Genomic DNA, 230,686 nt, shown 5'->3' on the forward strand with positions numbered 1-230,686 from the left:
GCAGTTACAGGTCTGCTGGTCACTAAAGGATTCCGTGACATTCTTGAAATCCGCCGGTTGCGACTTGAGGATACAACCAATCTGTATGGTGACAAGACCGATGCACTAGTACCGAGACATCGCGTTAAGGAAATCGATGAACGGGTCATTGCGAGTGGGGGCATACTCCAGCCACTGAATGAGGAACAACTGTTGCAAGCGGTGGATGAGCTGGTGGAGGATGGCGTTACCGCTTTGGCGATCAGTTTTTTACATGCTTATGTGAATCCTGCTCATGAGCAGCTTGCAGAAGATCTGATCAGGGAACGTTATCCGCAACTGTTCATCTGCCGAAGCAGCGCCATCTGGCCACAACAGCGTGAGTTCGAACGAACACTCGCAACGGCCATGAACGCTTATGTAGGTGAACGGATGGGGTCTTACTTCCTGCGTCTGCAAGAAGGGATTCAGGCATACGGCCTCAAAGCCAACTTGCTGTCGACCATGTCCAACGGTGGAATTATGACGGCTGCCAGAGCGGCTAATGAGCCGGTACGTACGCTGCTGTCCGGGCCTGCTTCCGGTGTAATCGCCGCGACCCATATTGCTGAACGAGCGGGCATTCATCAGGTCATCACATTTGACATGGGTGGGACAAGTGTTGACGTTGCCCTCATTGACAAAGAACCGAGTTATTCTTCTGAGAACAAGGTTGGAGATTTTCCTGTCATCATTCCTGCTGTTGATGTAACGGCTATAGGAGCTGGTGGTGGTTCAATTGCCTGGCTTGATTCCGTAGGCGTACTCAAGGTGGGGCCACGCAGCGCGGGAGCCAACCCCGGTCCGGCATGTTATCAGCGCGGGGGAGAAGAGCCGACAACCACCGATGCCTATCTACAGCTCGGTATCTTGCACGCTGACCGTTTCCTTGGCGGACAAATGCGTCTGTATCCCGAACTTGCAGAGCGTGCTCTGGGCAATCTGGGACAGAAGCTTGAACTGAATGCCGAACAGACTGCGCAAGCCATTCTTGATGTGGCAACTGCCAATATGTATGCTCAGTTTTCTCCCCTCATGGCTCGCAAGGGCGTTGATCCCAGCGATTTTACGTTGCTCGCATATGGTGGAGCAGGCCCGATGCATGCTTTTCTGATGGCACGCGAGGTAGGTATCGGCAGAGTGCTGATCCCGCCATCTCCGGGAACACTGTGTGCCATGGGCTGCACAGTCGCCAATCTCCGCAATGATTTCGTTCATACATTACACAAAAGTACCCAGACTCTGGAGCCTGGTGAATTAAGCTCTCTTTTTGCTGAATTGGAAAACCAGGGACGTAGCTGGGTCGATGAGGAAGCCCGTGGTGGTGTCAAGCTGGACAATATTTATTGCCTATACAGTGCAGATATGCGATATGAGGGACAGGCCTTTGATATAGAGGTTACGCTGACATTGGAAGAAATTGAAGATCCCAAGAAGGCAGGGATTAAATTCCATGAATCTTACCAAAACGTGTTTGGCATCAGTCAGCCAGAGGCAGAGGTTATGTTTGTAAGTCTCAGAGCAACCATTGTTGGTGTGCTACCTACCCATAACACCGTAGATCCGGCAGATTTGCCATTTGATGAGAGTGCAGCGGAAGAAAGGCTCATCACCTTTGACCATGTACAGCAGACAGCCAAGGTACTGAAAAGAGGACAGATTCCATCGGTGGATGCTCCCATCCCCGGGCCCATTATTGTGGAGGAATATGATACAACGATCTTTATCCCGCCTGGATATAAGGTATACCGGGATGGCCACGGGAACGTGATTGGGGAGGTGGAAGCATGATCGGCGACAAGGTCTTTCTTGAGATTTTTAACAACCGAATTCAAGCTGCCGTAGAAGAAATGGCGAATGTTGTTCTGCGCACAGGATTCACCGCTTTTGTCAAAGAAACAGGCGATTTTGGAACATACCTCTTATCACCGTCTGGTGAAACTTTCGGATCTCCGTTGGAGACGGGTTACAATCTTTCTCTGGGCATCCCTGCTGCCGCGACCATTAACAGCATAGAAGACTGGAAAGAAGGGGATCTCGTCATATGTAATGATCCTTATTCCACTAAAGGCATGGTCACACACCTTCCAGACATTCATCTCATCAAGCCTTATTTTCACGAAGGGCGAATCATCGCTTACGGCATGTGCTTTGTTCATTCATCCGATGTGGGCGGCAAGGTACCAGGGAGCGTATCTCCCAGCGCCTACGATATTCATATGGAAGGCATTCGAATCGCACCAGTCAAACTGTATGAAGCTGGTGTTCTGAACGAGCAGATCCTGCGCATGTTTCTGGACAACAGCCGAATTCCGGAGCAAAATCTCGGTGATCTCAAAGCGCTTATGGCTGCATTGAATCGGGGAGAGCAGCGGCTTGAGGAACTCATTGCACGTTATGGTGTGGAAAAAATTCAGCAGGGCATCGAACAATTGCTGGAATATGCCGAGCTGAAGGCACGTGTTATCGTGCAGGATATCCCGGACGGTTCCTATGACTTCTGGGACTATCTGGAGAAAGGCCCAGGAGGGTACCCCATCCGCTTGCGCTGCAAAATGACGATTGCAGGCAGTGACATTCATCTGGACTTTAGCGGCACCGATCCTCAGGTCAGAGCTTCATTCAACATTCCTACCCACAACCAACAGGGCCATTACATGCTGGTGCCCGCACTCATTCGTTATTTCCGTACGCTCGATCCGACGATTCCTTGGAATTCGGGCATGATTCGTATGGTGCGAAATTACGCGCCGCCTGCTTCCGTACTTAATCCGGAGCCGATGGCAGCTGTTGGGGCACGCGCCGCGACCTTTATTCGGCTGATGGACGTTATCACGGGAGCACTGGGGAAAGCTCAGGGCAGTATGGTTCCCGCGGCAGGGGCAGGACAAGCCTGCATCGTCATGATGGCGATGACAGATGCATCCGATGGCAAGAAAAAGGTGGGCGTAATACAGCCGATCTGTGGAGGTTCGGGAGCTAGGCCGATGAAAGACGGGATTGATGGCATGGATTTTGCGGTCGGTCATCTTCGGAATATTCCTGCGGAAACGGTGGAATCCGAGATGCCTGTGTTGATCGAGCATTATGGTCTTCGTGCTGACTCGGCAGGTGCAGGTACCTTCCGCGGCGGAAGCGGAATTGACCTGTGCGTCAGAATTCTAACACCCGATACCGTGATGACGGCCAGAAATATGGAGCGTATGGAGTTCCAGCCTTGGGGCAGACTCGGTGGCGGCGTAGGTTCACATGGAGAAGCGATTCTTAATGCTGGACGTGCAAGTGAGGATCATCTGGGAAGAATTGATGAGTTGCTACTTCAACCTGGAGAAACAGTTACGTTTCTTTCACAAGGCGGAGGCGGATATGGAGATCCGTATGAGCGTGATTCTCGTCTGGTTCTGGAAGATGTAAGAAGTGGGCTTGTATCCCCGGAGAAAGCCCTTGAGTTATACGGTGTTGTGATTGACGACCTGAAGCTGAACGAGAGCGATACTGAACAAATGCGAGCCAAGCGACCACGGCAGCAGGAGGAATTCGCCTATGGCAAGGCGCGGGAGCAATTTGAAGACATATGGAGCGATGAGATGCAGGTAACGCTGAATCAGGCCTTGCTGAATGCTCCGCTTGCACTAAGAGACTACCTGAAGCGTCAGACCATGGGCGTTGTAGAGGAGAAGTATAAGGATTCCCTATCTGTAGATCCGCGGGAGATATCCGACATTATGGAAGGTTTACGCCAGCAAATAGGGTTGCATTGATCAAGTGTATGGAGACTATCTAGTTCTGTCATATCGGAAAAAACAACTACATGGATGGGGGAATTTGCATGTTCAAATTCAACAAAAAACGCTTTCTCAGCCTCGCCTCTCTGACACTGGCCGGTACATTGGTGCTTTCCGCCTGCGGTGGAGCAGGCAACTCAAGTAATACTGCCGGAGAGAGCGACTCTTCAGGAGCAAGCGGAGACAAAGTTAAGCTGACGATGTTTATCTGGGCTGGCTCCAATCAGGATGTCGTTCCCAAAGAAGTGGTTGCCGAGTATGTGAAAGAACATCCCAACGTTGAAGTCACCTTTGAAGAATCCTCCAATTCGGTAATGTACCCGAAGATGGTCGCTAGCAAGCAGGCTGATGCCAACAATCCGGTGGTTAACTTCGGTTACTTCAATGCAGATGCGACGGCAAAAGGCTTGAATGATGACATGTGGGAGCCACTGGATACCAGCATCGTGACCAATATCAAGGATATTCCGGAGTCCTTCCACAAGCCAGACAATAAAGGTGTGGTCTGGGGCGTTTCAAGCTTCGCCTTGGTGTATAACAAAGACTTGGTGAAAACGCCGCCTACCAGCTGGAACGATCTGTGGGACAACGAGGAGTTCAAAGGAAAAACTGCGCTCTGGGACTACATGTTCTATTCCTATATCTCCCCACTTATTGCTGCAAAAGGTCAAGAGATTGGCGCAACCTATGAAAATCCCGAGCCAGCCTTCCAGTTCTGGGCAGATCGCAGTGACCAGATTGGCACATTGGTTTCATCCAATGATCAGCTGAAGGCACTGCTGGAGTCAGGTGATGCTCTCATTGCCCCATTCAGTGCACAGGTTGCACAGACATGGATTGATGGCGGCTCTCCACTGGCCGTAGCATATCCGAGCGAAGGTGCCATCTCCTTCCCCTACACACTTCAGGTAGTGAAAGGCTCAACACCAGAGCAGACACGTGTTGCAAACGAAATTATTAACGAATTGTTGAGCGCAGAGGCGCTGTCACAATACGCAGAAGCAACAGGTACGCCAGTAACCAGTACGACAGCTGCAGTTCCGGACAAGTATAAGGATGATCCTTCCTTCTCCGTCGAAACGCAAAGTAACGGCATTAATCCAGACTGGGATGTGCTTGCACAGAACAGTTCTTCCTGGAAAGAACTATGGGATCGACTCGTGAAAACAAAGCTTCAATAAAAGGATTGTTGCCAGGTACACAACGATTCCGGGTTCTGTTATGAACCTGGAATGGATGGGAGGGAATCAGAGATGAGCAGCGGACAAGAGACCATATCCATTGAAACAAGGGAAGTCACGAAGACTTATGGTAAGCGAGCCGCCGTTAATCAAGTAACACTCCAAGTGAAAAAGGGAGAATTCGTTTCCTTGCTTGGTCCGAGTGGCTGTGGCAAAACAACACTGCTGCGCATGCTTGGCGGACTTGAGCAGCCGGATCAGGGCACCATTATGCTGGGAGACCGGGATGTTACCGGCATCCCGGCTTACGGACGCAATAGCAATATGATTTTTCAGCAGCTTGCGCTGTTCCCTCATATGGATGTATTCAACAACATTGCCTATGGACTAAAGGTGAAGAAGTTACCAAAAGCCGATATCCAACGGCAGGTGGGTGAAATGCTTGATCTGGTCCAACTCGGAGACTATGGAAGGCGTGCTGTATCCGAGCTGTCCGGGGGGCAGGCCCAACGAGTCGCCATTGCTCGCGCACTGATCAACAGACCCGAAGTGCTGCTGCTTGACGAACCTCTCTCTGCATTGGACATGCAGCTGCGTCTTGATATGCAGCGTGAATTGAAACGCATCCAGCGTGAGTTCGGCGGAACGTTTATCTTTGTTACGCATGACCAGAGCGAAGCCATGAACATGTCTGACCGAATTGGCGTCATGCGCGCCGGAAAGCTGTTGCAATACGCAACCCCTGATGAAATCTATGAAAGACCGGCCGATAGCTTCGTAGCCAAGTTTATTGGAGATACCAATCTCTTTGAGACGGAAGTGTTAGGACATGATGTGAGTGGAATTCGGGTAGAATGCTTTGGCAAGCCATTATGGGTGAAGGTCAGTGATGGCAATGCCGTACCGAAAGCAGGAGCACGACATTCCTTATCGATCCGCAATGAGTATATTCGACTTGGAGAAGATGCATCTCATTGCCTGAACAAGCTGGATGGACACGTGATTGAAGCGGTGTATGGCGGAGCAAATATTCGATACAGTGTGCAGATTGCTGAAGGTTTTCTGGTTCAGGCCAGTGTGCTGCATCAGCGGGGAGCCTCACGTTATAGTCCAGGTGAGCCAATACAGATTGGCTTTGATCCAGAGGACGCGCTCTTGTTATCCGAACCCATTGATGACCGTGTACAGGGGGCAAGAATATGAACCGGATCGCGGAACGGATCGTGAATCTGTATTCCTTTGGAAACCGCACATGGGTAACCCGGTTGCTGCTTCTGTTGCCTGCGCTTGCTCTGATGGGCATTGTTTATCTAGGTGGGTTGCTGATCTTTGGCAGATATAGCTTTGATATGTATGAGAATGGAAAGCTTATTCGGGGCTGGGATTTAGGAGCTTATCGTGCGTTTCTGTCCGACCCTTATTATTGGAAGCTGATTGGTACAACGTTTCGCATTGCCTTCAAGGTTACGCTATGGAGTCTTCTGCTTGCCTATCCACTGGCGTATTGCATAGCGGGTCTAAAGAAGCCTGGGATGAAGCAATTGTTGCTACTGCTCACGTTTCTTCCGCTACTGGTCAGCGCGGTTGTGCGTTCTTACGGATGGCAGCTGTTGCTGTCCAAACAGGGCTTCATGAACTGGCTGTTTATCCGGCTGGGACTTACAGAGGAAGGATTCAGCATGATCTACAACGAGACAGGTGTTGTTATCGCGCTTGTCCATATTTTCCTGCCATTTATGGTCTTTCCGATCCTGAATGTGCTGTCCCAAAGTGATGCTTCCTTAAAGGCAGCTGCTCAAGATTTGGGGGCGGGCAGCTTGCGAACGTTCCTGACCATTACCCTGCCTTTATCGGCAAGAGGTATCGCAAGCGGGGTACAGATTGTGTTCACGTTATGCCTCACCGCATTCACCACACCTCAACTGATCGGTGGGGGAAGAGTCATGACACTTCCGGTGTTTATATATCAGCGAACCTTGGACACCAACTGGCCGATGGCTGCGGTTGCCAGTCTGTTTCTGCTTGTGTCTTCCATCGTCGTCTCATTGCTTGTGAATAAAGGAGCAGAAACGTTGATGTTCCGTCGTTCCCGTAAGGGAGGTCAGGCATATGGTTAAGTCGAACAGTGGCACCAAGCTGTTACTCTACATCTTTGTGGGTGCTGTAGCGATTTATTTGCTGCTGCCACTGCTGATGATTATGTTGACATCTGTAGGCTCAGGTTCAGCCAGCAAATTCCCCCCGGAAGGTCTCACCTTGAAGTGGTATGCCAATCTGAGTGAGCAGACCCAGTTTCTCGATGCATTCAAGAACAGCCTTATTGCTTCTACAGGGGCGGTTCTGCTGGCTTTGATTGCAGGTACGCTTGCTGCGCTAGCGATCGTGCAATACCCTTTCCCGGGCTCGGGTATCTTAAGGGCATTTTTTGTATCTCCGATGGTTATGCCGAAAATTACGCTGGGTATCGCATACCTGATTTTATTCTCAAAAATGCACATTGCAGGCGGATTGTTTGCACTTATTTTGGGTGAAGCGGTCATTGTGCTGCCATTTGTGCTCACTATTGTGGGCAGTGCGTTAGCTAATCTGCACCCGGCTCATCGGGAAGCTGCCGCGGACCTTGGTGCAGGGCCGCTGCGTATCTTTTTCACAATTACGCTGCCACAGCTCCGACTATCCCTGCTTCTGTCAGGGTCAATCGCTTTTGTCTTCACTTTCGATCAGGTCGAGGCTGCACTGTTGCTGCTCCGTCAGGACAGCTACACGTTGCCAATACAGCTATTCCTGTATATGGAGAAATGGCAGGACCCAACAATTGCTGTTGTGTCTGTAGTTCTGATCGCGTTTGCGCTGGCTCTGTTTATGACGATAAAACTAGTTTTGCGCTCTGTACCAGGACTTGAGAGTTTATTTGGTCGCAGGAAAACAAAAGGAGGTCTGGATCAAAATGAATAATTCACAGCATCTATCCCATAGCTCAGGTCTGAATCGGGATCGAGCGGAAGAAGTGATGAAAGCGCAGGGGCTAAGCGCCCTGATCGCAACAACTCCAGAGAACATTCACTATGTCATCGGGTCCCAGCTGCGTGCAAGCAACTGGACCATGCAGATTTATGCGGTTTTACCTGCCGACAGATCTGCAAAGCCTTGTATCGTCATTCCGACGAATCGGTTGGGCGTTGTAGCTCAGTTCGGTATTACAGGGGTAGATATATTTGCTTACAGTGATTTCTTCGTGGAAGGTTCAATTGCAGGCAAACCTTCCACTGACGACATTGATCTCTTTTATTTTCTTCTGCAAACGACGGTTATTCATCCAGGTCCTGTTGAAGCACTCAAGGCCGCATTAAAACAGCTTGAGATCGAAGATCAGCCGATTGGAATCGATGAGATGCGGATCGCTCCCGATATTCTGGCTAGAATCAGGGAGGAGGCTCCTGACAGACCGGTAATTCCTGCATATAAGCTGTTCCGAAAAATCCGTCTGGTCAAGACACCTTTCGAAATCGAGCAACTGCGTCAGGCTGCCCAATTAAATGAACGGATTGAACAGGAACTAATTGACCTGATTGCAGCAGGCGTTCATGAGAAGCAACTTGCCGATCATTATCGTTTGGCTGTGATGCGAGCAGGTGGAACTCCGGCAATGACAGCGGTAGGGGCAGGCCCACGCAGTGCGTTACCACTCATTGAGAATTATTTTCATACGATTGAGACCGGAGATCAGATCCGTTTCGATCTTTGCCTACAGCTGGAAGGATACTGGGGAGATACGGGCCGCACGGTTGTTGCAGGGGAGCCTACCGCTTGGATGATAAAACATTTTGATGCGGTCAAAAGTGGATGGGAGACGGCACTTGAAACCGTGCGCCCTGGCGTCAAGGCGTCGGAAGTATTCCATGCGGCAGTGTCTCGTGTACAGCGTGAGGGAATCCCGCATTATCGACGTCAGCACGTCGGACATGCCATTGGTTTGGAACTGTACGATGATATGACCCTCTCTCCTGGTGACCATCGCGTACTGGAGCCCGGTATGGTGTTATGTGTTGAGGTACCATATTACGAGCTAGGTGCTGGTGGGTTCCAAATCGAGGATACAATTGTTGTAACGCCAGATGGTTATGAGTTTCTAACCCATATGGAGCGGAAATTGTTCACTAAATAACGATAGATGGAAGGCTTCACTGACCGGCGATCAGACCACAGTCGATCCAAGAAGCTTTCTTACTGAGAAAGTTGGAACATCCATGATTCAGCAGGGAACTAAGACGTTTCGTAACATTAGCCTTGCACTGTTCGCCGGAGGTTTTGTCACTTTTGCTTTGCTCTACAGCCTCCAGCCCCTGATGCCTGAGATTAGCGACGCATTCTCCATTACGCCAGCACACGCCAGTCTTGCGTTATCGGTTACAACGATCGCCATGGCACTGACGATGCTGTTTATCGGGTCCTTATCTGATTCTGTAGGCCGACGCTTTATTATGACAGCAGCACTGGTGATATCTTCTGTTATTGCTTTGCTGAGCGTATTCAGCCCGGGATATACGGAGCTTCTTCTGCTTCGTATATCCCAGGGTGTGGCACTCGCGGGGTTGCCAGCGATAGCCATGACATATCTGTCAGAAGAAATTGAACCTAGAAGTCTTGGTTATGCCATGGGCCTATATATCAGCGGCAATTCGATAGGAGGCATGGCCGGCCGTTTCATCAGCGGTGTGGTAACAGATTGGTTCAGTTGGCGCGCTGCTGTGGGTTTCATTGGTATTCTTGGACTGTGTGCAGCCGTTATTTTTTGGTTTGTCATCCCGCCATCCCGTCATTTTGTCAAAGCTGCACCTGGATTCAAAAATCCAATACCTCTTTTGTGGTCACAATGTCGCAATCCAAGGCTGTTATGCCTGTATGGACTCGGTTTTCTCCTGATGGGGGGATTCGTGACCCTGTTCAACTATATCGGTTTTGAATTAACGGGTGAACCCTATCATCTTAGCCAGTCTATCGTTGGAAGTCTTTTTGTGGTATATCTGATGGGCACAGTCAGCAGTACCTGGATGGGCAGACTGGCAGATCGGTATGGCAGGTCACATGTGCTTGGAATCGCGCTGGGAATTATTCTGGCTGGTGCAGTCTGTACCGTTCATCCAGCGCTTTGGGTTAAAATTATCGGACTAGCCCTGTTTGCCTTTGGTTTCTTTGGCGGTCATTCCATCGCAAGCAGCTGGGTTGGACTCGTGGCTAATCAGCACAAATCCCAGGCCAATGCTTTGTATTTATTTTTCTACTATCTTGGTTCAAGCGTAAGTGGAACAGGAGGTGGACTGCTTTACAGTCATCTTGGATGGACGGGCATTGTGGGGATGATCGGTGTGTATGTTTTGATCGGTTTTGTCTTGTGTAATTTGCTTGTTCACAGGTTGAAGGGACAGGCTACATAAATCAACTTTTTCCGACAGCTATTGCATATCCTGAAATACCGAGTATAATACTTGGTAAATAGACGAAAAGGGGATGCAATAAACGATGAAAACACATGCTGAATTGAACTCACTTCTTGTTGACGATTATCTGGATCTCCTGAACATTGCGAAACAGCTAGGTGATGACGAATGGAAAGATGCTATTCTGCAAGCATTGAAGGAAGAAGTCTATGCGAATCATCATCTGGATTCCAAAGAGGTAAGACAGGATTTATGGATTCAATTTGAAGGCATTAATGAACAAATGCATGATCTGTTAATGCAATTGAAGCATGCCGACAGTCCTGAGGAGAAAGAGCAGATTATTGAAATGATCTGGGGATTGAAAGTAGACCGTCATGCGATCACACGTAAACTTGAAACCATGAGCCGTGCCAGCGCTGGACATCAATAAGCTCTAAGTTGATTATACATTGAAAACCCGCGTGTTTCCTGGGATTATCCCCTAGGTCGCACGCGGGTTTTGTTTATGTTTTGAGTGTTATTCAACTTTTTGAACTACCTCTCTTAGAACTGTTTTGCCAAAGTAGTTGCCTGCTCGATAGCTTGTTGCTTAATCTCATCCGCACGATCTTTATATTGATTATGCCCCTCAACAAAAATGCCATCAAGCTTCGGCACACCGAGGAATGACATGATAATGCTTAAGTAACGATGACCGGATTCCATCTGAGCCGCGGGACCTTCGGAATAAATGCCACCGCGAGCCTGAATATGCAGCGCTTTTTTGTCAGTCAGCAGTCCAACAGGACCTTGTTCGGTATAACGAAAAGTTTTGCCAGCTACGCAGATCGAGTCCGCATAAGCCTTCAGAATAGGAGGGAACGAGAAGTTCCACATTGGGGTTACAAAAACATATTTATCTGCTGAGGCAAATTGATCCGACAGTTCATTCAAACGGCTTACTTTGGTCTGCTCTTCGGAAGTCAGATCACTACCCGATTGCAGTTTGCCCCAACCACTGAAGACATCCGCATCGATATGCGGAATATCCGAGCGATACAGATCGAGGTGAACAACCTCATCAGAAGGGTGACTTTCACGATAAGCATCAATAAACGCTTTGCCTGTTGCCATGCTGAAGGAGGTTTCATGATCATGAGGATGGGCAGTAATATACAATAAGGTAGACATGTAGTTCTTCCTCTCTGTGCGATTAATGGGGTGAAGCGATCTTGGCAATGATGAAGCGACCGCAGTAGTATGCATCGTTTCCCCCGTTTTATACGTCAGAAAGGGATATGAATGGATCGATCATGATACTGAATTGGATGTTATATGGTGACCGGATACTCAATCCATGTATAATATACAGGACGAGTATTTATTTTCCAAAGACAATAGGATGAGTGAGATGAGCGCACATGGGAATGGACCTGGAGAAGCAACGATTAAGCATTGAAGCAGCGAAATTGTATTATCAGTCCGATTATAGCCAGCAGGATATTGCCGCAAGGTTGGGCGTGTCGCGTCCAACCGTATCAAGGTTACTTCAGTACGCCAAAGATCGTGGATATGTCCGGATTGAAATTATGGACCCGCTGGAGGATATCGACATCATTGCCGGAGAACTCAAGTCGAAATATGATCTGGATACGGCACTTGTGTGTTTTGCCCCTTTGAAGAGTGATGAGGAAATACAGAAGCATATTAGCAAACGAGCAGCAGACTACCTTCAAGAGACGGTTCAGGATGCAGATATTATCGGGGTGACTTGGGGAACAACCATGCATGCTGTAGCACGCCAACTTCGTCCCAAGCAGGTCAAAGGTGTCGAAGTCGTGCAATTGAAGGGGGGCGTAAGCCACTCCCATGTCAATACGTATGCCGCTGAGATTGTTCATTTGTTCGCTGAGGCATTCCATACGGTACCAAGGTATCTGCCGCTGCCTGTGATTTTCGACAACATTGAAGTAAAAAACATGGTGGAAGCGGATCGACATATCGGCAGAATCGTGGAACTTGGCAGACAGGCCAACATTGCTTTGTTTACCGTGGGTACTGTGAAAGAAGATGCATTATTGTTCAGGCTCGGTTACTTCAATGAAGAAGAGCAACAATTGTTGATGAACTCCGGTGCAGGTGACATTTGTTCACGCTTTTTCGACGCGGAAGGTCAGTTGATCAGTGAAGAGATTAACAGCAGGACCGTTGGAATTGATTTAGCCGAGTTGAGAAATAAGGAAAAATCAATTCTTGTTGCCGGGGGACAACGCAAAATTGAAGCCATTCACGCCGCGCTCAAAGGTCATTACGCAAATATTCTGGTCACGGATCAGTACACAGCGCAGGCATTACTTCGATTTTAATTTCAAATGGATATGGATGACAACATCTGCCACGCAAAAAGGGCGGATGTTTTGCTTTTTTAGGAAGAAAATATAACGAAGAAGAAATGTAAGTGTAACTGTGAACAAAAGTTCAAGTTGATTTTTACATATGTTCATGTTAGTGTAGGGGTATAGAAAATAACTAGTTCAGATAAGGGAGAGATTCAATTGACTACACCACAATTAGCTAAAATGATCGACCATACGTTGCTTCGTGCGGACGCAACGCAAAGTGAAATGGCCAAGTTAACCGAAGAAGCAAAGCAATATCAGTTTGCTTCCGTATGTGTTAACCCAGGCTGGGTTGCTTATGCTGCTGAGCAGTTGCAGGGTTCTGGCGTAGATATCTGCACCGTTATTGGTTTCCCTCTGGGAGCATCTACATCGGAGACAAAAGCTTTCGAAACGAAAGATGCGATTGCTAAAGGTGCAACTGAAGTCGATATGGTCATCAACATCAGTGCTTTGAAAGATGGCAAAGATGATTTCGTTGAACAAGATATTCGTGCTGTTGTTGAAGCGGCTGCGGGTAAAGCTTTGGTGAAAGTTATTATTGAAACTTGTCTGTTGACGGATGAAGAGAAAGTACGTGCTTGTCAGGCAGCTGTGCGAGCTGGAGCTGATTTTGTTAAAACTTCTACAGGTTTCTCCACAGGTGGAGCAACGCCAGAAGATATCGCTTTGATGCGTCGTACTGTAGGTCCTGATGTTGGCGTTAAAGCTTCCGGTGGCGTACGTAGCCTGGAAGATATGCAAAAAATGATCGAAGCGGGTGCAACTCGTATCGGTGCTAGTTCTGGCGTGAAGATTATGCAGGGCGAACAGTCTTCATCGTCTTACTAAGCAAAAGCATCTTATCAAGAAAAAGCTTAATAAATAAAAGTAATGTTATATTCTCTGTACTTGAGCATTCGACTCAGGTACAGGGAATACAACTTACACTTGTATTTTAAATAACGGAACTAATTGTAAGCGCTTCATAAGTTTTCTGAAAGATTACTGATAAGAATGCTTAAGAGCCCTTTGAGCTGAATTTTCACATCCGGCTTAACTACCTTCAAAGGAGAAATCAAATGAAATTTCTAATTGCCATTATCGGCTTACTCGTTGTTTTTGGACTGGCTTATATCGCAAGCAACGGCAAAAAGCAGATTCGTTACCGGCCGCTGGCTATCATGATTCTTTTGCAAGTTATATTAGCTTATGCTCTGTTGAATACAGGAGTGGGTACTTTTTTAATTGGCGGTTTCGCGACCGTATTTAAAAGTTTACTCGACTATGCGAATGAAGGTATCGCATTTGTATTTGGGGGTTTGACTACTGTAGGTGCCGAAAGCGGAGGGGCACCGTTCTTCCTCAGCGTATTGATGCCGATTGTTGTCATCTCCGCCCTTATCGGTATATTGCAGTATATCCGAATCTTGCCTTTTGTTATAAAATATATTGGTCTGGTATTAAGCAAAATCAACGGAATGGGCAGACTGGAATCATATAACGCGGTTGCTTCGGCTGTATTGGGGCAATCTGAAGTGTTCATTTCTGTGAAAAAACAAATTGGGTTGTTGCCAAAACATCGGCTATACACCTTGTGTGCTTCGGCGATGTCCACGGTATCGATGTCGATTGTTGGTGCTTATATGACCATGATCGAGCCGAAATATGTGGTTACAGCTCTTGTACTGAACCTGTTTGGCGGTTTTATCATTGCTTCGATTGTGAATCCTTATGAGGTTACAGAGGAAGAAGATATATTGGAAGTACAGGAAGAGGAGAAACAGTCCTTCTTCGAAATGCTCGGCGAATACATCCTGGATGGATTCAAAGTTGCTATCATCGTAGCTGCGATGTTAATCGGTTTTGTTGCCTTGATCGCACTTGTTAACGGAATTTTCAGCGCGGTGCTTGGCATTTCGTTCCAGGAGCTACTTGGTTATGTGTTTGCACCATTTGCCTTCATCATGGGTGTTCCATGGAAAGAAGCGATTCAGGCAGGAAGTATTATGGCAACCAAAATGGTATCCAACGAATTCGTAGCTATGCTTAATTTGAAGGAGACTGCAATGTCTGCCAGAACAACGGGGATCGTATCCGTCTTCCTCGTGTCGTTCGCCAACTTCTCCTCCATCGGTATCATTGCTGGTGCGGTGAAGGGACTCCATGAGAAGCAAGGTAATGTGGTCGCCCGCTTCGGTCTGAAACTGCTTTACGGTGCTTCGCTTGTCAGCGTGCTGTCAGCGATCATTACTGGACTGTTCTTGTAAACCGGATTATTGGAAGGAGTGCTTAGGTTATGTCAACATTCAAAAGAGTACATCTGATCGTTATGGATTCTGTAGGGATCGGCGAAGCGCCGGATGCAGCAGAATTTGATGATTTTGATGTAGATACCTTTGGTCACATTGCACGTGAACGCGGAGGTCTGAAAATGCCTCACATGGCCAGTCTCGGACTGTCCAACATCAAAGAAATCGAGGGTGTCCCTGTAGCGGATGCACCTAAAGCGTATTACACCAAGATGCAGGAAGCATCCAGAGGCAAAGACACAATGACAGGTCACTGGGAGCTGATGGGGCTTTACATTGATACACCTTTCCGTGTGTTCGAGAATGGTTTTCCCGATGAGTTGATTCAGCGCATTGAAGAGAAAACGGGCCGCAAGGTGATTGGTAACAAACCGGCCAGCGGCACGGAAATTCTGGATGAGCTGGGTGCAGAGCATGTTGAAACTGGCGCGCTCATCGTTTATACATCCGCCGATTCGGTTCTGCAAATTGCAGCACATGAGGACGTTGTTCCACTGAAAGAACTGTATGAGATCTGTGAGTTCTGCCGTGAAATTACACTTGAAGATCCGTACATGCTCGGCCGTATTATTGCACGTCCATTTGTAGGTGAAGCGGGTAACTGGAAACGTACTGCGAATCGTCATGATTATGCGCTCAAACCTTTTGGTCGTACTGTTATGAATGAACTGCAAGATGGCGGATTTGATGTGATTGCTTTGGGTAAAATCGCAGATATCTATGATGGCGAAGGTGTAACCAAGGCTGTTCGTACCGTCTCTAACATGGATGGCATGGACAAGTTGTCTGAAACGATGGATGAAGAGTTCACGGGACTCAGCTTCCTGAACCTGGTTGATTTTGATGCTCTGTACGGTCACCGTCGTGATCCGCAAGGTTATGCTCAGGCACTTGAAGACTATGATGCACGGCTGCCAGAGATTTTTGCCAAAATGACCAATGATGATCTGCTGCTGATCACAGCTGACCATGGTAACGATCCAACATACCGTGGTACAGACCATACACGTGAATATGTACCACTCCTTGCTTACTCTCCGCGCTTCAGCGAGGGCAAAAAGCTTGATCTGCGCAGCACATTTGCTGACCTTGGCGCAACCGTAGCCGAGAACTTTGGAGTGAAAATGCCGGAATACGGCACCAGCTTCCTGAAGGATTTGAAATAAGTTTTTCAAAACTGGATAGGGGAGGTCGGAGTAGCTTGGCTGCTCCGGTCCTGCCATCATAATAGACTAATTTGTATAACTGGAGGAGATTCATTCATGAGTACACATATTGGAGCAAAACCCGGGGATATCGCAGAAACGATCCTTTTGCCAGGAGACCCTTTGCGCGCGAAATATATTGCAGATACGTACCTCGAAGATGTTGTATGTTACAACGAAGTTCGTGGAATGCTCGGTTACACAGGTACATATCAAGGACACCGGATTTCGGTGCAAGGTTCAGGGATGGGTATTCCGTCCTTTGCAATCTATGCTAACGAATTGATCAGCGAATATGGCGTGAAAAACCTGATTCGTGTGGGTACTTGTGGCGGTATGCAGGAGCATGTACGTGTACGTGACGTCATCCTTGCACAAGCAGCATGTACAGATTCCAGCATGAACAAACACGTATTTGGTGGATATGACTTCTCACCAATCGCTACCTTCTCCCTGCTGAAAGAAGCATATGACCGTGCAACAGCTAAAGGTATGAAGATTCACGTCGGTAACGTATTCAGCTCCGATTCTTTCTATCGTGATGACCGTTCCGTAACCGAGAAGTTGATGAAACACGGCGTACTCGGCGTAGAGATGGAAACAACAGCATTGTACACCATCGCTGCCAAGTTTGGTGTTAACGCACTGACCATCCTGACGGTAAGTGACCACTTGCTCACAGGCGAAGAAACATCTGCCGAAGAGCGTCAAAAAACGTTCAATGACATGATGGTAGTTGCCCTAGACACAGCAATCACACTGTAATTGTTATTAAATAATCATTTGATTTTAATCGAAACTTTTGTTTTAAGCACGGAGTGAAGGACCCGGAATCGATTCTGAAGAAGCGTTAGCGTTCGCCTTTGTCTCCGAGTTTTCCCCATTGCAAAATGGATCAAGAAAACTTGGAGACAACAGCGATCAAAGGAACGATCCGGAGCCGTAACGGTTTAACAACAAAGTGTTCAATACAATCAACACACACAAGGAGAGATCATCATGAGAATGGTAGACATTATTGCTAAGAAACGCGACGGAAAAGAACTGACAACAGCTGAGATTGATTTTGTTGTTCAAGGATACACACAAGGAGAAATCCCGGATTATCAAGTCAGCGCTTGGGCGATGGCGGTATTCTTCAAAGATATGACAGACAAGGAGCGCGCCGATCTGACAATGTCGATGGTGAATTCGGGTGAAACGATCGACCTGTCCGCTATCGAAGGCATCAAAGTAGACAAGCACTCCACAGGAGGAGTGGGCGATACAACGACACTGGTACTCGCTCCGCTCGTTGCTGCGCTGGATGTTCCTGTTGCCAAAATGTCCGGACGTGGACTTGGTCACACGGGTGGTACAACAGACAAGCTGGAATCCGTTGCTGGTTTCCACGTAGAGCTTGAAAAAGAAGAGTTCATTCGTCTCGTAAACGAACATAAGGTTGCAGTTATCGGACAAAGTGGTAACCTAACGCCTGCAGACAAAAAGCTCTATGCACTGCGTGACGTAACAGCTACCGTTAACTCCATTCCACTGATCGCCAGCTCCATCATGAGTAAGAAAATTGCAGCAGGTGCAGATGCAATCGTGTTGGATGTTAAAACGGGTGCTGGTGCATTTATGAAAACAACGGAAGATGCTAAAGAATTGGCACATGCCATGGTAAGCATCGGTAACAATGTTGGCCGTAAAACGATGGCTGTTATCTCCGATATGTCCCAACCACTGGGCCTGGCGATTGGTAACGCGCTTGAAGTAAAAGAAGCCATCCTTACCCTGCAAGGTAAAGGTCCAAAAGATCTGGAAGAACTGTGTCTGGCGCTTGGACGTCAGATGGTATTCCTTGCTGGCAAAGCAGATTCCTTGGAGCACGCTGAGGAGAAATTGAAAGAAGTGATCCAGAACGGTAAAGCACTGGAGAAATTCAAAGATTTCTTGGCAAACCAAGGCGGAGACGCTTCGGTTGTGGATCATCCAGATCGTTTGCCACAAGCCCAATATCTGGTTGAAGTCCCAGCAGACAAAGACGGCTATGTTGCCGGAATCGTCGCTGACGAAATCGGAACTGCAGCAATGCTGCTCGGCGCAGGCCGTGCAACAAAAGAGTCCGAGATCGATCTCGCTGTTGGTCTGATGCTGAACAAAAAAGTGGGTGACCCAGTCAAAGCGGGTGAGTCCCTCGTAACGATCCATGCCAATCGTGAAGACGTAACAGACGTCATCGCGAAGATCAAAGAAAACATTACAATTGCGGATCATGCCGATGCGCCTGTATTGGTTCATGATATCGTAACGGAATAATACAATCAGAGCAGACGAGATGTAATCTCATGTCTGACTGAACATGAAAGCCCCGAAGCTATGTAATCCATCGCTTTGGGGCTTTTTGTCTACTACTACCAACTACTGGCTCTTTATTTTCTCATACGCCATCACCGAATCTGCGTTGGTATAAATATAAGGCGTGGTTGGCTCGGATACAGGTGTCACCTTTGTGGCGCGAATCTCAATCGTATCCTTACCGTTCACCTGTGCAGACCCGATGCTGCCATCGATTTGCACCCAGCTGTCTGTAGGGAAGCTATCCGCTTCTGGGATGTGAATCATCACGCCAAAGGGAGCTGCATCCGCGGGGCAACACATGACGAGAAATCGTCCCAGCGCAAAATGTGATTCCTGATCCATGCTTTTGTCCCGATAAACGAATCCGGTTAAGGAGATATCTTTGCCTGCAAATTGTCGCTGGAACATATCAATCGTGCCGAGAGTTTCAGAGAAGATCTCGGGATAGACTCGGATAATCTGTTCTGCATACAACTTCTCCGCCAGTTCAGCGAATTCACGGCTATACTCGTCTGGGGGAATGAATTGTACTTTGGTGGCCGATACAGACTGAACAGCCGTTGGTTGTTGTGTAAGATCTTGTACATTCAATTGCGTTGCCGGATCAGGCAAAGGCTCTTTCCGACGAATCTCGGGAGGGGCATAGGTGAGAGACATCCCTTTCTGACTGGCCATAGAGCTGCCGAGAGTCCGATCAGGTAACAGAAACCCCAGCAACAAGGGTATGGCAATCAGACCATATACCATTGAGCTGCGTAGGAATCCGGAAGGTGGTGGATGCTCACAGTCGCAATGAACCTCGTTTCTACCTAACAATCCATGCCATGCCATGATAACGGCAATAAACAATAAGGGAACAGGACAGCATAATAGCAGTTTTTGCATGGTAGGAGCCAAATAATAATGAAGCGAGTCACTTGAATTCAAGTGAATAATGTATACCGCAAGACCTCCTATCCAGGCCGCACGAATCAAGTTATGCCATTGGATGAGGTGTGACCTTGAAACAGGAGGTTTGGTCATTGTATAGATAGTGTGGTTCATAACATCACCTCATTTCTATTAATCGTCAGGATGAAAGTTCATGGGATTAACCATTTAGGCCATGAAGTATGTTGCTCAACCTTTATACCAGTAGGTTAATCAACCACGAGCCGGCAAAAACGAGCGTAATAATCGCTAGACTTAGACCAATAACAAATCGGGTACGGAAGGTCGAGAGCAGCATCAGGGTGCTTTTGAAATCCAGCATTGGACCAAGCACAAGGAAGGATACCAGCGGCCCCAGTGCAAACGTATGTGAGAACGCAGAAGCCACAAAAGCATCAGAAGTGGAGCAGAGAGACAGTACATAAGCAAAGCCCATCATGAACACGTAAGAGGCAACAGGACCATTACCAAGTGAGATCAGATCGCTGCGACTAATGAATGTTTGGATGCAGGCTGTAATCAAGGCACCGATCACCAGATATTTGCTCATATCGACAAATTCATCTCCGGCATGAATGAAGAAGCTGCGCCAGTTTTTTACATGGTTATGATCATGTGCATTTGCGTGCGAGTGAGGTTGCGCCATTTTAAAACCAGGATGTGTCTTGACCTCTGTCGCTGCAACTTTTGGCATCCGAAGAGGATTTCGACGAACAAACACATACACAAGCATGCCTATGGAAGCTGCTACAGCAAAGGCTAGTCCCATACGGGCAATGGTAATCTCAGGATGGGAGGGAAAAGCGAGCAAGGTTGCGGTAAATACGATGGGATTCACTACGGGACCACTCAGGATGAATGTCACTGCAATATAGGCTGGCATGCCTTTGTGCATCAACCTTCTCACGACCGGGATCATGCCACATTCACAGATGGGAAAAATAATACCGAGCAGTCCTGCGACCAGCACACCGCCGATCGGATTCTTGGGCGTTAGCCTGCGGACCATTTCTTCGGATACGAACCACTGCATGAGCGAGGATAATAGTACACCCATGAGCAGAAAAGGTGCGGCTTCAAGGAAAATACCTATGAATACGGTTTTCATATTTTGCAAAGCTTCACTTTTCCATGCTTCCTTCAAGTCTGGAGCCATTGTGATCAACACGGGAACAAGAAATGCACAAGGGATCAGGAAGGACAGGAGCTTCAGATTGGCTGCCATTTTCATGAAACAGACCTCCACAACTAGGACTTTGCTAAAATATATGCTTGTACGTGCGGCAACATACATCATTCCTATGTTCTAATCAACATTTTTACGATTAATCAAGATTTTTCATCGATATGTAAAACTGGCGTGAACTGAAGATCCTTTTCCTGCATGGAGTTGACAAAAGAAAGAGCATCAGCTAATATCATTAAATAGTAATAATTACGATTAAATAAGAGGAGGCAACAACTATGAGAGTCATTGTAACCTTAGCCTGCACGGAGTGCGGGGACCGCAACTATACAACAACCAAGAACAAACGTAACCATCCAGAGCGTCTGGAGATGAAGAAGTACTCCCCACGATTGAAGAAAATGACGATCCACCGGGAAACACGATAAAATTTTTTGTTATTTTTAAATCGTAATATTTACGAAAAGAGGGAAAGGCATGATACTATCCTCCATGCATGATGTTGTATTTGGATATGGCAAAGAGCCGGTCATTGATCAACTGTCGCTGGATATCCATGTGGGAGAGTTCATAGGCATCACAGGTCCCAATGGTTCTGCCAAAACAACCCTGTTAAAGCTGCTGCTGGGGCTATTGAAGCCCTGGAGCGGCACGATACATATGAGTCCGCAGTTGAAACGTGGGAACAAGTCCAATATCGGTTATGTGCCCCAGCAGGTGGCATCGTTTAATAGTGGATTTCCCAGTACGGTGAACGAACTGGTCCGGTCCGGGTGTTACACCAGGCTGGGATTATTCCGCAGAATCACAGCAACGCAGGATGCCATCGTTGAACGCAGTCTGCGGGAAGTTGGTATGTGGGATTATCGGAATACACGAGTCGGTGAGCTGTCCGGTGGACAGAAGCAACGGATCTGTATTGCAAGAGCTATGGCCGGGCAACCGCAGGTTCTGGTACTGGATGAGCCAACCACGGGAATGGACCGCCACAGCCGTGAAGGATTTTACAATCTGATGCGCCACTATGCTGATGTTCATGGGTTAACGATTATTATGGTTACTCATGGACTGGAAGAGATGGGAGATCGATTGGATCGAACGATTACTCTGGAGCGGCAAGAAAGTGAGGAATGGCAGTGTTTGAGTACGAATTCATGCAACGTGCCTTCTGGGCAGGTGGACTGATTGGAGTCATAGCTCCAATTCTCGGGGTCTATCTGATGCTCAGGCGGCAGGTACTAATGGCAGACACGTTATCCCATGTCTCACTCGCAGGGGTTGCGCTCGGTTCAGTCATGAATCTTAACCCGGTGATCTGCGGATTCGCCGTTGCAATTATCGGTGCCTTACTGGTTGAACAACTGCGGCGAAGTTACCGAACCTACAGCGAGGTACCTGTGGCGATCATCATGACTTCGGGGCTGGCTCTTGCTGTGGTATTGATGAGTCTCAAAACCAATCTGTCCAAGACCTTCAGCTCATACTTATTTGGATCTATTGTCGCGGTTAGCGATATGCAGTTGTGGATGATGGCGGGAGTATGTGTCATTGGTTTACTTTTTTTCATCTTACTCCGAAGAGCGCTCTATAGCTTTACGTTTGATGAAGAGACTGCTTCCATTGGAGGCGTTCAGGTAAGAGGGTTATCGTTTGCATTTGCCATTCTGACAGGAATGACTGTAGCTTCAGCCATGCCGATCGTCGGTGTGTTGCTGGTGTCTGCTCTAATTGTATTACCTGCTGCCTTGGCACTGAGAGTGTCTCGCAGTTTTACAGCAGCGATTATTGTCGCGGTAATCACGGGGTTAATCGGTATTTTTAGCGGGCTCACAACATCTTACCATCTAAATACACCACCGGGAGGAACAATTGCTCTCATCCTGTTGGTCATCCTATTGACTGGAATATCAGCGCAAAAGCTGATTGCACGATACAACCGCAAGCGTCACCGTAAAGAGAGAAATCAACAAGAACAACGAGAAACGTTAGTTATTCATTCCAGGAGGAATACATCACATGAAATTCAGTAAAAAAACAGCGCTGGGACTGTTATTCAGTCTGACCCTTATCGTCGCAGGTTGCGGACAGAAATCCGCTTCCGATACCAGCGCAGCTCCGACGGGAGCTCCCGTTCCAGCCGAGACGGAAACCGCAAAATTAAACGTGCAGGTTAGTTTCTATCCCATGTACGAATTCACTAAAAATGTAGCAGGCGACCTAGCGGATGTACATACGCTCGTTCCAGCGGGTATGGAGCCTCATGATTGGGAGCCAACACCACAGGACATTGCCAGCATTGAGAAAGCGGATGTGCTTGTATACAACGGTGCGGGTATGGAATCATGGATTGATCAGGTCACCGGAAGTCTAAGCAACGCTTCGCTCATTCAGGTGGAAGCAAGCAAGGGCATCAACCTGCTTGAAGGTGGAGAGCATGATCATGGACATGAAGATTCCGATGGAACGGATACGCATGACCATGCCGATGAATCCGCTGGGGAAGCACATGATCACGATCATGCGGATGAAGGGACTGCTGAAGAACACGACCATGATCATGACGCCGAGGCAGAAGCAGGACATGATCACGATCACGGTGGACTCGATCCCCACGTATGGCTATCGCCTGCACTGGCTGTAACGGAAGTGCGCAATATTGAAGCGGGATTGGCACAGGCTGCTCCAGAACACGCTGCACAGTTCAAGCAAAATGCAGATGCTTACATTGCTCAACTGGAGTCACTGGATCAGGACTTCAAGGCGGCTGTGACAGATAGCAAACGCAAGGATTTCATCACACAACACGCTGCATTTGGCTACCTTGCCAAGGAATATGGATTGCAACAGGTGCCTATCGCAGGATTGTCTCCTGATCAAGAACCTTCAGCAGCGCAGATGGCATCCGTTATTGATTTTGCGAAAGAGCATCAGGTGAAGACGATTTTCTTCGAAACACTGGTTTCATCCAAAGTGTCTGAGACGATTGCAAGTGAAGTGGGAGCCAAAACGGCTGTATTGAATCCGATTGAGGGACTCACCGAGGAAGAGATTGCTGCGGGAATGGACTACATTAGCGTGATGAGACAGAATCTGGAGGCACTGAAACTGGCGCTGAACGAATAATAAAAGATCAGTTTGATGCCTTTAACCTAAAAAGGTACAATAATACAACATGCTGAGGAATGGATTGCCATTCCTTTGCCTTTTTGCGAAGCAGAGAGCACAGTGATGTGCTCTCTCTTTGTTTAATAAGGTGACCGGATCAAGGAGAACAGGAGGACGCATTGCATGAATTTAAATGAGGAACATGAATTGCTGTTAAGTGAACAGCCTGCCCATCTGTGGAGACGGCGGAAGCTGGAGCTGATGCACTGGACGGAACGTGACAAACATACAGTATCCGCGAAGAAAACGGAGATTTGGAACGGTGTTGAAGTTGATGCCGAGCTTGTGAACGCATTGTCCATACTTCAGAATGCGGGCGTGAAGACTGAATTTTCATGTGCAGGGGTAAGTCCGCTTGATGAACCTGTCGATCATTCCCTCTATGCGTATGTTACCCTTGTGCAAAGTGAAGTTGCGGATCAATTCGTGAACTACGCGCTCCGTCGGATGCGGAATCGACTGCTCGTTACGCTAGAGGCCGAAAAGGGCCGCTATGATCTATCTTCTTTTTTCATTGGACACAATCGAAGCTTCTGCTGGTGGATGGAGCACTGTGCCTTACAGTTCGGAAGTCGAAACGAATCGAGTGAAAAAAGCGTAGTATAAAGGATAGGCTTGTTTATTTGAAGGTAAAGGAGGTATACACGATTGAATAAGTGGGTCAAAACGATACTTTTTCTACTAGGCTCCGTCTTTCTTACACGATTCATCCCATTTTCGTCCTTGTTTCGTAACCTGGATACGATGATTCACGAATTCGGTCATGCACTAATGACACTGGTATTGTCCGGTAAAGTGCTGCGCATTGAATTATACGCAGATCATAGTGGTGTAACTTACTCTTCCATGCTGACGCCAGGCAGATCGATCCTGGTTTCTCTGGCGGGATATATCAGTGCATCTCTGTTCGCCTTACTGTTGTTTTACTTATACCGCAAAGGCTTGCACATGTGGGGACTTGGTATTATGACGGCTGTCGCTCTGGTGTCGCTCCTGTTATATGTAAGAGGGGAGTTCGGCATGTTATGGCTGACCGGGTTCATCGTACTGAACGTTGTCATTATGATTTTTGGTGCCAAGATCGTGAAGTTCTATTATCTGTTACTGGCGTTTCTTACGCTGGAAGAGTCGGTCGTTAGTGCCGTATACGTTGGACTGATGTCCTGGACTCAACCTTCACGGGCAGGGGATGCGGCGAATCTCGCTCAGCAGACATTCCTTCCGGCGCTATTCTGGGGAACACTGTTTGCTTTGTTTGCACTATGGTGTGCCAAGGGAGCACTCAGTCTCTTTTTCCGCAAAGAAGGTACTTCGCGATCGTCACGGTCTCGGGGATTACGAAGAGCGTAACGGATATAAAGTTATATAAAAGCAAAGAAGGCACTTCCTTTCTTCATAAAAGGATAGTGCCTTTTGTTTTTGGACTTACATCTGATATTAAAGTCTGATATTAAAGAAATTGAACCTAATCTCCAAGATTATCCCATAACACATAAAAGTAATAAATCTCTTCCATAATCGCCTTATCATCCTGTGCTGCAACGCCGCCCTTGATCCGAGCAAGCGTGCCCAGAATATCATATATCGTTTCACGTTCCACACTGAACTGAATGCGGTTAACGACTTTATCCCAGGCCTTCATTGCGTAATCAACTTGAGACTTGGCTTCAGTCCATTTTTTGCTCTCAACCTGTTTCTCTAACGTTTGTATAGATTCAAGCAAGCGATCATCGGTGCCAAAGGGCTTTTTGAGAAAGGATCCGCTAGCCATAATTGCAACGAACACAAGAATGAGGAAGATCGGAAGTACATATAGCAGCCAGAAACGCGTTTTCATTCAACCGCCTCCTTGATGTGAAGAGTTTAGAAAGGCCCCTCATAATCGCCCATATCGATTTTTTCGGTGATTTTATCTTCGAACAGATCAACATACAATTTGTCATTGGGCAATATGGCGGCAAAAGCAATATCCTGTATCGTAATCTTTTGTTTTTTTAGCTGCTCGCTGAGCCAGTTGATATCTTTATTTCTTTCCTCCAAATTTTGCTTAATCAGCAGGCCATCAATGATAATCTCGGTCATCAGCTTGCTCTTGGGCGGGTGCATATGCATGTCTTTCGCAGTTACAGGCTGATTCTCAGGTTTCAACACAACCGAGAGGCTGCCATCCGGCTCCAGAATCGCATAATCCAGCGTCGTAATATCAAATACATCCTTTTGCCGCAGCATCATGGTCAATTCATCAAATTTGACTCGCATTTTACTCAAGTTCTGTTCAAGAATCTTACCGTTCTGGATGATCAATGTGGGATCAGAGTCCATCAGTTTGGAGATGGTGCGATTTTTCAGCGTAATATACTGAAAGATGATCGTAATGATTGTGAAAATGGTCAAGGCCACAAAATGAATCCACGCCTTGGACGAGAGATCGGTTGCAAACGTACCCGCAATGGAACCGATTGTGATACCGTTAATGTAATCAAAATACGTCAAGTTACCCATCTGCTGCTTTCCTAGTACCCTTGTATAGATGATCAGGGTCAGAAAGGCAATAATAGACCGTACAGCAACAACCCATGTTTCTTCCATCATGTATGTATCACCTTCCTTTATTTCACCGTAGCTGTATTAAGAGGTTGTTTAAAAAGTTTGCTTTTGAACACGTATTATAACAAGCTTTTCCTATGCTGGAGGATCTTATGCTTGAACGCAAAAAACCGAAACCTGGGTAAGTATCCCAGGCTTCGGTTTCAATAAATACCTATATTAGTTGAACTGATTCATTTACACGTTAATCGTTAAACTCCAGAGTACGCCATAAATCCGCCATCTACCGGAATGACTGTGCCAGTGACAAAGCCGGACTGTCTTTCATCCGCAAGCCACATCAATGTGCCAAGCAGGTCTTCCGGTTTGCCAAAGCGGCGCATGGGTGTATGAGCAATAATTTTACTGGAACGTTCCGTTGGTGAGCCGTCTGGTTGCAGTAATAGATTACGGTTTTGCTCAGTCAGGAAGAACCCGGGTGCAATAGCATTGACACGAATTCCTGATTCGGCCAGATGAACGGCGAGCCACTGCGTGAAGTTGTTAATGGCTGCCTTCGCAGCGCTGTACGCAGGAACTTTCGTCATGGGCGATGGGGCGCTCATGGAAGAAATGTTTATGACAGTAGCGGGAACATCGCGCTCTATCATATGTTTTGCAAAGATTTGAGTAGGGATGAGAGAACCGACAAAATTCAAATCCATCACCTGACGAAATCCTTCTACACTCACATCGAAAAATGTAGTGACATCGCTCTTTTCCAGATCTTCCAATCTGAAAATTTCATTTGTGGTGTTGGCACTAGCGTTATTGCCACCGGCGCCATTGATCAGAATATCACATGGTCCGAGCTGTTCCAGCACCGCATCTGCCGCTGCTTGCACACTATCGGCCTGGGTTACGTCACAGGCAATAGCAATCGCTTTGCCACCGGCAGCTTCTATCGCAGATACAACTTCCTGCCCCTTGGACACGGTGCGGTTCAGGATGGCTACACTTGCACCGTGCCGAGCCAGTTCTTCCGCCATGGAGCGGCATAATACTCCAGCACCTCCGGTGATTACAGCCGTTCTGCCTTCGAGACGAGATGAGCGTTCATATTGACGTTCACTCATGCTTTTGCCCTCCTTTGCAGGGAATCCCAGACGCCCCAGAGATACATGATGCCCAAAGCCCGGTCATAGAGTCCATACCCAGGTCGGCACTGTTCTCCCCAGAGATGACGACCGTGGTCGGGTCTTGCATAACCTTCATAACCGATATCGTGATAAGCCTCAACAACCCCTGCAATATCAACACTGCCATCCTGACTGCGATGTGAGGTTTCGATAAAGTCGCCGTTTTCGTAGATTTTGACATTACGAATGTGGGCAAATGGAATCCGATCCTTGAACTCGTGTATCATCCCGATGATGTCATTATCAGCATTCGCTCCCAAAGAGCCACTGCATAGTGTCACGCTATTGTAAGGGCTATCATAAAGGTTCAGATATTTCCGGACATTCTCCTGACTTGTAATAATCTTTGGTAATCCAAAGATTGGCCATGGCGGGTCATCCGGATGGATAGCCATTCGAATCCCCAGCCGTTCGGCTGTAGGCATAATCTCTTGTAGGAAATAACGTGCGTGCTCCCACATATGATCCTCGGTTACATCCTTGTAGGCTTCGAACAGACCTGTTAAATATTGCAATCGCTCCGGTTCCCAACCTGGCATGGTGAGTGCGGAGTTTTCCGTAATGCGTCGAACAAGTTCTAGAGGTTCTATATCTGCGAGTTTACTGTGCTCGTAGAAGAGGGCAGTTGAGCCATCCTCCATTTCCTTGTGCATATCCGTGCGAAGCCAGTCGAAGATTGGCATAAAGTTGTAACAGATGACCTTCACACCCACCTGAGCCAGTTTCTCCATTGTTTTAATATAGTTCGCAATGTATTTATCCCTTGATGGCAGGCCCAACTTGATATCCTCATGGATGTTCACACTCTCAACGACATCCAGATGTAACCCGGCCTTGTCAGCTGCTGTTTTGACAGCGAGTATTTTGTCCATCGGCCATTCCTCGCCAGCAGGAACATCGTGCAGTGCCCACACAATACCTTCAACACCCGGAATCTGCCGGATATGATCCAGCGTTACCGTATCATTGCCTTCGCCGAACCAGCGAAAAACCATTCTCATCACGTTCACCTCATCATGAATAGTAGGAAGAAAAATTCAGTCATTGAAAATAGGACGGATATGTATCCTGCAGGACAGCCAAATCGGTGACAGTTAAATGCAAGTGTTCCTGCATCAGTCGCTCTGCTGTGTCGGCATCATGCTGCTGAATGGCCTTGACCATAGACCGGTGCTGTTCAATCAGGTGATCCCACTGGTGGTCCGAGGACAGGCGTAACATGCGACTTCGATTCAAATGTACATTCATCTGCTGGATAACAGTCCAGGTGTTGCTTTTGTTGCAGCCTGCAAAAAGAGTGCTATGGAATTCCTCATCCAATTGAAACATTCGTTCATCATCCGGTTTGACCCTGCATTCCTGTTGCCACGCAAGGTTCTGTTCAAGAGTTACCATCTGTTCGTTCGGAAAGTTCTCGCAGGCGAGCCTGATTACGGCTCGTTCGAGCTGTTCACGCATGAACCGAGCTTCCTCAACGAGGTCGACCTGAATCAGAGAGACGTATGTGCCACGCTGTGGGTACACTTCCAGCAGACCTTCCTGAGCAAGCCTTACAAAACTTTCTCGAACAGGTGTCCGGCTTACCTGGAACTCCAGCGAAATTTCCTTCTCAGAAATAGCTGTTCCCGGAGGCATTTTCAAACTCAAAATGAGTTGTTTCAGCGTGAAGTAAACGACATCTCGCGTTGAGTAAGATTGCTTATTATTCATGGAAGACATATTGCTCGCAACAGGCAACAAACCGGCTTTGGATGATAACTTTAGGGTATATTCCACAACTTCAACTCCTTCAATGCCATACTACCATACTTGTATGGTAGTATGGAAGCGCTTTATCAGCATTATATTAAATTTAGTTGATGGTCCACTTGCAGTTCAAGTGAATAAAGAGTACAATTCAGTCATTAGGTTCGAATGTTTAAACCAACAGACATCAAACTGAGAAATATACGTAGAAATAATGAAGAAGAAATAGCATAGAGGTGAAACCATGGGACAAAAAGCAATTAGCGTTTTTCAAACCTGTATTCCGTTATTTCAGGTGTTAAGTGACAACCATCGTCAATCCATTTTGCTGACACTTACCGAGAAGGGCAGAATGACGGTGAATGAAATTACCGAACAATCCAGCCTATCCCGGCCAGCCATATCTCATCATCTCAAGCTGTTGTTAGAGAAGGGACTTATATCTGTGGAACAGAAGGGCACACAGCGTTATTATTCGGCTTCATTGAATGCATCGGTGGAACTGTTGAAGGAACTGGTAGCTGCTCTGGAAGAAGAGTGTCTGTAGATTAATAGTGATAAAACATGCTTTTGCATGTGTCTTATAGGTTCGTAAGTTTAAACGCTTGATCAATAATGAATAGAGGAGTATGTATATATGACAATGACTATACAGGAAGTAACCAGTCAGGAAGTTGAACAGATTTTGGAGCAGCAACGACAGTTCTTTCGTTCCGGGGCTACAAGATCGGCAGAAGCTCGAATTGCCCGTCTGACCCAACTGAAGCAGGCCATCCAAAAGTACGAATCCAGACTGACAGTAGCTCTCTATCAGGATTTGGGCAAAAGTGAGTTCGAATCCTACACAACCGAGATCGGATTTATGATGGACAGCATCACACACACCATTCGTAAAGTGAATAAATGGGTGAAACCCGTTAAAGTGAAAACGCAAATGGCACTCCTTGGTTCGAAAAGTTATATCATACCCGAACCCTACGGGGCGGTTCTGATTATCGGACCGTTTAATTATCCTTTTCAACTCTTAATCGAACCATTGGTAGGTGCTATTGCAGCAGGTAACACAGCCGTGCTCAAAGCGTCAGAGAATACACCTGCGGTGTCGGCTGTTGTACGTGAGATGATTGCGAGCGTGTTCGAACCGGCATACGTACAGGTACTTGACGGTGCTAAAGACACAACGACAGCGCTGATTAACGCGCCATTCGACTATATCTTTTTTACAGGCAGTGTACCGGTAGGCAAGATTGTGATGGAGGCAGCTGCCAAAAATCTCGTTCCCGTTACGTTAGAACTGGGAGGCAAAAGTCCGGTCATCGTTGATGAACAGGCAGATATCAAAGTAGCAGCTGAGCGCATTATATGGGGCAAACTGCTTAATACTGGACAGACCTGTATCGCACCCGATTATTTACTTGTGCATGAGCACGTGAAGGAACCGTTAATTACGGAGATGAAAGCAGCGATCGTATCCTTCTTTGGTTCGGATATTCAGCACAACAAGGACTATGGGCGAATCGTGAACAAGGGACATTTTAAACGTCTGACGACTTTGATTGAGCGGGATCAGGCCAAAGTAATATATGGGGGAGCTTCGGATGAGGAAGATCGCTTCATTGAACCTACGCTGATTGATGCGGAGTCCTGGGATGCAGCGACGATGGAAGATGAGATTTTTGGACCGATTCTGCCGATCATTAGTTATCGTAACCTGGATGAAGCCATTGTAGAAATCGTAAAGCGGCCGAAACCGCTCGCCTTATATCTGTTTACTTCCGACACCCGGGTTCAAGACAAAGTGCTGCGCGAAGTTTCTTTTGGAGGCGGCTGCATTAACGATACCATCACGCATGTAGCGAATCCACGTCTGCCGTTTGGCGGTGTTGGTCATTCTGGCGTTGGCTCGTATCATGGGCAGTACAGCTTCGAAACCTTCTCTCATCTCAAAAGTGTACTGAAAAAAAAAACCAAATTGAATCTGCCGATTCTGTATCCACCTTATGATAACAAACTGAAGTTGATTAAGCGTTTGTTGAAATAACACTTCATATTAAATACAGAGAACATCTTGAATCGAATTATGAAAAAGTTGAATCAAGCCCGACAGCCTGCTACTGGACCTATTCCAGAGCAGGCTGTTCCTGTCGGTAACGGGAGGGTGACATGCCGGACCAGCGCTTGAATTGACGACTGAAATGGGCGATATCCTTATAACCAAGCATGACGGCAATATTTTGAACGGACAGCTTCGGATTGCCCAGAAGAAGCTTCGCTTCATGCAAAACCAACTGGGATAATACAGCACGAGGAGACTGACCGAACACCTCCTTGAACACGCGATTACAGTGAGAAGAACTGATGCCCAGCTCTGCTGCAATATCATCAATGCCATAGTGACCGTTGGACTCGTGTCCCTGTTTGAATTGCTGACTCATCAGGCCTTGCAACCGATTACGAATCTGGTGGGCGAGTTCGATCTTCTCGTGTCCATCGGTAAACCAGTGCGCTGCCTCTTTCGAGACCGCCTCCCACAGATGGCCAAATAGTTCAAATACCGCAGATTGAAGCTGCATACGCTGTACCATCGTATTTACTGTTTCATCATCCGCAGATGACATTAATTTGCGTAAAACCGGCTCAATCTGCTGTGTAACCGGACTATCCGCACTGAATCGCACTTGTTTGATGCGCGCCAGCAACGATAGGAACAACTGATCATCAATGTCAAAATGCATGCAAAAATAAGTGAATCCCTTACCGTTATGGCTCTGACTTGAATGAATGCTTCCTGGAGGAATCAGGAGCAGTTCGCCAGCTTTTTGAATATATAAGGTACCGTTCACCATCATGCGTTGCTCGCCTTCCGTGACATAATTCAATTCATATTGAGGGTGCTCATGCGCCGGATAATCCCAGTCCATACCCACACTTCGTAAATGAATGGCGAACAGATTGACCGTTGTTTGCACATCTGGATAAAAAACTTCATGGACACTTTCTCCCAAAGTAGGAGGCAAATACGTTGAAGACATGGAAGATCCCCCTTCATAGAGGTTGTTCAAAAAATGTGATTTTGATTACGCACTTATATCAAATGGAATGGTTTTGTGTAACCGCTTTAATCCATTATAGTCTATCAGCTTGATTTGGGTAAATATCCGATTGATTTGATCATGGTCTGAGGTGGAACCACGTGTTAGGATGGTGCTAATGAAAACGTATGCAAACCATTCTGAGAGGGGTTATGATTCATGAATACATCCAAATCCATCTTTTATAATGCACATCACGCACCGATTGGTGCTTTTGCGAGTTTTACACTGGGTTACAAAGGAGCCAAAGGCGGGCTGGGTCTTGAACTCGGCAAGCCGGCTGACCAGAATGTATATATTGGATTACAATCTCACGATGGCGACAATTATCAGGCGCTTCCTTTTTATGAAGCTTCCGAGGATGAGAGCAGCCGCTATGATGTAGAGAAGTTGGAGAATGGGGACACTGCGTCGACAACAGCGACCAAAGTTCCACAACCTCTAATTACGGCTTTTCGCGATGAAGATATTACACGTGAATTTACCTCAGGTACGGATACGTGGACTGCTGGAGATCTGACGTTCCGTATCTACTCTCCTGTACGTCCAGTACCTGATCCGACGAATGGGGATCGTGAAGAATTAATGGATGCACTCGTACCTGCCGTATTGGTTGAGATGACGATTGACAATACGGAAGGTCAACAATCCCGCAAAGCCTACTTTGGCTATCAGGGCAATGATCCGTACTCTGCGATGCGTCTGATTGGGGGACCGGAAGGTGGCTCCATCACAGGTGTGGGACAAGGTCGACTTACAGCAATTATGTCAGCAGATGACGGACTGTGGCCCGCACGCGGATTTACGCTGGAGAAACTGTTGCAGGAGAAACATCGGGAGAATCTGGCATTTGGACTTGGCTCAACCGCTGCACTATTGATGGAGGTTCCGGCTGGAGAGAAACGTACGTATCAATTTGCAGTATGTTTCTATCGCGGGGGCATTGTGACGACCGGAATGGACACAACGTATTGGTATACGCGGTACTTTTCCGATATTCAGGCAGCAGGAGAGTATGCACTACAACGCTTTAGTGAGTTGACTGCATCCTGTGGAGAGGTTGAACAGCGCCTTGGATCGGCTGCTTTGACCGAAGATCAATCATTCATGCTTGCTCATTCCATTCACAGCTATTATGCCAGTACTCAACTGCTGGATGCCGATGGTGAGCCACTCTGGGTGGTGAACGAAGGGGAGTATCGGATGATGAACACACTTGATCTGACGGCTGACCAGTTGTACTTCGAGCTTGCCTTGAATCCATGGACGGTGCGTAATGAGCTGGAGTGGTTTGTGAAACGATACAGTTATACGGATCAGGTTCGTTTCCCGGGGGAAGAGAAGTTATATCCGGGCGGAATTACCTTTACCCATGATATTGGTGTTGCCAATGTGTTCTCACGCCCTGGACACTCGGCATATGAGCTGGTTGGCATTGACGACTGTTTCTCACAGATGAGCCACGAGGAGCTGGTGAACTGGCTCTGCTGCGCGACAGTATACATTGAACAGACACAGGATCAGGCTTTTGTGAAAAACACGTTGCCTGTTATCCAGGATTGCTTCGAAAGCATGCTTAATCGTGACCATCCCGACGCAGAGCAGCGTAACGGTCTGATGGGTCTGGATAGCAGCCGTACCCAAGGTGGAGCGGAGATTACAACCTACGACAGCCTGGATGTGTCACTTGGACAGTCTCGCAATAATATCTATCTGGCGGGTAAATGTTGGGCGGTCTATGTTGCATTGGAGAAGCTGTTCGCAACTGAGAAGTTGGCCGATCTGTCCCATCAAGCAGGGCTTCAAGCGGATCGCTGCGCTGCCAGTATTGCTGCACAGTTGACTGATGGCGGCTACATTCCAGCTGTTATTGCAGAAAATAATGATTCTCGAATCATTCCGGCGATTGAAGGTTTGGTGTTCCCGTACTTTACAGGCTGTGAAGCAGCACTGGATGTCAATGGTCGTTTTGGACCTTATCTGAAAGCACTCCAAACTCATCTGAAAACGGTTCTTGTACCGGGAACATGTCTGTTCGAAGATGGAGGCTGGAAACTGTCCTCAACAAGCAATAACTCGTGGCTGAGCAAAATCTATTTGTCCCAGTTTATCGCTAGAGAGCTGCTGGATGTGGAATGGAATGAGACAGGCAAGGCAGCAGACGCGGCTCATGTCAACTGGCTGCTGCATCCGGAGGAATCCTACTGGTGCTGGAGTGACCAGATCCTGTCTGGTGTGGCGGTAGGCAGCAAGTACTATCCGCGTGGTGTAACGTCGATCCTATGGCTACTCGAAGGAAAAGGGAATCACCTTGGGCAGATCTATGCCAGCAAGGAGGCGGTACAATGAGCCAATCCGTCGTTCAAGCTGCCTTGTCAGGTCCACAGTATGATGCGTGGCTGGGGTATCACTCTGAATTGCCAGGAGCGAATGGACTTGCCCAAAAGACGGCTCCTGCGTGGAGCAAGCTGATATTGGTGGAAGAGAACCATGGAGTGATCACAACAGCTCTGATCGAACTTTCACGGGGACTGGAGAGGTTATATGGCGTGAAACCGTCGGTCAGTCATCTGTCTGATACTCAGGAAAGTGAACGGGACAATCACGCTTCCACACCCGCAATACGAATCGGTACTTGGACAGGGAGCGATTCGGTGGCTGGGTCGTTCAGCGAGACAGAGCGTTCAACTGTTCAAGGGGAAGGGTACATCATTCGTGAGAACGAGACCGAAGGTGTACTGGTCATTGGATCAGAGACCCCCCAAGGTGTGCTCTATGGTGCATTCCATCTGCTTCGAGAGCTGACAATGGATCAAGGAATTGCACATGAGGCGGATGATGCTGTGAATAAGTGGAGCTTCATTACAGAGCAGCCAACCAATGCGCTACGGATGATTAATCAGTGGGATAACGTGGACGGCAGCATTGAGCGTGGTTACGCAGGAGACTCGATTTTCTATGATAACGGGGAATTCACGCTGGACTTGGGACGCATCCGGGATTACGCACGTTTACTCGCTTCCACGGGCATCAATGCCATATCGATCAACAACGTCAATGTACACCGCCGTGAGAGCCTGTTTCTGACGGAACGTTATCTTAGTGATGTGGCGAAGGTTGCCGCTGAATTCAGAGCGTATGGTGTTCGATTGTTCCTGAGCGCCAACTACGCAAGTCCAATTGAGATTGGTGGTTTGCGTACGGCTGATCCGCTGGATGCGCAGGTTCGGGAATGGTGGAACATTCAAACGGCCAAGGTGTACGCAGCGATTCCGGATTTTGGCGGTTACCTGATCAAGGCAGACTCCGAGAATCGTCCGGGACCATTCACGTATAACCGTGATCATGCCGATGGTGCGAACATGCTGGCTGAAGCCCTTCGGCCATTCGGTGGATTGGTCATCTGGCGTTGCTTTGTCTATAACTGCAAGCAGGACTGGCGGGATCGTTCCACAGACCGTGCACGTGCAGCCTATGACCACTTTACGCCGCTGGACGGGCGTTTTGCCGAAAATGTCATTTTGCAGATCAAAAACGGGCCGATGGACTTTCAGGTGAGAGAGGCGGTATCCCCGCTGTTCGGCGCCATGGAAAATACAAATCAGGTGATTGAATTTCAGATTACACAGGAGTATACCGGGCAACAACGTCATCTCTGTTATCTGGTTCCCCAGTGGAAAGAAGTATTGGACTTTGACACATACGCCAAAGGCGAAGGTACAGAGATCAAGCGAATCGCGGACGGTTCTCTGTATAAACGGCCATACAGTGGCTTCGCCGCAGTATCCAATATTGGTGCAGATGCCTGTTGGACAGGACATCCACTCGCGCAGGCGAATCTATATGGATACGGAAGACTTGCGTGGAATCCGGAGCTGTCCGCCGAAGAGATTGCTGATGAGTGGGTGAGACTCACATTTGGACATGAAGACGAAGTTGTGCGGCAGGTTATGGGCATGCTTTTGACTTCACTAGATATCTATGAGAATTATACGGCGCCTCTCGGTGTGGGTTGGATGGTTAATCCGGAACATCATTACGGGCCGAATGTAGATGGATACGAGTATTCCAAATGGGGAACGTATCACTTTGCCGATTGTCATGGCATTGGTGTAGATCGAACCGTGAACAGCGGTACAGGATACACTTCACAGTATCACCCTGAGAATGCTGATCGTTATGAGTCCGTAGACACCTGTCCGGATGAGCTGATCTTATTTTTCCATCACGTGCCGTACACCCATGTTCTGCATTCGGGTAAAACGGTCATTCAGCATATTTATGATACACACTTTGAAGGTGTTGTGCAGGCAGAGGCGTTAGCCGAGACATGGAGATGGCTGGAGGGAAAAATCGACCCGGTTATTTTCAGTAAAGTTGCTTCATTACAGGACAACCAGGCCGAACACGCCAAGGAATGGCGGGACATGATCAATACGTACTTCTATCGCAAGAGCGGCATAGCGGATGAACAAGGTCGAACAATCTATTGAGTGGAATTGCGGATGCAGATGAACTTGGTAATTAGGAAGGAAGTAAGAAGATACCTTGTTTTCTTTGATGTACAATAGACAGCATGGACATACATGAGGAGGAGAACCGTATGGGACAACATGAACTGCCCGAGACCATGAAAGCTGCTATCATGACAGAGCCAGGACACATTATTATTGAGGAACAACCCGTCCCGCAACCGGCAGCGGATGAGGTGTTAATTCAGGTAATGGCTGTCGGGGTGTGTGGCTCGGATGTGCATTATTTTGAACATGGACGCATTGGCAGATTTGTGGTGGAGAAACCGATCATTCTGGGTCATGAGTGTGCGGGGATCATTGCTGCTGTTGGCTCGAACGTATCACGTCTCAAAACAGGGGATCGGGTTGCTATTGAGCCTGGGGTGACTTGCGGACGTTGCTCGGCATGCAAGGAAGGTCGTTATAACCTGTGTCCGGATGTACAATTTCTAGCGACCCCTCCGGTGGATGGGGCATTTGTACAGTACATGGTGATACGTGAAGATATGGTATTCCCGATACCGGATCATCTGTCTTATGAGGAAGCAGCTATGAACGAGCCATTCTCTGTTGGTATTCACGCTGCACGCCGCAGCAAGTTGGCTCCGGGTACAACCCTGGCGATTATGGGCATGGGTCCCGTTGGACTCATGGCCGTGGCTGCTGCCAAATCTTTCGGTGTAGAGAAGATCATTGTAACGGATCTGGAGGAAGTTAGGTTGGAAGCAGCTCGCCGCATGGGTGCCACGCATACCATTAATGTGCGGAATGAAGATGCGCTGGCTGTGATTCGCGAGTTAACAGGTGGTGTGGGTGTCGATACCGCATGGGAAACAGCAGGGAATCCGAAGGCACTACAATCTGCTCTGTATTCACTTCGACGTGGAGGCAAACTTGCGATTGTAGGCCTGCCTGCTCAGGATGAGATCGCACTCAATGTTCCATTTATTGCAGACAATGAAGTTGATATCTATGGCATATTCCGTTATGCCAATACGTATCCGGCAGGAATTGAATTTCTGAGCTCCGGCCAGCATGACGTGATGTCCCTGATTACAGATCGTTATTCACTCGAAGAGACACAGCAAGCGATGGAGCGCGCATTACACAATAAAAGCGGCAGTCTGAAGGTCATGGTATATCCGAATGGTATGTAAGAACAGCCTGGAAAGAGTCCTGCGGTATAGGACTCTTTTTTTTGTTTTTTTGCAAAAAAGTATGGGTCAAGCTCCCATAACATGGTATAATTCATGAAGATTTTAATATATAAATGGATACACACCATATTGGTGAATAAGTACTTAGCGAAAGGAACTGAAGGTTGTGAGAGTACATGAATTTATGATACACGCTGATTTTCATCGGGATGATCTGATGTCGGTATCTTCTCAAGCGTCGCGTTTTTCCTCGGATATTATTTTGTCGTATATGGAGTCTGAGCATGAGCATCGTGTAGATGTCAAAAGCCTGCTTGGAATGGCGTTACTACCCATTCGATATGGTAGTGTTGTCAGATTACAGACAAGAGGCAGGGATGAACTGGAGGCTTTGGAGTACATGTTGAATGTACTGGAGAAAGGGACGGCGTGACACCTGATTAGGTGCAAAATCACAGATATCATATTTTTTTTAGCTATTCCTCAAAACCTGCTGGTACTTTGTCCAAAAAAAGAGTATAATAAAATGTAGTTTGATTCTAAAGAAGTACCCATATTAAAGGAGTGTAAATAGATTATGCCAAAAGTTGACATCCATCCAAAGACACAACTCGTAATTTTTTACGATGCAAGTGCTGATTTCAAATTCCTGAGTTCTTCCACGAAGTTCTCTAACGAAACTATGGAATGGGAAGACGGTAACTCTTACCCAGTAATCCGTGTGGACACTAGTTCCGCATCCCACCCGTTCTTCACTGGTAAACAAAGAAACGTGGATATCGGTGGCCGTGTTGATAAATTTAACCGTAAATACAACATCAACAAATAAGTTTGTCCATACATTACAAGAAAACCTCGGGATTTATCCTGAGGTTTTTTTGTGTACATTAAAAATTAATTAAACCAATTATTGCGCTTACAACACATTCGGATGTACACTAGGAAACGAGTACGAACATATTGGAGGAGGAAATAGAGATGAGTAGCATCACACATATGGTAACGTTTACACTTTACGCGGGTAAAGATACACCGGAGGCCGAAGCCTTTTTGAAGGAAAGTTCAGATGCACTGGCTGTCATTCCTGGCGTAGAGCAATTTCAGGTTCTGAAACAGGTAAGTGAGAAGAATGAGTTTGACTACAGTTTCTCGATGGTCTTTGCGGATCAGGTTGCGTATGATGCATACAACAATCACCCGGTTCACCGTCAATATGTAGAAGAGCGTTGGGAAAAGGAAGTCAGTCGCTTCCAGGAAATTGATCTCATTCAAAATCATAATTAATAGTCTCCACATATAGGAAAAAAGTTGAACTACCATATACAGCATTGAACAATGCTGTATATCTCTCTGAATAACGCGTAATTAATGAATAAAAGTAACATTTTTCCGAAATCGTTTTCGATCAAATGAATTCAAGGAGGTTTTCGCTGTTATGCAATTGGATCTCTCAGGAAAAACGGCTCTGGTTACAGGAGCAACCGGACAGCTGGGGAGAGTCATCGCCCGCACGTTGGCAGCCTGTGGCGCCAATCTGGCTCTACATTACATAAATAATGATACCAAGGCTCGGGAGCTTCAGGGTGAGATTGAAGCACTCGGTCGTCAGGCTGTTATTGTACAGGGAGATATTACAAAGCAGGATACGGCATTCCGGATTCGTGATGAAATTCAGCCTGTCCTCGGCGGAGTGGATATCGTCGTTGCCAATGCGGTCATTCAATATGAATGGACAACGGTGTTGGAACAGTCTCCTGAAGATTATTTGAGTCAGTTCGAGTCCTGTGTTATGCAGAGTGTGTATCTTGCCAAAGCTTTCATTCCACATATGCAAAACGTCAAAGCAGGTCGCTTTATTGGCATTAATACCGAATGTGCGATGCAAAACTTCGCTCACCAATCGGCCTACACCGCTGGTAAGCGTGGAATGGATGGCGTATATCGCGTGCTGGCCAAGGAGGTTGGCGAGTATCAGATTACCGTAAACCAGGTTGCACCTGGATGGACAATTAGTGAACGTGATCGGTCCAGTGAGCCTGGACATGATGAGGCATATACGCGTACCGTGCCGCTGAAGCGCAGGGGTGAAGATCAGGAAATCGCCAATGTGGTAGCTTTTCTTGCGTCGGACCTGTCCTCATTTATCACGGGTGCCTATATCCCGGTTAGTGGTGGCAATGTGATGCCTGCTATCTAATGTCTGATTTGGATTCGGGATAACAATAAACCTAGTTTAACCGTAATCCGTTTGTCATTCGACAAGCGGATTTTTTGGCATTTTGCTATAGCTGGAATAAAGGTTTAAGGGGCTGGTTTTGTTTCATATATCCAGACATACATATTGAGTTGGTTCGGTTTTCGAAAGATTGGGGTATAAGAATAGGTATATTAACCGAGTGGAAACATAATCAAAATGAGCAATTAAAGGAGACCCATCACTTATGAAAAAAACAGTCGCGGACGTTCTGGTTGAATCCTTATTGAACGCCGGCATCAAACGCATATATGGCATTGTTGGAGACTCCTTGAATGCGGTACTCGACTCCATTCGTCGTTCTGGGAAGATCGAGTGGATTCATGTACGACATGAAGAAGTAGCTGCATTTGCTGCTGGGGCGGACGCTCAGGTCAGTGGAAGTATCGCTGTCTGCGCAGGGAGTAGTGGTCCTGGTAATATGCATCTGATTAACGGTCTGTACGACTGTCATCGTAATCGTGTTCCTGTACTCGCCATTGCCGCACATATCCCAAGTGACGAGATTGGCAGTGAATATTTTCAGGCGACCCATCCGGAGTATCTGTTTCAGGAATGTAGTCATTATTGTGAAGTCATTACAACAGCCAAACAGATGCCGCGTTCTCTGACGATGGCCATTCAGACAGCAGTTGCACGTTCAGGTGTGTCCGTCGTTGTATTACCGGGGGATGTAGCAGGACTTGAAGCAGCGGATATTCCTGTGCCTGAGCATGTGTATCACGTAACCAACCCCGTGGTACATCCCTCTGAGCCTGAACTCGTGAAACTGGCGGAGTATCTGAATCAAGGCAAAAAAATTACGTTATTGTGCGGTGCAGGCTGCGCGGGCGCTCGGGAACCCCTTATGCAGCTCTGTGATCGCTTGAAATCCCCGATGGTTATTGCGCTACGAGGCAAGGAATATTTGGAGTATGACAATCCCTATTCCGTTGGCCTTACGGGTCTAATCGGGTATTCATCCGGTTATCATGCCATGATGGACTGTGATGTATTATTAATGCTGGGAACGGATTTTCCATATCGTCAATTCTATCCCGAAGATGCGAAAGTCCTTCAGGTCGACATTCAATCTTCCCATCTGGGTCGGCGCACGAAGCTGGATTACGGCGTATGTGGGGATGTGAAAGCGACCATTGAAACTTTGCTTCCTTATCTGACAGAGGAACACAGTGACAAACATCTGCGTAAAAGTGTGGATCGTTATGTGAAAGTACGCAAAGATCTGGACGAGCTGGCCGTTGGAAAACCGGGTAAAAAGCCCATTCATCCGCAGTACCTGACCAAGGTCATTAGTGATGCCGCAGCTGAAAATGCCATCTTCACCTGTGATGTCGGTACTCCGACAGTATGGGCGGCCCGTTATATCGAGATGTCTCGTAATCGCAGACTGCTCGGTTCATTCAGTCATGGTACGATGGCAAACGCTTTGCCACAGGCAATTGGCGCTCAGGTCGCTGATCCGGGCAGACAAGTCATCTCTTTGTCGGGTGATGGTGGTATTACGATGCTGATGGGTGATCTATTGACATTGAAACAGCATAATCTGCCGATTAAAGTTGTGGTGTTTAATAATGGAGCACTCGGTTTTGTTGAGCTGGAGATGAAAGCTGCCGGATTCCTGGAATCGGGAACAGAGCTTGTCAATCCCAACTTTGCGATGGTTGCTCAAGCCATGGGCATGGAAGGTATTCGGGTTGAGGATCCGGATGAACTGGAAGGAGCTGTACAGCGTGCGCTTCAGCATGATGGTCCTGTGTTGATTGACGTGGTGGTGAATCGTCAGGAATTGTCCTTACCTCCGAAGATTGATATCAAACAGGCGGAAGGATTCACCTTATGGATGATGAAAGCCGTGCTCAACGGACGAGGGGACGAAATTATTGAATTGGCAAAAACGAATTTGCTGCGTTAAAGTGTTTCAAAAAGCGGATATGCACCGTTTGAAGTTGTAAAGATACCGACTTAAAAAGTATTGTATTTGTAAAAGAGGAGCATGCAACAATACGTAATAGTTGTGTGCTCCTTCAATTGAAATGCTGAAAATGTGACAGGTGATATAGTATGAATACATATTATATGATTTGTTTTTATGTCGAAAGTCTATTAGAATAGGTAAAGTCAGGAAGGTTTTATGCCATTTTTGACCTACATATTGCATCATTGCATGTAAGTACGTTTCATATCGTATTCATCGATCCAATCACAAGATGACACACACACATGGAGGAGATCAACATGAGTCACGCAGGAAAAGTAGCCATTATTACTGGAGCAGGAAGTGGATTGGGCCAAGCAGCAGCATTGAAGCTGGCTGAAAAGGGTGCATCCATTGTCGTTGTGGATCTTGTCGAAGAGACAGGTCTTGAAACGGTTAAGCAGATTGAGAAGCTGGGAAGTAAAGCTATTTTTGTACAAGCAGATGTAAGTAAAGCACCTGAAGTTGAGAATTATGTGAAAAAAACAGTCGAAGAGTTCGGACGAATCGACATGTTCTTTAATAATGCAGGTATTGCAGGTCCTGGTATCAAGTTGATCGAACATACGATCGAGCAGTTTGACCAGATTATTGATATTAACCTGAGAAGTGTATTCTACGGGTTGAAGTATGTGATTACGGAAATGCTCAAAACAGGTGGTGGTTCCATTCTTAACACGGCCTCCACAGCCGGTATTGTTGGTGTACCTGCAGTTGCACCTTACGCAGCAACCAAACATGGCGTGGTGGGCTTGACGCGTACAGCTGCAATTGAATATGGCAAGGACAACATTCGTGTAAATGCGATTGCCCCAGGTACAATTGAGACGCCGATGGTTGTTCAGTTCGGTAAAGACAACCCTGAAGTGTTCAAGGCAACCGTTGACAGCATTCCATCCGGACGTCTGGGCAGACCGGAAGAGATCGCGAATTTGGTTTCCTTCCTGCTTGGAGATGAAGCACCATATATCAATGGTGCAGTATATCCGATCGATGGTGCAGTTACGGCCCAATAAGAGTTCTGCTTATCGGTAATAGAATAGCCGTTAAAATGGTTAAAGAGAGGCCACTGTATGCATACAGTGCCTCTCTTTTTAATTTGTTTTTTGTACTACAAATTCATATCAGGCAACGTTGTGCGATGTATTGGTTTGTGTACTTTTGAGAGGTGCTGAACGATACGAGCCTATAACGATGATGACGGCAACAGCAACCCCGACAGCGCCAATCCAGGTAATGGATGATAATGAAACGCTGCTGACCGCGATTCCGCCAATACCTGCGCCAGCAGCCATGGCTAATTGCATGACCGAACTATTCAGACTTAGCATAATGCCAGAGGATTCCGGAGCCATGGTGACCAGGTTATATTGCTGAGTTGGACCTGAGGACCACGCGGCAAAAGACCACAAAATCAGAACAAGGAAGACAGCGAGATGAGAGCTTGCCGTTATATTCAACAGGACCAGACTTACGATATGCAATGTCATGCCTGTGATCAGCGTTCGTTTGACACCCCATCGGTCAGCACTGAATCCTCCAACTTTTGAACCGATCAGACTTGCTATGCCAAATGCGAGTAAAGCTGAACTGAGTAGTGCTTCGCTCATTCCTGAAACGGATACAAGGTAAGGTGAAATGTACGTGTAGGCAATGGAATAACCACCTAACCAGAAAAATGTCACCAGCAGTGCCAGTACAATTCGTGGCTGTTTGAGCAAAGACAGTTGTTTCTTCAGCGGAACAGGCGCTTCTGCTTTGGAAGGCGGAATGGCGGCCGCGATCACCAGCATGGCGAGAATGCCAAGAACGGCAATGCCGGCGAAAACAAGCTTCCAATCCCAAGATGCAGCCACAAGCCTTCCGATCGGAACGCCAACGATCAAAGAAGCCGTAAATCCCGTGATTACTGTGGCGATTGCACTAGCTTGTTTGCCCTCTGCTGCTATTTGGGAAGCAACCGTTAATGCCGTGACAACAACAACGCCCGCGCCCAAAGCCATCAACACGCGTGCTGCGACGAACAGTCCATAACCCGGCAACAGGTAGGCAAGAACATTAGCCACAACGAATAGACCGAGGAAGTATAACAACAGCTTGCGACGGTCCCAGCGCGAAGTCAGTGCAATAATGACAGGTGTACCTAGCGCATATACGAGTGAAAAAATCGTAATGAGCTGTCCGGCGGCGATTAAAGAGATATTCATCGTATCTGCAATACGATCCAAAATGCCGGCAATGACATATTCGGAGGTTCCTACAAGGAAACTGACCAAGGCAAGAACATAGATTTTGAGCGTGGAAGACATGGAAACATAACCTCTTTCTGATTATTATTATATTTTTAGAAATATAGAAATAAAGACGATAGAACAAGATATGAATGCTCTGAATGCAGCCCATCTGCACGAATGGTAATGTTACAACCTAGATAATGAATATTGGTATAAACGTAAATTTAGGTGACCTAGTTCTGCTAATATATGTTGAACCCTGTTTCAATATTTCTAATTATATAGAAATAAAACTCAAATTTTTTATTTATTTAGCAGATAGGGAACAAACTTTTGTGCGGTCTCCGTGTTTAGGCTGTAGTAGATATACGTACCTTTCTTTTGCGATGTAAGCAGACCACAATCGGACAGCTGTTTCAGGTGATGAGACAGAGTCGATAGGGCAACCGTAACAAGGCGGCTCTCCAGATCGGCAGGACACAGGTTGCTTTCGCCCGATAAAATCTGAATGATTTTGTACCGTGTTTGTTCGCCCAGCGCTTTATGGATTTTGACAACTTGTTCAATCTCATTTGAGTTTGATTGCATAATGATCTGTCCTTTCGTCTTTATTTCTTATTTCTAGTAATATAGAAATAACAGTAGCATATGTCGTTTGAAAAGTAAACTCTCGGACGAAGATTCTATACTTTCTACTGCGTCTGTGTTAACAGCCGAAAGTCTGGAGTAACTTCTCCCGAGAGTTATGTGAGTTGTATATTACCGATCTAGGGAATCAACATAGTCTTTGGCTTCCTTCAACGAAAGACCTCTGGCTTCACGCAGTCGTTTGATCGCCATAATTTTTTTCCCTTGTTGTATCAGTGTAAGCAGTTCCTGATCCAAATCCGTTTGGGCTGGTTGGCTTGTGTGGGAAGGAGGTGCTTCCTTCGGCGACAAGGTGTAATTGAAGTCGGATCGGACGCTGCCGGTTGAACCGTTCTCCAGACGCTCGATATCTCTTTTCAATTCATTCAATTGATGTTGCAGGCTGGTGACTCGGACCAACAATACAAGGATCAGAAGCGACAGAACGATCCATACCAAGGTGTTCATTTCCATGATGTCATGTGCCTCGCTCTCATTTGGTCATATTTGGCCATTATTTAAGTTGAACCGGGATTTCCTTGACACCACGAACAATCATGCCAGGTCTCCATTCCAGTTCATTCACATCTGCCTGAAGCTGTATATTTGGAAAACGATTCAGAAGTGTGCTGACTGCAATCTCACCTTCCAGACGAGCAAGCGGGGCTCCGAGGCAAAGATGAATGCCTTTGCCAAAAGCCAGGTGTGAACTTTTCTCGCGGGTAATGTCGAAGATATCAGCATCCTTAAACTGCTGTTCGTCCCGGTTGGCGGAATCAAGCGCAACGATGACAAGTTCACCTTGAGCAATATGCTGTCCACGGAATTCAATATCTTCCAGAGCCCACCGGGATGTGCTGAACTCCACCGGTCCGTTATAACGCAGCATCTCTTCAATGGCATTGTGAATAAGCTCGGGTTGCTTGATAAGAAGTTCGCGTTGCTCCGGATGCTCCAGCAGGGCGAGAATGCCGTTGCCGATGAGATTAACGGTTGTTTCATGACCGGCAATGATTAATAAAGAGACCACGCCAAGCAGTTCTTGTTCAGTTAACTGCTGCCCGGATTCTTCTGCAATGACGAGCTGGCTGATCAGATCTGTGCCCGGGTCTTGACGTACTTTTGCGAACCAGGCCGTAAGGTAATCCGTAAACTCCTTGGAATGCTGCTCAAACAGCTCAGCGCTCTCGGCTGTGGAAGCATCAATTACTGTATTGGACCATATGCGGAATTGGTCACGATCCTGGGCAGGGACCCCCAGAATCTCACTGATGACAATGATGGGCAGCGGGAAGGCAAAGTCATCGATCAGATTCATTTTTTCCTGTGACGGGAGGTTGTCCAGCAGATCATCAGCAATGTCCTGAATATGGCTTCGCATGTTTGCGACCAGTTTGGGCGTGAACGCTTTCTGCACCAGTCCGCGAAGACGTTTATGATCTGGCGGATCGGAGAACAACATATTATTCGAGAAAATGCTTTGATTGTCAGCACCGTAACGTCGGACCATGTCTTTGCTGAAGCGAGGATCTTTCAGAATCTGTACTGCATCCTCGTATCGAGTAATCATCCAGCCGAATTCTCCTTGAGGAAACATGACTCGGAAAACGGGCTCTTCTTTTCTTAACTTTTCATATACCGGGTAAGGGTTATGCGTGAATTCTTTCGTGAAAAACGCTGGCTTTGAGGACTCGTTGGGTTCATTCGGGTTCAAATGCAAAATCTCCTCTCATATTCCTGCATAATACCTGCACCTTCTATATATTCAATACACAAGCTTTTGAAACCTTGTTTTTTCTTCATATGGATGATAGAGCAGGAAAATAGAGGAAGATGGAAGAAGACATGAGTAGAGAGAATCGTTTATTATGCTTGGTAAAAATGAAAATGAGGTGAACGCTGACATGTCTTACGCACAACTTCCTTTGCATCACCACCAGATTCCGGCAAGTCGAATGGTTCTTGGCTGTATGCGGTTTGGAGGTGAATGGGATGGGCTCCCCATTACTTCAGATCTTGTCGTAGAAGGTCATCGAGCGGTAGAAGCAGCTATCGAAATCGGCATTAATCACTTTGATCTGGCGGATATTTACACACGTGGTAAGGCAGAGCATGTCTTGGGGCGAGTTTTATCCGAAACTCCCGGCTTGCGTGAGCAGATCATTATACAGTCGAAGTGTGGTATACGTCTTATAGGTGATGATGAAGGACCGCAGCGTTATGACACCTCAGGTGCACATATTCTGGCGAGTGTGGACGGTATCCTGGAACGGCTCGGGATCGATTATCTGGATATTTTGCTGTTACACCGTCCTGATCCGCTCGCCCATCCGCAAGAAATTGGAGACGCACTGGCTGAGCTGCATCATTCCGGTAAAGTGCGCCATTTTGGTGTGTCCAATATGGGTTCTGAACAGATTCGCCTTCTTCAGCTTCATAGTAAAGTACCCCTGATTGTGAACCAGCTGGAGATGAGTCTGGATAAAATCGGATTCGTAGAAGCCGGTGTGACAGTTAATCGGCCCCAAGCGAGAGACAACGTGTTTCCCTATGGCACGATGGAATATTGTCAGGCAGAGCATATTCAACTGCAAGCTTGGGGTCCCCTTGCTCAGGGGCGATTTACTGGTAGGGTAGTTGATGGACAGCGCGCGGAGATTGAGCATACGGCTCAACTGGTTGATCGAATGGCCAAGGAGCGTGGGGTGACACCGGAGTCTATTGTACTGGCTTGGTTAATGAAGCATCCAGCAGGGATACAACCTGTCATTGGTTCGATTCGACCAGAACGGATTCTGGCCTGTCGTGATGCAACGAATATTGAGCTTACCCGTTGTGAGTGGTACGAGCTGTATTCCGCGTCATGCGGACGTAGATTGTAAGTAGAGACTTCTGAGAGATTGGTTAGTTCCGATTAAAATTCATAGATGTTGGGTGAAATTTGAACATATAGAAGATACAGGCTGCTAATGGCCTGTGTTTTCTTTGTGATAATCGGCTTCATTTGGTTGAAACACTTTATCGAAAGTGTAATGAATCCTGAGGTCATATGGCCTACAATGCGTTTACATGGGTAATAAGCATGCTGATTCGGATCCGAAACCAGTGTGTTGGCACGGTTGTAAGGATGGTTCACCTTCATATTTGCGCTAGAGGCTATGTCCATGGACTTAGGGAGAGTGCTGATAAGAAGGACGTTTCAACCATTTTTATCGTTTTACGGGGTAGTTGCTGGAGTGCTGTGATAAAATGATAGGAATAAGAACATACGATCTGTTTATGTGAGAGGAGACACCTTGACGATGGAGATGCTCAAACCACCCGCCGAGACATTATACGAGGTTGAATTACGCGCGCTGCGAGAGGAAGATCAGGGGAAACGTCCCCCGAACTGGCTGTTATCTCCCGCCTATGTGCGCGATTTTATTATTGGCAGGGATAAGCCTGCATTATTGAATGGAGAAGAGATCCTGATTACCCGCAAATTCTATGGCAATGACGTGTTAATTGAACGTGCAGTGGTTACTCTGGCAGGCAATCGAGGATTAATGCTCGTGGGAGAACCCGGGACAGCCAAAACTATGCTTAGCGAACTGCTAACCGCAGCAATCTCCGGGACCAGTCTGAATACGATTCAGGGTACGGCAGGCACGACGGAAGATATGATTAAGTATTCCTGGAATTACGCCATGCTGCTCGATAAAGGCCCTTCGGAAGCTGCACTTGTACCATCACCGTTATATAACGGCATGAAGAAAGGCATTCTAACCCGTTTTGAAGAGATTACACGTTGTCCCGCCGAAGCGCAGGATAGTCTGATCAGTATTCTCAGTGACAAGGTCATGAGCATTCCTGAACTGGATGGTGGTGTACTGTTTGCCCAACCTGGATTTAACGTCATTGCTACAGCCAATATTCGGGATAAAGGTGTAAACGAAATGAGTGGTGCATTGAAACGTCGGTTCAATTTTGAAACAATCAAGCCCATTCATAACGTAAAGATGGAAGCCAAAATCATTGAATCCCAGGCACGAAGCCTGTTATTACATAGTGGAATTGATATTGAAATTAACCCGGATGTGGTTGAATTGCTGGCTACAACATTCATGGAATTGCGCACCGGCATGACACGGGAAGGCTACAAGCTTGACACCCCCCAAGCATCCATGAGTACGGCCGAAGCGGTGTCTGTCTATGTTCAGAGTGCGATGACTTCCTATTATTACGAAGATAAAGCTATTGCACTGGATCGGTTAGTGCAGAACATGCTGGGGACCATTGCAAAGGAAAACGACAAGGATCTGTCCATTCTCAAAACCTACTTCTCCAAGGTCGTAAAAGAGCGTTCCAGAGAAGAGGGAATGTGGAAGGACTATTATGAGGAGAGAAAATGGATCGGTTAACAGCAGTACTGGACCCTGATGTTGATCAGTTACAATCCTTGTTCGAGTCCCAAGTATATAACCTGAGTAATCATACGGTCTATTATCCAATACGACACCATAGCCCTGCATGTTCATATCACTTGTTACGATTAATCGGGGAGTACAAGCCGGATATCATTTTGATCGAAGGACCGGAGAGCGGTAATCCATTAATTTCGGTGCTGAGTGATGAGGCAACAATACCTCCTGTCAGTCTGTACTATACCTATGAGAGTGAACTAGAGAGAGAAGCCTGCTATTATCCGATGCTTCGTTATTCGCCTGAATATGTAGCTTTGAAAGAAGCAAAACGGCTGGATATTCCGGCGAAGTTTATTGACCTGGACTATCAACACTTCTCCACTCGTGCATCCAAATCCGGCCAGACAGAACAAAAGGAGATCTCCATCCAGGACGAAACCTTGCTTGCGGGGTCTGATTTCATTAACCGATTATGCCAAAAAACAAACTGCCGCAGTTTTGATGAATTGTGGGAAAAGGTGTTTGAGATTGGCGGTCTGGAGAAATCCACTCGGGCATTCGTGCAGGATGTATTCACATATTGTACCTTATCCCGAATGTGTTATTCCACGGAACGATTACAGTCTTCAGGTGATCTGGCAAGAGAAGCACATATGAGACAACGTATTAATCAAGCGGTGCAGGAGCATGACCGTGTGCTTGTCATTACCGGTGGATTTCATACGTATGGACTGTTGATGTCAGAGAAACATGAATCCGAATTGGAACAGCCAGAAATGGATAAACGGCATATAGACCAACGTTTGGATGGACAAGGTAAACCAGGAACGTCTCAACAAAGTGCGGTTAATCCAGATACGGTTCACCAACAAATGTACCCGATGGTCTATACCTTTGCTGAAGCGGATCGGCTCAATGGATACGCGAGCGGCATGCCTTATGTAAATTATTACGATCAGATCTGGAACCAGCTGCTTCGCAAAAAGAGTACACCGTATAATCTAACGGCTCTGGACTTGTTATCCCGGCTGATGCGCCAATTACGGGACGGACACGAGCATGTATCAACCAGTGATGCGATTGAGGCGTACAGCATGATTCAAGGTCTTGCCGGGCTTCGGGGTAAAAGGGAAGGCGGCGTCTATGAGTTGATGGATGCAGCACTCTCTTCCTTTGTGAAGGGGGAGCTTACCTTGGCGACCGATAAACCGCTGCAAGAGCTGCAGCGGTTATTGACAGGAGACGTCATTGGAAGCGTGGCTCCCAATTCATTCAGTATTCCCATCGTGGAGGACTTCAAAGCGCGTTGTACAGAGTACAAACTGCAGATTCGTACAACAGGTCAACACAAGAAAGTGCTGGATCTGTATGCGAAACCGGAGCATCGTCAGATAAGCCAATTGATTCAATGCATCACCTATCTGGTTCCGGAATTCGCGAAACGGCAATCGGGGCCGGACTGGATCGCAGAGCGTGATATGAATCTTGTTCGCGAAACCTGGGTTTATATGTACTCATCCCGCATTGAAGCCAGATTGATAGAGAACTCTCTCTATGGTGGAACACTTGCCGGGGCGGCTACACGCAAAATGGAAGAACAGATGCAGGAAGTACCGGATCATCATAGCGGTGAACTTGCCCGACTCATGCTTCAAGCGCTGCTCATGGGAATTCAGGACACAGCGATGAAACTTTATGAACAGGTGCGCTCAGCGCTGAGAACCGACGGGAATTTCCTTTCCTTATGTAACAGTCTGCATGTCTTGAACCGAATTCATCAGCACCGAAGGCTACTGGGACTATCTGACGAGCAACAACTCCCTGAGCTGGTATCCGAGGCTTACAGGAATGCCGTAGACAAGTTGTTACAGCTCTCCAGAGCCAATCCGGATGAACATGAAGCCATTATTCAGGGATTGAAGCTGTTAGCTATGCTCGCGGAGTCATCAGAGGGGTATTTTCAGGATGAGACATTCCGAATACATCTGAATGAGCTTCTGTCGGATCACCAGCTTCCGGCTCAGCTGGAGGGTGTGTGTGTCGCTATTTCCTCAGGGCTCGGTGACAGGCCCAGGGATGAGATTGTTGATCGTGCTCGCGGGTATATCCATGGTACACCGGATCAGACCCGTCAAACGGCACTTTTTTTACAGGGAGTATTCACTGTAGCACGTGACGCTTTTTTATATGAAGATCAGCTCTTGTCCGAGTTGAATTATTTGATTGAACAGTTATCCTACGACGACTTCATCAGTATGGTACCGGAATTAAGGCTGGCATTCACCTACTTTACACCAATGGAGACGGGCTTGATTGCGGAGCGGGTGGCGAGTCTGCATCAGGTTGAACCAGAGGAGATGTTGAGGCCTGCGGTGGATGAGCAGATGCTGATTCAGTCCAAAGCATGGGACGAAGCGCTTCGAAAGGAGTTTGGCGCATGGAAGCTAATATGAATGAAGCGAATCGGACAACGGACGAAACCGGAGAAATCAATGAAAGTTCCAATCCGGATGGAAGCAACCGAGGTGATCAACATTCTGCTGAAACCTTAAATCGATGGCGTCTGATTCTAGGTGAATCCGCTGAAGAAGGGTTGTGTAATACAGACCAATACACTTCGGCTGAATTTCAATATACGGAAATCGATGAGATTCTGGGGTATCTGTATAACCGTGAATACGGTGAAGAACAAGGTTACCGAAAAGAGGGAGGACGCGGTGCGTCTAACCTGACTGTACCAAAATGGCTGCACAAAGTCAGGGATCTATTCCCCAAACCAACGGTAGAAATATTGGAGAAACAGGCGCTTGATCGTTATGGGCTGACAGAATTGTTAACGGACAAAAAGCTGCTTGAATCCCTTGAACCAAACATGAATCTGCTCAAGAACATTATGCAGTTCAAAGGACGGATGAAAGGTGAGGTGTTAAAGAGCGCCAAGGATATCGTTCGAACCGTGGTTGAAGAGCTACGCAGCAAGCTGGAATCACAGACCCGAGCGAGTATCATGGGCAAGCGCAGTCGCTATACCTCCAGTTCAGTACGATCCTTGCGAAATCTGAATTTCAAGCGAACTATCACCAAGAATTTGAAGAATTACGATAAAAACAAGCGCAGGTTTGTAATTGATCGTCTGTATTTCGACGGGAATATCCAGCCCCATAACAAGTGGAACATCATCATTGGTGTAGACGAGAGTGGCAGTATGCTGGATTCAGTCATCTACAGTTCGGTGATGGCCAGTATCTTCTACCGGTTGAATGCGTTGCGTACGAAATTATTCATATTTGATACGCAGGTTGTTGATCTTAGCGACAGGCTGGAAGACCCCGTAGACGTGCTCATGAATGTACAGCTCGGCGGGGGAACACATATTACGAAAGCGTTGCGTTATGGCGAGACGTTAATCGATAATCCGGGCAAAACCATCTTTATTCTGGTCAGTGATCTGGAGGAAGGGTACCCGATCGCGCAAATGTATAAAGCCTGTAAAGATATTATCGATGCAGGATGCAAGCTACTGGTTCTCACCGCGCTCGATTTTAACGGGGATTCAGTCTATAACAAACATGCAGCACAGACATTAACCAATATGGGGGCACATGTAGCAGCAATTACGCCTAACGAACTCGCGGATTGGATTGGCGAGATCATCACTTAAATTCAAGGAGGAATGTGTAATGCTTACCGCAGACCGCGCAGTTGAAACTTTGGTGGAGAAATTCGCAGTAACCTGTTCAAACGAGTATTCATTGAAAACAGATCGTAGCTCCGAAATTATCGATTACGTCTTGGGAACGACAGACAAGTTTCCGGATATGATTGGAAATTCGAGTCATTATGTGTATCAAACGATTGATCTGCTCATGAAGCTTGCCAAAAAAGACGATGGAGATATCTTTTACCGTGCCGGGGCTATTGTGATATATCTGGAATCCAATTATTCCAAAAGAAATTCATGGAGAACGGATGCCTTTACTGTCTGTATGGGAAATGACTCCGAAGCTTACGGATTAAGCGGGAAGAGCAAAAGCGCTGATCGCATGGATGGATTGTTGTCTCGGTTGGAGAAGATCAAACAATTTGCAGGCGAGAACGAAATTTTGACTGAATTAAAGAGTAAATTAAAGCGTGCCCAGTGGCTTTTTGATTCCAAAAAAGCGGACAGTCAAGGGGATTACCGGGATGTAATTAATGCATTAATGCTGCTGCAACTATATTCAAGACTAAGTGACACGGCTTCTCATCTTGCAGAGGTTCAATCTTCTGTTCAATCGTTACCAGTGTTGTTTCAACATGTAATGGCTAATGATGCAGATAAGTTGCGGGACGAGCTACATACGTTGATTGAACCTGTAGTGGTCAGTAATATTCAAGGAAAACATAACGGATCTTCCCAAGAATTGAAGGATGAATTCCTCAAGGAGAAGCGTAGTCAGCTCATAGCTGAACTGTATCCCAATACGTCTTTCTCTTCAAAAGAGCAATGTTCAAACACAGTATTCCATCAAACTATGGTACTTGTGAGTGGTGCCTTGTTGTACCTGATTAACATTAGTGGAGGTAAACAACGGTTCCTTGATACAAATAGTGAGATTGGGCATGTTTTGCTTCACACAATACATCAATTACATGAGATTTATCCACTTGAAGTTCGCCGTTACTTGCTGAGTATGGACCCTAGAGCCAAGAGTCCAAATGATCTGCTTGCTGGACTTGTGCCTCTGGATGAGCCTTATCAGTTGGTTGAAATTTTGCGGGACGAGCTTAATTCGTACACGGTATCCTGGAACATGTTACAATCCGCGATCGCGAATCGTCCTGAACAAGCGATTCGAGCATACGAGATTATCAAACCGCCATTCCTCAAACTCTGCATTCAGAAATTCATGGAGGATCAAGGATTGACATTGCCTAATGCGGAGGGGTCACTGGAGCAAACGGTATTTCACGCTCTTCGGCATCCTTTGGACGGGGGACGTCAAGGACTTGCGATTGCAAGATACTTAAGTGGGGAAAACACCCTGGAGGAATATTGGGAGGACCCAAATAGTCGCGGGTTGTTTAATCAACTGAATCGGGATAAGAAGCGTGTTCACAACCTCATTAGTATTAGTTTTCTGCCCTTGGATTCGGAGGCGATGCGCAGGTTCGCAATCCTGACCACTCATCCCGATTGGACACTGGATATTATCTCGGACATGTACAATTCATACGCTTTTAGTGGAGAGCAGCTGCTTCAACGTTACGGGCAAGACCCTGAGGTGCAACGTGAGAAATTGCTAACCAGCCTGATCTCACTTAATGGCATGACCGACTACAGATACAAATCCATGCCGCATGACGAATACCGCCGAATCATTCAGCAGAATCTGGACTATGCACTGACACAGTACAAGAAACTGCCAACAGATACACGCATTTTAATTCTGGAGATTACCTTTGAACAGCGTGATGAGTTATCCAAGAAAATATTGGCTGAAGCGATTCGTGCCGGACTGCAGGATTCTTCCAAAAAGGCCAACGGCGTGGCGTTAGCGGAATTCAACCGAATTCCTGATCAGGACTTGTATACGCTCATCTACCTCTCGGAGAAAAAAGTGGGAATCAAAGAGATGGCTTTAACCGCGATCCGCAGTTTGGAAAACAGCAAGGAGCTGTATGGTGAGCTTTTGAAGAAAGAGAAGTCCGATGAGTGGAAGAGCTTGATCCAAATTCTGCTGGATACCGCAGATCTAAGTCCAGAGTATGCCCATGCTGCACTCGCTGATCAGGCGGATGCCAAAAAGTTGTCGAGACTGAGCTGGTTGTCCTTGAAAGATCTCCCTTCACTGATACGTATTGAAGACAATCAGCCTTTAGATGACCGGATTAAACAGTATGCTTTGGTCCAATCGTTGGATCATACATCCGGTCCTAATGAACGGTTGAATGAATTACGAGATTACGTAAGTGAGGCATCGCTCGCTCGTTTTGCAAGTGAACTGCTTCAGGTCTGGATTCAGGAAGGTGCTCCTGCAAAAGAGAAATGGGTGATGTATGTATCAGCACTCTTTGGCGATATTCAGATTGTGAATATTCTGGCTCCGCAAATTAAGGAATGGACAGAAAACAGTCGTGGCGCGATTGCAGCAGATGCTGTAAAAGTGCTCGCTTATCTGAAAGATCCATCCGCTCTTATGGCGATTGACAAGATCAAACGTGGCGTGAAGAACCGTCAGGTGAAAGGTGCAGCAGAAGAAGCATTGCAACTTGCAGCCGATAATATGGGACTTACCTCGGAACAACTGGAGGATCGGCTGGTCACCACACTTGGTTTTGATGAAAAAGGAACCATGCAGCTGAGTTACGGAGAGCGTTCCTTCCTGGTTAAGGTCAATGGAGACTTACAAGTCGTTGTCTTAAATGAAGAAACGGGCAAATCCGTGAAGAGTCTGCCTGCTCCTGCACAGAAAGATGATCCTGAATTGGCAGCGCAGTCCAAGGCACGTTTCACACAGCTGAAAAAAGATCTCAAATCCATGGTTAACATTCAGGCGCAGCGTCTGGAAGAGTCATTGTCCAAGCAACGTCTGTGGTCTGCCGATGAGTGGAAAGCATTGTTTGTACAAAATGTAATCATGCAAAAATTTGCTGTTGGTCTGATCTGGGGAACATATGAGGATGGCGCTCTGATCAGCACCTTCCGTTATATGGAGGACGGCACCTTCAATTCTGTGGATGAAGATGAGGTTGATCTGCCTTCAGGTGCGCAGGTGGGACTTATACACCCGCTGGAACTGGATCAGGCAACGCTTGAAGGTTGGACAACGCAGTTGGAGGATTACGAGATCAAGCAGCCATTCGAGCAATTGAATCGTGAGATTCACCAGCCAGAAGATGAGGATAAAACGAAGAATGAATATGATCATCTGCCCGAGTCTGATTTTTCACCAACGGCTTTCCCCAAAGCACTGGAGAAATACGGTTGGATCAAAGGACCGGCTCAGGACGGCGGTTGGTATCATGAATTTTATAAAGAGTACGGAGATCTTGTTGCGGAATTGCAATTCAGTGGTACGAGCATCACGTATTACGAGGGATTGGATGACATTACCCTGGAATCCCTTCATTTCTTCAAACCGCATAACAAGCAATATTATTACTATGGTGACAACAAACCCATTGCTCTAGGCAACGTTCCAGGTCGGGTGTTCAGTGAAACGATCTACGACATTCTGAGAGCAACGGGGCGTTGATGACGTGAGTGGATTCAAGGAAAAATTCCTGATTTTTTCGAAGCTGTGTACGGAGGATTATTTGATTCGGTATGCCAACAAAGGGTTGTACAAAAGGTCTTTGAAAGAGTTGGACAATGGTGTAAGTGTAACGTACACATGGAATGCATCATCTGTGAGTTGTCAGCTCAGTGACGGGACACACTGTACGCTTGAGAATACGCTGGATCATTGGGAATGCTCCTGCCCGGCCGATCATATCTGCAAGCATGTGCTTATTGCAATTCTGTATGATCAACGGGAATATACGGCAGAGGATTCAATGAATGCAGACGAGAAGCATGCGCTGGATAAGGACTCAGGGATATCGGATAATGATCCGTTGGACGTACCAAAAAACGTATCAGTAACAGAATCAGCATCAAACTTAGTATCAAACGTGGACGATCCAAGCGAAATTCCGCATACAGTATCACGTGAGATCGAGTCTCGCTTCCGCTGGATGACGGAGTCTGACCTTACCATGTTAATTAAATCGTATAGTTCTTCCATGATTGAGGAAGTTGTTTTCCGACTGAGATACCCAGAGGAAATTAAGATCTTTGAAGATTCACTTCTTACGGTTCATCTGACCACCCAGAATATCGAGGTGTCTTTTACTGAAGAACCGAATCTTGCAAAAGCACTATGTAAGGTGCAGCAGACAGCTGGGAAAATGGCCAAGCTTGAAGCTTTGTTACGTTACCGGAACCTAAAAGGCCTGGATGACACGGATGCATTAAGTGGACGGGTGTACGAAGCCAAGTTCTCTCTTCAGACAGTACAGGAATGTCGGGTTATGCTGGCAGGATTGTTGAAGACGGGACTGGCCCGCCTTCCTCAGTCCTATATGGCACAACTGGAGACTTTGGCAATTGCAGCTCATAGTGGCAACCTACCTGACATAGAACGCAGTTTACGAGGGATTCAAGGGGAACTACAGTTGTTTTTCAACAGACATATACGTTTCTCCATGCAATCCATGTTGGATCGGGTAAGCAAGCTGTATCTTGCACTCCAGGTTCTTGAAGAAGAAAAGGTATCTGTCATTCAGCAGAGTCAGCTCATTGGCAGTTTTCGAAGTAAATACTTTACGGTTCCTTCACTTCACCTGTATGGACTGGGAGCTGATGCGTGGGAGACACGATCCGGTTTCCGTGGAATCACCTATTATTTCTATTGTTTCGATGATGAGGAAATCTACACTTATAGCGATGTACGTGCTGTATATTATGATGATCAGCAGTTCTCGTATACAGAGCATTATGGTGCATTCACACCATGGTTGCCTAATCTGACCTTTCGCCAGTTCGTGGGTGAAGAAGTTCAATTCCATTCAGTTAAAGTGAATGAAGAACGCCGGATCTCTTCCGGGGAAGGTGCCAAGCTTGCGATTTTGCCACGAACGGGTGTGGAAACGTTGAATCTGGGCAAAACCATGCAAGATGTAACGACTGTACTTCAAGAGGAATCGCGGTCGTTCGACTTGTTTGCTGCTCCCAAAGAACGATTGGCTGTAATCAAAGTTGCTCGAATCGTGGACCATAACTTTGTCAAACAAACGCAGGAGCTTGTCCTGACGGTTGAGAATACCGAAGGGGAAAGACTGGCACTCACTCTCCCGTATTCATCTGACTGGCAGGCGATGATCCAAAGACTGGAGTCAGGATATGGTTCCCAATCGCTTGAACACTTCTATGCCTTTGTGCGTGTGGAACCAAAACGGATTAGCCCAATCAGTTTCCTGAAGGGCAAAACGGTGCTCAGTCTGAAACTGGATATCGGTAATGGGAGGATGGGCAGACTTGGAAGAATATAATCAGTTCATGCAGAAAATTAACGGCTGGTCAGAAGAGTTGCTGCTGCGCGGGTTATCTCAGTTTACGATCCGAGATATTGAGGTACTTGAGCAGCTAACAGCGGAATCCTTGCGGTTGCAGATGAGTTTCCTGCATGAGTTGTTGAATCACCTCATCAAGGAAGGGCGTAGCGTGGCTCTTGGACAAGGTAATGAAGAGTTGCTGTTATTTCAGTATTGTCGTCTCACCCAATATGTGCAATTGAGTGTGCAAGAAGAGGCGTAATATTGGTTAGTATTCCAAGCGAAGGCAAATGAAGCGATATGATGTAGTAAATAAGATGTATTATAGAAGATGAGAAGATTTGCAGAAGGCTACAAGGCCACTGCAAATCTTTTTTTATCGTGGAGTAAGTAAAAGTCATTTGCCAAACGAATATAGGTAGGAAGCACAGATCAACACGAGTATTCGTGATCATATTAGCATGGAAGGGAGGGGACATCTAATCGTGGAAGAAGAACAGATACGGAAGGCAGTAGCGAATCGTGATCCTGAAGCCATGGAATGGGTGATGAACCACTACGCAGGTTTGTTATGGAAGATTGCTCATTCCATCCTACATCATGCATCGGTAGAAGAGATTGAAGAATGCGTAGCAGATACATTTTTTGCTTTTTGGCAGAATCCGGATGCATTCCAGTCTGGGCGAAGTAGCCTGAAAAATTACCTTGCAACAATCACAAAACATAAAGCGATTGATCGCTACCGGAAACTTAATCGAAGAACTGAGCTTACATATGAAGAGGAGATTCATTCGGTGCAAACGGATGATTTGTTGGTTCAGATGATCAGTAAAGAGACATATACGGAACTTAATCAAATGATTGAATCTTTTCCAGAACCGGAACGGGAGATTATGAAACGTCGGTTTTACGAAGGACAGAGACCCCATGAGATATCGGAAGCACTGTCCCTACACGTTAGGCAAGTCCATAACAAGCTTTATCGCTCCAGGCAACGATTGAGGACATGGTGGATGAACAGGAAATAAAGGAGGCGATCAAATGCGAAAATCCGAAAAAGAATTCACTGAGCAGAACCTCTTTAATATTAAAAAGTTGTTCTATGATAAATTGGCGATGAATGAACCACCAACCGTTACGAGATCAGATTCATCATTTTATCCACCTATATTATATCCATCCGCTCCATCCGCACAGACAAAGAAGTCCATGAATAAAAGAAAAAGGTATCGCAAAGCCATCTATATTCCTGTAACCGTTGCGTTATCGTTATGTCTTGTTACAGGGGCAGCTGCATCGGTGGGCATCATTGATCTGTCTACTGTTCTTCATTTTCTAGGTGCAGATCGGATTGGCATTCTTCAGCCTGTTCATCAGGTGAGTGAAGATCAAGGGATTCGAATGGAGGTTATAGGTGCTGTTAGGGACGGAGATACAACGGAAATCTATGTTTCATTATCGGATCTGACGGGTCATCGCATTGACGATACACTGGATGTATATGATTACAGAGTAACCGGAGGTAATGCAAACAACGCTCAGATTATTCATTATGATGATGCGAATCAAACGGCTATTGTCCGATTCCTCATTCAAGGAAAAGTCAGCAAAAATCGGATTACCGTTCAGATCAATACGCTGATGTCAGGTGCATCTCAACAAGATGGTTACAACGTACAAGTGGACTGGAAGCAGTTGTTACAAGAAAAGCAAAACAATAGTTATGAAATCCTGGAGCGAGATCGTATAAGTGGCTTGGGAGGTAAAACCGATCCAATTCCGGTACTGCATCAAGATGTAACGAATATCCCTGTTGAGGGTATTGATTGGGTGCATATTTCCAATATAGGTTTTGTGGAGGGAAAGTTACACATTCAGATCAATCCGGATAATGAGATAGGCGAGTATAATCATGGATATTTCTACTTCACGGATGAGCAAGGTCAAAAACTCGATATACCTGAATATTCCATTAGCTATGGACACTATTTGAAAGGTCGGGTCAGGTATGGAGGAGATTATGAGGAGTTTGTATATGATCTGTCTGCTGTTGACGATTTAGATAAGCTTAGACTTCAAGGCAGCTTTACGAGTATTAGTGAAGTTATGCAGGGAAATTGGAAAACGACCTTTAACTTGAGTCAAAATGGTTTGAGTAAAGAAGGGAACATTCAGTTTGATGCAAATGGAGTCTTACAGGCAAATGTAGCCCTTTCCGCAGTTGGCGTCACGCTTACAGGTGAGGCACTGAGCAAGATTCGGGTGGAGGACTTGAGTATTGAAGTTCACCTGAAGGATGGTACAAAGTTGTCTGGCGCATCCGGTTTCCTCCAGCTGGATCAGGATCTCATTAAGTGGATATCCCCTAAGACCATTCCGGTGAATGATGTGAGCTATCTGCTACTCAATGGAGAGAAAGTAAATTTTGAAAGATAGCTAATATGAAAATTGAATTAAAAATCTGGGGATAACAGCAATCAGAAGTTTGTTCTGTCATCAGAGTGGTAAGTGTGAGTATTCTTTAGTTCAACTTATATAAAATGAATTACATGTCATATCCCGATTTATGACGCATACCATTAGGCGAATGCGGTCATAAGGGAGGAAACTGAGATGTCCATGAGCGAACCGCTGTTAACGCAAATTGTGAAACAACATATTCCGGCTGGTGCAACGGTCGTCACTATTGATAAACCTGTTCAACATCCAGCGATCTATGCGGCAGATCTTACCGGTGACGGTATGCCGGAGATTGCTGCAGTCTATCAGATGAATGGTGAGCTGTATTTGCTCATTCTGAAATTTGTTCAAGGACACTGGATCAAGATGGCACTAATTAAGGGATTGGGGTATGGGGTGACTTTAATGACTGCAGCCCCTGTAACATCAACGGCAAGGAACAATCTCATTATCGGTTGGCGGATTGGTTCTATTTGGTCTAAGCTTGCCGTATATGAGTGGACGGAATCAGGGCTCAAAGATCTGGCGCCTGACGATCTATATTATAGCTATGCAGAGATTATAGATATGCCTGGTCCACATGGTCGAGATGGCAAGGTGGAGATTGCACTCTGGATACATGACACAGGTGAAGCCTATCGTGTGGAGATTATCCGATGGCAGAATGGGAAATGGGTCCCTGCACCGGACGTATATGCAACCTATTATCCCAAAGTGGTGCAATATTACGAGCAACTAACCCAGCAATATCCTGATTATATCTTTTACTGGTATTACCTTGCGGATGCTCAGTACCATGCCGGCCAGTATCCGGCAGCACTTGCTTCCGTTCAGAAGGCACTCAGTTTCCCGGAAGCTTATCCTTCCAGAGAGGTACTACAAGAGCTGGAAAAGAAAATTAAGCAGGCGATGGTCCCTGTAAGCCATGCCCGGGTAGCGACGTGGTTATATCCAATATCCGTTCGAACCACGAGTGGGACGCGTTGGGGGTATATGGATGCACAAGGCCACATTCGGCTTGAGCCGGTACTGGGTGACGCGCAAGAGTTTCAGCCCAATGGGTTGGCTGTGGTTGTGAAGGATGGTCGAGCTGGTGTGATTAACCTTCAGGGGCAGTATGTCGTTCAACCTGTATACGATTCCATCAATTCCTTTTCCGAAGAACGGGCGATAACAATTGATTCTCAAGGATTTAAGATGATTAATGAACAAGGTACAGTCCTGACCAAACGGGCGTACCCGTATATCTCGAATATGAACGACGGTCGAGCGTTATTTTACGATTCTAATCCTGGTCAGGCAGATGGAACGGTGAGTCGGTATGGTTATTTGGATGCGTCGGGCAATGAGGTGATACCTGCGCAGTTCGCATCTGCGAATGATTTTCAAGATGGCAAAGCAGTTGTGCAGATTAAGGACAATGAATATGCACTCATTAATCGCAATGGACATCGGCTCGCAACGTATCCATATGCCTATGTGGGACCACTAGGGGATGGACTGCTGGCTTTTCAAAAAGAAACCTCGGGCAAATATGGCTACATCGACGAACGGGGTAATATTCGCATTCAGCCCAAATTTTCATCGGCATTTCCTTTTAGCGGCGGGCAAGCGATTGTTAATACAGCGGAGGATTACAAGTCCATCTATGGTGTCATTAATACGCAAGGATCATTTATCATTCAACCTGCCTATAATGACATCCGCGAACTAGGCGAGCATCGTTATGCGCTGGGGCAAGCAATTCATCCGGAGCAGCCGTATATTGGCTCTGTATACGCGATTGCAGATACCAATGGCAGAAGACTTACGGAGTTCCTATATCGCGAAGTGGGTAATTACAAAAACGGCCTTGCTTCTGCATCGAATGGCAGACAAACCTATCTGCTGGATCTGAGTGGAAGACCTGCCGCTGGGTATCCGCATGTAGAAGGTTCGGGTACGCTGGAGGTCGTGGCACCAGATCTGATTAAGGCCTATGTAGACCAGCGTTTATCGTATGTGAATCGGGCCGGACAGATCATCTGGCGTCAAAATACGATCGTTCCGCTACATCCGCCGTACCGTGTTCGCGAAGAGAAGTACAAACCGAATAGGGATTACCTCGTATATTATCCGCAGGTGGAGGGATTAACGAATCAAGCGGAGCAGCTTGCGCTGAATGCCAAGTTGAAGCAGCTCTCTCAGGTTAAACCGATTCCTGCTGATCAGCAGCTGGATTACACGTATACAGGGGATTTTGATATTACGTTCTATCAGCAGCAATTGCTGCAACTGCAACTCACAGGTTATAACTACCCGGCGGGTGCAGCGCATGGCATGCCTACGATGATCTATGCGATCATTAATCTGACGAATGGCCTGTTGTATGAGCTGAAGGATTTATTTAAGCCGAATAGTGACTATGTAAAAGTGTTGAGCCAGATTGTGGGGGATCAGATCAAAAATGATCCTCAATACTCGTATGTGTTTCCCGACACCTATACGGGGATTAGTGCGGATCAGCCGTTTTTTGTCACAGCGGATGCTCTGCATCTCTACTTCAACCCATATGATATCGCACCCTATGCGGCAGGGTTTCCAACGTTTACGATTCCTTTTGTCCAGATCAAGGATATCATTAATACAGAAGGTTCGTTCTGGGAAGCTTTCCATAGTTGAGTGTCCATTCACAGGTTAAGCGATGAAGCCATATATCCAATATGGCTTCCTTTTGGATTCGATAGGCGGCAGTTTAATGATGTAAGTAACTCCTTCACATATTTATCCATACTAAATGGAAAATATTACGTGAGTTACAGATCAAAGAAGTCACATTTATCTATACAAGTAAAAAACGAAAACATTTTTCAACAACACTTCTTTTGCTTGGCGAGAATGTAAATACTTCACCATTCATTCTCAAGTTAAGCGACGAGGTCATATGTACAATAGGGCTTATAAGAAGCTGTGAGACAACAATAATCCGTGAAGAGGTATTATTGCTCCGTGAAGAGGTAGTGATCATTCAGGGCTCTGTTAGATATTAATGTGCGTATATAGCACTGTGCTATATTGAGAATGATTATTAATATCAGGAGGAGTGAGATGAACAACACATCTGAAGTGTCCGGACTAATGCAAGTAACGAAGGAGCGCAAAGGTCTGCTGATTATAGCAAGTATCTTCTCAACCCTATCGAGTCTGTTGCAGATTGTTCCTTATGTCGGAGTGTATAAGATCGTCGAGGAACTGCTAACGCATGCGGGGCAACCCTCTGCTATGGACAAAGATCTGTTGATCTATTGGGGGATCGTCGCATTCGTAGCCCTGATTGCTGGGCTTATTGCGCTCTATATCGGGGGGATGTGCTCACACATTGCTGCGTTCAACATTTTGTACCAGCTCAGAGTAAGGCTTGCGGAACATGTTGCCAAAGTACCCATGGGGTATCACACTCGGACGGCAACCGGTGAGCTCAAGAAGATCATCGAAGTCAGTGTGGAGAAAATCGAGAAATTTATCGCCCATCAGTTGCCGGATCTGGTAAGTGCGATCGTTATTCCACTGATGCTCTTAGGATATCTGTTCTGGCTCGATTATCGCATGGCACTGACGCTTTTGATTCCGATTGGAATCGGGTTCTGGCTCCAAAGTCGCCTCTTCCGCAGCGAAAAAGGCCGTCAGGCTTATCGTGATTTTCAACTTGCCATCGAAGAGATGAATGCGACGGGTGTCGAATACGTGAGAGGTATGCCGGCAGTGAAAGTATTTGGGATTACAGCCGATTCGTTTCTGACGTTTAAACAGGCGGTGACGCGTTATCGGGATATTTCGTTGAAAATAACAGATTTGTGTAAAACATCCTACGGGCTGTTTTTTGTAATCATGATCTCGTTATTTACCTTCATCGTTCCGGTGGGTATTCTGCTGTCGAGTGGAAATGCGGGCAATCAGTCGTTTGCGATCACGTTTATTCTGTTTCTGATCATTACCCCGAGTCTATCTGCACCGTTATTGAAGTTAATGTATCTGGGTAGTGGGATACGAGAGATTGTGTAAGGACAGAAACGGATTGAATCGGTATTTGCCGAGCCGGTTGTACAAGAACCTGAGTTGCCCAAAGTTCCGGATACATATGAGGTTGCCTTTCGACAGGTATCGTTTGCTTATGAACGTAAGGAGAGCGAAGCATATAAACCTGTACTTGATCAGGTTGATTTTGTAGCCAACGCAGGAGAGATGACCGCACTTGTCGGACCTTCGGGTGGAGGAAAGTCGACCATTGCTAATCTATTACTTCGTTTCTGGGATGTGCAGGAAGGTGAGATTACGATTGGTGGAATTCCGATTCAGGAGATGGGGACGGAGAAACTGATGGATACCGTGTCCTTTGTATTTCAGGATGTACATCTGTTCTACGATACGATTGAAGAGAATATTCGGATGGGCAATACATCAGCTTCACGACAGGACGTTATAGCTGCGGCTCAAACTGCTTGCTGTCATGAGTGTATCAAGAAACTGGATGCCGGATATGACACCAAAATCGGAGAAGGCGGCACGTACCTGTCCGGCGGCGAAGCACAGCGAATTGCTATTGCACGGGCATTGCTTAAACACGCTCCCATTCTGGTCCTGGATGAAGCGACGATCTACGCAGATGCAGAGGATGAGCACAAGATCCAGCAAGGTCTAGCCCAATTGGTTCAAGGCAAAACGGTACTGATTATTGCTCATCGTCTAACAACGATTCGTGCAGCTGAGCAAATACTCGTGATCCGAAAGGGAACGATTGCCGAGCGTGGGACACATGATCAATTGCGTGCATTAGGCGGAGTATATGAGCACATGTGGCAGGCCCATATCAGTGCAGCTTCCTGGAAGCTTGGAGGTACAGGACGATGAAGAATTATTTATACAATATATCTGGCGGTAACCCGCGTAGTCTGCTTCCTTCGGTAATTGCAGCGATTCTGGACGGGATTGCAAAGATTGTTCCTGCGGCGCTGCTTGTGGATATATTCAATACGATCTATAAGTCTTTCGCTGATCCGGGCAAAGGACTGGATATCAACCGAATGTGGATTGTATGCTGCATCCTGTTTGCCTGGCTTCTGGTGGAGTATGCGGCTTATGCTTCGCTCTATGATAAGACCTATCGGGCAGCATACAGCCTCGCGGCCTCAGGAAGGTTGAAACTGGCAGAACATATTCGCCATCTGTCGTTAGGATTTTTCGGAAAACGTGATCCTGGAGATCTGACGAATCTGATCCTGAGTGATTATGGTCAGGTCGAGCACACGATCTCTCACAATCTGTCACAGTTGATCAGCGCGATTGTGCTTCCGGTACTCGCTTTTGGCGGACTTCTGTTGGTGGATTGGAGAATGGCCGTAGCCATGTTTGTTGCGGTTCCCTTAGGTGTGGCGCTGTTATGGCTAACGGATTCCATTCAGGCACGAATGAGTGAGAACCATGTTCGAGCCAAAAACGAAGCCGCCAGTCGGCTGCAGGAGTATCTGAGCGGCATTCGTGAGATTAAGGCCCACAATATGGGGGGCAAACGTTTTGAACGGCTGCGTCGTTCTTTTGACGAATTGAGATCAGCTTCCATTCGGTTAGAAGGTATTATGGGACCGATGATCATGGGCGCGATGTTGCTTGCACGATCAGGGATGACATGGATGATTCTGGTGGGTAGTTATTTGCTTGCAGGCGGTGAGTTGTCGTTAAAAAATGCATCAATCGTCTTGCTCGACGAAGCCACCGCTTCACTTGATCCGGAGAACGAAGCCGCGGTGCAGCAAGCGATTAATGAGCTCGTGGCGGACAAGACGGTTATTTTGATTGCACACCGATTAAAGACCATTCAAAATGCCGATCAGATCCTTGTATTGGACCAAGGTCAGCTCGTAGAGCAAGGAACTCATGCGCATTTGTTAGATCACTCAGGCATCTACGCTCGGTTGTGGCAATTACAACAGGATGCAGAAGGCTGGCAGGTAAAAGTAAACGGATCATGAGTGTTCGATGAGATAGATAACGTAACTGAAGCGAGTAAGCCTAATGTGGCTATTGAACTGACATAAAAGGAGAATGACAACGATGTTTAAACGAATTCCTGTATGGATTGCACTATGCTGTATGCTCACCTTGGCGGCCTGTGGAACGACCCAGACCACCAGTGAAGTGGCCAGCTCCTCAGAGGGAACTGCACAAGCAACGACCAAATTGATTACCAACCCAAATGGAGAAGAGATTACGATCCCTTTGAATCCAAAGCGCATTGTTGATCTCTCCGGCTCTACAGAAGAACTGTTGATCATTGGGAAAACACCTGTGGCCACGATGAGCGCGGATTACGGTAACCCGGAGGAAATCACACCAACCATTAAGGATCAGCTGAATGCAGATACCGTTAATCTGGGCTGGTATGGTTCACCGTTTAGCAGTGAAGCAATAGCAGGAGCCAATCCGGACCTGATTATTCTGGGAAAGGATTTTAACACGGATCAGTATGAAACCTTATCCAAAATTGCACCTACGATTGCATTGCCATATTCCTACTATGATTGGAGAGAACGCCTGACATTCTTGGCAGATACGTTTGGAGAAGAAAGCAAGAAAAATGAATATCTGGCCAAGTATGATGCGAAATCTGCAGAGTGGAAACAAAAGCTGGAGGCGGCTGTAAAAGGTGAATCCTTTGCCGTAATTGAGACATATCCAAACAACCTGGTCATCTATTCCAATAAAGGGGCAGCTGAGATGTTATACGGTGAATGGGGCCTGAAGCGCACAGACGGTATCCCTGATCCAGAGGGCTGGGGAGGCAAAGAGATCGCTCTAGAGGCTCTAGTTACCGTTAATCCGGATCGGCTGCTGCTGATGGAGAATAGTGAGAACAAGATGGTCGATAGTAAGGTGTGGAATAACATGAACGCAGTGAAGAATGACAAGATCTATAAAATCTCTAATGTCGATAATTACAATTATTCGTACACAGCGATGGGGAGAATGGAGCTTATGGACCGCCTCGGTACGATGATTCTGGGAGGTCAGAAGTAGTCGTTGGATTAGAGCAATTCATGATGGATTAACTTTAACTTTTACAGAATCTAATGGCGGCTTATGTATAATTAAGTAGTTTGTTCGAAATCATGTAACCTAGGGGGCTTGATATATATTTTGTCGCTCATCCTGGGATTCGGTCAATATTTAGTCGCTTTTTATGTTGTTATTCTTAGCCCGATCTCATGGCTGCTGCGGAAATATGTACGCTTTCCTATGGTGGGAACTTTCATCTATATGATTGGGTTTGGATGGGGCGGGCTGTGGGTTTTTGATCTCATGTACAATCCATATTTCGTGAATGGATACCATCTGAACCGAATGACATCGATATGGATATTTGCCATCGCCGGTTTAGTCTATGCCATTGTGGAGAATAAGATTTGGCGAAGAGGGCAGATGCAGAATGAACAGAAGGCTACTTAACAAATGTTGAGTAGCTTTCTTGGTTTACAGTTTACATAATTATTATGGTGTTTTCATTGGGGGCTCAGTTAGAAAGGATTATGTAAGAGTAAGTAGTGAACATGAACAGCGGTTAAGTTAATTCGATAGTTTGTTATAAAATTCACAAAGAGTGCCAGTGAGAAGAACTAGGAGTTTTATCGTAAAAAGGTAAAATTTTCTGTTATACTATTTGAGTTGTATACATAAAGTTAGATACTTTATGAAGGGAGCTTATGAAGTAATTTAGTCGTTTGGTTTAAAATTGTAGTTTGGAGGAAAGCATTTTGTATAAAGCAGGTTTTTGGATTAGATTAGGAGCAAATGTGTTGGATAGTCTTATTATTTCAATTCCGTTAGTGATTATTGCAGGTATTCTTACGGGTAACTTTGATACGGATGAGCCGATTGCCAAGCTACTTAGTGCGTTATACTCAATTTTATTGCCAGTTTACTGGTATGGTCGAACCATAGGAAAACGTATATGTGGAATTCGAATCCGTAAATACGATACACACGAACCTCCAAAAATTGGTACGATGCTGATGCGAGTTGTTGTAGCCGGACTTGTGTACGTATTAACTTTGGGTATCGGAGTTATAGTGAGTGCTTGTATGGTCGGTATGCGTGAGGATCGACGTGCGATTCATGACTTTGTAGCAGGAACAGAAGTAGTTTGGGATTAACTCGAAGATTAATAAACAATTGGCTGTACAGGGGTGAAAATCACTGTGCAGCTTTTAAATCATTAGTACTGTTTCACAAAACTCGTATTTTGTACATATGTATATAGATCGAAAAAAGATAAATCCATTCGCTATTTTGTTTGTTATATATTCTGTATTAAGAAAATCGCGTAAAGTTCAATTGATCCGCCTTCTATGGGTACCATCAAATCCATCCCCCCCATTCTAACTTACCGCCAACCAAATTCGACCCAGAAACTGTATTATCCTGCTTAATAGTTGCTAACACGATAAACTCGTCGATACTTTTAGTGTGGTTCACCGCGTCTAATCTTGAAAGTATCCTATCCGTTAGTTGAATAAAGCAACCAATCACAATCGTTCGCCTGCTTTTTTTTGTTTTATTGAGCTAACGTTTCCCGTTAGCTTATTCCACAATAGCTAAAGGTGTTTGGTACAGTTATATAATTGGCATGCCCATTTGTTGTTAGTGTGTGTAAGAATGGTTATAGAAGTATTATCTATATACGTTTTTTGGAAATGTTGCGGCAAAAGATGTTGTAATGACAGCCCAATCAATGCTCCATGACTTATAACTAATATTCTTTTATCAACATATTCATTAATCAGTTTTTCGAGAAAAGTTAGACCTCGCTTTGCGACCATTTTGAAATCTTCCATACCAAGATTTTGCTCACGCCAATTTGCTCCCCAACGAGTGATACGCTCTTCCTCGGTGGTGCCCTCAATTAGGCCGCAATTAATCTCTCTAATACGTTCATCATTGAATACGGGTACTCCTAAACATTGCTGAATGATTTCGGCAGTTTGCCTAGCTCTCGTTAGATTACTGGAGAATATGACATCCCATTCTTCGCTTGAAAGTCTTTTTGTCAGTGCAGTTGCTTGCTCTATTCCTTCTTCGTTTAGCGGTATATCAGATATTCCTTGAGCCTTGCTAAGATTATTCCATTCAGTAACCCCATGTCTAATAAGACCTATTGTGGTCGCCATACCTGCCCCCTTAATGACTACAATTTCCCCATCATTGCCCAAACAAATAGTACCACATATTGGAACTATACTGCCCGTTAGTTTAATGAATTGAATGGCAAGATGATGATTAGTTATGCGTCTAATCGGAAATAGGAACATGTTCTTGTCCTCAACAGCTAGTTTCAGTCTGATATTTCGCTTTTTAATACCCATTCAACCATGTTTAACCTCTCTTTGATTCAGTTGTCCATAACAATGTGAACATTGTTATGTGTTATGGTACATAATGAGGTTTTAAGTGCATGTGATCAATGTTTAGATATATATCTAATCGGAAATCGGACTAATTTCTTGTCAATTCCGGCAATCGGTACAAGTTCTTGTCCTTGGCTTGGGCCAAGAACTTGTACCGATAAAATAAAAAATCCGTTAAATGCTTGGCTGCTAAAGTAAACATATTGCTCTTTTCCCCCTTTTCGAGTTACTCTTACAGATGATTTCGTCAGGTCTAAATCCTCAAGATTCCGGAAACTTCCGATAATCTAAGTCCTGATCCTAAGATTAATGAAATTATTGCCGTATCTCGTTCACGATTAAACTGATGGAAATTCATGATACGTTTATTTGTTTTGTTTAATTCGCCATAATCGTATGCTACAAACACTCTAAAAGCTTCAAAATCATTTTCTCTCAGTATTTTCCCTTCCATACGATTCGCGATCGTTTCCTGACTTTCTTTTACTGCATTCAAGTCCATTTTAGCCATAACATTTCGTTGTATATAAGGCTTTAAATCAATTGTTTCGGCTTTATTCTGTAAGTAATCAAATAAGGACTTAAGAGAAGAAAGCTTACGGTTTATTGTTAGCTTATTATTCCCAAGTTGATACTCCAAAAAAGACAAAAAGCTTTCTGTTTCACGTATCGTTAATGTTTCTAGCGTGGATAATTCAATTTCTGTTCTTTTTTGAACTGTGGTAAAGTTCTCTGTAATCAGCCAATCAAAAAAGATAATATAATCGTGGCAGTAATTAAGAAGTGTTGAGGCAGAAAGCTTACGCTTCTTACTGTCAATAAATTCAGTAACATACCAAGGTAATTCACTTAACTTATCGTCAATTCGACCCATAAGGTGTACCTCCTACTAAATACAAAAAATCTATTCCTGCCCATTTCGTTTTTTATCTTATTGATTGGTGAATACAAGTGCTTAATCCTCCGAAATTTGTATTTTAACCGCAATATTTTATATTCAACCTCATATACTGTAATCCTTTGTCTAGAAAACACTTGTTTTGTCGAACTAAAAATGAGTTCAGAATTGTTTTCGCATAAAAAAATAATGAGATAATGATTTGATTTCTCAACTTCTTTCATCAATACTTACAAATCTCCCTATTGTTGCTTCATCAGTGAAATTACACAGAACTTGAGTTATATGTATTCCTGTTTACTTTCGAGTAGCGCTCAGGGACATTCCACTAATCACCGTATTTCATAGGACGCGCTCCATAACCTCTGCGTACCAGCTATTCTGATCCATCTGCAGCATGCGATTTGCCCAAAAAATCAGGCCAATTGAGACACAGGTCTCTTCATAGACGGTATCTCCCAGCAGATCATAATCGCCTGTAAATGCTTCTTCTTTGGGATGAACGAATGCTTCCCGTAATGTACATTCGCTTGCTTACGGTGTTGCTCCACAATCGTTTAGATTTACATCTAATCGGTATTCAGACTATGTTCTTGTCCATTCCAAGCAATTGGGACAAGAACTTGTACCTATAATATAAAAAAGCCGTTAAAATAGTAACTTCAATCGGAACATGTTCTTGTCCCTCGAAAGAAAAGGACATATGTCCTTTTTTATCTAAGAGCTTTCGCATATCTTTAGGTTTCTTAATGATTTTGTATCGACATCTTAGCAGACTGGCGTTGTGTTAATGGTAGGATTTATGAAGCGTTATGCACCGATATATATGGAACTGAATAAACAGGAAAGGAGATTTAGGCAAAGTACGTTCCTTTAACATGCAATTTGCTGTAGATAGTACCCCCTTCTGCAAAAATATGGAGCAGTATATGAAGTTAGCCGCAATCCATATGGTCGATCTCATGCGATACCTGTTTGGCGAAGCGGTTGAAGTTGTCGGAACGGCAGCCCCGGATGGAGAGCACATCCATCCGAGCATTTCTCTCAAATTTGCCATGGTTTAATATGCAACGCGTATTTTACAGGCATGAGCGCCTGGTCCAGAGAAAGCGAACGCGTTACCGTAATGTTCGATCATGGATTTGCTTCGGCATAGGAAATAAATCCCTGGTCATTCATCACTCCCGTGCATCGTGTACACACCTTCCAGTTCGCCTATGTCAGGGGCGTACCGTGTTTTTACCTTCGTGGATCTGTAGAAGAAATGGCTTATTTCATGGCATGCTGTCGTGGCAAGGACAACATCGTACAATGGCACTGTGCGAGACCATCCTGTCTTCCCTGATATAACGCACCTGTGCGATGGCACATTAACTCAAACCTATAGAGGAGGATGACTTCTGGATACCGGATTGCTTATTATTCGAATCGTGATTGGATTTATTATGATAGGACATGCATGTAAAAAGTTATTCGGGATATTTGGAGGTGAAGGAATATCAGGCACAGCCGCCTTTTTTAATGCGGTAGGTATTAGACCTGCGTGGTTCATGGCCTTATGTGCAGGTATAATTGAACTGGTCGGGGGGCTCCTGTTTACCCTTGGCCTATGGACTGTGGTGGGAGCAATTTTGCTGATGCTTACCATGTTTGTTGCTATTGTCAAAGTCCATGTGGGTAAGGGACTGTGGAATCTCAATGGGGGTTTTGAATACAATCTGGTCATGTTAGCATCTCTTATTGTTGTCGTTTTGGCCGGCGCAGGAGCCTACTCCATAGACGCTTTGCTTTCCTAATTTACTGCAAGTTACTAATAAAGCAATGACGTGTATATGACGTCATTGCTTTATTTTTTGGCATAGTAAGATGATATTTCTATTAGTAAAACTTTGAACCAACTCTTGCATATTTTCAGCCATAATGACGAGATGCACAGAGGATGAAGATATCTATTCCATCACTGCCATTTGCATTTGAGCCGTTGCCGATGTGGTATGGCGTATTACAATCTGTTCCATCTTTTAACAAACACTATTTATCCAACTTTCACGTACTCCAATGTATTGAATGGTGGATATAAAATGAAATTTTGTATATTCCCACGATTGTTTCCTGTCTCCTATCTTGCAGTTGATAAATCAAAGGGATTGTTAGTTTAAATAGTTGGGAAACCATCTTTATTGGTCTGTAACCCCCTGTATGTGGCTAATATACCAGGAACCATCATCCTACATCATTACGACTTTACACAATGTTCCATCTTGCCTAGATCCATTGCTATAGGATACAAATCTTTATTCGTATAATATATTGTTGTAGACTGCCGCGAATAGCATCCATATAGCGATGTATTGGAGTCATTCTAAAATACCCCACTTCCATAATGAAATTCAATGCGTACCTCGGGATGGTACTCACCATTTTAATAGTCTTCAAATCAGACTATTAATTAAAAATAATTACAATAAACTATAAATTATTGTTAGTTAAAATATGTTCTTCAGTAACTTTAGTTATGTGAAGTTTTCTATATGTGGAAAAAAGCTACATAATAATAGAGCGAGCTATGGAGTTGTATATATCCATAGCTCGTTCTATTAACACATCTAAGGCAATATTATCTTGATCTTATTTCTGACTTGCATCATATGCTTCCTGAATAATTTGTGCGTAACGTTCCAACCCCATTTGGTTCATTGTATCTAGATAAGTGCCCCATTCGCTTTCCAGGTCAGCATCCCCAGTGATGAATCTGGCTAGCATTTCTTTTTTATAATCAATAATTGTTTTCTCCAGATTCACCAGTTCAGCAGCCTGCTCTTCGTCATAGAACAGTGGAGGAATGACTAGACTGCTGTCAACTTTGTAAGGTTCGTATTGCTTAGCAGCCTCAAAGAGGATAACCTCCAGCGGAAATTCGTCGTTTCGTTTTTCTCCGAGTCGAAGATCTGCTGGATAGTACCGAGGTGCACGGGTCTGCCAGCCAACATTGCTGTCTGCCGTTTTTTCCTTTAATTTCTCCCAGACTGCTGGCTTTCCATTGATTCCCGTTCCCTCTTCAGCCCAGTCCCAATACTCGCCCATTGTTCCTGTGTCTGAGCGAAGACTGACCTCACCTCCATCTAAAAGGCCATCTGCCCAGCGAAACGCAACTTCAGGATATTTGGAGTTGTTTGTAATCACGATGCGTCCCGAAGTGATTCCTTCATACGGATTCGTCCATGCGATGCGCGTCCCGTCAGGGCCAGCTAGGGGTGGAAGAGCAACGTACTCTTTATATCGCTCCTGCCCGTATGCTGTGCAACCATACAAACCGCCAGGACAGCTTCCGACTCTAGGAGCATCTCCTCCCTCACCCATCTGTCTGTATTGCGCATTATCCTGCGTAAACGTTTCTGGAGCAATCAATCCCTCCGAATATAGGCGCTTCATGTAAGCCAATCCTTCTTTCCATGGGTCTTGTGTGAAAGCAGCGACAACCTTGCCTTGATCCAGCATCATACCTGTCTGGGTACTTCCCATCGGGTTATAAATAAAAGAGTTCATCAGGAATCCTTCAATTTCAGTATTCCATCCTCCAACAGCGCCCGCAAGTGGAATTTCATCGGCTTTCCCATTTCCATTGGGGTCTAGTGTCTTAAATGCTTTCAACACGTTATAATATTCTTCAGTTGTCGTTGGCATTTTAAGGCCCAGATTATCCAGCCAGGTTTTGTTGATCCACATCCGTTTGGCATAATCACAATGAAAACATTCTCCGATGTCTGGAACACTGTATATATTCCCGTCAGGAGCGGTGATGACTTGCTGCACTAACGGTTTTTTATCAAAAATCTTCTTCATGTTGACGCCATATTTTTCAATCATATCGTTTAGAGGCAAAAATGTACCGGATTTGCCATATAACATCTCGGTAGCTGGCTTGATCTCCATGCCGATAATCATATCCGGATAGTTGCCGCTGGCAAGGGCCAGATTGAGGGTCTCTTCGAAGCCATTCTCGGGAGCAACCTCAAATTGAATGTGTACATTGGTTTTTTCTTCGTACCATTTCGTGAATGTATTTGTATCGAAATCAACCCCCGATGCTCCGCGGATAAGAACCTTGAGCGTCACTTTTTCTTTGACTATAGGAAAACTTCCTGGTTCGGTCATATTGTCCTCAACCGTTATATTTCCCTCGTTCTGCGGGGAATCACTATTGTTCCCGGCAGGTGAGCAAGCGCTTGTAAGGAAGACGAAAACCAACATCAACATCCAGAGCAACCGTACATTTCTTTTCATCCTCTGACCCCTCTCTTCCGATTACTGATGAAATGTATATCAGGGCAAAAGCGCAAAACGTTATGCTTCAGCCTTTTAATGAACCGATCATCATACCTTTGACAAAATACCTCTGCACAAAAGGATACACAACCATAAGTGGCAACGTAGATACCACGATAAGCGAATATTTCAGCAATTCTCGAATCCCTTCTCGCTTGACGAGCTCCTCTGTGCTACTCATGGTGGAAAAATCAATCTGATTCTGGATCAGGATGTCTCGCAGCACTAATTGCAACGGAAACAGTTGTGGATCGCGCAAATAGATCATCGCACTGAAATATTGATTCCAGTGGCCGACTGCATAAAACAACGAGATGACCGCTACAATCGGACCGGATAAGGGCAGAACAATTTTCCATAAAAACTTGTAGTCATTGCATCCGTCCATCTGTCCTGCTTCCAGAAGTTCTCTGGATATGGTTGTCTGAAAATACGTTCTTGTAATGAGCATGTTCCAGACTGACAGGGCCGCAGGGAAAATCAGCGCCAACCGGGTATCAAGCAACCCCAAGTCCCGGACAACGAGATACGTGGGGATCAGTCCCCCGGAAAACATCATTGTGAACACAAACAGAAAGGTAAATATGCCTCTGCCTTTTAAGTCATGACGGGATAACGGATACGCCGCCAATATCGTAAACATCACATTGATAAAAGTACCTGCAACCGCATAAACCCATGAATTCATAAATCCTGTCCAGATCATACCGTTGGCAAAAACAGCCTTGTATCCGTCCAATGTTGGTTTGACAGGCCATAGCCAGACCTTTCCGGATACAACCGATTCGCTCGCACTAAATGATGCGCTGACGATATACACCAGAGGATAGAGCACAGCCAGAAGCAGGATGATCAACACACTGTGATTGATTATGTCAAATATGAGATCTCCTTTACTTTTGCGAATGGATATGTTTGACATCGTTCTCCCTCCCCTCCGCTTACCACAGACTGTTGCCTGTACGTCGTGCCATCCTATTCGCAATGACCAGCAGAATAAGCGCAATCACATTTTTAAATAGACCGATGGCCGCCGCTGCCGAGTACTGCGGAACAGCTCCTTTAAGACCGATATTGTACACGTACGTATCAATAATTTCGGATGTACGCATATTTAGTGGATTTTGCATCAAAAGCACCTTCTCAAATCCCAAATCCATGAAATTACCCATTTGCAAAATAAAGAGCACGGTAATGACTGGGATGATGCCTGGCAGATCCACATGCCACATTCGTCTTACTTTTGAGGCTCCGTCCATCAATGCGGCCTCATGAAGCGTGGGATCGATGGCTGACAAGGCAGCCAGATAAATAATGCAGGAAAAACCAATATTTTGCCATAAGCCGGACAATACGTAGATCGTTTTGAAATATTCTGGTTTGGCCATAAAGTGAACAGAATCAACCCCAAAAAAACCTAAAATAACGTTTAACGCTCCGGTTCCAGGCTGCAAAAATTGCATTGTAATTCCGACGAGTACCACAACTGATATAAAGTGCGGAGCATAGGTTATCATCTGTACACTCTTTTTGAAAAACGTGTTTCGGACATAGTTAAGTCCCAGCGCCAGCAGAATCGGCAACGGGAATCCCACCGCCAATTCATAAAGCGCCAAGGAGAGCGTATTTTTCAGTATTCTTACAAATTGATACGAGTTCAAAAAACGTTCGAAATGCAGTAGGCCAACCCAATCACTTCCCCATATTCCTTTGGTTGGAACATAATTTTTGAATGCAATTAGCGTTCCATACATAGGGACATACTTGAAAATAATCAGGTACGCCAAAGGAAGAATCAATAAGCTGTACAATTGCCAACTTTTGATCCAGGGTCTCCCACGATGCCCGGATTCAGTCATCTCTTTTGGTGGTCTGGTTGTAACCTGTACTTGCGGCTTCTGCATTCATTTTCTCCCCCCTTATGCCATATTTGGTTATGCAGCGAATACACAACAAACATAATGAAAACGCTTAATTTCGTAAAGTTTCATTTTTCAGATTCATGTGCAATCTTTAAGATTTACATAATTTAGTTCTTCTAACAACGAATTATATATAAAAAACTTGGCACTCTGCATGTGCGCCAAGTTTTTGAATCATAATGTGAAATCTTCCGCAGCTTCGTTGCTAGTCTATATTTGCACTCTATCTGTGCTGTAGATTTGCCTCCATTACGCTTGTCGGTACTCTGAAGGTGTTCTTCCTTCACTCCGCTTAAAGGCTCGAATGAAAGAATTCGAAGAATTATAACCGATGGAAACGGCTATTTCTTGGACGTTGCTATCCGTTCCATTCAAAAGCTCCTTGGCGCGGGCTATGCGCAGTTGCTCCAGATATGAGGAAAAATTGCTTCCTACTTGTTCCTTGAAAAATTGCGAAAAATATGCCGATGATATGTTGAATTCCCTGGCCACCTTGGAGGCACTCAGATCGGAATCGTAGGCGTTCTTCTGAATAAAGGCAGTCAATCGGTCGCGCAATTCTATGTTATGGCTCCGTTTATTTAGGTGAATGAGCGAACCGATCGACAGGAAACGGTCATGAATTTGTCCATAATAGTCAACAGCATCTTTGACACAACGAATCTGAACATATTCTTCCGGACTGGTCTGCAGATTTTTCAATTCGATCAACACTTTAGCCAACGTGCCAAGAAGTTCATTGAGGAACAATTGCATCATGGACAAGCTCAGTCTGCGGTTTACCATATTTGCCTGATACAGACCGTGCAGCACGTCCTGCATTCGTTCTATATCCCCCGTCAACGTGCATTGGACAAGCATCGCTTCGAGTTCAGGAGGATAGTATGCAAATGACTGGTTTTCAGGCTGGCCGTCGTACCAAACAAAACGATGGCGTGGGTCCCAAACATACTGGCGAAATGCTGTCATAGCCTCCTGATACGCATGTGGAAGCTCCCATAGATTTGTTACCATACTGCTCGCGGTGACAACCACATCTAGCTCTTCTTCCAGGTAGAGAGAATGATTTCCCAAAATATGAAGTAGAATTTGTTCTACTAAATGAAGATCTTGAATTTCTTTGTCGCCACAACAGTAAATGATGGACAGATGATATGTATCCCAATCGTGCACGTGGATGCTCTTTGCGGCATCGCTGAAGCGTAGCGCCTCTTTGACAGTTATTTTTTTGCCCTCGACTTCCCTCAATATATCCGCATCTACGCCATCTCCATATCCTGTGAAATGAATGGTGAGTACAAGATAACCGGTACTGTCGAATTCGAGCCCCGCATGTTTCATAAGTGATTGAAGATGGTCCTCAGAACTGAAGTACCCTTTAAGCAGCTGTTCATAAAAAGTGGTTTGAAGGATAGGAAGCTGCTCCTTGTGCAACTTCTCCATAATATGCTGACGTTCTGACAAGCCGCCTACCTTTTGCTCAATCCAACTATATGCATTCCCGAAAAACAGTTTGGGTTCGCTCTGTTCGGTAAAGTGGCGGGTCAGCCTGTGTAGGGAAAGGCTGTGGCGATGTGCCAGTCCGATGGAGATAACAAGTCCTAGGAATACAAAGATCAGTAACAAGTTGAGAATGGACTGTGTAATTTCAAGAGAACGCTCGGCGACAATCGCTTGGGGATGAGCAGTTACAAAGGTCCAGCCGAGTTGATGAGACGTGGTGGATGCTGTTATCATATCCTTAAGATTTACATCTTTGACCACGGACGGAACAAGGCCTTCCACACCGGTACCGGACACGTAACTAATGATCTGCCCCTTCTGATCTGCAATATAAGACAGGCTGCCTTCCGATAACTGCATGCTGCCCAGCAGCTCATGAATTTTCCGATTATCCATAAGAACTAGCAGAGCCCCATGGACTTCCCTCCCGTTGCCCATTGGGCGAATGAAGGGTATGCCAGAGACAGTTTTCCCAGCCAAGGTCAATTGCATAGCAGGCTGGAAGTTTCCGTTCAGTTGAAAGAATCGGTCCTGCCAATGATCCCGCGAACCCTCATCGTATTGGAAGTATAATTCGTACAATTGTGGAAAGGTATATATTTTATCACCGTTCACAGCCATACTACTGCGCTTGAAAAGCACAAAATAATCCAGAATGAAGTCATTACTCAAAGATAATTGCTTCAGCGAACTGCTTACACTTTTAAAACGGTATGGGTTCGCCTGCTCGAAAGGTTCGCGAATAATCAATGCTCGACGAACGGAGGGAAGCGAAACGATATCCCACATTGTCTGCTCCATCTCGGAAATACGAATCTCTAGCGTTCGCCTAGTTTGTTCAAGAGCCATATCGTTGGCATACAAAATATCTTTTTTAACGATCTTTAACGATTTACTATAGGTAAAACCGAGGCAGGAAGCCAGTAAGATTACAACAGCAATATAGGGAATCACTAAACGAAAGAATAGCGGTCTATTATTAATCCATTTTCTTACCACGGCAAGGTTCATTCTTCTCACCTCTCCTCAGTTGATAACGGTTACAATTGTGATCATTAGGTTTACTTATTTACATCGTTTTAGCTTTTCGCTGCTGTGTTCCTTCAGTTAGTTTGAATTGCACAGGTGCCATTCAAATTATAGCCCCCCCCCCTTCCCATCGCTCTTATTCCGAATTCATTAAAAGCTATCAGTCTTCATCCCTTTAGAAAAATGTCCGATGCATTCCTAATTCCCAATGATTATAAATAATGTCAGCAACTTTGGCTGCAGAAATGGTCGGCGCTACTTCATACCACCATTTCAAAATGCTCATCGTTGTGGAGGCGTACAAACGCTCAAAAAGTTCCTTTCTTTCTGAGAATTTTTCCTCATCTTCTTTGGTGAAAATGTTCCTAATTTTATTCTCCAGTAAGGACTACATATCCTCAAAAACATAAAGTTCCAGATTTTTATTCCACAAATGAAGATACCATTCTTTCTGACTCCATAAATGCTCAAGATGCTGGACAATAACACTACGAGTCTGCCAGGGACTTTGATCGTCAAACGTAATAAACGTCAGGTCAATAGCATGATCAAGGTCTTGAAGAGTCGCTTTAACCAGTTCATCACGAAGATGGTATTTGTCGGTGTAGTATGTATAAAATGTCGAGCGATTGACTTTCGCAGCAGTTGAAATGTCTTTAATTGTGATTGATTTAAATGTTTTTTGACTGACACATAACGAAAATCCACTTTTTATGTGTTCGAGTGTTTTAAGTACTCTTAGGTCTTGTTCCGTGTTCATTTCGTAACACCTTTCTCTAATCCAACAAATGAAGGGCCATCTGTAGGTTATCCTACAAATTGGACAAACTCTGCTTATATTAATTTAATTTTTAAACTTTTATAATTGACATGTGACAGAATTATGAATTTATTTGTTGGGAAAATCAAGTTAATTATGGACAAAGATTAATCTGTGTACAATAAAGAAATCCATTCGCTTAAAAATTATAAGCACACAACACAGCGTTATTCAACCTAAGAAAAGGATTTTCCCAGACATAAAGAATTCAACACAAAAATTAACATGTTGCAGGAGGATAACAATGTATAACTTAATGGAAAAAAAGGCAGGGTTCGTAACGGGAGCAGGCTCAGGTATTGGCCGAGCTAGTGCAATTGCATTTGCTCAAGCAGGTGCAAAGGTAATGGTAGCTGATATCAACGAAGAGGCAGGTCTTGAAACTGTACAACTAATTAAGGGCTTTGGAGGCGTTGCAAGCTTTGTTAGAACGAATGTAGCTGTTGAAGAAGATATTATTAGACTTGTACAAGCAACGGTATCGGAATTAGGGCAACTGGATTTTGCACACAATAATGCTGGAATCACACTGCCCCCGGCCCCCATGGCTGATTCTTCTTCGGAAGCCTTTGACCGTGTGGTCAAAATAAATTTGTATGGAACTTATTATGCCATCAAACATGAAATTCAAGCTATGTTGAAAACGGGCGGAGGAGCAATTGTTAACACCTCTTCTGGTTTTGGTCTAATCGGCGGTCAGAATCAGGCAATCTATTCTGCTACTAAAATTTGCAATAAACGGAATTACAAAAAGTGTAGCTATGGAATATGCTGAAAAAGGTATTCGTGTCAACGCTATTTGTCCGGGAATGACGGCGACTCCAATTCTTAGCTGGTTAGACAATGCACCAGAACAAGCCGCAGCGTTTAGATCAACAATTCCATCCGGTAAGTTGCAAACTGCCGAGGATCAAGCCAATGCAGCTGTTTTTTTGTGTTCAAATCTTGCAGGTCAGATTACAGGCGTTACCTTGCCTGTTGATGGCGGTTACACGGCTGGTAGATAAGCACCACAAATGTAGGCCTCCTCTATATGTGTATTTTGCGCCTGAGATGTGCATTGGTTGCCCTGATCCCATTGGGAAAGGTTATCCGATGCACGTCTTTTTGTATCCATGGCGATATAGATACTGGAGATTCCGCCTGTAAATAAGTTTTTCACTTCTATAAAATTTTGCGTTTCTAACTTTTCTCATTCTTTCGGAACGTGGATGGTGAAACACCTTTCCAATTGCGAAAGGCCTTGCTGAAATGATATTCATCATGATACCCGCACTGTCTTGCGATTCTTTTAAACGTGTAGTTCGTATAAGTCAGATAACGTTCAGACTGACGTAGTCTCACCTCAGTTAAGTATTCCTTGGGAGATTGTCCAATATGACTCATAAACATTTTACGAAGATGAGATTCGGATATGGCATATTTGCTTGCTATTTCTCGGATGTATAATTGTTCCTCAAACCGTGTCTCTAGTTCTTCTTTTATCTTAAAAATAATGGAAGTTGTGTTTCCCGGTTCAGAAAAATGATCCGGGCGATGCAATATAGCAAGTAGTTTCAAAAGCAAAGCACAACTTTCCATCTCGCGATAGTGATTTCCCAATAACCAGGATTCCGTGATTTCATTAAAAGCATGATCTAGTCGTAAGGCTCGCTCTGAATGATATCTGCTGAAAAATGGAATGTCCATCCGATGAATAGGTTGAGGTAACTGCCACTCGGGCGTTTGATATGAAACTGCACAACAGTCAAACAAAATCATACTAATGGTCAAAGGCGACTCCTTAGAACTTTCCATCTTCATCTGTGCGCCAGGTTCCATATAAAATAACATTCCCTGAAGTACCTCGTAAGTTTGATCTTCAGTTTGGAACATTCCCTTACCTTCATGAATCCAATAAAAGGTGTGTACAGACGTATTGTTGCGAATATCCGACCAATCCATCGGTGTCTGCTTCCGTGAGCTCCATACGATTCGAACTACCAAATCTAAGGGATTATACATTTCGTTCAACCTCCTACCCAGACTATCCTACATTGTTTGTCGATGTAAATAAACTCAAATTTGGAGCGATTTATACATGCTTAAGATCGAATTGACCATGGATAACCTCTTCCCAATTCGTTAACTTAAATGTATTACCGCACATTGTATTGGACATGGGAGGATTTTAAAAAATGATTAGACTTTTTGATACGCATCATACTCGGATCAGCACTGAACTTGAAGGTATGTGGGAGTTTTCTCCCGTAGATAACATAGGCGAACGACCTAAAGAATTTCCTTTTAAGCTACCTGTTCCAGGATGCTGGGAGAGTCACCCTCATTTTGGCACCTACAGAGGGAAAGCTGTATATCGAAGAGTAATTTCGGTATCCAGTCAGACCCATATCCGGTTGGAATTCAAAGGGGTGAGTCATACGGCGCATGTCTATTTTAATGGGGAGTTTGTTAAAACCCACTACAACGCTTATACATCATTCGAAGTTATAATCCCCAATGCTATTTCTGGAGAACATGAAATTTTAGTGTATGTTGACAACTCCTTTAGTGAGGCATCTGCGCTACATTTCCCTAATGACTATTACACTTATGGTGGACTTATTCGCCCTGTTGTTTTGGAAGAAATAAGCGATTTGTACATTGAGAATATAATGTTTACTCCCCTACGGCAAGCAAATCAGTGGAATGGACGATGGAAAGTGATGATTCGCAATATCAGCCAATTTCCCCAACAAGTTCAGGTTATTGGAGAACTTGCGGGAATAAAATCTATTCTAGGAAGCTGTGAGGTAGGGCCTGGGGGACAAGCAGAACTTATCCAAACGGTATCGTATCCGAATGTGTTGGAGTGGTCTCTTGACCATCCAAGTCTCTACCAGTTGCAAACCAAACTCATAACAAATGGACGACTAGTAGATGACTTGGTGGACAGGATTGGATTTAGAGAAATTACTATCTCAAACGGACAGTTACTTTTAAATGGGCATAAACTCAAGCTAAAAGGTGTTAATCGACACGAAGATCATCCCATGGTGGGATGCTCATTTCCTTTATCGCTCATGGTAAGAGATTTGGATCTAATTGAAGAAATGGGATGCAATGCAGTCCGGACGAGTCATTATCCGTATGACGAAAGGTTCCTTGATTTATGTGACGAGCGAGGGATTGTGATTTGGGAAGAGAACCACGCTAGAGGATTGAGTCTGGAACAAATGCGTAATCCCAATTTCGCGTGGCAGAGTGAGCAAGTAACTCGGGAAATGGTCGAACAACACTTTAATCATCCCTCCATCATCATTTGGGCTATATTAAATGAATGTGCCAGCAATACGGAGGAAGGCAAAGTCCATTATGCCAAACAACTGACCATCATTCGCGAATTAGATCCTAGTCGCCCGCGTTCTTTTGCATCTCATCACAGAGATCAGGAACTGTGCTTTGACCTTGCAGAAATCGTATCATTTAATCTTTATCCCGGTTGGTATACGGACGAAAAGCCTGAGGAATTAGCTTTGGAAGCCATTCAGTGGGCCAATAAACTGGGTGGCGCAGACAAACCCATTATCATGAGTGAATTTGGTGCAGATGGATTTTATGGCTTTCGAAGTAATAACCGGGAAAAAGGCTCAGAAGAACGGCAAGCTGACATCCTGCGCAATTGCTTAAATGCATATCAAGCATCAACAGATATTTGTGGCATGTTTATATGGCAATTTAGTGATTGCAGAGTGACTGAAGGCGAAGGGTGGTTGCTGACTCGCTCCTGCACACGGAATAGTAAAGGACTTGTGGATGAATATCGCAGGCCCAAGCTTGCGTATGACGTTGTGAGCTTTATTTATAAAAGCGAAGACAAAAAGTAAGATAACCATTATGTTTACAATGCAATAAACTTTGCTGGAATAGACAGGTGCTCTGGATCAACAGGAGAAAATAACCCCAATATGATATTTGTAGCGCATGCGTGATCCATCCTTCCATCATGCACCTTAAATATATAACATAGGCTATTTTGCAGAATTGACACATTCCGTCCTGCAAAATAGCTTTCTTGTATGATTGCTTTATTACGCCTAACATGACTTCAGTTTTAAGCGATTGTAATTTACGTGTTAGAATTTGGAATCAATACGCGCAGTTGTCCGCCATCGAGCGATAACCTAATCTGGCCCTTTATATCCGGAATGATCTCCTTATTTCTTGTATCCATCAACGTGTGTTTATACCTCAGCTCAGTTGTTACACATTCGTCACTCGTGTTGACAACTAATATGGCCTCTACACGATCCAATTTCCTGATCTGGTAAGCTAACGCATGCTTTTCCGAGCACCGAATCGGTTTAATTTGCAGGCCTTCGCCACCTGTTGGATGAGCAAATAAAACAGTCAGTAGTGGTTCATTGCGTCCAGCTTTTATTCTCAGATAGTTCAGCTGTGACTTTCCTTCCACCAATGGTGCAATGGGATAACTTCTTCCCCACTCTTGGATGATATCAGCACACTGAGGAAGCAGACTGATTGTTTCTAAATCCATACCATAATGCCCGATGGATAAGGCACGCTGACCTTCAATGGACGTTGATTTAGCCGCTAAAGGCAGATTCATTCTCGTCCCTTCTTCCGCATTCCGGATCACATCCCATAAAATCAAAGCATCCAGTCCATTTTTCATATATGTAATATGACGAGTATGGTTGCCTGCTCCTGTTGGACTCTGAATACGTATCGTTATTTCATCCAGCAGATCTGATGTGAGTAGATGCTGGACTTCGCTCACCCGAGGCATATCCACGTAGTATCCATTGTGGCGGAACTGTACTACGCTATGGGATGAAGAGCCTTTATACCAGGCGAATGTACTGTCAAAATAACTTTCTACCCCCGGATCGACCACCAGTGGAATCCCATTTACATACCAGATAAAGGAAGCTTGGTCATGGTGTCCATGCCCTACAGGTGTCCGGCTTGAGATCACCGACAGATACCCTTCATCCGGACAATTAAAGTTCTGGCGGAAAAGATATAAGCCAATATTTTCGAAACTTTGCGATATCAAATTTAGTGTTTTTGAATCTGAGGCCAAAGTATCGATGCTAGATGGCATGAAGAAGTTTTCCAGCATATTCGATTCCACGCCGAATCCGCATAACGGCTTTCCAGCTCTTATCCAGGTCTCATATACCTGTGCACCAAGTTCTGGATCAGATGAGATGATCTCATCCACATACAGACCAAGAACGGCGAAGCCGCCTCCGTTGTCGAGCGTGTGATCTCCGAAGTTAGGTGTGCTGATTTTGTTGTCAAAAAACACATAGGGCGGCGTTTGTACCGACAACGCATATTTGAAGGTACTGCTGAATCGAGTACCTTGAAACCAGTTCTCTCCGGTCATATGGCGAAGTGTCTTGGCGAATGTACCATAACGCTGGATGACAGCGAACAGATAACGGATTGACTCCGGCCAGGAGCCATCCTCGTTAATGTGATAGTCCAGCTGGCCCTTCAGGATTAACCTGGCATTATCCAGCCATTGTCTTGCATGTGGCATCTCCGGAAATGCCAGTGCGAGCATCGCCGCTCCTGCCGCCATGTCTGTATGCCAGTTACTGGTTCCCTGCTGGGCGCGATAAGCTCCAAGTTCTGTTCGATCACGCAGATCCATCAGATCACGGATCAGATAATCCAGTTGAGCCATCATCCGGTCGTATTCCTCCTGTGAGAATACATTCGCATCCCGGATCAGTGAATACGAGGTGGCAATAAGCGTAGTGACACGTCCGATCTGTACTGCACCGTATGCATCCAGCCCGTCAGGACGTACATTGTGAACAAGCCAGGACTCCACTCCCTGACAGTAATCATTAAGCAACCATAACATCTGGAGTTTCACCTTCTCAGCATAACTCCGCTCACCAGTCATGGCATATATCAGCGCATCCGCCTGAAAAGATACCGTAAGCCTAAGCTCTGGATTGCCCGGTAGTGATTTCTTGTTATGAATGCCGTGGAAAGAACCCACTTCTCTGCCGACAGCATCCTTGAATGTGAGCACAGCCTGAACACCCTCTTTGAACTTTCCTTCGACCTTTGCAAAATACGTGAGCGTATGGTTCACTCCCCCTTGCAGCGGGATATCCTTATCATAAATCCAGGCCCCCTCGTCTCCTGACGTCGGGTTCTCCAGATAAATGGAATGACTGCCATCCTGCACATATTCCCCGCGGTCTTCCCAGTGCAATACTGGTTTTCCCTTGATTGCCACGGGCGTCCAGTGGTTCGGAAGCTGGTTTCCTTCATTGAATCCACTATTTTCAATTTCCAAATTGGCATCATGTGCAGGCAGAATGCTTACACGATCAATCCAGACATGACCCAGTTTGTCATGCTCCTCGTTGTCTTCTGAAGGAAGAACGAAGGCAAGAGATGCCGATGCTGTATTTTCTGGCGGGGTGAAGGTAAGCAGTCGCGAGCGAGTCCACAAGCCGAATTGTTTATTCAGCAAAGTCCAGTCCGGTTCGTCCTGCATCACGGAAGCGTACGATTGCAGATCAGCCAGACTTCTCCGTTCAGACCATTCTCTGACCTTCTGAAATTCACGTTCGAGTTCGTCATTGCGTACCGTTTTTTCGCGAAGTTTGGTCAATCCCTGAGTGGTAAAAAATAAATTCCACTTTCCGAGCAAATCGCTTCGTAATACCCGGCTGTGCCTAAGATGACGCATAGCGTTGAGAAGACGAACCAGTGCACTGCCAGACTCAGACACCTTTTCTGTCTTTAGCTGTGAGAGGGCTAAGCATTCCGCATTGGACAATTCCTGCTGTACTTGCTGATAAGCTTCGGGGTCAACCTGTCCCAGTTCGCTACCGGGCTTTTCATTCGCCAGGATTTGCTTAGCTCGCTGGCATATTTCTCTTACTTTTTGCTGCCAAACATCCTCCTGCACCTCATCCCAGAACAGTTCAATCAGAGGTCTTTTCTGTTGTTCCGGGTGGTTACAGGTGTAGAATCCGCAAGGTAGCTCTCCCTCTCCCAGGGTCAGTGCCAGCTTCAGCTTTCCTCCCTTCTCCATGGAACGAATGACATACTCGGATAGATCGGCATAACTGAAACCTTCAGCGAAGCCTAGTTGGAACGAACGTAGATACTGATCCGCAGAGGGCTGCATCTTCGGATGTCGTTCAATTTGGCGGTAAGTCAACTGCTCCAGTGTCTGGAAGTGATGATTTGAATGTTCTAAGGCATAAAGATCTACGCTTTTCCCATCGGTATGATGATTAACAAGTCGCAGACGGGCATGACGAAGCCTACGTTGACCTAGAGAAGGCAAATCGAATGTCAAATAGGCTATGCTGCATGACTCCAATTCTACAGCTGGGAGGTCACCCTGTGACAGATCTGCTGTACTCTCGTTTACACATCCAATGGAAGAAGCATATACCTTCTCCGTCTCATAACAGTCTGCCATAATATGCTGATATGTGTACCATTCTATAGCAGGTCTGAGCCCATACGTGCCCATGTTGTAGCTGGGTGCCATGGTGCAATGTTCGGTCACGGCCTGTATATCCTCATCCGGTCGTGGCTCAATAAAAGCGCGATTACGGACAAATGGTGCCGTATACGTCCCATTCAATGCCGCCTCTGCTCGCGTAATCTGATCCGTCAGGGCTACCTTTGCCCCTTCTGTGTATTGCTCTGCGTCTATAAAAAGTATCGCCCGGGCTTTGAATACAAGACGGGTAAGCTCTCGTCGATACGTTGAATATTCAAGCAGGTTATTCTCTTTATTGATGACTCGGTTCGAACAATGTACCCTGCTCAGGAATTGGTCCATTCCATCGAGTAGATGCCGGATCGTTGATTTGTCTCGCTGTGTTTGTTCTTCTGCCTCCACCAGTGTGACAATGGTTTTCCAATCGCTTTCAGCATATTGTCCCGGTTCAGTTCCCACCACCGCGCGTTCTACCCAATCTTTGGCCAATGTCAGCACAGAGCCGGTTTCCTGCGTTTTCACCATGATTACTAATTCCTTCCCTTAAACATATTTGCCGTTACACCTCTTCGGACAATAAGGCAATAGCCCAAGGTCCGATGTTAAAATCGAGTGTTAGTCTACCGTTGCTGTCAGCCGTAAATTTCCTTTCGTTCAATTGATCCGCATAGGCAATCAGCTGTTCGGTCTGCTCTCTGCTCGGGGAGTTTGGACTACCCATCTCATTCCACAACTGCACCGCAACGCCATGGTCGCGATCGACGGTTCTCAATACATATTGCCCCCCCGGAGTAACTTGCTCCACGACCAGATTGAACGTTCTGCTGATGCCGAAGGACTGTGCTGTTTGCGCTACGGTCTGATCAGGATATACGGACATGGGTACCGTCCCTTTATAGTCTTCGGGATAGTTGTAAAACAACCCGCGAAGTTCTCCGTTATCTGTGCGAGTAATCACCGTACCTTCACTTCGTGCAAGTTCATGCTCTCCAAGTTGATTCAGAAAGGAATAAGCATGGAAGGTTGGTTTCGGTATACCTTGCAGGTTCAGCATTCCGAATCCGCCATGAAAAGCCGCCGGCCCTGCGCCAACTTCTTCAAAGACATCTGTGAATACCCAGTAAGACAAGGAGTCGATCAGGTCAGACACTTCAAGATTCGTCTTGACCACATACGCGGCTGCGGGCAAATAGTCATGACTATAATCTCGCGAAGAAGGACTGCTGCTCCATTCGGTGAGATGGATTTCGATATCTGGATAAGCGCTGCTTGCGATCACACGTTTCAGCCATTCAATATCGTCTTTAGTAGAACTGGCATGTCTGGATCTTCCTTGAAACTCACCGTGCCCATCCAGGGCAAAGTCTGTCGGGTATGGATGAGTTGATATAAAATCAATGGGCAGTTTCTTTCGCTCACAAAAAGCGAGGAATTCCTCAATCCATACCCCTTTCCATTCCAGCGAGTCTAATTCTTCCGTTACCAGTGTTAAATGGGTGGAGATGTCTTCTAACTCACCATCAAACCTTGCATCCGGAACAAAATTGCTCGTAGCCGGTCCACCGACGCGAAGACGGTCATCGATAGCCTTGATTGCAGCCACAGACACTTGATACAACTTGAAATATTGCTCCTTCGTTCCATCCCAGAATGCACTCAGGTTCGGCTCGTTCCAGACCTCGAAGTACCAGTTCTTAACTTCCTCCAGACCATATCGCTGGATCCAGTGTTCAACCAGTTTTGAGATTAAGTTTGCCCATTTGGCATAATCATTCGGAGGTGAAATATTACCCTTCCACCAAAATTGAGTTCGTTCCGTGGACGCTAGATCGTTTGGCATAAAGCCAAATTCAACAAAAGGACGAATCCCCTGATCCAGCATCGCATCAAAAAGTGCGTCAACATACTGGAAATTGAAAACTTCCTGTCCATCAACGATTTTGTATACATGCATATCATCGTGAAGCAAACCATGGAATCGTAAGTATCGGAATCCCCCATGCTTCACTGCCTTGGACAAGTGGCTCTGCCAGTCTGCACGAAGCCCTTCATTGGCTCTGCCTGCCCCAACACACGCAGACCATATATGATTCAATGGTTTTGATTTTCCCTGAAAATTAATATTCATTCTTATCCCTCCGTTATCTATTCGTTTTCGTATTGTAACCATGCGTATTGGCCAATGTAATCAGATACGATATCTACCGAACAGCTCATAAGTGTATCCTGCTTCCAGTTCCAACGTTATCGGCTCGCCGTTTGTGTTTATATCGTCGGACAGGTTAGTACCAGCTCCCTGCTGTCGGATCTCGTTGATCTGCTGTGCCAGAATACTGCCCATCCCGGTCTGTGTAGCGGTAATGCAGGCAACCAGTCGTCCGTCTGCAAACCATTCGATATCCACGATATAGCCACCACGCGCTTTCATCCCCTTTACTTTCCCCTCAGACCACGCCGGAGGCAGAGCCGGGAGAATCGACAACGTTCCGGTGTGACTTTGCAATAACGCTTCAGCAATACCTGCTGTCGCACCAAAATTGCCATCAATCTGGAATGGCGGATGATTATCCAGCAGATTCGGTAACGTAGAGTGTTTTAACAGAGATATCAGGTTTTGATAGACTTGTTCTCCATCAAGCAACCGGGCCCAGAAATTAATCAACCATGCCCGGCTCCACCCGGTGTGACCTCCTCCGTTCTCCAGACGACGTTCGAGTGTTACACGTGCAGCACGACTTAGCTCCGGCGTATTCGTAGGTGTAATACGATTACCAGGATACAGGGCAAACAGATGAGACATATGGCGGTGTCCCGGTTCTGCTTCCTCGTGATCCTCCAGCCATTCCATGATCTGTCCATGCTTCCCGATCTCGATCCCGGGAAGGCGATCTCGTACCGAAACCAGCTGATTTCGGAACTCCTGATCCTTGTTCAATTGAATCGATGCCTCGATACAACCTGTAAATAACTCGTGTAGAATCTGGTTGTCCATGGCCGGACCGTAACATAACGTCCCCTTTTCCCCACTCGGGAGCATGTAGGTATTTTCCGGAGAAACAGACGGACTCGTCACCAGTCTCCCATCCGGAAGTTCACTCAGATAGTCGAGGAAAAAGACAGCAGACTCCTTCATCGTTTCATAAGCCCGTCCCAGAAATGGCAAATCGCCACTGTACAGATAATGCTCCCACATATGAAGACATAGCCAGGCCGCTCCCATCGGCCAATGTGTAGCTGGCATGTACGTATCCTGTGGAGCGGTGTCTGCCCAGATATCCGTATTATGATGGGCGACAAACCCTTCACATCCATACATGACTTTGGCCGTGTGTCGCCCTGGCTCTCGCATCCGTTCAATCAGATCGAACAGAGGTTCATGGCATTCAGACAGGTTGCATAATTCGGCTGGCCAATAGTTCATCTGGGTATTGATATTTATCGTATACTTACTGTCCCATGGCGGCGTAAGATGTTCATTCCATATACCCTGCAAGTTGGCGGGCAATGATCCGGGCCGACTGCTCGCTACGAGAAGATAGCGACCGAATTGAAAATACAGACCCACCAACCCATGATCCGATTCTCCCGCCTGTACACGTTCCAGTCGTGCGTTGGCAGGCAGATGCTCCAATTCCTTATCTACTGGACCTAACTGGAGTGACATCCGATGGTATAATGCCTGATAATCCTTCCGATGCCGTTCTTTTAACGTATCTATGGAATACTTAGTAAGCTGTAGCAGACGCGTATCACATTCCTCTAGCGGTTGATCGTAGCGAAATGATGTTGCCGCGGTAAGTGATATGAAGACTTCATCCGCGTCTTTCACCAGCAAGGTTTCCCCCAGGATCTGTACCGAACCTCCAACCGTCTGTACCTGTATGGCTGCCGCGTAGTTGACTCCGCCCCCGCCTGTACTTCCATGCATCGCCATAGAGTTGTCTCTTAGGCGAATCATTCCATCCATATGACGTTTGCGTACACCTCCGGACAGCTGCACATCCACATGGATGCTTCCTGGCTGTTCAGCTGTCAGATGAATCATCATTGCATTGTCAGGATAACTAGTGAATATTTCCCGCCGATGTGATATTCCGTTCTGAATATAAGTTACCGCAACATGTCCTTCCTCCAGATTCAACTCACGGCGGTAAGACTGAGGTGCATTAATCTTCCCTGGCAATGCATTTCGAAAGGTTAACGTCAGGTCACCCAAAGGCAGATAGTGACGCTGGGATTCAGGAACTCCCGAAAGGGCAAGCAATGCAAGACGTTCAGCTTCCTGAAGATGCCCCTCCATAAGTAAGTCCCGAATATTTCCCAGATGTGCAGCAGCATCCGGATTGTTCCGATCCGTAGGCCCGCCATACCATAAGCTATCCTCATTCAATTGAATAACTTCCTTAGTTATACCGCCATAGACCATTCCCCCCAACGTACCGTTACCAATGGGCAAACACTCGTTCCATTCTTTCGCTGGCTCGTCGAACCATATCGCGGAGTGATTACTCTTGGCGTTGCCTCTGACCATCATATTCAAGCTCCTCTCCAAATTCTGTATCCATTATTTCTATTCATCCTCTTTGAAGATCGGCTTCAGCCATAGCTCAAAAGTAAATGCTTTGTCAACCAGTTGATAAGCATCCAGCAATTGCGGACCAACGGACGATGAACCCACGCCACTCATTTTATAATCCAGCTGAACGACCGTTTCCTGTCTCGGTTTAAGATCATACGTATGTGAAGCAGCAGCCAGATCTTCGGGCGTATAGTGTGATGCATTGAAAGAGAAGGGCTGGGAAGAAGCAAATTTCATACCCATACCGAGCAAATTTGTAACCATCGCCCATTCCGTTCCAAAGCGAGACCCATTCTCCTGTGGCATTACATAATCATCCTCGAAGAGATCATGTACGCGTGTAAGATACCTGCCTCTGCGTGCGCTCCGATGTTTATCCAGATAGCTTTCATGTGGTCCATACCCGTAATATTCAACTTCCTCATTCCCGGAAGGCATGATCCATTCCAGTCCGAACCTCGGCAGATAAGGGAAATTCTCACGTACATTCACACGGGTTTGCAATTGGATTACACCGTTGTGTTGCACATTCCAGATCGCCTCACCATGCAGAATGGGATACCGATCTGAAGCGCCTATAGAGTATTTTACGCTTAGGGACACACCGTTTTCCGTTTGCTCCCAAGTCGTTCCATATATTTTCGTTTTGGCACGGTCATACCCTTCTTCACGCCATTTGCCCAGAATATAGGTATCGTTATCAATCGGTGCACGCCAAATGTGGAAACGAAGCGGTTTCGCAAGCATCTCCAGCCCTTCCCGTGTAATACTTGCAAATGCCCCTTGATCCAAATTAAATTCATATCGATATCCGTGACCTGTCATCACTAATGTTCCTTGATGCTCATCCGCATGAACATGGCGATAAGCTATGGGTTTGGTCGTAATCTCATCCTGCATTCGGGCAAGGGATTGAGTTTCATGGATGATGAACTGGGCAAAAGCGACCTCATACCCCATACTCGCCCAAGTGGTCTCCTTATTGTTCCAGAAGGACAGGGTCAGCTCCGCCGCCTGACCGTTCAATGCGGTAAAGTCATACGGAAGCGAAATACGCTGCTCACTTCCGGCTTGTGCTTCAAGCTGCCAAATCTGTCCCTGCTGTACAGTAACGCCATCCGATGTGATTTTCCAGTGTAGTCCAATATGAGACAGGTCTACAAAGTCGTGACGATTGATCACGCTGAAAGATCCCTGCGACAGATCTATAGCTTCTACATGAATCGGGGCATGGATTTGCTTCAGCTCAATCAAACCCGAGTGCGGCTTCCGGTCTGGTGAGACCAGCCCGTCGATACAGAAGTTGCTATCATGGGGAGAATCTCCGAAGTCTCCGCCATAAGCATAGTAAGATTGACCCTCTGCCGTCTTGGACGCGATTCCATGATCCGTCCATTCCCATATACATCCGCCCATGAGCTGCGGGTATGCATAGATGAGATCCCAATAATCCCCAAGATCCCCACAACTGTTACCCATGGCATGGCTGTATTCGCATAGGAACAACGGCTTGTGGTTGGTCTCATCTTCGATATATTTACGTACTTCATCGTAGGTAAAGTACATCTTGCTTTCTACATCCAGTGATTGGGTATTGGGATGTCCTCCAAATTGCGCAGCGGTTCCTTCGTAATGCACCAGTCTGGACTCATCGCGGCTTCGAATCCATTCGGCCATAGCGATATGATTGTCGTGATAGCCTGATTCATTACCCAGTGACCACATGATGACTGAGGCCTGATTCTTGTCACGCTCTACCATGCGAACCGCCCGTTCTATGAATGCTTCTTTCCATGTTGGATCAGCTGAGAATTGTTGGTAACAGCCATCTTTGAAATTACCTGCTTGGCCAATGCCATGGCATTCCAGATCCGCTTCATCAATGACATACATACCGAACTCATTGCACAATTCCAGGAAACGTGGGTCATTGGGATAGTGAGCCGTCCGAATCGTGTTGATATTGTATTGCTTCATTAATTTGATATCCTCGATCATCGCTTCCATCGGAATGGTCTGCCCCAGCTCCGGGTGGGAATCATGCCGATTGACTCCCTTGAGCTTGACTGCTTTGCCATTGATCCGGAATACGCCTTCATGCACATCTACCGTTCGAAAACCTACAGAAGAGAGAATCACTTCATCCCCTGCTGTCAAATATAAATCGTACAGGACCGGATTCTCTGCACTCCACATCCCAGGTTTCTCCACTTCCAGTTTTAACGCACCTTTGTCTTCAATTACACCATCGGCTGCTGCAACCAGCCTGCCTGAGGCATCTTTAAGTTCAGCCTTCACGTACAAGCGGCCTGTGGTTTCAATCTCGGACACCAGCGTGACTTGATTACCCGCTGCTGCAAATTGCTGTTTATGAAAAACATCACGAATATGTGCTTTGTCCCGTGCCAATAGGTATACATCCCGATATATCCCTGAATAACGCCACATATCCTGATCTTCAATATAGGTTCCATCACACCATTTGAGTACCATCAAGGCCATACGGTTTAATCCAGGCTGAAGATATTCGGTTAGATTAAATTCTGCCGGTATCCGACTGCCCTGACTATAACCTACGTATTGACCATTGACCCAAAGATAGAAACAGGAATTCACACCTTCAAAAACAACGAACCTTTCTTTTGTATCCCATTCTGAAGATATTTCAAAATCCCGAACATACAGACCTGCCGGATTATCATTGGGTACGAATGGCGGATCACACGAAATCGGATAGTTATAATTAATATACTGAAGCTGATCGTATCCGTTTACTTGCCAACAGGAAGGGACTGTTAGATTGTCCCACTCTTTAACATCAAACTTCTTTTGATAAAAAGCTTCATGGACCTGAGCGACACTGGCATGAAACTGAAATTTCCATTGGCCGTTCAACGTCTGGAAATAGGGTGACTTGCCCCTCTTTCGTGTCTTGGCACTCACAGCATCATGATACGGGATGTAGTAGGCTCTTGCTGTCTCCCGATTTACGTGTAGAGTGGTTGGATCTTCCCAATGTTTTGTAATGTCCAGCATATCAACATTCCTCTCTATATGTTCTATGAGATCAACTAGCGATTTCACATTTCAGTTAAAAAGTAAAGCGTTTTCAACAAAATTTTATAAATGCTTGAGCTAAACTAGGGTATCTCAGCATTTTGCATCTTTCACTTCCTCGCAAAAACCTTATCTATGTGTATCCTATATATTTTCCAGTGGCATGAGAAGCCAAAATCCACTTGCAATGGTACCCAAAAACAACTGAATTCCAAAAAAGGCAGAACGCCAGGAGTTGGAATTTCTCCCTAGTGTTCTGCCTTTTTATGATATTGTATGATTCCAATGGTTAATTTTGATATTGCTTCTTAAACTCGGAAGGTGTCATGCCTACTTTTTTCTTAAAGACGTCGCTGAAATACGATCGTTCTTCGTATCCAACTTCCATGGCGACTTCTTGAAGCGTTATTCCCTGTAAAATCAAAATTTTTGCCTTCTCAATTCGTTCTTGCACCACAAATTGCAATACCGATTGGTTGGTTACTTTTTTGAACAGGTTGGAGTAATAGCTGGTACTTAGGTGTACCTGTTTGGCATAATCCGCTACGGATGCATTCAGGTGCAGATGTTCTCGAATATAGGCGATAGATTCATTAATGACCACATGTGCAGTCTCTTTCTGCTTCTTGCCTATGTTCTCACAATACATATGACAAATTTCGGCCACGATGGACTGTAACTCGGTCAGTGAATCTGTATCATATGTCAGCTTATGAATCTTGCGATCGAAGAAATGTGGTTCTACAAACTCCAGATCTTCGTTGATGGCATTACGAACGTTGACCATTAACTCAATCCAGAACATTTTGACTTTATCGGGTGTAGGCATGGCCTGACTGTCTTTCCATTCACTAAAAATGCCATCCAGTACCTCATTAATTTTGCTCGTGGCCCCGGAACGAAGCAAGTATACCAACTCACGCTCTTTTTCCGACGAAAATTTCACATAAGTCGCGTGATTCTCAGCATAGATTGGATAAGCGAATACACTGTTACCTCCAGTGTAGAAGTTATAGGACAAGGCATACATGGCCTGCTGATACGTGATGGGTAATTCGTGAATATGCTCGACCTTGGTGCCGACGCCAATGGATATAGAGTAACGCGTGTATCTCTCCACATTCTCTCGGCAGGCTTCAGCGATTTTCAGCATTTCCTCATTGTCTGCATCCGCACGATCGTTCACAATACATACGAAACGGTTAATATCGTCCCTGAACACAACGGCCCCGGTAAATGTACGAATCGTCTCCTCCAAAATATTCTGTAATGAGAATCGCTGTAATTCAACATCACTTACACCGGCCTTATTCGTGTAATAATTATCCATCTCCACGGTAAATACCGTGAAATAATGGTCATTCATGTTGACGTTCAGAAAATCCCACTTCTCCTTCACCGTTTCCGGATGGGAAGAATAACGCACCAGTAGATTCAGGTACTCCTGCCTCAACAAGGGCATACTCTCGCGCAATTTCCGTTCCACATCCATGAGATGATGACGACTTTCTTTTTCTTTTTCCAGCTGCACCTTGGCTCTGCATATGGTCTCCAACAATTCATTCGGTGTAAAAGGTTTCAAAATATAATCAAACCCGCCAAGATTGAGTACTTGCTGTGCGTAGCTAAAGTCCGAATATCCACTAATAAAAATAAGCTTCGCACCGGATTGTTTCGCCTGCTCAATCATTTCAATGCCGCTCAGTTTCGGCATCCGGATATCTGTAACGATAATATCGGGTTGTTTCTCTTGAATGAGCTTTAATCCATCCAGACCATCATACGCGGTACCCACTACTTCTATGGCATAATCGTCCCAAGGCAAGTCATGTGCAATACCATCAACGACAGCAGGAATATCATCGACAATGACCAATGAAAATGTGTGCTTCATCTTAAGATGCCCCCTCGATTTCAAGCGGAATGAGAATTTCGATGCTAGTTTGTATATATGGTGTACTGGTTACATTGAATTCTGCTCTGCTTCCATAGTACAAGGAAAGCCGTTTACCAATATTTCTGAGCGCGAACCCTTCACAATCCGACACAACCAAATGCGGATTATCTGCCTCATGCTCCTGAACGTCGAAGCCTTGACCATTATCAATCACTTTCATCTGCAGGAACTTATTGACTACCTTAACCCTAATATGAATCTGTCCCTCATTTCGATAGTCTTTGAAACCATGCAGGATGCTGTTTTCTACCAACGGTTGCAACAACAATTTTAGCGTGGAAAGCTGCTTAATCTCCTCATCACATTCAATCGTGTATTCAAACAGGCTCGCATAACATAGCTTTTGAATCTTCAAATACTGGGTTACGTGCTCCAGCTCCTTCCCCACCGTTGTGAGCTCTTCACCGTTGTTTAATCCCACACGGAACAGAGCCGATAAGGACATAATCATTTCTCGGACTTCTTCTTGTTTGTTGGAGTGAGATTTCCACAGAATGGTATTTAACGTATTATACAAAAAATGCGGATTCATCTGAGCCTGCAACGCCTTCATCTCGGCGATTCGTTCGGCATGTTGTGCATCCATTCGCTCCCTGGTAAGAAGTTCAATCTGATCCAGCATGCTGTTAAACCTGAAGCCGACATGAGTGAACTCATCTTTGTATTCGCCTTGAAATCGAACAGACCAATCGTTATGCTCGACTTTCTTCATGACGGATTGTAACTGATTTAATGGACGCAGTAGTAAACTTGTTAATTTTCGTGATACCAGCAATGCCAATAGACCGAATATAACGATGACACTGATCGTGACGAGTTGAATCAAACGTACATCTTTTAAAAGCACATTTCGTTCAGTAAGATGCACAATTAACCAGTTATCCGGAAAAGCCACTGTGGAATAATTCACCAGATAACGAATATGGTTGACTGTATATTCAAAATGTCCCTTATTATCCTTCAATCGGCTTCTGAAATCAGAGTCGGATGCCAGTTGACTGGAGAGGGAATCGGCTTCAAATGCTAGTTTTCCGTTCTCGGTAAATACAACAGGAATGGCATCTCCACTGTTTTTGAGCAAGTACTCCTTCAAGGCACTCTCACTCACATCAACGACTATATGTGTATCTGCCGGTGCATTCTGTACGATAGGCACAAACATCAAACTGAGTACGTTCTGACCAGTTCTAAACAGATCATCTGGATGTGATTCCACCCATCCTGGAAGATGTCCCTTTTCTAAAAAAGGATATACGTTGCTCTCTGAGAATGGAATTCCCCCAGTGCGATTATCTGGGTTAGAAAAGTACTCGCCAACAGGAGTGTTAACCAAGATGGACGTGATACCCGGCTCAATGAGCTTCATTTGAAAAATAGGCGTTTGTAGAGACTGATTCAACTTGAAATGATCATAATAGCTGAGTTCACCGCCCTTTGCCGTCTCCTTAAGCAACTGATTAAACTGATCGCTGGACATAAAAGTCAGCACGGCAAGCCGAATTTTGCGCAGTTTTTCCTCCAAAGATTGCGCTGATTTATCGATAATCCCCTGATTAAGGGAATACGATTTGTTCTCCAGTACCCGGGAGGCAATAAGATAAGATGTTCCTCCGCAGACAACTACAGCAATCATCGTAAACAAAATTAGTGATAATTGTATGCGCTCTCGGAATGTAGTTGAATATAGCCATTTTTTCATATTCATTCTCCCGATAATCAATAATTCATAGTATACCGTACTAACCGCATAAGAATATATAGCAATAGAGAAGCCTGTTGGCTTCTCCATTGCTGCTACACTGTTATGTCACTATTGGATACTTAGGTAACGAGCGTAAGCATCGTTGTAGATTTGGATATATTCTTCTACACCGAGATTTTTCAGTTGAGTTTTGTACGCCTCAAATCCGGCCTCCACATTTTCACCACCCATGACCCAGGTCTGCGCTTTCTCTGCAAAATACGTATCAATCTGGCCTTTCAACGCATCTAGACGTTTTTGCTCCTCTTTTGTGAAGTTCAACGTTGGCAGTACATAGTTATCAGAGATGATGTTTTTATCCTGGTATTCCTTAATGCCTTTCAAAGCAATTTCATTCGTCCATTGTTCTTCATAAGAGAAGTCCTGCCATGCCCCCATTTTCGGCAATTGTGCGCCAAAGGCTTCTACCAAATAGCCATTAACCGCCGGTTGGCTTAAGACTTCCTCTGTGAATTTCGGCTTGCCATCAACCATGGTGTAGGACTTGCCTTCAATCCCAAAGTTGAACAATCGACGTCCTTCTTCACTCCACCAAAAGTCAAAATATTTTACTGCATCTTCGATATGCTTGCTTTGTGCCGTAACGCCCCAACCGAATCCGCTAAGCTGAGCACGCTTGCCTACTTCATACACATTTCCAGAAATACTTGCAGGCGGAGCAAACGGGATAAAGTCGAGATTTGGAACATCTTTGCTCAGAGATTGATTAAAGTTGGCTGTACTCGCAAACCAGTCATGTGTGGAACCTGCGGTATTGTTGCCCAGCAAAACCTCCCGTGCTTTGGAGCGAGTATAGATCTCCTTATCGATCAAGCCCTCTTTATACCACTTGGCAATGTTCTCGATCCCTGTTTTGAATTGATCCTCATAAGGGCCATATACGATTTTTCCATCTTTAATGTAGAAAGAATGATAGGCATCCCATAGAGGTAACAAGCTATACGCTCCGACTACATTGTCCCGCTGCATGAAAGGTACTTCATCCTTCTTCCCGTTTCCGTTCGGGTCCTGATCACGGAAGGCTTTCAATACCTCGTAATATTCGTCCACTGTTTTCGGTGTTTCCAGCTTTAATTTGTCCAGCCAATCCTGACGGATAAACCAACCGGTGGAAGCGCTACCATCAGCAACAAAAGGAATAGCATATATATTTCCGTCAGCAGCGGTAATTGTTTTTCTCACTTCTTCATGTTCATCAAGGAACTTTTTGAAGTTGGGCGCCAGTTTATCGATATAGTCATTCAGTGGTTCCAATGCACCCTCGGCTCCTATAGAGTTCAGGTCCGCCGTGTAATAACTAACGATATCCGGCAGTGTTCCAGAAGCTAGCATCAGGTTATAGGCCTGCTTCTCTTCTCCGCCAGCAGAAGCCACGTTGTTCAAGGTTACCCCGGTGAGCTCAGCAGCTTTTTTCAGAACAGGTGAGTCCATCTTGACTACACCCGCATCATCAAAATAGAAGATGCTCAGATTTGCCGATTCTTGGCTTGATGAACTTTGGGATGGAGTTTGAGTATTGCTCCCGGTTTTGTCTGAGCTACACGCTCCGAGTACGGATGCACTCAACAATAGAGATGCCATTAATAATGCTGCTTTCTTTTTCACACAAATGCCCCCTCTGTGATAGTCAAACTTCTATATCAAAATGCAGTCGGATGGGACAACATTCGGATATTCCTTATCCCTTTAACGAGCCAATCATGACACCCTTAACAAAATATTTCTGAATAAATGGATACACCGCAATAATCGGAATAATGGCAACCACGATAGTAGCATATATGACAGTTTCTCCAGTTGTAAAGGATACATCGTTCATCATGTTCTCCGATGGTTTCATCTGTACAACAAGTCTGTTCAGCAAAACCTGTAACGGAAACTTGCTTTCATCGCGCAGCATGATCATTGACCAGAAGTAACCGTTCCATCTACTTACGGCGTAAAACAAACCAATTGTAGCCAGCGGAGCTTTCGAAAGTGGAATGACAATACGCATCATCACACCTATATCTCCCGCACCATCAATGCGTGCCGCCTCTTCGATCTCTTCAGGAAGAGATTGAAAGAATGTACGCAGAATAACAAAGTTAAATGTACTTATCGCAAACCCGATAATTATGCCAAATCGATTATCTAGCAAACCAAGACTCTGGAAGTTCAGGTACATCGGAATCATACCAGCATTGAAAATCAGTGTGAAAGAAATGATCAAATTAATCGTTGTCCGGCCTTTCAACCTTTTCTTCGCCAGTGGATATGCACCACAGATCGTTAAAATCATACTTGTTAATGTGCCGACAACCGTGTAAAAAATCGTATTGCCGTAACCGGTCCAAATCCCTTTCTCACCCAGCACTGAAGTATAAGCTTCCCACGTAATTCCTTTTGGAAACAGAAGAACCTCTCCTGACACTACTGCCTGTGGGGAACTTATAGACGCAGACAGGACATACAAGAACGGATACAGGGTCAGACAGGCGAACAAACCCAGAATAATATAGTTGAATACATAGAATACTTTTTCTCCACGACTCTCCATCATAAGCTATCACCTACCATAGTCCAGATTCTGTATATTTCTTGCTTAGTTTATTTGCTGCAATGATCAGAATAAATCCAACAACCGAGTTAAACAGTCCGACAGCTGCCGCCATATCATACCTTCCGTTTACGATACCTTCACGATAGACATAGGTACTAATAACATCCGCAGTTGCGTAAGTTACCGGTTGGTAGAGAAGAATTATGGCTTCATACCCTACTTCGAGCAAGCTACCGATCTGCAGTATGAGCATGATCATGATCGTTGGAAGGATTCCTGGGATCGTAACGTGAAGTGTACGTTTCCATTTGCTTGCTCCATCAATAACAGCAGCTTCATACAGTTCCGAATTAACACCAGATAACGCAGCAATATAAATGATGGCCGCAAACCCGGTACCCTGCCAAATGTTCATGGAGTTCAGTATGGTTCGGAAGAAACTCGCATCAGCCAGGAAGTAAATTTTATCTCCACCAAACTTCTCAATAATCAGGTTGACTATACCGTTTCCGGGAGCCAGGAAATTAGTAACAATTCCCGCTACGATAACAACCGATATAAAGTGGGGCATATAAGTAAACGTTTGCACAACTTTTTTGAATTTGGAACTCTTGACCTCATTGAGAAGTAGAGCAAAAATAATTGGTGCTGGAAATACAAATAGCAATGCGTACAAGCTGATAATCAGTGTATTCTTTAACACCCTGTAGAAATATTCACTTTTTAAAAATTCTTGAAAGTGTTGAAGACCTACCCATTCGCTACCCTGAATTCCTCTGAATATGCTATAGTCCTTGAATGCAATCTGTATGCCGTACATCGGCTTGAATGCAAACATGACATACCATAATAAAAAGGGAACTAGTAGCAGATAAAGGAACCAGTCTCGTTTAATCAAAGCCCATAATGTAGATGTCCTCTTTACGATCTTGGCATTGTACGTTTGAATTTTCGTGTTTGTCGTCACCTTGTCTAAGGCCTCCTCCATATCCTCGTCTATGTGTTTGTTTGTTGTGAAATCATCTTAACATGGAATACAAATGACCCATGAGGTAAAATCCAACGCCGTTAGTACGGAAAAACAACTATGTTTCGTAATGAAAATGTTAACCAAAAACGAGGACTCGCTATGTAAGCAAGCCCTCGTTTTCATTCTCAGCGGAATATAATTAAATGCATAACTCAAACAGTTCACCAGAAATACAAGTCAGTTCCTTTTAACTTATAAATGGCTTCGATAAAGTAATAATCTCCATAAATAATAGATTGATGATGCTCTTTGGCATGATACGCAGCTGATCCATTTTTGAGGATACAATCGCATTCTGTGGTCCAGTCTGCTCTGTCTTCATCCAATGTTTTCAGTAATTTAAGTGCAGGTTTAAGATATAGATCCTTCTCATGAAGTTCGACTGCCTTGGAAATCTCAATAAGTCCGCAAGCTGCAATTGCTGCAGCCGTTGAATCTTCATATGCTGGCTCCTTCGGTTGTCTAAAGTCAATAGGAATAATTCCATTATCCGGAATGTTGGCGATAAAGTAGTGAGCAATGCGCTTCGCCGTATCAAGATATTCCTTTTTGCCTGTATGAATGTAGCTCATCATAAAACCGTACAATCCCCACGTCTGACCTCTCGTCCAAGATGAGCCTTCAGCATACCCTTGCCCACCATATGATTTTATAACATCCCCTGTAAACGGGTCGAATTCAACAATATGATTGACGGAACCATCAGGACGTACAAATGTGTCCATGACCGTATCCGCATGCTTGAGGGCAATCTGCATGAATCGTGGATCTCCGGTTTCTTCCGTTGCCCAATAGAGTAAGGGAATGTTAAACATACAGTCAATAATGGCCCATCCTCGAGTGTCTTCTCCACTGATGTCGTTCCATGCGCGAATAAACTCTCCCATCGGGTTGTAACGTCCTGCCAACAAGTTGGCAGCGTGAAGCGCCCGTTTGCGAGATTCAGGATTCTTGGTCAGTTTATAGTTTGCGACACTGGTTGGCAGCCACATAAATCCCACATCATGATGCAAACCGTAATACTGCTGCAAGCCCGCATCGAGCTTGTCTTCTGAGATATTTGCAATAGCTTTGTACTTCTCCTGACCCGTGTTGTGATACATCTGCCACATCATTCCGCCCCAGAAACCATTTGTCCACCAGTTAATGCCGTCTGCATGTGTACTACTAGGATTTTCAACAGATCGGTCATCATGTACACCATTAACGGTTGTGTATGGAATTTTATTTTTGGATTTGTCACTCACCCAGTCTAATTTTTGAATGATCCGTTGCTCAATATCTTGCAACCAGATACTCTGTTTTTCTATGTTTAACATCCCAATTCCCGCTTTCCTGTTTTAGATTCACATTCATTTTCTAATGAGAACAACATCAGTCTAACATGCTAAAACCCGTGAAAGTTATGCTATGTTTAAAGAAAATAACGTTCTGTTGTACTTTTGACAAACGAGAAAGCAATGCTACAATTTAGTAAAAATGGTGTGGAGTGATTGTCATGGAAGTTGGTTTTGAATCCGTTCCATTTCATGGACAACCTTTGATCTGGACAGACCGTCATCGAACAAGTAAAACAAATAGCAGTTTTTATCATTGGCACCAGTGCTGCGAGTTTTTGATCGTATTTGAAGGTAAGGGCACAGTGGTCATGAATAACAAGACCTATCCAATTAAGCCGGGGATGCTCTATGTATTCCAGCCATTCGAAATACACAAAGTCTTTGCTAAAGTAACTCATGAAAGTCATTACGAAAGAGCAGTGATCCATTTAGATCATGTGGTTATAGATCAGTATTTAAAAGACTATCCACGTCGCAGAGAATGGTTTGATCGTTTGTGCTATTCCAGTGAGATTGAGCGCGCATTTGACTTAAGCAGAGATATGGATCTCTTTAGCTACTGTATGGAAGATTACGGACAAATTGCTCACATGGAACAAGGTGAATCCCGGGAGGAAATTACCGTATTCGTTCTTCAGTTTCTTAGTGCTATGGCAAGGATCTTCCCTAAAGATCAATCGGAACCCAGTCTTACTCGGCGCAAGAAAGAACATTCTGAGCTTATTATGCAGTGGTTGGATGAACATTATATGGAATCTAACATTCTCAACAAGCTGGCAGACCAACTGCATTTCACAAGATCCTATGTGTCCCGGCTTTTCAAGAATGAAACTGGAAGCAATTTGAGCGAGTATCTTACTGCCAAACGAATTAAAGTAGCAGCTCATATGCTGGAAACGACAACTATGTCGGTTGAATACATAAGTCATCACGTAGGCTTCCAGAATGTTTCACATTTTATCTCGTGTTTCAAAAAAACGTACCAGGTCACACCTTTGAAGTATAAGTTAAATCAAAAAAAGAGCGGGTTGGAGAGCCATGAAGTATAGCATTCAAAACCTGCTCAACGAAGAAACCTCCAGACCCGCAGCGAAAGCGGAAATTTGGAGGTTTCTCATTTGAAATAAGATTTAGAGAAATGAATTTGGCTAGCTTTAGATCAACTGTTCCTACTGAACACTTACATTGTCAAATGTAGCAGTTGTAAGCGTCGTGTTTGCATGAGACGTCACCGCAAGTCCTACATAGGCTGTACTTGCAGCAGAAATGGATGACGTACCTGTCTGAGTCCATGTCACACCATTCGCAGAAATGTAGGTCGTTACGGTGTTCCCCGATCTGGTCGCTCTGGCCCAATACGGTGCACTCACGGTTGCGGACGTCGTAGAATTCGTGATTGCGCCAGGTGCCGTCCGATTTTGGAATACGGCGAGTCCTGGTTTCATAGCAGCATACACATTGCTGGCATCCTCAAACAGAGATTCCCGAATCATGACTCCTGCCTTTGCAGATGAATGGGTATTCGTCAAACTGGCAACGCGAGCTGTAATCGTCCGGTCTCCCTTTAACGGCACATAAGCAAATCTAAACTGATCTGATTTATCCCAGATATCACTTCCGGCCCCTTTAATTGTGTAGGTCCCGGCACTATAACTGTAACTTCCAGCGACACCTACACTACCAATATCCTGAGAAGAAAATGGGATCTGTGCATTCGCAGATGACAGTGTTGTAGCACTTACCGTGCTGCTTGTTGTAGATGTGTTTGACTTCGCATCATAAGCACTTACTTGATAGTTGTAAGCTGTAGAAGCAGTCAGTCCAGCGTCGGTATAGTCCGAAGTTGGTGAATATCCCACAATGGTCCCATTCCTGTAAATTTTGTAACCACTCACAGCAACATTATCTGTTGAAGGTGTCCAGCTCAAATTAATGACTTTGTCAGACAACGGTTTAACAGTTAAACCCGTCGGTGCGGATGGCTTTGTTGAATCGGTAGTGGTACCCAGTCTGTACGCAAATGTGAGCAGAGCTGCATCCGTATTTGTAGCAGGCATTCCATTCATGTAACTGGTTGTGAACGGAGCAGTCAATCCTTTGCGTGTTACATAATGAGCATATATTATTTCATTTTGAGCCCATCCGATGGTATCACTTCTTCCCGTTCCATTAATGCCACTCCAAGGCCCCATGGTACAACGTCCGTATGTTGAATCCCATGAAGTTGGTTCATTGCCCAGATTATAATTGGACCAATATTCCGAGCCAGCTAAGAGTCGATTATCTCCATCTCCAAACAAATCAACACCCTGCTTCCAGGCGATTTCTGCCACAACCGTTAAGTTGCCAAGTCCACCAAGAGCGTGAACCTGATCTCGGCCCGATTCGGAGATCTGCCCTGTAGACATAACATTTCTCGTCACAGAAGCACAAGCATTCGTTCTGAAATTAGATATTGCAGAATCAAACATCGTCTGATTGTTCGTAAATATCGCGATTGAAATCATGGATTTCATTGCGGATCCACCCCAGTTTGCATCCCCGGGGGATTGAATATGAGGATAAAAAACGTTGGTCAACATATTTTCCAGTTGTGTGATATTTGCTGCAGCCCAGCCTGAGTTGCTATATCGTAACAATTCGCCTGCATTGGCAAGAAAAATGCCATTATCACCTGCAGCAAGCTGTGCATCTGTTCCAGCAATGCTAGTTAATGTGCTCGACCAAGCATTCAGAATCTCAATGGCTTTATTAGCATACGCCTGTGTTCCCGTCACATTCCATAGGAGAGCGTTATAATAAGCTGCTCTCGCATCGTTCTCTAAGGCACTATTTCCATAATTTGTACTCGTACATGTTGAAGTAGAATCGTTCCTGCAAACCGTACTATAAGGTCCTTGTTTTGCATAAGATGAGGATGCTTTGCTATCTGTTTTGAAATTTGCTAATGCTGACTTCCAAGGTTCGGTGTTCTGATTGGCAGACATTCTAGTGAGATCCGTAGCATTATGCATAATTCCAGGATGAGTAAATGTTGCTGCTTCTGCCGTTTCCGATGAAAGTACACTATACGCAGGGATCAGAAGCATGATGATGACTAGCATAATACTCATGAGCTTTGCTTTTGTAGACTGTTGTGGCATAAAATCACTCCTTTAATATGGATGAGGAAAAAATAAAATTGTAATCGCTTACAAATGTATTCTACTTGTTAATTTCCAGATAAAAACAGGCAAAATCCGATGAAATAAGAGGGTAAATCCAACTTTCTTCACATTCTTCCTTTATCCTGTGACCAATTCAATTCCTTAACACATTTAAGATCACGGTAACTGCCTCTGCGCGGGTCACATTCGTGTTTGACGAGAAACGATTGTTCCCTATCCCCTGCATAATGCTTGATTCTACAGCCTCATGAATGAAAGGTTTCGCCCAAGAAGAAAAATCGCCCGCATCAGTAAATTCATTCACGTAAGTCACATCATGTTGTGTCTTACCAAGTGCGCGAACAGCAACCGATGCCATCTCGGCACGACTCATCTTCGCGTTTGGTCGGAAGGTGTGGTCGACATAACCGGTAATAAGTTGCTTCTTCACTGCTGCTTGCACATGAGAGGAAGCCCAAGCCGGGATCTGGTTCGCATCGGCAAAAGTTGCATCTGATTCATTCACATCAAGTTTAAGTGCTCTGCTAAACATAACAGCAAATTCGGCGCGAGTGACCTCATGGTTGGGACGGAACGTGCCGTCCGTATACCCGTCGATAAATCCGGCCTCTACCGCCTTTAGAATGGACGCCTCTGCCCAATGCCCCGTTATGTCACTAAAGCTGGTCGCTGATTCCGCCTGTATGGTCTCCTGCAGTGCAGGTGTCATGTTAGACATATTTAGCTTTGAGTCCACCAGCTTGATAGTCTGAAGTGTAATCTTGCTGTTACCGGCACGCTGCACATTAAACTGCAGGGTCGTCAATAGTTGATCCCCACTATCACCTTTTACGCTGCCCACTTTGGTATGGGCAATCTTGAGATAATTCCCCTCCGCTTTCGGCACGACCGTATAACCAACACTTCCTGCGCTTGCTTTCGAAAAAATAAGTCGATCTGCATCAAACTCCAGATTCATTTCATATGCGTACAGATCCTCAAGGTCATGCCCGATGACCGATACTTCAACGAGTTTGTTGTTAACAGACTTCAGCTTTAACTCAAAGCTTGGACGCGCTAACTGCTCTATTGTGGCTGCATTCACACTCGTTGTACAGATCATCAGTAACACCAAGAAACTTGTCCATACCTTCCTCATTTCCATTTTCTTCACGTTTGTCTTCGATCTCAATAGAGACCCTCCCTGTCACATGAATGATCAGAAGGAAGGCGACAAGGTGCGCCCTCCCTTGCTCATAACTATTTATTTTGCAGCCAGTCACCAACAATCATCTGAGCAACAGCAGCCAACTCACGAATGGTGATCTCACCCCCCTCGAACAGATCTGCTTTCTCAATATCGGTCCAGCTTGCATCTGTTGATTTTGTTCCATAATACTTCGCAATGATAGAGAGATCTTTGATACTGACTTGAGTCTGGCCTGGTACAAGAGTAATCATCTGAGCAGCAAATGTACTTGCAGCAGATTGTAAATTTGCTAATGCTTCATCAACACTTGATTGTGTTGCTGCCGTATTGTTTTTCACCTCATTTGCCGTATTCAAAGCAGCTTTCAGGATCGAAATGGCTTGTTGAGGGTACTGACCAATTTTTGTTCCAGCAACAGCTTTGTCCAGTTGTTTTTGAACGGATTGGATCTGAACTGCCAACCCAGTATGGTCTGTCGGCTGAGGGGTTGCAGTATAAATGCTGTTCCTGAATGTGGTGATGGCCGGTTGTAACGCAATGACGGCTTTGTCGACTTCCGCCTGAGTGGTTCCACTATTGTCGCGAACGGTCACCGCATTTTGAATTGCGGCATCAAATGCATTTTTCGCATCAAACGGGTACTGCCCCTGTGAAGATCCTACAACAGCTGCTGCTGACAACCACTGTGCTTGCAGGATCGTCTGTTGCAGTTCAGCTTTGCTAACACCAATGACAAGTTCTGTGAAAGATTCTACTGCCTGATTCAGTTCTACAACTTTTGCATCTACTTCAGCTTGGGTTGGCGTCTCATTCGCCGCTACCGCCCTTGCATGTTCTATCGCTGTGAGGAGCACTGCTTTGGAACCAACCGGATACTGTCCTGTATCGCTTCCTTCCACTGCCATGTCATGCAGGGATTGTGCGGACTGGATTGCAGCTGTTAGCTGTGTCTTATCGACTTGAATCTGAATAGCGATTGATGCTGTCGAGGTATCCAACATGTTAGAATTCCCGTCTGCGGAAACTTCGAAATCACTTAAGCTGACTTGTGCTTTCCCAGTGGTAGCGTCTACCTTCACTTGCCCATGTAGGGCGATAAGATTGCTCGAATCGGTAATCTGATTCTGGTTCGTGTTAGCCACAATAAGGAGAATTTCACCAGATTCCGGTTTCACCCCTGTCCCGATGATTTGCAAGCCTTCTTCTGAAGAAGACACAGCTCCATCAGCCAGAACAGTAAGTCCTTGTTCGTCCTCGGTTGTTGGAAATTGCAACCTGTACGTATCGTAAGTTACGGTCAATTGTGCCGTTGTGAAACCATCCGTGACGCCTTGTACACCAATGTTCAAGTCCACCGGTTGTCCCGGTGCAGCTGTTAATGGTCCGCGTAGCGTAGCCGAATTTTCCGTTCCTGGCTGTGGTTCTGCTATTTCTTTTACCGTGATGGTCCATGTAGCAACGGTTGCTGCTCCTTTAGCATCAGTCGCTTTGAATTGGAGCACATAGCTCCCTGCTGTTTCTGGTGTCCAGTTGAATTCACCTGTAGCTGCATCCAGCTGCGCTCTTTCTGGCAGATCTATACCCGCATACGTGATGGAATCCCCTTCCGGGTCCGTAGCGACAAGCGTCTGCTTCACCTCTTGACCTGCCGTCACTGTCACTGGAGCCAAATCGGCAAAAACGGGGGCTTGGTTAGGCGCGGGTACGTCTACTGCTTTTTGGTAGAATTCAAGCTCTGCCACATTGGCATTGCCCTTAGGTGTGTAATACCGAAGGTATCGATATCCCTTATCGTTCGTCATTCCTACAAAATACCACTTGGCAGTAGAGATGGTCCCAATAGTGTACAGATTCTCAAATGTTGTACCATCATTTGAGCCTTGAATCACTGCATCCTTCATCCGATTAAGATGTGTACTGCGCGGATAAAATTTCACACCGCCCAAGATCGGTGCATTGTTTTGACCTAAATCAATCAGAATCCAGCTTGGGTTGGTCAACGCATCAGGTGCCGTTTCTATATTGCCATCAAATGCCCGCCATCCATTACTCTCGGGAGTTCCAATTCCTGTTGAGTCACTTGCATCCCACTGTTTGGATGAAGCCTTGACCATCGATTGCGTAACCTGAATCGTAGAAAGGGTTGTTATATCTATAGGACTGCTTTTTTCCGTTTCTCCGGCATTGCCTCCAGCTGCTACCTGGTAAGCATACAACGTACCGGATTTCAGATCAGCATCGCTCAATTCAGTCGAAGTGGTTTCTTTCCACTTGGTATAGGTGCCCCCAGCTCCTTGCTTGCGATAGATGGTGTAGTAAGTTGCTCCGTTGACTTCCTGCCAGTTCAAAAGTACGGAAGTCGGCCCCGTTAAAGCTGCAGTCAATCCTTCAGGGGCCTTATTCTCCTCTTCAGGGTATATGGACAGCTTCACTTCCTTATCGACGTAATTGGATGTATCATCCTCCGCATAGATATGGAAGACATATTCACCTGGCGCAAGTCCGGCTGGTTTAACAATTAACGTCCCGCCTGCCTTGCCATTCAGTCCACTACTGTCAATATAATCCTGATTATCCGTCGATAAAGATACATTCACAGAGTCTAGATCTTCAACGGATACCTTCAAATTCATATCTGCGCCATTCTCGTAGGCCGCTACGCTTGTAAGTTCAAACCCTTGTTCACTTGTCAACTTGAGTACTGGCGAGGTATCGGCAGGATCAAGCGTGTAGCTGCCCAGCTTGACTTCCGTGTCTTCCTTGTCCGTCTCGATGGAAACAAAAAGACTTTTCAAATAGGTTGGGTAGTCATCCGACTTCACATATTTATTTGATATGTTAGTGCTTACCCGAAGCCAATCGCCCTTAGTATCCGGTACTCGGATCGTAGCAAAAGGGGGAGTGGATGAATCTCTTTGCAGCTGCAATTTGGCCACTCCATTAGTTCTGACCGTAAAGGAAACAATGCTGTCTTTGGTACGATCCACTTGAAGCGCGGCCTTGCTCAAATAAACAATGCTTTCGTTCTTTGTCAGAATATAAGAGCGGGTGCCTTCGCTACCTATCTCAAATGTACCGGAAATCGGAATAGCCTGATCGGCAATGAAGTTGGCTTGACTGCCAGTTGTCTCTACGTTCGCCAATCGATTCCGTTCAATATTCCGGTATGTCTTAAGTGTAATTGGCGAGTTGCCTTTATACCTTAGAGTGATGTCATGAATGCCCTTGATCTTGGCCAAGTCTGCTGATGCAACTTCAGAAGTGAATTTGACCATGGCATTGCTCGTATTTGGCAGTTTGTAAGATGCTACCAGCGTTTCCCCGCTGTATAACAGCAGTTTGCCAGTCGCATCTGTTGTTTTGGCCTGTAATTCAATACTATTGTTACCACTATCAAAATTCATTTTGCCGAATGTGATTGCCCCTCCTTCACTCAGATTCACACCGTCTGAAGCTTTAGTAGCTTCTCCGGAGAGGACACCTGACAGAGCTGGATGTTCATCGCCTGCATAGCCATCCGAGAATGCGAACCAGTCAAACGCAATCTGATATGACAGTGCGTTTGCGCTGCCATAATACTTGAATGCGATCAGATGCTTACCTGACAAAGGCTTACTCAGCTTGCTTGAGACTGTCGCATAATTGGTCCACCATCCGGTATTCGGTACCTGCAGGGTAGTTAGTACTTCACCTTTGGCAAGATCAGCTGTCGTAACATTAGTGCGGTCAAGTCCGTCTACACCATCCAACAAGATTACGTCCACCTTGGTGCCCACACTCGAATTGCTTGCAGCCCGAATCGTAATTTCGTTGTAACTGTCTTCTACATCAAGGTCATACCATGTGTACTGATTCTCATAGCGAACGTCATACAGTACGGAACGCATACCGTCCATATCCTGAAACGTACTCGTGCTGGTGGTTTCGCTCCTACCCATATAATCGAACGCCTGCAAGCGGTCATATGCTGCTGTCACTTCTATATACGGGGGATTGCTTAGTGGCTTTGGTGGACCAACCACCTCACCTGTCGCCAAGTCACTGGTCCCCTGTAACAGAACATAAGATGGAATCGCTTTTAATCCACCTTGCTTTTCAATAGCTTGTGCCAGATATTTAATCCGTTCATCGCCAGGATCCAGTGGCTGAGTCAAATGATGCATGTAGTATCCGTATGTGACCTCGGACGCGTACCCCAATCCTCTGCCGTTATCACTGACGGTATCAGCGTAATTGCCTGTTGGATCGCCAACCACAGCATTGCTAATGTTAACTGGTGTATACAAGATATCGTAACCCAGATTATATTTGGCAAGTTCATTCGCTCCAGCCAATATCCGATTATCGAGGAATTCGAAAATTCCTACACCATCTGAAGCATCCGTCACTTCTCCGAATGTTGGTGAAGCCGGGTCCGGGTTGACCTTAGTACCCTGGATTTCAGTCATGTAGGCAATCATGGATAATGTGGACGTATTTCCTGAAGCGTGGCCCATGTCGCGGAACATTTCCACAAGTTGTACATGGGGCTCGACAGGTGCACCCGTTCTTTCATTTTGTGTGACATAGCGAATCTGATGAAAAATATCACCGGATTGCCCCTTGAACGTTGCGGTTTTGTTGGCTGTTGCCCACTCCACTGCCTCTTGGTACCATTGCTGATTATCCGAGAAAATAGCAGCCATCATATAGGCCTGAGTGATAATACCATGCTGGTTCATCCAGCGACCATTGTTATGATAGAAGTTGCCATCGTAGAAGGCCATCAGATAGTTCTGCGTAAAATACGTCGTATCCGTTTCCGTCCACGCCCATTCCCCGCTGCCCTCCGTATACCGCAACAATTCGGCAGCTCTAACCATGTTAACCATGGCATCACCGATACTAATGTGCGAATCTGTAAACCCTTTTGGATTGCCCGGATCAATTTGGGACCAAAGACGAACAATGGTCATTGCTTTCTCACGGTAACGAACATCACCTGTAGCAGCCCATATGACTGCGTGGGTAAATGCCGCTTCTGCATCCACCTTGGCTTCCTTGGCTTTTGCATCATTGTCGATCTTGGTGTATGCGGGTTTCGTTTTATCCAGCTTACTTTGATTCCGAATATCATAATCCAGTGATCCACTGCGACTGTTCCTGAAGTCCTCGAATGCACTCGCCCACGGCTCTGCGCCAATGGCAACCTTCTCCTGCATCAGCTTCAGTGCATCACCAGTGAAACCTACAGAAGGATGAACGAATCCCTCTTGGCTTACCGTCTCCAAGATTGCAGGCTGGGTATGGATAACCGAATCATCAGCGGATACCCTGCTTGGAACGGTAGTTATAACTAAACAGAGACTTACTACTAACACACGAATAACCATCCATTTTATAATTTTGCAGCACTGCTTCATTTCACAGCCTCCTGATTCAATAAAATGTCGAATTAAAAGTAAACGCTTCCATAAATAAAAACGATATCTCCTTCCCTTAGAATGTTTTCTTCATGAAGATATAGATAAATTGGTTAGAAGTGTACCCAAAATCCGATGATAAAAGTGGGCAAATACTATTTTTTTCACATTCTCCGTTAAATTGGGAAATTTCTCTTGTGAGTTCATGAGACGAGTGCTACAATTTTGAAAAAAATATGGATTGTGAGTGGATCGTACATACGAATCGCGGATCTTCGCGGGAGGAAATCACCGTATTTATGCTTCGGCGGCTCGTTAATCCATAGAGGTTGCTCATCTTAATTCGCGTAATAGAACGTTGTTTTTGTTAGACGCAGCCTGATATTTGGGACCCGTCCCATAGTGTCATGAAAGCGGTTTACATCCTTAAAGTTAATGTCATTCCTAATCTTACAAACCGAGGTGTATTTATGATTCATTTAACGATTGAAGTACAGCGTGAAGATGGAACTATCCTTGCCGAACATACCGATACGAACCATACTCATCTGGTATATGATCAACCATATCAACTAGGAGATTCTATTGTGCTCAGAAGCTCCAGGGACGGCGTCTATTTGTATATACAGCTGGATGATGCTTTGAACCCGGATTTTGTATATCTGTCTGGGCAAGAGTACCGTTTAAGCATCCCTTTTAATGAAAAGAAGACCTCATATTCTCCCAAGTCATTTACGGGTCAACTACATTTGCTGACTGTACGGGTTGCATCCAATGAGGAGATTAGTTCCTACAAAAACCTTGCCGCAAATTCACATGATCATCATACCAACTCAACGTTGTACCCCCATGCTTCGGCTAATGTTGAGACGCGTGGTGAGGCCGTGTTTGCTGCCAGAAATGCAATCAATGGCAATACGGTAACCTATTCACATGGAGAGTGGCCATTTGAATCATGGGGAATTAATCAACGACTAGATGCAGAATTCACACTTCATTTTGGACGGCTTGTTGAAATTGATAAGATCGTATTGTACCTGAGAGCTGACTTCCCCCATGATAATTACTGGAAGCAGGTTACCTTGTCTTTTTCTGATGGCAGTTCTATAACTTCATCTCTTGAGAAATCCGGAAAAGCACAGACTATTCTCTTGGAACCAAGACAAGTGGAATCGGTGAAACTTAGCGAATTAATTCAATCTAATGATCCTGCACTATTCCCAGCACTTACACAGTTCGAGGCATATGGACGAGAAATTTAAGCAGTAGTAACGGATAAAGAAATAATTATTGAAGAATCAGATCCTGATTCAAACCATCGAATCGTAGTAAGTCAAAGTTTTTATTCACCAAATATAAATACCCGCCTGTCCCTATCTATAGGACAAGCGGGTATTTACTTACGACGGATTATAAATCTTCACAAGGTAACAGCCGAGTTGGAATTGGATGAATGGTTATATTCCTATCTTTTGTCATTTCCTAATTAATCCTCAGCTATCCTGTCCGTTAGTTCAATAAAGGCAGCCGATAATGTTGATCCGCTGCCTCCTTTGGTACTATTGAGCTATCGTTTCCCGTTAGCGTAATTGATATCTATTAATGTAATGAATTCATATGCTCTTAGTTAATAAGATTTCCAAAGGCTGACACAAAGTTCTCTACCAAAATGACACAAAGTAAAAAAATGATTTAACCTTATAAATCCTTTCACTCCAGGGTAGTAGGGAACTTTATGTCACTAAACATTGACACAAAGTTCCCTACCAAAAAATAAAAAAACCTTATTCTATAAAGGATTTCATGGTTGGTATCTTTATGTCATTCTACATCATTCTTATTCTAATCATGTGGCGGAGACGGCTCGGAAATTGTAAAAACAGCTTCCGCCGCTCTATTCAATGATATCAATATGAATGCGGATGAGGGAGCTCAAGCCTATTTTAATAAGCAACCTTTACAACGCTCAAGAAACAGGTTGAGACCGAAAAAATCGATGATCTACTCTTTGTATATGAATCCATGATTCGCTTCTATCCTGTCGATTTCTGCGATATCCAAAATCTCCGTTACCATCCCAAAGGATAATTGAAGAAGTTTCATCGTTTTCAACAAAATCATCAAGTTGGTTCAGTTTACCCATAAACAGAGCTCCATACTCTGTCCTTTCAGGTCCATGAAAACTTGACTGAAGTCTAAACTTCATTAGCCTTTGAATTCAGCCGTGTCAATATTTTGATTGGTTCCTCAAACAATTCTCTAATTACACATTGTTGAGCATTCTCTCCAGCTTCAATGATACCTCCTGGAAGTTCCCATTAGTTCCTCCACTTATTATGCATGAATAGGTACTTTCCTTGGCACTTCACCACAATTAGAGCATGTGTTAGTAGAGCATCCAGTGTGCTTGTAATGACCTTATCATACTCAATATTAATATATCCAAAAAAATGTTACCTCTTGAATCTGTAATGATTGCCATTTTACTCCTCTATTTCTTTTTGAAAAAAATAAAAAAAACGCGCTAGACCTTAGCCCTGTGCGTCATATTACAGGATGGAAAGCGCGTATAGTGTTAACCCATCCCAATTCTCTAAGAAATGGATTAATACATTTCATGATGGTGAGACGTTTTCATTTCTAAAATGAACATCGACCATTCTACTAATCATCACTATGTGGGAATGATATCCAGTATAGTAGTTAGAGTCAAGTATATAATTTTGCTCATTTACAATAACGGAACCTGCCTATTAGTTGAACAAAGGCAGCCAATATGTGATGGGCTGCCTCCATGATTTATTGAGCTATCGTTTCCCGTTAGTTGAATAACTTATGTTACGAGCTCATCTAACTTAGCCAAAGAATTAAATTGACTTTGAGGATCTTTAAGGCAATATCTTTAACGGTCTCATCATTTCATTATCCTCATGTTCAAGCATATGACAATGCCATACATATCCAGGCCCAAGACTAGGGTCGAATGGAAAGGGACTGCCATCCTGAGAAGTAAACCGAACTCTTATCGTCGTTACTTCTCCAGGATTCATTTGTATAGTATCCTTCCATCCTTTCTCATTGGGTGGAGGGGAAATAGGTTGACCTAGCAAATATGGGTCTATCGGTGGTGCCGTTGGCTTAACAAAATAAGGTGGGGTTCCCGGAGTTGTCGTTTGATTTATTTTCAGCCAGTCTCTTACATAATCGTCAGATCGGAATTTCTGACGGCTAACGAGCAGGAACTGAATGAGATGAAGATGGATGGGATGAGTGTCTGTGGTTAGGTTTACAACTTGCCAATCTTCTGTGGTTCCTGCCTGAGGCAGTTCAGAAACAGGATTCCCCCACAGTTGACCATCTAACGTAACTTTCAGGGGACCATTAGGTCCCTCCTGTTCGAATAAAGTCAACGTTCTCGTTTTTGTAGGCTTTAATTTCGGAATGTTGTTCAGAACTGTGGGCATTATTTTTGACGGTATGACGCTACCATTTATGACTGTAAATTGCATAATTTGACCAACGGTCTCCGGGTCTGCCGTTGCTCCATTGGGAAACGGGGCGTTAGCAGTATTCATTAAAATAACGGTCGTACCAGGAGCTAAAGATGAAAAATCAATAAGGATATCTGCTCGTTCTGCCGGTGCAATCATTAATGAGGAAAGTTCTGCCGGTTGAGGCAAATAACCTCCGTCGCTACCAATCTGAATAAATTTATGTTGATTGGAGAGATGTAAATGATAAAAACGTGCGTTTGAACCATTCAGAACACGAAAGCGGTATTGTTGAGGCTTGACATTAAGGTTCGGCCACACCTTTCCATTTACCATAATCGTGTTTCCAAAAAACTCTGGTGGCACATAAGGATGAATACTTGGGTTAGCCCCCACAGGATCATAGTAAAGAGAACCATCTGCATGAAAAGATCGGTCCTGAATGATGAGAGAAATCTCATTTTCTCCGCTGGGAAGAAATGAGGCAATGGGGTCATTCATCTCACGGATCACATATATCCCTGTAAGTCCAGCATAATTGTTTAAACGAGTGATTCCCATTGTATGATCATGATACCAAAGGGTTGTAGACTGTTGTACATTGGGGAAGATGTAGTTATTCGTTGTGAAAGCCATACCTGTCTTTCCATCTGCAGTCCACCATGCATCAGGATAGCCGTCATAATAAGAAGGATTCTCTCCTCCGTGCAAATGAGGGACAATCGGTACAGATTTCTGTGCTAGGGGATATCCTGGTGGAAATGATGGAAATGGTGGTAGAGGAACTGACACTGCATTTGGATTTGCCCAATCGAGTGTCGGATCAACTGGGAGAAAATGAGGACCAGCAATGTTATTTATCCATTGAACATGTACAGGAATTCCTCGAATGGCTTCAAAGGTGGGGCCTGGAGCACTTCTATAGTAAACGGATCTTCCTGTGTGGAGGTCCTGTATCATACCCCCGTAACCAAACACTTTCGTTGTACCCAATCCAGATGGTAAGATTTGCTGCTGGAACTCACTCGCATAAATTTTATATGCATGTCCGATCAATTTACCAGTCATAGGCTGTCTAAGAACAGTAGGCATATATACCGGTGTATTTCCGATTTGATTCATGTATTTAGGAATCCTTTTAGGATCTAAAAGTTGTACCACTCATCCTCTCCTCTCCATGTTTATGTATATGAAGGAAAGGAGCCTTACACGCACATCAAATTCCACCATTTATTATAAGTTGTTGTAATGAAAATTAGATTGACATTATTAAACTATACTGCCCGTTAGCTTAATGAAACAGATAAAATACTCTAATCGACATTGATACCATGTTCCCAATATTTTAGCAATGGAACTGAGTTCTTGCCTTCAGAAAGCGAATTGTGCTTTTATCTCGCCACATAATTTCTGTCATGATATTATTTAGATAACAATCTAATCCGAAATGACACAATGTTCTTGTCCTTTTCGGCAAAGGAACCAAGTTCTTGTCCCGTGACACCCATCATGAGGACAAACAAGAACATTGTTCCTATCTTCAATGACTTGAGAAAATGCTAAAAGGACGTCAACGTCCTCTCATAAAGAAACGATATTAACTGTTCTTTGCTTCAAACATATTCTTTAGCACATTACGTATTTCAGGCTTAATTGAAATGTCCGGACGTCTCTCCATTGCTAGTTTTTCAGCTTCTTCAACCGTAGTAGCTTCACCCAAATTCATCAACAGCGCTGTGGCTACTGTTCCGGCCACCAGCACAGTGAAAGAATATTCTTCCCCGCTTGAACAGCCTCCGTCACGGCTTGAATGGCGAACTTGATGGATTCTTCTTGATCATTCCTATTTTCAACAATTGGATAATGATGTCGGTTTGTCGAATCAGGAAATCCTTCTTGTGGTTTGCCATCATCTCGGAGATCAAATACATCCGTTACACCTTGCTCCTTGATTGCACTTAGAGCAGCATCTGCTCCTCCGATATATACTTTGCCTTTAACGAGTTCATGATAGTTAGACATCGTTATTCTCCCCTTCTCTAGTTGTTCTTAAAAGCAGCTTGAGCCTCCACTAACGACGAGTCCAAGTCCATCATCATATCGTTCCACATCCAAGGTAATCGATTCTACGGTAGTCACAATCTCAGGATCGACCGCAACGCGTATCTTATTAATTTCCTGTACCACATCGTTCTTTAATCCCTCCGTTTTCAGTATTGAGATCATTCTAACATGAACTCTTTTTTCACTGTCTACCTTGAGGGGATAATACCAGCTCTCCCTTGTTTCTTTAATTATCGTTGCAATAAATTCATTGTATTAGACTCCATAGAACTCTATCATCTGTACTCTGGAATTCTTTGTTTCTAATCCAAACCAGCGACCGATCTTGTCCCATTCTACCTCTTCCCCAAACCCCACTAACCAGGCGTAACGGAACGAATGTCCGACTCTGCCCTTAGTCTTCTTTTGTTCATCGACGAGACTGTGGATTGTGAATCGTCTACACTAAGTTGGACAGAAATAATAAGGGCACGCCCACCTAACAAATCCAGAATTAGCCACCATTGAATCAAATTCTGCATATTATGTCGGCCGGCATATACTCAGAACTTAGAACGAAGTATTGAAAAGATCGCAAGTATTCATAGAATAATTTCCTTAAATATTAATGTCGTGAAATTATAAATGGAGCATAAGATAAATTAATCGTTTCTGATGTAGAATGTGCAAATCCCAGCTTATTTAGATCAAAGGAGAAGAACTTATGTCCCTTACGACTGGACTACAGTATAATTATCTTGAGAGTGAAGGTAAATTAATTATTTACTGCAAAAACATTTCTAATAAGGAAATAACAATTTTTCTTAAGCTTACAGAAAAGAGTTTTGGTCAAACAAATTCGATTCCTATTTTCCAAAGATATTTTATTTTAGATCCAATGTGTTGTAAAGAATTCAACTATACTTTTAAAAAAATCAATTTTTTTGAAGTTCAAGTGGCATTTTCTGAACTGAGCAAAACCATTTGCTCAGTTTCTCTACTAGATAAGACAGGAATACAATATGAAGAATATAAGTTATACAAATCCTCAAAATGACGAAATGCTCCCTAAGCTCTTCCCAGCAGTACATTGACACAAAGTTCCCTAAACTCACCAATGATCAGTGCCAAACCTTTGTTCAGCACTATTTTCCATATTGGCTTTGATCGTGGCTGGCTTTAATAACATTAGTTTTAATGGTTGATTTAGCATAAGCAAAAACCTCCATCCTAACCTTAGCATGCAGAGTTTAAGTGATTCCATATGAGATTGTTGGGTTGATGGAGAATTATGTACCGTTAAATTTCTCATTCTATTCCAGTGATGCTTTCAAATTCCGAATCAACCTTTAGTAGATGTGGTCGTTCCGCCTCGTCGTCTCTTATTATATTCATGAATAATAGAGGATAAAGTTGGATATTCTTTAGAGGACTTCCCACTCCTAATTCACTTCATGATGGCCTTGTCGGTTAATCCGGCAGGGGCTTTTTTTTGTTATGAAATGACTGTTGTGTTAATGGAGATATTTGTATCGTCATCATGTATTACCCAATTTGGCGACTCTAGAGGGTTTGTTAGTTTCTAAATACCGTTCTATATAGATAGATTCAATCTTATCTACTAAAGCATAATATCTCGTTTTATAGATCGCTGTAACTTCTTGCCACTAAGCGGACAACTCTTTCAAAGCAGCAACATACGATATTTCAATATAATAGATTGGAGGAATGAAAATGGTTCGAACACTTGACGCTCGTACTTCTCTCGCGTCTACGGGCATTAGTCCGCTCAACATACTACTTCCATCTAACACACCTACTCTGCTTGGGATCGTGGGACTCAACATTTTTAATCCAGGACCGCTCATCCGTACTCAGTTTAATGGGACATATCGATTCTCAGTGGCCAGTTTATCTTCACTGCCCTCGACTATTCGCTTGGAAATCTTCAGGGGGGCCACCAATACGGGCCAACCTATTTATGTCGTTTCCCAGCCTATATTCTCTTCCACCAACACCATACTCGCAAGTTTCGAAGGTTCGGATTACAATGTGCCTCCCCCTGTAAATGGACAACTAATCTATTCTTGCTATGCAACATTTGTGCCAGCATCCGGAATGGAACAAGCCACCCGCATTGGACCGGAATGCTTCAATGCTGTCACTTACAGCGACGATTAACTTCAATTCTATATGACTCCTTAACGGAAGGAGGAAATCACATGGTCAAAACTTTAGATGCACGGACTTCCCAAGGCTCCAACGGGCATAACATTTTAACCCCCAGCTTCACGAATGGAGTCCCACAATTATTTGCTCAGGTTGGACTACAGGTAAGCAATCCAGGGATGTTTATCCGAACGTTTTTTTCGGGTATTATCGAAGTTACTGCCAATCAGCTGCCTGTTAACGGGAATTTTGTCATAGAAGTGTACCGAGGATTGAGCAGTTCACAGCAGCTTGTTTATCGTGCGGGTACAATCGTTCAGGCCAACGCATTTTTCAGTCCGTGCGTTCTCAGCTTTACCGGCTCGGAGTATAATGTACCACCGCCAGGAAGTGGTCAGCTTGTCTATTCTGTGTACGCCATTTTCACCTATGATCCAAGTTTCAGTATTAACAACCTGCGCCTGGGACCCGAAAGTTTCAATGCTACAGTATATTCCAATGATTAATATAATTTTCTGAAAATAGTTATGAGTTTATTTCGGGATCAATTTCTATCTTTGCATTCATTAAACGTAAAAAGGAGAGCTGGAACACATTAGCTTTCCTTTTTATTGATGTGTTGTTATTTAGCAAACAGATTCCCGTTCGCGACCGAGAATATACCGCACTTGAACGTGAGCTTCACGCACATAACCACGCCCACGCTTATGATCGTCGGGGACCAGAACTACACCCCGCAAAAAGTATCAGTTGACCATCCGTGGCCCGAAATGGATGTCCGCCCCCTACATGAGCCTGCTCACCCTCTTGAGGTTAAGGAAACAACAGATGAAAAACCAGAACATGTCGCCTGAATTCAGCTGGTCTCATGGGCTTATCTTTGTTCATGCCCTCGATATTGAACATGACACCTGGGCGGCAGTTCAAAAGTCTTTGTCAGAAGATACAAAAATCCAAGTAAACTTTAACAAGAGCTAGGTACGCCCCTTTACCCACCCCTCACTGGTAAAGGAGCGTACCAACTCTACGTATATAACATAAAGGATAATGTACAGCGAGGGACCAGCCAATAGTGCGTTAATTACTCAACAGAGACCACGACTTCCACTTAGATATTCACCTAATCGGAGATAGTAACATGTTCTTGTCCATTTCGGTAATCGGTACAAGTTCTTGTCCTTAGCTTGGGACAAGAACTTGTACCGATAAAATAAAAAAGCCGCTAAATTAGCGACTTCAATGGGAATATATTCTTGTCCCTCGACAACATTGTTCATATCTCCTCTGAAAATCAAAACACTTTATAATGCTGCTTATCATTCCATTAAATTAGATTTGCTGCGCAGCGAAAACCAACATTACCAGAGGAACTGTCTGGTGTATTCTTATTGCGGGCGGCTACTCGGTATCGGTTACAATAAGAATCATGGCACAAATAGGAACCACCTCTCATGGAATGCACATGACCTCTTCCATTTTCTAGAGGGTTGATATTAGGCGTTTGCTGATGATAATAAGGATTAAACACATCCACACACCATTCCCATACATTGCCCGCCATATTATAAATCCCGTATCCGTTCGGCTCATATTCATCAACTGGAGCTGTTCCTACGTAACCATCCAATGCATCATTGTTGGTCGGAAACTCTCCTTGCCAAATGTTGCACATATGTTTGCCATCAGGAGTTAGTTCGTCTCCCCATGGGTACCTTGCTTGAAACAAACCTCCTCGTGCAGCGTACTCCCACTCCGCTTCCGTAGGCAATCTTTTGCCTGCCCATTCACAATAAGCTAGTGCATCATTCCAGGATACATGTACAACAGGATGATTCATCCGTTCTTCCAGATCAGAACCTTTTCCTTCTGGATGCATCCAGTTTGCCCCCTCAATCACATGCCACCAAGGGGTCTGCGCGACCATTGTAGCTCGGTTACGACGTTGGTCAGACGCAAGTAACAGATAAAATACAAAAGAATTGCCGAATTTCTCAGCTTCTGTTTTGTAACGGGTATCTCTGATAAAATCTTGAAACTGTGCATTAGTCACAGCATATCTATCTAAGTAAAAGGGACTGATCCAAACCTTTCGAGCTGGCCCTTCTCCATCCTCTGCAAAACCTTCATTACCGTCGGTTCCCATACAGAAGTCACCTCCCTCTAATCGGATCATGCTCGAAGCTGTTGGTTCAGATTTAGTGTGCTCCTTACCATGATCTTGATAGATTACCGGTTTTGTATTGAATCGCGTACTCATTTTGATATCAATGGATGCTCTCTCGTGCCCAGGTGTGCAGCAAGAAGACTTCTTGTCCTGCTCAATGTCTTCCATAAAAACTTCTCCCTCCGAACTTGTTATAGTTTTATTTTAATTTTATTTAGCGGGGTTCGCACTTACCTTATGAGATTGTTAAAACTGTTGTAAAAGGCTCTCTTTTTGGCAGTCTTCCTTCAACTTTTCAAACATCATAAAACCGTCAATCATTGATCAACGGTCTCTAAAAATCATTTTTAACTGCGTTATTTTTCCTAGCATACTTCGATTACAATAGCCAGGTTATTCCAAGGCCTGTAAAACAAAGCTATCGTTAACGCCTTGCGTAAAATCAATCTCTCTCTTGAGAAAGTCGTTCTGAAGGAGAATGGCGGTCGTTGCTTCTTGAGCTGCCAATGCTTCTTCTGAATAAGCAGTTAGCAGGTTGGAACTACGTTCCAGGACGACCTTGATGATTTCGGGAGGCAATTTGGTTTGCTCCGAATAGATCTGAGCCGCTTCATCCAAATTTTCCGATTGCCATTCGAGCGAACGTTTAAATTGCTTTAAATATTCGACGACCAGTTCCGGATGAGTCTTAGTAAATTCAGAATGCGCGACCATGGATAGTGGCGCAAATAACTCGATATTTGCATCAAGTGCTTTCGCTTTATGATTGGCAACGTTCAGTGTCACATTCGGATCGACGGTAACCCAAGCATCCAATTGACCGGATTCGAAGGCTGCTTGCGCATCCTCAGGCGTCAAATTAATGATGGTAAGATCTTCTTGCTTCAATCCGTTTGCTTCCAACACTTTGATCAAATATACATGGGAGGATGATCCCCTCCCTAATCCAACTTTTTTACCCTTTAAATCTTGAACTTTCGCTATACTGCTATCGACCGGAACAAGTATGGAATTCAGGTTTTTCCCTTCGCCGATCAGACCGACAACCTGAAGGGGCAAGTTGTTCGATAATCCTGTAATGGTTGCACCATCCCCAAGGAAAGTAAGATCTACCCTTCCGGATACCAATGCCTCAAGAATGGGTGGACCGCTGGCGAATTTGCTCCATTCGACTTCAGCATGAAGTTTTTCGAACCCTTCTTTCAACCATCCCTTCTCCTGGGCTATGATAAGCGGATTCAAATTTCCATTAACAGCAATTCTCACTTTGACTGTCTCCTCTCCACCAGCTGGTTGCGCGTTTGAGTCTGTTTTCCCTTCCGAGGCGTTTGAAGGTGTTCTTTCCGAAGTGGAATTCCCTGCGTTTGAACATCCTGCTATTACAATAGCCATCACCATGAAGACAAAGAGTAATCGTCCTCTATTTGTTGTAATCCTCATCATTTCTTTATGCCCCCAATTCAGATCTAAATAATAGGTTTTGTGAATTAAAAAAAGACTTTCCAACACAGTCGTCAAGCTGCTAAAGCCTGAATCTCTGGTCGTCCAGTCGATTCTTTTCATGGTGACTATTCAAATTCACAACATGACTTTCAAGTCAAATTGTTTTGTGGGTAAATCATATCAGCAGGAAAATCAGAATGTCAACCCCTTTTTTCAAAAAAAAATTATGCCTACTTATGGACCAATCATCTGCATAAGTAATTGGATCGTCGTTTCGTTCGCCGGTTCGTATTCGCGAGCCTTCAGCAGCATGAGGTTCTGTATTAGAGTCGCAAACAAAGTCGCCAAATGAATCTGATCTCCTTGACGCACGGATCCGTCTGCCTGACCTTCGTGAATTAGCTGAACAAGAAGTTGTCGGTTCTTCTTGCCACGTTCACGAATTTTCTTCTTTTCTTGATCGTCCAACAAATCGGTGAATATGGCCTGCAGCAGCACCATATAACTGTCTGCGTTCGACTCTTGGGACAACACCTTGGTGGCAATATACATGAATTTGTCCGAAGCTTTCCCTTCAAGTTCAATCGCTTTGTTCAACTGTTCTCCGTACAGATCTTGTCCCCTTTTAATGACGGCAAGCAATAATTCTTCTTTCGATTTGAAGTAGCTGTATACATATCCGTGGCTGCGTCCTGCCTCGGACGCGATATCGTCAATCTTAGTCAGTAAACCGCGACGTGCAAAGACGCTAGCTGCTGCATCGAGGATTTCCTTCCGGCGTTGCTCGCGCATTTGTGTGTCACGTAACACATTTCGTGGCATTGTATTAAACCTCCTGGGTTGTTCCAACGGGTATTTATTACCTTCCTAAGTTAGTGTAACAGAGCCAGACCCCCTTAAACCACAATAACATTTCGACCCCTTAATCGTTCTTATAGATCACCTGATCTCATTATTCCACTTATTTTACTTGGGTATTGACACTGGGAAGATTTAGGTGCTAAGATCACCAACAACATGACTTCAAAGTCAATATGTTAACTGGATAGGAGCGAATGCCATGCAGCCGTTGTTACACATTCATGAAGTGAGCAAGACATTTCACACGGACCAACAAATCACTCCCGTTCTAGACGGAATAAGTTTTGACGTTCACGAAGGGGATTTCACGGCGGTCATCGGACCAAGCGGCTGTGGAAAAAGTACACTACTTAAAATCGTCGCCGGTCTTGACGGCGAATACGATGGCAACGTCCTACTGAAGGGTGAACCAATACTTAGTCCCTCGCAGGAAAAAGGGTTCATTTTTCAGGAGCATCGCCTTTTTCCATGGCTCACTGTAGAGAAAAATATTGCTGCGGATTTATCCTTGCGAGAAGCGTCGGTCCGTAGAGCCGTGGATGATCTGATTAAACTGGTCAAGCTCAATGGATTTGAGAAGGCTTATCCGCGTCAGTTATCCGGCGGGATGTCCCAGCGCGTAGCCATTGCCCGTGCATTGCTGCGCAAGCCGGCTGTTCTCTTGCTGGATGAGCCTTTTGGCGCGTTAGATGCATTTACAAGGAGCCATATGCAGGAAGCGCTGCTCGACATATGGCGATCGAATCGCACTGCAATGGTATTGGTTACCCACGATATTGATGAAGCTATCTTCTTGTCCACCCGAGTCATCGTCATGGATGCAAGGCCTGGCCGAATCAAAGCGATCGTACCGATCGACCTGCCTTATCCCCGCAGCAGAACCACTCGTTCCTTTACAGAACTTCGTACGCTTATTCTTAACGAGCTTGGCCATAAGGAAGAATTGGAAGGCTATCACATTTAACAACCGCATAGAAAGGAATGGACATTCATGGAGGTACCTATTAGGTCTAATGCACATAGTGAAAAGAAACATAAGACAATGCCTCGTTCATCCGGCGGCTCATGGCACCTATTCGTCCGGGGAGCCATCCTCCCGGTTTTGATCCTTTCCATATGGCAAATTTTAAGCTCGACCGGAACGATTTCTACGCAACTTTTCTCGTCTCCGGCACTCATTCTTCGACAGTACTGGGAACTGACCCTCTCTGGTGAGTTGATGCATCATTTGCGTATCAGCCTCGTTCGGGCTTTGCTCGGTTTCTTGCTTGGAGGAAGTTGCGGACTGCTTCTTGGTTTATTCGTCGGCATGTTCCGTAAGATTGAAGAAACCGTGAACCCAACTGTACAAATGCTAAGAACGGTACCTCTATTGGCTATTACCCCCCTATTCATCCTGTGGTTCGGATTTGGCGAACTGTCCAAAGTGCTCCTGATCTCCCTGGGTGCCTTCTTTCCTTTGTACGTAAATACGTTTCTCGGTGTGCGTAACGTGGATGCCAAGCTATTCGATGTGGCCCGGGTATTGGAATTCAGCCGATTCAGCCAGATGATGCGTTTGGTCCTTCCGGCTGCGCTGCCAAATATCTTACTCGGTATTCGCCTATCGCTAACCATTGCATGGTTATGCCTGGTTACGGCCGAACTTTTGGGCGCTGACACCGGCGTAGGGTTCATGATTCAGGACGCTCGCGCATTCATGCAGACGGATATTGTATTCGTTGGCATCACGATCTTTGCTATTGTTGGTAAATTGTCCGATTCCATCGTCCGGTTCTTTGAAATCAAGTTGCTTCGTTGGCAGGATAGTTATAAGGGATAAAGTGCGCATCAAAATCGCATTATTTGTGAACAGAAATAAAGTTTATGTAGGAGAGGACGTTCGATTATGACATCGAAACCGCAAAATGTACTATTTATAATGTCGGATCAGCATAACCGGGACATACTGGGGCACAACGGTCATCCCCTTATTCAGACTCCCCATTTGGACCAGCTCGCGCGGGATGGCGTGAATTTCACCAATGCTTATAGTAATTGCCCTATTTGTGTTCCTTCTCGTGCCAGCATTGCCACCGGTCGTTATCCTCATGATAACGGCTCCTGGGATAATGCTGCGCCCTATTCAGGTAACAAACCAAGTTGGGGTCACAGGCTTGGAAATCAAGGAATTCACGTCACTACCATAGGCAAGCTCCATTACCGGGATGCTGCCGATGACACGGGCTTTCCCGATCAGCGTCTCCCTCTCCATGTGCTGAATGGTGTTGGAGACCTGTTCACCCTGATCAGAGAGACGGGCTTGCCTTCTGGGAACCTGGGCCGCAAGCAGGTTCTTGCGGCTGGCCCGGGCGAATCCTCCTACACGCAATATGATCGCGCCATTGCAAAAGAAGCGGTGAATTTCCTCCGGGATGAGGCAGCAGGCATTGATAGACCGTGGGTGCTCTTCGTCTCGTTTGTCACGCCTCATTATCCGTTGACTGCTCCACAGGAATACTTTGACTTATATCCATTGGAGAGTATCGCGCTTCCGAAAAATTACGGATTAGATCAGCGCGGCTCCCATCCGGTCATTGATGAGTACCGGCGCTTACTCGGTATTGTCGATGAACTGGAAGAAGGGGATGTTCGCAATGCGCTTGCGGCTTATTACGGCCTTTGCAGTTTCATGGATGCCCAGGTTGGTGAGGTATTATCGGCACTGCGGGAAACTGGCCTGGACCGTTCGACACGCATTATCTATACATCCGATCATGGCGATTCCATGGGAGAACATGGCCTTTGGTTTAAATCAACCATGTATGAAGGATCTGTGGCCGTTCCTTTCATCATGTCCGGACCAGATCTGCCCAAGGGAGAACAAATCCAAAATAACATTTCTCTCGTTGACTGTTTCCCAACGATACTCGAAATGGTCGGAGCACATCCGGAACCTGAAGATCACGATCTTCCGGGAAAATCATTGCTTCCACTTGCCAAAGGGGAAATCGAGCCCAATCGTGTTGTATTTAGCGAGTACCATGCCGCCGGCAGTATTACAGGTTTTTTCATGGTACGGGAAGAGCAGTATAAATTTATCTATTACGTCAATTATCCACCGCAACTGTTCAATCTGGCTAAAGATCCCGGGGAATCAAACGACTTGGCTAGCGACCCACGGTATGCAGACGTGGTTAGCCGGATGAATCAGAAGCTGCGTGAGATTGTTGATCCGGAAAAGACCGACGCGGAAGCAAGACAGGATCAACAGCGGCGGCTCGATCTTCACGGTGGCCGGGAACAGATTGTGGCCAAAGGCTTCAAAGTACCGTACACGCCAGCCCCCAAGGTTGAATAGAAAAACATAAGGAGGAGATGAGAGCGAATGGATCTGCAGCAAATAGACATTATACGTCAGAATATGCACTTCGCGCACAGGTTTCTACCAACAGCAACCGTGCATCGCAGTGGTGGCGATGTCTCCCCTATCGCCAGCGAGCCACTGCATTTGGATGAACTCGCTTTTGTGGACGCCACGGGAAGAGCCACAACGCTTTCACAAGCCTTGGAACGGACTCACACGGACGCTTTTCTAGTCATGCATCGTGGCAAGATTGTCTATGAGAAGTATTATTCGGGCATGGAGCCCACACTTCGGCATGGACTGGCATCCGTCACCAAATCGTTTATTGGAACGCTAATCTCGATCGAGTTGTTCGTAGGGAACTTGGGTGCAAATGATCGTGTCGATCGGTACATTCCGGAACTGGCCGACAGCGCATTCGGCGATGCAACCATCCAGCAGCTTTTGGATATGCAGATATCCTGTAAGTATCCTATTTTTTTTCCGGAAGCAAATTATATCGATAACCAACGTAATCTGCTCCTCACTGCAATTGGCACGATTCCTGCCAAAGAAGGATACACGGGGCCCAAAACAATTCATGAATATCTTGCTTCAATTACGAAGTCTCAAGAACACGGATCGGCATTCTTATACAGTAACGGTCCTACAGAAGTATTGGGCTGGATTTTAGGTCGGGTAAACGACACCTCACTTGCCGAGCTTCTGAGCCAACGAATCTGGTCCAAGCTGGGTACCGAGGAGGATGCATATTTCGTAGTGGATTCGGTAGGTACCGAACAGGCTTGCGGAGGGCTTCATGCCACGCTTAGAGATGTAGCTCGATTTGCGGAGATGATGCGTAATGACGGCCTTTTCAACGGCTATCGAATCGTTCCTAAGGCAGTAATTGGAGATATTCAGCAAGGAGGACGACGCGACTTATTGGCCGCCAGCAATCGAGCCAAAGCAAGACCAGGGTATTCGTACCGTAATCAGTGGTGGATCACGCATAACCGCTTCAAAGCATACGAAGCAAACGGACTTTATGGGCAACGCATTCATATTGCTCCACTAGCAGAGATGGTCATCGTTCAATTTTCATCTTATCCAGGCCACAGTGATGAGACGGCAAGATTGTTTTCTCATGGTTTTGAAGCAATAGCCAATCATTTGAATTAGCGATTGATCCGTCCTACCCTTCGTGCGACTAGTAGTCATTATGCATACTCCGGTGGCAGGGAGCGACGATTCCTATAATCAAGAGCATCGTCGTAAACAGAGTAATCCAGGTAGGAAGGTATCTCATCACTCTAACCAAATGAACCAATCAGCAACCTGTCCTTGGTGGCTATTTGGACCATTTATTCCTTCTGCCAGGATGAAGGAGAGGTCTAAGTTGCTTCGTCCCGTTTGCGTATTCACTTAGAATCTGTAAGCTGCTTACTTGGGTTCTATTAAACTTTCGTTTCCCGCTAGTTTAAATGGGCTTATGATCTACCCTAATCGGGAATGACACAATGTTCTTGTCCCGCGGCAAATCTCAACTTCAGACACAAAAAAGCCCTATTATGGGCCTTTTTTAATGCTTCATACTTTTTAATATATACACCTACCTATCTTTTTTTATAATACAGGGGATTTACCCCCGTCTATGTTCACGGCAGTTCCTGTTACATAGGAGGCTGCTCCTGATACAAGAAAAGTAATCACTTTCGCCGCCTCTTCTGTCTGACCTATTCTCTTAAGTGGGATGCCATGAAACGGGTCGGAAGCGAACTCCTCCCAACTTTGCTCTGGTGCTGAAGCCCGCCACTTCCGCTCAATCTGATCGCTACGAATTAAACCAATGCACACGGCGTTAACACGAATATTGTCCTTGGCGAGGTCATTGCTCATGGCCTTCGTTAGTGCAAGTCCTGCCGCCCGGCTGACTGATGTTGGCAAGGACGACGCAGATGGTTTCTTTCCTACCGTCGCCGTTACATTAAGGATGGAACCCCACCTCTTTGACGCATATGAGAAACCGCTGCCTTAGAACTGTGAACTGCTCCTAACAATTTCAAATCCAGGTCGAAGGCCAACTTTCGGTACTGACCTCTTCAAACGGATTAGTCGCAGCCGTTCCAGCATTGTTGATCAAAATAACCAGTCCACCGAAATGCTGTGCAGTCTGTTCCACCACACCTCGTGCCTCTCCTTCTACTGATATATCTCCAGAGATGACGAGTGCATCTGCCCCTGTCGTTTTTTGATCATAATCCAGTCTCTAGAGTTTAGTCATTCAAAAGAGACCCACCACTTCCACTTAGATATTCATCAAATCGGCAATGGGAGCATGTTCTTGTCATCGACAGCTAGTTCCAGTACACATACTCGCTTTTTTAATACCTATCCGTCCGTGTTTATCTCTTATCGAGTCGTTTGAACCAAAAGAAATATGAAAACTGTCCTGCTATGGTGCTTATTGATGTTTTAAATACATCGCTTTTTGTTTAGATACCCACTAATCGGAAATCGGACTATGTTCTTGTCCATTCCGGCAATCGGTACAAGTTCTTGTCCTTGGCTCGGGACACGAACTTGTACCGATAAAATAAAAAAGCCGCTAAGATAGCGACTTCAATGGGAATATGTTCTTGACCCTCGACATTACTTTACCATTAGTATTTACATACTCAGTAACGGTGTTAGGCTCAGCTGTTGAAGTACATGCAGTATATAACAGCAAAAAGATTATGCATGGTAAGAAATATTTCAATTTGTTCACCTTTTCGATTTTTATATATGCATATGTCCTGGCCTTAGATTAATTATCAAACTTAGGGTTAAGGTGGTCTTCTTCTATCTTCGAACGAAGCCCTCTTCATTAGAATATACAGGTTAGTTGGCGTATACAAAGTACTATTAATTTCAGACAGTGTTTCAGTAAGGAAAGTCGTTGATAATAACTCATTGAGTTTGGTTTTTGGTTCGGGTGTACTTTTTTCATGACGGCTTCCAGGCTTTTGATCAGGATTTCACCTATTTCTGCATTTGATTTTTCTTCAAAAATGCGCAGAACCAGCAAGTTCCCTTCTACTGCATTCAGCTTTCCGAGCACCCGACTCAGTGGTTGGCTAAACAGCTGGCGTTCCATTATCTCCGCAGGACTATTTTTCGGCGGATCCAAGCTGGCTTGGTCGGCAGTCCTTGCGTCATGGAGTGAAGAAGCGGTCGCTTCCTTGCGCAACAAGGTTGATACAACCAGGATTGTCCGGGAACAACATGATACAGTCGAATTTCTGTAATCGTTGAAAGAGCAGGACCCCCCTACTCCAAAAGGGTGTCCTGCTCTTTTTTTATTTCGTATGTTTTTCTAACCAGTTTTAATCCAAGCTTAGCTCTTCAGAAATTCGATCAACGCTGCATTAAATGCTTCAGGATGTGTCGCATTAAAGCCATGTGGTCCACCTTCTACAACAACAAGCCGGCTGCCAAGGATAGATTCATGTGTACGTTGTCCACTGACTTCAAGCGGCACAATGGCATCGGAATCGCCATGAATAACCAGGGTCGGAATATTGAATTTCTCCAAGTCCTGACGGAAATCGGTAAGAGCAAAGGCAGCAATGCAATCCAGGGTACCCTTAGGGGATGCCAGAGCAGCAATATCCCGGTTATATAGACGGAACGGTTCGCTCACAAGGTCTGTACGATCTCCTGCAGCGAAAAAGTTATTTGTAAATCCATCCAAGAAGGCTAGACGATCACCCTTAACCCCATTTTGGAATTCAGCAATCGTTGCATCGTCCAATCCTCCCTGTGGATTGTCCTCGGACTTATACAGGTAAGGAGGAACAGCGCCTGCAAATACAGCTTTGGAAACCCGTTCCGTTCCATATGTTCCGATATAGCGAGCTACTTCGCCGCCTCCCATGGAGAACCCAACCAGTGTAGCATCGCGCAGATCGAGGTGCAAAATCAATTTATGTAAATCAGATGCAAAAGTATCGTAGTCATAACCATCCCAAGGTTGGGAAGACTGACCAAAACCACGACGATCATACGTGATAACACGGTAGCCCGCTTCAATCAGGATAGGTACTTGTTTCTCCCAGGATCTTCCACTCAAAGGCCAGCCATGAATAAGGATGATGGGTTTCCCCTCGCCATGATCTTCGTAATACAGTTCAATTGGTTGTGCATTCTCTTCGCCTACGTTTACTTTAGCCATGGAAAATCCCTCCGTTTAGTTATGATCGTTTAATTGTTACTATTCAAATGCTACATATGCAATCTACTATTGTCAATCGTACCCAAGAATTAAATAGAATCGTTCATTGTAAATTGGAAACTTCTACACTCCTTTCTCCTGCAACTCTAAACCAATCAATAAAAAAGGTTACACAAAATTGAGCTATTATCTTTTAATATCCAGAATAATGCGTCCTTATTAATCCCCTTCACTTCTCATTTGATGACTAACGATTGGGTCTGCAAAATATTCTAAGTGATCTCTTATGATTAATGATACTGGTCCTCTATAGAAAGAATCATTTTCTACTGTTCTACACATAGTGTCACAGTGAAAATATTTTTTGTTCAGCAGAGATTTTCTCCAAGTTTGAGTGACACAGCTAATCCTCCTATCAAAAAAGCAGCCCCGTCAGGAGCTGCCTCATGTTATGCCTTATCTTGTAATCTTATCTGTTTCCGCTAACCTGCCAGCTTACTCAGCACCCGGATAAGGATTGATCTTCTGGATCGTTCCGTCTTCGTTGTATTTCAGCTCAGAATATTTAACGCAGCGCTTGTGGTTGACGCCTTCCGACAGGGAGCTGTCGTGATAGAACAGATACCACTTGTCTTCAACTTGCACAATGGAGTGGTGGGTTGTCCAGCCGATAACCGGAGAGAGGATCTCGCCCTTGAACGTGAATGGTCCTATCGGGTTCTTGCCGATCGCATATACGAGCTTATGCGTGGTTCCTGTAGAGTAGGACAGGTAGTAATAGCCGTTATATTTATGCATCCATGGGCCTTCAAAATATCTCCGGTCCTCATCCCCGGCCAGAATCGGATTCCCGTCTTCATCGACAATCGATATCTCGGCAGGCTTGCTCTGGAAGGACAGCATGTCGTCGCTAAGCAGTGCAACTTGCGGTCCAAGCGCCGGCTGGTCAGGAGCAGGTCCTTCTGCATCTGGCACGAAGCTGCCGGTCTGCCATTTCTCCAGCTGTCCGCCCCAGAGTCCGCCGAAATAGATGTATGACTGATTGTCGTCATCCACCAGTACGGCCGGATCGATACTGAAGCTGCCTTCCATATAATTTGGTTGCGGCCTGAACGGGCCTGCCGGAGACTCTGATGTTGCCACACCTAGACGGAAGATGCTGTCATGATCCCGTGCCGGGAAGAACAGGTAATAGGTATTGTCCTTATAAGCGGCATCCGGTGCCCAGAGCTGCTTCGAGGCCCACGGAATATCTCTCAGATGCAACGCTTCGCCGTGATCGACCACCGGGGAATCGAAGTTGTTCATCGAGAGGACATGATAGTCTTCCATTTTATACTGGTCGCCGTTATCGTTGCTCGGCTCGTCATGATCGAGGTCATGGGAAGGATAGATGTAGATTTTGCCCTCGTAGACATGGGCGGACGGGTCCGCAGTGAAGATGTGGGTTACGAGCGGCTGGTGGGGCTTAGGTAGTTGTTGTTGATTCATAAGGCATCTCCTTTGGTATTGGAATAATCGAATCCTTCATAATTAGGGCTGGTGTTCTCCGTACCGTTGCCCAAGGCGCGCAGCCCCAGGTAGACGCCGGTGAAGCAGCTGGCTGAGGCACGCGAACAAGGGAGGCGCTTCATCGTCCAGCATGTAGGCATTCCCGTGCTCGGTTCAGAATAGCGCTCAAGTATCCAGCGATTACGGTAATTCATTGATTGCATCCTCAGAATTCAAAGCAAGCGTTTACAATCTCTAATGTTATTGTATAAGCCCCGCTTATTCTTTCCTATACACATAATAAAGATCTTTCCCCGAAAAAATGTACAATTCCCGCCTATCCGATTATATTGGAAATATACACCTATTGCTCGCGTTTTGCTTCCCGGGTGGAAGATTTCTTGTTCAATATTATCCTTCAGTTTTACAGATAAAAAAAGGAGCACGACATAATAACCATTAATATAGTAAAGGGCAAAAAACTGGAATTGTAGTTAGATATCCCGTCTATAAGTCAACTTTTTGCCAGGTTTATCAAAAAGGAATCTTCGGGGATACCTATTTAGGTGGAGCATCCATGTTGTAGCCAAGCAAATCTTCTATCTTTACTATGGATTGGATTCAAGGGTAAGAAAGATTATTTATGTTGAACAAAAGTGCTCTCCGACTGAGATCGGCGCATTTTGCTTAGATAATCTATACTCACTTTTACTTTGTATTTGAGTTTGTTATTTAGAACACTAACGAGATGTAATCATCTCTTCAGCTAATTTGACCAGATCCTCTTTACCTAGATCGCTGTCAGTATTATTCGATATTTCGTACAACAAATGATTGTGATCGTCCCTCCATCCAATCCGATGGTAAGTAACGTAATTAGTTTCCTTATCCCTGGTATCGGATTGAATAAAATAAACCTCATTACCTTGAATGTTGAGTTTCTCGGATTTAGCCTGATCGTTTTGGAATATGGTCACTCTGGAGTCGGGAAATATTCTTGTTGCCGATACAGGTACCACGTTCTTCCCTTTGACATAACGTGCTAAAGAGAGGTCCTTCTGCACTGTGTTAGCGTTCCGTCGCAAGATATAAGCACCGTTCACAGGTAGTTCAACCTGTCCTGTTACGACTTCGCCTGATTCAACATCCACGTATCCGTTTTGGTCAAGCTCAACCCTTGCTACAGCACCTGAAAAGTTAAGCAAGAACACATAGTCGCTGTCTCTATCCGTTCGTAGCTGTGCGGTGACTCCCGCTGGAAGTCTGGATTGGATTGCTGCGCGACGTACACCTGATTTGTTTTGAAACCTCATCTTTTTAAATCTATCGCCTGTCTTTAATTGCGGTAAACTTAACGCTCATCCCCCTATCTTGTAAAAAGGATTTTTGGTGGCTTCAAGCATAGTTTACAGCAGAATGAGGCCTTGGATCATGCTCCACATGTACTGTCCTAAAAATGACTATGTATTTCCTTAAAAACAACCTGTTGATAGTGAAAAGGGAACCTCATTTTTCCGGGAAACTGTCTTTACTTTACTGTACACTCACACGAGTCTATAGTAGGTTTAGGCAAGCATTTGGCACGAATGTTATATTGTTTGTGTTGTCATTTAGTACATAATAAAGATGTACGATTGATTCTATCCAGCCATGAATATGAGCGTTTAAGCTTCCCAAAGTGAATGTAAATAATTTACCAGTAAAATACAATTAGACGAGTTTAAGCAAGGTCATGTAAGGTGATTACACAACAACAAATTCTGAGGAGTAATTTTACACTATGATCAATCGATTCATCAGCTTATTTTCCATTCCTTCGTATGCTTTACTCTTTATGTGTATGGCATTACAGGGAATGGGCATTTCACTCAGTACCCCCTTTTTATCTATTTATTTCACGGAACAGCTTGGCGTATCTATTGGAATGTTTGGTCTTTATCTAGCTGTTACACTAATTGCAGGAATATGGATCAGTACACTAATCGGAAGACGTTCTGACCTCGGCTTGAATCGGAAGAGCGTATATCTTTTCTCTACTCTCTCTAATGTCCTGGCCTTTAGTGGATACTTGTTTATTCAAGATTTTCCGATTTTGTTCATTTACATGACTGTGTTTACTGCCCTTGGTGCAACAGGGATGCCCCAGTTGTTCGCTATTTCTAGAGAAGCAGTGATAAAGAGTAATTTTACTGAGCGTGCGTTTGCTAATTCTACCTTGCGTTCTGCTTTCTCTCTCGGCTTTATTACAGGTCCTTTAATCGGCACTTTATTACTCGCTGCTATTGGATTTAAGGGGATTTTTTTGGGTACGATCGGAGCTTTCCTACTCGTTACTCTACTTGTTTTCCTGTTTCTCAAATCAAACACAGAAATGAAGAGCAGTAATGCTGAAGCGAATATAAAAAGTTTCCGACTGGCTCAAAACCGGGATATTCTAATTCCTTTTCTCATTATGATACTCATGTATACAGCTCATTGGATGAGCAGTATAAACACGGCTCTCTTTATTACAAACAATCTTGGGGGAACGACAAATCATGTCGGTTTAGTCAGCAGTATATGTGCTGCGCTGGAAATTCCTTTTATGATTGTACTCGGTCTACTTAGTGCAAAGTATAGTAACCGAATCTTGGTGTTTTGCGGGGCTATTTTCGGAGGAGCTTATTATTTCGTTATCCTTATTTCGAACGCGATGTGGCAAATGCTTGCAGCACAAATTTTGCTAGCTGTTTTTGTCGCCGTCATTTCTGCGATTGGAATTAGCTACATTCAGGACCTGCTGCCTAGTATGCCGGGATATGCTTCCACACTCTATTCGAATTCATCCACAATCGGCAGGCTGATTGGTAGTCTTGTTGGTGGTGGAGTAGCCAGCATTGTGGGTTACCGATACTCATTTATCTTCTGCTTTATACTTATCATTGTTGCTGTAATTATGCTTGTGGTAAGTGGACGACAGCCTGTAGATGAACCGCAAATTTCAACTTAACTAAGCCGATTCAACGGGATAATTTAGATTTTGAGCTTTTCTACGTATGGGGTATGTCATCTTATCACTAAACTAACCTGCACAATAGTTGAACAAAAGCAGCCGATCATTGATTAGCTGCTCTTGTTCGACTTTTGAATTATCATTTACTGTAATTTTAGTAAATGATTTCCGATTTGATATCATTTTGATTTAAAAATTTCATTAAATCGTTACTCAGCAGAACAATCTCATTGTTAGCATTATTCGCATAATCCGGCAACATCATATCCCTAACCATATTCGTTCGTAGCCATGTCATAAAGAAAAGATCCAAAATTAAGTTTGGAATATTAAGCACCATTTTAAGCATTGGTGGATCAATTAAAACGCCAGCTTTTTGTATTGCCCTCAGATACGCTTTTAAAGTGACTGTTATTTTGCGTGCCGTCCTTCTGGTTCTGGCTGTTTTTTTGTCAATTATCTTATTCTCGGATTGTAAAACGCTCAGCATGGCAATGTCTGATACGGAATGTGTGATTAGATACGACTGCATATCCTTTTTAATAACGTAAGGAAGCTTTGCTGTTTTAAATATTTTTGCGAGGTTTTCTATGCGTTCTGTCACTACACCATTAATTTCTCCAAATGCTGTTGCCGCTATAATCTTTGGTAGAAATCGAGCATGCAATACTCCATCTTTAATCTGTCCGCCGAAGCCAGGAAAAGCTGGTAAAAGTCTATCCCCCACGATATCCAGCCACGAAGAAAATCCCATTGAATTACTAGTCATCGTAACTACATTTTTGCTTTGATTATCTTTTAGCGCTAACAATGCTGATTCGGACCGATCATAACGAACGGTAACGAAAATGAAATCGTATATATCATCATTTTCGAGCGTATCGATGACATTCACTTGTATCGATCTAACTGTACCTTTTCCCTCATATCGCAGGCCATTTTCTCTTAATGATTTATATTTATTAGAACGTGCAAACAGGGTAACGTCAAAACCTGCTTCAATAAGCTTAATTGCGTACATGCTCCCGATGACACCTGCACCAAAAATTAGAATTCGATCTTGTTTTGTTGACATTAAAAACACTCCTATTATTAAAATTTCTTTTGATTATCGGACAACATGTTGTATGATGTGATTATAAATTTTCATTATTCATTGATCAACCATCAGTTTTTTATGATTTGTCGGATGATATTCTTTGAGAAAATTTCAGTTCAGGAAATTGCGAATAATTCAGGATTTAACCGTAGCACCTTTTATCAATACTTCCCTGACATTTATGAATTGCTAGACTCTGTTGAAAATGAGTTGTTAAATGACATAAAAAAAGAATTGGCGAATAAAGAGCTATCGATGCATACGGTTCAAGATACGCTCTATTGTCTGGACAGTAGAGAACATCTCCTGGTTCTTAATGCCCTCATAGTTAATAACGTTTTTTTAAACATTGGCAAGGCATCATGCTCGAAGCATTCCCTGAAAAAGAAACCGACCTTGTTCCTGCATAAAACAGGATCAAGGTCGGTTTCTTTAATTATAGCTGCAAGAAAATCTTACACAGAACCTGAGCAGCTTCTGCTCTGGTTGTCGTTCCAGCAGGGCTCAAGGTGACATTGCTTCGCCCGTTTATGAAACCCATTTTAACCATTGCAGCCATGTCATCAACTGCGTACTTTGCTACGTTTGCTGCATCTGTAAATCTCTTGAGATCCTCAGCTGTATGGGTCTGCTCGGTTTTGCCCACTGCTCGTAAAGCCCGCATGGTCAGCACAGCCAAATCTTGTCTAGCAATTTCCGTTTCCGGATAGAAGCTGCCGTTCGTGCCCAGGGCGATCCCGAGTGCTTTGGCGATTCCGATTTCCTCATAATAAAGGTCTGTTCGCTTCATATCACTGAAGGTGGTGTTGAACTCTGCTTTGAGATCCAGTGTCCTTACCAACCAAGCTAGATACTCACCTCTTGTGACCTTTTGCTCAGGACTAAAGCTTGTTGCTGATGTCCCGTCGATGAATCCTTTGGACGCCATTGTTTCAACTGCTGGTGCGTACCACGAATCCTTGATGACATCATTGAAGAACTTCTTCGTATAAACAACTGCATATTGACCTGTATTTGCCGCTGGAAAAACCATGGCTTGTAGAGCACTGTCGTATTTACCATTCAGTAGCTGAACAAATGTACTATTTGCAGCCATGTACGAAACTGTAAGGTATTTGGAATTGGCCAATTCTTCAACATCAGGAGTATAAGGCAGTCTGATTTCAACCGGTGCATTCAAGGTTGCCATTTCTTCTCCATCTAATTGGACAGCGAATGCAATAACAGGTCTGCTGGCTATCACTGATTTTACATCTGAATGAAGCTTTACAGTATCTAGCCGGCTCAGTGACAGTTCCACATTTTTGGCATCTGATACATACTTTAGCAAATTAGAAGGTACTGCAATGGTTCCAAATTCCGTGTTAATCTCGATCTTGATGTTGGCATGCGCTGCGGTTAGTGCAGCTGCAGGAAGCTCAACCGCATAGGAATGGGCTCCCTCTGCTTTCGGAATATCCACCATAATTGTTTTAATATTATTGCTATTCGCCTTTACATGCTCCAGAGCCTCATTAAGGTCTTCCTGCCGGATGGGTGCTCCTTTAGCTTTACCGGTTTTGGTATCCGTCTTTGGTGCCACAATCTTAATCCAATTCCCTTCGACTTTGATGTTTTCAGGAACCGGTGAAGGTGTGGTCACTGACACAGGTGCATCCGTTGACGGCGGTGTTTCCATAGGCTTCGGATTGATGACTGGATTGCTGATAACGACAGTAAGGGATTGGCTCGCATAATGAGTTGCCGTCTCTTTATATCTTACCTCGTAAATTCCGTTGCCAAGACCTGTAACCTCTGTGCCTGTGATCGCATTCCAGCTGCTAGCGTCCACTCCTACTAGCCGATATTCCATTACAGGACTTACACCAGTGATCTTACCATCCTTGGCCCCAGCTGCACTGACATTTACAGCCTTGACCTCTGCACTGGACGGCGGACTTTGCTCCTGCTTGGTTCCGTCAGGCACAACGATCAAGATAGCAGGACTTGGATTGCTCATATCCGTCCCGGCGTACCGGAGCTCGTAGCTGCCGGCTTCGAGGCCTTCAATGCTGGTTCCACTCACCGGCATGTAACCACCTTGATCCACCTTCCGGTACTCCATATCGGCTGTCACATTTTCAATTCTGCCGTCATTTCCGCCTGCTGCTGTAGGCGGTGTAATGACGAGTCCTTCCGCTGTTGGTGCCTCTCTGTCTGCCCTGGCTTCATTGCGAATGTCCACGGTTACCGGCGGACTTGCCTTTAGGATGTCTGTGGCTGCATACCGGATCTGATAGCTGCCAGGCTCCAGATCGTTGATACTTGAATCTGTAACAGGCGTGTAGTCCTCTTCGCCAAGCTTCCGGTATTCCATCGTATCATTCAAACCCTCAATTATGCCTTTTATGTTGGTGTTCGAATTGGCGTGTGAGATCCCCCACCCACTTGCATCTGGTGCAGCCTGCTCCTGTGTCTGCCCTTGCGGAATAACGACTTCCTTATCCAGGCTGGCGCTCAGCGAACCGGTCTTCATATACCGGACATAATATTTACCGGCGGTGAGACCTGTGACCTCAATTCCTGCAATTGCTGTATATTCTTCTTCACCTTCCTTCTTATACTCCATTTCTGTTGTCACACCAATCAGTTTGCCGTCATCTCCATGGAGAACGGACGGTGCCACCCCGGCTGGTGTCACTGGAGCCTCGCGATCTTGAGTGGATCCGGCCTGGGGAACTTCCCATTCCCAAAGGCCAACACCGTTATCGCCTGCCTGTGATTGCTTGGTCAGGGTTACTCGCACTGCCTTTACATTCAGCACCGAGTCAAACGTGTACGGATTGGAGGATTCCGCTGGAGTATGTTCAACTACTTTGATTCCCTCCGTAACCGTTCCCGCTGTTACCCATTCATCAGTTGCGCTATCCGCAGGGATGTAGGAATATACAATTTGGGTAGGGGGCTTGATTCCGCCGCCATCTGACCACAGCAACAGATTCGAACTCCGGATAGATGCACCCTGCGGCCATTCATATTCCACCCACTCCTCTGCGCCTTCATGACCCCAGGTTCCCCAATGCGAAATGTTGTTGCCATTTTTATTTCCGTCGTTTACTGCAGCCAGACTCTCCCAAGGAGAGGTATAGCTGGAAGAAGCATTTGCGAGGAAGGCCATATTGCCGTCTCTCGGACTGAGCAGACGCAACTCCGTCAGCAACTTCTCAAGCGTCAGGGCAATTTCCTCGTCTGTGGCATTCATATTCTTGATTACAGCAGAAGCTTCGGCCTTCGCTGCTTCAATTGGCGCAAGACCAGGCTCTGCAAGGTTCGTAACATTTAATGTATTTACATAGTTATAGACCTTGATCAGTTCTGACTTATCTACCGCTCCCGTATAGCCGTTTACTTTCCATTCCAGAATCCCTGAACCATTAACCAAAGGCTTCATATCCATACGAACACCTGTAATATATGCGGGCTCAAAGGTCGTTGTATTGTACTGATTAAGCTCATTGCCAAGTCCTTTTATGGCCCGAGGGGTGTACCATTTCCCATCTTCGTCGCGAAGCATTAGCTGCATATCCTTCGGACGGAAGTTCCCGCCGCCGTCCTGGAAGACATATACATCCATAGAAGAGGCCAGGAATGGCTGATCCCATTCATACATCACCCATGCTGGATCTCCTTCTCTACCCCAGTTATGCCATGCACTGTTGGGGGCACCGCGGTTCGGCGAGAAATCTGTCGAGCTTTTAGGTTCAATGCCGTTATTCATCGCTTCCGGATATCCGTCGCCACCAGAGAAGCTAGCGGAAGCCTTGGCTGTCAGCGCCGCATTTTGTAGCTCAGTATTCACGACATGTACGGTAGCCCAAACCTCCAAGGCACTGCCATTGACCGTTCCTCTGGCTTCAAATTGGCCTACACTAGCATAGCCGCTTGGATCAATAGCATCCCAAGTGATTTCCTGCTCTAGATACCCTTCCTCTGACAGAATATAGATTTGTCTAGGAAGTTCTGGTTCAATATCCTTCTTGGTGACAACGCTGAGTGCCCGGTAAACGTCAACTGTATCTTCCTTAATCTCTATCGTTATATCCTTGCTGGCCTTCTTGTCTCCGTCTGCCGCACTGAAGGTAAACACGTAGGTGCCTGCCATGCTTACACGCGCATAGGCTGCTGTTTTGTCACCATCCACAAATGAAATGTCCGCTGAACCTTGAGGCTTTTGCTTGACGGCCCAAGTGTACTTCAACTGGGGTTCTTCTGCCTCGCTATGCACAGGGTCAGGAATGGCCTCCCCGGACAATACTACGATACTGTTATTTGCAACATCCTGAACCGCGGTCACTTGGCCAATTGATGGAGGCTGTTTATCCGGCGGAGAAGCCAGTTCGAAGATTACCTGGCTGGAGCCAGTCAGTTGTCCATCACTTGCGCTAAGCTTAACCGTATAAGAGCCTGCTTTGGTACCCGTAGCCAGTGTAATGCTTGCTTTCGGATGAGTAAAGGTTAGCTTGCCGCCTTCCGGGGCGCTGACCACTTCCCATTGATAAGACAGAGTCCCTTCCGGCGCGCCATCATCGGTTACAATCCCATTCAGCATAAATGGAATCAACGCCTGTGGATGTTGTGTCGCCAGCTCTACAGTAATTTGCGGAGCTTCATTTTCACCGCCGGCTGACTTTTCAATAATCAATTCAGCACGCTGCACGCTACCCATCTGAAACATGGCAACGCCTTCATTGTTCTGAACATAGAACTGTCCGGCAGCTGCACCATTCAGCTTCATGGAATAGTAGCCATTCTCGATCCCCACTCCATCGAACAAAATCCGTGAAGTATGCCCTTTCCCTGATGGATTCAGGAGCTGGAGAGTAAAACCCTTACCATCTTTTTGAATTTGCGCGCTTTCTACTTTATCGCTTTCCAGCTCCAAATAGATTTTCTCATCGATCAGATTGATCCGTTTGCCGAAACCGTCTTTCGGCGTAATATTGTAGCTATCTCCTTCGTCAGTTACCAGCGCTCCATAACCGAACAGCCCGAATATCGGATCTGTAACAATATCGGAGCTGATGCTGAGAAGGGAACCATAGAGGCCTTCTTCTGATTCGCCCGAAAAATCATTCCAGCCGTTACTCATGACGCGTGAGCCGCCATCGTATACGTCCTTCGTACCTGTGCCTCCTTTATACATCGAATATCTCCAAGAGGTACTGCCAACTGAATTAGCCGAAATCTGTCCCATATTGACGGCATTGAAATTCGAAATCTTAGCGGCATAATTGCGCTGCTGTGCAATTGCCTTCTGCTCCACCGATCTGCCATCATTCTCATACCTTAGCCAGTCATCCATAATGTAACCTGCTAAAGACGCAGTATATTGGAAATTCCACCAGCCTTCACCGCCGCGGAAAACGGGCACGGAATAATGGAACCAAGTAGGTTGAATCCCGCGCATGGCACGTGTTTTCCAGTCAGCCATTTCCATACTTTTCTCAGCTGCACCTGTAAGCGCGTCTGCAGGATAGTATGTGCGCAGCGCCTTCGCTGCTGCATAAGCCCCTTCTTCGCCAGTATTATCATATTCAAATTCCGAGCCGTAAGGATAAGTGGCTCTCGTCATATTCCGTCCCTTGTCGAGGGCGAACTTCTTCTGCAGATTGGCTGACTCGGTCTGCATCCCCTCTTCCTTCAGTGCTTCAATCATATCCGGGATTTGCTGCTCGCCATAGAATCCGATGGCCCCGGTGGAAACACGCTTATAGTAGATGTTATAAGCTTTCTCCAGATAAAACTGAGGCGATTCCCGGTACTCGATCAGATTAGGATAAGCCTTCTGAATCCGGTACATGTTGAAAAATCCGGTAGCTTCCATGATTTCGGAGAACGTACGTGTATAAGGTTTATCTTTGTCAGTGTACGCTCCAGAATCTTTCAGCCAGTTCGCAACGATGTAGCTATCCTGCGTATTCTTCATGTATCGTTCCCACATGAAGTCGATTAGGTATGTTTCGATAGAGCGAATTTCATCGGGGTTGGGGGCCAGATAGTTCTTCATCGTCATGAAGTTGATGTTGTCATGGCTCCAGTCATCTCCCCAATGGTTTGTGTTGAGATCCATTCCGCTTGAAAGGTACCAGTCGAAATAGTTACCGTAAGTCGGACTTTCCGGGTTCTTATCCTGTGTTTGCTGAACCATGAATTCGGAATGGGCATCCGAGATTGCATCCAGCTCGGCTAGAACATTGAATTCAAATTGAGTGAATTTATCCACCCATTCGTTTCCATCCTTCAGTTTATAATCGATACGCACGCTGTTGTTGCCGATCGAATCAAACTGAAGTGAATAGATATGATGCTGTTCCCCATTTACGATCTTGGTCTCCACAAACTCAACCGACTCGTTGTAGCCGGGGTTTCCTTCAGGCAGTCCACGTCCAGCCCGCGAGTTGTCAACCATTTCTTTTCTGCTCTTCCCAGGCTTGATATCCGGAATATGCGCTTCGTCAAACGGATCATTCTCTGCCACATTTTGAATATCGATGGATTGTACATCAACGATATTGTCGTCATAGTGCAGGTCTAGCTTGACAGGCATATTGATCGCTGTCTGGAAGCCCGGCACCGCTACGGCATCAATCATGCCTGATTTATATAGGATGGACCGCAGATTGGCTTCACGGTCTTCCATCGAGGTCGAACTGTTATTTGGGCTTTGGGCACTTTCCTGCGGCGTGTTGTCTCCTCCACGGACTGCTGAGAATTTGAACTTATATGTCTTGGACTCATCCGGTCCTAGGACGAGGCTGGAAGCATCAGTAAAGTATCCGCGTCCCGTTTTTTGGATTTCTTTGGAGTGAATATAGAGCACGTTCAGCCCCGGATACCAGCCGCCACTATCTCCTGTCCAGTTCTTAAAGGTGTCTGCAGCACGCCGCTCTCCTGCTTCATGCATCCAATAATCTACATACTCGATTCGAGCGCCGCTCTCCGGCACCGGAGTGAAGAGCATGAAGTTCCCCTCACCACTGGTGCGGATGGCATAAGAATACCCACTGTCAGCACCTGCGAAATTATGCACCGTCACACGGTCATCATAGGTATCGGATAAGGTCTGGTATTTGTTGTTCCAAGGCATCGGTAAGCCAATATCCCCGAATTCGATATACTGATTGCTCTTGTTCTTCACCGTAATTTCCCAAAGCATTGAACCGTCATCGGTCTCCATATTAAAAACGGATTTCACATCGAAGCCCTTCATTACCCGCTGGTCTGTAGAATTCAGGTTCTGTCCAATATAGTTGACTTCTACCTTCTTGCCGTCTGCTGATGCGGTCTTGTTCATATAGGGGTTATCCGGATTAATGGTCGAATATTGTGTAGATCCCCCGGCAGCCAATGTTTTATTGGTATCAACTTCTACAAAGCCGTCCCTGTTATCAGGGAATTGTCCATTGGTACCCGTACGGTATGAGAAGATCATTTCCCCCATCCATTGGTGCTGAGTACCATTCTGCGGCGATGTAGTGTTAGGCAGGACGAAATTGATTGGCTTCCCCTGTTTATTGGTAGGATTGTTGTTGATATAAAGCTCCTCAATCTGACCTAAGTCGCCAACTTTGGCCGACAGGCTGGCATTGGAGATACCGGTCTTTACTGCATCCGTCGCGGCCGCAGGCAAAGCGCTAACCTGTATCGGCAGACTTGGAATAGCCAGAAGCAGCGCGATCATAAGCGGCTTCCACTTCTTCGAAATCATTGTCATTATAACCTCCTGTATATATGTGATCATATCCATTAGGGGTTTAATTCTCTTAAACCGGTGAGTATAGCTCTTCTACGAAATACCTTTGACCGATCCATCGAAAATGACGTTTATGCTTTCGTCTAAAGTAGAATCTCTAAGTTTTTTGTTAAGATAATCGAATCCTATAACCGTTACTCCACATACGTGGAGCTTACATCGATTACATCTCTTCAGATGATGATTGAATGCCCCATCCCATCTCCTAGTTCGAAGCAGAGGCAATAAAAACTTGAATGAAGCTTGGGACATCCATATCGTCAAATGGAGGGAGTTTGATTTAACCTTTCACCCCGCCAACTGTGAGACCTGAGATAAAGTAGCGCTGAAAGAAAAGAAACAGAATCAAGATGGGTACAATGGCAAGCACGGCTCCTGAGATCAGTTCCTCATAATGATTGCCCAATGGGGATACGAAGGAAGCCAGCCCAATCGGTAGGGTAAACTGTTCCGTTGTCCGCAGCACAATGAGTGGCCAAAGAAAGTTATTCCAGCTGTTCATGGCCTGCAAGATGGCAATTGCCCCAAATGCCGGGGCCATCAGCGGCACCATGATGCGGAAGAAGATGCCAAACTCGGTACAGCCGTCAATTCTGCCTGCATGCATAAAATCCTTGGGCAAACCCTGAGCGAATTGTCTGAAGAAGAAGATCGGCAAAGGCGCCACCACAAAAGGCAGAATAACGCCCCATACTGTATTTATCAGCTTCAGTTTAATTGTCAATTCATACAGGGGCAGGATAATAATTTCCATTGGAATCATCATCACAACCAGCACAAGAGTGAAGATTAGGTTCTGTCCTCTGAACCGGTACACGCCCAGTCCGTAACCGACCATGGAGGAAAATAAGAGGCTCAGTACTGTGAACAACGCGGTGATGACCAGACTGTTTTTGTACCACGTGAAGTAGTGGCTTGCCGCTCCTGATCCGGCAAAAATCGTCTTATAATTGTCCAGGCTCATTAATGCCCAATCCCAACGAACGTTGAGGCCGTACCGGAACAATTCGGCAGCTGGCTTCAGTGAGGCAAGTATTAGTGCATACAGCGGAAACAGCATCAAGACAGCCAAAACCACAAACAACACCAGTAACAGCACAGAAGCAGCATTTATTTTATTTTTCCGTGTCCCCAAGGTACTAATCCTCCTTCCTGAACATGCCCAGCACGGTCAGCTGAAGCATGCTGATCAGGAGCGTGATCACCAGCAATGTGATGCCGATGGCTGCACCGAATCCGAGATTAAAATATTGGAATCCCTGCTGATAGATATAACCCACCATTGTCAGTCCGATATTTTGCGGAGAGGGTTTGCCTGCCCAGAGCATGTAGCTCTCCGTGAACATCGCATACCCACCATACAGCGTAATCGTAATCACATAGATAGTAATTGGCTTAAGCATAGGCACCGTAATATTCGTGAATTTCCTCATCACTCCAGCACCATCGATATCTGCGGCCTCATACAGATCCTTGGGAATGCTCTGCAGCGCGGAGAGAAAGTACAGCATGTTAATGCCCATCCAGCGCCAGCCTGCAAGCACGACCAGTGCAACCATGGCTAGTGACGAACTGTATAACCACTGCTGGCTTGGAATACCAAAGACGCTCAAGATGGAGTTCATCAGCGCTCCGTCAAGTTCTCCGAAGATGAGCCGGAATACAACCCCAGCTACAACAACCGAAGTCAGTGCAGGAATAAAAAGGGCTGAGCGAAGCAGGTTCCGCGCCATCATGCGACTGGAATTGAGCAATACGGCAAGCACCATGGGAACCGGAACCAACAGCAGCAGCGTCCATAAGGTATAACGCGTGCTATTCCACATTGCATCCCGAAAGTCGGCGTTCCAGAGTTTGCTGTAATGCTCCAGCCCCACAAACTGAACATCTCCAGGGAGAACCTGCTGAAAGCTCATCATGCCAGCCCGGAACAACGGATAAGCGAAAAAAATGAGAAATGACAAGATAAATGGCAACACAAACCAATACGGAGCCCATGTTCTGGAATTCAATCTGATGCTCCGGCGCCTGTTGGCGTGTACTGAAGCTGTTGTTTCCTTATGAAGCTGCACTGTGGACCAACCCCCCACCTGGAATAAGCCATATCCTCTATATCAAAAACGATCCAACAACACCGTTTACCGAGTCAATTCAGCCTGCACGTCATTCAAAACTTGTTCAGGATCCTTCATATTAATGAAGATTTCTGGCATCGCTTTATTACGCACCGCATCGAATACTTCAGGCGACTTCTCCCGAATGTGGACTGGAGCAATCTCATCCTTCACTTCGAGCAGGGTGTCGAAAATATCATCACCGAAATAATCCGTGTATTTGTTCGACTCCTTCATGGCTGCATCTGTCCATACATCTGTGCGAATCGGGTCAAATCCAAGCTGCTTCCAGATCTGAATGTTACCCTCTTTGGACAATTTGGCATAAGCGAGAAATTGCTCTGCGAGTTCAATCGAAGCGGACTGGTTGGTGATGGACGTTGCTGTACCTCCCATGCCTGCGGAACGATTACCGCCCTCTTCCCAGGCCGGCATTGGGCGAATGATCATCTTGCCCTTGAGATCCGGGATATGATCGGTGAACCGGTTCATGAACCAGAACGGCATAAATACCGCTGCTGCACTCCCCTTATCCATATATCCGAAGTATTCTTCCGTGTCATGCCCTGCACCGGGTGCGACAGCAGCAACACCTTCTTGGACCATTTTCTGAAAGAACTTCATCGTTTCAATATTGATGGGGGCGTTCACCGTTACATTGCCATCGGCATCCACCTGATCCGACTTCTGCTGGCTAATGGCCGGCCACCAGGACCAGTTCCCGTTACCTTCAAACGTGATCATCGGTTTGCCTGTCTTCTCGAGCACCTGCTTCCCTGCCTGCTCGAAATCGCTCCATGTTTTGATATCATCTGCGTTAACGCCCGCTTGATTCAGACTGTCCCGGTTGTAATACATGACGGTTGCCCCCACATGGTAATCGATACCGTAATATTTACCTTCCTTGCTGTAGATCTCCACCCGGGATTGCACAATGTTATTCAGTTCGGGCTGAATCATGTCCGTCAGATCGACCAGCTGTGGTACACCTTTCATAAAATTGGGGAACTTGCTCTGCTCGATATCAACCAGATCAGGTGCGCCCACACCGGATTGCAAAGCAAGCAATAGCTTGGTATGCATATCGTCATATGGAATCGTGGTTGCTTCCAGTTCAATCTGTTGATCAGGATGGTTCTGATTCCACTGCTCTGCCATGCTCTCATAAAATTTTTGATGGGCATCCACAAAAGTCCAGAAGACCAGTTTGGTCACTCCTCCGTTTCCTGCCTCTCCAGATGTCCCTCCTGAAGCTTCCTTCGTAGTACTGCAACCACTCAGAGCCATCACCACCACAAGAAGGCATACCCCTAACCATACCTGCATTTTCTTCATGTAAATTCCCCTCCTAAGGTTGTAATCTGAATCCTTTTAAGGATAGAAAACCGAATTTCGTAAGCGCTTTATTTTATATGTTACTTGTTGTATCATAAAAAATAAATGCTCGATGCCAACATGAATTTTAAATATTTCAACCTGTTCGGAGGTGCCTGATTGGACTCGCCCATCCTTCATTTCATCACCCCGCCCATTCCCTATTTTATTGATTGCGGACGTGCTTATTACGAAGCCGGTGAATATCACATCAGCCGCAGTGAGATCGGTGTCTTTGACCTGATTGTCGTTACACGTGGCTCACTCGCTATTAGCGAGAACGGGACAGAATGGTTTCTGAAACAAGGAGAAGCACTGATCCTTAAGCCGGATGGACACCATTACGGCAGCGCTGCCTGTAAGGCGGAAACAGAAATGATCTGGATTCATTTTCAAACCTATGGCAGCTGGAGAGAGTCTGCCAACATGGACGAATGCCTCGCCAATCAGGCCGAACTAATCGAGACACATAAGGTAAGCGCGTATCTTAACCACTGTGATGTCTGTTCCATCTTCATCCCCAAACATATGCACATTGCAACCAAAGACATGGAACTGCTGGAGCATTTCTCTCAACTTGATCAAGAGCCTCAGTCCATGCGCAATTGGAAACGACAGGCGACCTTCCAGCAATTTATGCAGCATCTGGACCTTGGTCTGTCCTCACTGTCCGACGTTGCCGCCATTCGGATTGCCGAGAAAATTGAACTCTACATCCGACACAATTACCCTCAACCGATCTCCAATCCAATGCTGCAAAAGGAACTCAACTACCATCCAAACTATCTCGCACGCAGCATGCTGAAAGTGTATGGCATGACACCCATGGAATATCTGCTGCATTACAGAATCGAACAGGCCAAAAAGCTGCTGCTGCAAACCGCCTGGTCCGTTGCTCGTATCGCCGAAGAGATCGGCTTCAATCATGTGTCCTACTTCTCTTCCTGTTTCTCCAAAAAAGAGGGCATCTCACCTTCCAACTTCCGCAGCAAGTTCACCAATACAGAAAATAAACTGACTCATTCAGAACCGATGACCTAAAAAATAAAAAGCGTCCGCTCACCAGAGATCACGTTATCCTACAACGCGCATCCCGGTCCTGTCGGACGCTTTCTCTTTTTGCCTACCCCTTTTGAAGAAGCACTAGACACCTTTAAACCTAAACTTCACCTTGACCTGCTTCTGGTTCCGCAGGACTGATAATCGTCACTGTGTCAACAGCTTTTAACTCGGTCCCTTCTACTGTTCCTCAAACGGTAAATTCCTGGTAGACATCCCCTTATTCGCACTCCCGAATCCAAACACTCATTTCCCCTTCATCCCGATTGGCCCAAGTGAAGTAGGGAATGAAGCGAAGATCGGCAGGCTGGGCATCCCAGTGGACATCACTGCGATACAGATGTGTTCCCCAATCTTCATGGGATACTATTCGCTGCCCAATGGTTGTAAATGCCGGAACCCCCAGAGGCATCCGATCCCCGCTACCGATATGAAACTGGGCGTCCCGGGGCAGCTGAATGCGATGCAATCCGCGGCCATTGTCGACTTCTTCCAGACAGTACATAAACGGTCCCCGCTGTATGGCTACTTTTCCGAAGGTGGCTCTGATGTGATCATGCCCTTTCATCCGCAGCAACTCCATAGGGAAGTGAAGCCTGATCTCATCACCAGCTCTCCATGTACGGGTCACTTTCATGTAACCGCATTCGGAAATAAATCCACTCTGTTCTGTCTTTTGCCCATTAATCCATAACTCGGGAATTTCGCACCAGTCCGGCTTTCTCAGAGCTATCGTAAACTCCATACCTTCCGAGGAATCGGGCCGAACGATCAGCTTCACTTCTCCGGTAGAGGTGTAGTCAGACGCCATAGTTAGAGCTACTTTTCTATCCTTTAGTGTGAATTCCCCTTCCCCGCCGATGTACAATTGCACATACAACGTAGCCTGTTCCACAACTGGGGTATACACATATTGATCCAATGAGGCCAGTAATCGTGCAATGTTCGGCGGACAGCAGGCACAACCAAACCATCCTTGCCGGCGTGTTCGCACGTGGGCATAATTAGGATTCACACGTTGAATCTCCGGATCGACTTCAAGCGGATTCACATAGAAGAAGCGTTGACCATCCAAGGACATTCCACTAATTACCGTATTGTACAGAGCCCGTTCCATAACGTCCGCATACTTGCTATCCGGCTTCATCTGAAGCATACGCTTCGCCCAAAAGATCAGGCCAATCGAGGCACAAGTCTCTGCGTAGGCAGTATCTCCCGGCAGGTCATAATCACCTGTAAATGCTTCTTCTTTTGCTGATGAGCCAATGCTTCCCGTAATGTACATTCGCTTGCTTACGGTGTTGCACCACAATCGTTCACAGGCTTCTTTCAGTGATGTTTCCCCCGTCTTTGCAGCTACATCTGCCATAGCCGCACACATGTACACCAGTCGAACCGCATGGCCTTCAGCTGTCGTCTGCTCCCTAATGGGGAGATGAGACTGGGAGTAGGTGTGCCGATGCACCATTTCCAACTCGCCAAAATGTACGGTACGTCCCCTTTGTTCCCATTCCTCTACAAAAAAATGCGGACTCGCTCCCCGCTGATCCAGAAAATAACGGCTTAGTTCGAGATATTTCTCTACTTTTGTCGTCTCATACAGCTTGAAGAGTGCAAGTTCAATCTCCTGATGCCCATCATAACCAGGCAATTGTCCCGGCTCTGTACCAAACACGGTGCCTATATGATCTGCCAGACGAATAACCACATCCAGCAGCATGCGCTTGCCAGTGGCATGATAGTACGCCACACCAGCCTCAATCATATGTCCTGCACAGTAGAGTTCATGACATTCGGCGAGGTTTGTCCATCGCGCCCCAGGTTCACGCAAGGTAAAGTAGGTGTTCAAGTAACCATCAGCTTGCTGCGCCTGTGCTATGGTGTCAACAACGGAATCCACGAGGACTTCCAGTTCCGGATCGGGCTTCGCAGAGAGCAGGTACGCAGCTGCTTCAATCCATTTTGCAACATCGCTGTCCTGAAATACCATCCCATAATGAACACCCTCTTCCTCCCCTGCAGCGATGCGAAAATTCCGAATGGCCCGGCTTGGTTCAGCTCCTTCGATACGGTCATTGAGCGCTTCCCATTGGTAGGGAACAACCACGTTGCGGACCAGTTCAATATAATGTGACCAGAATGGATCATTGATTTTATGGCTATATCCTGGTGTCTGTGGATGGTGCGGTACAACTGGTTTTGTCATGGGAACCTCTCCTTGTTTCTATTCAATATCCTTATTTTACAAATCATTACATCAGGGTGGAATCATCATTTCCAACTGAAATTTATATGATTACAACCTTGCACGAGTGCCTTCCTTGCTACAATTGTTCTTCTTCAGGCTTTTCTCCTCAACAAGATACACGGCTGGCAGCTTATAACCATGATTGGAATCGGCAATTCGGATGTAAACTGGTCAGTATAATATAAATAATGGTTGCCCCTCAACAAATATGTTGGGCAACCATTATTTTTGTAACAAGCAGATTCTAGAGTTGTCCAGATTCTACTTTTCTAGGTTTGTCAGCAATCGGTAAATTACCGTCACCACTTGCGCACGTGTGGTCTGGCCATTAGGGTTAAAGCGGCCATCCGGCATGCCTGTAATTAAACCACCCATGCGAACAGCCTCTACTGCTGCTGTGGATTCCGAAGAAAGATTCTCCAAATCAACAAACTTCGCAGAATCATCTTCCCCTTCAGTTGATAATGTAACATTTAAATTACCTGCTAGACGATAAACCATCACGGCCATTTCCTCGCGGGTAATTGGTTCATTGGGACCAAAAGAGCCATCTGCTTTGCCTTTGACAATGCCCAGTGTATACGCACTTGCGATTGGAGTGCTGTACCATGTGCCTTCTTTGATATCGCTAAATGCGGGTGTTGCTGTCTCATCCAACAGATCGAATGTGTTCATCAACATTTTGAGGAATTCTGCACGGGTTACTTGAGATGTTGGATTAAATTCTCCCGCTCCCGTTCCCTCAATAGCTCCTCTTGCTGCAAGTGCTTGAATGCCTTCCACAGCCCAGTTCACATTGACCAAGTCCTTAAAGGCTGCGTTTACGCCAAGTACTCCGAACATGCCGTTCTGCTCCATGTTAAACTCAAACATTTTTGTGGATTCATTATATTTACCACCGACTACAGCTTGGGCAACTCCGGCATCGTTCAGCGTAAATGCAACCACCTGATGCCCTTTCAACCCGGCCTTCAACTGATAGGGCATGCCTAGTCTAAGTCCTTTTCCATGCAGTTCTTTAGAAGAAATATTTTTCCCATCCGCATTCACCGTAAAGTTGCTGACTGCGCCAGCTTCACGAAGTTTTCCAGCTTGTTTTGGCAACTGGCTTGGTTCCACGGCTTCAAAAACCACTCCAAGAGTATTGATGTCCTTAAACGTAGTCAGGAATTGATGAGGTATCGTCAACCCGGCTGATCCCATTTCAATTTTTATACTGGTCAAAGACTTCGTAGTATTAAGCGTTTTCCACGGAAGCACGGCTTCGACTTGTTGTGTTTCCAAGTCCTTTTTGATGACAATAGTTAACTTCCCATCCTTCATATCTTCCAGCGCTGCATTAATATCGCTGTCTGTAAGCTGAGCCTTGGCCTTACCATCTTTTCCGCTAGCAACTGCTTTTACTTCGATTCTGCCTTGGTTCACGGTAACTGGCGTAAGCTCTTTCGAGTCCGAAGGCGTAGGAGCTGGTGCTGGTTCTGGAACTGGAACTGGTGTTGGAGCCGATGGCGATGGGCTTGGAGTCGGTGTAGGTGTAGGTGTAGACAACAGCTTTAATCCCGCAATGGCAGAATCCAGCGCGAGAACCGCAGCATCAATGTCAGCCTGAGAAGCCGATCCGCTCGTCAACAATTGCTCAGCAGAGGCCATCTTTTCCGCTAGGTTCTGCCAGCTTGCCGCCGTGTAGCGTTCTTGCTTCAACGCCTTTGATTCATTCAACTTTGCTTCGAGCGCCGCTGTATTCACTGGCGGATTTTTTGTAACCATCAGGACAGTGTACGTCTTCGTTGTGATTTGATCAGCACCTGTTACCATCACTTTGTATCCCGTCTTCAAATCAATTGCCGACGTGAACCCATCGGATTCGTACACCGCGAATGTCACACTTGCGGGAACGTTTAAACCAGTTTTAAGTTCCTCCAACGTTGTCGATTCAGGAATAACAATTTCCTTGGCCAACTGATCCACAGAACCGCCGGGAATGTTGATACCGATAATAGTTACATTGTGTTCCTCTACGGGCTCTAGAGCTTCAAAAGCTTCAAGCAACGCTTTGTACGCTGAATCGATATCTCCTTCGGTCGAAGCGTCATTATCATACATGTCACTAGCTAACTGCAAAACTGTTTGCAATGTTTGCCATTGTTCCGGTGTGCCGATATAGTTCTCTTCGTTCACGGAAGGATCTGATGCGGCATCAATTGCCGCTTTCAAACGGGATTTATCGTATTTGACATAAACACGCAGGCTTGCTCTCAGGTCGGTCCCTTCCACACTACCAAGTACAACAAAATCGGTTGCGATGGATAGCTTATTTTCGGGAATCTCATCCCACACTACATTGGCCAGCCCTTTCGTATTGTCTGCATAAGTCACAGTGACTTGGGAAGGCAGCTCAGGCATGACGTTGATGGTCGTATTAACTGATGCTGGCTCAATGGCTGTTATCGCACCATGCTCTGTTTGAGGTGGTTCTTCCCCTTCAGGTTTGGCCGATATAGCCCGCCATTCTTTTAAACCGGTGTACACCGAACTGCTTTGGTTTTTCATCGTTAAACGTAATTTGTCGGTCGTGACTTCATTAAAGGTGACTTGGTTGAATTTACCCTTTTCCATTTTCTTCTCACTAAGTCCGCTAACCGCCACATACTCGCCCGTCTCCTGATCGAAGTACTCAAAGTCGTAATCAACTGGAACCTGAACGCCGCCTCCATCATCATAAAAGTACATCGAACTGCCAGACAGAGTCACAGGGTTTTTCCATGTATATTCCACCCAATGATTCTGGTTGGGCGATCCCCAGTTTCCATATTGCGTTTCGATCTCTGGGTTACCGATGCTCCCAGAGACTAAAGGAATATACCCGTCATTCACCGAGTTCAAAGATTCCCATGCCGATGTATAAGAAGCACTTGTCGTAGCCAACAGGGCAGCATTGCGATAACGAAGACTCTCTTCAGCAAGGCGCACTCGATTCGTCATGGACTGCACTTCATCGAGCGAATAATCATCTTGCGCAAGCAGTTCTTTGGCTTCAGTCAACGCTGCCTGCAACGCCTGCCACGACTCCGACGTGAAGTCATCGGCATTGCGAACAAGCTTGCCTTGCGGCGATATCCGGTCTGCAAACTTGGCAATGACATTAGATAATTCGGCCGTCGCTACGTATACTGTGATGGGCACTTCTACCTTCGTGATTGCGATCCCGTCACTGACGCTTAACTCGTAGACGTATTCGCCAACCCCACCGAATGTCACATTTAATGTCGACTGATCCAGTGTCTCTGCCTGCACTGCACCAGCATCGCCCGACACTAGATTCCATGCATACGTCAAACGCCCGCTTGGCAGACCGTCATCTGTAATTACTGGTGCCAACTTCAATGGGGTTCCTTGCTCCACGTTCACCGGCAAGTCTAGTAGCACTTTTGGTGCAAGGTTCTCCGAAGGCGTAACGTTCAGGTCGTTATTGTAGATTTGAATTTCCTTAATTCCTGTTGAATAGCCCGATGCATGCGTAAAATGGACTCGGATAGCCGCAGTGTTCACCGCATTAAATTCAACATTATTGTAATTTGCGGCCACATAATTCGGATAACGGAATTGCCCTTCTACAGGCTTCCATGTGGTGCCGTCCGCATCCAAGTATTCCACACCAAACGTTTGCGGGGCTGCATAACCGCTTGGCCGCCGGTCATTATAGAAGTACACTTTCACGTTATCGACTGATTGGAATCCGTCAAAGTGAAACGTAACCGATTCGGATGGGTTCGGCGAGCCGCCGAACAACGCAGTATTCGACGTATGGTTAATCGATGCAATCGTGGACCCGTCTGCCAGTCTGTTTACATTGGAATTGCTATGGATATAGCTGGATTCAACCGTAGTACCAGATGCCGTTGCCAGGTTTACGCCTTTATGCTCCACATCAACTCCAGCTTTATTGAACATGTCAACTGCTTTTTTATCACTTTCGAGTGAAGTATCATCTGCCGAAGCCAGATTAACAGCGCTACCAATTTCATAAATAACGTTGGTGTTTGTGTTGTCTCCAACCGCCCCTGGCACATCCCCGTCCGGTTTTTCTACCTTGCCGGTGGCTGTATCAAAAATGATATGCGACATTTCATCCGTAGTCATAACACGTTCGCCATTGATGAACAACGAGTATCCTACGGGGATATCCTTGTAATATGGATCGCTATCGCTATATTTGGCCGGGTCCTGCCACACAATGGACAGATTGGCATCATGATAACGCACATTGTCCACGGCAAAATGGTCATATTTGATATCAAGTGGCCAAAGCTCGATTTTATCGTCTGCTCTTGGCTGAAGACCTGCCATATCCTCCATGACGGAATAATTCATCATGCCCAGCGTATCATGGTGAATCCAAGCACGCACCATCTTGCCACTTGGATTCGGTGGGTTTTGCGGCGTCCAAGGCGTACCAAAGAAATAATCCTCCAGCCAGAAAAATTCATTGGAATCCAGGTGATCGGTATTGCCTGGTTCAACCGTGTGTAGCCAAGCACCCCAGTCAAACAACGTTTTGTAGGTGTCGCTGTTGATATTCTCCATCGGGTAATGACGCAAAGAAGCACGGATCGTATTGATATAATTGCCAAAGTTGCACCAAGCGAACTGGTCGGTTCCGAATGCGCTGGTCTCTCCATTCTGGAATGCTTCCACACGTTTCATGATACTGTGCTGATCTGCCGTGAAGAATGGGAAAATTGGGTAATAGTTCGGATCTCCGTAATCGGCCAACTGAGTCAAGTACTTGGATTCGTATCCTGCTTCCCCTTCTTTCGGCACCACACCGAAGTTAAAAACAAACATATTGTTGTCACGCCACGGATTGAATACGTCTTGTTGATTGATGACTTTTTTGTGCAAAAAGCTACCTTCTCCGTTGGTATCGGCTTCGCCGTCACCGTCAAAATCTGTTTCGTCGTACCACATGTTGTTCAGAATTGCGTTCCGAATTCGCTGAGCAACCTCTTCCATACGCTTTGCGTTTGTGTTATCGCCGAGTTGTTCATACATTTGTTGGGTGGCTACTGCGTTTGCATACGCTGTAGAAGAACCGTCCAAACGTGCATAGTTTCCGTTTCCTTTCCAGTGCATGGAAACCGTGTCCCCATCATTGCCGGTAATAGGCCCGTGATTGTAATAGACTAAATCAGGATTGGTTCCCCGGAAATGATTCAGAGTGCCCGTCACATCGCTTGCAGAGAAATCAGCGAATTTTTTCAACACCTTTTCTCCGCCACCATAAATCTTGTAAGCTTCCCAACCGACTTGCGAGGTATTTTGCATCATATCCCACGTCCAGATATTTGGCCGTCCCGGATTGTTTTTGTAGTTGGCGTTTTCAGAATACTCGCCTTGGGATAACCAAGTCCCATATGCATAAGATGGATCTCGCAGCCACTTCAAATCTTGCAACACCCATGGAACACTAACTGTGATGCCGTTGTTATAACCCAGTACCCCTTCCATGTTCATCGGGAATTGCCAGTCGTTTCCGGGTATGTTGGCTTCCAGCAAGTTGAAGCGATTGGACCACCAACGGTAATACAGAACCTTCTTCACGTTTTCGTCTGGAATATCGATGTAGGGGATATTTTGTGCCCACCATTCGTTGTATTCCTTCACCTGTTCACTGAAAGCCTTTTCATTAGTGCTCGTTTTAAACTCAGCGTACTGCGTTTTCGAAGCAGGGATCCCTTCGGCCAACCACCCCATGACCACTTTTTCATCCACCGATGTGCCTGCAGGAACCGTAATCTCTTTAACCAAGTCATTGCCAACAGGCATCATGCCGTCCCCGCTGAGATGAACGTCAACATGGGACATCGCTTCCACATACTTTTCTCCGGCGCGTCCAACCATGATTGGAGCAGCCACCCGTTTGCCGATCAATTCATCTCCCTCGGTTTCGGTCACAAATGGAGATTTGACCGTCATCGTTAACGTAATTGGGGCATTACCGTTATTGGTTAACTTTAATAGAGTAACAGCACTGTTAGAGGAGGTAATAAATTTACGCTGGCTGATGTCCAAACCGCCACTGTTGTAGGTTTGGTCAGCATGGCTAGGGTAGTTTTTACGAGCACCCTTGTCTTCCACAACGGCTCCCGTAGAAAGAGTAATGTTGTACATCGTATCCTTGTTGAGAGTATCCGCATAATGTACCGTCCCGACAAAACCGAGCTGCCGGTTATCCTGCGTTTTCATGTACAGCGCGCTCCCTCGGCTGAACAGCGTATTGGCACTGCCATCATCGTTGTTGTCGTCTGGAATGACACCTTCGTTAACCAGCAACTTATCGAGCCATGGCAAGTCGGCATGATCTGCAGCGAATTGGTCAAAATCAAAATCTTCGATCGCTTTCATCATTTGACCGACAGTTTCCTGACTGAAATCCACGGGCTCGCTTACGATCTGATTGTTCTTCCACGTTGCATCACCATAATCGGTACCTACGCCTTCATGAACAAAGTCTGTCGTATAGTTCGCCGATGCAGGTATGATGCCTGTATTCAAAGTTACGACGGTGGCCAAAGCGGCCACCCACATTTTTGTTGCCCATTTCCTCTTTTTTTTCGCCATTGTTTCGTCTCCTCCTTATTAACCTTTAATTCCCGTCAACGTAATGCCTTCTACGAAATATTTGTTGCCGATCAGGAAAAACACCAGGCAGGGAAGTGTTACGATCAGTGCAAGCGCCATGACTTGCTCATAGTTTGGAATACGCATTCCGTTCACCATGTACAAGCCCATAGGCAAGGTATAATCGGCCTCTGTTTTCAGATAAATCATGGTGTAGAAAAATTCATTCCAACAGTTGATGAAACTGAACAGTGCAACAACGATCATGGCAGGTCGAATCAGAGGCAGCATGATCCGGTAATAGATGCGGAAATAACCCGCGCCATCGATTTTGGCCGCCTCGCTTAGTTCAGCAGGGATTGTCATAAAAAATTGTCTTAGCAGAAAAACGAAGTATGCATTGCCGCCTGCGCAAAAAAAGGCTGGAATAATTAGTGCAGGTTTGCCTGCAAGTCCAAGCGATGTATATAACGAAAATTGTGGCAGCAGTGTAACTGCACTAGGCAGCATCATACTGCTGATAACGAGCACAAACCAGGCGCCGCGCATGGGGAACCGTAATTTGGCAAACGCGTATGCAGCAAAGCTGGTCGTGATGACGGTGCCAATGACATACGGAACGACGATGGACACCGAATTCCATAGCTGCCGCCAGAACTGAATCCGTTCCAACCCTAGCCTGAAATTCTCGAACCCAAGCTCCTTTGGAAAAAATACAGGCGGCCTGGCCAATATTTCCGAATGACTCACCATTGCGCCGCGTAACAGCCAGTACAATGGAAAAGCAAAAATTAATGCAAGCAGGAGAGATAACAAAATCAAACCGAAATGAATCGCTTTTCGTCGGTTTTTTGCCTGCTTGATGCTTGTATATTTCACCGGTGCAGGTGCCGTCTCCATTATCTCACCCACTTTCGTTTGCCCATAGCATCATCACGTTTCAGCGCACCTTGGAAGTAAAACAACACGCCCGTAATCACCAAAGTAATCAGAAATACGATCCAAGCTTCCGCCGATGCCAAACCTCGCATACCCACTTGTACAAAGGAATGGTCGTAGATCATGACGTTAATAAAGTATGTCATTCGGTCAGGCGCGCCATTTCTCGATAACACCACACTTTGGGTGTAAATCTGGATTGACGTCATCATACACATGATGAGCTGAAAAAAGAGTACGGGTTTAATCGTAGGATAAGTCACCTTTAAAAACTTGTGCCAGGCGTTGCCTCCGTCCATCTCAACGGCCTCCAGCAGTTCTCCAGGGACGTCCTGCAACGTGGCGATAAATACAACGATTGTCCCGCCGCATGTCCACAGACTCATAATAAACAAGGTGTAGAAAATCTGAAGTGGATCGTTGAGAAAATCCCAAGGCGGAATGCCCATTTGAAGTAGAACCCAATTGACGAGCCCACCTTTGGCCTGATTTTGCAATAGCATCTGCCAAACGATCGTTGTCGCTAGCATCGGTATGACAGATGGCAGAAAAAAGATAGCTCTTAGCAAATTTCTCCCAAGAAACTTGCGGTTCAGTAGCAAGGCAACGATCAGGCAAAACACGATAACAAGCGCAACGTTTACAAAGGCGTAAACCAGCGTAACCGTAATCGACTTTTTGAATTCAGAGCTCGGATTGCTGAAAATATACCTAAAGTTATCCAATCCGATCCATTCCATGACCTGACTACCGCTCATAATCGTAATTTTATGAAAACTGTAGTATAAACTGGCGAGCATAGGATACATCGTCAGCACCAAAAATCCGATAATGGCGGGGGCAGCGAATAGATATCCGGCAATGGCCTCTTTGGTGGCACCTTTTGCAAATCTTCTGGCAGGAACGGTTTCCGAACTGATTTTGCGTTCTGGATTCATAAGCATAGCCTCTCTTTTTGAATTCAAACTTTCTTCCTATGGTTAGGAAACCTTCCCGCTTTCCCACAGCGACTTGATTGCCGGCATAATCGCATCATAAATTTCTTTGACGCTTTTTTGGCCAGATAATGCCTGATCAATCGACTTTTCATATTCCGTGTTCATTTTTAAATAAGCCGGAACATAATACGCAGGCCATTGGACGATGGCATCCTTCGTCGTGGCATAGCTAAGAATGGTTTCCTTTGCACTTGCTGGTAGTTCAGCGGTCCATTTATCAATTAAAGCTTGGTCTGTATACCAGTCCGCCTGATTGGGCAACCATGCTCCGCTTTTCAGCAAGTCCAGGCTGTTTTCTGGGTTAACCATATAGGCATAGAATTTTTTGGCCTCTTCGATATGTTTGGAAGTATTGTACACAACGAGTGGAGCTCCAGCATTCATGGTTACTGCTTTCTCCATTTTCGGGAGCACACCTACACCAATATCCTCATTGCCTTTGATATTCGCTAAATCCCAGGATCCGCTCACAGTCATAGCATAACCCCCGCTTAACGCATCCACAGCGGAGCCAATTCCTGAACTCCAAGTATAGCTAAAGGCAGAAGAAACTTTGTCTTTGTTCACAAGATCAGCTAGTTTCTGAATACCTTCTGTCGTTTGGGGGGAATCCCATTGGAACTCTTTTCCATCTGGGGATACAATGCCTCCTCCATTGGCGTTCGCTGCCCAGAAATGATGAAATTCACGCCCTGCCGTAAAACCAAGACCATAGTTTTCAGTCAATGCAGCATCGAATCCAGCATCGGCGGCTGTCTTACCACTCGAATCCTTGGTTAGCTTCTTAGCATTGGCAACAAAGGTATCCCAATCCCAGGCTTCTTCAACCTTAGTAGGTGGATATGGAACCCCAGCCTCATCAAATTTCGATTTGCTATAGAACAACAGTTCCATTTGGTTGGACAAGCCTACACCGATAACTTTCTGTTCTGGAGTATGGATGGTGATTGCAGGAAGTTTCTCCGGAATGCTTCCATCCGCAAGCAGGTCGGAAATGTCCTCTAAAATGCCCATCTCATTATACTTTTGAATGTCAGCTTCCCCCATGTAACTGATGTCCGGCAATTCTCCGGACTGAAGCCTCGTCTGGATGAAGGTGTCGAATGTGCCGTCTGCCGGCAACACCTGCGCATTAATTTTCACCCCGGTGTCCGCCGTATATTTTTCTGCAGCGGATTCCACCAGTTGCTTCTGTACATCATCCCCCCAATACAACAACTCAAGGGTGATGCCCCCAGCGGACGGATCCCCGTTGCCTGCTGCTGCATTTTTGGCATTGCCGGAACAACCTGCTAACGTGGAGAAAGCCAAGGTTAATGCGAGAGACAGAACCAACTTGCGCTTACCAAACCTCATGTTTGTTTCCTCCCTTTTTCAATGCTATTTATTTCAAGTCAACGAATTTAATCGTTTAACTTAAAAACATGGTCTTGTTTCATATCCGGATGATTATATGGTGCTGATTGTGACCAAGCCTGTACTTCCCTTTATAGAACAAGTGGAAACTGCCAAGTTAGAAGACTCGTCATAGGCAAACTCTGAACTTTCCATTTTCCAGGCGAATGCTCTTTTGCAATGTTCCTAGAGGAGCTCGGAATTCTAAGTGTTCTTCACGGAATACGTACCTGGACGGATACGCCGCATAACTTTTCACGGTCCAACCGTCATGCTCTTCTGTCACGAATCCGTTGACACAACTTAATCTGCCTTCTTCATCTCGATAGAGGTACGTCGTAGTTCCAAACCCCAGCAAATACGCCACTAATTCTTCACCCATATCCCAGTCATCCCCCGATACATCGGAGAACAAAGCGGCAAACAGCGGATCATCTGCTTCCACGAACACCGATTGTCCGAAACGATTACGCGACAATGACGGCATGTTCAAGTTGGGTGCAGATACACTATACGTCGAAGCGGCTTCACCTGGCTCCATCTTTCGCGGGGTGGATCTTACATTCCAGTCATAGCAATGAAAGATTGCCATCGTAGAGCGATAGGCTGCTTCCAGATATTCTGTATTACCGAGATGTTCATAAGCAACCAATGCCGACGATGCCACTAGTCCTCCCCACAAGGAATGAATCATTGGGGACAGTGCTTCCCACCATCGATCCGGATTCTGCAGCCTATAGTCGTTGCTGAACCCGATATTCGCCAAAATAAGCTGACCATATTGTGAAGCCTCGTCGGTATGCCCAAGGAAACATAATGCGTTGCACGTTGGACCAAATCCCGCATTATCATAGAAGTGCTCAGTAACGGCCCCGCCATAGTGCCGAACACCAATTTCCATTTCCTGTCCAAAGCGATCCCATAGCTGTCGTAGTTGGTTATGTAATTCAGCATATTCCTTGTCTTTCAACGCTTGTAGCAGTTCACGTATGTAAAGGATAAACACACCATTTAGACGCGATTCGTCCTTTTCTCGCTGACCTGAATGGCAATCTGGATCAAGTCGCAAACACATAACTTCGGCGGCCCATTTCAAATACTCGGAAGGAGAATGCAAATGAAGCAGCTCTTCATCCATTTGTGATAATAGATAAAAAACGTGCGCGATATAATCGAAATCGTAGATACGATAAAAGTTACCGTACAAAGGTTTCGGCCGGGACAAATCACCTTCAATGAACCAGTGCACCTTCATATCTAGCACCGCAGCTGCTTCCGTCTTTTTAACCTGCTCGGCAACAGGCGAAGACATCCCATTTTTCATCAATAAGAATGCCAATTTTCCCAGTGACTCACCTTGGTTAGATAACGGACGGAATGCATGGGGCCGATCCGCTGTCTCCCCGCCTTCATAGCTATTTAATGCCAGCCATTCAGCTCGCTTTTCAAGTAAGGTGTGAACGGGTTCAAGGACATTCCAAACCAGCATGTCACGACGTCCGTCCTTGAGTATCAACTCCAGTTTACGTTCTCCCGGTACGTCAGCGGGTAGGGTTACTATGAACTCCTGTTCAACAACAGGGTTGCTAATTTGATTAGAGCCTACGTCTAGTGACATAGACTTTTCTGAAGGAACCAGTAGTGCGGAGATATCCTGCTCTTCAATGCCATTCTGGTGTCCAGGCGCACTGTATAGCTTTAACGACCTTATTTCAAGATCCCTAGGCAAACGGACTGAGGCTGTGAATTGTCCTCCTTCAGGCACAACGGGTGTAAAGCTCCAGTGAGGATGTCCGAGGACCTTGCCTTGGTGGTAGAAATCCGTCAGATTCTGGAATGACACAAATCCGTACTCCCAATTTTCCGCTTGCCCGGGCGTTAACGTTAAAGAGTTGTAAGCGCCATCATAGATCCAATCGGTAAGTACCAAATCTTTCAATGAGGTCCCATCCTCCACTAAAGAAAGTCTGTGGAATAACAAGCCGTCCAAAGATGGAGAAACTTGCTCTAGAAAGCGGTTACAATAACGACAATGAGAACCCATGGTGGATGTATTCCCTCTGAGCGTGTAGATTCCCAGATGAGGTCCGTCGTTACTTCGTCGTACAGCAGCAAACTTGGCAAAGTTCCCACCGATGTGCGTAAATACGGCGCAGGATTCATGCATGTTACGGTAAACATCATGCGTCCGAAACATAATGTAGGCGAGAGAAAACCACACATGCAACCCTTGAATTTTAATGTTCGTATCCGATTTATTGGTCAGTTTGATACCCCAGCGGAATTGATCGCCTTCCAGCAAATATGAAAACAAGATCTTGACCTGTACATCTTTGAACTCAACAGTAACATGGTTCGTGCTATGTTTCGTAATATTTGGCTCAAACATCGAGCTTTGAACAAACCTATCATTCAACTGCATACTCCATTCGCCAAAGAGCTTATCCTCATCCTCTTGGAATCCAACCTCTTGCAAATAATGAGGATCTACTACCCAATTCATCTCATGCGGATCATCTTTCATCACCAAGGACTGAACGGTACCACGTTCACCAAATTCGATCCTGAATTTTTCATTACTAAGAATGGTCACTCAGATCTCCCTTTCATTGATCAGAATTAAGTTAAACGTTTAAATTACTTTGAAAAGAGAAACTTAAATTCCTCTTTGGTATTGCAAAGCCTACCTGCGTTGGTTCTATATATGGAAACTGGCATGCGCCTTTTTAGCTTTTAAGCTTCCGAACGGAATCGCGTTCGATCAAGCGACATTCCGGCATGGTTAGGTTTTGAATATCTTCTCCATTGATTAGGCGGTAAAGGGTTTCTATCGCTAAATCTCCCATCTCATGAAGCGGTAATCCCATTGTTGTCAGACGTGGGCTCAGGTAATCGCTGAATTCCCGATCATCAAAACCAACTACAGAAATATCTTCAGGAACGCTTAGCCCCTTTTCCTTCGCGGCCTGAAGAACCCCGACGCCCATAACATCGTTCATTGACAGGATCGCAGTCGGCGGATTGTCCATGTCGAGTAGCTCGTTAGCGTACCTATAGCCCGAATCTCTTTCCCAATCCCCCATCTTTATTAAGGAAGGATCAAACGGCAATTCAAAATCGGTGACTGCTTTGTAATAACCGTTTAATCGGCGTCTTGAAGGGATTGAATCCATTAAGCCACTAATAATTGCGATGCGACTGTGTCCCATTTGTACCAAGTAGGACATCGCTTCATAAGATGCCTGTTCATCATTATACTGAATTGAAATATCGTCTTGTGTGTAACCGTAGGTGTATATAATCGGTTTACCTTCAACATTGATTAGACCTGTCAAGTCGCGAGTGTGAACTCCGATGTAAATGATACCATCCACCTGTTTACCAAGCAGTTCAGATACAGCACTGCCTGCATACTTACGGTAAGCTTCGACGTCTTGAAAATTACGGCCAATTCGTTTGTCGAGCCTAAGGTTAACCAGCAGGATATGAAGGTCGTGACGGTCTCCAAAGTCGTTAATACCATCGATAATATCCGGAGCGTTAAAAACAGTCACATCCTCCGTAATAACACCAATTGTGTTGGTACGGTTACGTTGGAGGCTTTTAGCAATCTCGTTCGGTTTGTAATTCAATGCTTCGATGGCCTCCTGGACCCTTCTGCGCGTTTCGGGACGCACATTGCGAGTGCCGTTGAGTACATAGGAGACTGTAGCAATAGAAACATTAGCCCTAAGTGCGATGTCCTTTATGCTAGTTTTTCTCATAGGTCTCTCCTGTCTAAGCATACGAACCATCGTTCATTAGCTGTTTAAACGTTTAGATTTTACTTTGATGATTGAATATTACCTTACAATCACTGATTTAGCAATCGTTATTTGGGATTTTATTTTCACAATATTTTGAGCTGAGACACTAGCCTTGACTTTATCATGACTAAGAGCAGATCTCTTTTATTAGACGTTAAATTAAGTTAAAACTTCCATATTCTATTGAACATAAAGGCCCATTTAGCATAATAAAATACAGCTGATCACCGGGGCTCTAATGTGATTAAACTAACCTCCCTGTTAGTTGAACAAAGGTAGCCAATTACATTGATCGGCTACCTTCTTTTATTTTTTTGATCTAACGTTTTTTATTTAAATTGAAACTTGGCTTCTACCATATCACTTGCGATGGGTAACTCGTCACCCTTTTTCCAAATGAGGATAGGTTTTTTCGGTGACCCATAATATACGGCTCGTATTCCCACACCTTGATTGGATTTAATAAGAGGACGAACCGGTACCATATATACATCCCCATCATTTACCTTATAATTGATCTGGTTTACATTGAACCCGTCCGTCATTTTTACATGATATACAATTTTACCGTCCTTCAACTGACTTATATCAGTTATTCGTATTACCTCCGTAGGTAACTTGGTTCCTGCCCGGCAAACGATGAAAGAAAATCTCGCTGATCTCTTACCAAAGTATTTGTAACTTCGATGGTCTTATCGTTTATCCCCTTCTTAATCAGACCCGTAATCTCAGACCGGTAAGGTGGACAGATACGAACTCCTACATGCTCGCCAGTTAGCCACACTTCTGCCTTTTCATCTACTGAAAGAATAGCGCTTTTGGCGTTTTAGGACCATCATTTTGATTTAGCTTGATAGGTAGGTTGCGGTACCCCATAAAGATAAGAGCAATAACTAAGTGGTTGGCATCAACATGTGAAGTCATGTAAACCAGCAATCATCTAGAGTCTTGACAAATCGTGCACGATGCACCAAAATATAAATCGTGCACGATGCACCAAGTATAAGAGTTTAAGAAAATATACAGGTTCACAAAAAGATCCTTTTGTTTGAAATTTTTCAAATAGTATAAGTCAAAAAGACAGTGAGGTAGCATGATATGAAAACTCCAAAAATTGTAACAATTAAAGAGCAAGTGTACGAAATAATTAAAAATAGGATTTTGACTCAGGAATATCAATTTGGCGAAAAAATCAATATTGGTTCATTAAGTAAAGAACTTGGTATCAGTAATTCTCCAATACGCGAGGCATTGAGCCAGTTAGGACAGGAAGGCCTTGTTGTATCTACACCTAACAGTGGCTTACGTGTAGTAAATATGTCAAAAAGAGATTTATTTGAACAGGCACAAATGGTTTATTTTTGGATGACTGGCTCCTATAGATATTGTGCTGAAAATGATAAGACAGAACAGTTAGTTAGAGGCCTTGAAGAATGTCTAAAAAAACAGAAAAAATATTATGAAGAGAAAAATCATTATAAATTTATCTATTATTCCAACTACTTTGACCGATGCATTTTAGCTGCGACAGAAAATAGCCGATTGCTAAAACAATTCGATGCTATTTTCCCCTTGTTCTTTCTAGCTTCAGGGTCATATCTTCAAGGAAGTGAAAAAGAATGGCATCTTAGCATTCAAGAGCACGAGAAAATTTTGTTAGCAATAAAAGAAAAAAAACATGATGAAGTTCAAGAGGCAATTAAGGTGCATTATTTTAAGCCTAGCTGGACTTTAGATATATAAGGAAAAGTATTGGAGAAGGTGGTTTGTATATTCATGAAATTTAAACAATCTAATGAACAATCAGTTGGGGTTATATCAGGAGCAAGCGCTTACATTATATGGGGAATATTGCCTGTATATTGGAATCTTATTGGTTCACTTTCTGCTAAGGAAATTCTTGCTCATCGAATTGTTTGGTCTTTTGTCTTTATGATTCTTGTCTTAGTTTTTATGGGGAAGTTAAAACAATTTTTTATTGAACTGTGCACACTGTTTAAAGAACCAAAGAAATTGTTTGTTATTTTCGCTGCTTCCATTGTAATAAGTATGAATTGGTACACTTATATTTGGGCTGTAAGTAATAACCATCTCGTTGAGGCAAGCTTGGGCTATTACATTACTCCTTTGGTAAGTATTTTGCTTGGCCTTATTTTTCTCAAAGAAAAGCTATCGTTTTGGTCAACTGTTGCCTTTATTCTAGCTTCTATTGGCGTACTTAATATGACTTTAAATATTGGTACTTTTCCTTGGGTGGCTTTATCTCTAGCTATTACTTTCGGTATGTATGGGTTATTGAAAAAGATTACTCAATTAGAACCTATGACAGGTCTTACTATAGAAACACTTATTATGGCCCCTTTTTCCTTACTATTCTTAGGAAATCTTCAGATGAAGAATGAGAGTGTATTTACTCAAGGTTCACCTCAAACAATTTGGTTATTAATGGGGGCTGGAGTCATCACTGCCGTACCTTTGCTCTTATTTGCGATTACCGCAAAACGTGTTTCATTAGCTATGATAGGTTTTCTTCAATATATTGCACCAACTATTATGCTTATTCTAGGAATCTTACTCTATCATGAACCATTTAATTACGAACAAATTTCATCATTTATCTTTATATGGATTTCACTAATTCTATATACCCTATCTAAATCAAAATGGTTTATCAAAATGGAAAAGAAAATATTATATTTAAAGGGATAACTCTTGCTCTAAAATTTTCTTTCTCTATTTGTTTATGAGAATTCAACTCAATGTATAAGCGGAACTAGTCAACACAGAGTTACCAATAAAAAATGTCCCTTCATACAGTTCCATATATAAGCATCCATTCCAGGAAACACTCTTCAAGTCATTTAAGCTACGCTATCCTGCCCGTTCGTATTATGAGATCAACCAATTCTTTCTGGTTGATCCTTTTTGTATTAACTTCGAGGATTAGGGTAGCCGGGTCGAACGTACCTGCCCGTGGGACCAGATCCCGAGCGTTATAATGTTCACCCCTACTTGTCATGACCATGATTGAGGCTGGTTGGGACATCGATCCCGTATCACATGCGATGCTGTGGAGCGACAAGGAGTTCGTTGGGGCTACCGGTTAATTGATTTCGAGGAGAGATAAAATGAACCCTGTTATCGGGCTAGACATATCTAAAGAAGAAAGCCACGGACAAGCTTTCTTAGATCGAGGAAAACCATACCGAGGGATTTTCTATTTCCAACACACACGGGATGGGCTTGAGATATTGCTTCAAGTTATTCAGGACATCGAACGTGAATCAGGTCATCGGCCTACAATCATTCTGGAAGCAACCGGGCACTATCAAAGCCCTGTCGTTCAATTTCTAGAGGAACATCACTATGTATTTATCGTAATCAATCCGCTCATTTCCAATCGGTTTCGAAAAACGAATCTCCGTAAAGTGAAAACGGATGCTGCTGACGCATATCTTCTGGGCGAGCTGTACTATAGAGAGGAATTCGAACCATTCAAAAAAAGAGGTGTGCAACTTCTTAATATACGTTACCTGACGCGACAACACGAGTCCTTCTCTAAGATGTGTGTGCAGACGAAGTTGCAATTCCAAGCTGTTCTGGATCAGGTCTTCCCAGCGTATAAAGGTGTTTTTGGGGCTATGTATTCTAACGTATCTCTTCGCTTCTTGCATGAGTTTCCGACCTCATCCTACGTTTTAAAAGTCAGTGAAGAGACACTTAAAACGACAATTAACGCACTGCTATCTTCAAAACGTGGGCGATCAGAGAGGTGGATTAATGAACGGGTTCAACGGTTGATGGTGGCTGCAAAACAAAACCCATTTCAGCAAACTATGTATGAGAGCCACCTCATCAATCTTAAGATCTTAATTAGCCTTATTCTTCAGTACCAGGAGCATCTTGCTATGTTGGAGAAAACCATCGATGCCCTAGCTACTGAGATTGAAGAGTATGATTTAATCCAGTCGATTCCCGGTATTGGCCCTAAAATTGCTGCAACAATTTTATCGGGAATTGGTGAAGTCGATAGATTTGATCATCCTAAGAAACTAGTTGCCTTTGCAGGCATAGATCCCAGTATTTTTGCTTCAGGTAAATTTACAGCAACCCGGAATCGAATTACCAAACGTGGTTCCAGGCAGCTTAGGTACGTACTAGTTATGGCGGTACAGTGTGGCCTAATCCGATCTCGCGACACTCGAATTAAAGAGTTTTACGAACGCAAGAGAGCTGAAGGCAAACCTCACAAAGTGGCATTGGTAGCATGTGCGAACAAGCTAGTTCATTGGTTGTATGCCATTTTGAAAAGTAAGAAATCGTTCCGTTCGGTATTACAAAATAATGGTGTAACCTTCCAATTAAGCTCGGATTGGAAGGTTATTTGGTATGCTTATTAATAAATATAACACAGGCTCTCGAGTTGTTTTGCTGGAAATGTTGACAAGCTATTAGCTGGTATAGCTTAATGAATTAACAAGGAAAAAATCGATTAGGAAAACACCTAATCGGCATAAGAGCATCTTCTTGTCCATACGATAAACGGTTCAAGTTCTTGTCTTTTTACAATGACTAAGATCTAGGCAATGTGTTCGTCCCTTGTTACAAAAGTATATTCCCCCTTTCCATTTAAGGCTATAGTTCCGGTTGAAATACTTTTGAGCATTGAAGCTGGTCTCTTGATCATTATCCAGCCATTAGTGCCGTTAATTACTCAATAGAGACCACCACTTCCACTAAGATGTTTTCTAATCGGAAATGGGAACATGTTCTTGTCCATTTCCGCAATCGGGCTACATTCTTGTCCATTCCGGTAATCGGTACAAGTTCTTGTCCTCAACCACTAGTTCCATTACCAAAATTTCGTACTTTTAATACCTAAACACTTGTGATTTACCTTTTCAGCGTCTCAGTTGTCCATAAAAATTTGAATATTTCCATGTATTAAGGTGCTTAATGAGGTTTTGAATACATATGGTCATTGTTTAGGAATATATCTAATCGGAAATAGGAACATGTTCTTGTCCCTCTCGGCAATCGGTACAAGTTCTTGTCCTCAACTGCCAGTTTTAGTCTGATATTTCGCTTTTTTAATGCCTAGCCGACAGTGTTTAACCTCTCATCGTGTCAGTTTTCCTTTAACAATATGAACATTGTTATGTATTATGGTATTTAATGAAGTTGTAAATGTGTGTACTTAATGTTTAGATATACACCTAATCGGCAATCGGACTATGTTCTTGTCCATTTCGGTAATCGGTACAAGTTCTTGTCTTTTGCTCGGGACAAGAACTTGTACCGATAAAATAAAAAAGCCGCTAAAATAGCGACTTCAATCGGACTATGTTCTTGTGTCCCTCGACAGGACAAAAACATTGTTCCTTAAAGGACAAGAACATTGTTCCATTGCCCTCTTTTTCCTGAATAAATGGTCTGATCAATACTATCGTTGGAAAGACAGTATTGATCAGAGAGTTCATCTATCGTTAAACCATTGATATATTGTTGACGTATTGCCTCGTTTCAGTGTCTTAAGTATTTTCGACTTCCCGAATTTTCGCCCCACTTCTTCCGTTGCCCTTCAGGTGTTGGGACGTAAACCATGTTACCGTGGATATATTTCTTTTATCTCCACTACCTGCTAAATTTCTAGTCAGTCTCGATATATGGATAAATGTGTCTATCTGCATCTATGTTCCTCGTAATTTCTCTCATCTCATATGGTTTAATGTGCCAACGGTATGAAGATATTTCCGCTATGTAGTACTGGCTGATAATCGCCCCCCATTTATTTAGCGGACACACTTGCTTGAAAGTTAAAGTTTATTTAAAACTTCTGATTTTGTTACATTCTATACTAATTCATCATGTATTAAACTATTATTATGCAATGAGAAACTCTATTTCAACCTGTGAGGTGATTTGATGAACAAGATTTTAGCGATCTCGATTTTGGGAATGGGTTTAACAGGTGCTGTTTTAATCATCTCAATTGCTCTGTTGTTTAACCCCCCAATAGGAAGTGTGTTGAAGATGGTTACTGCTGCTTCAACATTATCTTTTATTATATTTGCTGTTTCGGCTTTGATATTTCGTCGGCGATTAGATGATGAAAATAGAGAGTAATATATTTATACTTCCTCGATTTAGGACGAATGATTCCCAGTAGCAATCCTAACAATGTTTCTGCTTATCTTCAGAAAATAATGAAATATATCTCCTCCAACATGCATTCTCCCCTACAAGCACCCATGCCAGAAAATAGAATCTTCTGTTTTAAAATATATAGAGGCAGTGGTCTTTCTATACCTTGTTTTTCCATAACAGTCCAATATAGTTATACATCCCCCCATCCTCTTGCCAATAGTGATGACCCGCACTTGGGTCGTCCTAGTTAACGGAGGAGACCTTTTTCGTGATTTATATACTCATGCGTAAACATATCAAAAAAGGATCGTCAGCATTTCTGCAACGATCCCTGTTGTCAGTCCACTAGTTGAAATCAGTAGCTGATCAATTTGATGCCTTCTTAATCTTTAGCTTACTCGAATAACTCTCTGAGCATCCTATCCTTGTTATTCACAAACTCTTTCATCATCATAAAATGGTCGGTTTCTTCCAATACTTGGACTTCGATACCATCCGGCTTTAAATTGTAAATAATCGAATCTGGGTATGCCATAAGGATTGGGGAATGGGTCGCAATTATAAATTGAGAGTTTTGCAAAACAAGTTCATGGATTCGTGTCAGCATCGCCATTTGGCGAAGGGGAGACAGTGCAGCCTCAGGCTCATCCAGTATATATAATCCATTCTCTCCGAACCGATGAATGAAAGTAGAAAAGAACGACTCTCCGTGCGATTGCTCATGCAAGGACTTGCCACCGTACGAATCTTTAATAGGGCGAATAGGGCGACCGAATGAAGGTTGACTGTCCAACTCATCGATCGTTGTGGCTAAATTATAATAACTCTCTGCCCGGAAGAAGAAGCCATCCCTCGGGCGTCGCGGACCTCTGATCAATTGTATATATTCATATAAACTCGAGTGAGTAGCCTGGGTTGAGAAGGAAAAGTTGATCGTCCCACCCTCCGGGTTAAATCCCCATGCGACAGCAATGGACTCCATCAGTGTTGATTTGCCCATTCCATTTTCACCTACGATATAGGTTACCTTGGGGTGGAAATCAAGAGTATTTAGGTTTCGAATGACCGCCAAATCAAAGGGGTAACGATTATAGGTGGGTACTTGTTGCCGCTTAAGCTGAATTTGTCGTAAATAGGGATGCTGTATATTAATATAGTTCACTCCCTTTTAAAACTTTGATCGTTATGCTTACCTTTTTTTTGGAAAACACTGACTCATGTTTGTCTCAAGCTTTAGTTTACTCCATCAAACAAATAATACCACATACCGAAACTAACCTGCCCGTTAGTTTAATGAAACAGATAAATGTTCTAATCGACATCGGTACCATGTTCTTAAAATCGTTATTCAAACGAAGTCTTATATTAATGTGGGTTTTATCTCGCCATAGGAGTTCCATCATGCTGCTATTCAGATAACTATCTAATCTGATATGACACAATGTTCTTGTCCTTTTGGCAATGGAACCAAGTTCTTGTCCTCAGCTGGGGACACTGCCATGCTTATTCATATGAAAAGAAGTCCGCAGAATCTGCGGACCTAATTGTGTAATACATCATGTTCCTCATAGTGCTTCAAATCAAGAAAATACCTCACGATTACGGAACGCTCGATATGTACCAATTACAACTACAGCAGTAACTACAGTCATAATAAGCAAATACAACTGTAGATATGACACCTCTACCCTGAATATGGAGTAGTTTACTGGAGTTTGGAACAGTCTCGTTACCCGCATCATTGTACTGAAGGAAAATTCCTCAATCCACTTCGCCCATCCTGGGTTAAAGTTCATCACATCAAATGCCAGATAGGGCACGCCTACAATAGCCACATTAATGATTATGGCAACAAACGCCGTTGAACTGAGCGAAGAGACCCATAGCACAACGCATCCAAAAACCAGGCTGCCTACCAAGTGTGTGACCAACTGAACTACATAATACTGAAGCGCAGACAACCTATAAGGCGAGAATTCATAATCGAAGCTTTGAAAGTACATGCCTACACTCTGTATTGGGGTATCTGCTCCAGCCAAATTCCCAAACCTCAACCAGTAGATTAGCAAGTTGATACTTGTAAACAAGATGACGCATAGGATAATATATACTATTGAAGCCATCAATTTAGCCGATACGATTTGGCTCTTCCCTCGCTTGCTGCTGCGTACCAACGCTGCCGTTCCCAATGCATATTCCTCTGCGAATACGGGAGCCAGTCCCAGCAAAATCATGATCATCATAAAAAGCACGCCAAATTGATCAATGTATTCCAACAGATAGCCCCAAGGTTTATTGTAGTGAATTTCAGTGACGTTTACGGTCCGTTCCATGACATTCCCGCTATCATCAGTTTTGGTGTAGTTTTTTATGGATTCCGGCGAAAATATGGAAATCTCATAAAATACGCCATATCGATTCTGATTCGCTTCATCACTGTAACCCTTGTTTTGTAACTGTTCCTGTGCAGCCTGAACCTTCTCAGCCGTAATGGCTCCTTCATAGGGTTTGTAGAACGACGTACCGTTCATCGGCCCCGGATGTCCGAGATAGGCATACAGAACAAGAAGCATTAGTAGCCCGGTGAGTGCAAGATAGATACTTTTACGCGTCATTATTTTAACAAATTCATATCGGGTCAAACGAATCACGATGTCGCCTCCTCATCAAAATAGTGCATATATACATCTTCAAGCCGAGGGGCCTCTGGCATAGCTTGTGGGACAGGCCGTTCTTTTGCCAAGATTCTCGCCACAATACCATCGGACTGATAGGACAATCCGCTTACCTTGAAATGAGAGGTGAGTTCGACAAGCTGCTGTTCAGTTAACGTTGCAGTCCAAACGCTGCCTTGCATACTGTTCATGATCGCTTCCGGTGTGTTCTGAGTGATCAGTTGACCTTCATTCATCAGGATCATTTCCTTACAGGAGAACTCTAGATCAGAGATAATATGCGTCGATAACAGTACAATCCGGTCTCTTCCCAACTCACCGATAATGTTACGAAATCGAATACGCTCCTTCGGGTCAAGGCCAGCCGTAGGTTCGTCGAGAACTAGAATTTGTGGATCATTTAGCAAGGCTTGTGCAATTCCGAGCCTCTGCTTCATACCGCCAGAGAACGTACGAATTTTATGTTGTGCCTGCTTTTCCAGATCAACCATACGTAATGTCTCCTGCACTCGAATAGCGGCTTGATTCGTACTCAGTCCTTTCAACGAACACATGTACATGAGAAATTTATGAGCACTGAAACGATTATAAAATCCAAAGCGCTGCGGCATATAGCCCAATATATCGCGATAACGATCCCCCATCTGTTCAATGGATTGCCCATCCAGCATAATTTGTCCGGACGTTGGCTTGGCGATGTCTACAAGCATGCGAAGAAGCGTTGTTTTGCCTGCTCCATTTGGTCCAAGCAGGCCGTAGACGCCACCGCTGGACAGCCCTAACGTGAACGATTTCACGGCCCACTTGTTTCTATACTTCTTGGATACGTTATCCATGGTCAATTTCAAAGGAATAACCTCTTTCCGTTTGTGATGTATATTTTCGCGTCATCTGCCGGATCTGACTGATCAACAGAACCACTCCACATAATGCGATTGCAATAAGTACTGGGGTCTGAATCGATTGTACTAAAGTAACAAATCGGGGATTGCTTAACATAAGCCAGAAAAGCCCAAACCATGCGACCAAGAAAATACTAACAGCTGTTCCACCCCGAACACGCATAGCCAGCCACAAACTAGCCCCTGCCGCAATCAGCAGTTGGGTATACCACAGAGCGACGCCACTCCATGAGATGAAACTTCCTCTTCCGCCAGATACCAATAGCATAAGAAGCAGAACAAATACCATATTTCCTGCAAGCACGACGATCAGACGAGTCAGCATTAGCTGTTGTGCCGTAATTTTACAGGTCATTTCGATCTCCATCAGCCCCTGATCCCGACCTTTGAATACTTCCAGTAATCCGAGAATAAAAGGTACAGGTACCAGAATAAGTCCACTCATATATGGGGATATTGTGCTGCGGGTTCCCAACCAGAATCCGCACAACAGAAGCAATGCGCAAACTAGCCAGTACGATTTGTGGAAAATCATAACCTCACCCCGAACGAGTTGGAACAGTTCTGTAAATGATTTCCCCGGTGATTGCTCCAGATGAACATTCATCTGTCCCGGCATATGTGCAACCAAGGCCCTTATCGTCCTATCGATCTCCATCTCGGATGGATATTCAACCACATAGTCATCCAAAAAAGGAGCAATTTCGGCGTACTCCTCCATCTCCAATTCAGCTCGACGCTTCCTTCTATCTTCGTTTTCTGTACGTTTCATCCCGCTCACCTCCCACAATGATCTCTTTTAACTTTGTTATGCCCAAGCGTATACGTGATTTCACTGTCGACTCATTCGATCCCGTCAGCTCGGCAACCTCTTTGATCTTTAGTCCGTTGTAATAGTTCAGAATGACCGCGTCCCGCTGATGCTCAGGCAAACTTTGTACCGCCAGCCTGACCTTATCATTCTGAAACCGTTTATAGAATATGTTCCACACATTCTGGTGCTCACTTGGTGGGAGCGCCTCTTCTGTTAACTCACTCTCTCTGAGTTGTTGCTTGAACTCGCGCCCACGAAAGTAATCCATACAATGATTCACTGCTATTTTCAATAACCAGTGACTGAATTTTCCGTTATCTCGATAATTCTCCAATGAATTCATCATTTTTACAAATACCTCTTGAGTTAGATCAAAAGAGATATGATAATCTCCCGTTTTTCGGTACACATATGAAAATATCGACTTGTAATGCCGCTTCACCAAAACTTCCATTGCAGCCCGACTTCCTTCACGAATCTCATGAATTAACTCTTCATCATCCAACGCTCCCTCACCCCCTCAAACTAATTAACGATAACTTGATCATAAAAGATCAAAACTATTTATGTCTTGCTTTATGCATAATGCAAAATTAGCCATTACGAATATTCCTGGGTAGCCCATGTGAAGGTCAAGGCCCTATATTATTAAAAAAGCGGGGAAATTCCTGCTTGCTTCCAAGCTGTTGAGAAAGTCTCACCAGCCTATAGATTTTCATCTAATCGGTAAACGGAAGATGTCCTTGTCCCTAGCCTAGGACAAGAGCTTGTACCGATAAAACAAAAAAGCCGCTAAATAGCGACTTTAATGGGATCATGTTTTTGTCCCTCGACAACTTTGTTATTAAGTATATTCGTTTTGGTTGTATGAGCATCATTGATCTAAACCTTAAAGTTCTCTCGCATAATACATCCACAGTGCAAAAAATACGATTAAAACAAATAATAAGCAAGTTAGTAAGGTGTAGAATATCAAGGGATTAAAGAAACCGGCGATCACGGAGGCAACGCCCAGACCAATGAGAATGATTGCTGTGCTGAGTGTGCCGGCTCTCTGGAGTATCATTACACTCCGCTCGTCATTCTCCTCAATATACTGCTTCTTCAGCTCGGCTTCATTATTACTGGCTTTTATATACCTGACGAGGAAGAAAGCGACGGCCACTTCAACCCCGATAAAAGCGCCTGTGTGAAATCCCTTTATAAAACTAGGTAAATCGGGTAGTCCACCTCGGTAAAATATAAGTCCTACATAGATCAATAGGGTAGCAGCGGCTACCAGTGACAGTACGTTTTTGCGAGTTTTTACTTTAATCTTGTACTTGTCCATTTACATTTCCTCCACTTCGCTGAAATCAAAAACATCTTCAATGGCGAGTCCAAAAAAATTGGCAATTTTGTAAGCAAGAATAAGGGAAGCCGTATATTTTCCCCTTTCAAGAGAGGTAATGGTCTGCCGGGTAACACCAACAATTCGTCCCAGCTCTTCCTGTGACAGTTTATGCTGCTTACGCAGTTCTGCAATTTTTGTCTTCAAGTGATCACGTCCTTGCAATGTTTGCTTTGCAATTTTAGCATAGTTCACTTTGCATTATGTGTCAAGTTCACTTTGCATTTTTACTTACATCTGAATGCAAAACAAGCCAAGGCTCTCTTTGTAAAAGAGGCTTGGCTCGGTTGATTTTGTTTATATAAGATGCCAGAAGAGTGTACTTTAACAGAGCAAATGGTTGAAGCGCTTGGTGTTACCCCTATAGAAACGTATGTAGGCCGTGACTTAATGTTTGTATTGGAAAGTGAAAAAGCGGTTCAAACCGCTACACCTGATCTCTGGAACCATAGATGGTATACTCGTACACTATTTATTCGGGTCTCGGTGCCACTTATCATCTCCCATTATTCTATCAACAATATGATGAGCTTCCCAAGCAGCCGCCATCTCTAACCCTTCACATTCTTCGCGAGTAGAAGGTTTAATCTCTCCCAAATGATATATTTCATACCCTCCTGATATCCTATCAATGATACAGGCAGGTGGGGGCCACGCCTCTTCTTCATCCGGGAACGGACGATTCTCAACGACCGGCCAATCACCTGATTTCAGTACATCATCATATACACCCACGATAAATTGGTATTCCTCTTCTTGAGGTAACTCTTCTATCGTGTCACTTATCACATTATAGATTGCAATGCTGGCATCTTTAAGCCTTCTCCCAAAGGCAAACTTACCGTTAGGCAGAGGTATAGCGTAGATATCACCCAATTTTATTCGTTTACGTCTCGTATTTTTCACGGTTTTCCAAACTCCTTCGTTGCGGCTTTAAGTTAGTATTTTTCAAGTTCTGTCTTTAAATCCTCAATTATTATATCGACTTCTAATACAGCAGAATCAGCATTATTTAAGAATATTGAAGGTTTAAAACCCTCTTTTTTCAAATTGGGTAGAAAATCGTCTATGAACTCGTACAAATCCATACTTTTACTTGAGTAAATTTCCCAACCTTCAGTTGCACAGTATTCCGCGAATTCTTTCTTAGGCCAAAATGGAAGTAATTTATTACCTTTATCATCTTCAGTAACTGACCAACCATTCTCATAAAGCCCCCACACTTCTTCTGAATCTACTACTTTTTTGATGCAGTATTCATAACGAATATTTGCAGGGAGATTGATGACTGAGTCAAATTCTTTCTGATCCATATTTCCTCCTAATGATGTTGTCCTTCGACAAGAGTTGCAGCCGATGAACTAAATTATCAAGTCTAAAATTAAACGACCGATTCCCAGGTAGAAATATTGGGAATCGGCCGTAAGCCAATTTTAGAGTATGAGATTTCAGGTTCTTCGGTTTGCCCAGGATCTGTTCCATCTGATCTTCATTCGCTCTATCCCAAATCGCAAATTACTGTTCTTTATACACGCGTACATAATCCACTTGCATCGTCGCCGGGATATCGGAGGTGTTCGGGGTACGGCCGCCATCAAAGTTTCCGCCGACTGCCAGATTCATAATGAGGTAGAATGGCTCATCAAAAGGTGCGTTCGGATTATTCGGTGCAGCTGCGGAATACCACTGCTCGTTAGTGACTTTATAGTAAAACTTGCCGTCTACATACCATTTAATGTTGTCCTCTTCCCAGACTACCGAGTATACATGATAATCATTGGCAAAAGTTTGCCCCTCCGGGAAGTGATAATCGCCGCCTGAATACTGGTTCCCGGGCCATTGTCCACCAAAGTGTATGGTACCGCTTACCGAACCAGGCAGACGACCTCTCGCTTCCATAACATCAATCTCACCTGATGTAGCCCAAGTGCCATATACCGAATCTTTTGGAAGCATCCACAGTGCTGGCCATACGCCATCACCTGTAGGAAGCTTGGCACGAAAATCGACTCTGCCGTACTTCAAGGACAGTTTATCCTTGGTGTTAATCTTTCCTGAAGAATACTGTGCATACCGATTTGGGTCTTGTGGGAAAGATTTACTATCGTTCATGGCTTTGATATTCAGCTTCCCGTCTTGTACATAAACATTTTGAGTGCTGTTCGTGTAGTGCTGCAGTTCTGCATTTCCCCATCCCCAAGTACCGGGATCGTTATTGAGATAATATCCTGTTTCATAGTTCCATTTGCTTGTATCCAGCGTAGTTCCGTTAAACTCATCCTGCCAGATGAGGTTCATGCCCGCGATTGCCGGGTCGGTTGGCGTTCCGATTGAGATATCCTCTTGATCAGATACATCCGGACGCGGAGCATTTGGATTGCCGATGAAAGTATAGTTTACGAAGTTGTTGCCAATATTTCCACCCGCCTGTCCGTTCAACGGATATCCGATACGGATCTGCATATTTTCTTGGATTGGCTGGAACCAAAGACCATAGATATAATCGGCCCAGTAACCCCACTGGTTGGCATCGGACATATTGTTATACCCATTAGCGGAGTATGCAAATTTGCTCTGGCTGGAGTTACTCAAATCCACCCATTGCCCATTCATGTTAATTTGGTATACAAAATTGCCCAGTTCCTTGGCGATTGGCGCACCCCCATCAATTTTGGGAAGCGGAACCCCTATGGAACCATTCGCATCTGCTGTGAAGGTTGTTCCTTCGTATGGCGTAATGACATATGAATTTCTTGTAGGTTCATTAAACGTGATGGTATAAACAAGATTAGCCGATGAAGTCTTTGATTCTAATTTGACATTGATCGACTCCGTTACGTTAAACCAGTACCCACCGCCGCCATCAGTGAATTGGCCAAAATTTTGATCGTAGATCCAGCCGCTGGCTGCGTTATTGTCAATATCAATCCAGGTGCTGCTGTTTACAGGTTTGACATACACCTTCAAATCATCCGCAACAGCTTCATAAGTGACCGCAGGATTATTGTTGAACGTTGGATATGTAAAGCCTGCACCGCCTGTGAAACTTGCTGTGATCTGTGGACCTTGTGTTGCATTCATCGCTGTAATGGTTGTTTTGTTGATGTTTTGGAACACAAGTTGATACTCCAGCTTAACACCATTCGCTTTGGAGTACAGTTGAATCTCGGTTGTTGCGGAGAGGGTGAACCAATAGCCATTGAAGCCGCCATCGCTCCAGTGCCCCCAGTTTTGGTTATAGATATAACCGCCTGCCTGGTCGATATCAACCCAGTTGTTGCCCACTTTTACATTAACGCCCACATCACTGTGAACATCATTCCATGTCGCGGAGCCTCCATTGAACTTAGGCATAACAAATCCGTAGCTGGCTTTGCCGACCCCAGATTTAGAAATAACAGGCCCGTCTGCTGGTGAGAAGTACTCCATTAAGGTTACGGTAGTTCCCGCTGCCTGAACCTTTGAAGCTGGCAGTATGCCAATACTAGCCAGCATCACAACCACAAGGAACATACCGAGTACCTTTTTCATAAACCGTTTCGCCGTAAAGTGAGATGGTTTCATAATTGTCCTCCTTTAATAGAATAATAGATTTTCCCAATCCATGTGCATAAAGGAAATCGCTTACATGAAGGGATATCTTTATTCTATCGAATAGGTTCATTTGCTGAAAAGGTACAATTGTTTTTGTGGTATCCCATTTTTTTAGCTTTTGATTCAATTGGCCTTCTGCCGCATCATCTGTCGGTACTCTGTGGGTTGGATCTGCATCACAAGTCGGAACGCGCGTGTAAAGCTTTTGTAGCTTTCATATCCAACCATAGCAGCCACCTCCACAATTTTATGATCGGTTTCGGCGAGAAGCCGCCGCGCTTTATCCAGACGCACATCTCGTAGGTATTCAGCAAAACCTTTACCAATATTCTTCTTAAACAGATTTGAAAAATAAGCATAATTAAGCGATACATGATTGGATACCATCGCGAGGTCCAGCGGTTTGTGGTAACTCTCGTGTATAAAACGAATGGCTTCATTAAGATCCTGCGAATGGCGATAGCTGCACTTATAGTCATAATATAACTGATTCAGCCGAAGCAGCTGCTGTTGCAGTGCTTGTATATACTCACGCATCCCTTGATAATTAAAGAGATTACGCAAGGATTCAAGGTCCAGCATTTCTTCCCCCATATAAGGGTGGATAACTCGTTGGTATTCCTCCATCATCTGAACGGTGGCGGCGCAGAGCTGTTGAGTATAGCGAATAGGATAGCGTTGCAGCACCTTTTTGTGAAATATTGCAGAAATACCCTGAGTGATTGTTCCGCTGTTATCTGTTCCAACCGACTGGAACAGTTCATATAAGTCTTCATAGGGAAGTTGCCATTGCTGCTCCATATGCTCAATATGTGCTGGGAAGATACTATACTGATCAGGAAACAAGTAACTGTGGCGATAGAGCTCAAGCACTTGGGTATAGCTGTCTGGTAGTTCTTTTAACCCCTGAATCGGGTTAGTCATGGCCGTTATGACATTGATCTTTCCTTCCTTGAGCGCTGCAGGCAAAACGCTTGGATCTATGGACGCATCCACCGCAAGGATCAGGTATGGGCGATGTTGCAGGCAAATACAACCTTGTCTCCCAAACACACGATAAGCAATGGCTTCCATGCTATGGGCGCTGCTGGCTCCGGGCTGGTTCATGCAAACTTCTTCCCGCAGCAGGGCTAAGCGATAATTACGCCATAAGGCATCATTTTGTTCCTCAATCTGAAGAATCCATGTGTCATCACTTAACGCACCTTGCATAAACATTCTTAATTCTTTACGATCGGTCTCTTGGGAGAGACGGGATACACGCTGCATATTATGCGTAAGTGCCTGCCGTGTCTGGATCTCTTGCCATACATGCTCCAGGGAATGTTGCAGATCCTCTCGCTTCAAAGGTTTGAGCAAGTAGCCCTTTGCCCCAAGCCCGATAGCTTTTTGGGCATATGTAAAATCACTATAACCGCTGATAATGAGGTATTCCACATCCATGTATTCCTCTTTGGTTTGAGCCATGAGTGCCAACCCATCCATATCCGGCATCATAATATCGGTAATAACGATGTGAATGCAATGCTGCCGCAATAGGCACAGCGCCTCAATCCCGCTCGCGGCACAGTATATGTTGTTCAGCTCCAGAGGAAATTGATGCAGCATGGCCTGCAGGCCGTCACGAATGTGTTTTTGATCGTCCACAATCAGGATATTAATCATGCTCTACCACCCTCCAAGATTTACATTTTCCCAAGGCAAGCGTATCGTTACGCAGGTATATGCACCTTGCACACTATCAATCCAAAGACCGCAATTCTTGCCATAATGAAGCTGCAATCGCTTATTCACGTTTTCCAAACCAAGTCCGCTCCTGCTAGTAACCATCGGTGTATCCGATTCGCTCCGCAGTACTGCCTGAAGACGGTGTAACATCTCAGGCTCTAACCCCTTTCCGTCATCTCTTATGTTAATGAAAAGCAGACTGTCATTCTCCACAGAAAAGGTAATCTCTATAGTTACCCTGCCACCTGAAGGTGCCCCGTGATGAACTGCATTTTCAACGATGGGCTGCATACACATCTTGGGAATGGCGTAGTGAAGTATCTCCTGAGGAAGATCGGCCGTCATAACGATACTGCTGCCTTCCATAAAGTTGATAAATTCAATATAACTTTGGATATTGGCAAGCTCTTCACGAAAAGCAACGGTATCGCTACGCCACTGCATGCTGTAACGTAGCTGGGAGCCCAACGACACCAATGAATTGGCTATAGCAGGCTGCCTCTGTACTTCTGCCACCATACGGATCGATTCCAGGGCGTTATATAAAAAATGAGAATTAATCTGCGAATGCAGGGAGTGCAACTGTGCATTTTTGGCAATTAACTGCTTATCCACGACCTGTGTCATTAGACGTTTGACCTCATGTAACATTTTATTGTAATTCACCGCCACCTCATCGATTTCATCTCCTCTTTCGTTCTCATCAAGGCCTGTATCAATCATTGCATCCAGCTCGCCTTTCCGTACCTGACGCATGGATACCAGTACGCTGTCCAACCGCCGGAAAATACGCCGCGTCGTTTGGGATACGAGTAGCATAATCAGCAGCAATACACATAATGTAATCGTTACCACAAATGCATACCAACTGCGCGGCCCCTTCATCAATGCCTGATGGGAAGCAATCTCGACCACATAAGTGTTCAACGGAGCGATGTATCGATACAATGCATAGAAGCTCTGATCTCCCACCTTAACCTGAAGCGCGCGTTCCTGCGGCAATATATCCAGATGGCGATGAATACTGCCAAGGATCTCCTCCATCCCCTGCCCGTACTTCTCAGAAAACTCATGCTGGGGATTGTAAACATACTGGGGAGGATCGCTTGCGTTCATCAACACCGAAAAGAAGTCCCCCTTGCTCTCCTGGAGCAGGTCGCTGAAAAACATGCTGTGCGGGACTCGCACTTCCATAATACTAGGGCGCTTTTGTTCCTGCCCTTGAAGGCGAACCAGACGATAGTAGGATAAAGTGTGTTCACCATCCCTAAAAGAAAATAAACGGTAAGCCGCACCACCTTCGTCCCGAAGCTTTACCCAATAATCCTGAGGCCAAAATTTCTTATAATGATAGATTTCCGGCCAGATTTCGTACAAGTTTGGGTTATCGACGTAAAAGCTAAGCTCACTGATCATCGCATTGCTTTGAATGATATTAAGCATTTGCTCAAACTGGTTTTGCTTAAACTTCACCAGACGCAGTCCATCCACAAGCATATTGGAATGAATAAAATCCACAAATGACTTTTGAGTAAGGGCCGTATTGGAAGCGTTCTCAATCATGTCCATTCGTCTGCGCAATTGTTCATTCAGCCATGAAACGTGGCTGTTGCCCGTTGCCATAGCATCCTTATATAGCTGGGTTTCTTGCATGCGGATATACACAAAGGATATCAAAATAACAGGTATGGCAATCATCAGGCTAAATGCCAGAAACAGCTTTTGGGATATACGGGCATTGCGATAAAGCTTCCTCAATCTCGTTAGTAGGTATTTCATTCTGATGTATTCACCACCTTTGTTATACCATATATTACTAGTTAGCTGATAATTAACAATGTAGTAGGAATGGTTATCTGGCTATCTTGGCTTTCCGCAGTTCCAGTTCAGCCTGGCGATATTCCATCACCTGGTTAAAGCCGTAGTTCACACGACGTATCAGAAAATTCTCAAAAATTTTGTTAAAGGCAGCTTCATCCTTCGCTGTAAGCAGTTCTGGCAGCACTTCTTCCCAATTCTGAGAAATACGTGACCAGGCTAACGCGATATCGGAATCCCCTATAGGATATAGTCCCTTATAGATGCCGCTGTCCAGGTCGGCCTGTTGGTTGGCGAACTCCTCCATTTGTTTAATGGATGGGGCATTCTCTGGTCTCCACTTGTTAACAAAAGCAGGGTTTCGCAGCATCCAGTAGGTATCCATAATGCCATATTCCTTTTCCAGCCGCTCCCTATCCGTGTCATGCAACTGAACCATTGCCGCCGTCAACTGTGGTTTGCCGTTCTTCATCGCCCAGGTTTCACCTTCTTTGCCCAAAAATAAATCCCTTTGGCCTTCTTCGCTGGCCAGATAGGTCAAAAATCGGATGGCCCGTTCAGGGTTTTCCGTGGATTTGCTAATCATCGTAACCATCCAGCCATCCATGCTGCCGGGAAACAGTTTGGCGGATTCCCCCCTGCTGCTCCGGGGTCCATCTACAGCTATATAGTATGAACTCTGATTCGTAAGAACTTCCAATTTTGAATTGAGGTCCGATATGTCTGTCCATTCCCGAATCATCATAAAATATTGGGCATGGTTGGTTTTTTCCTGCACTTGTGCACTGGAGTCGACCATAAAATCAACATTAATCAGGCCCTGCTCGTAAGCGATACGAAATGTTTTCAGCCACTCAATATAATCCGGATCTGTCATTCGGTCGTATACTTTACCGTTCTGTTCATGGGGGATCGCAAGCAGATTTTGCAAATATTCGGTCATCCCATAGGATGCATTCCCCTGTGCCCAAAATGGGCTGATCAGCTTGCCTTTATAAACAGAATATTGATTTTTCAGCAATTGCAATGCATTTAGAAAACCTTTCGGTGTGGTAAGGTCCGGTTTGCCCATCGACTCATACAGATCTTTACGTACGAGAAAGGTTTGGTTCGCTCCCGTCAAGCCGGTTGAACGCATCTGTTCGGGACTGTACGCATCATTGGGAATGACATAGGTATGGCCGTCTTCCTGACGATACCATTGTAGAGCACCATCACCTGCTACCTTGTAAAAATATGGATCATACTTGTTGGCTAGCTCATCCAGGGCATAGATGAGATTACTCTCCCGAAGTTTGTTAACCGCACTCTCCCAGGAGCCGATGGTTATCAAATCCGGCAGACTACCGGTCGTCAACATCCGTGATAACATCTCGCTTGGTTCACCAGTTGATACTTCAAATTCGATATTAACCCCTGTTTTTTGGGTGACATATTTGGAAGTCAGGCTCTCACCCCAAGTGTGCCCGTACCATTCGGCTCCAACGAACCACGTTAGATTCATGGGGGTGGTATCCAGCTTCCATGACGGTTCTTCCAGATTCAGATTAAGGCTCTGTATCTGCTCCGTGAAGTCAGCCTTTGTCGAAGCACCCTTATCTTCCCATTGCTCTGACTCAGAACAAGCAGTCAAGCCTGAAATCAGACACATCATCAACAAGGCTATAATAAAAGGACTTCGTAACATGAACACCTGAGCGCCTCCTTTCTATACTGTCCATTTCCCTCCCCATCTGCACCAGCATTCAGACTAGTGGTGGTACAACCGATTTTACTACCCTTGGATTAAAATGGAAATGGTTTAGTAATCGATTCTCAGTGGTCAATTCTCAGATGATCCGCAACATTCCCCCTAACGAAACATAACTTGTAATAAATCAATGGAAGGGAGACCAATTCGTGTATTTAATCTGGATACTTATTGTCGGTGGGCTAATTGGCTGGTTAAGTGGAAATCTGATCGGACGGGACGTGCCGGGAGGCGTACTTGGAAATATCATTGCTGGCTTTGTTGGATCATGGTTAGGGTATGAACTGTTGGGACCGAGGGGGCCGGTGGTGGGTGGATTTCATATCATACCCGCGATCGTCGGGTCGATCATTGCTCTCTTGATTTTCTATGCACTGGCGCGCGCTGGAGCGTTCCGAAGACGTTAACAGGCGAAGACGACAAGTTTTTCCCAATTGATTGGGTAGTGACGTAAAGCTTCTTTCGCAACCGTTGCATAATCTTCTTCACAAAGTATAATCCACTCCAGTTACGGGAGTCGAACAAAGCCGCCGATCCTGTTGATCGGCGGCCTCCTTTGGTTTTATGGAAATTAGAAACCACCTCTAGAATGAATGATTTGTCCGGTGATCCATTGGGAATCGTCACTTGCCAGAAAAGCAATCAGACGGGATACATCTTCAGGAAGACCGATCCTGCCCATCGGAAATCCCGGTAGCAATGCTTTTTTCACTTCCTCCGACATCCAACCCGTATCGGTAGGACCGGGATCAACCGCATTCACAGTAATGTGAAACGGAGCCAGTTCAGCAGATAGACATTCGGTAAAGGTGGAGACAGCGCCTTTTGTTGCGGCATAAGCGAGATTGCCAGGCATCGGCCCCTTACCTTGACCGGACGTGAGGTTGATGATCCGGCCGCCGCAAAGGTCCTGATGGACGGCCAGTTCAACCTCCAGCATACGCGCAAATTCGGCCGATAGCATGAATGTACCTCGAATGTTCATGGCACAGTGCGCATCGATCAATGATGCATTTAATTGACGGAAATCAGCTGCTACACTGTAGGTAGCGTTGTTGACGAGAATGGTCGGCAGCCCGAGAGCCGATCGGCATGCATCAAGCAGTTGCGCTGGAGAATTGGGATCGGTAAGATCGACCTCCATATGCGCTGCCTTAACGCCATAGGAGCGAAGTTCTTCGGCAAAGAGATCCGGCCAGTTTTTGTCGGCATCCCCCGGATTCTCTGTTTTATCGTAATCGTACAGATGGGTATAGAACACATTAGCGCCTTCTTGTGCCAACGTGCGGCAGACAGCGGTTCCAATACCTCCGGGGCGGCTTGTGCCTGTCACAATAGCGGTTTTTCCGTATAGTTTGGTCATTTTATTACCTCCGTTTAATAAGGGAGGGAGAAAACCATTTTTCATTGGAGATGGAATTATCCTAGGTATAACAAAAAGCGGATACATCAAGTATCCGCGCCCGGGTTTGATTCAAACGGTTCCTCGCGTCCCTTGAATGATTGCGGATCGGCATAACAAACGAGGCGTGTGGTTATAACCAAAACACCAAGTCGAGCGATCCAGTTTAGATAATCATTACAAGGAAGTCCACATTGTCCGGCGAGTCCCCTTTCCTACATCTCCTTTTTAAATATTACGAGTTAGACTCAATTAATGTCAAGATAAATACATGGTAGTGACAAATATAGCAATTCTTATTAAACTAACCTGCCTGTTAGCTTAATGAATTAAAGGGCAAAATAACGATCACGCCTATTCTGCAATAGGAACAAGTTCTTTTCCCTAGACATTTGTTGAAAGCAACATTTTAGAATTCTCTTTGACACTATAATTTAATCTTGATGGAAGAGATAATTCTCATTTCACAAATATCAAAATTTGATTAGGTCCAGTCCTTTTCATAACCCGGTAGCCTGTTGTAGATGATGTTGCAATTCCCTCGTTATTCGGCCGGCAAAATCCCCCTACCTGATTAGTACCGTCATCACGAACAAGCAATTTACCGACAACACCAATCGGTATCCATTCTACCCTTTGCAATCGGGGGATACGGTAATTGCCTCTTTCCAAGAGAAATGGGATTGGTTAAGGCAAACATCAACATGACGTGATACATTCTTTTATCACATATAAAAATAAAGCCAGCATTTAAGCGCTGGCTTTTATTAGAAATCGTTTATTTATCTTTGAGGAATGACGGCGTACCATAGTTGCCTTTCGCTGGTAAACAACGGTCACTTCGCGATCAGCACCACCATCTGACGAAGGAGCCATGAGTCAGTTCTTAATTTTCTTCATCTAAAGTAGCAAACTCTTCAATCGAAACTTCTTTCTGACCTCGGATTGAAGAGTGATAATTTACCCAAAGGATAACACAATTCATATGCGTGCAAATGACACTCTGCCATAATATCTGAATATCAAATTGAACAAAAATACCGACCCTTCAACTTCAAAGGTCGGTTTACCCATTTGGGAGAAGAAAACAATGGTTTTAAATGCATTATATCCACCCGATGTGGTTAGAATCTTGGACCGACGATAACTTTTCTAGTGCAAAACAACATCGTGGCCAGCCATGAATTAGCCCCAAGATAGTATTTTAATCTTCATTATATATTACCCGAACATTATACTGTCCCCCGCTTGCATACAACGGGGGGCACAACACAAACTGTACAGAAGGGGTTCCTTTATACAAATGCAAAGGCATACTTCGGCACTACAAATAATCTAACAACTTGTCCCATTAAACGTCAGAGTCAGTAGAGATTTAAGCCTCAACTGCTTCTGGTCTCTTCACTTGAAGAGGCGGAGGAATAAGCCACCCTTTTTCTTTACTCATTTGAAGAATGCGAACGCCTAATGCCGTTTTAGTAACGTGATATTTCGCAAATAAGGCTCCAATATCTTCTCTTATGGATTGACCCATAACTTGACTACACGCCACTAATCCCATTGAAGTATCAGATGCAATACTTGCTGCTATTTCTGGATCCGTAAATCTTGCACCAACAGGAATGTCTTCCAGTTTTACTGGAGGTCTTTCTGGTAATGCTGGTGTTGGTGCAATTCCGTTATCCGTCAGCAGGGTATCGCACTCTTTAATTTCTAATTTAGCTTGATCAATTAGTGCATCGAGTATTTTTTTCAGATCCTTATCTCCTGCGTGATTCAAAAAGGCTTGGTAGAAGGAAAGAGCTCCCTTTGCAACCGTTGAACATTGCCATACGCTGAAGATTTCACCATAATGCATAGGTTCATTTTTTGGATTACCACTTAATATTCCCATCATAACAGCTCCTTCATATTTTATTTCTCGCCAAAAGTATAGTTCCATGTTCATGAACAACATATTCAAAAACAATAAAATTCCTATGGAATAATAAGCTGATTTATGGAGAAATTAAAGTCATCACACATACAGGAGTAAACTTTTATGAAAAAACAAATAACAACTGTTGTTGTATCCATTTGTTTATCAATCAAACAGTGTTAGAGCAAATGCAACGGATAACGATAATGGTATGGACTGGGGATGGCTAGGACTACTTGGATTACTAGGTTTAGCGGGAATGCGCAAAAGAGTATCCGATCATTCCAATCGATAACAGGTTAGGTTATTGTCGCTAGACAGCCCATGTATCCTTAGAGGGAGAATTTGATCTCCCTCTATTTTGCTTTTACTATCAGCAGATTTTAGGGTTCCTTTTTTGTATCTTTCTTTCATTGATTACGTTTTCTTTAAGTATTTAAATCATGCAAACCTGGACTATGCTCATTTGGAAGATCAGGCATATAAGGGAGTGGGAATCCCTGAGGAGGTTCCGTGACTTGAAGCTCGCCGCCATTACGACTAGGTGTTTGACCGCTGAATACTTCAGCGATTCGTGTGTTGTCCAAACGGAAGTTAAATTGAGCATTGTGGAAGCTGAGGTCAACATATTTCTGACACTCTGGATATTTGTTGATATCGTAATTCGGAACAGGAAATACTTTGCCCCAATTTACGCCTAATGTCTCCAGTGCCATCGCGAATGCATTTTGGTGAGCATTGTCACGAACGATTAGAAATGCCAAAGTTTCGCGGAACGCTTTGTTGTTGCTCATTTCATAGATCCGTGTTTTTTTGTAATACCCCGGTTGATTCTAGAACAACGTTATCGAGCAGATTACTTACCAAGTTGCCATGATCATACACATAGTTCCCGAGCCATGGATTACCGGCAACATCTACAGGCAGCGAACTTTGAGCGCCCATAATATAATGATGTGGATTGGCATGTTTAATAGCTTCGTCCAGCGGCGCCCCATCAATGCCTGCATTTCCTACTCCTTCGGCTCCAGCTCCGGTCAGCAATTGATTTATTGTTTGCTGCACCAATTCAACATGGCTTAATTCCTCCATAAATACACCACGAATTAAGTCTCTATACTGCTTCCCTTTTCCACGGAAATTACTGCTCTGAAAAAAATAATGCATCATGGTCCGCATTTCGCCAAATTGTCCGCCAAGAGTTTCCTGTAACCACTTTTGCAGCAGCCGGATCGGGCTTCAATTGCAAAATTCCTTGATTTTCTCCCAATAATCCACTTCTATAGCGACATGAATGCAAAATCGCCTCTATTCTTGTCAATCGACAGTTTTTTAAAATCGATCTGTGGAGGCTATGTAAGCCGGATATTTTTTTGCTTCTGGGTATACTACAGCATGTCGATTGAACAACTTCAAGGAGGATGAGTAATGAATCAAGAACAATTGGATTACGGTACAGATTATAAGTTCGTCCCCGTAACTTCAGTAGGAAGTGGTGTGGGGATTGAAATATTACCTGATTTATTTTGCTACACTATCCAAATCGTCAATATCTGTCTAGTGGGTAACCCGGAATCTGACGAGTTCGTTTTAGTAGATGCGGGAATGCCAAAGTCAGCAAATGAAATAATCTCTGTCATTGAGGAGCGTTTCGGTGCAAACAGCCGCCCCAAAGCGGTAATCTTGACTCATGGACATTTTGATCATGTCGGAGGGGTGATCGAACTTGTAAAACACTGGGAAGTTCCGGTTTATGCACATCCGTTGGAGCTCCCCTTCCTCACAGGGGTAAAGAACTACCCGGAACCAGACCCTACAGTTGAAGGTGGTTTGGTAGCGAAGATGTCCCCATCTTTTCCGAATGAATCAATAAATCTTGGAAGCCATGTGCAAACGTTACCTCCTGACGGAACTGTACCCCATATGCCAGGATTTAGATGGATTCATACGCCAGGACATTCGCCGGGTCATATTTCGTTGTTTCGGGAAAATGACGGAGCTTTAATCGCAGGTGATGCTTTCACTACTGTAAAACAAGAGTATATGTATAAAGTATTTAATCAGGAATTGGAGATAAGTGGACCCCCTCGCTATTTAACAACAGATTGGGTTGCTGCAAAGAAAATCTGTTGTTCACCTTGAGAATTTAAAGCCCTCGGTTGCTGTAACTGGCCATGGATTACCGATGTCCGGTGAACTGCTGACAACAAGCCTGAAAAAACTGGTTAATGAGTTTGACCAAATTGCCGTACCGGATTACGGCAAGTATGTTAACTAATTTTGTTCACTTCGAGCATAGTGTTTGGACAGCGGTACAAATTCCGTTGTCCAAACCAATGCTTTAACTTTTTAGTACCAGAACCTTCGTTTATTTAAAACTGCCAAAAAACTTTTTTATGTCATTCATGAGGAGTACAGGCTGTTCTAAGGCTGCAAAGTGACCGCCACGTTTAAACTCCGACCAGTGAATGATCTTATGATCGCGCTCGGCAAATCGACGAATGGGTAGCATAGTATCCTTCTGAAAAACTGCTACACCAGTGGGTACTGTAGAAATTTCCTTGTTTTCCACTGAAGGATCATACTTAAATAATGTCTCATAATATAGACGTGCTGAAGATCCAGCTGTTCCAGTTAGCCAATAATGCATGACATTTGTAAGAATATCATCACGATCGATAGCATCTTCAGGAAGTTTGTAGAGTCCGTCCACTCTTTAAATTTTTCAACAATCCATGCTAGTTGACGAGTCGGTTAAAGCATAGGCTAAAGTCTGTGGACGTGTGGCTTGGATTTTCATGTACCCAGATAGTTCAAGATCATAATGCTTCAATTTTTCTAAACGCTCTTTTTCTTCTTTTGTCAGACTCTCTACCTCTTTAAAATCTTCAGGAGGAAATGTCGTCAACATATTAAGGTGCATTTCCAATAATATGATCAGGGTTTAGCAATCCTATTTGTTGAGAAATAAATGAACCCCAATCTCCACCTTGTACGCCGTAACGTTGATATCCTAATCGTTCCATAAGCACTATAAACATCTGAGCGATACGTTGGATATTCATTCCAGGTTGCCGGGTCGGTCCTGAAAATCCGTATCCTGGAATGGACGGCACAACCAGATGAAAAGCATCCTCTGGATTCCCTCCATAGAACCGAGGGTTAGTTAACGGACCGGCCAGCCGTGGATCATTAACAACGGTAACGCATTGGGCTCAGGAGAACGAACGTGGAGAAAATGTATGTTTTCACCGACTATCGTTGTGATGAACTGAGGAAACTCATTAAATCTAGCTTCATGTTTTCGCCAATCGTAATTCTTACTCCAGTAGTTTACCAATTCCTTAACATAATTAAGCGGTACACCGTAATCCCATCCCACTCCAGGTAATTCATCTGGCCATCGAGTGCGTTCTAAACGATTTTTCAGGTCATCAAGATCAGCTTGAGGCACAGAAACGCGAAAAGATTGAATTTGTTCCAAAGTTGGATCTGCAACTTCCGTTCTTTGTTTCCTTGAATCATTCATCCTTTAAAGCCTCCCATAAAAACTATATTGATTCCATATCAATAAAATCGATGAAATCCATTTTGGCAGGCATTCTCCCAAATGTCCGCATTAAACAATAACAACCATTCCCTCTCCATCTATTAGGATGATGGTTACCTACTTGTACTCGTTTTATGAAGAAAGCAAGAGGCAAGCCGACAAGAGCAACCACAAACGCAAAAACAAAGCTAGTCTGAACACCTGCTATTAGAGCTAACGAATCATTTACAGGGTTTGTCGGGTCAATTGCCGTTTCCATAAAAGCATGATTGCCGACTGATATCAGGCTGATGGCGACTGCCGTACCGATTGCTCCGGCAATCTGCTGAATCGTATTCATAATCGCGCTTTCCATGCGGGCATAGTTCCGGAGGCAGTTGATTAAGACCATTGGTCTGCGATGGCATCCATACCGCACAGATACCGACCATCAATCCGGTGTGCATGATCATAATGAGTATTAACGAGGTACTTTCCGAAATTCCCTTAAGAAAAAACAAAGCCGTAGAAATTACGATCAAGCCCAAAGGAACAATCCAGCGTGGGCCAAATCTATCAAACAATTTCCCCATTACCGGGGACATAATGGCTTGCAGAATGCCTCCAGGTAATAGGACCAAACCCGCTGTTAAGGCATCTAGTCCCAATCCTCTGATCAAGTACATGGGGAGCACCACCATGCAGTTAATATGAGAAGCATGCAAACAAACAACATGAGTGTTCCAATCGAAAACATGGGGTATTTGAGTGCACGTGGAATTGGGATCGGTATGGGGTTGTTATCGATGTTTAACTTTATTGCAGCAGCAGGATCTACAGCTGTCATTGGCAAGGTACTTGACGGTGGAACAAGTACTGTTCAATTAAATCCGTTTGTACATGATAAGGTTGCTTTTGTGTACAGTAACATTTTGCTGGCTCTAGCCGTGGTAGTCGTCGTAATGACAGTTCTTTATTATTATCAGTTTGGACGTAAATTCAACAATAAATAAAATATCATTATATTTAAAAGGAGGTGAAATTAACGAAAAATCTAACCTGTAATTTTGTCCTTGAAGACATTTCGTTATTTAAAGGATTTCTGTACTTATTTACTTTCTCGCAACATGCGCAATGACTGTAGCTTTGCCAACGGGCTCATTTCGTTTTCAAAAAACCTGAACTACACTTGAACCTTTAGCGATATCTACGCCAACAACAGGTTCCATGTTCTCAGTCCTTATCTTTCGTTTCGACAGTCCTTTCCACGATGTTTCCAAACCCATAGCTTCGCTTGTTATATGGGGTCAACTGCCTCTACCAGCATAAACATGGTCTTTTTGGAAGTCGTGGTAGAACTGTATTGTTACGAGGTCTTAGCCTCTAAAGCCGCCACGTTCTCCCGGCTCCCCCATCGTAAAACGACCACAAAAAAAGGCCAACCAGTAATTACTGGCTAACCTGATAATACGAAAAGCTGCTAAAATAGCGTCTTCAATGGGATGCAATAGGAACATGATCTTGTCACACGCCACCAGTTACCTTGCCTGCGCTTCTGTTATATGCGTTCATTAATTCTGATCAGTAATTTCTTTAAGATTTGCTTCTCCTCGTCATTTAGGGCTTGAACGATTTCATCTTCCACTTTTTGAAATGAGTTATTAAAGTCTTCAATCAAATCAACCGCTTTTGGTAATACATAAATATTTTTTTGTCGTTCATTATTGGCCGGGATTTTACGTTCGATGAAACCTTTTTGCTCTAGCCCTTGAAGCATGCTTGTAACGCTTGCCCCACGCAGATGAAACCGATCTGCAAGATCCTTTTGAATAATATGATTATCTTGATTCTCATAAATATAAGCGATTACTTTTCCTTGTTGAGAACTTAATCCTAGCTCTTTTATACTCTCATCCGCTCTTTTCTTTAACTTAAGACCGATAATTTGAAACAAATCCATATAAGGCGTATCTTCTCGGGAATGCATGACCGTCCATCGTCCCCTCTGTAATTGTTAGGAATCTAATTGTAAGTAGCTAAAATATACAGTGATCCCAGTAGGCTTGTCAAATTAATGTTAGACTATTGACTGTTAGATATCTAACAGTTATACTGCGAAGTGTTGGATCACAAACACATTAGGAGGATTTTTTATGATGGAGAAATTAAATCAAAATGCTGGGTTAGAAGAAATTACGGCGATTACAAATGTACGAATCTTTGATGGATATCAAATTATTGCTCCCAGACATATTGTCATTAAAGGGGTGTCCATTATTTCAGTAGGCGGAGACATCCCAAGCGATGCAACAATTATCGATGGAGAAAATTCGACATTAATACCCGGCCTGATTGATTCACATGTCCATACCTCAATTGGAGGCTTACGAGATGCCTTGAGATTCGGTGTTACAACAGAACTCGAAATGAACGGCGATTTTACGAAAAGAGGGCGCGAAATTCAGCTAAAAAATGTGGATGACATCGCAGACGTCCGATCTGCTGGTACAGCGATTACCGCTCCTGGTGGGCACCCAGATGAATTACTGCCTGATGGAGATGAAATACCTGAATTCGTATTAAAGGAACTAGAGAAGTTATCGGAGGAAGACCGGGAAGCAATGTTGGCCGCCTACGCTCACGATCACGACGAAATACCTCAAGTGACAACGGTTGAAGAAGCGATCAAACATGTGCATACCCAAGTGGAGAATGGATCCGACTATATTAAGATCATGATTGAAGAGGGAACGGTTATGGGTGCACCTGGCCTGCCTGTTTTAAGTGACGAGATTCTAAAAACAGCCGTTACTGAAGCCCACAAGTTCGATAAGTTGGTCATTGCTCACGTTTTGACGGCTCTTTCATCGAAGGCAGCCATCGATTTTGGAGTTGACGGTTTGGGCCACTTGTTTATCGACAGACCCGAGTGCACGTCCGAATTGGTCAAATCCATAGCTAATTCTGGAGCTTTTGTTACACCGTGCTTGGTGTTAAATTCATCGATTATAGGTAATCCGGCATCAGAATTGGCTAATGATCCACGAGTTCATTCCAAATTAAGTCCGGATTGGATCGATATTTTGAACTCAAGCTTCAATACATTCCCGCAAGGCAATATGGAGAACAGCTTTAAGAATGTGATGGATCTTCACCGTGCCGGAGTTGATATTCTTGTAGGGACGGATGTCGCACCGGTTCCCGTTCCGAACCTTGGTGGCCTTGCTCATGGGGCCAGTGTTCACCACGAAATGCAGCTGTTGGTGAAGGCTGGGTTCACTCCGATCGAAGCTCTTCAGTCGGCTACTTCCAAACCGGCCCGTTGCTTTGGTCTACATGATCGTGGCCGGATTACCGAAGGTGCACGTGCTGATCTTATTCTCATAAACGGTGATCCGATCACTAATATTTCAGATACCTTGTCAATCAAATCCGTATGGTTCAATGGTTCGCGAAAACTAGGCTAAAACTAGTAGATTATATCTTCCTAATTGTAAAATCGCTAAGAAGAGGGATTGCAAAATGCAGTCCCTCTTCGACTTTAATCTATTTATCCAACTCTTAATTTTTTGGAACGATGCCCAGATCAATGAGATGTAATTATGCTTTTGGAATTGCCCCTATTTGTTGAAGCAAGCCAAGCATATCGGGTTGACCATACTCTTCAATAATTTGGCCATTGGAGATCCGATAAAAATTCATTGCATTTACTTCGATTTTTTTGCTCGTTGGTGGTAACCCGAGAAACTCTCCGTCTTGTGTGCCCTTCATGACAAAATGAGCTGCTATTAGATCCTTTTCTGCTACCAGCTCCTTAACAGTCCATTGTATATCGGAAAAACCAGATCTCATCATATGAATTATGGAGAGATAACCACTTGGACCATTCATTGGTTCTTTTTGCATAGGTACATAAAAAACAGCATCTGGAGCAATCAATTCTTCAGCAAGTTCCTTGCTTGCCGTATTAATGAAGTTCGTGAAACGATGCATCAAATAATTGTGGCATCCCTAACCGCTCAGATCTCATCCCCATTTGACCATCACCAATCAATAGCGTATCAATCCAAATTCGATCAGTTATGCCTTGTAACATGTTAGCGAAATTAGGTGAAAAAGGTAGCACAGGGGAGATAGATACTTGTGTATGTATCCCTGCATCATTTATCTTTTTCAAGGCTTTAACTCTTAAATCTATTCCAGGAGCATAGGGTGAAAAAATTCGTTTTACATCTTCGCGATCTGTCTCGATTGTCATTGAAACCAAAATTCGACATTTTTCCTTTAATTTCAGCAGTATATCAAGGTCTCTGGCAACCAGAGGGCTTCTAGTTTGAATTTGAAGTGAATCTGGTGGGTTTTTATCCATTTCTTCCAATAGGCTTCTTGTAATGTTTGCCTTCTGCTCTACAGGTTGATAAGGATCTGTGGCTGATGACATGAATATACTTATGGGTTTATTTTTACGTCTTAGAAGAGAGACTTCCCTTAGATAATTTTCTGCTGCATTTTTCTTGACATCCACCCACGATCCCCAAGGAATATCCTTAAACTTTTGAATAGGCATTTCTCTGACGTAACAGTATTCGCAAGCAAATGCACAACCCGTATAGGGATTTAGTGAATGAGTAAAACCAATATCTAGATAACCTTTTACTTCACTTAATATTTTCTTAGACACAATGTCTTTGATTTCAATTGGCATGACGCTACCATCCCCTCAATTACTTTTCAATCTATCATCTTGGCAATCATTTCTTCGTTGCGTTTTATCTTAAAATTTCTCATGCTACTTGAAAAGTAGGCACCTTTTTATTAGATAGGAACCAGAATGTAACTATTGGGTGTTAACAACAAAACAACCGTTCCAAGAACGGTTGTTTTGTTGTTATAAAAGATTAAACTAGTGTTCTAGTCCCAAATTTTAATGGCCGGTTACTCGATTACTCTACTGCTCCAGTGGAGCCGATTCGAAGATCAACTTCCACATCAAAATGTGCTCGAGATAGTTCTTTCCCCCAGTCGGCCTGTGCTTCCTTGTATAAGGGATACTGATATGCCCTGGCATAAAAACCATACCCGAAAGGATCGATATTATAGTTTTGGCACTTTTTAATAAGCGCCTCCATGCTTTTTTTCATTTCCTTACTTAATTTATTTGCCATTTCCTCGGAATTTCCCAAAAGCTCAAATTCAAGAAACTTTTCAGTTATGCTGACGATCGACTTCACTTTAATGTTGAATTGAAATCTGCCATTTTCATGAGTGGATTTCGTTTTTACCGATATGTCCCCTAAAGAAAAACTCACTTTGTCGATGTTAAATGGCATGGTTTGTTGCAAATCATCAACAGGAAAAGTGAGACTGACCCCTGGTTTAGCTTCATTTTTCAAAATGTGAAGAAGTGACGTCTCCTGATAGGTTAGGGAAGTTCTGTACTGTCCTTTTTGGGATAAAAGAGTCGTTCCTTTTAGCATGATTTTGTTATTTTCGATCTTGATTTCCGAGATGGAAGGCGTCATCGCTCGATCATACAATTGTCTATGTAGCTCCTGCGCAGTTGTTTTTACCGTAGCTGAACTTCTGCTTCCTGAATCGACAAGCGCTTTTATAAATAAAGGTAACGGAGGTTGATCTTTTGCTTGAAAATTGAAAATATCCGCAATGGGGCCGTCAAAAGCAACGATGCGGTCGGTAATCGTATTGCGAGGATCGCGGAACGTGACATCAAGTATATTAAACCAATCCTTATATTGAAGCAATTGTTTCCCTACAATCACGACTTGAAAATTACGTCCCGCAAGCGAACCCGGAAATTGGGCATCCTGCTGATTCCTCGACTGTCGTAAACCTTCTGCTATTCCTCCCCCTTCACGGGTTTTCTTCTGAATATCTTTACTGAATACAGGTGCTGAAATGTAATAATGGAGCTTTTTATCTTTGACATCCAAACCAAGAGCCAAAGGAACCGTTGCATCTTCCAAATTGGTTTTGTCACTGGCGCAACCTGCGAGCGCAGCCAATAAAATACAGGACACACCCGAGATAATGAATTTCTCGACCCATCTCATGTGCGTTGCCCCCCTCCCATCCTTTTACGGATTGCTACATACAGAAAAACGCCTGCAGGCAGAACAAACTCCATCATAAATCCAATGTAATTGAGTGCGTAGTTTACTTGGGCAGATTCGATAAAGCTGGGCCGATAGAGGAAAAAGCTAATCTCAATGACAATACACCACACTGCAAGATGGTATCTTTCCTGACCTTTTCCTACCAGCGACGCGGAGCACCTCGAGACAAGATACATGGAGGGAATCCATATGCAAGAGAAAACGAACAGATAAAATGCGATAAATACCACTTCTACCCGCTCAATAAACTGAAATTCAATGGACTTCATAATGCTAATTACTGGGTCGTTATACTCCCCGATCTCATCAGGACTAAAGTACACGTAACAAATTAAGGTGATTCCCAAGTAAACGATGCAAGTGAGCGTGTTGGAGATGATCATGGCAGGCAATGCTTTTTCTTTGTTAACTAGATGGGGATAGAGAAACAAAACCAGACCGATGCCGAGCAGCGGATAGATCATATATGTGACGGATGAAAGAACAGGAAACCATCCCTCTTTAAAGATGGGCAATAAATAGAGCCAATGTGCACGACTCAGCGTAGACACATAAATGAACGGAATCCATAAGGAAAGCATCGTGACAATTTCGCTGTACCGCCCGATCGCCTGAAAGCCATGCTGAGCAATCTGAAATGTGGGGATGAGCAGCAGCAGGACTAGAACATAGATATACGTACTCGGCAATAACCATAATTTAATGACAAGTGAAGCAATCATATAACCGTCATATGCCAGAAGTAAATAATAGGCCATAAATATAAAAGAAGCTGCTTTTGCTGCCCACACGCCGACATAACGCTGAATCAATTCGAGTATTGTGCTGTCTGGATTATATTTCATCAGCTTGACGATCACTATGGAGGCTAATGTTGCCAGCCCCCAGCCCAAAAAAATCACCATCCAGCCATCTGTCCCCGCATGCCTTGCAAGTTCTCTTGGAATAGACAAAAAAGCAACACTGATTTGGAAAGAAGAAATCATAAGAATGAATTGAAGCATCGTTACCGGGCGTAATGACTTCATGTTCTATTTATTCTCCTTCCATCCTCTGCTTTTCCCCTGTCTTTTTGACTGGCGTGAATTCGTGCTTACTGGGCGGTTGTTCATCATCCACAACGGTACCCGCAGTATGGTATCCTTCCAATCCATGGCCCTAAATGGGGCTATAGGCGTGCTATAGGAGATACCGAGCGAGTTTAATGTTATTAGCCGGCCGATGAAGCTCATCATGCCCACGACCAGTCCGACAAACCCGAACCAGGTAGCTAGTATCATCATCATGAACCGCATGATGCGTACAGCTGCCATCATGTCTTGATTGGGAATAATAAAAGATGAAATAGCTGTAAAAGCCACCACAATAACCATTACATTGCTGATCAACCCTGCCTCAACAACTGCCTGTCCAATGACAATACCGCCGACGATTCCTACCGTTTGTCCTACTGGAGCTGGAAGGCGAACTCCCGCTTCCCTTAGCATCTCAAGTGTTATTTCCATAATAATCGCCTCTACAAATGGCGGGAAAGGAACTTGCCCTCGTGACTCACCAAGCGTTAATAGGAGCTTCATTGGTATAATCTCAAAATGAAACGAAATGACGGCTATAAAAATTCCAGGCAAAAAAATAGCGATGAAAAAGGCAAAAATGCGCAATATTCTGAGGAATGACGAAATGGACCATCGGGAACTGTAATCATCAACCGTCTGAAAAAAAGACATGAATGTAGCCGGTGCAACCAGAACACTTGGCGAACCATCGACTACAACCACACAACGGCCCTGCAGTATTTGAGAAGCAGCTGTATCCGGTCTCTCTGTCGTAATCATTTGGGGAAGCAACGCAAGTGGTTGGTCCTCAATAAATTCAGCCAATTCTCCAGTGTTTATGATGGCATCCACATCAATGGATTGAATCCGTTCTTCCAGCGCTTTAATGATATCCGGCTGAGTCACATCTTCCAAATAAAGCAAAGATACTGGCGTTTGTCCCCGCTGCCCAACAATATACCGCTTCACCTTTAACTCTTTGTCCGCAATATAACGACGGATCATGGCTATATTTTGAGAACCTGTCTCTATAAATCCTTGATGTGCCCCTTTCAGTGAGGGCTCCTGCTGAGGATCCTCAATAGCGCGTTGCGGGAATCCTTTTGTATCTAATGCGTATGCAGTACTTCTTCCTTCAATAAATAACACGCTGTAGCCGAGTATAATGGAAAGTCTGAGCTCTTCCCACTTGGAGTGAGGTTTTACATAACCCACTGTTGTAATGAAATCTCCGGAAGGATTTCCGGTTTCTAGTTGAAGCGGAGCAAGAACATTTTGATTAAGTGACGCTTTATCTGTCAATTCTTCCATATAGATTATAGCGGCTAGTTCTCCGGTCTGTTTTATGCTTAACTTTCGGATGATTAAGTCGGGAGTATTCGTAAAGATTTCTTCAATTCTACCCAAGGATTCGTTCAAACTTTTGGTGATATTCTCCTCATTCGTATTCGTGGCAGATTGTTCATCCACAACATTTACCTCCCTTGTTCCAGCAACATTTCCTTATTATGACGATTATTCTCCTTGATATACATCGCGGGTTGTTCATTCGAAAGGTATTTACGTGCAATCATTCCGTTTCCGAAAAACAGTTACATCATCATAGGAGTAAAGATACCGTCGTACCGTCGTACTCCCTTCTATCCTGCACTTCTGCATTCATCATAAGTACACATACAAGAAAGCAGCCCGCGCGGGCTGCTCCTTTGTATATCAATTTTTTCAGTTTCAGTTCTAATTATTTCGTGAAGAACTCATTGTCAGTACACATTCAGCGCATTGACAAGTCTCGGAATGAGTAGATGCGATATGTATTTTTGCCTTCCGCTTTGGCAAGATAAAGTGCTGCATCTGCTTTCTGAAGCAGTTCTTTTACTGAATCGTCTTCTTCATAAAAGGCAATGCCGATGCTTGAAGTTGTATAGAGCTCCTTCCCATCGAGTATCCAAGGGAGTTGCAATGTTTCTAAGATGTTTTCCGCCAAAAGGCTGAGTTCTGAGGAGGATTTGACATGAGGAAGTACAAAGACGAATTCGTCACCACCCATTCTGGCCAGGACATCGTGTTCTTGAAGACAAGCTCCTGCTCGCTTTACAAATTGCCGTAGCAATTCATCCCCCGCATCATGACCTAATGTATCATTGATCTGTTTAAAATTGTCTAGATCTGCAAACATGACGGCTAGCTGGCCAACGCTTGTCGTTGCTGCACTTAAAGCATCGCTGAGCATTTTATTGAGATATCTCCGGTTAGGGGCACCGGTAAGTGCATCATGATAACTTAATTGTTCCAGTTGAACTTGGTACTTTTTCCGCTCTGTAATTTCTCTTCCCACGAGCATCATGTTTTTAAAGTCACCGTCCTCGTCGAACATGGGTGTTCCTTTCATCTCCAGCCATACAGGATAGCCCTGTTCATGCTGACGCTCTATTTCACAGGTAAAGGGCTTTCTCAAAAGCAACATACTCATAAATACTGTACGAAACTTATCGTCCACATCTCCATTTGGTTGGTAGAATACCCATTTACCTATGTATTCTTTTGGATCGAAGCCAAGCACCATTTTATGAGAAGGAGAGGCATACTCTACAATGCCGTCCAGGTTGATCAACTGGATCAGATCGAGGGAGTTATCGGCTAAGAGGCGATAGCGCTCTTCGCTTTCTTTCAAAGCCTTAAGCAGATGCCTGTACTCAGTAATGTTTTTAGCTACTCCAAAGATCCCATTTACCTTACCTTCAAAAAACAAAGGAACTTGCTTAATTTGCAAATAAACAATCTCTCCATTTTTATGATGGGCTTCGGCAACATATTGACATGATGCACCCTTTAAGACCTCCGAAAAATATTGGATGATCAAATCAAGCTGATGTTGACAAAAGAGATCTTTGTAGGATGAACCCATGATTTCACTCTTTTGAAGTCCTAAACACTCTGTAACCCCTTCATTTACTTCTACGATCGTTCCTTCGTTCGAAACGATAAAAGTGGCATCTGGATTGTAATTTATGATTGATCTAAATGCTTCAATGGACTGCTCGCTCAAAAACTCTTTCATACTTTCCGATCAATCCTCCGCTAGAATGGCTAAATTTGTAGAATAACTATACAATATTTTAACAAATTTTGTTTTCATTTAATATTACTAAAATTATCCAACCACTTCACACCTCTAAGAACAACTTGTTAGCGAAGCATTGGATAGGTTTTTTGAATCAACGGCTCAAGGGAATGGAAGAATAACAATTTACAGCGTAACAACCGACGTTGACGTCTTAAATCCCGACCCGAATAAATTAAGTTACCTTTCGGTGGTTCTATATCAGTGAGCTTAAAAAACGTCGTTGAAGTTTTAGCGGGACTTGGTTAATTCCACAATAAAAATGGAGCAGCTGCGCACAGGCGAACTGCTCCTTGCCGTATGAATAACGTTAAATGACGACTATTACATCTCGGAGTAAATAAATATATGCAATGAAGCTATTTCTTCTCGAATATGCTACCTTTGCGGATTGTTATACATATGCCTCAACTGTTCAGCATTCCACTGAAGGACACCGATTTCCTTACTCCTCTTCCCTGCAATCTCCTACTAATGTTCATCCAGTTAACTCAAGCAAGTAAGACATTGATGCCAACATCGATCAATTTGACCTCGTTCAGCAACTGCACCTCAATTTTGGCTCTTGACTTGCGTTTATCAATTTTCCGTATCATCGCTTCTTTGCCGAGGAGGGGTCCGGACGTTACTTTGATTTGGTTCCCGCCGAGAATGATATCTGAGTATCCCATTGTTCCGTTGTCACCGCATAGCTGGATGAGCCAGTCCATCTGTTCTTTGGGAATCGGAGTGAAAAAATTGGCAGCCTGATCATGCTTGTGAATGCCGCCATTGACCATATACAAAATATATGGCGTTTTTTTGATGTTGTAATATAAATCGTGAATCTGTCCGGTTTGGATAAAAATATAACCTGGAAACAATACTTTGGTGCAATGACGGGTCTTTCCCTGCTTTCGTTCCGGAATCATTCGTTTGGGTACTAGACAACTCAAGTGCTGTAGCGCATAAAATCGATCCATAAAAAGTTTGATTTCTTCTTCTTTCCCACTCTGTACAAAAAAGCTGTACCAGTTCATAGATCCTCCCATGATCTTTTTTATGGACAATTTTAAACCCATTCATTATGTACTATTATAATAAATTACATTTAAGTAAATAAAAAGTGCCTAGGGTCACGGTTCACCCCAGGCACTTTTTACGTCTTATCACCTAACAGATTGATCAGTCTTGAAGCTGAATGGATAAATTTTTCAGCCCGTATACATTGCTGGGGTTGACGTCGACTTCATATTCGGGATGCACTTGAAGCCCGGGATAGGTAGTCAACATCGCTGTCAGTGCCGCTTTGGCTTCCATTCTGGCCAGATGGGAGCCCATGCAAAAATGTATGCCTTTACCCAGAGCCAAATGAGGGTTATTCTTTCTGCCAAGAATGAACTTATCGCCCTCTTCAAATATGTTCTCATCCCGGTTCGCCGAACCGATCCAATTAACAACATAGTCGCCGGGCTCCAGTACTTTACCGCCAATCTCTGTGCGTTTGAGCACTTTGCGAATCGCGCGCTGCAACGGAGAACGGTAACGCAACATCTCCTCGACAGCCGATGGGATCATTTGCGGATGCTGCGCCAGCTCCTTAATCAGCTTATAATCATTGAATGTATAGATGGAGTTGGTGATGAGACTGGTGGTGGTTTCATTTCCTGCGATAAGCAGCATGACACAGCTTGCAATCAGCGAGTCGGGAGACAGCTTTTCCCCATCTTCCTCCGCCTGTGTCAGGTCAGATATGATATCATCTGCTGGATTACGGCGTTTCAGTTCAATGATGTCTTGAAAATAGGCCACAAGCTGTGTACTCGCCTGTGCCTGGAGCTGATAAATGCGCATATATTCTTCGGGCGTATTCTCCTGGGGAGCCAGCGTCAGTGTGTTTGCCCAGTCCCGGAATTGCTCGCGGTCGCTTGTAGGAACGCCGAGCAACTCGGAAATAACAATCATCGGCAGCGGGGAGGCAAAATCCTGCACCATATCTATTTCGATGCGTCCTTCGATCGATTCCATCAGCTCCTGGACAATCATATCAACTCTGGACGCCCAGGAGGACATCGCTTTTGGTGTGAATGCTTTGGCTAACAGCGCGCGGCCGATGGTGTGCTTGGGTTGATCCTGAAAAATGATCGTATCCTGAATAATCGGTGGAGCGAGGACCTTGTTGGAGAAGTATTCCTTATCCTCAGCAACCCGTTTGACATCCTCGTATTTGAATACACTCCAGACATCCTCGGCTTCGTTATAATGAACCGGATCTTCCTGACGCATTTTTTTGTACCATGCAAATGGCTCATATTTCTCCGCGTTGGTCTTAAAACCTGTAACCAAATTCAAATCGGGAAAACTGCTTCTTTCCTTGATATTCATGCCAATCGCTCTCCTTTATATCTATATGTGCAGAGGGGATGCAGCCCGTTTGCCTAGTACTGAGTGAACGTTTGTTTCATCACTTTTTCCTCCAGATTAATCCGGTTGAACAGTGTAATGAGATGAAGGATGAACAAAGGCACAAATACAGGCCAAGCTTGAGAAATCAGCGCAAAACCGATAAGTTCGGGAATGATGTTCAGGTAATAATTGGGATGGCGCACCAGCCGAAACAGCGAGCTTTGCACCAGTTTGTGGTCTCTGGCAATGTATAGCTTGTATGTCCAAAAAGGGCTGAGTTTGCGAATAACATAGATAAGACAGCAAAGGGCAAACACATACACGACAAGACCAATTACGGTCAACACATTAAACTGCACATCGTAAATAAAGGCGTACACAATGCAGCTCAGATAAATCAGATTTTGCAGCACAAATAACACTTTACTGTTCAGGTTACCGTACTCGGTGCCGCCTCCTGCAACGATCTTTTTCTCGTTACGCATGGCAATAACAACCGATGGTATACGAATGAGTGAGATTACAATTAACAAAAATCCAATCCACATGGTGATCCGCTCCTTCTTCTCGCATTTTATATTGGCAAATATCGATTACATGCATTTCCTCGCCCAGACTTTATCGCTGGAACTTTATCAAACTTGGTACTCATCAGGGAGTATCCGGTACCAGTTTCCTCTCGTGTTCTGGATGCGTTGGGTTCAGGGAAAGGCTGATGACGTCTTGCAAGGTATGGCATTTATTCAGATCATCCATACCAATTTCAGAGGAAATCCGGGCTTGGAGATGATGAAGAAGCTGAAGCGCCAGCACAGAGTCCATTCCGTAATCTTCCAGCAAACGATGCTCGTCCATGTCGTCTGGTGGGATCCCCAGCAGAGCTGCAATAATGCTTCTGACATCACTTTCAACCGAAGGATTCGGAGCTGATGATCCGATAACTTCACCTTTGGCAACGGGTACGGTTTCAATCTCTTCGTTACTTGCTTCGAATGAATCTTCCGTCCCAGTTTTCTTCATTCCAACCCAGTATTTCTCGGGTGTGAACGGATAGGTTGGAAGGGATATCCGCTCTGGACGATCCTCTGTATATAACAACTCCCACTGGATCTCTACACCCTGCACCCACAGTTCAAGCAATTTATTGTATTTGCGACGTATAATCCATTTTTGCAGCGCTTCGCCGAGTTCTTCATCCTCTCTGAACAGTGCTGCCGTCCGTTTGTGTGCAGCAATGGAGCCAAGATGAAGCTTGTGACCTTTCGCAGATTCCGATGAAAGCTGCGCATGTACGGATTCATCCGAATCGGTCCACAGGTGCGCTTCCTGAACATAACCGTCCAGCAAGGATTTTAACTCTGTAATTGATGCGGCTATGAAGCCTGCACGGTATTCCATCGCTTGTCTTCCTGTCTGAAGTGTACAGGCAATGCGGCGAAGCTGTTGAGAAGTATCCTCTTCCTCCTCATTGCGAAGCAGGGCGGCCGACAACTGGATCATTTGTTCCCTGAGCCGCTCCTTGCTTTTGGCCGATAGCACGATTGCAACAGGAGCCAACTCGGATTCAGAACCGGTCACCTCATCATGCTGTCGTGGTGGTTTATATTCCTCCAGAATAACGTGGGCATTGGAACCTCCAAAACCAAAAGAGCTCACTCCTGCCCTACGGGGCATTTCGTTGCCATTGCTGTCTTTGAGTCTCTCCCATTCCTGCTTCTGTCTGACAACATAGAACGGGCTGTTCTCAAGCTGGACATACGGACTGAGCTGCTCCGCATGCAGGCTGGGAACAAGCTTGCGGTGCTTCATCTGCAATAACACCTTAATTACTCCGGCTATGCCAGAAGCAAGCTCCAGATGACCGATATTTGTTTTGACAGAGCCGACGCCACAGTATTCGATTGATTGTCTTGGAGTGGAAGTCTGCCCTGTGGGTGATAAGCCTGCCCTCGTCTCCTGAAATACTGTCTTGAGTGCATTGATCTCAATTGGATCACCAAGTGGTGTGCCTGTGCCATGTGCTTCAATATAATTTATAGTGGAAGGATCAATTCCCGCCCGGGCATACACGGATTTCAGCAGCGCTGTTTGTGCCTTAGGGTTGGGAGCAGTAAGTGAGCCTGCCTTTCCGCCGTGATTTTCCCCGCTACCGCGGATCAAGCCGTAAATGTGGTCATGGTCGCGCTGAGCATCACTCAATTTCTTCAGAAAAATCATTCCAACCCCTTCGCCACGGCCGTAACCGTTTGCCTCGCTTGAAAAGGTTTTGCAACGCCCGTCCGTGCTAAGCATGCCCGCTTTGGTCAGACTGATATGAGCATCCACGGACAAGATCGTATTTACTCCCCCGGCTACAGCCGTCTCGCAATCCCCATTTCGAATAGCTTGAACCGCCCGATGAATGGCGACCAGGGAGCTGGAGCATGACGTTTCGACAGGGTGGCTAGGACCGTGTATGTTCAATGTGTAGCTCATCCGATTAGGGCCGACCGAAGGAACGGTGGCTGTGACGGAGTATGCCTCGACCGCTTCATTCGACTGGGCCAGCATGACATTATATCCGCTGCTGCCTGTGCCAATGAATAGTCCCATGGCCGATCCTGACAGGTCTGACGGTGCATAACCTGCATCTTCAATCACTTTCCACACATGCATCATCAGCAAGCGCTGTTGCGGGTCCATGTGCAGGGCTTCCTTGGGAGAAATGCCGAAAAACAATGGATCGAACTCACTGATTCCGCTTATAAATCCCGCATGTTTTACGTTGGTTTTGCCGTTCTCTCTAAGCGGATCACCCAAATAATCCTGCCAGCGCCAACGTTCCTCTGGAATCTCCGAAATGCAGTCTTTGCCATCAAGCAGATTATGCCAAAATTGCTCCGCGTTATCGGCCATCGGAAACTTGGCGCTAATACCCACAATGGCTATGGGCTCGGGGGAAGACAGCTGGTCTGAACCCGAATCAAGCTTGCTGTCTGTACCTGCGTGGGAACGGGCAGATGTGTGTTTCTCCTCTTCTGAAGCCGTTGACCGCAATGAAGTTTGTAGCGGTTCTTCCCTTTCGGATGCTCTTGGCACAGAATGTGACATAGCATTCGGCGATTCGAGTTGAGGGGCCGTCCTGACGGCAGAAGGCTGTGTCCACTTAGCGGGATGATTTTGCAGCAGATGAACCGCCAACTCGCGAATAGTGCCATGCTCAAAAAAGATGGCGGGTGTCAAACCCAATCCATGGTCGCGATTCAAAAGATCCGCGAGCTCTGTGAACAGAATGGAATCAAAACCGTATTCTGCCCATTCCGTATCACTGTCCAAATCGTAGATACTGACTTTTAACAGGGAAGACACCGTTTGGGATAAAAAAGCTAGAACCTGTTCTTCCCCCTGCTTTTCCTGAAACGAAGGCGTCATTGCAGATCCCGTAACAGGGTTGGATGCTTCATTTATATGCTGAACGATGCCCGCGCCTTCAACTTCGGAAGAGGATGTTTCCGCACGGTTCAATTGCGATCCCTTTTCCCTCGTTGTCTCTCCAAGTGATTGATCTTCAGCCTGAATCCAGTAACGATTTTTGGCAAAAGGATACGTGGGTACACGAACAATAGTTGGCTTCTTCTGAAGATCATTATACAAGGCTGTCCAGTCTATCCCCTGTCCCTGCTCCCACAAGGCAGCCCATTGATGAAGCCTCTCTGGCGAAGGACTTTTTTTCACCGAAGGCATTTCATAAGGTGTTTCACTAGAATGTTGTTGTAATGATGACTGGCTTTTCAGGAACTGTTCGATCTGTTCCACCAGTTCACTGTGGCTGCTGCCCGTCCAAGCAACCCTGTATTTCATGTCCGTTCTTCCAAGCTGAAACGTGTAGGCAATGTCTATTAGGCGCTCAGACAGACCACCGTTCTCCAAATAAAGACGAACCTGGCGAGCGTATTCGATCAATCTTTCCTGTGTTCTGGCCGAGATCGGAAGAACAACTTCACCATTCCCTGAAGCTTCCGCTTCACCGGAATACGCATCTAGTGCAGAACGATCTGTCCATGAGACGGCAGTTGGAATATATTCCTCTACGATCAGATGTGCATTGCTTCCGCTTGCGCCAAAAGAACTCAACCCGGCACGAACAGGCCACTCCGCATAGCGCCCATTCTGTTGTCCATGACGGCGCTCCCAGCGCTCGGGTGTCCGCTGCACGTGGAAGCAGGTGTTCTCAAACGGAATCAGCGGGTTCAGCTCCTCAGCATGCAGCGAAGGAAACAACTCCTTGTGCTTGATTTGCAGGATAAGCTTGGTTAACCCGGCAACACCTGCCGCTGCCTCCAGATGTCCAATGTTGGACTTCAGGGAACCGACAGCACAGTTTTGGCCCGGATTGCGGCTGTTTCGAAAGGCTCGCTCCAGCCCCTGAATTTCAATGGGGTCACCCAGTGACGTTCCGGTTCCGTGGGCTTCGATATATCCGATGGTTCCTGGCTCAACGTCTGCTGCCGCGAGTGCATCTGCAATGACTTCCGATTGGGCCACTGGGTCTGGCACCGTCGTTCCGGATGTTTTGCCAGCATGATTCAGAGCCGAGCCCTTAATGACGCCATAGACCGGATAACCTTGCTTGCGGGCTTCAGCCACCGTTGTGAGCAGGACAGCGCCTACCCCTTCACTTGGCACATAGCCGTCCCCGTCCTTGCCAAAGCTGCGACATTTTCCTTCCGATGACAGAAACTTGGCCTGTTTCAGAAATACATACTTATGGGGGTGGGTGACCAGATTCACACCCCCTGCTATGGCATATTGGCTCTGTCCATGCCGAATGCTCTCGCAGGCCAAATGTATCGCTGTCAGGGAGGATGAACACATGCTGTCTACAGCGATGGATGGACCATGGAAATTCAGGTGGTAAGAAACCAGATTGGCGATGGCTGAAGCGTTGCTGCCCATGGCCGTAGGAGTGCCCTGCTGCGTCATGGCTGCGCCAAGCAGTTCATAATGGTTCCAGAACACGCCAGCAAATACACCGACATTCCGCTTGGCTGCTGATGCATCATGATGCTTGTCACGTTCAATAGCAAAGCCGGCATCCTCACAGGCTGTCCAGGCCGCTTGCAAAAACAAACGTGCCTGTGGGTCCATCCTCTCGGCCTGAAGAGGCGAAATTTGAAAGAAGGCCGGGTCGAAGTCATCGATCATGTCCAGAAATCCGCCAGCCGGGTAATATTCAGAAGCAAAATACGGAAGATGTAGCCCCAGCCAGCGTTCATCCGGCATGGGCGTGATACAATCTCGTCCCTCCTTCAAAATCTGGGCCAATTCGTCCATGTTGTTTGCCGAGGGATACCTTCCCGCCATGCCAATGACAGCAATATCTTCCGGATCAGATGGCGGCGGCAAATGAATGGCCATGTCGTCTCCCATAGCGGACTGAATCCGGGATTTATTCCCGTATACAAGTACAACTTGCGAAACATCCTGTGCAATAATCCGGTCAATAAGTGCCATCCCCTCAGCCAATGGCAGCGGCATTGAACCTGAGGACGTATACATGCTGCTGCGAATATGATCATTCACTTGCATGCCGCCATCTGCCCATAGCGGCCAGTTAACCGTAACCTGGCGTGGAATTGCTCCTTCTGTTCCACTGTTCTCCTGATGATTCAACAAAAGTCTGTCCATGCAGCTGTTGGCCACTGCATAATCAGCCTGCCCTTTGTTGCCTACAATGGCTGACAGGGAAGAAAACGCAACGGTGAACTCTGGCCTAAGATCATTTAAGGCCTGCTCCAGATTCCAGAGTCCATCCATTTTGGGCTTCAACACCTGCTCCAGGTCGGACAAAGGCTTTTGCAGCATCAACTGGTCTTTAGCAGTTCCTGCACAGTGAAATACCCCCGTGATTTCGCCATACTGATCCCGAATCTGCAGGACAGCCTGCTTCATCTCGGCTAGAACGGTTGTATCGGCCTGAATATACATGGCTTCTGCACCGTTGATGTGCAGCGAATTCAATTTGCGCTGAATGTTCTCACTCAGCAGAGAACGTCCGATAAGAACCAGCTTGCATCTGCATTGACGGGAAAGATGCACGGCCAGCGCATACCCCAGACCGCCCATGCCGCCGGTAATAAGATAGACTCCGTCAGTCTTATAAGTTTTTTCCAATGCGGCCCCCGGAACAGGTATCTCCACCAGCTTGCGAACATGCCGCTGAAGGGAGTCTCCTTTGTACCATATGCAGACAGCGGACCCTGATGAGATGTTTTCGGCTTCGAGTCGAAGTTGACGAATCAACGTTTCGTCCATGGAGCTTTCATGCAGATCCATTCTGATTAATTGAGCCCCAAAGGCTGGAAGCTCCATCGCAACCGTCTTTACCAGCCCTTCAAATCCGTGAATGTATCCACCTGTGTCACGGGAATCCGACAGTACTTGAAGAACGATTCGTCTGCCCGCATTCGGGTGAATTGCTTTTGCCTGGATCATTCCGTATAACGCGGTTACCTTCTGGCGGTACAGATCAGCGTCCATGGACGAATGATCAGGCAATTGATGAACCTCGTATATGTCAGATTGAAGCTCCAGCTTGGCGGCAAGATCCGGATAATTGCCATAGAGAACAACTATCCGGTACGAGGTGTGATCGGACTGAAGCTCTTTTCCATCCGCTATTGTGTGTCGGGCAGATTCAGCCTCATGGATATCCCGGGTTTCAATCCATTTAGGCTCATAACACACAGGTTCTCCATTTCCCTCGATTTCTCTGGCTGTTGCTGGTATTTCCGAATGCGTTGCAGGTTGTTCATCAGTCGAATGACTGCTTTGGGACGGGAGCGTATTCAAGTTCACACGTTCCGACACCACTGCTGCCTCATTCCAGGCGTCGGAACAATGGGTGTGCAAGTAGTCGGTCAATGCCTGCACGGAAGAGTGCTCAAACAGCAACGTTGGATAAAGTTCCATGTTCACCCGGTTTTCCAGCCGTTTCACCAGCTCAAGCAGATGCATGGAATCTAGTCCCTGCTCATAGAAGCCTGTCCGCTCATCCACTGCTTCAGGTAAAATATGCAGCATGCGTGCGATTTCAGCTTTCACATAACTCGATATCGTGGTTCGGATCTGGTCTTGGGAGCCCGCAGACATTACAGTTGTCTTTGCCCATTCGGAACTTTCAGTTGTTGTCGTTTCAGAAGTTGGTTTGTTGTTGCGTCCAGTTGTCATCGGGTTTGTCAGCCCGGTAATGGATGCGGCATGGCGAACTCTTTTTGCCTTCAAATGTACAAACTCCGCAAGCAATCTGCCCTCCGTGTCCGTAACAGCAATGCTGCGAGAGATGATATCCCCACCGGAAAGATCACTTGGTGTTTGTTCGGTAAACGTACGAATCTCAGCTGGAAAACGGTCGTAAATAACAAATCGTTCAATCATGAACGGAATGTATGGGGGAACTTCTGCATCCAGACCATCGACAATCCCCAGGCGGAAGGACGACCCGGCAAAGGTCGCCCCATCCAACAGGGCCACATGAGCGTGGAACTTGTCCAGATACTGCTCGGCCAGGCTGCTCAGCCGGATATCCATCCACTCCATTTGGTCTTGTCTGTAGACATCTCCGTTGTTTTTCATAAAAGAAAAATGCTGTATATCCGCCTGTCGGGCGAGCTGATAGATCTGATCCATATCCCACGTCTGAAGCCCGTCTGTGTCTTTGGAAGGTAGCAGGTGTACATGCTTTAAAGCTTGTACAGGTTGTACATCTCCCTTCCCGCCGAGCAGATACAACTTGCATTCCATATTTAGCACATCCGATGAAGGCTGCTCACCGTTTTTTGGTACTTTGCGGCTATGGATGGTGACTTGACCCTCATCCAACTTCATGGACAATGTTAGCCTAATATCCACATCAAAATCGGTCGAAGTGACAATCGGCTGTGTAAACACGATATCCCGAAGTTCAATGGAGGTTGTACGCAGATGGCTGCCGCTCAGTCGGTACACCATATCCAGCAGCACCACACCCGGAAGGGTGCAGACGCCGTGAACACGATGATCTCTCACGAAATAGTCACTGTGGCGCAATCGCTGTAAAAATGATTCGGTTGCAGGTAATGTCACGATCCGCGTCACTCCCTTCTCATAGCTTGATGAAATCAAAAAAGCTTGATTGCTCCGAATGTTCCGGTAGTTGTTGCATCGACGATCCAGCTGAAACATTGGACGATGCCTCCACCGATTCCGTTGTTTTGACGGGTGGCCAGCAATACTTGCGTTGAAAAGGTGAAGCAGGGAAACGAAGCGGCAGGCTCACCATGCGTTCGGCAGGAATACCTTCATTACTGACAATAACGTGTGCGTTATTGCCTCCAAGTCCGAATGCACTAATGCCTGCCCGCAGTATGTCGTTTGGACCACTTCCCCACGGCTGGTGCTGCTGTACAATATAAAAAGGAGATTCCCTGAACTGGAACCGCGGATTGGGCTGGTCGCAGTGAATCGTCGGCGGAAGCTCGCGGTGAGCAAGCGAGAGCAACACCTTGATCAGGCTGGCAATGCCCGATGCGCTCAACAGATGCCCAATATTGCTTTTGACACTGCCTACGCCGCAAAACTGGCGTTGATTTGTATATTTTGCAAAAACACCTGTCAAAGCCTTAAGTTCAATGGGATCACCGATTAGTGTCCCTGTTCCATGTGTCTCGATATAGCTGATGGTGGAAGGATGAATGCCTGCATTTAAAATCGCTTTTTCCAGCAATTCCTGCTGGGCTTCCGGGTTAGGTGTGGTAATGCCCATCGTTTGACCGTCATTGTTGATGGAGGTGCCATCGATGACCCCATAGATCGTGTCCTGATCGGCGATGGCTGTTGACAACGGTTTAAGTAATACAACGCCGCAGCCTTCACCCAGCCCGATGCCGTTTGCGTCTGCACTGAACGTTTTGCAGCGAGAATCCGGGGATAATACGCTGGCAGCTCCAAGCATCTCGTAGGGTGCATCATCAAGCAGAATGTCCACACCGCCTGCAAAAGCGAGATCGCATTCCCCATCCAGCAGACTTCGTACAGCAAGATGAACTGCGGTAAGTGAACTGGAACAAGCGGTATCCACCACCATGTTTGGGCCTTTCAGATTATAAAAATGGGACAGATGTGCAGCGATAAAGTTTTGGCCGATGCCAACGATTGTATCTTTGGTGCTACCGCCCAGCTTGGACGAAAAGTTGCTCGCTCTGGAGCCAACAAATACGCCGGTCTGCGAATTCCATAAACGTTCCCGGCTGTATCCTGCGTCTGCGGCGGCCTCCACGCTCACTTCCAGCAGTTGGCGCTGGAGCGGATCGAGCTGTTCTGCCAGCGTATCTGTAATTCGGAAAAATGCAGGATCAAACTGCTCAATGTCTCGAATGAATGCCCCAATGCGCTTGCTAGAAGCGGAAGTCCTACTCGTGCTACTGCCTGTCAACCTCAAGCGTTCCGCTGGGATCTCAGTCATACTATCTTTGCCTTTTTGCAGATTGGACCAGAATTGCGCGGGATTCTCGGCATCAGGAAAATGACAGGCGACGCCAACAATTGCGATTTTATCCCGCTTCTTGGTTTGTTCCAGCTCCGCTGGTTTTTCTTGTGCTTCATCCACAACATCATTCGATTCGATCAGTCCGGTGTGACCATCCATACCTGGTTCAGCATGTTGCACAGGAGGAGTGGAAGTCATTGAACGAACATCGGAAGTTTTTCCAGTCGAATTTTCCGCCAACTTAGAGTTGGGTTCCATCAACAGGTCAGTCAAAGATTCGGGATAAATCCGAACCAGATGTTTTGCTAATTGGCGCAGTGTTGGGTATTCAAGCAGCAACGAAGGGTCTGTTGCAACATGCTGCAGCTCTCGATCCATGACCGTCAGAACCTGGACAAGCAGGATCGAATCCATTCCGTAATGCTGAAAAGGGGTATCTTCATCCAGCCGGGATTCATCCAATCTCAGTTCTTTTGCCATCAAAGCCTTAAGCCACGCCAGTGTCCTGTTCTCCAGCTCCTCCGTGAGGCTTGCGGTCATCCGTTCCACCGGGCGTGGAATTAACGGAATGGTTACCTGCTGTGATTCACTTAACGATGCCTCTGCCTGATGCTCCGCTTGTTGCTCTCCCTTGTGTACAGTCTGCGATGCAACTACAGCCGGCAGAATTACTGGTCCCCTGTTTTCCCGAATAATCCGATCCAGCCATAACATTCCTTCCGCATCGGTGATGCTGAGAAGACCGCTCTGGCGATATGCTTCGCTAGTGACCGCACCAAAACCGGATTCCTGCCAGCTTGGCCACTGGATGCTGATGACGGGGAAAGGAGAGCTGGCACTTTCCTTGGATGCGGCTTCGGCAAAATAGTCCATATACGCGTTAGCCATCACATAATCGCTCTGCCCTGCACCCAGTGAAGGCATCGCTGAGGACACAGAGGAAAACAGCACAAAGAAGCGCAGTGGCTCATGCCTGAACACATGAAACAACGTATGCACCCCGCTTGTTTTTGGATCAAGCACCCGCTGCATGGCATCCGCCTGCTTGCGAATAAAAGCCGGATTGGCAGTATCCACGTTGCCAGCACAATGAATAACCCCTCCAATAGGACCCATTGAGCGCTTAACTCTGGCCAGTTCTGCCTGAATGGCGTTCTCGTTCGTAAGAGGGATATCTGTAACAAGCACCTCGGCCCCCAGTTGTTCGAGTTCCAACAGGGATCTGATTTTGGCGCCCGTCGCAGTGTCATGGCTCGCATATGCGTCCCATTCCTTCCGCTGTGGAATGGCTTCCCGTCCAGTCAATAACAGCCGCTTCACGTTGTGATGCTTCACGAAATGGCGGGCACATGCCATCCCAAGTCCGCGGGTACCTCCGGTAATCCACAACACCTGATTTGCTTCCAGGAAAGGTCGTTCCGGATCGATTGAAGATTCCGTAACATCTTTGTTCATACCCGTCCCATAAGGCAACTCACGCATATAGGAACGCCAGCGTTTGCCATCACGGTAGCATATCTCCGGTTCCCGATCTGTTTGCCGGAACTCTGTTGTAATGCATTCAATCTTTGCCTCTTCCGATGCCGACGGATCGACATCCAGATGTCTGGATTGTATGCTTCGGTATTCGGCTTGCAGCATGCGGAACAGACCCGCACGAGAGGCGTGGGCCAGATTCACTTTCGAATTGCGGAACGACTCCAGGCCATTGGTCACCAATAGCAGCAACATCCCCTCATGACCATGGATTTCAATGACGTCTTGCACAAGCTGCAACCATCCCGGCCGGATCTGTTCTTCGCAGGCATCATCAACAGTGGTCTGCCTCATGCATGCTGTCAGATCAATCAAACCTGTCAGTCCATGCTTCAAACGTTCCTCATCTTCGAGCCAATGGCTTCCCGGATCATCCAACTGTTCTTCATTCAAAACCACCGTATGTTTAAAATGTTCTGTCAATCTCGCAGCGAGGGCCGCTGAATCCCGATTGGCAAGGATCAGAATCTTTCCAACAGAATTGCTTTCATCAGAGATGGATTCAATGTCCGCAAGCTGCCAGTCTTTGTGATAAGCAGTCATTTGGCGCTCAGGTGCTGCTTTCTGAATTCCAGATACAGGAGAGTTGAGACCATCCACATGTTCACGGATAACCGCTTCCTCAGGCAATTCAAACCAGCAGCGCTCGCGCTCAAACGGATAGCCAGGCAGACTAATTCGACGAGGCTGTCCTGTGGAGTATAGAACACTCCAATCCGCTTTGATGCCTTTCACCCACAAATCCAGCACTTTTCCGTAAAGGCCTTCATTTAACCAACGGCTCACCACTTCGCCAAAATGCTCATCCATGGCAATTGCTGCTTGCACAGCCTGATAGGATTTGACATTTCCGAGGTACATTCCATCTATTCCGTCTACCGGCTCGTTCGTGTTCTCATTTCCCAGGAAAAGTTGAAGATGTTCCTTCAACTCCTGAACGGATCGCACTACGAATCCGAGGCGCTCTTCCATCTCCTGTTTTCCGGTCTGAAGCGTAAATGCCAAGCGCTCCAGCAAACGTTCCGGTTCTTCCTCTGCTCCTCCGGTGAGATGCTTCTCATCCACAGCAGTGAGCAAACGTCTGGCTCGTTCCCTGAGAGCGGATCGGGTTCGCGCCGAGAGCACAATGATGACAGCTCCTCCTCTTATTGCTTCGTTGAACGTTACCCCCTCATGTGGATGGTAATCTGCCTCTTCAATGATCAGGTGGGCATTGGAACCACCCGCACCAAATGAAGACAAGCCCGCCCTGCGCGGTATCTGGACCCGCTTGCCGTTTTCCATCCGCTGCAGCGGCTTCCACGCTTCAGCGTCCCGCTGTACACGAAACGGGGTCTGCGCAAAGTTGATATGCGGATTGGCCGGGTCTGAATGCAGAGAGGGCACCAGTTGCCCATGTTTCAGCTGAAGCAAAATTTTGGTCAGTCCGGCAATACCCGCCGCACTTTCGGCGTGGCCGATATTGGATTTTACCGACCCGAGAGCGCAAAACTGCTGCTGGTCCGTGGACTCTGCAAACGCTTTGCTCAGACCGGCAACCTCAATCGGATCACCAAGCGATGTGCCTGTCCCGTGAGCCTCCACATAGGTAATGGTATCGGCGGAGATGTCCGCCTCAGCAATGGCTCTCCCTATGACACATGACTGTGCTGCCGGATTGGGCACGGTATAGCCATTCGTTTTTCCACCGTGATTCAGTGCACTGCCTTTAATAACCCCGTAGATATGATCTCCGTCTTCGATTGCCTTGTTGAGCGGCTTGAGAATGACTGCTCCGACACCCTCGCCAGGAACATAGCCGTCCCCTTGTGCCCCAAAGCTTTTGCATCGGCCTTCACTTGAAAGGAAGCCTCCTTGGTTCAGTAAAATATACTTGTTTGGATGAATCGATACGTTGACACCGCCCGCCACCGCCACTTCGCATTCCTTCAATACAAGACTCTGGCAGGCCAGATGAATCGCAGTCAAGGAAGAGGAACACATCGTATCAACAGCCATGCTTGGCCCATTGAAATTGCAATAATACGATATTCGGTTGGCGATGGATGCCGGATTGCCACTTAAAGCGATGGAGGAATCTCCCTTGGCCTGAGCCTGGGCGGCGTACAGCTGGTATTCCTCGTACATGACTCCAACGTACACGCCAACCCTGTTTCCCCAAGTATCTCCGGTTGAAGAAGCGAGCCCCTCCGGTGTATACCCTGCATCCTCAATCGCTTCATACGCCGTTTCCAGGAACAGCCGCTCCTGCGGATCCATCATCTGTGCTTCTCTGGGCGAGATATGGAAAAACAAGGGATCAAAACGATCCACGCCCTGGAGAAAGCTACCCCACTTGCTGCCAGGCTTCGGTGAATTAGGGTCCGCATGGTGCATATGTAGCCTGTAATCCCAGCGATCCAACGGAATTTCAGTGACACTGTCCCTGCCTTGCATCAAGTTTTCCCAAAATTGTTCCAGATCGTCCGCCTCGGGATAACGTCCGGACAGGCCAATAATGGCGATATCCTTGGCAAGTGAACCCACTTGAGCATCTGCTGCCACCGAGGGGCGCTGAGCTGGACGCTGAAATGCACGAAATGGAGGATGTTGCAGGCCGGATCGGGCAGTCTTAGTCTTCTCCGAACGTTCCTCACGTTCTTCATATGGCAGCGCAGGAATCGAAATCAGGCGATTGACGGTATCGCGGTGGGTCTTGATCAGATATTCTCTCAACTCTTTGAGGGTCTGATATTCAAAAAGCAGTGTTTTGGACAATGGCCCAAAAGTACCCTCGAGCTGATCCGTCAATTGAGTAATACTAATCGAGTCTATACCATACTCTTCCAGTCGGGCGTGGCTCACAATTTGATCTGCGGGCACTTTGAGTACCGATGACAAGGCCTTTTTCAGAAAAGTATCCAATGCTTCCGCCAGTATATTATCTGCTGCTGTGGTCTGCGCGTGCTTCGTCAAACGATCCATTGGCAGGCTGGTTAGACTTGTACCCGGTAATAGTTCGCTCTCAGGAACTAACGGTGCTGCCGGGAAAGCGATCGGGTATCGCTGGCTCAAAAATTCGGAAGCAGATTGCAGCGTTGGATATTCCACAAATAGAATATGACTCAGATCCAGCCCGCATTGCTCGTTCAACCTTTGGGCCAAGAGCGTTAATTGAGGCTGGTCCAGCCCGCATTCAAGCCAATCCGCTTCGCGGCTAATCTCATCTGGTCCCACACCAAGCATTTCCGCAGCCAATTTTTGCAACACAGACATGGCATCTGCTCCTGAAACGAATGGGGTATCCCGCGTTGCACGGTTCATATTCCAACGTGCCTCCAGGCTAGAAATCAGCTTCGGAATGTCCCCTTGTACTCCAACGATTTCACATTCTGTGGACTGAAAAGCTCTGTACAGTAGCGTAATACCTGCTTCAAGAGCTAGTGGACGCATTCCCGTACTTTCCCATAATCCCTTCTCTTCAGCAGGGCTCAAATGCATGCCGCCATCTTTCCATAACGGCCAGTGGATGGCCAGGGTCCTTCCTTGCCTTTTTCCGGCAAGCATTAACTGATGACGATACTGTGCATAGCTGCCCATATATCCGTTGGCCGCAGCGTAATCGCATTGGCCTGGATTTCCATATACTCCCGACATGGAGGAGAACAGGATAAAAAAGTCCAGCTTCATGGCCCGGGTTGCTTCATCCAGATGAAAGGTGCCAGCAACTTTCGGAGCCAGTACCTTCTCCATTTCGGCTTTCGTTTTGTTCAAGATATACTGATCCCCCGTTAAACCTGCGCTATGGATGATTCCATCCAGACGGTCGAAGCTATGCTGAATATAAGCAACAAGCTCCGATGTATCTTTTTCCCGGGATATATCCCCTCGGCGATAGATAATCGTGGTACCATTTGTTTTCAAGGCTTCCCACGCTTGCTCTTGACTCGCTGATATGTCCGATCTGCCTGTCAAAATCAGCGTTGCGTTGACAACCTTAGAGGCAATCTCACAGGCAAAAATATGGCCCAGGCCACCTGCCCCTCCTGTAATAAGGTACACCCCGCCATTCTTCCAAGGCATGGCATCCGTCTCAGCAGGCAGATGGAGGGCTTTCCAGTGAAGCACTTGTCGTTGTGGGCCTTGGTAGCCGATACATACATCCTCAGACTCCCGGTTGGCCTTTATTAGTTCGGCAGCACGCTTGGCGTTACGCGGTTCTCGAGGCCAGCTCTTTGATTCTGAATATCCCTCTTCCATATCTTCAATCAACTGAACATGAATTCGGGGATTTTCCAGTGCCGCGGTTCGCAGCAATCCTGTTAATCCACTATACAGCTGAAAATGATCTTCACGACTGTATAACAGCTGAATAAGCACATTCTCAGCAGTGGATGAACTGCTCACCAGTTGTTGAAGTACGTGGAGTACTTGGGTAGAAGCAGACGAAAAACGTTTGGGGCTTGCACCAACATTGTTAATGTCAGCAACCTTTTCAGATCCAAGCGCTACGATCTCGGTTGGTATTTGCTCTCGCTTCAGTCTTTCCTTTATTTCCTCAGCCAGTTCGGCCCAAGGTTCAGCCAGCATTACGATATGCCTGTCATAAGGGTGGTTCCACTCATTCCGGACAGCGGCAGTTTCTTCCCAACGAGGTACCAACATGGCCGTTGCCCGCGCATGCGACTCATCCCCCGGGACTATACCGTTGTTCAAGGCTCTGCAACTAAGTCCCTGAATAAGAACACATGGAACCCCTGTACTGGAGAACAAATCAATATCCAGCTTAGGCATGGCATCCGAGGCGGATGAAACGGAATCAGAACTGTAACGCACATGAGCCCACATTTCTTCAGTGCAGGGGCCCAGAACCTGAATTTCATCCATGGCGTAGGGAATGGGCAGCATAGAATTTGCGTTTTCCAGCTCTTTTCCTTCTTTTCCCTCCTTGTCCTCCATCGACAGCCCAATCGCGGATTGCAATGCGCCGTCCAGGATGGCCGGATGCAGTACATAGGATTGCATTTCATGTTTTAGTATAGAAGGCAGGCGAAGCTGTCCTAACACCTCGTCTTCTCCCACGTTTAACTCAACCAACAACCGATGGGCGATTCCATAGTTGAGACCACCTTGTTCGTAAATTTTGTAGCATTGATCCGCAGTTAATCGTTTGGTGTTGCAGCGTGCCTTTATCTCGCCCGGATTAATCGCCATTGCTGCTACAAGCTTGGGTTCCAGTGAAACGATGCTGGCATAACCGCTGCTGTGCACCCTATTTTCGTTCGATCCATCCGCAGACATCCCGCTGTACATTTCATATTGAATAGGCTGCTCCTCTAATGAAGCATGTAATCGAATATGCAGAGACACCGGAGTTTCCCTGACAACAAGAGGACGCATCCACACATGGTTTTTCAAGATAACTGCAACATTCTCTCCTTGCTGCTCGCCTAGAGCATCGCTAACTGCAGCATGCGCCATTTCAAGGTAGGCCGCACCGGGTAGAATCCGCTCTTGTCCGATCCGATGATCATTCAGGTAAAATTCCTGGCCGGTCAGAACCGTCACGTATTTTTGCTCTGACAAGTTGGACTTATTCTCATGAAGCAGTGGATGAATAAGAGGAATATGACCGGAGTTTCCCTTACGGGAAGAATCCCCCTTCATCTGGAACTCCACAGAAGGTTCACTAGGTATCCAATACCGTTCTTTGGCAAATGGATACGTAGGCAGGCTGATCTTGTGGTGTGTGAAACCGTCATGGAGCAAGTTCCAGTCCACATTCAGGCCTTTCACCCAAAACTCCAGCAATTTTCCGAACTTGCGTTTGGTAATCCAGTTCACTAGGGTATGGGTTATGTCTGCATCGTTTGACAGTATGGATAGCGGCTGTTGTGCATCACCTGCATATCCCACATACATATCGTCCATATCCTGATCTCCCGAACAGTAGCTTTCCAGTTTCGAGCTCAGTTCCTGTAGCGAACCTGTCACGATGCCAAGGCGCATGTTCATCATCTCACGTCCGGTTTGCAGCGTATAAGCGATGTTCGCCAATTGTTCCTCTTGATATCGATTGGATCGCAGAGCCGTTAACATGCGTTCACACAATTCACGAAGCTGCTCTTCATTCCGGGCCGACAAAACGATAAGCGCCTGCTGTTTAGCTGGTTTATCCTGCTCAGCCAGCAACATATCCGACTGCTCGGGACAATACTCCTGCACAATGATATGGGCATTGGAACCCCCGGCACCAAATGAGGAAATTCCCGCAATCCGCGGGACTTCCCGTGTAGAGTCTCCTGAATCAATCGTTTTTCTATCCCAGTCACTTAATTGCTTCTGCACTGCAAAAGGCGTCTTGTCGAACTGAATGTGTGGATTAGGCGGGTCCGCATGAATGGAAGGAACCAGCTGCCGATGCTGCATCTGCAAAAGGACTTTGGTCAAGCCTGCAATGCCTGCTGCACTTTCGCAATGACCAATATTCGATTTGGCTGAGCCAATGGCACATTTGCTGTCCGCTGCTTTCCCTTTCCTAAATGCCTGGGTTAACCCTGTAATTTCGATGGGATCTCCCAGCGAGGTGCCTGTCCCATGAGCTTCGATATAGCTGATGTCCGCAATGTCGATTCCTGCCTCCGCAACAGCTGTTTCAATAACCTCTGCCTGTCTGACGGGATTGGGAACCGTATAACCGTTCGTTTTGCCGCCGTGGTTAACAGCAGTTCCTTTAATGACGCCATAGATATGATCACCATCGGTTATGGCACGGCTTAAAGGTTTGAGCATCACTGCCCCTACACCTTCTCCGGGGACATAACCATCACCGCCTTCACCGAAGCTTTCGCAGCGACCTTTCGAAGAGAGGAATTGCCCCTGTGTTAACATCACATATTTATTGGGGTGAACAGATACATTGACGCCTCCGGCGATTGCGGTTCGGCATTCTTTTTTACTCAGACTCTGACAGGCCAGATGAATGGCCGTGAGAGACGAAGAGCACATGGTATCTACTACCATGCTGGGCCCATGAAAATTACAAAAGTACGAGACACGATTGGCAATGGAAGCCGGATTACCGTTTAATGCAAAGGGCTCTTTACCCGCAATCCTGGCTTCAGCGCCATACAGCTGATACTCCTGATACATGACTCCTGCGAATACACCGACATTCCCGATCTGATCCGGGGGTGCATCTGGACCTGCGGCCTGTTCGCGGGTATATCCCGCATCCTGAAGTGTCTCGTAAACACATTCCAGAAACAGTCGCTCCTGCGGATCAATTCGTTCAGCTTCCTTCGGAGAAATCTGAAAAAAGAGTGGATCAAAACGATCCACTCCATCCAAAAATCCGCCCCATTTTCCAGAATGTTTTCCTTTGCTCGCATTCATCTCGGTATGAATCCGGTAATCCCATCGAGCTTCCGGTATTTCGGTGATGCAGTCCTTCCCAAGTTTCAGGTTCTCCCAGAACTGCTCCAGATTACCAGACTTCGGATATCGTCCAGACATGCCAATGATGGCGATGTCCAGAGATTTGCTATGGTCATGCTCTTTGCTGAACGATTCTCCGCCTGCGCTGGTCGCTGCTGGAATTCTTCTCCGCGAGCCAGCAGATGGCTGCCGCTTATTGAACGAATTCGGGATTTCAGACTTCCGAATTGTGCTGGACTCCAGCTCTGAAGTACGGAGTTGTACGTCTGAATTGCTTTTCGCCTGCACCCCTGTGAGCTGCGCCAGTCGTTCCCGGTGATGGCTCATGAAATACCCGGCAAGCTCCGCTATATTTTGGTATTCATAGAACAATGTCTTGGACAGCGGACCAAATTGCTGTTCCAATTGATCCGTCAATTTCATCACCATCACGGAATCAATGCCATAGTTCTCCAGAGGCGCATGTGGGTCGATCTGCCGTTCCGGCAGCATAAGGCTAGAGGACAATATTTTTTTGACATAACGAATGGCTTTTTCGTTGATATCGTCCTCTCTCTCTTCATGGAGCGTCTCTCTCAAGCTCGACTCCTGTTCTCCAGATTCGGACAACAGCCTTTGCAGCTGCTCCGCTGACTGCTGATCGCTGAGCTTTCCTTGCTGAATCTTTCGATACAATGTGGACAGTTGGTCTTCCAAAGCGATCACCTCCTTAAAAGAAAAACGTCAATCGATAGAATTTTTGAAAAAATCAAGCGCATTTCGCGTAAGTCTTAAAAACCGGCTTAGAAGCAAGCAAAGCAAGTACAACTACTTGAGATGCATTAATTGATCAAGGGTACATTCGCCGCTGCGAATTTTCTCTACAAGGTGGAGGTAATTCTCGTCATCGGAACGGTTGTATGCTTCATCCGTATTCATAATCGGTGCTGTCCCGGAAATACCCATGAAGCTTCGCATTTGATCAGCCTCCCCTTGAATGACGACTACAGGTGACCTTCTCTCTTGCAGTGTCTGCTGGAGAGATCGCATCGCATTTGCACGCTCCAGTGGAACCGTTCCTGATATTCGCTCCATGTTCTGTCTCGCATGATCATTCATATGCATACCGCCCTCTTCCCACAAGGGCCAATTAATGGCGAGTGTAAACCCGTGACGTTCTCCCTGCTGAACACGTTCATTGCGGTATTCGGAATATTCGTCCATAAATGCATTTGCTGCCGCATAATCGGCCTGACCCACATTGCCATGTACCCCGGCAAGCGAGGAAAACAATACAAAAAAGTCCAGCTTGAAATACTGGCTTGCTTCATCCAAATGAACCGTTCCAGCCACTTTTGGAGCCAGCACCTCCTCGATGTCATCAAGCTCCTTTCGGATCATATAGCTGTCGCGAATTAAGCCTGCATTATGAATAATTCCATGCAATTCGCCGTAATTTCGGCTGATTTCCAGCATCAGTTCATCTACAGCTTCCCTCTTCGAGACATCCGAACGCCGATAGATGACCTCTGCCCCCATCTGTTCCAGCAACGCCATTCGCTGGTGATCTGATTCATCCGGTTCTGAACGCCCCGCAAGGATGAGCACGGGATGTTCCGCCTTCTCGGCGATATGCTCTGCTATGATAGATCCAATTGCTCCCAGACCACCTGTAATCAGATACACGCCTCGATCTTTCCAAGGCAGTTCGACCAAGGATGAATGTGAAGTACCGACCTCTTTCCACAATGATGTATATCTTTTATCGTTCTGATAGCGGATATGTGTGTCGCCAGCGCTTTGACTGCTTTCCGTTAGGATCTGCACCACTCGTTCGGTACTCTGAAGATCATCAGCTTCAATGATTTGAATGATGATTTTCGGATTTTCCAATTCAGCCGTTTTCAGCAAGGCAGATAATCCTCCGAATAATTTGTACTGTGCCCGCTTGGCAACCAGCAGTTGAATGAGTACAGCACCTTCCGGTCTAGCTTTGAGCAACTGTTGCACATAACGATAGGCCTTCTTAACAGCAAACAAGTATTGCTCATCCATCAAGTCGGATTGACCAACCCGATCCGCTGGGTCTGGACCAAGGGATACATAATGTACATTCGGAAGTTTGGCAGCCATGACGTGTTCCTGCTCTGTCCAAGGGCCGGATAACATGACGATATGACGACTGTATACCACCTCAGGCACAACTACAGCTTCCTGCTCCTTCCACTCTTTTGCAAACATCAGTGTTTGTGATTCGGTTGGAGATAATGTTTTCCCCATGTGAATCTCTCCCTTCAATGGTTTGCTGGTGAAGCCCTCGAATTGCACACATACATTTCCATCTTCATCACACAAGTCGATGTCCAGCTTTTGCAGTGAATAAGATGGTTTATGCCCCTTACTGTAACGAATATAGGCCCACATGTGGGCTGTACAAGGACGATGGAAAACGACCCGTTCCAGTGCAAAAGGAAGCAGCGGACTTGGACTTGTTTGCAGTCTGTGATCATCAGGCATCGAACTTGCAAGCAGCAATCCAATGGCAGACTGCAAAGCCGCATCTGCCATGGACGGATGCAGGACAAAGTCACGAACGGAGTCCTTCACCCGGGCAGGCAGAGCAAGCTTAGCCAGCACCACGTTTTCTCCCGTGTAGACCGTTTCGATCCCTCGCATGGCTGTGCCATAGTGCAGTCCCATCTGTTCAAATGCCTGATAGCATTCATCCACTGTCCACGGTTTGATGCATCTATTTCGTATTTCTTCCAGATTCAGCCTTAATTCTTGAGATTCGGTTTTCAGCAAAGCCAAACCCTGACTGTGCAGCAACTCTGCTGACGCATCTTGGGTGTATACTTCATAGTGAATGTCTCCCTGCTCTTCCGTATACAAGCGCACATGAACGTCGGTGGCCTGAGCGGCAATTACCACGGGTCTGCTCCAGATGATATTTTCCAGCACAATCACTTCAGGCACGGAATCAGCCTGTTCTATAGAGCGTTTCACAGCCTCGCGAGCCATTTCCAAATAGGCCACTCCCGGAAGTACCCGGTAGGTTCCGACCTGATGATCTGACAGGAAAAATTCATCACCACTGAACCGTGAGGTGAAGCGCTGCTCCGATAACAGGGACGTATTATGGTGAAGCATTGGATGAAGCACAATGTTATTTCGGGAATCTGCTTCGGTGGTATTAGCAACAGACATCGGCATTCCTTTGGCGTCAGGAAGCCAATATTTTTCCCGCTCAAACGGATAGGTGGGCAGACTCATTTTGCTTGGTGTTATTACACCATATATTTGCTTCCAGTCCAGCTTCGCGCCATTCACCCATAATTCCAGCAATCGATCCACGTTATCTTGCATCATGGCCTGTCTGACATCCTCAGAAGCAGGTTTGTTCGCTTCTTGCTCGGTGTCTAACGGAGTATACGAGGTTCGATTAACCCGTCCTCTGTATATCCCGGGAATGGCTTGTTTTAACTTTCCGGTTTGAATGGTAACCAGTCTAGCGATCAGTTCATGTATCGTGCTTGCTGTAAAAGCCAAACGTTCTTCCATTGCCTCTCTACCGGTTTGAAGTGTATAGGCCAGCTTGTCTA

161 protein-coding genes and 10 pseudogenes (2 of these 171 cut by a window edge) are annotated in these 230,686 nt (G+C 45.3%); 73 read left to right on the forward strand and 98 right to left on the reverse strand.

Going from position 1 to position 230,686, the window contains the following annotated elements:
• From ACDJ59_RS08665 to ACDJ59_RS08705, 9 genes are all read left to right on the forward strand, one after another.
• Nucleotides 1–1,809, forward strand: partial view of a hydantoinase/oxoprolinase family protein gene (locus ACDJ59_RS08665; RefSeq protein WP_413408400.1) — the 3' portion only. 240 nt of this gene lie to the left of the window's left edge; only the last 1,809 of its 2,049 coding nucleotides appear in the window; its start codon lies beyond the left edge, outside the window; it ends in the stop codon at nucleotides 1,807–1,809.
• Nucleotides 1,806–3,779: a hydantoinase B/oxoprolinase family protein gene (locus ACDJ59_RS08670; RefSeq protein ID WP_413408402.1), complete on the forward strand. Its 1,974-nt coding sequence runs from the start codon at nucleotides 1,806–1,808 to the stop codon at nucleotides 3,777–3,779. The genes ACDJ59_RS08665 and ACDJ59_RS08670 overlap by 4 nt, the downstream gene beginning before the upstream one ends.
• 68 nt (nucleotides 3,780–3,847) lie before the next feature.
• The gene (locus ACDJ59_RS08675; protein ID WP_413408404.1) at nucleotides 3,848–4,984 is read left to right on the forward strand and encodes an ABC transporter substrate-binding protein; all 1,137 of its coding nucleotides are present in this window, start codon (nucleotides 3,848–3,850) and stop codon (nucleotides 4,982–4,984) included.
• Between the two features lie 72 nt (nucleotides 4,985–5,056).
• Nucleotides 5,057–6,187, forward strand: a complete 1,131-nt coding sequence (locus ACDJ59_RS08680) for an ABC transporter ATP-binding protein (protein WP_413408405.1) — start codon at nucleotides 5,057–5,059, stop codon at nucleotides 6,185–6,187.
• Nucleotides 6,184–7,101 (forward strand): ABC transporter permease, encoded by a 918-nt coding sequence (locus ACDJ59_RS08685; protein WP_413408406.1) that lies wholly within the window; start codon nucleotides 6,184–6,186, stop codon nucleotides 7,099–7,101. Before ACDJ59_RS08680 ends, ACDJ59_RS08685 begins: the two co-directional genes overlap by 4 nt.
• On the forward strand, nucleotides 7,094–7,939 hold the full coding sequence (locus ACDJ59_RS08690) for an ABC transporter permease (protein WP_413408408.1): 846 nt from the start codon (nucleotides 7,094–7,096) through the stop codon (nucleotides 7,937–7,939). The genes ACDJ59_RS08685 and ACDJ59_RS08690 overlap by 8 nt, the downstream gene beginning before the upstream one ends.
• On the forward strand, nucleotides 7,932–9,149 hold the full coding sequence (locus ACDJ59_RS08695) for a M24 family metallopeptidase (RefSeq protein ID WP_413408410.1): 1,218 nt from the start codon (nucleotides 7,932–7,934) through the stop codon (nucleotides 9,147–9,149). Before ACDJ59_RS08690 ends, ACDJ59_RS08695 begins: the two co-directional genes overlap by 8 nt.
• An 82-nt stretch (nucleotides 9,150–9,231) precedes the next feature.
• Complete coding sequence (locus tag ACDJ59_RS08700; protein ID WP_413408411.1) at nucleotides 9,232–10,419, forward strand: MFS transporter; 1,188 nt, start codon at nucleotides 9,232–9,234, stop codon at nucleotides 10,417–10,419.
• Nucleotides 10,420–10,504: 85 nt separating this feature from the next.
• Nucleotides 10,505–10,855, forward strand: a complete 351-nt coding sequence (locus tag ACDJ59_RS08705) for a hypothetical protein (RefSeq protein WP_413408412.1) — start codon at nucleotides 10,505–10,507, stop codon at nucleotides 10,853–10,855.
• Between the two features lie 113 nt (nucleotides 10,856–10,968).
• Here the strand turns inward: ACDJ59_RS08705 and ACDJ59_RS08710 are convergent, their stop codons facing one another.
• Complete coding sequence (locus ACDJ59_RS08710) at nucleotides 10,969–11,595, reverse strand: FMN-dependent NADH-azoreductase (protein WP_413408413.1); 627 nt, start codon at nucleotides 11,593–11,595, stop codon at nucleotides 10,969–10,971.
• Between the two features lie 236 nt (nucleotides 11,596–11,831).
• On the opposite strand from ACDJ59_RS08710, the gene ACDJ59_RS08715 reads away from it, so the two are divergent.
• The 6 genes from ACDJ59_RS08715 (at nucleotide 11,832) to ACDJ59_RS08740 (ending at nucleotide 18,600) form a co-directional block, all read left to right on the forward strand.
• Entirely contained in the window at nucleotides 11,832–12,770 is a 939-nt protein-coding gene (locus ACDJ59_RS08715; RefSeq protein ID WP_062836066.1) for a sugar-binding transcriptional regulator, read from the forward strand.
• A gap of 213 nt (nucleotides 12,771–12,983) precedes the next feature.
• Nucleotides 12,984–13,634 (forward strand): deoxyribose-phosphate aldolase, encoded by a 651-nt coding sequence (gene deoC / locus ACDJ59_RS08720; RefSeq protein ID WP_076250397.1) that lies wholly within the window; start codon nucleotides 12,984–12,986, stop codon nucleotides 13,632–13,634.
• 230 nt (nucleotides 13,635–13,864) lie between these two features.
• Nucleotides 13,865–15,052, forward strand: coding sequence for a NupC/NupG family nucleoside CNT transporter (locus ACDJ59_RS08725; RefSeq protein WP_413408415.1), 1,188 nt, complete (start codon nucleotides 13,865–13,867; stop codon nucleotides 15,050–15,052).
• A gap of 29 nt (nucleotides 15,053–15,081) precedes the next feature.
• Entirely contained in the window at nucleotides 15,082–16,260 is a 1,179-nt protein-coding gene (gene deoB, locus ACDJ59_RS08730) for a phosphopentomutase (protein WP_017688192.1), read from the forward strand.
• 96 nt (nucleotides 16,261–16,356) lie between these two features.
• Nucleotides 16,357–17,064, forward strand: a complete 708-nt coding sequence (deoD, locus tag ACDJ59_RS08735) for a purine-nucleoside phosphorylase (RefSeq protein ID WP_017688193.1) — start codon at nucleotides 16,357–16,359, stop codon at nucleotides 17,062–17,064.
• A gap of 234 nt (nucleotides 17,065–17,298) precedes the next feature.
• Nucleotides 17,299–18,600 (forward strand): pyrimidine-nucleoside phosphorylase, encoded by a 1,302-nt coding sequence (locus ACDJ59_RS08740; protein WP_150366780.1) that lies wholly within the window; start codon nucleotides 17,299–17,301, stop codon nucleotides 18,598–18,600.
• 102 nt (nucleotides 18,601–18,702) lie between these two features.
• On the opposite strand, the gene ACDJ59_RS08745 is transcribed toward ACDJ59_RS08740, so the two are convergent.
• Both ACDJ59_RS08745 and ACDJ59_RS08750 read right to left on the reverse strand, forming a co-directional pair.
• Nucleotides 18,703–19,686, reverse strand: a complete 984-nt coding sequence (locus ACDJ59_RS08745) for a TIGR03943 family putative permease subunit (RefSeq protein WP_413408417.1) — start codon at nucleotides 19,684–19,686, stop codon at nucleotides 18,703–18,705.
• Between the two features lie 82 nt (nucleotides 19,687–19,768).
• Nucleotides 19,769–20,803: a permease gene (locus tag ACDJ59_RS08750; RefSeq protein ID WP_413408419.1), complete on the reverse strand. Its 1,035-nt coding sequence runs from the start codon at nucleotides 20,801–20,803 to the stop codon at nucleotides 19,769–19,771.
• 233 nt (nucleotides 20,804–21,036) lie between these two features.
• On the opposite strand from ACDJ59_RS08750, the gene rpmG reads away from it, so the two are divergent.
• From rpmG to ACDJ59_RS08780, 6 genes are all read left to right on the forward strand, one after another.
• On the forward strand, nucleotides 21,037–21,186 hold the full coding sequence (gene rpmG / locus ACDJ59_RS08755; protein ID WP_036613813.1) for a 50S ribosomal protein L33: 150 nt from the start codon (nucleotides 21,037–21,039) through the stop codon (nucleotides 21,184–21,186).
• A 49-nt stretch (nucleotides 21,187–21,235) separates the two neighbouring features.
• Complete coding sequence (locus ACDJ59_RS08760; RefSeq protein ID WP_413408420.1) at nucleotides 21,236–21,943, forward strand: metal ABC transporter ATP-binding protein; 708 nt, start codon at nucleotides 21,236–21,238, stop codon at nucleotides 21,941–21,943.
• Nucleotides 21,889–22,788 carry a metal ABC transporter permease gene (locus tag ACDJ59_RS08765; protein ID WP_413408421.1) on the forward strand — a complete coding sequence of 300 codons (900 nt, stop codon included), beginning with the start codon at nucleotides 21,889–21,891 and terminating at the stop codon, nucleotides 22,786–22,788. Before ACDJ59_RS08760 ends, ACDJ59_RS08765 begins: the two co-directional genes overlap by 55 nt.
• Complete coding sequence (locus ACDJ59_RS08770; RefSeq protein ID WP_413408422.1) at nucleotides 22,775–23,881, forward strand: metal ABC transporter substrate-binding protein; 1,107 nt, start codon at nucleotides 22,775–22,777, stop codon at nucleotides 23,879–23,881. Before ACDJ59_RS08765 ends, ACDJ59_RS08770 begins: the two co-directional genes overlap by 14 nt.
• Before the next feature lie 165 nt (nucleotides 23,882–24,046).
• Nucleotides 24,047–24,529 (forward strand): hypothetical protein, encoded by a 483-nt coding sequence (locus ACDJ59_RS08775; protein WP_307411762.1) that lies wholly within the window; start codon nucleotides 24,047–24,049, stop codon nucleotides 24,527–24,529.
• A gap of 42 nt (nucleotides 24,530–24,571) precedes the next feature.
• Nucleotides 24,572–25,273, forward strand: coding sequence for a M50 family metallopeptidase (locus ACDJ59_RS08780; protein ID WP_076250422.1), 702 nt, complete (start codon nucleotides 24,572–24,574; stop codon nucleotides 25,271–25,273).
• A gap of 115 nt (nucleotides 25,274–25,388) precedes the next feature.
• Here the strand turns inward: ACDJ59_RS08780 and ACDJ59_RS08785 are convergent, their stop codons facing one another.
• The 5 genes from ACDJ59_RS08785 to ACDJ59_RS08805 all read right to left on the reverse strand — a co-directional run bounded on the left by ACDJ59_RS08785 (nucleotide 25,389) and on the right by ACDJ59_RS08805 (nucleotide 29,367).
• On the reverse strand, nucleotides 25,389–25,760 hold the full coding sequence (locus ACDJ59_RS08785) for a DUF4363 family protein (protein WP_307411765.1): 372 nt from the start codon (nucleotides 25,758–25,760) through the stop codon (nucleotides 25,389–25,391).
• Between the two features lie 26 nt (nucleotides 25,761–25,786).
• Nucleotides 25,787–26,515 (reverse strand): DUF421 domain-containing protein, encoded by a 729-nt coding sequence (locus ACDJ59_RS08790; protein ID WP_105599036.1) that lies wholly within the window; start codon nucleotides 26,513–26,515, stop codon nucleotides 25,787–25,789.
• 206 nt (nucleotides 26,516–26,721) lie between these two features.
• On the reverse strand, nucleotides 26,722–27,585 hold the full coding sequence (locus tag ACDJ59_RS08795; RefSeq protein WP_127549160.1) for an SDR family oxidoreductase: 864 nt from the start codon (nucleotides 27,583–27,585) through the stop codon (nucleotides 26,722–26,724).
• Nucleotides 27,582–28,649: a mannonate dehydratase gene (uxuA, locus tag ACDJ59_RS08800; RefSeq protein ID WP_017688206.1), complete on the reverse strand. Its 1,068-nt coding sequence runs from the start codon at nucleotides 28,647–28,649 to the stop codon at nucleotides 27,582–27,584. Before uxuA ends, ACDJ59_RS08795 begins: the two co-directional genes overlap by 4 nt.
• 40 nt (nucleotides 28,650–28,689) lie before the next feature.
• Complete coding sequence (locus ACDJ59_RS08805; RefSeq protein ID WP_413409748.1) at nucleotides 28,690–29,367, reverse strand: GntR family transcriptional regulator; 678 nt, start codon at nucleotides 29,365–29,367, stop codon at nucleotides 28,690–28,692.
• A gap of 271 nt (nucleotides 29,368–29,638) precedes the next feature.
• On the opposite strand from ACDJ59_RS08805, the gene ACDJ59_RS08810 reads away from it, so the two are divergent.
• Together ACDJ59_RS08810 and ACDJ59_RS08815 are read left to right on the forward strand one after the other, a co-directional pair.
• On the forward strand, nucleotides 29,639–29,941 hold the full coding sequence (locus tag ACDJ59_RS08810; RefSeq protein WP_017688208.1) for an ArsR/SmtB family transcription factor: 303 nt from the start codon (nucleotides 29,639–29,641) through the stop codon (nucleotides 29,939–29,941).
• 90 nt (nucleotides 29,942–30,031) lie between these two features.
• On the forward strand, nucleotides 30,032–31,435 hold the full coding sequence (locus tag ACDJ59_RS08815; protein ID WP_413408425.1) for an aldehyde dehydrogenase: 1,404 nt from the start codon (nucleotides 30,032–30,034) through the stop codon (nucleotides 31,433–31,435).
• A 79-nt stretch (nucleotides 31,436–31,514) separates the two neighbouring features.
• On the opposite strand, the gene ACDJ59_RS08820 is transcribed toward ACDJ59_RS08815, so the two are convergent.
• Nucleotides 31,515–32,426 (reverse strand): AraC family transcriptional regulator, encoded by a 912-nt coding sequence (locus ACDJ59_RS08820; protein ID WP_413408427.1) that lies wholly within the window; start codon nucleotides 32,424–32,426, stop codon nucleotides 31,515–31,517.
• A 219-nt stretch (nucleotides 32,427–32,645) separates the two neighbouring features.
• On the opposite strand from ACDJ59_RS08820, the gene ACDJ59_RS08825 reads away from it, so the two are divergent.
• From ACDJ59_RS08825 to ACDJ59_RS08865, 9 genes are all read left to right on the forward strand, one after another.
• A complete protein-coding gene (locus tag ACDJ59_RS08825; RefSeq protein ID WP_413408429.1) occupies nucleotides 32,646–34,835 on the forward strand; it encodes a glycoside hydrolase family 52 protein in 2,190 nt (729 codons plus the stop codon).
• A complete protein-coding gene (locus tag ACDJ59_RS08830; protein ID WP_413408430.1) occupies nucleotides 34,832–36,979 on the forward strand; it encodes an alpha-glucuronidase family glycosyl hydrolase in 2,148 nt (715 codons plus the stop codon). The genes ACDJ59_RS08825 and ACDJ59_RS08830 overlap by 4 nt, the downstream gene beginning before the upstream one ends.
• Nucleotides 36,980–37,089: 110 nt before the next feature.
• Nucleotides 37,090–38,157, forward strand: a complete 1,068-nt coding sequence (locus ACDJ59_RS08835; protein ID WP_413408431.1) for an NAD(P)-dependent alcohol dehydrogenase — start codon at nucleotides 37,090–37,092, stop codon at nucleotides 38,155–38,157.
• Between the two features lie 184 nt (nucleotides 38,158–38,341).
• Nucleotides 38,342–38,590 carry an HPr family phosphocarrier protein gene (locus tag ACDJ59_RS08840; RefSeq protein WP_017688214.1) on the forward strand — a complete coding sequence of 83 codons (249 nt, stop codon included), beginning with the start codon at nucleotides 38,342–38,344 and terminating at the stop codon, nucleotides 38,588–38,590.
• A 144-nt stretch (nucleotides 38,591–38,734) separates the two neighbouring features.
• On the forward strand, nucleotides 38,735–38,986 hold the full coding sequence (locus ACDJ59_RS08845) for a type B 50S ribosomal protein L31 (protein WP_062834756.1): 252 nt from the start codon (nucleotides 38,735–38,737) through the stop codon (nucleotides 38,984–38,986).
• Nucleotides 38,987–39,135: 149 nt separating this feature from the next.
• Nucleotides 39,136–39,441, forward strand: a complete 306-nt coding sequence (locus ACDJ59_RS08850; RefSeq protein WP_413408433.1) for a Dabb family protein — start codon at nucleotides 39,136–39,138, stop codon at nucleotides 39,439–39,441.
• A gap of 151 nt (nucleotides 39,442–39,592) precedes the next feature.
• Nucleotides 39,593–40,354: an SDR family NAD(P)-dependent oxidoreductase gene (locus ACDJ59_RS08855; RefSeq protein WP_413408434.1), complete on the forward strand. Its 762-nt coding sequence runs from the start codon at nucleotides 39,593–39,595 to the stop codon at nucleotides 40,352–40,354.
• A gap of 244 nt (nucleotides 40,355–40,598) precedes the next feature.
• A complete protein-coding gene (poxB, locus tag ACDJ59_RS08860) occupies nucleotides 40,599–42,326 on the forward strand; it encodes a ubiquinone-dependent pyruvate dehydrogenase (protein ID WP_413408435.1) in 1,728 nt (575 codons plus the stop codon).
• 323 nt (nucleotides 42,327–42,649) lie between these two features.
• Nucleotides 42,650–43,405: an SDR family NAD(P)-dependent oxidoreductase gene (locus ACDJ59_RS08865; RefSeq protein WP_036673709.1), complete on the forward strand. Its 756-nt coding sequence runs from the start codon at nucleotides 42,650–42,652 to the stop codon at nucleotides 43,403–43,405.
• A 108-nt stretch (nucleotides 43,406–43,513) separates the two neighbouring features.
• Here ACDJ59_RS08865 and ACDJ59_RS08870 read toward each other — a convergent pair whose 3' ends face one another.
• From ACDJ59_RS08870 to ACDJ59_RS08885, 4 genes are all read right to left on the reverse strand, one after another.
• Complete coding sequence (locus tag ACDJ59_RS08870; RefSeq protein WP_413408436.1) at nucleotides 43,514–44,698, reverse strand: MFS transporter; 1,185 nt, start codon at nucleotides 44,696–44,698, stop codon at nucleotides 43,514–43,516.
• A 228-nt stretch (nucleotides 44,699–44,926) separates the two neighbouring features.
• Nucleotides 44,927–45,211 (reverse strand): ArsR/SmtB family transcription factor, encoded by a 285-nt coding sequence (locus tag ACDJ59_RS08875; RefSeq protein ID WP_036613842.1) that lies wholly within the window; start codon nucleotides 45,209–45,211, stop codon nucleotides 44,927–44,929.
• A gap of 171 nt (nucleotides 45,212–45,382) precedes the next feature.
• Nucleotides 45,383–45,724, reverse strand: a complete 342-nt coding sequence (locus ACDJ59_RS08880) for a ribosomal protein L7/L12 (RefSeq protein WP_413408437.1) — start codon at nucleotides 45,722–45,724, stop codon at nucleotides 45,383–45,385.
• 40 nt (nucleotides 45,725–45,764) lie between these two features.
• Nucleotides 45,765–46,964 carry a cytochrome P450 family protein gene (locus ACDJ59_RS08885; protein ID WP_366344451.1) on the reverse strand — a complete coding sequence of 400 codons (1,200 nt, stop codon included), beginning with the start codon at nucleotides 46,962–46,964 and terminating at the stop codon, nucleotides 45,765–45,767.
• Nucleotides 46,965–47,154: 190 nt separating this feature from the next.
• On the opposite strand from ACDJ59_RS08885, the gene ACDJ59_RS08890 reads away from it, so the two are divergent.
• The 15 genes and pseudogenes from ACDJ59_RS08890 (at nucleotide 47,155) to ACDJ59_RS08960 (ending at nucleotide 69,377) form a co-directional block, all read left to right on the forward strand.
• The gene (locus ACDJ59_RS08890) at nucleotides 47,155–48,132 is read left to right on the forward strand and encodes an aldo/keto reductase (protein WP_413408438.1); all 978 of its coding nucleotides are present in this window, start codon (nucleotides 47,155–47,157) and stop codon (nucleotides 48,130–48,132) included.
• A 420-nt stretch (nucleotides 48,133–48,552) separates the two neighbouring features.
• A complete protein-coding gene (locus ACDJ59_RS08895; protein WP_347386982.1) occupies nucleotides 48,553–49,653 on the forward strand; it encodes an AAA family ATPase in 1,101 nt (366 codons plus the stop codon).
• Nucleotides 49,641–52,109, forward strand: a complete 2,469-nt coding sequence (locus tag ACDJ59_RS08900) for a DUF5682 family protein (protein WP_413408440.1) — start codon at nucleotides 49,641–49,643, stop codon at nucleotides 52,107–52,109. The genes ACDJ59_RS08895 and ACDJ59_RS08900 overlap by 13 nt, the downstream gene beginning before the upstream one ends.
• A complete protein-coding gene (locus tag ACDJ59_RS08905) occupies nucleotides 52,094–53,317 on the forward strand; it encodes a VWA domain-containing protein (RefSeq protein WP_413408442.1) in 1,224 nt (407 codons plus the stop codon). The genes ACDJ59_RS08900 and ACDJ59_RS08905 overlap by 16 nt, the downstream gene beginning before the upstream one ends.
• 19 nt (nucleotides 53,318–53,336) lie before the next feature.
• On the forward strand, nucleotides 53,337–56,894 hold the full coding sequence (locus tag ACDJ59_RS08910) for a DUF4132 domain-containing protein (RefSeq protein ID WP_413408443.1): 3,558 nt from the start codon (nucleotides 53,337–53,339) through the stop codon (nucleotides 56,892–56,894).
• 4 nt (nucleotides 56,895–56,898) lie between these two features.
• A complete protein-coding gene (locus tag ACDJ59_RS08915) occupies nucleotides 56,899–58,731 on the forward strand; it encodes a hypothetical protein (RefSeq protein ID WP_413408444.1) in 1,833 nt (610 codons plus the stop codon).
• Nucleotides 58,718–58,996, forward strand: a complete 279-nt coding sequence (locus tag ACDJ59_RS08920) for a hypothetical protein (RefSeq protein ID WP_036613852.1) — start codon at nucleotides 58,718–58,720, stop codon at nucleotides 58,994–58,996. The genes ACDJ59_RS08915 and ACDJ59_RS08920 overlap by 14 nt, the downstream gene beginning before the upstream one ends.
• Before the next feature lie 223 nt (nucleotides 58,997–59,219).
• Nucleotides 59,220–59,762 (forward strand): sigma-70 family RNA polymerase sigma factor, encoded by a 543-nt coding sequence (locus tag ACDJ59_RS08925; protein ID WP_165980198.1) that lies wholly within the window; start codon nucleotides 59,220–59,222, stop codon nucleotides 59,760–59,762.
• Nucleotides 59,763–59,775: 13 nt separating this feature from the next.
• On the forward strand, nucleotides 59,776–61,170 hold the full coding sequence (locus ACDJ59_RS08930) for a hypothetical protein (protein WP_413408446.1): 1,395 nt from the start codon (nucleotides 59,776–59,778) through the stop codon (nucleotides 61,168–61,170).
• 177 nt (nucleotides 61,171–61,347) lie between these two features.
• Entirely contained in the window at nucleotides 61,348–63,855 is a 2,508-nt protein-coding gene (locus ACDJ59_RS08935) for a WG repeat-containing protein (RefSeq protein WP_413408448.1), read from the forward strand.
• Nucleotides 63,856–64,281: 426 nt separating this feature from the next.
• A pseudogene (locus tag ACDJ59_RS08940) lies at nucleotides 64,282–66,081 on the forward strand (ABC transporter ATP-binding protein).
• Nucleotides 66,078–67,199, forward strand: coding sequence for an ABC transporter transmembrane domain-containing protein (locus tag ACDJ59_RS08945; protein WP_413408449.1), 1,122 nt, complete (start codon nucleotides 66,078–66,080; stop codon nucleotides 67,197–67,199). Before ACDJ59_RS08940 ends, ACDJ59_RS08945 begins: the two are co-directional and overlap by 4 nt.
• Before the next feature lie 82 nt (nucleotides 67,200–67,281).
• Entirely contained in the window at nucleotides 67,282–68,244 is a 963-nt protein-coding gene (locus tag ACDJ59_RS08950) for an ABC transporter substrate-binding protein (protein WP_413408451.1), read from the forward strand.
• 120 nt (nucleotides 68,245–68,364) lie between these two features.
• Nucleotides 68,365–68,673, forward strand: a complete 309-nt coding sequence (locus tag ACDJ59_RS08955; RefSeq protein ID WP_413408452.1) for a hypothetical protein — start codon at nucleotides 68,365–68,367, stop codon at nucleotides 68,671–68,673.
• Nucleotides 68,674–68,978: 305 nt separating this feature from the next.
• A complete protein-coding gene (locus ACDJ59_RS08960; protein ID WP_413408453.1) occupies nucleotides 68,979–69,377 on the forward strand; it encodes an RDD family protein in 399 nt (132 codons plus the stop codon).
• 441 nt (nucleotides 69,378–69,818) lie between these two features.
• Here the strand turns inward: ACDJ59_RS08960 and ACDJ59_RS08965 are convergent, their stop codons facing one another.
• The 3 genes and pseudogenes from ACDJ59_RS08965 to ACDJ59_RS08975 form a co-directional block, all read right to left on the reverse strand.
• Complete coding sequence (locus ACDJ59_RS08965; RefSeq protein WP_413408454.1) at nucleotides 69,819–70,586, reverse strand: histidine phosphatase family protein; 768 nt, start codon at nucleotides 70,584–70,586, stop codon at nucleotides 69,819–69,821.
• Nucleotides 70,587–70,807: 221 nt separating this feature from the next.
• A pseudogene (locus tag ACDJ59_RS08970) lies at nucleotides 70,808–71,502 on the reverse strand (site-specific integrase); the annotation flags it as partial.
• Between the two features lie 366 nt (nucleotides 71,503–71,868).
• A complete protein-coding gene (locus ACDJ59_RS08975) occupies nucleotides 71,869–71,991 on the reverse strand; it encodes a beta-L-arabinofuranosidase domain-containing protein (RefSeq protein ID WP_413409749.1) in 123 nt (40 codons plus the stop codon).
• Nucleotides 71,992–72,404: 413 nt separating this feature from the next.
• On the opposite strand from ACDJ59_RS08975, the gene ACDJ59_RS08980 reads away from it, so the two are divergent.
• Together ACDJ59_RS08980 and ACDJ59_RS08985 are read left to right on the forward strand one after the other, a co-directional pair.
• Nucleotides 72,405–72,590: a hypothetical protein gene (locus ACDJ59_RS08980; RefSeq protein ID WP_413408456.1), complete on the forward strand. Its 186-nt coding sequence runs from the start codon at nucleotides 72,405–72,407 to the stop codon at nucleotides 72,588–72,590.
• 348 nt (nucleotides 72,591–72,938) lie between these two features.
• Entirely contained in the window at nucleotides 72,939–73,322 is a 384-nt protein-coding gene (locus ACDJ59_RS08985; RefSeq protein WP_413408458.1) for a DoxX family protein, read from the forward strand.
• Nucleotides 73,323–74,154: 832 nt separating this feature from the next.
• Here the strand turns inward: ACDJ59_RS08985 and ACDJ59_RS08990 are convergent.
• The 5 genes from ACDJ59_RS08990 to ACDJ59_RS09010 form a co-directional block, all read right to left on the reverse strand.
• Nucleotides 74,155–75,810, reverse strand: coding sequence for an ABC transporter substrate-binding protein (locus ACDJ59_RS08990; protein WP_413408459.1), 1,656 nt, complete (start codon nucleotides 75,808–75,810; stop codon nucleotides 74,155–74,157).
• A 67-nt stretch (nucleotides 75,811–75,877) separates the two neighbouring features.
• Nucleotides 75,878–76,774: a carbohydrate ABC transporter permease gene (locus ACDJ59_RS08995; RefSeq protein WP_413408461.1), complete on the reverse strand. Its 897-nt coding sequence runs from the start codon at nucleotides 76,772–76,774 to the stop codon at nucleotides 75,878–75,880.
• A 19-nt stretch (nucleotides 76,775–76,793) separates the two neighbouring features.
• Nucleotides 76,794–77,756, reverse strand: coding sequence for an ABC transporter permease (locus tag ACDJ59_RS09000; protein WP_413408463.1), 963 nt, complete (start codon nucleotides 77,754–77,756; stop codon nucleotides 76,794–76,796).
• A gap of 267 nt (nucleotides 77,757–78,023) precedes the next feature.
• Nucleotides 78,024–80,288: an AraC family transcriptional regulator gene (locus tag ACDJ59_RS09005; protein WP_413408465.1), complete on the reverse strand. Its 2,265-nt coding sequence runs from the start codon at nucleotides 80,286–80,288 to the stop codon at nucleotides 78,024–78,026.
• Nucleotides 80,289–80,694: 406 nt separating this feature from the next.
• Nucleotides 80,695–81,066: a TetR/AcrR family transcriptional regulator gene (locus ACDJ59_RS09010; protein WP_413408466.1), complete on the reverse strand. Its 372-nt coding sequence runs from the start codon at nucleotides 81,064–81,066 to the stop codon at nucleotides 80,695–80,697.
• A 304-nt stretch (nucleotides 81,067–81,370) separates the two neighbouring features.
• On the opposite strand from ACDJ59_RS09010, the gene ACDJ59_RS09015 reads away from it, so the two are divergent.
• Together ACDJ59_RS09015 and ACDJ59_RS09020 are read left to right on the forward strand one after the other, a co-directional pair.
• Nucleotides 81,371–81,901, forward strand: a complete 531-nt coding sequence (locus tag ACDJ59_RS09015) for an SDR family NAD(P)-dependent oxidoreductase (RefSeq protein WP_413408467.1) — start codon at nucleotides 81,371–81,373, stop codon at nucleotides 81,899–81,901.
• Nucleotides 81,888–82,133 (forward strand): SDR family oxidoreductase, encoded by a 246-nt coding sequence (locus ACDJ59_RS09020; protein WP_413408469.1) that lies wholly within the window; start codon nucleotides 81,888–81,890, stop codon nucleotides 82,131–82,133. The genes ACDJ59_RS09015 and ACDJ59_RS09020 overlap by 14 nt, the downstream gene beginning before the upstream one ends.
• A gap of 175 nt (nucleotides 82,134–82,308) precedes the next feature.
• Here the strand turns inward: ACDJ59_RS09020 and ACDJ59_RS09025 are convergent, their stop codons facing one another.
• Entirely contained in the window at nucleotides 82,309–83,130 is an 822-nt protein-coding gene (locus ACDJ59_RS09025; RefSeq protein ID WP_413408470.1) for an AraC family transcriptional regulator, read from the reverse strand.
• 173 nt (nucleotides 83,131–83,303) lie between these two features.
• On the opposite strand from ACDJ59_RS09025, the gene ACDJ59_RS09030 reads away from it, so the two are divergent.
• Nucleotides 83,304–84,992 carry a glycoside hydrolase family 2 protein gene (locus ACDJ59_RS09030; RefSeq protein WP_413408471.1) on the forward strand — a complete coding sequence of 563 codons (1,689 nt, stop codon included), beginning with the start codon at nucleotides 83,304–83,306 and terminating at the stop codon, nucleotides 84,990–84,992.
• Nucleotides 84,993–85,234: 242 nt separating this feature from the next.
• Here ACDJ59_RS09030 and ACDJ59_RS09035 read toward each other — a convergent pair whose 3' ends face one another.
• The 10 genes from ACDJ59_RS09035 to ACDJ59_RS09080 form a co-directional block, all read right to left on the reverse strand.
• Entirely contained in the window at nucleotides 85,235–89,146 is a 3,912-nt protein-coding gene (locus ACDJ59_RS09035; protein WP_413408473.1) for a heparinase II/III family protein, read from the reverse strand.
• Nucleotides 89,147–89,180: 34 nt separating this feature from the next.
• Nucleotides 89,181–90,749 carry a GH39 family glycosyl hydrolase gene (locus ACDJ59_RS09040; RefSeq protein ID WP_413408474.1) on the reverse strand — a complete coding sequence of 523 codons (1,569 nt, stop codon included), beginning with the start codon at nucleotides 90,747–90,749 and terminating at the stop codon, nucleotides 89,181–89,183.
• 60 nt (nucleotides 90,750–90,809) lie between these two features.
• Nucleotides 90,810–93,155, reverse strand: coding sequence for a glycosyl hydrolase family 95 catalytic domain-containing protein (locus ACDJ59_RS09045; RefSeq protein ID WP_413408476.1), 2,346 nt, complete (start codon nucleotides 93,153–93,155; stop codon nucleotides 90,810–90,812).
• A 36-nt stretch (nucleotides 93,156–93,191) separates the two neighbouring features.
• Nucleotides 93,192–96,236 (reverse strand): glycoside hydrolase family 2 TIM barrel-domain containing protein, encoded by a 3,045-nt coding sequence (locus ACDJ59_RS09050; protein ID WP_413408477.1) that lies wholly within the window; start codon nucleotides 96,234–96,236, stop codon nucleotides 93,192–93,194.
• 310 nt (nucleotides 96,237–96,546) lie between these two features.
• The gene (locus tag ACDJ59_RS09055) at nucleotides 96,547–98,151 is read right to left on the reverse strand and encodes a response regulator (RefSeq protein WP_413408478.1); all 1,605 of its coding nucleotides are present in this window, start codon (nucleotides 98,149–98,151) and stop codon (nucleotides 96,547–96,549) included.
• A 1-nt stretch (nucleotide 98,152) separates the two neighbouring features.
• Nucleotides 98,153–99,913, reverse strand: coding sequence for a sensor histidine kinase (locus ACDJ59_RS09060; RefSeq protein WP_413408479.1), 1,761 nt, complete (start codon nucleotides 99,911–99,913; stop codon nucleotides 98,153–98,155).
• Between the two features lie 111 nt (nucleotides 99,914–100,024).
• Nucleotides 100,025–101,581, reverse strand: coding sequence for an extracellular solute-binding protein (locus ACDJ59_RS09065; RefSeq protein ID WP_413408480.1), 1,557 nt, complete (start codon nucleotides 101,579–101,581; stop codon nucleotides 100,025–100,027).
• 73 nt (nucleotides 101,582–101,654) lie between these two features.
• On the reverse strand, nucleotides 101,655–102,518 hold the full coding sequence (locus ACDJ59_RS09070; RefSeq protein WP_064637980.1) for a carbohydrate ABC transporter permease: 864 nt from the start codon (nucleotides 102,516–102,518) through the stop codon (nucleotides 101,655–101,657).
• A gap of 10 nt (nucleotides 102,519–102,528) precedes the next feature.
• Nucleotides 102,529–103,485, reverse strand: a complete 957-nt coding sequence (locus ACDJ59_RS09075; RefSeq protein ID WP_413408481.1) for an ABC transporter permease — start codon at nucleotides 103,483–103,485, stop codon at nucleotides 102,529–102,531.
• Between the two features lie 224 nt (nucleotides 103,486–103,709).
• Entirely contained in the window at nucleotides 103,710–104,867 is a 1,158-nt protein-coding gene (locus ACDJ59_RS09080) for a glycoside hydrolase family 88 protein (protein ID WP_413408483.1), read from the reverse strand.
• Nucleotides 104,868–105,046: 179 nt separating this feature from the next.
• Here ACDJ59_RS09080 and ACDJ59_RS09085 point away from each other — a divergent pair, with 179 nt between their 5' ends.
• Nucleotides 105,047–105,937, forward strand: a complete 891-nt coding sequence (locus ACDJ59_RS09085) for a helix-turn-helix domain-containing protein (protein WP_413408485.1) — start codon at nucleotides 105,047–105,049, stop codon at nucleotides 105,935–105,937.
• Nucleotides 105,938–106,057: 120 nt separating this feature from the next.
• On the opposite strand, the gene ACDJ59_RS09090 is transcribed toward ACDJ59_RS09085, so the two are convergent.
• The 3 genes from ACDJ59_RS09090 to ACDJ59_RS09100 all read right to left on the reverse strand — a co-directional run bounded on the left by ACDJ59_RS09090 (nucleotide 106,058) and on the right by ACDJ59_RS09100 (nucleotide 114,646).
• Nucleotides 106,058–108,031 carry an alginate lyase family protein gene (locus ACDJ59_RS09090; protein ID WP_413408486.1) on the reverse strand — a complete coding sequence of 658 codons (1,974 nt, stop codon included), beginning with the start codon at nucleotides 108,029–108,031 and terminating at the stop codon, nucleotides 106,058–106,060.
• 157 nt (nucleotides 108,032–108,188) lie between these two features.
• Nucleotides 108,189–109,226, reverse strand: a complete 1,038-nt coding sequence (locus ACDJ59_RS09095) for an S-layer homology domain-containing protein (protein ID WP_413408487.1) — start codon at nucleotides 109,224–109,226, stop codon at nucleotides 108,189–108,191.
• A 68-nt stretch (nucleotides 109,227–109,294) separates the two neighbouring features.
• On the reverse strand, nucleotides 109,295–114,646 hold the full coding sequence (locus ACDJ59_RS09100; RefSeq protein WP_413408489.1) for a carbohydrate-binding protein: 5,352 nt from the start codon (nucleotides 114,644–114,646) through the stop codon (nucleotides 109,295–109,297).
• Between the two features lie 470 nt (nucleotides 114,647–115,116).
• Here ACDJ59_RS09100 and ACDJ59_RS09105 point away from each other — a divergent pair, with 470 nt between their 5' ends.
• Complete coding sequence (locus tag ACDJ59_RS09105) at nucleotides 115,117–115,908, forward strand: carbohydrate-binding protein (RefSeq protein ID WP_413408491.1); 792 nt, start codon at nucleotides 115,117–115,119, stop codon at nucleotides 115,906–115,908.
• 933 nt (nucleotides 115,909–116,841) lie between these two features.
• Here ACDJ59_RS09105 and ACDJ59_RS09110 read toward each other — a convergent pair.
• The 5 genes and pseudogenes from ACDJ59_RS09110 to ACDJ59_RS09130 form a co-directional block, all read right to left on the reverse strand.
• A pseudogene (locus tag ACDJ59_RS09110) lies at nucleotides 116,842–116,955 on the reverse strand (NUDIX domain-containing protein); the annotation flags it as partial.
• Nucleotides 116,956–117,534: 579 nt separating this feature from the next.
• Entirely contained in the window at nucleotides 117,535–119,259 is a 1,725-nt protein-coding gene (locus ACDJ59_RS09115) for a multicopper oxidase family protein (RefSeq protein WP_413408493.1), read from the reverse strand.
• 475 nt (nucleotides 119,260–119,734) lie between these two features.
• A pseudogene (locus ACDJ59_RS09120) lies at nucleotides 119,735–120,159 on the reverse strand (protein phosphatase).
• Nucleotides 120,160–120,186: 27 nt separating this feature from the next.
• Nucleotides 120,187–120,363, reverse strand: coding sequence for a hypothetical protein (locus ACDJ59_RS09125; protein ID WP_413408495.1), 177 nt, complete (start codon nucleotides 120,361–120,363; stop codon nucleotides 120,187–120,189).
• Nucleotides 120,364–120,557: 194 nt separating this feature from the next.
• Nucleotides 120,558–120,722, reverse strand: coding sequence for a hypothetical protein (locus ACDJ59_RS09130; RefSeq protein WP_413408496.1), 165 nt, complete (start codon nucleotides 120,720–120,722; stop codon nucleotides 120,558–120,560).
• Between the two features lie 182 nt (nucleotides 120,723–120,904).
• Between ACDJ59_RS09130 and ACDJ59_RS09135 the strand changes: the two genes are divergently transcribed.
• The 3 genes from ACDJ59_RS09135 to ACDJ59_RS09145 all read left to right on the forward strand — a co-directional run bounded on the left by ACDJ59_RS09135 (nucleotide 120,905) and on the right by ACDJ59_RS09145 (nucleotide 122,855).
• On the forward strand, nucleotides 120,905–121,237 hold the full coding sequence (locus tag ACDJ59_RS09135) for a hypothetical protein (protein WP_413408497.1): 333 nt from the start codon (nucleotides 120,905–120,907) through the stop codon (nucleotides 121,235–121,237).
• A 677-nt stretch (nucleotides 121,238–121,914) separates the two neighbouring features.
• On the forward strand, nucleotides 121,915–122,361 hold the full coding sequence (locus tag ACDJ59_RS09140; RefSeq protein ID WP_413408498.1) for a hypothetical protein: 447 nt from the start codon (nucleotides 121,915–121,917) through the stop codon (nucleotides 122,359–122,361).
• A gap of 41 nt (nucleotides 122,362–122,402) precedes the next feature.
• Nucleotides 122,403–122,855: a hypothetical protein gene (locus ACDJ59_RS09145; protein WP_413408499.1), complete on the forward strand. Its 453-nt coding sequence runs from the start codon at nucleotides 122,403–122,405 to the stop codon at nucleotides 122,853–122,855.
• An 818-nt stretch (nucleotides 122,856–123,673) separates the two neighbouring features.
• Here ACDJ59_RS09145 and ACDJ59_RS09150 read toward each other — a convergent pair.
• From ACDJ59_RS09150 to ACDJ59_RS09160, 3 genes are all read right to left on the reverse strand, one after another.
• A complete protein-coding gene (locus tag ACDJ59_RS09150; RefSeq protein WP_413408501.1) occupies nucleotides 123,674–124,681 on the reverse strand; it encodes a formylglycine-generating enzyme family protein in 1,008 nt (335 codons plus the stop codon).
• Between the two features lie 225 nt (nucleotides 124,682–124,906).
• Nucleotides 124,907–126,076 carry an ABC transporter substrate-binding protein gene (locus ACDJ59_RS09155; RefSeq protein WP_413408502.1) on the reverse strand — a complete coding sequence of 390 codons (1,170 nt, stop codon included), beginning with the start codon at nucleotides 126,074–126,076 and terminating at the stop codon, nucleotides 124,907–124,909.
• A gap of 114 nt (nucleotides 126,077–126,190) precedes the next feature.
• Nucleotides 126,191–126,778 carry a TetR/AcrR family transcriptional regulator gene (locus tag ACDJ59_RS09160; protein WP_413408504.1) on the reverse strand — a complete coding sequence of 196 codons (588 nt, stop codon included), beginning with the start codon at nucleotides 126,776–126,778 and terminating at the stop codon, nucleotides 126,191–126,193.
• 238 nt (nucleotides 126,779–127,016) lie between these two features.
• Between ACDJ59_RS09160 and ACDJ59_RS09165 the strand changes: the two genes are divergently transcribed.
• The 4 genes from ACDJ59_RS09165 to ACDJ59_RS09180 all read left to right on the forward strand — a co-directional run bounded on the left by ACDJ59_RS09165 (nucleotide 127,017) and on the right by ACDJ59_RS09180 (nucleotide 131,324).
• The gene (locus tag ACDJ59_RS09165; protein ID WP_413408506.1) at nucleotides 127,017–127,781 is read left to right on the forward strand and encodes an ABC transporter ATP-binding protein; all 765 of its coding nucleotides are present in this window, start codon (nucleotides 127,017–127,019) and stop codon (nucleotides 127,779–127,781) included.
• A gap of 78 nt (nucleotides 127,782–127,859) precedes the next feature.
• Entirely contained in the window at nucleotides 127,860–128,639 is a 780-nt protein-coding gene (locus ACDJ59_RS09170; RefSeq protein ID WP_413409750.1) for an ABC transporter permease, read from the forward strand.
• A gap of 66 nt (nucleotides 128,640–128,705) precedes the next feature.
• Nucleotides 128,706–130,157, forward strand: coding sequence for a sulfatase-like hydrolase/transferase (locus tag ACDJ59_RS09175; protein ID WP_413408507.1), 1,452 nt, complete (start codon nucleotides 128,706–128,708; stop codon nucleotides 130,155–130,157).
• Between the two features lie 27 nt (nucleotides 130,158–130,184).
• Entirely contained in the window at nucleotides 130,185–131,324 is a 1,140-nt protein-coding gene (locus ACDJ59_RS09180) for a serine hydrolase domain-containing protein (RefSeq protein ID WP_413408509.1), read from the forward strand.
• Between the two features lie 444 nt (nucleotides 131,325–131,768).
• On the opposite strand, the pseudogene ACDJ59_RS09185 reads toward ACDJ59_RS09180, so the two are convergent.
• The 5 genes and pseudogenes from ACDJ59_RS09185 to ACDJ59_RS09205 form a co-directional block, all read right to left on the reverse strand.
• A pseudogene (locus ACDJ59_RS09185) lies at nucleotides 131,769–132,387 on the reverse strand (SDR family NAD(P)-dependent oxidoreductase); the annotation flags it as partial.
• Nucleotides 132,388–133,011: 624 nt separating this feature from the next.
• Nucleotides 133,012–133,374: an RNA polymerase sigma factor gene (locus tag ACDJ59_RS09190; protein ID WP_413408510.1), complete on the reverse strand. Its 363-nt coding sequence runs from the start codon at nucleotides 133,372–133,374 to the stop codon at nucleotides 133,012–133,014.
• Between the two features lie 147 nt (nucleotides 133,375–133,521).
• Nucleotides 133,522–134,358 carry an alpha/beta fold hydrolase gene (locus tag ACDJ59_RS09195; protein ID WP_413408512.1) on the reverse strand — a complete coding sequence of 279 codons (837 nt, stop codon included), beginning with the start codon at nucleotides 134,356–134,358 and terminating at the stop codon, nucleotides 133,522–133,524.
• A gap of 495 nt (nucleotides 134,359–134,853) precedes the next feature.
• Nucleotides 134,854–135,849, reverse strand: coding sequence for a glycoside hydrolase family 43 protein (locus ACDJ59_RS09200; protein WP_413408514.1), 996 nt, complete (start codon nucleotides 135,847–135,849; stop codon nucleotides 134,854–134,856).
• A gap of 740 nt (nucleotides 135,850–136,589) precedes the next feature.
• On the reverse strand, nucleotides 136,590–137,162 hold the full coding sequence (locus ACDJ59_RS09205) for a Beta-galactosidase C-terminal domain (RefSeq protein WP_413408515.1): 573 nt from the start codon (nucleotides 137,160–137,162) through the stop codon (nucleotides 136,590–136,592).
• Nucleotides 137,163–137,629: 467 nt separating this feature from the next.
• Here ACDJ59_RS09205 and ACDJ59_RS09210 point away from each other — a divergent pair, with 467 nt between their 5' ends.
• On the forward strand, nucleotides 137,630–138,838 hold the full coding sequence (locus ACDJ59_RS09210) for a sugar efflux transporter (protein ID WP_413408516.1): 1,209 nt from the start codon (nucleotides 137,630–137,632) through the stop codon (nucleotides 138,836–138,838).
• 157 nt (nucleotides 138,839–138,995) lie between these two features.
• Here the strand turns inward: ACDJ59_RS09210 and ACDJ59_RS09215 are convergent, their stop codons facing one another.
• On the reverse strand, nucleotides 138,996–139,916 hold the full coding sequence (locus ACDJ59_RS09215; RefSeq protein ID WP_413408518.1) for a ketopantoate reductase family protein: 921 nt from the start codon (nucleotides 139,914–139,916) through the stop codon (nucleotides 138,996–138,998).
• A 114-nt stretch (nucleotides 139,917–140,030) separates the two neighbouring features.
• On the opposite strand from ACDJ59_RS09215, the gene ACDJ59_RS09220 reads away from it, so the two are divergent.
• A complete protein-coding gene (locus ACDJ59_RS09220; RefSeq protein WP_413409752.1) occupies nucleotides 140,031–140,453 on the forward strand; it encodes a TetR/AcrR family transcriptional regulator in 423 nt (140 codons plus the stop codon).
• On the opposite strand, the gene ACDJ59_RS09225 is transcribed toward ACDJ59_RS09220, so the two are convergent.
• The 4 genes from ACDJ59_RS09225 to ACDJ59_RS09240 all read right to left on the reverse strand — a co-directional run bounded on the left by ACDJ59_RS09225 (nucleotide 140,377) and on the right by ACDJ59_RS09240 (nucleotide 151,181).
• Nucleotides 140,377–147,693 carry a DUF5695 domain-containing protein gene (locus tag ACDJ59_RS09225; protein ID WP_413408520.1) on the reverse strand — a complete coding sequence of 2,439 codons (7,317 nt, stop codon included), beginning with the start codon at nucleotides 147,691–147,693 and terminating at the stop codon, nucleotides 140,377–140,379. The two genes, ACDJ59_RS09220 and ACDJ59_RS09225, sit on opposite strands and share 77 nt — an antisense overlap.
• A 319-nt stretch (nucleotides 147,694–148,012) precedes the next feature.
• Nucleotides 148,013–148,867 (reverse strand): carbohydrate ABC transporter permease, encoded by an 855-nt coding sequence (locus ACDJ59_RS09230; RefSeq protein ID WP_413408521.1) that lies wholly within the window; start codon nucleotides 148,865–148,867, stop codon nucleotides 148,013–148,015.
• Nucleotides 148,868–148,871: 4 nt separating this feature from the next.
• Nucleotides 148,872–149,744, reverse strand: a complete 873-nt coding sequence (locus ACDJ59_RS09235) for a carbohydrate ABC transporter permease (protein ID WP_413408523.1) — start codon at nucleotides 149,742–149,744, stop codon at nucleotides 148,872–148,874.
• 126 nt (nucleotides 149,745–149,870) lie between these two features.
• Entirely contained in the window at nucleotides 149,871–151,181 is a 1,311-nt protein-coding gene (locus tag ACDJ59_RS09240) for an ABC transporter substrate-binding protein (protein WP_413408524.1), read from the reverse strand.
• 159 nt (nucleotides 151,182–151,340) lie between these two features.
• Between ACDJ59_RS09240 and ACDJ59_RS09245 the strand changes: the two genes are divergently transcribed.
• On the forward strand, nucleotides 151,341–152,261 hold the full coding sequence (locus ACDJ59_RS09245) for a helix-turn-helix domain-containing protein (protein WP_413408525.1): 921 nt from the start codon (nucleotides 151,341–151,343) through the stop codon (nucleotides 152,259–152,261).
• A 238-nt stretch (nucleotides 152,262–152,499) separates the two neighbouring features.
• Here ACDJ59_RS09245 and ACDJ59_RS09250 read toward each other — a convergent pair whose 3' ends face one another.
• The 7 genes from ACDJ59_RS09250 to ACDJ59_RS09280 form a co-directional block, all read right to left on the reverse strand.
• Nucleotides 152,500–154,485: a glycoside hydrolase family 127 protein gene (locus tag ACDJ59_RS09250; RefSeq protein WP_413408526.1), complete on the reverse strand. Its 1,986-nt coding sequence runs from the start codon at nucleotides 154,483–154,485 to the stop codon at nucleotides 152,500–152,502.
• 303 nt (nucleotides 154,486–154,788) lie between these two features.
• Nucleotides 154,789–161,148, reverse strand: a complete 6,360-nt coding sequence (locus ACDJ59_RS09255; RefSeq protein ID WP_413408527.1) for an S-layer homology domain-containing protein — start codon at nucleotides 161,146–161,148, stop codon at nucleotides 154,789–154,791.
• An 18-nt stretch (nucleotides 161,149–161,166) separates the two neighbouring features.
• Nucleotides 161,167–162,048, reverse strand: a complete 882-nt coding sequence (locus tag ACDJ59_RS09260) for a carbohydrate ABC transporter permease (protein ID WP_413408528.1) — start codon at nucleotides 162,046–162,048, stop codon at nucleotides 161,167–161,169.
• On the reverse strand, nucleotides 162,048–163,025 hold the full coding sequence (locus ACDJ59_RS09265) for a carbohydrate ABC transporter permease (protein ID WP_413408529.1): 978 nt from the start codon (nucleotides 163,023–163,025) through the stop codon (nucleotides 162,048–162,050). The genes ACDJ59_RS09260 and ACDJ59_RS09265 overlap by 1 nt, the downstream gene beginning before the upstream one ends.
• Before the next feature lie 42 nt (nucleotides 163,026–163,067).
• Nucleotides 163,068–164,441, reverse strand: coding sequence for an extracellular solute-binding protein (locus ACDJ59_RS09270; RefSeq protein WP_413408530.1), 1,374 nt, complete (start codon nucleotides 164,439–164,441; stop codon nucleotides 163,068–163,070).
• Nucleotides 164,442–164,610: 169 nt separating this feature from the next.
• The gene (locus tag ACDJ59_RS09275) at nucleotides 164,611–167,073 is read right to left on the reverse strand and encodes a hypothetical protein (RefSeq protein ID WP_413408531.1); all 2,463 of its coding nucleotides are present in this window, start codon (nucleotides 167,071–167,073) and stop codon (nucleotides 164,611–164,613) included.
• Nucleotides 167,074–167,206: 133 nt separating this feature from the next.
• Nucleotides 167,207–168,244 carry a LacI family DNA-binding transcriptional regulator gene (locus ACDJ59_RS09280; RefSeq protein ID WP_413408532.1) on the reverse strand — a complete coding sequence of 346 codons (1,038 nt, stop codon included), beginning with the start codon at nucleotides 168,242–168,244 and terminating at the stop codon, nucleotides 167,207–167,209.
• Nucleotides 168,245–169,384: 1,140 nt separating this feature from the next.
• Between ACDJ59_RS09280 and ACDJ59_RS09285 the strand changes: the two genes are divergently transcribed.
• The 4 genes and pseudogenes from ACDJ59_RS09285 to ACDJ59_RS09300 all read left to right on the forward strand — a co-directional run bounded on the left by ACDJ59_RS09285 (nucleotide 169,385) and on the right by ACDJ59_RS09300 (nucleotide 174,412).
• Nucleotides 169,385–170,029 carry a GntR family transcriptional regulator gene (locus ACDJ59_RS09285; RefSeq protein WP_413408533.1) on the forward strand — a complete coding sequence of 215 codons (645 nt, stop codon included), beginning with the start codon at nucleotides 169,385–169,387 and terminating at the stop codon, nucleotides 170,027–170,029.
• Between the two features lie 33 nt (nucleotides 170,030–170,062).
• A complete protein-coding gene (gene rarD / locus ACDJ59_RS09290; RefSeq protein ID WP_413408534.1) occupies nucleotides 170,063–170,995 on the forward strand; it encodes an EamA family transporter RarD in 933 nt (310 codons plus the stop codon).
• Nucleotides 170,996–171,414: 419 nt separating this feature from the next.
• A pseudogene (locus ACDJ59_RS09295) lies at nucleotides 171,415–172,620 on the forward strand (IS110 family transposase); the annotation flags it as partial.
• A gap of 1,591 nt (nucleotides 172,621–174,211) precedes the next feature.
• A complete protein-coding gene (locus ACDJ59_RS09300; protein WP_076250515.1) occupies nucleotides 174,212–174,412 on the forward strand; it encodes a hypothetical protein in 201 nt (66 codons plus the stop codon).
• A gap of 415 nt (nucleotides 174,413–174,827) precedes the next feature.
• Here ACDJ59_RS09300 and ACDJ59_RS09305 read toward each other — a convergent pair whose 3' ends face one another.
• The 13 genes from ACDJ59_RS09305 to ACDJ59_RS09365 all read right to left on the reverse strand — a co-directional run bounded on the left by ACDJ59_RS09305 (nucleotide 174,828) and on the right by ACDJ59_RS09365 (nucleotide 189,041).
• Nucleotides 174,828–175,580, reverse strand: a complete 753-nt coding sequence (locus ACDJ59_RS09305; protein ID WP_413409753.1) for an AAA family ATPase — start codon at nucleotides 175,578–175,580, stop codon at nucleotides 174,828–174,830.
• Nucleotides 175,581–176,013: 433 nt separating this feature from the next.
• On the reverse strand, nucleotides 176,014–177,084 hold the full coding sequence (locus ACDJ59_RS09310) for a hypothetical protein (protein WP_413408536.1): 1,071 nt from the start codon (nucleotides 177,082–177,084) through the stop codon (nucleotides 176,014–176,016).
• Entirely contained in the window at nucleotides 177,081–177,956 is an 876-nt protein-coding gene (locus ACDJ59_RS09315; RefSeq protein ID WP_413408537.1) for an ABC transporter ATP-binding protein, read from the reverse strand. Before ACDJ59_RS09315 ends, ACDJ59_RS09310 begins: the two co-directional genes overlap by 4 nt.
• A complete protein-coding gene (locus ACDJ59_RS09320; protein WP_413408538.1) occupies nucleotides 177,937–178,782 on the reverse strand; it encodes a hypothetical protein in 846 nt (281 codons plus the stop codon). The genes ACDJ59_RS09315 and ACDJ59_RS09320 overlap by 20 nt, the downstream gene beginning before the upstream one ends.
• The gene (locus tag ACDJ59_RS09325) at nucleotides 178,757–179,329 is read right to left on the reverse strand and encodes an RNA polymerase sigma factor (protein WP_413408539.1); all 573 of its coding nucleotides are present in this window, start codon (nucleotides 179,327–179,329) and stop codon (nucleotides 178,757–178,759) included. Before ACDJ59_RS09325 ends, ACDJ59_RS09320 begins: the two co-directional genes overlap by 26 nt.
• A 384-nt stretch (nucleotides 179,330–179,713) precedes the next feature.
• Nucleotides 179,714–180,154 (reverse strand): hypothetical protein, encoded by a 441-nt coding sequence (locus ACDJ59_RS09330; RefSeq protein ID WP_413408540.1) that lies wholly within the window; start codon nucleotides 180,152–180,154, stop codon nucleotides 179,714–179,716.
• Nucleotides 180,155–180,361, reverse strand: coding sequence for a helix-turn-helix transcriptional regulator (locus ACDJ59_RS09335; protein ID WP_076215179.1), 207 nt, complete (start codon nucleotides 180,359–180,361; stop codon nucleotides 180,155–180,157).
• Nucleotides 180,362–180,682: 321 nt separating this feature from the next.
• Nucleotides 180,683–181,120 (reverse strand): Imm26 family immunity protein, encoded by a 438-nt coding sequence (locus ACDJ59_RS09340; RefSeq protein ID WP_413408541.1) that lies wholly within the window; start codon nucleotides 181,118–181,120, stop codon nucleotides 180,683–180,685.
• Between the two features lie 32 nt (nucleotides 181,121–181,152).
• Nucleotides 181,153–181,527, reverse strand: coding sequence for a DUF2750 domain-containing protein (locus ACDJ59_RS09345; protein ID WP_413408542.1), 375 nt, complete (start codon nucleotides 181,525–181,527; stop codon nucleotides 181,153–181,155).
• A gap of 202 nt (nucleotides 181,528–181,729) precedes the next feature.
• Nucleotides 181,730–183,778 carry a glycoside hydrolase family 16 protein gene (locus ACDJ59_RS09350; protein WP_413408543.1) on the reverse strand — a complete coding sequence of 683 codons (2,049 nt, stop codon included), beginning with the start codon at nucleotides 183,776–183,778 and terminating at the stop codon, nucleotides 181,730–181,732.
• 153 nt (nucleotides 183,779–183,931) lie between these two features.
• Nucleotides 183,932–185,473 carry a response regulator transcription factor gene (locus ACDJ59_RS09355; protein ID WP_413408545.1) on the reverse strand — a complete coding sequence of 514 codons (1,542 nt, stop codon included), beginning with the start codon at nucleotides 185,471–185,473 and terminating at the stop codon, nucleotides 183,932–183,934.
• Between the two features lie 3 nt (nucleotides 185,474–185,476).
• On the reverse strand, nucleotides 185,477–187,294 hold the full coding sequence (locus tag ACDJ59_RS09360) for a sensor histidine kinase (protein WP_413408546.1): 1,818 nt from the start codon (nucleotides 187,292–187,294) through the stop codon (nucleotides 185,477–185,479).
• Between the two features lie 94 nt (nucleotides 187,295–187,388).
• Nucleotides 187,389–189,041, reverse strand: a complete 1,653-nt coding sequence (locus ACDJ59_RS09365) for an extracellular solute-binding protein (protein ID WP_413408548.1) — start codon at nucleotides 189,039–189,041, stop codon at nucleotides 187,389–187,391.
• A gap of 212 nt (nucleotides 189,042–189,253) precedes the next feature.
• Between ACDJ59_RS09365 and ACDJ59_RS09370 the strand changes: the two genes are divergently transcribed.
• Nucleotides 189,254–189,511, forward strand: a complete 258-nt coding sequence (locus ACDJ59_RS09370; RefSeq protein ID WP_036613911.1) for a GlsB/YeaQ/YmgE family stress response membrane protein — start codon at nucleotides 189,254–189,256, stop codon at nucleotides 189,509–189,511.
• Nucleotides 189,512–189,675: 164 nt separating this feature from the next.
• On the opposite strand, the gene ACDJ59_RS09375 is transcribed toward ACDJ59_RS09370, so the two are convergent.
• The 3 genes from ACDJ59_RS09375 to ACDJ59_RS09385 all read right to left on the reverse strand — a co-directional run bounded on the left by ACDJ59_RS09375 (nucleotide 189,676) and on the right by ACDJ59_RS09385 (nucleotide 192,400).
• Complete coding sequence (locus tag ACDJ59_RS09375) at nucleotides 189,676–190,467, reverse strand: SDR family oxidoreductase (RefSeq protein WP_076327441.1); 792 nt, start codon at nucleotides 190,465–190,467, stop codon at nucleotides 189,676–189,678.
• A 498-nt stretch (nucleotides 190,468–190,965) separates the two neighbouring features.
• A complete protein-coding gene (locus ACDJ59_RS09380; RefSeq protein WP_413408549.1) occupies nucleotides 190,966–191,178 on the reverse strand; it encodes a peptidase G2 autoproteolytic cleavage domain-containing protein in 213 nt (70 codons plus the stop codon).
• A gap of 703 nt (nucleotides 191,179–191,881) precedes the next feature.
• Nucleotides 191,882–192,400: a DUF3231 family protein gene (locus ACDJ59_RS09385; RefSeq protein ID WP_413409754.1), complete on the reverse strand. Its 519-nt coding sequence runs from the start codon at nucleotides 192,398–192,400 to the stop codon at nucleotides 191,882–191,884.
• Nucleotides 192,401–192,572: 172 nt separating this feature from the next.
• Here ACDJ59_RS09385 and ACDJ59_RS09390 point away from each other — a divergent pair, with 172 nt between their 5' ends.
• Nucleotides 192,573–192,719, forward strand: a complete 147-nt coding sequence (locus ACDJ59_RS09390; RefSeq protein WP_413409755.1) for a WGxxGxxG family protein — start codon at nucleotides 192,573–192,575, stop codon at nucleotides 192,717–192,719.
• 133 nt (nucleotides 192,720–192,852) lie between these two features.
• On the opposite strand, the pseudogene ACDJ59_RS09395 reads toward ACDJ59_RS09390, so the two are convergent.
• Nucleotides 192,853–193,694, reverse strand: a pseudogene (locus tag ACDJ59_RS09395) (manganese catalase family protein).
• 158 nt (nucleotides 193,695–193,852) lie between these two features.
• On the opposite strand from ACDJ59_RS09395, the pseudogene ACDJ59_RS09400 reads away from it, so the two are divergent.
• Nucleotides 193,853–194,702 (forward strand): annotated as a pseudogene (locus ACDJ59_RS09400) (MBL fold metallo-hydrolase).
• 90 nt (nucleotides 194,703–194,792) lie between these two features.
• On the opposite strand, the gene ACDJ59_RS09405 reads toward ACDJ59_RS09400, so the two are convergent.
• The 6 genes from ACDJ59_RS09405 to ACDJ59_RS09430 are packed head-to-tail and all read right to left on the reverse strand — an operon-like array spanning nucleotide 194,793 to nucleotide 196,654.
• Nucleotides 194,793–195,137, reverse strand: a complete 345-nt coding sequence (locus ACDJ59_RS09405) for an alpha/beta fold hydrolase (RefSeq protein WP_413408550.1) — start codon at nucleotides 195,135–195,137, stop codon at nucleotides 194,793–194,795.
• A gap of 12 nt (nucleotides 195,138–195,149) precedes the next feature.
• Nucleotides 195,150–195,335 (reverse strand): hypothetical protein, encoded by a 186-nt coding sequence (locus ACDJ59_RS09410; RefSeq protein ID WP_413408552.1) that lies wholly within the window; start codon nucleotides 195,333–195,335, stop codon nucleotides 195,150–195,152.
• A gap of 1 nt (nucleotide 195,336) precedes the next feature.
• A complete protein-coding gene (locus ACDJ59_RS09415; protein WP_413408553.1) occupies nucleotides 195,337–195,540 on the reverse strand; it encodes an alpha/beta fold hydrolase in 204 nt (67 codons plus the stop codon).
• 50 nt (nucleotides 195,541–195,590) lie between these two features.
• On the reverse strand, nucleotides 195,591–195,953 hold the full coding sequence (locus tag ACDJ59_RS09420) for an epoxide hydrolase N-terminal domain-containing protein (protein ID WP_413408554.1): 363 nt from the start codon (nucleotides 195,951–195,953) through the stop codon (nucleotides 195,591–195,593).
• 22 nt (nucleotides 195,954–195,975) lie between these two features.
• Complete coding sequence (locus tag ACDJ59_RS09425; RefSeq protein WP_413409954.1) at nucleotides 195,976–196,314, reverse strand: hypothetical protein; 339 nt, start codon at nucleotides 196,312–196,314, stop codon at nucleotides 195,976–195,978.
• Nucleotides 196,217–196,654, reverse strand: a complete 438-nt coding sequence (locus ACDJ59_RS09430) for an MFS transporter (RefSeq protein ID WP_413409757.1) — start codon at nucleotides 196,652–196,654, stop codon at nucleotides 196,217–196,219. The genes ACDJ59_RS09425 and ACDJ59_RS09430 overlap by 98 nt, the downstream gene beginning before the upstream one ends.
• 18 nt (nucleotides 196,655–196,672) lie before the next feature.
• Between ACDJ59_RS09430 and ACDJ59_RS09435 the strand changes: the two genes are divergently transcribed.
• On the forward strand, nucleotides 196,673–196,966 hold the full coding sequence (locus ACDJ59_RS09435; RefSeq protein ID WP_413408555.1) for a hypothetical protein: 294 nt from the start codon (nucleotides 196,673–196,675) through the stop codon (nucleotides 196,964–196,966).
• 545 nt (nucleotides 196,967–197,511) lie between these two features.
• On the opposite strand, the gene ACDJ59_RS09440 is transcribed toward ACDJ59_RS09435, so the two are convergent.
• Nucleotides 197,512–197,940 carry a MarR family winged helix-turn-helix transcriptional regulator gene (locus tag ACDJ59_RS09440; RefSeq protein ID WP_413408556.1) on the reverse strand — a complete coding sequence of 143 codons (429 nt, stop codon included), beginning with the start codon at nucleotides 197,938–197,940 and terminating at the stop codon, nucleotides 197,512–197,514.
• Nucleotides 197,941–198,109: 169 nt separating this feature from the next.
• On the opposite strand from ACDJ59_RS09440, the gene ACDJ59_RS09445 reads away from it, so the two are divergent.
• Nucleotides 198,110–199,420 (forward strand): amidohydrolase family protein, encoded by a 1,311-nt coding sequence (locus tag ACDJ59_RS09445; protein WP_413409759.1) that lies wholly within the window; start codon nucleotides 198,110–198,112, stop codon nucleotides 199,418–199,420.
• 133 nt (nucleotides 199,421–199,553) lie between these two features.
• Here the strand turns inward: ACDJ59_RS09445 and ACDJ59_RS09450 are convergent, their stop codons facing one another.
• From ACDJ59_RS09450 to ACDJ59_RS09515, 14 genes and pseudogenes are all read right to left on the reverse strand, one after another.
• A complete protein-coding gene (locus ACDJ59_RS09450) occupies nucleotides 199,554–199,946 on the reverse strand; it encodes an ester cyclase (RefSeq protein WP_413408558.1) in 393 nt (130 codons plus the stop codon).
• Nucleotides 199,921–200,658, reverse strand: coding sequence for a radical SAM protein (locus ACDJ59_RS09455; protein ID WP_413408559.1), 738 nt, complete (start codon nucleotides 200,656–200,658; stop codon nucleotides 199,921–199,923). The genes ACDJ59_RS09450 and ACDJ59_RS09455 overlap by 26 nt, the downstream gene beginning before the upstream one ends.
• A 238-nt stretch (nucleotides 200,659–200,896) precedes the next feature.
• A complete protein-coding gene (locus ACDJ59_RS09460) occupies nucleotides 200,897–202,024 on the reverse strand; it encodes a Ger(x)C family spore germination protein (protein WP_413408560.1) in 1,128 nt (375 codons plus the stop codon).
• Nucleotides 202,021–203,115, reverse strand: a complete 1,095-nt coding sequence (locus ACDJ59_RS09465) for a GerAB/ArcD/ProY family transporter (RefSeq protein WP_413408561.1) — start codon at nucleotides 203,113–203,115, stop codon at nucleotides 202,021–202,023. Before ACDJ59_RS09465 ends, ACDJ59_RS09460 begins: the two co-directional genes overlap by 4 nt.
• 3 nt (nucleotides 203,116–203,118) lie before the next feature.
• A complete protein-coding gene (locus ACDJ59_RS09470) occupies nucleotides 203,119–204,612 on the reverse strand; it encodes a spore germination protein (RefSeq protein ID WP_413408563.1) in 1,494 nt (497 codons plus the stop codon).
• A 301-nt stretch (nucleotides 204,613–204,913) separates the two neighbouring features.
• Nucleotides 204,914–206,200 carry a diguanylate cyclase domain-containing protein gene (locus tag ACDJ59_RS09475; RefSeq protein WP_413408565.1) on the reverse strand — a complete coding sequence of 429 codons (1,287 nt, stop codon included), beginning with the start codon at nucleotides 206,198–206,200 and terminating at the stop codon, nucleotides 204,914–204,916.
• Nucleotides 206,201–206,754: 554 nt separating this feature from the next.
• Complete coding sequence (loaP, locus tag ACDJ59_RS09480) at nucleotides 206,755–207,282, reverse strand: antiterminator LoaP (protein ID WP_413408567.1); 528 nt, start codon at nucleotides 207,280–207,282, stop codon at nucleotides 206,755–206,757.
• A 145-nt stretch (nucleotides 207,283–207,427) separates the two neighbouring features.
• A complete protein-coding gene (locus ACDJ59_RS09485; protein WP_413408568.1) occupies nucleotides 207,428–208,627 on the reverse strand; it encodes a cytochrome P450 in 1,200 nt (399 codons plus the stop codon).
• 53 nt (nucleotides 208,628–208,680) lie between these two features.
• Nucleotides 208,681–209,196 carry an isoprenylcysteine carboxylmethyltransferase family protein gene (locus ACDJ59_RS09490; protein ID WP_211083662.1) on the reverse strand — a complete coding sequence of 172 codons (516 nt, stop codon included), beginning with the start codon at nucleotides 209,194–209,196 and terminating at the stop codon, nucleotides 208,681–208,683.
• 103 nt (nucleotides 209,197–209,299) lie between these two features.
• Nucleotides 209,300–209,668 carry a phosphopantetheine-binding protein gene (locus tag ACDJ59_RS09495; RefSeq protein WP_413409760.1) on the reverse strand — a complete coding sequence of 123 codons (369 nt, stop codon included), beginning with the start codon at nucleotides 209,666–209,668 and terminating at the stop codon, nucleotides 209,300–209,302.
• Nucleotides 209,669–209,977: 309 nt separating this feature from the next.
• Nucleotides 209,978–211,621 (reverse strand): annotated as a pseudogene (locus ACDJ59_RS09500) (type I polyketide synthase); the annotation flags it as partial.
• A 207-nt stretch (nucleotides 211,622–211,828) separates the two neighbouring features.
• Nucleotides 211,829–216,850 (reverse strand): annotated as a pseudogene (locus ACDJ59_RS09505) (SDR family NAD(P)-dependent oxidoreductase); the annotation flags it as partial.
• Nucleotides 216,771–227,801, reverse strand: coding sequence for an SDR family NAD(P)-dependent oxidoreductase (locus tag ACDJ59_RS09510; protein WP_413408570.1), 11,031 nt, complete (start codon nucleotides 227,799–227,801; stop codon nucleotides 216,771–216,773). The gene ACDJ59_RS09510 and the pseudogene ACDJ59_RS09505, both read right to left, overlap by 80 nt.
• A gap of 111 nt (nucleotides 227,802–227,912) precedes the next feature.
• On the reverse strand, nucleotides 227,913–230,686 hold the 3' end of the coding sequence (locus ACDJ59_RS09515) for an SDR family NAD(P)-dependent oxidoreductase (RefSeq protein WP_413408573.1). It continues 14,914 nt past the right edge of the window; only the last 2,774 of its 17,688 coding nucleotides appear in the window; its start codon lies off the right edge, out of view — the gene reads right to left on this strand; it ends in the stop codon at nucleotides 227,913–227,915.

Source organism: Paenibacillus amylolyticus, assembly GCF_047302515.1.
GTDB lineage: Bacteria > Bacillota > Bacilli > Paenibacillales > Paenibacillaceae > Paenibacillus > Paenibacillus amylolyticus_G.

Bases quoted from the DNA above. Each gene is read 5' to 3' on its own strand.
- ACDJ59_RS08945 (WP_413408449.1), top strand. From the start codon at position 66,078: ATGAAGAATTATTTATACAATATATCTGGCGGTAACCCGCGTAGTCTG.
- ACDJ59_RS08705 (WP_413408412.1), top strand. From the start codon at position 10,505: ATGAAAACACATGCTGAATTGAACTCACTTCTTGTTGACGATTATCTG.
- ACDJ59_RS09130 (WP_413408496.1), bottom strand. From the start codon at position 120,722: ATGCAGAATTTGATTCAATGGTGGCTAATTCTGGATTTGTTAGGTGGG.
- ACDJ59_RS08710 (WP_413408413.1), bottom strand. From the start codon at position 11,595: ATGTCTACCTTATTGTATATTACTGCCCATCCTCATGATCATGAAACC.
- ACDJ59_RS09285 (WP_413408533.1), top strand. From the start codon at position 169,385: ATGAAAACTCCAAAAATTGTAACAATTAAAGAGCAAGTGTACGAAATA.
- ACDJ59_RS09155 (WP_413408502.1), bottom strand. From the start codon at position 126,076: ATGAAAAGAATCGACTGGACGACCAGAGATTCAGGCTTTAGCAGCTTG.
- ACDJ59_RS09175 (WP_413408507.1), top strand. From the start codon at position 128,706: ATGACATCGAAACCGCAAAATGTACTATTTATAATGTCGGATCAGCAT.
- ACDJ59_RS08680 (WP_413408405.1), top strand. From the start codon at position 5,057: ATGAGCAGCGGACAAGAGACCATATCCATTGAAACAAGGGAAGTCACG.
- ACDJ59_RS09000 (WP_413408463.1), bottom strand. From the start codon at position 77,756: ATGCAGAAGCCGCAAGTACAGGTTACAACCAGACCACCAAAAGAGATG.
- ACDJ59_RS08820 (WP_413408427.1), bottom strand. From the start codon at position 32,426: ATGTCTTCAACGTATTTGCCTCCTACTTTGGGAGAAAGTGTCCATGAA.
- ACDJ59_RS09125 (WP_413408495.1), bottom strand. From the start codon at position 120,363: ATGATCTCAATACTGAAAACGGAGGGATTAAAGAACGATGTGGTACAG.
- ACDJ59_RS08675 (WP_413408404.1), top strand. From the start codon at position 3,848: ATGTTCAAATTCAACAAAAAACGCTTTCTCAGCCTCGCCTCTCTGACA.
- ACDJ59_RS09135 (WP_413408497.1), top strand. From the start codon at position 120,905: ATGTCCCTTACGACTGGACTACAGTATAATTATCTTGAGAGTGAAGGT.
- ACDJ59_RS09005 (WP_413408465.1), bottom strand. From the start codon at position 80,288: ATGAACCTTGCCGTGGTAAGAAAATGGATTAATAATAGACCGCTATTC.
- ACDJ59_RS09300 (WP_076250515.1), top strand. From the start codon at position 174,212: ATGAACAAGATTTTAGCGATCTCGATTTTGGGAATGGGTTTAACAGGT.
- ACDJ59_RS09015 (WP_413408467.1), top strand. From the start codon at position 81,371: ATGTATAACTTAATGGAAAAAAAGGCAGGGTTCGTAACGGGAGCAGGC.
- ACDJ59_RS09215 (WP_413408518.1), bottom strand. From the start codon at position 139,916: ATGTCAACAAAACAAGATCGAATTCTAATTTTTGGTGCAGGTGTCATC.
- ACDJ59_RS08810 (WP_017688208.1), top strand. From the start codon at position 29,639: ATGGGACAAAAAGCAATTAGCGTTTTTCAAACCTGTATTCCGTTATTT.
- ACDJ59_RS09260 (WP_413408528.1), bottom strand. From the start codon at position 162,048: ATGGAGACGGCACCTGCACCGGTGAAATATACAAGCATCAAGCAGGCA.
- ACDJ59_RS09455 (WP_413408559.1), bottom strand. From the start codon at position 200,658: ATGCCAATTGAAATCAAAGACATTGTGTCTAAGAAAATATTAAGTGAA.
- ACDJ59_RS08750 (WP_413408419.1), bottom strand. From the start codon at position 20,803: ATGAAAATGGCAGCCAATCTGAAGCTCCTGTCCTTCCTGATCCCTTGT.
- ACDJ59_RS09440 (WP_413408556.1), bottom strand. From the start codon at position 197,940: ATGCATTCCCGAGAAGATACGCCTTATATGGATTTGTTTCAAATTATC.
- ACDJ59_RS09420 (WP_413408554.1), bottom strand. From the start codon at position 195,953: ATGAATGATTCAAGGAAACAAAGAACGGAAGTTGCAGATCCAACTTTG.
- ACDJ59_RS08785 (WP_307411765.1), bottom strand. From the start codon at position 25,760: ATGAAAACGCGTTTCTGGCTGCTATATGTACTTCCGATCTTCCTCATT.
- ACDJ59_RS09385 (WP_413409754.1), bottom strand. From the start codon at position 192,400: ATGGGAATATTAAGTGGTAATCCAAAAAATGAACCTATGCATTATGGT.
- ACDJ59_RS09450 (WP_413408558.1), bottom strand. From the start codon at position 199,946: ATGCATCGTTTCACGAACTTCATTAATACGGCAAGCAAGGAACTTGCT.
- deoD (WP_017688193.1), top strand. From the start codon at position 16,357: ATGAGTACACATATTGGAGCAAAACCCGGGGATATCGCAGAAACGATC.
- ACDJ59_RS08770 (WP_413408422.1), top strand. From the start codon at position 22,775: ATGAAATTCAGTAAAAAAACAGCGCTGGGACTGTTATTCAGTCTGACC.
- ACDJ59_RS08845 (WP_062834756.1), top strand. From the start codon at position 38,735: ATGCCAAAAGTTGACATCCATCCAAAGACACAACTCGTAATTTTTTAC.
- ACDJ59_RS08740 (WP_150366780.1), top strand. From the start codon at position 17,299: ATGAGAATGGTAGACATTATTGCTAAGAAACGCGACGGAAAAGAACTG.
- ACDJ59_RS08900 (WP_413408440.1), top strand. From the start codon at position 49,641: ATGGATCGGTTAACAGCAGTACTGGACCCTGATGTTGATCAGTTACAA.
- ACDJ59_RS09435 (WP_413408555.1), top strand. From the start codon at position 196,673: ATGCAAACAAACAACATGAGTGTTCCAATCGAAAACATGGGGTATTTG.
- ACDJ59_RS08840 (WP_017688214.1), top strand. From the start codon at position 38,342: ATGATACACGCTGATTTTCATCGGGATGATCTGATGTCGGTATCTTCT.
- ACDJ59_RS09035 (WP_413408473.1), bottom strand. From the start codon at position 89,146: ATGGTGAAAACGCAGGAAACCGGCTCTGTGCTGACATTGGCCAAAGAT.
- ACDJ59_RS08910 (WP_413408443.1), top strand. From the start codon at position 53,337: ATGCTTACCGCAGACCGCGCAGTTGAAACTTTGGTGGAGAAATTCGCA.
- ACDJ59_RS09365 (WP_413408548.1), bottom strand. From the start codon at position 189,041: ATGTTACGAAGTCCTTTTATTATAGCCTTGTTGATGATGTGTCTGATT.
- rpmG (WP_036613813.1), top strand. From the start codon at position 21,037: ATGAGAGTCATTGTAACCTTAGCCTGCACGGAGTGCGGGGACCGCAAC.
- ACDJ59_RS08715 (WP_062836066.1), top strand. From the start codon at position 11,832: ATGGACCTGGAGAAGCAACGATTAAGCATTGAAGCAGCGAAATTGTAT.
- ACDJ59_RS08850 (WP_413408433.1), top strand. From the start codon at position 39,136: ATGAGTAGCATCACACATATGGTAACGTTTACACTTTACGCGGGTAAA.
- ACDJ59_RS08965 (WP_413408454.1), bottom strand. From the start codon at position 70,586: ATGGGTATTAAAAAGCGAAATATCAGACTGAAACTAGCTGTTGAGGAC.
- ACDJ59_RS08815 (WP_413408425.1), top strand. From the start codon at position 30,032: ATGACAATGACTATACAGGAAGTAACCAGTCAGGAAGTTGAACAGATT.
- poxB (WP_413408435.1), top strand. From the start codon at position 40,599: ATGAAAAAAACAGTCGCGGACGTTCTGGTTGAATCCTTATTGAACGCC.
- ACDJ59_RS09010 (WP_413408466.1), bottom strand. From the start codon at position 81,066: ATGAACACGGAACAAGACCTAAGAGTACTTAAAACACTCGAACACATA.
- ACDJ59_RS09270 (WP_413408530.1), bottom strand. From the start codon at position 164,441: ATGAGGTTTGGTAAGCGCAAGTTGGTTCTGTCTCTCGCATTAACCTTG.
- ACDJ59_RS09045 (WP_413408476.1), bottom strand. From the start codon at position 93,155: ATGATGGTCAGAGGCAACGCCAAGAGTAATCACTCCGCGATATGGTTC.
- ACDJ59_RS08875 (WP_036613842.1), bottom strand. From the start codon at position 45,211: ATGCAATCAAACTCAAATGAGATTGAACAAGTTGTCAAAATCCATAAA.
- ACDJ59_RS08950 (WP_413408451.1), top strand. From the start codon at position 67,282: ATGTTTAAACGAATTCCTGTATGGATTGCACTATGCTGTATGCTCACC.
- ACDJ59_RS09265 (WP_413408529.1), bottom strand. From the start codon at position 163,025: ATGAATCCAGAACGCAAAATCAGTTCGGAAACCGTTCCTGCCAGAAGA.
- ACDJ59_RS08725 (WP_413408415.1), top strand. From the start codon at position 13,865: ATGAAATTTCTAATTGCCATTATCGGCTTACTCGTTGTTTTTGGACTG.
- ACDJ59_RS09485 (WP_413408568.1), bottom strand. From the start codon at position 208,627: ATGAATATCAAGGAAAGAAGCAGTTTTCCCGATTTGAATTTGGTTACA.
- ACDJ59_RS09345 (WP_413408542.1), bottom strand. From the start codon at position 181,527: ATGGATCAGAAAGAATTTGACTCAGTCATCAATCTCCCTGCAAATATT.
- ACDJ59_RS09210 (WP_413408516.1), top strand. From the start codon at position 137,630: ATGATCAATCGATTCATCAGCTTATTTTCCATTCCTTCGTATGCTTTA.
- ACDJ59_RS08760 (WP_413408420.1), top strand. From the start codon at position 21,236: ATGATACTATCCTCCATGCATGATGTTGTATTTGGATATGGCAAAGAG.
- ACDJ59_RS08930 (WP_413408446.1), top strand. From the start codon at position 59,776: ATGCGAAAATCCGAAAAAGAATTCACTGAGCAGAACCTCTTTAATATT.
- ACDJ59_RS08765 (WP_413408421.1), top strand. From the start codon at position 21,889: ATGGCAGTGTTTGAGTACGAATTCATGCAACGTGCCTTCTGGGCAGGT.
- ACDJ59_RS09170 (WP_413409750.1), top strand. From the start codon at position 127,860: ATGCCTCGTTCATCCGGCGGCTCATGGCACCTATTCGTCCGGGGAGCC.
- ACDJ59_RS09410 (WP_413408552.1), bottom strand. From the start codon at position 195,335: ATGTTGACGACATTTCCTCCTGAAGATTTTAAAGAGGTAGAGAGTCTG.
- ACDJ59_RS08870 (WP_413408436.1), bottom strand. From the start codon at position 44,698: ATGTCTTCCACGCTCAAAATCTATGTTCTTGCCTTGGTCAGTTTCCTT.
- rarD (WP_413408534.1), top strand. From the start codon at position 170,063: ATGAAATTTAAACAATCTAATGAACAATCAGTTGGGGTTATATCAGGA.
- ACDJ59_RS08830 (WP_413408430.1), top strand. From the start codon at position 34,832: ATGAGCCAATCCGTCGTTCAAGCTGCCTTGTCAGGTCCACAGTATGAT.
- deoB (WP_017688192.1), top strand. From the start codon at position 15,082: ATGTCAACATTCAAAAGAGTACATCTGATCGTTATGGATTCTGTAGGG.
- ACDJ59_RS09460 (WP_413408560.1), bottom strand. From the start codon at position 202,024: ATGAGATGGGTCGAGAAATTCATTATCTCGGGTGTGTCCTGTATTTTA.
- ACDJ59_RS09080 (WP_413408483.1), bottom strand. From the start codon at position 104,867: ATGTTAAACATAGAAAAACAGAGTATCTGGTTGCAAGATATTGAGCAA.
- ACDJ59_RS09115 (WP_413408493.1), bottom strand. From the start codon at position 119,259: ATGAATCAAATCGGAAATACACCGGTATATATGCCTACTGTTCTTAGA.
- ACDJ59_RS08790 (WP_105599036.1), bottom strand. From the start codon at position 26,515: ATGATGGAAGAAACATGGGTTGTTGCTGTACGGTCTATTATTGCCTTT.
- ACDJ59_RS09495 (WP_413409760.1), bottom strand. From the start codon at position 209,668: ATGAAGAAAACTGGGACGGAAGATTCATTCGAAGCAAGTAACGAAGAG.
- ACDJ59_RS09140 (WP_413408498.1), top strand. From the start codon at position 121,915: ATGGTTCGAACACTTGACGCTCGTACTTCTCTCGCGTCTACGGGCATT.
- ACDJ59_RS09105 (WP_413408491.1), top strand. From the start codon at position 115,117: ATGATTCATTTAACGATTGAAGTACAGCGTGAAGATGGAACTATCCTT.
- ACDJ59_RS09350 (WP_413408543.1), bottom strand. From the start codon at position 183,778: ATGAAACCATCTCACTTTACGGCGAAACGGTTTATGAAAAAGGTACTC.
- ACDJ59_RS08745 (WP_413408417.1), bottom strand. From the start codon at position 19,686: ATGAACCACACTATCTATACAATGACCAAACCTCCTGTTTCAAGGTCA.
- ACDJ59_RS08775 (WP_307411762.1), top strand. From the start codon at position 24,047: ATGAATTTAAATGAGGAACATGAATTGCTGTTAAGTGAACAGCCTGCC.
- ACDJ59_RS09465 (WP_413408561.1), bottom strand. From the start codon at position 203,115: ATGAAGTCATTACGCCCGGTAACGATGCTTCAATTCATTCTTATGATT.
- ACDJ59_RS09425 (WP_413409954.1), bottom strand. From the start codon at position 196,314: ATGAATACGATTCAGCAGATTGCCGGAGCAATCGGTACGGCAGTCGCC.
- ACDJ59_RS09070 (WP_064637980.1), bottom strand. From the start codon at position 102,518: ATGATGGAGAGTCGTGGAGAAAAAGTATTCTATGTATTCAACTATATT.
- ACDJ59_RS09255 (WP_413408527.1), bottom strand. From the start codon at position 161,148: ATGGCGAAAAAAAAGAGGAAATGGGCAACAAAAATGTGGGTGGCCGCT.
- ACDJ59_RS09200 (WP_413408514.1), bottom strand. From the start codon at position 135,849: ATGAATCAACAACAACTACCTAAGCCCCACCAGCCGCTCGTAACCCAC.
- ACDJ59_RS08990 (WP_413408459.1), bottom strand. From the start codon at position 75,810: ATGAAAAGAAATGTACGGTTGCTCTGGATGTTGATGTTGGTTTTCGTC.
- ACDJ59_RS08685 (WP_413408406.1), top strand. From the start codon at position 6,184: ATGAACCGGATCGCGGAACGGATCGTGAATCTGTATTCCTTTGGAAAC.
- ACDJ59_RS09040 (WP_413408474.1), bottom strand. From the start codon at position 90,749: ATGAATATTAATTTTCAGGGAAAATCAAAACCATTGAATCATATATGG.
- ACDJ59_RS09195 (WP_413408512.1), bottom strand. From the start codon at position 134,358: ATGGCTAAAGTAAACGTAGGCGAAGAGAATGCACAACCAATTGAACTG.
- loaP (WP_413408567.1), bottom strand. From the start codon at position 207,282: ATGAACTGGTACAGCTTTTTTGTACAGAGTGGGAAAGAAGAAGAAATC.
- ACDJ59_RS09490 (WP_211083662.1), bottom strand. From the start codon at position 209,196: ATGTGGATTGGATTTTTGTTAATTGTAATCTCACTCATTCGTATACCA.
- ACDJ59_RS09375 (WP_076327441.1), bottom strand. From the start codon at position 190,467: ATGACCAAACTATACGGAAAAACCGCTATTGTGACAGGCACAAGCCGC.
- ACDJ59_RS09150 (WP_413408501.1), bottom strand. From the start codon at position 124,681: ATGGAAGACATTGAGCAGGACAAGAAGTCTTCTTGCTGCACACCTGGG.
- ACDJ59_RS09090 (WP_413408486.1), bottom strand. From the start codon at position 108,031: ATGCCACAACAGTCTACAAAAGCAAAGCTCATGAGTATTATGCTAGTC.
- ACDJ59_RS09100 (WP_413408489.1), bottom strand. From the start codon at position 114,646: ATGAAGCAGTGCTGCAAAATTATAAAATGGATGGTTATTCGTGTGTTA.
- ACDJ59_RS09225 (WP_413408520.1), bottom strand. From the start codon at position 147,693: ATGACAATGATTTCGAAGAAGTGGAAGCCGCTTATGATCGCGCTGCTT.
- ACDJ59_RS09445 (WP_413409759.1), top strand. From the start codon at position 198,110: ATGGAGAAATTAAATCAAAATGCTGGGTTAGAAGAAATTACGGCGATT.
- ACDJ59_RS08905 (WP_413408442.1), top strand. From the start codon at position 52,094: ATGGAAGCTAATATGAATGAAGCGAATCGGACAACGGACGAAACCGGA.
- ACDJ59_RS09180 (WP_413408509.1), top strand. From the start codon at position 130,185: ATGGATCTGCAGCAAATAGACATTATACGTCAGAATATGCACTTCGCG.
- ACDJ59_RS09145 (WP_413408499.1), top strand. From the start codon at position 122,403: ATGGTCAAAACTTTAGATGCACGGACTTCCCAAGGCTCCAACGGGCAT.
- ACDJ59_RS09165 (WP_413408506.1), top strand. From the start codon at position 127,017: ATGCAGCCGTTGTTACACATTCATGAAGTGAGCAAGACATTTCACACG.
- ACDJ59_RS08700 (WP_413408411.1), top strand. From the start codon at position 9,232: ATGATTCAGCAGGGAACTAAGACGTTTCGTAACATTAGCCTTGCACTG.
- ACDJ59_RS08805 (WP_413409748.1), bottom strand. From the start codon at position 29,367: ATGTCTTCCATGAATAATAAGCAATCTTACTCAACGCGAGATGTCGTT.
- ACDJ59_RS09085 (WP_413408485.1), top strand. From the start codon at position 105,047: ATGGAAGTTGGTTTTGAATCCGTTCCATTTCATGGACAACCTTTGATC.
- ACDJ59_RS09205 (WP_413408515.1), bottom strand. From the start codon at position 137,162: ATGAGGTTTCAAAACAAATCAGGTGTACGTCGCGCAGCAATCCAATCC.
- ACDJ59_RS08935 (WP_413408448.1), top strand. From the start codon at position 61,348: ATGTCCATGAGCGAACCGCTGTTAACGCAAATTGTGAAACAACATATT.
- ACDJ59_RS09320 (WP_413408538.1), bottom strand. From the start codon at position 178,782: ATGAAACGTACAGAAAACGAAGATAGAAGGAAGCGTCGAGCTGAATTG.
- ACDJ59_RS08670 (WP_413408402.1), top strand. From the start codon at position 1,806: ATGATCGGCGACAAGGTCTTTCTTGAGATTTTTAACAACCGAATTCAA.
- ACDJ59_RS08895 (WP_347386982.1), top strand. From the start codon at position 48,553: ATGGAGATGCTCAAACCACCCGCCGAGACATTATACGAGGTTGAATTA.
- uxuA (WP_017688206.1), bottom strand. From the start codon at position 28,649: ATGAGAATGGTTTTTCGCTGGTTCGGCGAAGGCAATGATACGGTAACG.
- deoC (WP_076250397.1), top strand. From the start codon at position 12,984: ATGATCGACCATACGTTGCTTCGTGCGGACGCAACGCAAAGTGAAATG.
- ACDJ59_RS08825 (WP_413408429.1), top strand. From the start codon at position 32,646: ATGAATACATCCAAATCCATCTTTTATAATGCACATCACGCACCGATT.
- ACDJ59_RS09060 (WP_413408479.1), bottom strand. From the start codon at position 99,913: ATGAAAAAATGGCTATATTCAACTACATTCCGAGAGCGCATACAATTA.
- ACDJ59_RS09250 (WP_413408526.1), bottom strand. From the start codon at position 154,485: ATGACAAAACCAGTTGTACCGCACCATCCACAGACACCAGGATATAGC.
- ACDJ59_RS08880 (WP_413408437.1), bottom strand. From the start codon at position 45,724: ATGGAAATGAACACCTTGGTATGGATCGTTCTGTCGCTTCTGATCCTT.
- ACDJ59_RS08980 (WP_413408456.1), top strand. From the start codon at position 72,405: ATGCAATTTGCTGTAGATAGTACCCCCTTCTGCAAAAATATGGAGCAG.
- ACDJ59_RS08695 (WP_413408410.1), top strand. From the start codon at position 7,932: ATGAATAATTCACAGCATCTATCCCATAGCTCAGGTCTGAATCGGGAT.
- ACDJ59_RS09030 (WP_413408471.1), top strand. From the start codon at position 83,304: ATGATTAGACTTTTTGATACGCATCATACTCGGATCAGCACTGAACTT.
- ACDJ59_RS08835 (WP_413408431.1), top strand. From the start codon at position 37,090: ATGGGACAACATGAACTGCCCGAGACCATGAAAGCTGCTATCATGACA.
- ACDJ59_RS09330 (WP_413408540.1), bottom strand. From the start codon at position 180,154: ATGGACAAGTACAAGATTAAAGTAAAAACTCGCAAAAACGTACTGTCA.
- ACDJ59_RS09020 (WP_413408469.1), top strand. From the start codon at position 81,888: ATGGAATATGCTGAAAAAGGTATTCGTGTCAACGCTATTTGTCCGGGA.
- ACDJ59_RS09220 (WP_413409752.1), top strand. From the start codon at position 140,031: ATGATATTCTTTGAGAAAATTTCAGTTCAGGAAATTGCGAATAATTCA.
- ACDJ59_RS08995 (WP_413408461.1), bottom strand. From the start codon at position 76,774: ATGTCAAACATATCCATTCGCAAAAGTAAAGGAGATCTCATATTTGAC.
- ACDJ59_RS08890 (WP_413408438.1), top strand. From the start codon at position 47,155: ATGTCTTACGCACAACTTCCTTTGCATCACCACCAGATTCCGGCAAGT.
- ACDJ59_RS09280 (WP_413408532.1), bottom strand. From the start codon at position 168,244: ATGAGAAAAACTAGCATAAAGGACATCGCACTTAGGGCTAATGTTTCT.
- ACDJ59_RS09055 (WP_413408478.1), bottom strand. From the start codon at position 98,151: ATGAAGCACACATTTTCATTGGTCATTGTCGATGATATTCCTGCTGTC.
- ACDJ59_RS09430 (WP_413409757.1), bottom strand. From the start codon at position 196,654: ATGGTGGTGCTCCCCATGTACTTGATCAGAGGATTGGGACTAGATGCC.
- ACDJ59_RS09240 (WP_413408524.1), bottom strand. From the start codon at position 151,181: ATGAAGAAAATGCAGGTATGGTTAGGGGTATGCCTTCTTGTGGTGGTG.
- ACDJ59_RS09160 (WP_413408504.1), bottom strand. From the start codon at position 126,778: ATGCCACGAAATGTGTTACGTGACACACAAATGCGCGAGCAACGCCGG.
- ACDJ59_RS08690 (WP_413408408.1), top strand. From the start codon at position 7,094: ATGGTTAAGTCGAACAGTGGCACCAAGCTGTTACTCTACATCTTTGTG.
- ACDJ59_RS08855 (WP_413408434.1), top strand. From the start codon at position 39,593: ATGCAATTGGATCTCTCAGGAAAAACGGCTCTGGTTACAGGAGCAACC.
- ACDJ59_RS08795 (WP_127549160.1), bottom strand. From the start codon at position 27,585: ATGAGTGAACGTCAATATGAACGCTCATCTCGTCTCGAAGGCAGAACG.
- ACDJ59_RS09050 (WP_413408477.1), bottom strand. From the start codon at position 96,236: ATGCTGGACATTACAAAACATTGGGAAGATCCAACCACTCTACACGTA.
- ACDJ59_RS09355 (WP_413408545.1), bottom strand. From the start codon at position 185,473: ATGATTAATATCCTGATTGTGGACGATCAAAAACACATTCGTGACGGC.
- ACDJ59_RS09025 (WP_413408470.1), bottom strand. From the start codon at position 83,130: ATGTATAATCCCTTAGATTTGGTAGTTCGAATCGTATGGAGCTCACGG.
- ACDJ59_RS08865 (WP_036673709.1), top strand. From the start codon at position 42,650: ATGAGTCACGCAGGAAAAGTAGCCATTATTACTGGAGCAGGAAGTGGA.
- ACDJ59_RS09475 (WP_413408565.1), bottom strand. From the start codon at position 206,200: ATGAAAGAGTTTTTGAGCGAGCAGTCCATTGAAGCATTTAGATCAATC.